Raw genomic sequence first — 229345 nt, forward strand, 5'->3', positions numbered from 1 at the left:
AGTGGCTGCAAGTGGCGATAACGCCAGCCCGGACGATTGGCGATGAAGATGATGCCCCGGGCATCGCTGACCAGCAGGGTGTCGCTGCCCTGGCGCCATTCGCGCTCCAGTTCCGGAAACTCCAGCTTCACTACCATCGCGCCAAGGAACTCGCCGTTGTCGCCGGTCACGGCGCTGGAGAGGAAGTACCCCGGGATGCCGCTGGTCACGCCCACCGCATAAAACCGCCCGGTGCCCTGGGTGCGGGTCTGGATGAAGTAGGGGCGAAAGCCATAGTTGTGCCCGACATAGCTGCTGGGCAGGCGCCAGTTACTGGCCGCGACGGCCAGGCCGCTGTGGTCGAGCAGTTCCAGGGTGGATGACTGGGCGGCGCCATTGATTTGTTCGAGCTTGCGATTCAACGCATCCTGCTGCGCCGCGCTGACCGGTCCCTTGAGGGCCGAGCGCAACTCCGGATCCAGCGCCAGCACGGCGGGCAGGGCGCGGTAGCGTTCGATCAGGGTGTGCAACGAATTGGCGTACAGCGCCAACTGCTGGCTGGCGCGGCTGGCATCTTCCTTCAAGGCCTCGCGTTCGGCGTGGCGCACGGCGAGGGTGGCGGCAACCGCCGCGCCGGCGAGGATCAGCAAGGTGTACAACGACAGGCGCAAGGTACGGGTGGTCGGCAGCATGCTGGCGTAAACCAGTGGAAAGTCGGGCGGGCACGATAGCATGGTGGTTGCTCTGTGGGAGCTGAGCTTGCTCGCGATGACGGTGGGTCATCCAAAGATGATATTGACTGACAGGCCGCTATCGCGAGCAAGCTCGGCTCCCACAGTAGATAGGTGCCGTGCACAAGATTTGTGTCCGATGATAGCCACAGTGGGAGCGAGCCTGCTCGCGATGGCAGTGAGTCATCCAGAGATGATATTGGCTGACAGGCCGCTATCGCGAGCAAGCTCGGCTCCCACAGTAGATGGGTGCCGTGCACAAGATTTTTGTCCGATGATATCCACAGTGGGAGCTGAGCTTGCTCGCGATGACGGTGGGTCATCCAGAGATGATGTTGGCTGACAGGCCGCTATCGCGAGCAAGCTCGGCTCCCACAGTAGATGGGTGCCGTGCACAAGATTTGTGTCCGATGATAGCCACAGTGGGAGCTGAGCTTGCTCGCGATGACGGTGGGTCATCCAAAGATGATATTGACTGACAGGCCGCTATCGCGAGCAAGCTCGGCTCCCACAGTAGATGGGTGCCGTGCACAAGATTTGTGTCCGATGATATCCACAGTGGGAGCTGAGCTTGCTCGCGATGACGGTGGGTCATCCAGAGATGATGTTGGCTGACAGGCCGCTATCGCGAGCAAGCTCGGCTCCCACAGTAGATAGGTGCCGTGCACAAGATTTGTGTCCGATGATATCCACAGTGGGAGCTGAGCTTGCTCGCGATGACGGTGGATCATCCAGAGATGATGTTGGTTGACAGGCCGCTATCGCGAGCAAGCTCGGCTCCCACAGGATTACTACAGGTACCTGTAGTGAGCATCACTGACATGGACACAAAAAAGGCCGGTGGGCTTGTCGCTCACCGGCCTTGTTCATGGTACTGAAGTGTTACTGCACTTCGACCGCCAGGCTGTCGCTGATCTTCTTCTGCCAGATGGCAGGACCGGTGATGTGCACCGACTCGCCTTGGCTATCGACCGCAACGGTCACCGGCATGTCCTTGACCTCGAACTCGTAGATCGCTTCCATGCCCAGTTCGGCGAACGCCAGGACCTTGGATTTGCGGATCGCCTGGGCCACCAGGTAAGCGGCGCCGCCGACGGCCATCAGGTAGACGGCCTTGTTGTCCTTGATCGCTTCGATAGCGGTCGGGCCGCGCTCGGATTTGCCGATCATGCCCAACAAGCCTGTCTGCTCGAGGATCTGGCGGGTGAACTTGTCCATCCGCGTGGCGGTGGTCGGGCCGGCTGGGCCGACGACTTCATCGCCTACCGGGTCGACCGGGCCGACGTAATAGATGAAGCGGCCCTTGAGGTCCACCGGCAAGGTTTCACCCTTGTTCAGCATCTCGACCATGCGCTTGTGCGCCGCGTCGCGGCCGGTGAGCATCTTGCCGTTGAGCAGCACGGTTTCGCCCGGCTTCCAGCTTTGCACGTCTTCTGGCGTCAGGGTGTCGAGGTTGACGCGACGGGCCGACGGGCCGGCTTCCCAGACGATTTCCGGGTAGGCGTCCAACGGTGGCGCTTCCAGCGACGCCGGGCCCGTGCCGTCGAGCACGAAGTGGGCGTGACGGGTGGCGGCGCAGTTGGGGATCATGCACACCGGCAGGGAGGCGGCGTGGGTCGGGTAGTCCATGATCTTCACGTCGAGCACGGTGGTCAGGCCACCCAGGCCTTGGGCGCCGATGCCCAGTTGGTTGACCTTCTCGAACAGCTCCAGGCGCATCTCTTCGATACGGTTCTGCGGGCCGCGGGCCTTGAGCTCGTGGATGTCGATGGATTCCATCAAGACTTCCTTGGCCATGACCGCGGCTTTCTCGGCGGTGCCACCGATGCCGATGCCGAGCATGCCCGGTGGGCACCAGCCGGCGCCCATGGTCGGAACGGTTTTCAGCACCCAGTCGACGATGGAGTCGGACGGGTTGAGCATGGCCATCTTCGACTTGTTCTCGGAGCCGCCGCCCTTGGCCGCCACGTCCACTCCCACGGTGTTGCCCGGGACGATGGAGTAGTGGATGACCGCCGGGGTGTTGTCCTTGGTGTTTTTACGCGCGCCGGCCGGGTCGGCCAGGATGGAAGCGCGCAGGACGTTTTCCGGCAGGTTGTAGGCGCGACGCACACCCTCGTTGATCATGTCGTCCAGGCTCATGGTCGCGCCATCCCAACGTACGTCCATGCCCACGCGCACGAACACGGTCACGATGCCGGTGTCCTGGCAGATCGGCCGATGGCCGGTGGCGCACATGCGCGAGTTGATCAGGATCTGCGCCATGGAGTCACGGGCCGCCGGCGATTCTTCGCGCAGGTAGGCCTCATGCATCGCCTGGATGAAATCCACGGGGTGGTAGTAGGAAATGAACTGCAGGGCGTCGGCAACGCTCTGTATCAGGTCATCTTGCTTGATCACGGTCATGAGTCGCGCTCCTCTCTAAAGACGGGAACATTCAATAAGGTACCGGCCGCTTGGGTGCATCGGTCGACGGACGGCACCTCTATAAGGCACGCCGGGCATGCTGGCGCGACGCTAAAAAGGCGCGGCAGTATATCGCGCCTGGCTGGAAAGGATCAGCTTTTGTATTTGGCGGGCGCAAAGCGTGTGGGAGCAAAGCTTGCTCGCGATGCAGGCGCCTCGGTTCCCCAAGGACCGCGTCAGCTTTATCGCGGGCAAGCCTTGCTCCCACAGGATCTCCTACAAACTCTCTCCATGTCCGGGCCGTAAACAATGCGTCAATTGGGCCATTGCTTTGACGCCATTTTTCTGCTCCAGAATTGAATGGTCATTTGCCCTACACGCCACTAAAGTGGCGTCTGGCCTGTAGCGTAGGACGCCTCCTGTCAGTTTCCTTTCCCATGGTGAGTCAACGATTGACCCATAACGCCATTCAACGTCTTTTGCTGAAACGCTTCGCTTTGGCGGCCGCGACGTACGCGCTGGCACTGGTTTTGTTGTGGCTGGCATTTTTCAGTGGGCATTACTTGGACTCGTTGCGCGGTGTCATCATTGGCAGCGTGTTGGTCGTGCTGTGCCAGGCCGGGCTGTTCGCGCTGTTTATCACCGACCGCAACCTGCGCTTCGCCGACCCCAGCCTCACCGAAGTGCAGGTGTTGATCGGCCTGGGCTGGCAGACCTGGATGATGGCGCACCTGGACCAAGCCCGGGGCGTGTTCCTGGTGTTCTATGTGCTGATCCTGCTGTTCGGGCTGTTCCACCTGTCGCGCCGGGCCTTTGTGCGTTGCGCGTCGCTGGTGTTCATCAGCTTCACCGCGATTACCCTTTGGGACGGTTACTTCTTCAGGCTTCCCGATCCCACCCTGGCCGGGTTGCAGGTGGCCGTGCTGTTTCTCGTGCTGGTGTGGCTGGTGTTTTACGCCCGCTACGTCCAGACCTCACGCCAGCGCATGCGCCAGCGGCGGTTTGCCTTGCAGGCGCACCAGGACACCTTGCGCGGGATGATGCGCCAGCTCGAAGACCTGGTGGCCACCGATGAACTGACCGGGCTGTTCAATCGCCGGCACTTCCTGCGCCTGGCCTCCCGCGAACTCAACACCCTCAGGCCTGGCGTCGCCCATGGCCTGGCCCTGATCGACCTCGACCATTTCAAGCGCATCAACGACCTGCATGGCCATGCCGCGGGCGACCAGGTGCTGCAGGCGTTTGCCGCGGTCGCCACGGCGTGCCTGCGCGAGGGCGATGTACTGGCCCGTTACGGCGGCGAGGAATTCGTCATGCTGCTGCCCGCTTGCGACCCCCATCGCCTGACGGCCTGTTGCGAGCGGCTGCGGCTGGCGTTCACCGAAGTCGAGCTGATCGGCCTGCAGGTCGGCGCCCTCAGCCTCTCGGCGGGCATGACCATGCTGGAAATGGGCGATGACCTGGACAACGCGTTGCAGCGTGCCGACCAGGCCCTGTACCGTGCCAAGCGAGACGGCCGCAATCGTTGCGCCGCCGCCTGGGAGAACGTCGATGCCTGAACTGACAGTCGCCGGCCGGCAATGGACGGTGGCGGCAGGCAGTAACCTGCTGGACGCCTTGAACGGCGCTGGCGTGGCGGTGCCCTACAGTTGCCGCGCCGGGAGCTGCCACGCCTGCCTGGTGCAGTGTGTGGGCGGCGATGTGCGCGACAGCCGCCCCGACGCCTTGAGCCCGACGCAGCGCGACCAGGGTTGGCGGCTGGCCTGCCAATGCCAGGTGGTCGAGGATGTGCGGATCCACACCTTCGACCCGCAACGCGACGGCCAGGCGGCCCAGGTGATGGCGGTGGATTGGCTGGGCGGCGAGGTGCTGCGTCTGCGCGTCACCCCCGAGCGGCCGCTGCGGTATCGGGCCGGGCAGCATCTGGTGCTGTGGACCGGCGAGGTGGCCCGGCCGTATTCCCTGGCGAGCCTGCCCGAAGAAGACCGCTTCCTGGAGTTCCACCTCGATTGTCGCGAGCCCGGCCTGTTCATCGACGCGGCCCGGCAGATGAAGGCCGGCGACCCGATCCGCCTGGGCGAACTGCGTGGCGGCGCCTTGCACTATGACCCCGACTGGCACGCCAGACCCCTGTGGCTGCTTGCCGCCGGCACGGGGTTGGCACCGTTGTTCGGCCTCCTGCGCGAAGCCTTGCGCCAGCATCACCAAGGCGCGATTCGCCTTATTCACGTGGCCCATGATACGGCCGGGCATTATCTGGCCAAACCCCTGGCGGCGCTGGCGGCCAAGCATGAAAACCTCTCGGTGGAGCTGCTGACCGCGGCCGAGGCGCCGTCCGCCTTGGCGCAACTGCGGCTTGTTTCCCGGCAAACCCAGGCCTTACTCTGCGGCCATCCCGACCGGGTCGAGGCCTTTGCCAAGCGTTTGTACCTGGCTGGCTTGCCGCGCAATCAACTGCTGGCCGACGTCTTCCTGCCCCGTGGTTGAGCGCTGATTTCCAGACGCGAGACCGATCATGACCGAAACCCTGTTGCTCGACCGTCAACGCGGCCTGCTGACCGTGCGCTTGAACCGCCCGGACAAGAAAAATGCCCTGACCCGGGCCATGTACGGTCAATTGGCCCAAGCCCTGGCGATGGCGGACAACGACCCGCAGATTCGCGCGGTGCTGCTCAGCGGTTCCAGCGACTGCTTCACCGCCGGCAACGACATCGTCGACTTCCTCGAACAGCCACCGAACGACCTCGACAACCCGGTATTCCAGTTCATGCTCAGCCTGCTCGATTGCCGCAAACCGGTGATCGCCGCCGTGGCCGGACCGGCGGTGGGCATCGGCACCACATTGCTGCTGCATTGCGACCTGGTCTACGTCAGCCGAGACGCGCGGCTGCGCATGCCGTTCGTCAACTTGGGGCTGTGCCCGGAATTCGGTTCCAGCCTGATCCTGCCGCGGCTGCTGGGCCAGGCCAGGGCTGCGCAATTGTTGCTGTTGGGTGAGGGCTTCAGTGGCGAACAAGCGGTTGCGTGGGGCATTGCCACCGAGGCGCTGGACAGCGGTGAAGCGGCATTGGCCAAGGCGCGGGAGGTGGCGCTGCGTTTCGAATCGCTGCCGCCTGACGCGGTGCGCATCAGCAAGCAACTGATGAGGGCGCCAGACCGGGAACTGTTGCGCAAGGTGATTGAAGAAGAGGGCAAGTTGTTCACCCAACGCTTGCGCTCGCCGGAAGCGGTGGCGGCGTTGTCGGGGTTTATCAACAGGCATTGAATTCTGGAGCGCCTGGGCTGGCCCCATCGCGAGCAAGCTCGCTCCCACAGGGGGGCATGAACACCTGTGGGAGCGAGCTTGCTCGCGATGGCGGCAGACCAGCCAGCACAGGCTTCAAGGCAAAAACCAAAAAGCCCCGTCATTCACATGGCGGGGCTTTTGTTTTTCAGCGCTCGGTCACTCAGACCATCGGGTCGCCAACATGCAGGATTTTCATCCCGTTGGTGCCGCCGATGGTGTGGTAGCTGTCGCCCTTGGTCAGGATGACCCAGTCACCGGTCTGCACGACGCCGCGCTTGACCAGTTCATCCACCGCCGCCTGGCTGACTTCGCCCGGTTGCAGGGCGGCCGGGTCGAACGGCACGGTGTAGACGCCACGGAACATGGCGGCGCGGGCCTGGGTTTCGCGGTGCGGGGAGAACGCGTAGATCGGCACCGAGGAGCGGATGCGCGACATGATCAGCGGCGTGTAGCCACTTTCGGTCAGGGCGATGATCGCCTTCACGCCCGGGAAGTGGTTGGCGGTGTACATCGTCGCCAGGGCGATGCTTTCGTCGCAGCGCTCGAAGGTCTTGCCGATGCGATGGCTGGAGGTCTTGCTGGTCGGGTGCTTTTCAGCGCCGATGCAAATACGCGCCATGGCTTGCACTGCTTCGAGCGGGTAGAGGCCGGCGGCGCTTTCGGCCGAGAGCATCACGGCGTCGGTGTAGTCGAGCACGGCGTTGGCTACGTCGGACACTTCGGCGCGGGTCGGCATCGGGTTCTGGATCATCGACTCCATCATCTGGGTCGCGACGATCACGGCCTTGTTGTGGCGGCGTGCGTGCAGAATGATTTTCTTCTGGATGCCCACCAGCTCGGCGTCGCCGATTTCCACACCCAGGTCACCACGGGCCACCATCACGGCGTCGGACGCCTTGATCAGGCCATCGAGGGTTTCGTCGTCGGCCACGGCTTCGGCGCGTTCGATCTTGGCCACCAGCCAGGCAGTACCGCCGGCTTCGTCGCGCAGTTGACGGGCGTATTCCATATCGGCGGCGTCACGGGGGAAGGACACGGCGAGGTAGTCGACTTCCATTTCCGCGGCCAGCTTGATGTCGGCCTTGTCTTTTTCGGTCAGGGCCGGGGCCGTCAGGCCACCGCCGCGACGGTTGATGCCTTTGTGGTCCGACAGCGGGCCGCCGATGGTCACGATGCAGTTCAGTTCGGTGGCGGTGGCGGTTTCGACGCGCATCACCACACGGCCGTCGTCGAGCAGCAGCTCGTCGCCCACGCCGCAATCCTTGACCAGGTCCGGATAGTCGATGCCGACCACTTGCTGGTTGCCTTCGGTCAGCGGATGGCTGGTGGAGAAGGTGAATTTGTCACCGATCTTCAGCTCGATGCGCTTGTTGGCGAATTTGGCAATGCGGATTTTCGGGCCTTGCAGGTCACCCAGCAGGGCGACGAAGCGGCCGTGCTTGGCGGCGAGGTCGCGCACCAGCTTGGCACGCGCCTTGTGTTCTTCGGGGGTGCCGTGGGAGAAATTCAGGCGGGCAACGTCCAGGCCAGCCAGAATCAGCTGTTCGAGAACTTCCGGCGAATTACTGGCCGGGCCAAGGGTAGCGACGATTTTGGTGCGACGGACGGACATGCAAGACTCCTCAAGTTCAAGCGCCAGCGAAGGCTACTATGCTCTTTGGGTGTAGTCATTGTTCATATGCACTACTTTTTCGTTTGTTTTTCGAAATGAACATTCTTGAAAATTTTCACACCTTGGATGAACTGCGGTGGAATGACCTGTGGGAGCACAGCTTGCTCGCGATGGCGATCTCGAGTACGCCATCGCGGGCAAGCCTTGCTCCCACAGGCCTTCATTCCCATCCTATAGCTCATCATTCTTCTTGCCAGAGGGACAGCGTCCGGTTCATTTTCAGGCTGAAGATTTTCCCTGCCAGGTCGATACAGAGCTCAAGACAGGAGAACCTCCCATGCGATTCGTGCTTTTTGTTGCCCTGGCCCTGAGCGTCACGGGCTGCACCCGTTGGTCGATGAACCACCACATGAACCTGGCCTACAAGGCCTATGACCGTGGCAATTGCGAGCAGGTCATGCTCGAGTTGTCCCAGGTCGACCGCGCCAGCCGTGCCCGCCGCTACATGCAGCCGGAAGTCTCGATGCTGCGCGGCCAGTGCCTGGAACGGCAGAAGCTGTTTGTCGATGCGGCACAAACGTACCAGTTCATCATCACCCAATACCCTAACAGCGAATACGCGTTCCGCGCCCGCGCCCGGCTCGAAACGCTACAGAGCCTGGGCCACTACCCGACCCGCAGTGCCTCGGCCATCCGTCCAGCTTCTTGACACTCCCTCCCGTGGCCAGGCGCAATCCTGGCCACCCTCCCTCTGCCCGCCGTGTTTATGAAAATTAATACATGGGGCTGGTTGTCACCCCACCTTGGGCTATATTTGTACAAGTCGTAGTTAGAGCTAAATCTCCACTTTTAGAAGCACCTGAGACCGGCAGAAGTAGGCTCAAGGCGGTTGATAGCGTCTGGCACCGGGATTGGGGAGAGCGGGCTCGCTTGGGTTCGTTCCGAAGTGATTGGTAGGCCCGGTGTGTGGCCGCTAAGAAAGCGATACAAGACATGTACAAGGAACGCCGAATCGAACGGCATCAGTTGCCGTATTTCCTCAAAGTGTTTAACGGTATCAACGACAGGCCTATCGGTTTTTTGGGCAATGTTTCTGAAAATGGGCTGATGCTGATCAGCCAGCTTCCGCTGATGATCGGTGCGGAATTTGACCTGCACCTGAAAATCCCCGCTGATGAAGGGCCACAGCAAAACATCAAGTTGAAAGCCAGGTGCCTGTGGTGCCAGGAAGACGTGACGCCGATGCATTTCGACGCCGGCTTCAGCCTGACGTGGGCGCCGCCGGAGTACGGGCAACTGATCAATGCGTTGCGGCAATATTTCAGTTTCTATCCGTTGCCGGAATCGGCTTGAGCATTACGGGCTACCGACTTTGTGGGAGCGAGCTTGCTCGCGAGGGCGGCGGTACATTCAACATGGCTGCAAGCTGATCCACCGCTATCGCGAGCAAGCTCGCTCCCACAGGGCTGTCATCTATCCTGTTTCTTGCAGGTCATTCGGCCTTCAGCGCTGAACCTTCGCTTCGTTATCCAGCATCCGCTCCAGCAACAACACCCCCATCTCGCCCATCTGGTGAATCGCCAGGGCCAGGTTGCGCGGGGCGCCTTCCAGGTCTTCGGATAAATCCAGGATCAGCGTGCTCACCGAGCAGAAGGTTTCGTAGGTGTGGGCGAGCATGCCTTCGGGGTCGGCGTCGGGGGCGACGATGAAGTAGTCCAGGTGTTTGGCAGTTTTCTGGTCGGGCTGGTCGTTGTTGGGCTTTAGGTAGTAGTCCAGGGCTCTTTGAGCGGCTTCGTCGAGCTTTTCGGGATCGAGGGTTTCGTGGGGGGGCTGCGAGCCGGTATGGGGTGGATTGGGGGTTGGCTTGATCATATTCACTTCTCTTTGGTGGTGCTGCCATCCGGCTCGCGACTAAACGAGGGGTGGCGGCTGGACGCAGGTTAGTCGACCGGTGAGAAGTGAAACCGGCGCGCCCGAGGGCGCCCTGCGCACAGCCACCATCAAGTGCGGGGATAGGGAGCCCGACTGGATGACGCCTTGTGCACATCACTTCATCGCCGGGCGACTAAACCCGATCGCTGGATATCAGCGACGCGAATCAAGTTACGGGGCAAGGCCAAGGTGCACAAGCCGGCGGATTCTGGCGGATCTGTAGTCCGTTGCGCAAGGCGCTGTAGTCAGCTGGAGCTTCGCTGGCTCGCTGTAGGACCTAGGCGGTCCCGGCCTTTTTCCAGGCCAGGTATTGGGTTACCAGGTCCGCCCCCAACTCACTGGGGCGCGAATCCAGGGTGGGCACACCATGGGCGGCCAACTGTTTATGCAGCTCGGCCCGGGCGTTCAAATAATCCACCGTCCCGCAATAAGCCAAGGCTTCAGGCAGGCTTTGCACCGGCGCCTGGCGCAAGCGGTCGAGGGCCTCTTCCCGCAGGCTGGCCACCAGCACCCGATGCTGTTGCCCCAGCCGTTTCACCGCGGCGAGCAGTTGCGCATCGTCTTCATCCCGCAGGTTGGTCACCAGCACCACCAGGGCCCGGCGTTTTTGCCGGGCCAACAGTTCGGTGACGGCGGCCTGGTAGTCGGCGGGGCGTTGGCTGCTGTCGAGGTCGTACACGGTGTTGAGCAACACGTTGAGCTGGCCGGTGCCTTTGACCGGGGCCAGGTAGCGGCTTTGTTCGCTGGCGAACGTGCTCAGGCCCACGGCATCGCCCTGGCGCAGGGCGGTGTAGCTGAGCAGCAGGCACGCATTGAGAGCGTGGTCGAAGTGCGCCAGCTCGCCGTCCTGGCTGCGCATGCGCCGGCCGCAGTCGAGCATGAAGATGATCTGCTGGTCGCGCTCGTCTTCGTATTCCCGGGCAATCGGTGTGCGGTGGCGGGCGGTGGCTTTCCAGTCGATCTGGCGCAGGCTGTCGCCCTCGCGAAATTCCCGCAGTTGATGGAATTCCTGCCCCTGGCCACGGCGTTGACGCTGGCGGATGCCGAGTTGGCTGAGCCAATTGTCCACCGCCAGCAGTTGACCGTCGTAGAGCCTGGCGAAGTCCGGGTAGACACGGGTGTGGTCGACGGCCTCCAGCAGGCGTTTGTCGGTCCACAGGCCCAGCGGGCTTGGCAGGTTGGTTTCGCACTGGACGAAGGTGAAGTGACCGCGTTTGAGCGGACGCAGGCGGTAGCCGACCTGGCTGCGCTGGCCGGGTTGAAGTTCGACGGACAGGGGCAGGTTTTCGAAGTCCAGGCCGTCGGGGACATGATCGAAAAGCTGCACGTGCAGTGGTTGGACAAAGTCATGGCTGATGTCCAACCGCACGTCACCCCAGCGACCCAGGGCCAGGCTCCCGGGCATTTGCCGTTGCAGCCGGGGCGAGGGCAGGCGCCGGACGCGCACCGCGTCGAACAGTGCAAGGGCCAGCACGGCCAGCAGCAAACCCCAGTTGATCGACAGCAGCGTTGCTGGCACCGTCACGCCGAGTGCCCGCAGCGCGCCCAGCACAATGCCGAGGGCCAGCAGCACCGCGAGCCAGATCAAGAGCAGGCGCGAGGGTTTCATCGACACATGCCCTTTGGGAGAAATGCAAAGCGAGCTTTTGTGGCGATGGGATTTATGTGGGAGCAAAGCTTGCTCGCGAAACAGGCGCCTCGATTTCTGCGAGGTCGCGTCGCCTCCATCGCGGGCAAGCCTTGCTCCCACATAAATCCCCTCGCCACAATGAGTCTCTCCATCACGAAATGCGCATTCACAACCGCGGCGCCGGCACTTGATCGAGCAGTTGCCCCAGCACCTGGTCTACCGACAGCCCTTCGATGTCCAGTTCCGGCGCCAGCCGTACCCGATGGCGCAGTACGGCCAGGGCGCAGCCCTTGATGTCGTCCGGCACCACGAACTCGCCGCCGCGCAACAACGCCCGGGCCCGGGCGCAACGGACCAGCGCAATTGAAGCACGGGGCCCGGCGCCGAGGGTCAAGCCCGGCCAACTGCGGGTGGTGCGGGCCAGGCGCACGGCGTAGTCGAGCACCTGGTCGTCCATCGGCAGGTCGCTGGCGATGCGTTGCAACGCTTGCACGTCCTTGGCTTGCAGCACCATGCGCAGCGGTTGCACGTCGAGCATGTCGGCACGGGTCGAGCGGCTGACCTGGCGCACCATGTCCAGCTCCTGGTCGGCGTCCGGGTAGTCCATGCGCACCTTGAGCATGAAGCGGTCGAGCTCGGCTTCCGGCAGCGGGTAGGTGCCTTCCTGTTCGATGGGGTTCTGGGTGGCCAGCACCATGAACGGCTGGCTGATGGGCAGGGCGCGGCCTTCAAGTGTGACCTGGCGTTCCTGCATGGCTTCGAGCAGCGCGGCCTGGGTCTTGGCCGGTGCGCGGTTGATCTCGTCGGCCAGCAACAGGTTGGTGAACACCGGGCCCTTGCGCAGCTTGAACTGCTCGGTCTGCAAGTCGTACACAGCGTGCCCGGTGACGTCGCTGGGCATCAGGTCGGGGGTGAACTGGATGCGCGCGAACTCGCCGTTGAAACAGCGAGCCAAGGCGCGCACCAGCAACGTCTTGCCCAGCCCGGGAACGCCTTCGAGCAGCACGTGGCCGCCGGCGATCAGTGCCGTGAGCACATCGTCGATCACGCTGGCCTGGCCGACCACCGCCTTGCGCAGCTCGGTGCGGATCGCCTGGGCCAACTGACTGGCGCGCTGGCGCTGTTGGGCGGCGTGGGCCTGGCCGTCGGTAGGTTCGTTCTGTTCAGTCATAAGGCATTCCTGAGGGTTTGCAAATGGGCGACCTGGCGGCAGAACTCTGCGCTGGACATACGCTGTTTCGGTCGTGGGCTCAAGGCCTGGCTGATGGCCCGCGTGGGTTGCCGGGTCAGGCGGGCGAGTACTTGCCATTGTTCGGCGACGGCCAGTTGTTCGAAGCCTGGGTGAAGATGGCGGGCCCGGCGCAGCACGTCTTGTTGCAAGGCGTGCAACAGGTGCTGCTGGCCGTTGTGGCGCAGGTGGAAACCGGCGCTGGCCTGTACGTGTTCTTCCAGTTGGCGCCGGGCCTGGGAGGCCGGTGGTTGCAGCGGGCCGTGGCGCACCGCCGAACGCCAGAACCACAGGGCAACCAAGGCCAGCAGTGCCACCAGCGCCTGGGGGAAATAGCGCAGCAACAGGGTCAGCAAGGTGTCGTGGTCGGTGTTGAACAGCAGGGTGACGTCCGTGTCGGCGCTCAAATACCAGAGCAGCCAGGCGTTGTCGTACTGGTCGATGGCGTCGTTCTTCCACAGCTCGGCGTCGGTGATCACGGTGATCGAGCCGAGGCCGAGGTTCAATTGCATCATGTGGGTCGACAACGCGCTGTTGGCCCAGGCCTGGGCCAGGTTGTGCGGGTCTTCGAGGTGGAAGTCGGTGTCGAAACCGGCATACGCTGGCGCTTCTTCGTCTTCCAGGTAGAGCTTGGTCAGTTCCGGGTAACGGTCCTTGATCAGTTCGGGCGCGGGCTCCTTGAGGTCTTCGCTCAGCAGTTGGCGCAGGCGCACGCGGTCGAGCAGCAGGTCGCCGCTGCTGCCGGTGCTCTTGTCCCACAAGGCTTCGGCCACAAAAACCAGGCGTCCGCCGGCCCGGGTCCAGTTCATCAACTGTTCGACTTCCCGTGGCGTCATGTGGGTGCGCTCGCCCAGCAACAGCAGGCTGTGCTGGCGTGGCTCCAGGGTGGGCAGCACCTCCAGGCTGTTGGCGTGCTCGACGTTGATCCCCCGCTGGCGCAGGAACAGTTCGGCGGCCAGGTAAGGGTTGGCCTGTACTTCTGGAGAGGGGCCGTGCTCGACGACCTCTTCATAGGGCACGGCCTGGGTGTAGAGATAAAAACCGAATGCGCACACCACGGCGGCCAGTACGGCGCCGATCAGCCACCCCGCGTGCCGGCTCATCGAGACGCTCCCGGCCCGAACAACCCGCGCCAGCCGTCACACAGTTCCTGTTGCAGGTGGAGCGGCGGCGGGCGATGCCCATAGGCAATGTTTTGCCAATGCAGGGTCAGGCTTTTGCTGAAGCCCAGCAGGTTGTCCTGCTCAAGCTGTTCGACGCGTTGCAGCACCTGGCCTTCGGTGTCGGACGGTTTCAAGGGGATCTTGAAATCATGGTGCAATCGGCTGAGCAGTGCCCGGTACAGCAGGCCCAAGGCTTCACGGGGTTGCGTGGCCCACAGCTGTTCGACGCTGGCGGCGACGTCGGTCGGCAGGCTTTCTTCACGAATATCCAGGCCGAACATGTGTGCCGGTGCCGCTCGTTCCACGGGCAGGCGTTGCGTCGGTCGCCGATTGACCAGGGCTTTGAGGCGTTCCCGGTAGTGCCAGGCCAGCCAGACGATCGCACCCACCAGGCAGGCCCAGAGCGCGACCTGGATCAGCGCGGCGGCGATGTCGAAGCGTTGGCCGCCGAGCCATTTGAACAGGGCCTTGAGCCAGCTCGGTTTGGCCTCGGTCTCGTCGCTGGGTTCGGCGGTTTCTTCGCCGAAACGATAACGGGTGACGGTCTGCGGGTTCTTGAACGGCGGGGCGTCGAGGATCGCCTTGATGCCGTCCCGGGAGGCTTCGCTGGTGAGGGGCTGGTTGAGCAGGCGCGGGCTGTCGGGGGCGTTGGGCTCCTCGTCGGCCCACACCGGGGGCGCCAGCGGCAGCATCACCAGGGCCAGCAGCAACAATGCCGGGGCCACGCCGGTCAGGCGCTGGCGCAGGCGCCGGAACACCAGTTCGATGTCCCACGCTTCGAGGATCGTGCGCCGATTCAGGTAGAGGCTGAAGCCGCAGGCGACGTACACCGGCTCCCACAAGATCAGCAGCAGCGGGTAGAGGAAGTTGACCAGGTGTTCGAACCACAACCAGTTTTGATCGGCCGCTGACACCAGCGTCTCCCAGTCCCATTGCAGTTCGACTTGTTGCGGCACGAACAGATAGAACAGGGCCATCAGGCCGAACCACAGGGCGGTTTCCAGGTGCATGCCGATGATGGTCAACCATTGCGCCGCGCCGCGGTTGCGTTGCAGCAATACCCGTATGCGTTGCTCCCGCGCCCCACCGGCGAGCCCTTCGAGTTGCACCACCGGCAGCAGGAAGCTGCGGCTCAGGCTCAGTCGGCGCCAGGTCAGGCTGGCCAGCAACTGGGGCTTGAGCAGCGCCGGCCATTGGCGCAAGGCCTGTCGCAAGGTGGGGGTCTCGCCAAACAGCGCCTTGGACAGGATGTACAGCGGCAGACGGTCGAAGGCCGGTTTCAACCACCAGAACAGCATCACCACCAGGGACGGTGAGTCCCACAGCAGCAGGGTCAGCAACAGGTACACCGGCAGTGTGATGATCGCCCAACTGGTCATCAGCAAGCGTCGATGCTGCTGGCTCATCAACACGCCAAGGTCCATGGCTTCCCAGGTGGTGCGTGGGCGGATGACGACGGTGGCATCACTCAGGCGCATGGCGGGCCCGTCCGGCAAGCGACAGATAGCTGATGACCAACAGCCACAACAAGGCGCCCACGGTGTATTTGGTGGCGGGCGTTACCGCGCTGGAAGACCAGTAGGCCTCGATGAACGCGGCGATGAGCAGGAACAGCATCACGCCGCCGATCATCAGCACGCTTTTACCCGCCGCGAGCCGCAAGGCCTCGCCACGGGTCAGGCGTCCCGGGGCGATCAACGCCCAGCCCAGTTGCAGGCCCGCGGCTCCGGCCAGGGCGATGGCGGTGAGTTCGAAAGCGCCGTGGCCGATCACGAACGACCAGAACGTTGTGCCCGAGCCGATCTGCGTCAGGTGCCCGGCCACCGCGCCAATGGTCAGGCCATTGAAAAACAGGAAGAACGCGCTCCCCAGCCCAAACATCAAGCCACTGGCGAACGTCTGAAAGGCAATGCCGATGTTGTGCATGATGTAGTAACCGAACATGACCCAGTCTTCGCTGGCGGCCCGTTCGACCGAGCGCCCCAGGTGCCCGGAGGCCGGGTCATACATGCTGCGGATCTGGCTGATTTCGTCGGCGCCCAGCACGCTGTAGACCAGTTCCGGGAACAGATAGACCAGTAGCCCGATGCCGACCAGACTGCCCAGGAACATCAGGCTGGCGGCCAGCACGAAGCGCCATTGCTCACGCACCAGTCGAGGGAAACCGACCAGGATAAAGGCCGAAAGGCTGGCCGATGGTCGGCTGCGATCCCGGTAGAGTTGCTGGTGACCGCGCAGCGCCAGTTGTTGCAGGGTGTCGACCAGCAAGCTGCTGTAGCCCCGAGCCTGGGCCAATGCCAGGTGATGGCAAAGCCGGCGGTAGGCGGCAGGGAAGTCACCGCTCTGGGGCACGTTGCGGCTGCGCTCCAATTGATCGAGTTGCTGGGCCAGTTGCTCCCATTCTCCTTGGTGGCGGCTTTCGAACAGGCTTTGCTTCATGTCGGCCCCAGCAGGCCGCGGGCGATGCCATTGAGTTCGGCGGTGGCGTTCGGCACCTGGACGTTCAGTGGCGTGGCCAGGATCGCGGCCAGTTCGTTGACCCGCGCCTGGGACAGTTCTGCCTGGCGTTCAGCGAAGCCCAGCACGGCGCGTTGCTCATGCAGGTTCAGGGTGAAAGGCGTGCGTATCGGCGGGGCCATGGGCAATGCGGGGCGTTTGACCGGTTGTTCGCGATACACCACCAGCGTACCGGCCGCGAGATCGCCCAGGCGCTTGAACGCCGGATGCTGCAGGCAGCAGATGGCCCCGAAGGTGTAGCCGAAGGGCAGCATGTCGACGAAACGCAGCAGGTTACGGATCAACGACGCCGACCAGCCGATGGGCCGGCCATCGTCCTGCACCACGCGCAGCCCCATGATCTGCTTGCCGGGAGAGCGCCCCTGGTTGAGTACCTCGAACAGCACCATGTACCACCAACTGACGACAAACAGCAGGATGGACCCCAGGCCGAGCCCCAGCTCGCCGAAAAACGCCAGGACCAGGAAAAAAACACCCAGGACCAAGCCGCGTATGCCCAAGTCGATGGCGAAGGCGATTGCACGGGGCATCAGCCCCGCCGGGCGCAGTGGCAGGTCGATGCCCTCCGGCGTTTCCACCTGGTAACGCGTGTCCAGGGGCGCGGGCAGCGTCGCGTTCCTTTGCAGTGCTGGTGTCTCGAGCATGGGCAACCTGAGTGGTGGGGCCGGTTCGAAGGGTCTATGGGCTGCGATGCTAGCAGCCTTTGTGTAGGCAAACGATATGGCCGTGCAGGTCATTTGATGGATCAGCCATGTTCATGGATTTGTGTGCTCACCCAAATCCCTGTGGGAGCCGAGCTTGCTCGCGATTGCGGTGGGTCTGGTTGCATCGATGTTGAACGTGCCGCCGTCATCGCGAGCAAGCTCGGCTCCCACATAAGGTCTGTGGTGTACATGGATTTTGTGAAGAAATTCAAAAGTTACACCACCGCTGGCCCAGGGCGGGTTCGAGCGCCTAGACTTCGCCAGTCTTCAGTTCAGGAACAGCCCGTGACTTCCATCTTCTGGTACGACTACGAAACCACCGGCATCAACCCGCGTTGCGACCGGCCCTTGCAGGTGGCGGGTATCCGTACCGATTTCGAGCTCAATGAAATCGACGAACCGGTGAATCTGTATTGCCAGCCCAGCGATGACATCCTGCCGCATCCGGCGGCCTGTGCGATTACCGGCATCACCCCGACATGCCTGGCCGAGAAAGGCTTGAGCGAAGCCGATTTCATGACCCGTGTCCACGGGCACTTGGCCGCGCCCGGTACCTGTGGCGCCGGCTACAACACCCTGCGTTTCGACGATGAAATGACCCGCTACAGCCTCTATCGGAATTTCTTCGACCCGTACGCGCGGGAATGGCAGGGCGGCAACAGTCGCTGGGACTTGATCGACCTGGTGCGCGCGGCCTATGCGCTGCGCCCGCAAGGCATTGTCTGGCCGCAGGAGGACGGTCGCGTCAGCCTCAAGCTCGAACGCCTGACCGCCGCCAATGGCATCGATCATGGCCAGGCCCACGATGCGTTGTCGGATGTGCGCGCGACCATCGCCCTGGCCCGCCTGGTCCGTCAGCAGCAGCCGCGGCTCTACGACTGGCTGTTCCAGTTGCGCAGCAAGCAGAAGGTGATGGACCAGATCCGCCTGCTGCAGCCGATGGTGCATATTTCCGGTCGCTTCTCGGTGGCGCGCAACTACATCGGCGTGGTATTGCCGTTGGCCTGGCACCCGAAAAACCGCAACGCCCTGATTGTCTGCGACCTGCACCTGGACCCCCAGGGCCTGTTGGACCATGACGCCGAAACCCTACGCCAGCGTTTGTATACCCGCCGTGAAGAACTGCTCGAAGGTGAGTTGCCGGTGCCGCTCAAGCTTATCCATATCAACAAATGCCCGGTGGTCGCGCCGTTGTCGGTGCTGCGCGTCGAGGACCAGCAGCGGCTGGAACTGGACATGGAGGGCTACCAACAGCGCGCATTGCGGCTAACTGACGCACAGAAAGTTTGGCAGGATAAACTTCAGGCTATTTATGGCCGCGAGGATTTCACCGCCAGCGAGGATCCCGAGCAACAGTTATACGCGGGCTTCTTGGGTGATCGCGATCGGCGTTTATGTGAACAAGTGCGTATGGCGGACCCGGCGCAATTGGCGCAAGCGCAATGGCCTTTCGATGATGAGCGTCTGCCGGAACTATTGTTCCGATATCGTGCACGCAACTTTCCAGACACCTTGAATCCCGAAGAGCAGGGGCGCTGGAGAATTTTCTGTCAACAACGTCTGTCCGCCCCGGAATGGGGAGCACCTAATACCTTGCAAAGTTTTGACGAGGCGATGGGAGAGTGGCTGGCCCTGTCTACGCCGATGCAGCGAGAAGTACTCGTGGAGTGGCAGGGCTACAGCCAGCAATTGCGCAAACGTTTAAGCCTTGAATCGCAATGAAATGAAAAGATAACAGGCATAAAAAACGCCAGTAAGCACTGGCGTTTTTTTGTTCGCAAAGAAGCTTGCGCCGCGGTGAGGCTTAGCCCAGCAGGGTTGCCCAGCCTTCTACCACGTCACCGCCCCACTTGGCTTTCCACTCTTTCAGAGTCTTGTGGTTGCCACCTTTGGTTTCGATGACTTCGCCGTTGTGCGGGTTCTTGTATTGCTTAACTTTGCGAGCGCGCTTGGTGCCGGTAGTTTTCACGGCGCCACGTGGCGCTTTGCTCGACTTGGCTTCTGGATCCAGCAGGGCAATGATGTCGCGCAGCGACTTGGAGTACTCGCCCATCAGCGTGCGCAGTTTGCCTTCGAATTCAAGCTCGGTTTGCAGTTTGTCGTCTTGCGACAGGTTTTTCAGGCGAGCTTGCAGTTCTTTGATGGCTTCTTCTGTGGCGCGGTATTCATTGATCAAGGACATGTGGACTACCTTATGTAGGACGCGGGTGACAAGGAGACAGTGCGGCAATAGTAATCAGACAGTTTCATCAAGTAAACATTTAACCGGTGTTTTATTTAATTAATTAGTGCTGCGCCACAAAAATGCCTGTTGCAGTTAAATACCGCGACAGTGTCTTCACATCTGTTCACATATAATCTGCCTTCCCGGGCCTCGCCGGCCATGGCTTGGGGCTGCCGGCCAGGATGCGGCGTGTCATCGATACTGCAGTTTTGCCGCGCAATGGCTAGAATGGCCGCCTTTGCGAAGTTCTGGAGTTCCCCTAATGCGCACTTTTCGTCTGGTGATTGCTTGCCCGGACCGCGTCGGCATCGTTGCTAAAGTCAGTAACTTTCTGGCGTCCCATAACGGCTGGATCACCGAAGCGAGCCATCACTCGGACAATCAAAGCGGTTGGTTTTTCATGCGTCACGAGATTCGTGCCGACTCTCTGCCCTTCGGCATTGAAGCCTTTCGTGAAGCGTTCGCCCCCATTGCCGAAGAGTTCTCGATGGACTGGCGTATCACCGACACCGCGCAGAAAAAACGCGTGGTGCTGATGGCAAGCCGCGAGTCTCATTGCCTGGCTGACCTGCTGCACCGCTGGCACAGCGATGAACTCGATTGCGACATCGCCTGTGTGATTTCCAACCATGATGACTTGCGCAGCATGGTGGAATGGCACGGCATCCCGTACTACCACGTGCCGGTCGACCCGCAGGACAAGCATCCGGCGTTCGCCGAGGTCTCGCGACTGGTCAAGCAGCACGACGCCGAGGTGGTGGTATTGGCCCGCTACATGCAGATCCTGCCGCCGGCCTTGTGCAGCGAGTACGCCCACAAGGTCATCAACATCCACCACAGTTTCCTGCCGTCGTTCGTCGGGGCCAAGCCGTACCACCAGGCGTCGATGCGCGGTGTGAAGTTGATTGGCGCCACCTGTCACTACGTGACCGAAGAGCTGGATGCCGGCCCGATCATCGAGCAGGACGTGGTGCGCGTCAGCCACAGCGACAGCATCGAAGACATGGTGCGTTTCGGCCGTGACGTAGAGAAGATGGTATTGGCCCGGGGCCTGCGTTATCACCTGGAAGACCGGGTGCTGGTGCACGGCAACAAGACCGTGGTCTTCTGACTGGGTTTTGGGCGCTTGTAGGAGCTGCCGAAGGCTGCGATCCTTTGATTTTTCTCTTTCGCTTGAGACTCAAGCGGTAGGGGAAAGATCGCAGCCTCGCTTCGCTCGTCAGCTCCTACAGGCGCAGCCGAGCGGGAGCAATCTCTGGCCACAATGATTCGGGCAACCTTCTTACGAGAGCACGCGCCATGACCGATCCATTGGACAAAGCCACCTCCAAGGCGCCAGCCACCCTGGGCGAGGGCTGCCTCAGCCGCTATGACCCCGACGCGTTGAGCCCGGAGGATGGCACCGAGTTTCCCGATGCCGCGCAATTGTGGGAGCAATTGCATCCCCAGGACGCGCCCGAACAGACGCCGTGACCGGTCAGGCTTGCCTGAGCCTGATCAGCTTCTTGATCAACGGCCGCCCGACCATCAGGAAGAACACCGGCCCACCGGCCACCAGGTAAAAGTAATAGGTCACCGCCCGCCAGATCAGGATCGCCGCCGCTGCGGTGGACTTGCCCACCATGGGGGCCAACAGCGCCGCCGAAGTCAGCTCGGCCGCTCCGGCACCGCCCGGCAGCAGGCTGAACTGCCCCGCGCTCAAGGACAGCATCTGGATCAGGAAACTCCAGGCCCATTGCAGGTCCGCACCCAGCCCCTTCAATGCCAGGTACAACACGCTGTAGCGCAGCGCCCAATGCAGGCAGGTCAGGCCGAAGACCTGGAACAGTGTCTGTCGTGGCAATTTCAAGGTGTCGGTGAAGGCCGCGAGGAAGTTCAGGATCTTGCGGCCCCAGCGTCGGCGGGTGGCGGTCTTTACCCGCAAGTGCCGCAGCATACGAGCGCCCAGCAGAATCAGCCGGCGGTGATAACGGGCCACCAGCACGCAGCCGAACAGCCCGCCAAACAATGAAATCGCGCTCAACGCCAGCATCCCTTCCAGGCGCTGGCTGAGGTTCTGGAACAGCGCGTAGAACAGAATGCCCACCAAGGCGCAGAGGAAGAACAGCAAGTCGCTCAGTTGATCCATGGCGAACACCGCGCTGCCATGGGCCGGGCGTACACCGTTGCGCGCCAGCAGGGCCATCAGCGTCAGCGGGCCGCCACTGCCTCCGGGCGTCGCGCACATGGCGAACTCGGTGGACATCACCACGCCCATGCTTTTCCACCCGCCGATGCGCCCACGGTATTCACCCAGCAGCAGGCGCAGGCGCACGGAATTCAAGCCCCAGCACAGCACGATCATGCCGAGCATGGTCAGCAGCAGGGACAGGGGAAAGCGCTGCACCCGCGACCACATTTCCCCGCCGCCGACCAGCAGCGGCACCAACAGCGCCGTGAGCAGGGCGGCGCCCAGCCAGATCAGCCGTTTCATGCGGCGCTGCGGGCCCGCAGCCCCTGGGTTGCCAGCCAGCCGACCTTGGTCATCGGCACGCGACCGTCGTTGAGCAGGCGTTCGAGGGTGCGCAGCCAATAGTCCCGGGAAAACCCGTGGCGCATGTCCACCGGGTGCAGGCCCAGGCGAATCACCGGGGCCTGGCGCCAGCGCTGTTCACGCTGGTCGCTGATGACCTTCGACAGGCCACGGCGCCAGGCACTGCGGGCACTCCAGACCAGGCCCGGCGCATCGATGACGCTGAAGTCGGGCAGGCGATAGAGGTGTTGGGTGTCACTGGTGTAGCTCAGCGGTAACTGGCGCAAGGCCTGGCGCGTGCCTTCGCTCATCAGCCAGGCCGGGGCGACGAAACCTTCCAGCGGCCAATGGTAGCGCTCAAAGGTGTCGATCCCGGCGCGCAGGCGGGCGAGGGCGGCGGCTTCGGACAGGTTGTAGAACTCTCCCTCATGGGTATAGACCCGGCGCATGAACCACTCCTTGGGGTGGCGGGCGACAGGGCCGTCGTCGCAATGGTAGTAGCCATGCAGCACCAGCTCGTCGCCGCGCTCGACCCGGCGGTCGAGCAGGCGGCGAAAGTCGGGGTGAGCCTCCAAAGCATTGGTACGGTGAAAGTCCGGCACCACCAGCCAGGTCATCGGCACTTGGCCGAGGGCATCCACGGCTTCGACGAAGGGCTGGTAGTCAGGCCAGGTTTGCGGTGCCACGTCGTGCAACACCAAGAGCACGCTGGGCGAAGAGCTCATCGACACGGTCCTCGCCTCAACCATTGGCCAGCAACGGCATTTGTTCGCCGAGCACGGCGTAGTAGTGCCCCAGCAAGCTGTTGACCACGGTGTCCCAGGCGTAATGACGCTCCACATGCCGGCGCGCCATCAGGCCACGGCGTTGGCAGCCTTCGCTGAACAGTTGCCGCACGGCATTGGCCATGGCCTGCGGATTGTTGGGCGTGCACAGCAGGCCGCAGTCCTCGTGGACGATTTCGGTGAAAGCCCCGGCCGCCACCGCCACCACGGGAATACCGCTGGCCATGGCTTCGAGGATCACCAGGCCGAAGGTCTCCTGGTCGCCGGCGTGCACCAGGGCATCGGCGCTGGCCATGAGCCGGGCGACTTGCGGCGCCGGGCAGAATTCGTCGACCACCGTGACGTTGTCCGGCACCACGGCGGGCATCGATGAGCCCACCAACAGCAGGTGATAGCGCTCGCCCAGGCGTTTCATGCACTTGAGCAGCACCGGCAGGTTTTTTTCCTTGGAGCCGCGACCGGCGAAAATCAGCAGGCGCGTGTCTTCGGCGATACCCAGCTCGGCCCGCAGTCCCGGGTCGCGGGCGGCGGGGGTGAAGGTTTGCAGGTCAACGCCCAAGGGTTGTACATAGACGTTCTTGACCCCCAGCCCGGTCAGCTTGTCGGCCATGACCTGGCTCGGAGCGAGGACCCGGTCGAAATTGCCGTACAACTTGCTGACATAGGCTTCGATATTGGGGGTGAACCAGTTGCCCATGCGGTTGCTCACCAACAGCGGCAGGTCGGAGTGATAGAAACCGATGACGGGCACGTCGAGCTGACGGCGGGCATCCAATGCGGCCCAGGCGGTGAGGTACGGATCGCCGACCTCGATCAGATCCGGTTGCAGATCGCGCAGGACATTGCGCCAGGGCGCCAGGCGAAGGGGGAAGCGATAGCCCTTGCCGAACGGCAGTGCAGGGGCTGGCACCTTGTAGATTCCGTCGTGCTCGCTCAAATGCGCGCCGGGGATCAACAGGCTGTGGCGAATACCGGGCCGATCGCCCAGGCGCCGGTGCTTGGCATCCAGATAAGTGCGCACGCCTCCGCTGGCGGGGGCGTAGAACATGGTTATGTCCGCTATATGCACGATGAACGTCCCTCCGGTCTGTGTTCTCCTGTGTTGACCTTTATGAAGAATAGATGTTCGGTTGGGGTTGTGGGGCGGGTGCGCTGCCAGTGGAGTATTGCGGGGTTTGACAGGGCCTCATCGCGAGCAAGCTCGCTCCCACAGAGATTTGGGGCGGGGCACAGATCCCATGTGGGAGCGAGCTTGCTCGCGATAGGGCCTGCCCAGGTTCGCAGCTATTATTCCTGCTGCCAGGGCCTCAATGCGCCAGGCATGCTTTTATATAAGCGTGCAAAATGGCGTCATATCGCAAACACACGGGTGACCACATGCCTGACTCATCGCAACTCGTTATCGGTGCCGACCTCAGCGGCCAGCCCATCGCCCAGGCCATGCGCCTGGCGAATCGTCATGGCCTGGTGGCGGGTGCCACCGGGACCGGCAAGACCGTCACCTTGCAGCGCCTGGCCGAAATGTTCAGCGATGCCGGCGTGGCGGTGTTCGCGGCGGATATCAAGGGTGACCTGTGCGGCCTGGGTGCTGCCGGCAACCCCCAGGGCAAGATCGCCGAGCGCATCGCCGGCATGCCCTGGCTCAACCACAAGCCCCAGGCTTATCCGGTGACCTTGTGGGATATCCACGGCCAGTCCGGGCATCCACTGCGCACCACCCTGAGTGAAATGGGCCCGTTGTTGATCGGCAGCCTGCTGGAACTCACGGACAGCCAGCAGTCGGCGCTCTACGCCGCGTTCAAGGTGGCCGACCGTGAAGGCCTGTTGCTGCTGGACCTCAAGGACCTGAAGGCGCTGCTCAATCATCTCAAGGACAACCCCGAGCTGCTGGGGGACGACGCGGCGCTGATGACCACCGGCTCCAGTCAGGCGCTGCTGCGGCGCCTGTCCACTTTGGAACAGCAGGGCGCGGACGCGTTGTTCGGCGAGCCGGCGTTGCAGCTCGAAGACATCCTGCAACCGGCCAGTGATGGCCGTGGCCGCATCCACTTGCTCGACGCCAGTCGCCTGGTCCACGAAGCGCCGAAGGTCTACGCGACGTTCCTGCTGTGGCTGCTGGCCGAGCTGTTCGAACAGTTGCCCGAGCGCGGCGATGCGGACAAGCCGCTGCTGGCGCTGTTCTTCGATGAGGCGCACTTGCTCTTTGCCGGTACGCCCAAGGCTTTGCAGGAGCGCCTGGAGCAAGTGGTGCGGCTGATCCGTTCCAAGGGCGTGGGGGTGTATTTCGTGACCCAGTCGCCGGGTGACTTGCCGGACGATGTGCTCGCTCAGTTAGGGTTGCGTATCCAGCACGGCTTGCGGGCCTTCACGGCCAAGGAACAGAAATCCCTGCGGGCGGTGGCCGACGGTTTCCGGCCCAACCCGCAGTTCGATGCCCTGGCGGTGCTGACCGAGCTGGGCATCGGTGAAGCCCTGGTGGGCACCTTGCAGGAAAAAGGCACGCCGGAAATGGTCCAGCGCGTGCTGGTGGCGCCCCCGCAATCGCGCATCGGGCCGCTGAGCGAGGCCGAGCGCGCCGGGTTGATCGCCAGTTCGTCGCTGCAAGGGCGCTACGACAAGCCCATTGATCGCGAATCGGCCTACGAAGTGCTGATGGGACGCAAGGGGCTGGAGCCTCAGGCCGAAGCGGTGCCGGGCAAGTCCGCGGACGAAGAACCCAGCTTCACCGAAAAGGCCGGCGAGTTCCTCGGCACGGCAGCCGGCCAGGCGCTCAAATCGGCGATGCGCCAGGCGGCCAATCAACTGGGCCGGCAACTGGTGCGCGGGTTGATGGGGTCGTTGCTGGGGGGTAGCAAGCGGCGCCGGTAGTCGGGACCGAGTTGCCCTCTTCGCGAGCAAGCTCGCTCCCACAAGGATTGGTGTCGTACACGAAATAGGTGGCCGCTGCAGATCCACTGTGGGAGCGAGCTTGCTCGCGATTGCTATCTAGCCGGCGCCGAAAATCTCAATCCTTGGGCCGCGCATGTGCCGCCAATCGCTCCAGCGCCGCCCGCAGGTTGGGATCGGTGATGCCGTCGGCGGTGGCCTGGATGGTTGCTGCGGCGTCGGTGGACAGATCCAGCGTATGGCCCTTGGCGCCGACCTGGACGGTGGGTGGCTGCACTTTGAACAGGATCCGCGTCAGGTTGGCGAATTCTTCGAACGCCTGGAGTTGGCGCAGCAGGCGTTTTTGCTGGTAGCGCAGGCGCGTGGCCCAGTGGCCGTCGGTGACGATCAACAGCAGGCTGCCTTCGCGCCAGGACGCCACGTGGCAATGCTCGCGCGCGGCCGGTTGCAACTGGCTGTCCAGCAGGCGCTGCAAGTGGCCCAGGCGTTTGGCGTGGCCGAAGATGGCTTTCAGCGGCTTGGCTTCGCGCAGCAGAACGGCGGGCGCCTTGGCTGGAAGAGGGCGGAAGGCCATGAATGAATACCGCAAGTGACAGAGGCGCCATGGTAGCAGAAAGCGCCGGACGCGCCTCGACCCTCTCGCCCAGCGGCTTTTGGCCACACAATCAGTGAGTAACTTCTGCGCTTTGTGGGTTGAAGTTCGCGCAAAAGCCCTTATTTTAGGGTGGCCCCGTCACAGCGCTGTGCCAGCATCGTGGAATAACGCCACTTTCCTCTCCATCGTTTCCGGGTAGAATGCTCGTTCGCATGCGGCCATGAGGGCTGCACGGGCGACTCATGGGGCCGCCCTCCATCCCTTTAGTGTGGAAGATCCTGCCGATATGTTTGCGCCTTTGTTAAAGAAACTTTTTGGAAGCAAGAACGAGCGTGAAGTCAAGCGCATGCTCAAGACGGTACAGACTGTCAATGCCTTCGAAGAGCAAATGGTGGCCCTTTCGGACGATCAGTTACGCGCCAAGACTGCCGAATTCAAGGACCGCATCGCCAAGGGGGAAACCCTTGACCAGCTCCTGCCCGAAGCCTTTGCGGTCGCCCGTGAAGCCGGCAAGCGGATCATGGGCATGCGCCACTTCGACGTTCAGTTGATCGGCGGCATGACCTTGCACGAAGGCAAGATCGCCGAAATGCGTACCGGTGAGGGCAAGACCCTCGTGGCGACCCTGGGCGTGTACCTCAACGCACTGTCCGGCAAGGGCGTGCACGTGGTGACGGTCAACGACTACCTGGCCCGCCGCGACGCCAACTGGATGCGCCCGCTCTACGAATTCCTCGGCCTGACCGTCGGCGTCGTCACGCCGTTCCAGCTGCCGGAAGAGAAGCGCGCCGCCTATGCCGCCGACATCACCTACGGCACCAACAACGAATTCGGGTTCGACTACCTGCGCGACAACATGGCGTTCAGCATGGAAGAAAAATTCCAGCGTGAACTCAACTTTGCCGTGATCGACGAAGTCGACTCCATCCTCATCGACGAAGCCCGTACCCCGCTGATCATTTCCGGTCAGGCCGAGGACAGCTCCAAGCTGTACATCGAGATCAACAAGCTGATCCCGCAGCTCAAGCTGCACGTCGAGGAAGTCGAAGGCGAAGTGACCCAGCCCGGGCACTACACCATCGACGAGAAGACCCGCCAGGTCGAGCTCAACGAAGCCGGTCACCAGTTCATCGAGGAAATGCTCACCCGCGTCGGCTTGCTGGCCGAAGGCGAGAGCCTCTACTCGGCCCATAACCTGGGCCTGCTGACCCACGTCTATGCCGGCCTGCGTGCCCACAAGCTGTTCCATCGCAACGTCGAGTACATCGTCCAGGATGGCCAGGTCGTGCTGGTGGACGAACACACCGGCCGTACCATGCCGGGTCGTCGCCTGTCCGAAGGCCTGCACCAGGCCATCGAAGCCAAGGAAGGCCTGAACATCCAGGCCGAGAGCCAGACCCTGGCCTCGACCACCTTCCAGAACTACTTCCGCCTGTACAACAAGCTGTCCGGCATGACCGGTACCGCCGACACCGAGGCGTTCGAATTCCACCAGATCTACGGCCTGCAAGTGGTGGTGATCCCGCCGAACAAACCGCTGGCCCGCAAGGACTACAACGACCTGGTGTTCCTGACCGCCGAAGAGAAGTACGCGGCGATCATCAACGACATCAAGGAAGGCATGGCCCAGGGCCGTCCGATCCTGGTCGGTACCGCCACCATCGAGACCTCCGAGCACATGTCCGCCTTGCTCAACAAGGAAGGCATCGAGCACAAGGTCCTCAACGCCAAGTTCCACGAGAAGGAAGCCGAGATCATCGCCCAGGCCGGTCGCCCGGGTGCGCTGACCATCGCCACCAACATGGCCGGTCGTGGTACCGACATCCTGCTGGGCGGCAACTGGGAAGTGGAAGTCGCCAGCCTGGAGGGCCCGACCCCCGAGCAGATCGCGCAGATCAAGGCCGACTGGCAGAAGCGTCACCAGCAGGTGCTCGAGTCCGGCGGTTTGCAGGTGATCGCTTCCGAACGTCACGAATCCCGTCGTATCGACAACCAGTTGCGTGGCCGTGCCGGTCGCCAGGGCGACGCCGGCTCCAGCCGTTTCTACCTGTCCCTGGAAGACAGCCTGATGCGTATCTTCGCCTCTGACCGGGTGAAGAACTTCATGAAGGCCCTGGGCATGCAGCCCGGCGAGGCGATCGAGCACCGCATGGTGACCAACGCCATCGAGAAGGCCCAGCGCAAGGTCGAAGGCCGCAACTTCGATATCCGCAAGCAATTGCTCGAGTTCGACGACGTCAACAACGAACAGCGTAAAGTGATCTATCACATGCGTAACAGTTTGTTGGCCGCCGACAACATTGGCGAAACCATCGCCGATTTCCGCCAGGATGTGCTCAACGCCACTGTCAGCGCCCACATCCCGCCGCAGTCGCTGCCGGAACAGTGGGACGTCGCCGGCCTGGAAGCCGCCTTGCAGAGCGATTTCGGCGTGGCATTGCCGATCCAGCAATGGCTCGACGAAGACGATCACCTGTACGAAGAAACCCTGCGCGAAAAACTGCTGGCCGAACTGATCGCTGCCTACAACGAGAAGGAAGACCAGGCGGGCGCCGAGGCACTGCGCTCCTTCGAGAAGCAGATTGTGCTGCGGGTACTGGACGATCTGTGGAAAGACCACCTGTCGACCATGGATCACCTGCGCCACGGTATCCATTTGCGTGGTTACGCCCAGAAGAACCCGAAGCAGGAGTACAAGCGCGAGTCCTACACGCTGTTCTCCGAGCTGCTCGATTCGATCAAGCGCGACTCGATCCGTGTGTTGTCCCATGTACAGGTTCGCCGCGAAGACCCAGCCGAGGAAGAAGCCCGCCTGCGTCAGGAGGCCGAAGCCCTGGCTGCGCGCATGCAGTTCGAACACGCCGAAGCCCCTGGCCTGGAAGTGGTCGCCGAAGAGGGCGTCGATGTGGATGTCGCCCTGGCGACCGCACCGGTGCGCAACGAGCAGAAGCTGGGCCGCAACGAACTGTGCTATTGCGGTTCGGGCAAGAAATACAAGCATTGCCACGGGCAGATCCAATAAACCCGTCTCAACGCTGAACCACCCGCGCCGCGACCGGATGCTATCCGTCGCGGCGTTTTGCCATTTTGATTCGCCATCCCAATGAGGATGGCGTCGATATACATCTGAATTAGGAGCGCATTCATGGCTGTTGGTCTTGGTCCGTTGCCCACGTTGCACCCGGTTGCCGGTTTTGAACTCGGTATTGCCTCGGCGGGCATCAAGCGCCCCGGGCGCAAGGACGTCGTGGTCATGCGTTGCGCCGAAGGTTCGACGGTGGCGGGTGTGTTCACCCTCAACGCCTTTTGCGCCGCGCCGGTCATCCTGGCCAAGCAACGCGTGCAGGGGCCGGTGCGTTACCTGTTGACCAACACCGGTAATGCCAACGCCGGCACCGGCGCGCCAGGCCTGGCCGCCGCCGAGCGCACCTGCGCCAAGCTGGCGGAATTGACCGGTGTCGACGCCAGCCAGGTGCTGCCGTATTCCACCGGCGTGATCGGCGAACCGCTGCCGGTCGAGAAGATCGAAGGCGCACTGCAAGCCGCCCTCGACGACCTGTCGGAAAACAACTGGGCCGCCGCCGCCACCGGCATCATGACCACCGACACCCTGCCCAAGGGCGCGAGCCGCCAGTTCGAGCATGACGGCGTGACCATCACCGTCACCGGCATCAGCAAAGGCGCTGGCATGATCCGGCCGAACATGGCGACCATGCTCGGCTACATCGCCACCGACGCCAAGGTCTCGCGCCAGGTGCTGCAAGACCTGATGCTCGACGGGGCCAACAAGTCGTTCAACCGCATCACCATCGACGGCGACACCTCCACCAACGACTGCTGCATGCTGATCGCCACCGGCCAGGCCAACCTGCCGCAGATCACCGAGGCCAGCGGCCCGCTGTTCGAGGCCCTGAAGCAGGCCGTGTTCGACGTGTGCATGGAAGTGGCCCAGGCCATCGTCCGGGACGGCGAAGGCGCGACCAAGTTCGTGACTGTGCAGGTCAATGGCGGGGGCAATCACCAGGAGTGCCTGGATGTGGGCTATACCGTGGCTCACTCGCCGCTGATCAAGACTGCACTGTTCGCCTCCGACCCGAACTGGGGTCGCATCCTCGCCGCCGTGGGCCGGGCCGGCGTGCCTGAGCTGGACGTGAGCAAGATCGACGTGTTCCTCGGCGAAGTCTGCATCGCCAGCCAAGGCGCTCGTGCTGCCACTTACACTGAAGCCCAGGGCGCGGCGGTGATGCAGCAGGAAGAAATCACCATCCGTATCGAGTTGGGACGGGGTGACTGCAGCGAAACCATCTGGACCACCGACCTGTCCCACGAGTACGTCAAGATCAACGCTGAGTACCGGACTTAACCGGTTCGGGACCGAGTTGCTGCCATCGCGAGCAAGCTCGCTCCCACAGGGATTTGCGGGCAATACCCTGTGGGAGCGAGCTTGCTCGCGATGGCGCCAGTACAGCCCCTACAAAATCACAAGAAAGGAATCCAGACATGAGCCTGCACCTGATCATTGGCGACCAACGCATTTCTTCCTGGTCCCTGCGCGGCGCGCTCGCCCTGGCGCTGACCGGCGCGAAGTACACCGAAGAGCTGGTCAGGCTCGACCAGCCCGACACCCGCGAAAAGCTGCTCAAGTATTCGGCCACGGCCAAGGTCCCGTTGCTCAAGACCGAATTCGGCGTGATCGCTGATTCCCTGGCGATTGCCGAGTACCTGGCCGAACAGTTCCCGCAGGCCGGTCTCTGGCCCAAGGATGTGGCCGCCCGGGCCCAGGCACGCTCGGCCTGTGCGCAAATGCACAGCGGGTTTTTCGCCATCCGCAGCCACATGCCGTTCGACCTGCTGCGCGATGCACCGCTGTCGCCCATGCCGGCCGATGTCCAAGTGGAAATCGAGCGGATGCTGGCGCTGTGGGCCGAATGCCGTGCCGCGGCGACCGAGGCCGGTCCCTACCTGTTTGGCCGCGTCAGCCTGGCCGACGCGTTTTTTGCCCCTGTTGCCGTGCGCTTGCGCACTTATCAGGTGAAACTGTCCGAGGTCGATGAGGCCTACGTCGAAACCCTATATCAATGGCCAGCGTTCAAGGCGTGGCAACAGGCTGGCCTGGAGGACACTGCGCGGTGAAACGAGTCCATGTGGCGGCAGCGGTCATCCGCGATGCCGCCGGCAAAATCCTGATCGCCCGACGGGCTGACACCCAGCACCAGGGTGGCCTGTGGGAGTTTCCTGGCGGCAAGGTCGAGGCCGGCGAATCCGTCGAAACCGCCCTGGCCCGTGAACTTCACGAAGAGCTGGGCATTGTCGTCGACGCCGCCCGGCCGTTGATCAAGGTGCGTCACGATTACCCAGACAAGCAGGTGTTGCTGGATGTCTGGGAAGTCTCGGCGTTCACCGGCGAGCCCCATGGCGCCGAAGGGCAGCCGTTGGCCTGGGTGACGGCCCGCGACCTGACGAACCATGAGTTCCCGGCGGCCAATCAGCCCATCGTCGCGGCGGCCCGTTTGCCGGGTGAATACCTGATCACCCCGGAAGGCCTTGAGACGCCGGCCTTGCTGCGCGGCATGCAGAAGGCGATTGCCGGCGGGATCAAGTTGGTCCAGCTACGCGCGCCCAACGGCTACGATCCGCAATACCGCGACCTGGCGGTGGATGCGGCGGGGTTGTGTGCCGGCAAGGCCCAACTGATGCTCAAGGGGCCGTTCGAGTGGCTGGGGGATTTTCCTTCCGCTGGCTGGCACATTACCGCCGCGCAACTGCGCAAGCATGCCGCGGCCGGTCGACCGTTCGGCAAGGACCGCTGGCTGGCGGCTTCCTGCCATAACGCCGAGGAGCTGTCCCTGGCACAGCGAATGGACGTGGACTTCGTCACGCTTTCGCCGGTGCAGCCGACCCAGACCCATCCCGATGCACAGCCGTTGGGTTGGGCAGAGGCGGCGCGGTTGATCGATGGCTTCGACCGGCCGGTCTATCTGTTGGGCGGGGTCGGGCCTGGCGAGCGGCAAAAAGCCTGGGAAGCTGGGGCCCAGGGTGTGGCGGGGATTCGAGCGTTTTGGCCTGAGGCATGATTCTGTGGTGTGGCTGCTGATGCCATCGCGAGCAAGCTCGCTCCCACAGGGATTCTGTGAGCGCCGAAGATCCCGTGTGGGAGCGAGCTTGCTCGCGATGGCGGCCTCAAGAACGATTCAGCCCCCAGGCTTGGCCGCCGCTTCCCAAAGCACCTCCGCCACTCCTTGCCGCCGGGCAATGACCCGCGCCGCCACGAACAACAGATCCGACAACCGATTGATGTAGGCCAACCCCGGCCCCGCCAGCGGCTCCACCGCGTTCAATTGCTGGCAACGCCGCTCGGCGCTGCGGGCCAGGCTGCGACAGACGTGGGCCTGGGCGATCAGCGTCGAGCCACCGGGCAGGATGAAGTTTTCCAGTGGCCCCAATTCCTCGTTCCACACATCGATCGCCGCTTCCAGCCGCTCGATTTCCGCCACGTTCAAGGCTTGGTAAGCCGGCATCGCCAGCTCACCGCCCAGGTCGAACAATCGATGCTGACAAGGCCCCAGCACTTCGCTGATTTCCTTCAGCGCCGGGTACCGGGCCGTTTCGGCGGCGAGCCCGGCCAGCAACAAGCCCAACTGACTGTTCAGCGTGTCCACTTCGCCGATGGCCTCGACCCGTGGATGGTCCTTTGCCACGCGGCGACCATCGCCCAACCCGGTTTCACCTTTGTCGCCGGTGCGGGTGTAAATCTTCGACAAGCGGAAACCCATGCTCAACGCTCCAGTGGTTTGTTTTCCTGCGCCACCATCGAGGGGCCCGTCAGGGGCAGGCGCAAGGTGAAGCAGGTGCCTTGGCCTGGCGCCGACTGCACTTCCATCTGGCCCTTGTGGTTGTTGGTGATGATGAAATACGAGACCGACAGCCCAAGGCCTGTGCCCTGGCCGATCTCCTTGGTGGTGAAGAAGGGTTCGAAGGTGCGCTTGCGCACGTTCTCGCTCATGCCGATGCCATTGTCCTCGACCTGGATTTCCGCCCACGGCGGATTCAACCGCGTACGCAGGATAATGCGCCCGGGTTCGCTGTCGTCCTGGCGTTGGTGGATCGCCTGGGCGGCGTTTTTCAGCAGGTTGAGCAGCACCTGTTCCAGTTCGTTGGCCGTGCCGGGCACCGGGCCCAGGTTCGGGTCGAACTGACGGATGATCGCCTGGCCCTTGAAGTCGAAGCCGATCGCCAGGTCGAAGTCATTACCGGCGATTTCCACCGCCTGGTCGATCAGCGCCGGCAGGTCGCAGGGCGCCATCTGCCGCGTGCTGCGTCGGCTGAAGCTGAGCATGTGGGTGACGATTTTCGCCGCCCGGGCGCCGGCCTGCTGGATGCCGTCGAGCAATTGTGGGATTTCCCGGCCCTGGAGGTAACGATTGACCTCCTGCAACTCGATACCCAATTGTTCGGCCTGTTCAAGGTTCTTGGGCAGTTCCGGTGACAGGCGACGGCGGATGTTCTGCACGTTGTGCAGGATCGCCCCAAGCGGGTTGTTGATCTCATGGGCCATGCCCGCCGCGAGGCCGCCGACCGAGAGCATTTTTTCCGATTGCACCATCATTTCCTCCAGCGACAGGCGCTGGGTGATGTCGTCGATGCGGATCACCACGCCTCGCCCGGCGCCGCCCATCAGCGGATAGAACGTCAGGGCGTAATGCCGGGCCTCGTCGTCCTTGGTCCAGGTGACGCGTTCGATCTTGGCCACCGTATGTTGCTCGACGGTCTGCTTGAGCTGGGGCAGGTACGGCTTGAGCGGTTCGAAGGCGAGGAAGATCGGTTGGTTCAGGGCCTCGTCCAGTCGTGTGCCGGAGAGGGCGCTGGCTTCCTGGTTCCATTGGGTGACGTAGAGTTGCTCGTCGAGGGCGATCAGGGCCGACGGCATGGAGTCGATGATGCTGTTGAGGTAATTCTGGAAGCCCGTGAGTTTTTTCTCGATCTTGCTGCGCACCTGGACTTCCAGCTCCAACTTGCGATTGGTATGCCGGGTCTCTTCCGCCAGGCCCTGGGCCTGGTCGTAGGCGGCCTGGGAGTCGTCCCGCGCGCGCTTGAGTTGCTGCTCCCGGGCTTCGATTCGCGAGAGCATGGTATTGAATGCCTCGGCCAGGCTGCCGATCTCATCGTGGTTGCCCCGTGCGGCGCGCAGGGCATAGTTCTCCTCCCGGGTGACCTGGCGCGACAGTTCTTCGAGTTGATGAATTGGCTGGGTGATCAGGCGTTTGATCTGTTGGGCAATGATCAGCCACAGCAACACGCTGAAAATCAGGATGCCGAGGCTGGCGGTCAGGGTGCCGGTATAGAACGCAGTCGGCAATTCGCTGCTGGCCACCAGCAATAGATGGCCAGGCGTCGTGCCGGGGCGGGGCAGGGTAATGACCTGGTTGCTGCGGAACTCGCCCGCTTGCCAGGCTTGTATGTTGCGGAAATGGTCCGGTAGCTTGAGCTTTTCGCCCTGTTGCAGCTGTGCCAGACGATCGCCCTGGCCGTCGTACAACGCCGCCGCCCGCAGCGGTGCGTAGCTGTTGAGCTCGTCGAGCAGGCGCTGGGCACTTTGTGGCGATTGCAGGGCGTCAGAGATCAGGCTCGGGTTGGCGATCAGTCGGCCAATGGTCTGCAGGGCCTGGGGCGCCATGCTTTCCTGGGAGATGTAGTAGGCGGCGCTGATAAAGGTCAGGTTGGCCACCAGCAGGACAGTGGTCAACAACACCAGCAGGGCGGCCAGCAGTTTCTGGCCGACCGGGAGGTTTTCAAGGCGCTGGCGCAATGGCATCAGACTCGTCGCTAAGAAGGAACACGAGGGCCAGCGTAGCCGCTGCTCAGTCGCTGGGCAATCCGAGGTTGTCCAAGTGGGCAATCAGTCGCTGGCGCAGTTGTTCCAGGTGCGGCACGGTCAACTCATGGCGCTGGGCAACCTTGCAGGCGTAACCGAGCAAATAGCTGATTTCGGTACGACGCCGATTGGCCACATCCTGGTACATCGAGGAGTAATTGGCGGCCGTGGCCTGGATCACCCGTTCGACCTCCGGCTGCAAATCCTCGGCCGCCGCGGGCTGGCCGCACCGTTCGAGCAGATCCGTGAGCTCCGCGCACAGGGTCGCCACTTCGCAGTGGTGTTCCAGCAGGCCGCCGTTCTTGCAGTGATGCAGCACGGTCAGTGGATTGATTGCACAGTTGAGTGCCAGCTTGCGCCAGAGGCGGGTGAGGATGTCGGCGCTCCATTCGTGGGGGATGCCGGCGGCGGCCAGGTCGTCCAACCAGAACGGCGCCACCGGGTGGGCCGGGTCGCCCAACCAGGTGTAGCCGTGGCCGGCGAACACGACGCGCCAGTCACCGTCGCGGAACGCGCCTTCGGTGCTGGAGGCGCTGATGCAACGAGCCTGGGGCACACAATTGGCCACTGCGTCCTGGCTGCCGAGGCCGTTCTGCAACAGGATCAGTTCCGATTCGGCGCCCAGGCGATGGGCCACCGACGTCACCGCCGCTTCCGCGTCGTAGGCCTTGCAAGCCAGCAGCAGGCGCCTGATCGGCTCCGGGCTGTCCGCCGTTTCGCCCGGCACCGGGTAGCACTGCGCCTGGCCTTGTTCCACCAGCGTCAGGCCTGCGGCGCCGCGGTAGGCTTGCAGGCGCGCTTCGTTGCGCAGCACCAGCCGCACCGGCAACCCGGCCCGGGCCAGGCGCGTGGCCCACAACGTGCCGAGACTGCCGGCCCCGAGGACATGCCAGGTGGTCGACATCAGTTTTTTACTCGGATTGGCGCAGGCATCTGAGGGCTCGCAGTGTCGGCAGGAAAAGAGCCGTTATAATGAGCCCGATTTTAACCACAAGCCAAGCGCGCGCCGTTGATACTGGCGCGCCTTTTTATTTGGAGAACACTACATGCCGTCATTCGACGTGGTATCCGAACTGGACAAACACGAAGTCACCAACGCGGTTGAAAACGCCGTCAAGGAACTCGACCGTCGTTATGACCTCAAGGGCAAGGGCAGTTTCGAGTTCAAGGAAAAAGACCTGACCGTGAACCTGACCGCCGAGGCCGAGTTCCAGCTCGAGGCGATGATCGAGATCCTCAAGCTGGCACTGGTCAAGCGCAAGATCGATGTGCAGTGCCTCGAGGTCAAGGACGCCTATGCCTCGGGCAAGCTGATGAAGCAGGAGGCCGTGCTCAAGGAAGGCATCGACAAGGAGCTGGCGAAGAAGATCGTCGCTCATATCAAGGACGCCAAGCTCAAGGTGCAAGCCGCCATCCAGGGCGAGCAGGTGCGGGTCACCGGCAAGAAACGTGACGACTTGCAGGAAGCCATTGCGGCCTTGCGCGGCAAAGAATTCGGCATGCCCCTGCAATTCAATAACTTCCGCGACTGATACTTCAGTTGTATTAAGACCCTGTGGCGAGGGAGCTTGCTCCCGCTTGGGTGCGAAGCGCCCACCTAATAAGGGGCTGCTACGCAGCCAGCGGGAGCAAGCTCCCTCGCCACAATGCCGCGAGCAACAGGAATAAGGAGAGAGAGATGGACTTGAATGCTGAAGTGGACAACCTGGTCAAGGCTTCCCAGACCTGGATCCCCATGATCATGGAGTACGGCAGCCGCGTGCTGCTGGCGGTTATCACCCTGGCCATCGGCTGGTGGTTGATCAACAAAGTGACGCAGAAACTGGGTGCGCTGCTGGCCCTGCGTAACGCCGACCTGGCGCTGCAAGGGTTCATCAGTACCCTGGCCAACATCATTCTGAAGATATTGTTGATCGTCAGCGTCGCTTCGATGATCGGCGTGGAAACCACTTCGTTCGTCGCCGCCATTGGTGCCGCCGGCCTGGCGATTGGCCTGGCCCTGCAAGGCAGCCTGGCGAACTTCGCCGGTGGCGTGTTGATCCTGCTGTTCCGCCCGTTCCGCATCGGTGACTGGATCGAAGCCCAAGGTGTGGCCGGTACGGTCGATAGCATCCAGATCTTCCACACCGTGTTGCGCACCGGTGACAACAAGACCGTCATCGTGCCCAACGGCAATCTCTCCAACGGCATCATCACCAACACCAACCGCCAGCCGACCCGCAAGGTCGTGTTTGATGTCGGCGTGGATTACCAGGCGGACCTGCAAAAGGCCCGGGAAGTGTTGCTGGAGCTGGCTAAGGATGAGCGTGTGCTGGCGGATCCGGCACCTGAAGCGGTGATTTCCACCTTGGGCGACAGTTCCATCACGGTGTCGCTGCGTATCTGGGTGAAGACCGCGGATTATTGGAGCGTGATGTTCATGCTCAATGAACAAGCGCGGGATCGCTTGAAGGACGCGGGCATTGATATTCCGTTTCCACAACGCGTGATTCGGGTCGTTCAGGAATCGACCTCGGCGTAATACTCGATCGATTGTTGTCTGACCTTCAAGTCAGGCCTTGCGTAAAAAGTTGATCCAATAAAAAAGGCCCATCCGAAGATGGGCCTTTTTTTGATTACCGCAAACAGACTTTCGGCAATTACAGAACCGAAATCGGGTAGTCGACGATCAGGCGGAACTCTTTGACGTCGCCTTCACCTTCGTCAGCGTTAGCGTAGTGCCAAGCTTGACGAACACGGAAGGAAAGATCTTTTGCCGGGCCAGACTGAACAACGTACTTGGCTTCGAAGTTGGTTTCGTTGTGCTTGCCATCTTCACCGTACAGGCCAGCGTAAGGGCTGCCAGCAGGCGTGTTGGTGCCGTCGATGTCCCAACCTTTAACGTAACGAGTCATGAAGCTCAGACCAGGAACGCCGTACTCAGCCATCTTGATGTCGTAACGGATCTGGGCAGATTTCTCGTTAGGAGCGTTGAAGTCGGAGTACTGGATGGAGTTGGCGAGGAAGATCGAGTCGCCGCCACGGTTGTTCGTGCCCACACCAATGTAGTCGAACGGTGTGTCGCCGTTGATTTTCTGGAAGGCAACGGTGACGGTGTGCGCTTTCAGGAACGAGAAAGCAGCTGCCAGGGAGAACGCGGTGTTGCTGATGTCGCCGGCCTTGGAGCTGCCGGTGTCGGTGGTGCGGTAGATGTTACCGTCCAGGTTCAGCGACTGATCGCCACCCATTGGGATGGTGTAGTTCAGGTTACCGTAGTACTGGTTCCAGATGTCTTCCAACTGGGCGCCGTATACCGATGCGCTCAGGTTGTCGCTGAACGAGTATTTGCCGCCAGCGTAGTCGATGGTGTTGGCTTCTACGCCAGCGTAGGTTGCAAACAGGCCGCCGTTACGGGCGTTGCGGTCCTGGCTGGTCGCCGAGTAGAAGTGACCGGCTTCGAGGTCGAGGTCTTTGACTTCGCTGCTCTGCAGTTGGAAACCGCTGGCAGTTTGAGGCAGGACGCGGGAACCACCTACAGCGAACACTGGAGCAGTGCTTGGCTGTTGGTCGCCGATTTTCAGCTCGGTCTTGGAGACGCGGAACTTGATGGCTGCGCCGGCTTTACCTTGGCTGTCGTTGACGTCGCCATCGGCATCGCGGCTCATGTTGCCGGTGCCGCCAGTGCCATCGCCGCCGTCCAGTTTGACCGCCAGGTAACCGAATGCATCGATACCGACGCCTACGGTGCCTTGGGTGTAACCGGAGTTGAAGTTACCCCAGATACCCTGGGTCCAGTCTTTCTGGTCGGTAGCGCCGTCTTTGCGGTCACGGTTGAAGTAGTAGTTGCGCAGCAGCAGTTTGGCGCTGGCATCTTCAACAAAGCCTTTGGCTTCAGCTTGGTCACTTACAAAAGGTGCGGCCGAGGCCATTTGAGTACTGGCTGCTGCAGCAACGGCCAGTGCGATCATGCTCCACTTCATCACGCGCATCGTGATTTGCTCCTTTGGTTTTAAGAGTACTGCCGTCCCACCTGTTTTATTATCTGGGCGGCTCTTTCTTTATTGTGTCGGCGCAAACTTATATCACGCCGACATTCTTTGGCGATACTTGCCCATTCAACCTTTCAGCTTCTTTACGACCATGTCGCCAATGGCTCGATCCATGTCGCATTTCAGCTGTTCCGACGCAACCGTATTCACAACTTTAATGTTGTTTTTTCTTTCCGGCATCGGTGTAAAGAGTCCGTCATTACCGCGCTTGAAGCTCCTGTGGGCAGCCTTGCCACTTTAAATTTGTATGTCGGCAGGGTCCCGCTTCCGGCGAGCCCTTTGGACAGTGCGAGTATGAATGCAACAAGCATGCTCAAACTCGAATTTCGTTTACATTTTTTTCACATTTCATCGGTTGACGCGGTGAAACCTCATGAAACCGGGCTCCAAAGGCCTTGTTTTAAATAGGGTTGACTCGTGTGGGCTCCCGTGTTTGGCGTCGATGAATTCGGCGAGACAACCAAAAACGTTACCGGTTCACCCTGCCCAGTGAGTAAATCACGGATGCTTTGTGCACTGAGCGTAGACGCACTGTGCTGTTTTGGTGCAAAAAATTTTCAGGTTGTACGAAAATCTTACAGCGTCGAGGCTTTGCCTGGGCCCTGGCACGGATCTCTCGGGACTGTGCCGTGCCGCTGCGCTGTGTTGGTGCGTCCGCTTGCACGGGTTGCTGCTCCGGCGTTGAAAAAAATTCGAAGGCGCGGACATCGGGACGGTACGCAGTGATCGATCCGGCGTTCGCGGGTATGCTGCGCATCTGTGCCCGATGCAGGCCCGCGGGTCGCTGAGCCGGGCAGAATCGATAACGAGGAGTACGCGCGGTGTTTGCCTTAGATCCACGACTGCAACAAGACACATTGCCCATTGGCGATTTCCCGTTGTGCCGTTTGCTCTTGTCCAACGACGCCAATTACCCGTGGTTCATCCTCGTGCCGCGGCGAGAAAATATCAGTGAATTGTTTCAGTTGGATGACATCGATCAATTACAGCTGTGGAAAGAAACCACGGCGCTGGCCGAAACCCTCAAGGATTCGTTCGATGCCGACAAGATGAACGTTGCAACCTTAGGTAACGTCGTCAGTCAATTGCACATGCATGTCATCGTGCGCAAGCGTGATGATGCCGCCTGGCCTGCGCCGGTCTGGGGCAAACACCCGGCCCAGCCTTATAATGCAGGGCAGGTCGCGGCCATTCGCGAACGGTTGCGAGTGGCCCTGGCCGATGATTTCAAGTTTCTGGAGGGCTGAACCATGAACCTTGAAGAACGCGTAACCGATCTGGAAAGCCGCCTGGCGTTTCAGGATGACACCATCCAGGCATTGAATGATGTGCTGGTGGCGCAGCAGCGGGTTGTCGAGCGTCTGCAGCTGCAGATGGCGGCGTTGCTCAAGCGCCAGGAAGAAATGGCGGGTCAATTCGAATCGTTCGAAGAAGAGGCGCCGCCCCCTCACTACTGATACGGCCCGATTGCCGTTTGACGGGCAATAAAAAACCGCGAGCAGCCAGGCTGCATCGCGGTTTTTTTACGCTTGGATCAGCGGCGCGGCAGCGCAGCGATCACGTCTTCGGCCTGCAGGCCCTTGTCGCGATTCATCACGGAGAACTCCACGCGCTGGCCTTCTACCAGGACGCGATGGCCTTCGCCACGAATGGCCCGGAAATGCACGAAAATGTCATCGCCGGAGTCGCGGGAAATGAAGCCGAACCCTTTGGACGTGTTGAACCACTTCACCGTGCCGGTATCGCGGTTGGACATGTCGTAGTTCTGCGCCGCGGCGGCCGGCGACGACTTCTTGTAGAAGCTGACGGCCAGGTGCAGTGCCACGGCGAGCAGTGCCGCGCCCAGGCTGAACAGAATGGCCGGTTGACCGCCGATTTCCGGCATGGGTGCCAGCAGGGCCAGGGTTTGCAGGGCAACGGCCAATACCAGCAGGGCGCTGACAAGGTTTTGCAGTTGGTGACGTGGACCTTTGTTCCAGTAAGGGATGACGGGGGCAAGGGTCAGGTTGAGCAGGCCGAAAAAGGCCAGGTACAGTGCATCGGGGTGTTGCAGGTAAGGTGTGGCTTCGGAACCCAGGCTAGGGATGAAGGACAGCAGCAGGGCAGCTGCGCCCATTAGCAAGTGGACGATTTTCAACATTTTGATTGGCTCACGGTTAAGACAGATCACAAGGAAGAGCGGGTCGGGCACGGTTCGCTTCGAAACAATGAGAGGCGTTGGACACGTATCCGAATCAGCCTATGCGCTACGCCCGGGAAAATTAAGCGTAGCGACACACTGCCTATTTAACAGCAAAGCTCGGGCCTTCTCAAACCCGTTACGGGCGTGCACCGCGCTGTTCGTCGGCCAGAAAAGCCCCGTGACTGCTTGAATGCGCCAGGCAAGCGGCGTTGAATTTCCCAGGTGTCGGAACCGTCGGCTGCCTTGGCTTGTCGGTTCTGCAGGGCTGGCAATCTGTCGCAGGCCGTAGGCGGCCAGAACCACTAGAGTGGTTAGGGCCGTTGTCGAATTCATCACCTTAAGGAGATCAACCCCCATGGCAATTGATATCGGTATCAGTGAAGAAGATCGCAAGTCCATCGTCGACGGGCTTTCGCGCCTGCTGTCGGATACCTATGTGCTGTATCTCAAGACCCACAATTTCCACTGGAACGTCACAGGGCCGATGTTTCGGACCCTGCACCTGATGTTCGAGGAGCAATACAACGAGCTGGCCCTGGCGGTGGACCTGATTGCCGAGCGAATCCGCGCCCTTGGCTTCCCGGCCCCGGGTGCCTACTCGGTGTATGCACGCCTGTCCTCTATTAAGGAAGAGGAAGGCGTGCCGGCTGCCGAAGACATGATCCGGCAACTGGTCGAGGGCCAGGAAGCGGTGACGCGTACGGCCCGTGGCATCTTTCCTTTATTGGACAAGGTCAGCGACGAGCCCACGGCCGACCTGCTGACCCAGCGCATGCAGGTTCACGAAAAGACCGCGTGGATGTTGCGGGCGCTGTTGGAAAACTAATAGGGCTCGCGTTGTATCGTGGCGCGGGAGCAAGCTCCCTCGCCACAAGGGCGATATCGCCTGCACGCTGGGTGTAGGACGGCGTAATTCGTCGCCGGCCTGCTGTTGGCTTGTCCTACGTCCATGGTCATAAAGTCGTCTGGAACTGGCGATGCCGTTGAGCTTCCATAGAGCCACAGATGGGTTGTTCCAACCCAGAGGCTCGTATGGCAAAGGAGTGTCAACGGTATGATTCAAGGAAAAGAACCCGGGGAAGGGCGACTGGGGCGTTTTCAGCCCATCAGCGTCGACCCGTTCATCCGGGGGTTCGATATGCAACTGGCCCGGCCCTTGGCCCGATCCATTCGCCTGAACGGGTTCGCCACCTGTCTGCGGTTGGAGCAGGTCTATTGGGATATCCTCGGTGACATGGCCGAGCTCAACCGCTGCTCCATCAGCACGTTGCTGTCCCATGTGGACAGGGAAGTGCACCTGCGCCATGGCGGAGTGCGCAATTTCAGCGGGCTGGTGCGCGTGGTCTGCGTGGTGCACAGTTTGAAGGACACCGGGATGGATCATGGTGCGGCGTAGGCGCTGCCGAAGGCTGGGATCTTTTGCTCTTGCGCTTTAGACTCAAGTGTCTGGGGCAAGATCGCAGCCTCGTTGCACTCGTCAGCTCCTACGTAGCTCCTGCACGGCATCTACTCGGCGATGACTGTGCGGTCTTACGGCTGCACAGGCCGCATTTAATGGATATAATCCCGCTCTTTGCCGCAAAGCCCCGCCTTTGCGCGTGTAACCTGATCGCCGAGACAACCCCATGCCGATGTACGACTATCAATGTGCTTCCTGTGGTCATCAGATGGAAGCCATTCAAAAGATCAGCGCGGCACCGCTGGTCGACTGCCCTGCCTGCCAGGCGCCGGAACTGAAAAAGATGCTCTCCATGCCTGGTTTCCGCCTTGGCGGCACGGGCTGGTATGAAACCGACTTCAAGACCGGCGCCAAGAAGAACCTGGCCGGTGGCGACAAAGCTGATTGAGTTGAATACGCGCGAGTTCTTGCACGGGCAGGGCCTCCAACCGAATGTCGAATTACGAGAAGTGAAACCACTACCATGATGCGCAGCCATTATTGCGGCCAACTGAACGAAAGCCTGGAAGGTCAGGAAGTTACTCTTTGCGGATGGGTCCATCGTCGCCGTGACCATGGCGGGGTGATTTTCCTCGATATCCGTGATCGTGAAGGCCTGGCCCAGGTGGTGTTCGATCCGGACCGCGCTGAAACCTTCGCCACCGCCGACCGCGTGCGCAGCGAATACGTCGTCAAGATCACCGGCAAGGTGCGCCTGCGCCCGGCCGGCGCCGGCAACGCCAACATGGCGTCGGGCATGATCGAAGTGCTGGGCTACGAGCTGGAAGTGCTCAACGAGTCGGAAACCCCGCCGTTCCCACTCAACGAATACTCCGACGTGGGCGAGGAAACACGCCTGCGCTACCGCTTCATCGACCTGCGTCGCCCGGAAATGGCCGAGAAGCTGCGCCTGCGTTCGCGCATGACCACCAGCATCCGTCGTTACCTGGACGAAAACGGCTTCCTCGACGTCGAGACGCCGATCCTGACCCGCGCCACGCCGGAAGGCGCCCGCGACTACCTGGTGCCGAGCCGTACCCACCCCGGCAGCTTCTTCGCCCTGCCGCAGTCGCCACAGCTGTTCAAGCAACTGCTGATGGTGGCCGGGTTCGATCGCTACTACCAGATCGCCAAGTGCTTCCGCGACGAAGACCTGCGTGCCGACCGTCAGCCTGAGTTCACTCAGATCGACATCGAGACCAGCTTCCTCGACGAAAAAGACATCATGGGCCTGACCGAAGGCATGATCCGCAACCTGTTCAAGGAAGTGTTGGGTCTGGAATTCGGCGAGTTCCCGCACATGACCTTCGAAGAGGCCATGCGCCGCTACGGTTCCGACAAGCCGGACCTGCGTAACCCGCTGGAACTGGTGGACGTGGCCGATCAGCTCAAGGACGTCGAGTTCAAGGTGTTCAGCGGCCCGGCCAACGACCCGAAATGCCGTATCGCGGCCCTGCGTGTTCCAGGCGGCGCCAGCATGCCGCGCAAGCAGATCGACGATTACACCAAGTTCGTCGGTATCTACGGTGCCAAGGGCCTGGCGTACATCAAGGTCAACGAGCGCGCCGCCGGTGTCGATGGCCTGCAATCGCCCATCGTGAAAAACATTCCGGAAGCCAACCTCAATGTGATCCTCGATCGCGTGGGTGCGGTTGACGGCGACATCGTGTTCTTCGGCGCCGACAAGGCCAAGATCGTCAGCGAAGCCCTGGGCGCGCTGCGCATCAAGCTGGGCCACGACCTGAATCTGCTGACTTGCGAGTGGGCACCGATGTGGGTCGTTGACTTCCCGATGTTCGAAGAAAACGACGACGGCAGCTTCTCCGCGCTGCACCACCCGTTCACCGCGCCGAAGTGCTCGCCGCAAGAGCTGGAGGCCAACCCGGCCACCGCTCTGTCGCGCGCCTACGACATGGTCCTGAACGGTACCGAGCTGGGTGGCGGTTCGATCCGTATCCATCGCAAGGAAATGCAACAGGCGGTGTTCCGCCTGCTGGGCATCAACGAAGCCGAGCAGGAAGAGAAGTTCGGCTTCCTGCTGGACGCGCTGAAGTACGGTGCACCGCCCCATGGTGGCCTGGCCTTCGGCCTGGACCGCCTGGTGATGCTGATGACCGGCGCCCAGTCGATCCGTGAAGTGATCGCGTTCCCGAAAACCCAGAGCGCGGCCGATGTCATGACCCAGGCCCCGGGCGTGGTGGACGCCAAGGCGTTGCGCGAGTTGCACATCCGTCTGCGTGAACAGCCAAAGGCTGAGTAAGGCTGGCACCTGAGAGGGCGCATCTTCGGATGCGCCTTTTCATTGGGGTCGATATTTCTGATTGCCGGCCACTGCCCACGCGCAGGGCGGGCAATGTTCCAAAGAGAAACGGAGCGAGTTATGGCAGGTCATTCCAAGTGGGCGAACATCAAGCACCGCAAAGAACGTCAGGATGCCAAGAGAGGCAAGATCTTCACCAAGTGGATCCGTGAGCTGACGGTCGCGGCCCGCCAGGGTGGCGGCGATCCGGGTTCCAACCCGCGTCTGCGCCTGGCCCTGGACAAGGCCTTGGGTGCCAACATGAGCCGCGACATCATCGACCGGGCCATCGCCCGTGGCGCGGGTGCGACCGAGGCTGACAACGTCGAAGAACTGACCTACGAAGGGTATGGCCCGGGCGGCGTGGCGGTGATGGTCGAATGCATGACCGACAACCGCAACCGTACCGCTGCCGCCGTGCGTCACGCGTTCAGCAAATGCGGTGGCAACCTGGGCACCGACGGCTCGGTGGCCTATCTGTTCGAGCGCAAGGGGCAAATCAGCTTCGCCCCGGGCCTCGATGAAGATGCCCTGACGGAAGCGGCCCTGGAGGCCGACGCCGATGACGTGGTCAGCCATGAAGACGGCTCGTTCGACGTGTTCACGTCGTTCGCCAGCTTCTATGCCGTGCGCAATGCCCTGGAGGCGGCCGGTTTCAAGGCCGCCGACGCGGAAATCGTCATGCAGCCGACTACCAGTGCCGAACTGGACCTGGAAGGTGCCGAGAAGGTGCTCAAGCTGATCGACATGCTGGAAGACCTGGATGACGTGCAGAACGTTTATTCCAACGCCGATATTCCGGAGTCGGTGGCTGAACAGCTGGGCTGATGGCTTCCATTTAACTGCACGAATGCCAATGTGGGAGCGAGCTTGCTCGCGATAGCGATACTTCAGTCAACACTGTGCTTGCTGACCCGACGCCATCGCAAGCAAGCTCGCTCCCACAGGTCTGGTCAAATCCTCTTCAAACCGCAGGCGCTATGACTTTAATCCTTGGTATCGACCCAGGTTCGCGCATCACCGGCTACGGTGTGGTTCGTGATACCGGGCGCGGCTGCGTGTACGTCGCCTCTGGTTGCATCCGCACCGGTGCGGGTGAGCTGCATGAGCGCTTGCAGATCGTTTATCGCGGTGTGCGCGAAGTCATCCAGACCTACGGCCCGGTGACCATGGGCATCGAACGGGTCTTCATGGCGCGCAACGCCGATTCGGCCCTGAAGCTGGGGCAGGCCCGGGGTGCGGCCATCGTGGCTGGCGCCGAGGAAAACCTGGAGATCGCCGAGTACACCGCGACCCAGGTCAAGCAGGCGGTCGTCGGCACGGGGGCGGCGAACAAGGAGCAGGTGCAAATGATGGTGATGCACCTGTTGAAGTTGGTCAGCAAGCCGCAAATCGACGCCTCCGACGCCCTGGCCATCGCCATTTGCCATGCCCATACCCGTTCCAGTCTGCTGCCTCATGGCCTGGGGACTGCACGCAGTCGTGGCGGGCGCCTGCGTCTCTGATAGCATCAGCGCAATCTTCGTGAGCCCGAGCATCTTGCGCCTGTGTCGTCGGCCTTCCTGCCCGGGCTGTTACTCGCCAGCCTGCGGGTTGGCCAACACCCAAGGATCTGAAACGTGATTGGACGCTTGCGCGGCACCCTGGCTGAAAAACAGCCGCCGCACCTGATTCTGGATGTAAATGGCCTGGGTTATGAGCTGGAAGTGCCCATGACCACGCTGTATCGCTTGCCGTCGGTCGGCGAGCCGCTGACCCTGCACACCCATTTGGTCGTGCGCGAGGATGCGCAGTTACTCTATGGTTTCGTCGGCAAGCGCGAGCGGGATTTCTTCCGCGAGTTGATTCGTCTTAATGGCGTCGGCCCGAAACTGGCCCTGGCCTTGATGTCGAGCCTGGAAGTCGACGAACTGGTGCGCTGCGTGCAGTCCCAGGACACCTCGGCGCTGACCAAGGTGCCGGGGGTGGGCAAGAAAACCGCCGAGCGCCTGTTGGTCGAACTCAAGGACCGCTTCAAGGCCTGGGAGGCGGTGCCGGCGATGTTCGCCTTGGTGCCGAACCAGCCGGACGCGCCGGTGCCGGCGGTCAGCGCCGAAAACGATGCGGTCACCGCGTTGATCTCCCTGGGCTACAAGCCGCAGGAGGCCAGCAAGGCGATTTCCGCCATCAAGGAAAAAGGCCTGAGCACCGAAGACATGATTCGCCGTGCCCTGAAGGGAATGATTTAAGTGATTGAAGCTGACCGTCTGATCGCCGCCACGGGCGCCCCCCGTGACCGCGAGGAAATCCAGGACCGCGCGATTCGTCCTGTCAGCCTGGCCGACTACATCGGCCAACCGACCGTGCGCGAGCAGATGGAGCTGTTCATCCAGGCGGCCCGTGGGCGCAGCGAGTCGCTGGACCACACCTTGATCTTCGGCCCGCCGGGCCTGGGCAAGACCACCCTGGCCAACATCATTGCCCAGGAAATGGGGGTCTCGATCAAGAGCACGTCGGGGCCGGTGCTTGAACGGCCGGGCGACCTGGCGGCGTTGCTGACCAACCTTGAGCCCCATGACGTACTCTTTATCGACGAAATCCATCGGTTGTCGCCGATCGTCGAGGAAGTGCTATACCCGGCCATGGAAGATTTCCAGCTCGACATCATGATTGGCGAAGGGCCGGCGGCGCGCTCCATCAAGCTGGACCTGCCGCCCTTCACCCTGGTGGGTGCCACCACTCGTGCCGGCATGCTGACCAACCCGCTGCGGGACCGTTTCGGTATCGTCCAGCGCCTGGAGTTCTACAACAACGCCGACCTGGCGACGATTGTCAGCCGCTCGGCGGGCATCCTCGGGTTGCCACTGGACCCGGACGGTGCTTATGAGATCGCCCGGCGTGCCCGGGGGACGCCGCGGATCGCCAACCGCTTGCTGCGCCGGGTCCGGGATTTTGCCGAAGTCCGGGCCAAGGGCCACATCACCAAGCCGATTGCCGACCTGGCGCTGAACCTGCTGGACATCGACGAGCGTGGTTTCGACCACCAGGACCGGCGCCTGCTGCTGACCATGATCGAGAAGTTCGACGGTGGCCCGGTGGGCGTGGACAGCCTGGCGGCGGCCATCAGCGAAGAGCGTCACACCATTGAAGATGTGCTGGAACCGTACCTGATCCAACAGGGCTACATCATGCGCACGCCTCGTGGGCGTGTGGTGACCCGCCATGCTTATCTGCACTTTGGCTTAAACATCCCGACACGAATGGGCGAGATGCCGGTGGTAGACGAATTCCTCGATGCCGTGGACGATTGAACGAGCTCTGTACGCCGACTTTTTTCCGGTTCGTGCTGTCCCAGACGAAGCCCGGAGCGTCAATGCGTTCGAGAATGAAAAAACAGTTGCCTGGCCGATTGGCAACCTGAGGAGTAAGCACTAGAGTATGCGCGCGCAAAACGGGCTGGAGTCGTTCGCACATCGCTGTCGCGTTTATTACGAGGACACCGATGCCGGCGGCATCGTCTACTACGTCAATTACCTCAAGTTTATGGAACGGGCTCGAACCGAACGGCTGCGGGAACTGGGTTTTGCCCAATCCGCGCTGGCAGGGGAGGACCTGTTATTCGTCGTGCATTCCAGCGAAGCGCGTTACCACGCGCCGGCGCGACTGGACGACGAACTGGTGGTAAGTGCCGATGTCATCGAATTGAACCGTGTCAGCCTGCGCTTCAAGCAGCAGGTCAGGCGGGCTACGGATAACGTGCTGCTCTGCGAAGGGCAGTTTTTGGTGGCCTGTGTGCGCACCCATAGTTTGAAACCCCGGGCCATTCCCGAAGCTCTACGTGCGGCCTTTGCCGGCGTGAGCGGCGCGGGTACACACTCAGAGCAGGAGATAAAGCGTGGAAGCTAACGTCGTCGACCATTCCTCCATGTGGAGCTTGGTCAGCAATGCCAGCGTCGTGGTGCAACTGGTAATGCTGACCCTGGTAGCCGCATCGGTGACCTCATGGATCATGATCTTTCAGCGCAGCAACATGCTGCGTGCCGGTCGTCGCGCCCTGGAGAGCTTCGAAGAGCGCTTCTGGTCCGGCATCGACCTGTCCAAGCTCTATCGCCAGGCCGGCAGCAACCCGGACCCGGACTCGGGCGTCGAGCAAATCTTCCGTGCCGGCTTCAAGGAGTTCTCTCGCCTGCGCCAGCAGCCGGGCGTCGACCCTGAGGCGGTGATGGAAGGTGTGGCCCGTGCCATGCGCGTCGCCATTTCCCGCGAGGAAGAAAAGCTCGAACAGGGCCTGTCGTTCCTGGCCACCGTTGGTTCGGTCAGCCCGTATATCGGTCTGTTCGGTACCGTGTGGGGGATCATGAACTCCTTCCGTGGCCTGGCTTCCGCGCAGCAAGCGACCCTCGCCACTGTGGCCCCGGGCATCGCCGAGGCACTGATCGCCACCGCCATCGGTCTGTTCGCGGCCATTCCGGCCGTTATCGCCTACAACCGCTTCGCTGCCCGCAGCGAGATGCTGACTGGCCGTTACTACACCTTCGCCGATGAATTCCAGGCGATCCTGCACCGTAAAGTGCACACCAGCGAAGAATAAGCAGGTATTTCCCAATGGCTTTAATCGCTCGAGCCCGAAAAAAGCGCAAGCCGGTCGCCGAGATGAACGTGGTGCCCTACATCGACGTGATGTTGGTGCTGCTGGTCATCTTCATGGTGACCGCGCCCATGCTCAATCAGGGCGTGAAGGTCGATCTGCCCAAGGTTTCCAGCGAAGCCTTGCCGCAGGACAACAACACCCAGGTACTGACCATTTCGATCAAGGCTGACAAGACCTACTACTGGAACCTTGGCAGTGAAGTGGACACCGAGAAGCAGCAGGACCGGGCCATGACCTTGCCGCAGATGACCGATGCGGTGACCAAGATCATCAATGCCGGCAACAGTAACGGCAAGCGCACCCAGGTCTTCATTCGTGGCGACAAGACTGTCGACTACGGTGCCGTGATGGGCGCCATGGGCGGCCTGCAGAAAGCCGGGGTCGGTAATGTTGGCTTGATCACCGAGGCCCCCTGATGCAGCAACAGCGAGAGCCGTCCGCCTCGGAAAGCTACTTCTGGCCCAGTGTCCTGGCCATCGGCCTGCATGTGCTGGTGTTCGGCATGCTGTTCGTCAGTTTTGCCATGACCCCGGAGTTGCCACCGGCCAAGCCGATCGTTCAGGCGACCCTTTACCAGCTTAAATCGAAAAGTCCGGCAACCACCCAGACCAATCAGAAGATTGCGGGTGAGGCGAAGAAAACCGCCGCGCGCCAGACTGAAGTCGAGCAGTTGGAACAGAAGAAGGTCGAGCAGGAAGCGATAAAGGCTGCGGAACAAAAGAAAGAGGACGCGGCTCAAAAGGCCGAGGAAGCCAAGAAGGCCGATGAGGCGAAGAAAGCGGACGAGGCGAAAAAGGCTGACGAGGCCAAGAAAGCCGACGAAGCGAAGAAAACCGCCGAGGCCAAAAAGGCAGAAGAGAAACAATTGGCTGATATAGCCAAGAAGAAAGCCGAAGAAGAAGCCAAGAAAGCCGCTGAAGAAGAGGCCAAGAAAGCGGCCGCTGAAGAAGCGAAGAAAAAGATCGTCGAGGACGCCAAGAAAAAAGCGGCCGAAGACGCCAAGAAAAAAGCTGAAGCTGACGAGGCGAAAAAGAAAGTCGCCGAGGACGCGAAGAAGAAAGCCGCTGCCGACGCCGCCAAGAAAAAGGCCCAGGATGCAGCGCGTAAATCCGCTGAGGACAAAAAGGCCCAGGCGCTGGCTGAGTTGCTTTCGGATAAGCCGGAGCGTGCGGCGACCAAGTCGGATGAGATTGGCGACGAAGTGGCAGGTGATTTCGATGACCTGATCAGGCTACGTGTTTCGGAAGGTTGGAATCTTCCGCCTTCGGCGCGCAAAGGCATGAAAGTAGAGCTTCGGATCAATATGTTGCCGGACGGTACCGTAACGGGTGCCTCGGTCACAAAGTCCAGTGGCGATGCTGCTTTTGACGCTTCGGCGGTAGCGGCCGTGAAAAATATTGGGCGATTGACGGAGATGCAGGGCTTGAGCCCTAGTGACTTTGCTCCTTATCGTTCATTCAAGATGACATTCAATCCTGAGGATTTAGGCTTGTGAGAAACCTTCTTCGATCAATGCTGGTCGTTATCTGCTGCCTGGCAGGGATAGCGGTAGCAGAGGAAAAGAACATCCTGATCAGCAGCGGCACCGATCGGGCCACCCCGATCGCCGTCGTACCGTTCGGCTGGCAGGGCGGTAACGTCCTGCCGGACGACATGGCGGAAATCATCGGCAACGACCTGCGCAACTCGGGTTACTACGCGCCGATTCCGAAGCAGAACATGATCAGCCTGCCAACCCAGGCCAGCGAGGTCATCTACCGTGACTGGAAGGCCCTGGGTGCCCAGTACATCATGGTCGGCAGCATCGTTCCGGCCGGCGGTCGCCTGCAGGTGCAGTACGCCCTGTTCAACGTCGCCACCGAGCAGCAAGTGCTGACCGGCAGCGTGTCGGGCAGTGTCGATCAACTGCGCGACATGTCGCACTACATCGCCGACCAGTCGTTCGAGAAACTCACCGGCATCAAGGGCGCGTTCTCCACTCGCATGCTCTACGTGACGGCCGAGCGTTTCTCCGAGAACAACACCCGCTACACCCTGCAGCGTTCCGACTATGACGGCGCGCGTGCGGTGACCTTGCTGCAATCGCGCGAGCCGATCCTGTCGCCGCGCTTCGCCCCCGATGGCAAGCGCATCGCCTATGTCTCGTTCGAGCAGAAGCGTCCGCGTATTTTCGTGCAGCACATCGACACCGGCCGTCGTGAGCAGATCACTAACTTCGAAGGCCTGAACGGCGCACCAGCCTGGTCGCCGGACGGTTCGCGCCTGGCGTTCGTGCTGTCCAAGGACGGTAACCCGGACATCTATGTGATGAACCTGGCTTCGCGCTCGATCTCCCGTGTCACCAACGGCCCGGGCATCAACACCGAACCGTTCTGGGGCAAGGATGGCTCGACCATCTACTTCACCTCCGACCGTGGCGGCAAGCCTCAGATCTACAAGACCAGCGCCGGTGGCGGTGGTGCCGAGCGCGTGACTTTCGTCGGTAACTACAATGCCAACCCTAAACTGTCGGCGGACGAAAAGACCCTGGTGATGATCCATCGCCAGGACGGTTTCACCAATTTCAAGGTGGCGGCCCAGGATTTGCAGCGCGGAAGTGTAAAAATCCTCACTGATAGCACTCTGGACGAGTCACCTACTGTTGCGCCCAACGGCACCATGGTAATCTACGCCACCCGCCAGCAGGGCCGGGGAGTCTTGATGCTCGTGTCCATTAATGGACGCGTGAGGCTCCCGCTTCCTACCGCTCAAGGCGAAGTCAGAGAACCGTCCTGGTCCCCTTACCTGAACTGACGCGGCGCAATACGTTTTACTTAACACACTGGGGTTCATTAGGAGTTTCACGATGGAAATGCTGAAGTTTGGTAAATTTGCTGCGCTGGCTCTGGCCATGGCTGTAGCTGTAGGTTGCTCGTCCAAAGGCGGCGACAATGCCGGTGAAGGCGCTGTTGATCCAAACGCTGGTTACGGCGCTAACACTGGTGCCGTTGACGGCTCCCTGAGCGAAGAAGCTGCTCTGCGCGCAATCACCACCTTCTACTTCGAATACGACAGCTCGGACCTGAAGCCAGAAGCCATGCGCGCTCTGGACGTTCACGCCAAAGACCTGAAGTCGAACGGCGCTCGCGTTGTTCTGGAAGGCAACACCGACGAACGTGGTACTCGTGAGTACAACATGGCACTGGGCGAGCGTCGTGCGAAAGCCGTTCAGCGCTACCTGGTACTGCAAGGTGTTTCCCCAGCTCAGCTGGAACTGGTTTCCTACGGCGAAGAGCGTCCAGTTGCCACCGGCAACGACGAGCAGTCCTGGGCTCAAAACCGTCGCGTCGAACTGCGTAAGTAATTCGTCATGCGAACGTGCCGTCGTGCTGTAACTGTTCTGGCTCTCAGCCTCGCGCCGCTTGCGGCGTGGGCTGCGGTTCCTGTGGTCGATAACGATGCCGGCTATAACAATAGCGGGAGCAGCTATCCGCCTGCAGGTTACGGTACGAACGGCGCCTATGCCGGGGGAGGGGTTTCGGCCCCTGTCTCGGCACAGGGCCAGCTGTTCAACCAACTGCAGCAAATGCAGGATCAGATCTCGCGCCAACAGGGTGTGATCGAAGAACTGCAAAATGATATTTCGCGCATGAAGCAGGAAAGCCTGGAGCGATACCAGGATCTTGATCGGCGCATAGGATCCGGCGTTGCACCTGCCGCGACTCCTGAGAATTCTCCAGCCGGTGGCGACTTGAACGCCCCCGGTGCAGCCGCAGGCGCGGGGGCAGCTGCCCCAGCAGCACCTGCCGCCGGTGGCGAGCCGGCTGATCCGGCGAAGGAAAAGCTCTATTACGATGCTGCCTTCGACCTGATCAAGGCCAAGGATTTCGACAAGGCCAGCCAGGCCTTTGCCGCTTTCCTGCGCAAATACCCAAACAGCCAGTACGCGGGCAATGCCCAATACTGGCTGGGCGAAGTGAACCTGGCCAAGGGCGACCTGCAAGGTGCCGGCCAGGCGTTCGCCAAGGTTTCGCAACTGTATCCCAAGCACGCCAAGGTGCCGGATTCGCTGTACAAGTTGGCTGACGTGGAGCGCCGTCTCGGTCACGCCGACAAGGTGAAAGGTATTCTGCAGCAGGTGGTGGCCCAATATCCGGGTACATCCGCGGCTCAGTTGGCCCAGCGTGATCTACAACGCATGTAAGCCGGTTTGACCTGTTTTGAAGAAACCCGCGCCTGTCGCGGGTTTTTTCGTTAGAATTCACGCCCTTTTTATGAAACACGCTTTTTGGGATCTGCGCGTTGGCGGGGTTCCTTGAAGTGCCTGACGGAGGCGGACAGCCTGTTTAGCTGTTACGCCCGTGGCGACTATGCAAGACACATTGAGAATCACCGAAGTTTTTTACTCGTTGCAGGGTGAAACGCGAACGGCTGGGCTGCCCACGGTATTCGTGCGCCTCACCGGTTGTCCGTTGCGTTGCCAATACTGTGACAGCGCCTACGCCTTCAGTGGCGGCACCCTGCGAACCCTCGACGATATCCTGGAGCAAGTGGCCAGTTATCGTCCGCGTTATGTCTGTGTCACGGGCGGCGAGCCCTTGGCGCAACCCAACGCCATCCCCTTGCTCAAGCAGTTGTGTGATGCCGGTTACGAGGTTTCGCTGGAAACCAGCGGCGCCCTGGATATCTCGGCCGTCGACCCGCGCGTCAGCCGCGTCGTGGACCTGAAAACCCCAGGCTCCAAGGAAGCGCACCGCAACCGCTATGAGAATATCGAACTGCTGACGCCCAACGATCAGGTCAAGTTCGTGATCTGTTCGCGGGAGGATTACGACTGGGCCGTGTCCAAGTTGATCCAGTACGGGCTCGACCAGCGGGCCGGCGAAGTGTTGTTGTCGCCGAGTCATCACGATTTGAGCGCGCGGGATCTGGCGGATTGGGTGGTGGCGGATAACTTGCCGGTGCGCCTGCAACTGCAGCTGCATAAATATCTTTGGAACGACGAGCCGGGGCGCTGAGATGACTGAACATTCGAACATGGCTGAAAAACGTGCGGTCATCCTGTTGTCCGGAGGCCTGGATTCGGCCACGGTCGTGGCCATGGCCTGTGCCGAAGGCTACCGCTGCTACACCATGAGTTTCGACTATGGCCAGCGCCACCGCGCTGAGTTGCACGCCGCGCAACGGGTTGCCCGGGACTTGGGCGTGGTGGAACACAAAGTGATCGGCCTGAACCTCAACGGCATCGGTGGCTCGGCCCTGACCGACAGTTCCATCGACGTGCCCGAGGCGCCTGGCGAGGGCATTCCGGTGACCTATGTGCCTGCGCGTAATACGGTGTTCCTGTCCCTGGCGTTGGGGTGGGCTGAAGTGCTGGGCGCCCGTGACATTTTCATTGGCGTCAATGCCGTGGATTATTCTGGCTACCCGGATTGCCGTCCGGAGTTCGTCGAAGCGTTCGAGCGCATGGCCAACCTGGCGACCAAGGCCGGCGTGGAAGGGCAGGGTTTCCGCATCCAGGCGCCGTTGCAGAATCTCAGCAAGGCCGACATCGTCAAGGCGGGCGTGAAGCTTGGTGTGGACTACGGGCTCACCGTTTCCTGCTATCAGGCCGATGATCAGGGCCGCGCTTGCGGCAAATGCGACAGCTGCCGCCTGCGTGCAGAAGGCTTCAGTGCGGCGGGTGTGAGCGATCCAACCCGTTATTTTTGATTTATTTCAAATTAAGTGTTGAATAGTCCTTAGAAATCAGTATTATACGCGCCACCACACAGCGGGTCGTTAGCTCAGTTGGTAGAGCAGTTGGCTTTTAACCAATTGGTCGTAGGTTCGAATCCCACACGACCCACCATTTTTAGCTGTTTTAAAAGTCTGGAAGGCCCACGAAAGTGCGGATTTCCGGATTTTTTTTGCCTGATGAAAAGTCAGAACCTGAACCGCTCGACGACTCGAGCGGTTCTCGGCGGATTTAAAGCAGGCCGTCCTCGGCACAAACCTTGATGATCTGTTCGCGAAACCAGCTGTTGGCGCTGTCCTGGCTCGGTTTTTCGCTCCACATCATGTCCAGCGTGAAGTTCGGTAGACCTGCCGGTGGGCGACGATGGCTGAACGTGTTCTCGTCGCAGGTCAGCGCTTGAATGCGTCGAGGCAGGGTCAGGATGAAGTCGGTGCCGGCGATCATGTTCAATGCCGCTACGTAGCTGTTGGCTCGAGCGACAATTTGGCGGTTATAGCCTTGCCGGGCGAGCCATCCATCGATCATGTTGGTGTCGGATGTCCAAGGTGTCGGAAAAACGTGCTGGCAGGCGACGAACGTTTCCAGGTTGAACGCCTCTTCCGACAATGTGAAGTTCTTATCGACCACGCAAACCAGTTCATCTTCCAGTAATACTTGCGAGCGCAGTCCCTTGACGCCGCGATGGAAGTTCGGGCCGAAACAAATAACCAGATCGAAGCGACCCTCCATCAACTCATCGGCCGGAATATCCCTGTGAAACTTGGTGATATTAATGATGACCGGGAATCGGCTGCCAATAAAGCGCTTGACCAGTTTGGGCAGGATAAGGAGTTCAAAGTATTCCGGTGCACAGACATTGAAGGTTATCTCTTTCTGGGTCGGATCGAATGCCGGAATACCAGAGTGGCATGTGTTTATTATCTTGAGGATACTAAGTATGTGAGGGTACATGGCTGTGGCTTTGCTTGTCGGCAACATGCCACTACGGGTATTAACAAAAAGTTCATCTTCGAAGCTCGTGCGCAGCTTCTTCAGGCAATAGCTTACGGTTGACTGGCTGACACACAGGGCTTCGGACACCTCGGTGACGCTGCTCTGCTCGTACACCGCGACAAACACCATCAAGTCCTGCATATCCAGCTTTCTAAGCATATTACTATTGAGCATAAGATCCTTCTTTCGCGCATTCCGTTGGCTAGCATCCCCGGTTTTTATGACAGGGACGTTTATTTATATATTAGCGGAAGCATTTTATTTTTTAAATGGCCTGTAGGAAATTTCCCCAATATGCTCGCCTCGCTTTTTGTAGAAATCCTGTACATGGACGGAGGAGGACGATATGCAAATACGTGTCGCAGAAACTAAGACACCGTTATGGGTGCAAGCCACAGAAGTTGTAAGGGATAAATTTCGAAGTTCTTATTCAGCCTCGGTTGAACCGAATCCGCAGTACTTTGCGGTTACTCAGGATCCGGCGGATCGTATTCTTGCCTGCGCCGGTATTACTTTTGCCGATCACCGCATACTGTTTTCCGAGCAATACCTGACGCAACCCATCGACGAGATTTTGTCCCAGCGTTTCGAGAAAACCATCGAGCGCTCGAACATTGTCGAAATCGGCAACCTGGTCTCCCATCACCTGACGGCCGGAATGATCCTGGTCAATATGATTCCGTTGTTGGCCTGGTGCATGGGCGGGCATTACCTGTTGTGCACCGTGACACCTCGCGTACGGCAAATGATGGAAAGTTGCCAGATCGATTTCGAGCCCCTGCTGACCGCAGACCCAACGCGCCTGGCCGACGACGGCGGCAAGAATTGGGGAAGCTATTACGCCAAGTTGCCCGTCACCGGTTTCATCCGGGTCGACCCGCAACGTTCACGTTTCGCCGCCATGACGCTCAATACCTCATTCACTCAATTGCCCGGCGACGTCATGGCGAGGGCGCAGCCATGAGCGGCGGGTTTATCACTCAGCTACAACGGGCGTTGCAAGACAATCGCCAGGCCGTCTGTGCGGTGGACTGGTTGGATTCAGGCGCGGAGTCGGTGACGCTGACCTACGGCGAACTGGAGCACCGGGCCCTTAACCTGGCAGCCGAACTGCAGCGACGCTTCCCTGAGCCGGCCTATGGCGATCGTGTGGTGTTAGGGATCGCGACGCGCAACAGCAGCGACTGGCTGGTCGCCGACCTGGCCTGTCTGTTCGCCGGGATCACCGCGTTGCCGCTGCCGCTGGCGTTCAGCCAATCCCAGGCCGAACACTTGGCATCACGTTGCGATGGATTTCTGGTGGATGCGGCAGGGCAGCGAACGCTGGCGCAGCGCTGGAAGCTGAATTTTGCCGACAGTCGCTTGCGCCGCCTCAACGAGCCGGTGATCGAACAGCCTTTGCTGCGGATGCCGGACGGCGAGGGTGACTGGATCTGCAAGATCATTCACACCTCGGGCACCACCAGTCGGCCAAAGGGTGTGCGCCTGAGCAGCCAGGCAGTCGGCACGGTGCTCGCCTCGCTGCGCCAGAGCATGCCGGTCGGTGCTCATCGCCGTTACCTGTCGCTGGTGCCCCTGAGTCTGCTGCTTGAGCAAGTCACCGCCGCATACCTGCCACTGCTGGCGGGCGGCACCGTGCATTTCCTGCCGGCGGACGAACCGTTGCTCGGCGAGCCAGGGGCATCGGCCCAGCGCCTGGTCGACTGGATCCTGCGAGTCCAGCCAACGGCCCTGACGGTGCCGCCGGTCATGATCAATCGTTTCCTGGAGCAAGTGAACGAAGGGGGCGAGCAGGGCGAGCGGCTGGCGCGTTACCTGCAATCGGGCGCCCATATCACCTGCGGCGGCGCGGCGGTGAGTATCGATGCCCTGCGTGGCTTGGCTGCGCAAGGCATCGAGGTATATCAGGGCTACGGGCTTTCGGAGAACGCGTCGGTGGTCAGTGTGAACACCTTCGAACAGCAACGTCTTGGCAGCGTTGGCAAGCCGTTACCCCATGTCCAGGTGCGCATCGGCGCCGACCAGACCATCGAGGTCAAGAGCAGCTCGCTGTTCAGTGGTTACTCAGGCACGGACCCGAGTGCCTGTTCCATGTCGGACGATGGCTGGATGGACACCGGTGACCTGGGCGCGCTGGATGCCGATGGCTACCTCTATGTGCACGGGCGCAAGAAGAACGTGATCTGCCTGCCCAATGGCCGCAACGTCAGCCCCGAGCAGGTTGAGCTGGAGTATCGCAAATACCCCGGCGTGAGCGACGCAGCGGTGTTTTTCGATGAGCAGCACGGTCTGGTGGCGTTGCTGTGCGTCGAGTCGACACCGGCGCGCGATGAACTGCTCGCCTGGTCGGCGGGGCGCTTTTCCGACATCGAGCGCCCGAACCGGCTCTGGTTGTTGACCCAGGACGACCCGTTGCTCGAGCAACTCTACACCGTTACGGGGCGGCCGAAACGCGCCGATATCGCCAGTGTTTTTTCCACTCTGCAAAGGAATGCATCCAATGAGCACACCTGCCTTTCACTTTGAGAACCCGGACGTCTCCATCGTTGAGTCGCGCCACTTCGCCAGCCTGGGCAAGGCTGAGTTGTATGAGCTGCTGGGGCATTACGGCGTCGTACTGTTTCGCAACTGTATTCACAACGCCGAGGATTTCAGTGCCTACGTGAAGCAAAACAGTTCGCGGTTGAGCCTGGACCCAGCCCGGGTCATGGTCGGCGGCGCGGCGCAATTGGTGGACGCCGGGCGCCAGGCGGTTGGCCTGCACTGCGAAAATGGCAACTCACCGTTCTGGCCGGACATGACCTGGTTCTATTGCCAGGAAGCACCGCGCAAGGGTTCACAAACCACCCTGTGTGACGGCGAACGGGTGCTGGAGAAACTGTCCCCAGGCTGCCGCACGTTCTTTGAAGAAAATCCGATTCGCTACAGCCGCACCGTGGCGGGGGAGAAATGGCGCCGGCTGGTCTGTCATTACTCGCCAACGTTGTCGGATCCGGCAGCCGTCGTGATCGAGGATCTGTTGCAGATCATCGGCGATGACCCGCAAACCCTGATTTCCTTCAACCCGGCCGATGACTCGATCCATTACGCCTTCAGCACGTCGGCGATCCTGACGTCCCCCTTCAGCCAGCGTCCGGCCTTTGCCAACAGCATTCTGGGGCCTTCCTTCAATTACGAGGCGCCGGTCATCGACACGGTGGCCGGGCAGCCGATCCCTGCCGGGTTCCTGGCTGAAATCGCTGAGGTTTCCGCCCAATACACCTACCCGGTTGGCTGGCGTGACCACGACATGGTGATGATCGATAACCGTCGGGTCATGCACGGTCGGGAAACCATCGTCGACGAGCGTCGGCGCATTTTCAACGCCTTGAGCTATCGCTGAGAGTATTCATGAAAAACAACAAACAGATTATCGGCGGGCAGTACGAGACCTATCTCGACGGCGAGGGTCGGCAGATCATTGACCTGACCGGCGGATTTGGCTTCCAGGTGCCGCCCGTGATCGAGGCGGTCACTCGCCAGGCAGAGATCATGGGCCTGTCCAATCGGGTGCTGATGTCCGAACCGCTGATTGCCTTGTGCCGACGCCTGGCCGAGCTGCTGCCCGCCCCGCTGGCCAGCTCTTATGTGTGCAGCTCCGGCGACGAAGCGTTCGAGGGCGCCTTGAAGTTGTGCAAAGGGCTCAAGCCCAAGGGCAACACCATCGTGTTCATCCAGGGCGGCGACTACGGTTCGCTGACTTACGGACGCTGCCTCAATGCCGCGCAAGGTGACCTGGGTGTCCAGGCGTTCCTTGGGTTCAAGCGGGTGGCGATCCGTCACTTGGCTGACCTGGACACGGTGGACTGGAATGATTGCTTCGCGGTGTGCCACAGCAATACCCGCACGGATGCAAACGGCCGGTTGCAGTTGCTCGATGCCGATTTGATCGAGCAATTGCATGCTCGCGCGGCAAAAGCGTCGGCACCGGTCATCGCGGTCGATACCCACAGTTGCCTTGGCAGCCTGGGTTCGTTGTTCGGCTTCCAGCGTTATCGTCCGATTCCGGACATCGTTGTACTCGGCGGGCCCCTGGGCGGCAGTGCAATTCCCATCGGCACCTATACCTGCAGCGAACACATGGCCTGGCAGGTCTATGGGCGCAGCAGCCCGGCCAAACACGGCAGCACCACTGCCGGTAATCCCATGGCCTGTGTGGCAGCCCTGGCCGCGCTGGATTACGTGCAAGCCAACGACTCGCCCCGGCACTGTCAGGAAAACGGCCAGTACCTGGCACAAGCCCTGGCGTCATTGGGGGCTGTGGCCGTCGGTGCCTGGGTCAGCTTGCCGCTGGCCGACGACCTGCAACCGTCCGTGTTGTGCGAGGCGCTTTACCAGCAGGGGGTCTATGTCAGTACGCCCCGTGGCCGCGAAGTGATTTTGCGCTGCCCGATCACTGCACGCCCCGAGCAGATCCAACGTGCCGCACTCATCATCAAGGAGACGTTAAGCCATGTCCTTACTCAGGCCGCATGAACAATTGCTGGACGATTGCCAGCGCCACTGGAGTGCGTCGGCGGCCAAGCTGTATCGCCTTGGCAAGACCACTGTCGAACAGCAGACCGATGGCATCCACGTCACCGACCACACCGGCAAGCGCTTCATCGACTGCGCGTGCAGCTACGGGGTGTTTATCGTCGGGCATCGCAACCCGATGGTGCGTGAGCGGGTGCAGGCGCAATTGAATCAACTGGCCTGGGTGCCGGAAGGCCGGCGCCATCCGCTGCAGGACACCTTGTCCGAGCGACTGTGCCAGTTGGTGCCGGGGGAGTGGGGCGACGTGCAATTCATGGTCTCGGGGGCCGAGGCCGTCGAGCAGAGCCTGCGCTATGTGCTGCGGATCCAGCCCCAGCGACGTGGCATCGTGGTGATGAGCGGCTCCTACCATGGCAAGACCCTGGCGGCGATGAGCATCCTGGGCCAGCAGCAGAACCATGGCAGCTATGGTATCGATCCTCCCGACGTGACCTGTGTGCCCTACGGTGATTTCGCCGCGTTGCAGAAGGCGGTGGGCGAAGGCGTGTGTGCGGTGTACGTCGAGCCGATTCTGGGCGGGGCTCATTTGCAGGTGCCGCCGGTGGGCTACATGGCCAACATCCGGGCCCTGTGCGACGCCACCGGCACCCTGTTGGTGGCCGATGAAATCCAGACCGGTTTCGGTCGCTGCGGCAAATGGTTCGCCGTGCAATACGATGACGTGGTGCCCGACATCATGATCCTCTCCAAGGGCTTGACCGGCGGCTACACCTCGTTTGCCTGTGCCATGTACAGCCAGCGCCTGGCCACCCAGTACCCCCTCAGTGATATCGAGCCGGATACGCGCACCAACGGCGGGCATCCGGTCGCATGCGCGTCGGCGCTCGCGGCCATCGATTACATCGAACAAAACAACCTGGTGGAGCTGTCCCGGGTCAACGGCGGCGTGTTGCGCCACGGCCTGCAGCGGTTGGCCCTGCGTTATCCGCACATTGTCGAAGACGTGCCGGGCGTCGGCTTGATGACAGGGCTGCGCCTGCGTGGCTCGGTCTATGAAGCCTTGATGAGCATGGAGCTGGGCAAGCGTGGCGTGCATGCCGGGCATTCGATGAATGAGAAGGCCGAACGCCCGGTGCTGCGCTTCTATCCGCCGTTGAATATCGAACCCGAAGCGTTGCGGCATGTGCTGGCGATGATCGAAGAGGCCCTGGAGGCCATCGACCACCGTCCGGCCCTGGCGGTGAAGGCGTTTTCCCTGGTGGTGCGCAATATGTATCAGTTGCCCAACAAGTGGTTGCGCAGCAAGGAGGCGTCGTGAGTATGTTCAACCCCGACACGCTGACTTTGCGGGAAATGGCCGGCCTGCTGCGCCGGGGCGTGCTGACCAGCGTGACGTTGCTGGAGTTTTACCTGCAACGCATCGCCGAGCGTAACCGGCAGATCAATGCATTGATCCAACTGGCGCCGGTCGAGGAACTGCGGCGCCAGGCCCGTGAGGCGGACGAGATGGCGCGTATCGGCCAGATCAGCGGTCCGCTGCATGGCATTCCCATCACGGTCAAAGACGTCCTCCATGTTCGCGGATTCAAGATGTCCCGCGGCGTGGGGGAGCTGATGGGGGATGTCAGCCAGGAGGACGCGACGGCTGTCGCCCGACTTCGGCAGGCCGGCGCGATCATTCTGGGCATCAGCAATGTGCCGGAACTGTGCATGGCCTTCGAGACCGAGAACCTGATCTACGGGCGCACCCTGAACCCCCACGATCTGCTTCGCTCGGCGGGCGGCAGCAGTGGCGGTGAAGCGGCCGCCATCGCCGCCGGGTGTTCACCCGCGGGGCTGGCGTCCGATGCCTGCGGCAGTGTGCGGATCCCGGCGCACTTCAATGGCATCTGCGGCCTGAAACTGACCCAGGGACGGGTGCCGTTGACCGGCCAGTTTCCCAATGACCGTTCCGGGCTGTTTCACCTGACCTCGGCCTTTGGCGTGATGGGGCGCTATGTCGATGACCTGGCGCTGCTCGGTCCGCTGATCAGCGGTGCCGACGGCCATGATCCAGACACCGTCGATGTGCCGTTCGCCGCCAGCGAGCCCCTGGCCGACCTGCGTATCGCGCTGTTCTCGGCGTCGAGCCGAACCCCCGTCAGCGCGGCGGTGAGCCAGGTGTTGCAGCAGGTCGAACGGTGCTTGAGCCCCGTGGTGGCGCAGGTGAGCGAGGTCGCGCCGCCGATGCTCGACGAAGCCTGCGATGTCCTGTGGCGGGTGTTCATCACGGGCGCCGACGCCGGACGCGGCTGGCGGCGTTTGTTCGAGTCCATGAACAAGCGCAGCTTTACCCCGGCGATCGCTCAGTTGCTGGACATGAGCGAGGCCGTGGAATTGAGCGTGGATGAAGTCAAGCGCGACTGGATCATGATCGATACCTTCCGCTATCAGTTGGCGAAGTTCTTCAAGCAGCACGATCTGTTCATCTGTCCGGTCTTCCCGGATGTCGCGTTCCGCCATGGGGCGTCCCTGGAGGACCGCGATCAGTATGCCTTCGTGTTCCCGTTCAGTCTCAGCGGCTCACCCGCGGTGGTGATCCGCGCCGGCGTCGACCCGTCCACCGGGATGCCCATCGGCATTCAGATTGTCGGGCCTCACTGGCAAGAGGAACGGTTGTTGGCGGTGGCCGCTTTCCTTGAACGGGAACTGGAGCGCTGGAGCCCGGTTTCGCCTCGTCCGGTATCGACGTACTGAGGAGGCTCAAGCCGTAACGGTTCTGGCGTTACGGCTGCTGACCACCAGTGCCAGCATGCCGCCTCCCACCAGCGCAGCGCCGATGATCTCGATCATCATCGGTTGCTGCCTGAGCCAGAACCAATTCAGCAGGGTGACGAACAGGGTGTTGAGGTAAACGTAGGAAATCACCGTGGAGGGCGAGATCACCCCGATTGCCCTGTGCAGCAGCCAGAACGTGGCGAGGGTGCCGAACAAGGCCAGGTACACCAGCCAACCGATATCCAGCGTCGACAACTGCAGGCCGCTGCGCCACCCGCCACTGATCAGGCAGAACACCAGCAGGAACAGCGAACCGAACAGCATGTTCCAGAACGTCATCGCCACCGGATCGCGGCCCTGCAACGCTGTTGCCTTGAAGCGTTGGCTCAGCGGCGAATACAACGCCATCGCCAGGCAACCGGCACCGAACACCAGCACCGGATAGAGCGCCGGCATTTGCCCCGGGGCCGAGCCCTTGAGCGTCAGCAACACGGCGCCGACTGCCGCCACCAACATGGGCAGCAGACGGGTCTTGAGGCTGGGACTGGGCAGCAGGAATACCTCGAAAAACAAGGTCATCAAGGGCACCAGCGTGTACAGCGTCGCGGTGTTGACCGCCGAGGTGTAGCGCAGCGCTTCGAACAACGAACCAAAGTAAGTCGCCAACAGCAGGCCGAGCACGGCGTGGGCCAGCAGGCCCCTGATGGAAATGGGCGAGGTGTTTTTCAGGAGCAGCAGCGGCAGGAACATCAGTGCGGAAAACAGCAGCCGCAGGCCCGTGAGCAGGATCGGGTCGATCGTCTGGCTGACCTGGGCCGCGGCAAAGAACGACGAGGCGATCAGCATTGCCCAGATGAGCATGCCCCAGTGAGCGGCGGCAAAACCGACGTTTTTCATCAAGGTCTTATTCCTGTGTTGCGGATCGGAACGTCATGATGGACAAAACGGTCTGCCGTCATGGGTGAACTGTCAAAACCGGGGCTGCATCGAATGCAGCCCCGGGCGCGAGCGGCCGGTCTTCGTCGACTAGCTGATATGCCGCGCGTATTGCTTGGGATTGAAGCGCAGGACCATCAGGAGCATCAATGCCATGACGGCGGTGAGCGACCACCAGGCCCATTCGAAGCTGCCCAACTGATCGCGGATCATCCCGGCAATCAATGGCGAGAGCCCGGCGATCAGGTAGCCGATGCCTTGCACGAACGCGGTCAGGCCACCGGCCCGTCGCGGGTTGTCCAAGTGGTCGAGGGACACGATCAAGCTCATCGGGAACAGGCCGCCGATGCCCAGGCCCAGCAGGCAAGGCCACAACAGGCTGAAGCGTTCCGGGCTGAGGATCAGGCCGCAGAAGCCGCCCATGATCAGGACCAGTAACACGGCGAGGACCACGCGTTTATCCTGGCTGCGGTTGGCAATCGCCGGGGTAACGAGGCCGGACAGCACTTCCATGGCCGTGAGGAACCCCAGCAGCAGGCCCGCGTGTTGTTCACTCCAACCCTTTTCCACGTAGTACGGGGCCAGCCAGGCCAGTACACAGGTGTAGGAGGCGGTGCCCAGGCCGAAGAAAATCGCCAGCAACCAAGCCCGGGAATTGCTGAAGAATGACTCTTGCTGCCGGACAGGGGCTTCGGGCAACGGGGTCACGGCTGAGCGCTGGGCGTACCAGCAACCCAGGGCGACCAACGCCAACAGCGCCCAGATCGCCAGGCCGATGCGCCAGCTGCCGGTCTGCGCCAGGACAAACGGCGAAAACGACGCGGCAAGCGCCGCGCCGCCCATGATCGACGTGACATACAGGCCCATGAACAGCGAGACGTTGTCGGCGTAGCGCGACTTGATCAGCGCTGGCATCACCGCCTGGATCAGCGCGATGCCGAGTCCGGCCAGCACCGCGCTGATGATCAGCTCGGCGGCGCTGTCCAGGTACAAGCGCGATGCGGTGGCGATACCGATGATCAGCAGCGACAGGACAATGGTGCGGTGCTCACCGATGCGCAGGGCGATGCGCATGCCCAGGAACATCGCCAGGCCCATGGCCATGACCGGCAACATGGTCAGCAGCGAGGCCGTGCTGAAGCTCAGGGGGACCTCGCCGCGAATGGCTGACAGCAACGGCCCGACCGCGGCCATCGAGGGCCGCAGGTTCAGCGCCACCAACACGATGCTGACCATCAGCCAGACGGCGTGGGTGCTTGATGTTCGAACGTTTTCCATAACAGAGCCTTGGTTAACAAAGCGTCATTTAGGCTGGGGTGGCCTGTTATGGGCAAACTGAAAACTGGCGGGAGGTATTGAAAAATTAAATGCGGCGCGCAATCAGTCAAGATCCAGGGCTTTCGTGGCGAGGGAGCTTGCTCCCGCTGGGTTGCGCAGCAGCCCCCTGGTTTTGCCTGACACACCGCAAGGGGCCGCTATGCGCCCCAGCGGGAACAAGCTCCCTCGCCACACTGTAGTTCACAGCCTCTTATTCCATCCCCGGGCTCAACGTCCCCAGCCAGGCCACCAACCCCAGGATGACCACCGCTACGGCGAACTCCAGGACCATGCTGCGCCGCAGGGCCTTCACCGCAACCCCGTGCTCGCCGCTCTGGCGGGCTTGTTCCAGCAGCGGGCTCAGGTGAAAACGGTTCAACGCGGCGAACACCAGCATGCCCGCGAACAAGATGAGTTTGAGCGTCAGCAACTGACCGTAGGTGCTGTCGAGTAGCTCTGTGACACTCGGGCCGACGATGAACAGGTAATTGACCACCCCTGTCACGCTGATGACCACCACGATCACCGCCCCGGCGGTTTCGAACCCGGTCAATGTCCGGGCCAGCACCGCCAACCCAGGTTCGGCCTGGCGAAGCAGCAGGGCAAACGCGGCCAAGGCACCGACCCAGCCACCTGCCGCCCACAGGTGCAGGAAGTCGGTGATGAAGTGCCAGTTGCGACGGCTGCCTTCGTCCATGGCGCCGTGACCTGCCCAAGCCAGTGTCGCCAGCGCTACGGCCCCGGCCAGTGTGACCAGGCCGAGGCTGGCGCTCGGCCAACGGTGATTGAGCGTCACGGCGAAACCGGCCAGCAGCAGCGCCGCCATGCGCACCGTCCAACTCAAGCCGACATCGGTTTGCACGACCATCATTTCAATGTGGGGCCACAGTTCGGCCCACGCCGAAACACCGCTCATGGCCCAGGCCATGCACGCCATGGCCGCCAGGGAGAGCAAGCCCCCCAGCACCGCCGTGGTCAGCAGCAGCGGCGCGAAAGGCAACTGCACCCCCGAGATCCGCTCCTGGCCTCGCAGGCTATAAAGGCCAAACGCAGCCAGGCCAAACAGCAACATCAGATCCAGGTACAAGGCCAAACGCAGCGCGATGTTGATCGAGTCGCTCATCAACTCACTTCACCTTGAACGTGACATTGCCGGTGATCGGGTGAGTGTCGGACGACACTGCGCGCCACTGGACTTGGTAAGTGCCGGTGGCAAGCGGGGCATTCGGCGTGATGACCATGGTTTTCGGATCATCGCTGCCGGACACCTTGGCCGGCATGGGCATCGGCGAATGCGCCGCCATGCCCGGCATCGCGGTCATCATCAGCTTGGCGCCGGAAAACTGAGTCATCAGGTTTTCGGAAAAGTGCAGCTCGATCTTCGCCGGCGCCGCCCCTTCGGTGCCTTCGGCCGGGGAGGAGGACAGCAGTTTCGGATGGGCCTGGGCCAGGCCACTGAGCAACAGGCCGGCGGACAAGGCGACGGCATTTTTGATGAATGACATGCAAGGACTCCTAGCTCGATTTTTAGTTTTAGTGAAACAGGTCAGAACCACAGGCGCAGGCCCAGCACCAGGCGCGCTTCGCTGCGGTCTTCGCCTTCTTCCCGGACGTAGTCGGCGGTGTTGCCGTAGACCCGATTCCAGGTGACGCCAATGTAGGGCGCGAATTCGCGGCGTATTTCATAGCGCAGCCGCAGACCGAGCTCGGTATCCGACAGCCCCGAGCCGACGCCACGGGCGGGATCGTTCTTGCCATAGAAGTTGGCTTCGGCGGTGGGCTGCAGGATCAGGCGGTTGGTCAGCAAGATGTCATAGTCGCCCTCCAGGCGCGCCGCGCTCTGGCCACCTTCGCCGATGAACGCGGTGGCCTCGGCTTCGAAGTTGTAGAGCGCCATGCCTTGCACGCCGAAGGCGGCCCAGGTTTGCGGATCGCCTGGCTTGAAGTCCTGGCGCACGCCGGCCACCAGGTCCCACCAGGGGCTGACGGCGTGGCCCCACAGGGCCTGCAATTCGGCTTCTTCGGTCTTGCCGTTGAGGCGTTCACCTTCGGAGCGCAGCCACAAACGGTCGATGTCGCCGCCGATCCAGCCCGATGCATCCCAGCTCAGGGCGCTGCCGTCATCGGCGTCCTGCCATTCCAGTTGGTCGATGAAGAAAAACGAATGGATGGCGCTGTCATGCACCGCGTGCCCGCCATGATCTTCGTAGACAGCGGCGCGGTCGGCGGCGGTCAGTGCCGGGATCGGTGTGCGGCTGCTGGTCGGCGCCGATTGCATGGGTTCCATGCCCTGCATTGAGTCCATGCCTTGCATCTGGCTGTGGTCCATTCCCGGCATCTGGCTGTGATCCATGCCGGGCATGTCGTTGCTGGCCGCCCAGGTCGAGGTGGTGGCGCCGAGGGCCAGGCTGGCAATGAGTGCCGTGGAGTATTGAAAAACAGTGGTCATGGTCGGCTCCTCATTCCTGCACCCGAACTTCACGGAACATGCCCATCTCCATGTGAAACAGCAGATGGCAGTGATACGCCCAGCGCCCGAGGGCATCGGCGGTGACCCGGTAGCTGCGCCTGGCACCCGGTGGCACGTCGATGGTGTGCTTGCGGACCATGAATTGGTTGTTCTCATCCTCCAGGTCGCTCCACATGCCGTGCAGGTGGATGGGGTGGGTCATCATGGTGTCGTTGATCAGCACGATGCGCAGTCGCTCGCCGTACTTGAGCAGCAGCGGCGCGGCGTCGGCGAACTTCACGCCGTTGAACGACCAGACGAATTTCTCCATGTGCCCGGTCAGGTGCAGCTCGATCGTGCGGCCCGGCTCGCGGCCGTCGGGGTCGGGAAAGGTGCTGCGCAGGTCGGAGTAGGTCAGCACTTTGCGGCCGTTGTCGCGCAGCCCCATGCCCGGGTCATCGAGCTTGGGCTTGACGCTCATGGCCTGCATGTCCACCAGGGGATTGTCTTTCTCGGTGTCGGGGTGCGCGAGCATGCTGTCCATGCCCTGCATGGCACCGTGATCCATGCCGGCCATGTCGCCCATGCCCTGCATCTGGCTGTGATCCATGCCTTGCATCGAGTTGTCGTCCATTCCCGCCATGCCCTGCATCGAGCCGTGGTCCATGCCGCTCATTTGCCCCATGCCGCCGTGGTCCATGCCACCCATGCCCATGTCGTCCATGGTCACCAGGGGCCGAGGGTCCAGGGGCGGTACCGGTGCCGACAATCCGGCCCTGGTCGCGAGGGTGCCGCGGGCATACCCGGTGCGGTCCATGGACTGGGCGAACAGGGTGTAGGCCTCTTGGGTCGGTTCGACGATGACGTCATAGGTTTCGGCCACGGCGATCCGGAACTCATCGACGCTCACCGGTTTGACGTATTGGCCGTCGGACGCCACCACTGTCATCTTCAAGCCGGGAATGCGCACGTCGAAATAGCTCATGGACGAGCCGTTGATAAAGCGCAGGCGAAGGCGCTCGCCAGGCTTGAACAGGCCGGTCCAGTTCATGTCCGGCGCCTGGCCGTTCATGAGGTAGGTGTAGGTGGCGCCACTGACGTCGGCCAGGTCTGTGGGGTTCATCTTCATCTCGGCCCACATCTTGCGGTCGGCCACGGTGCTGGCCCAGCCGTTCTTGCCCACGTCGCCGATGAAGTCGCCGACGGTGCGTTTGTTGTAGTTGTAGTAGTCCGATTGTTTCTTGAGCTTGCGCAGGATGTTGGCGGGGTCTTCATCGGTCCAGTCGGTGAGCATCACCACATAGTCCCGTTCGTACTGGAAGGGCTCGGGCTCCCTGGCGTCAATCACCAGCGGGCCATAGACCCCGGACTGTTCCTGGAAACCGGAGTGGCTGTGGTACCAGTAGGTGCCGTTCTGCCGGACCTTGAATTGATACACGTACAGGCCGCCGGGCTCGATGCCTTTGAAACTCAACCCCGGAACGCCGTCCATGTTGGCCGGCAGCAGGATGCCGTGCCAGTGGATGGAGGTGGTGTCCTGCAGGCGATTGCGCACCCGCAGGGTCACGGTGTCGCCTTCACGCCAGCGCAGCAGCGGGCCGGGGATGCCGCCGTTGATGGTCTGGGCGGTGCGGGGGTTGCCGGTGAAATTGACCGGGCTTTCGCCGATGAACAGGTCGAACTCGGTGCCGCTCAGCACGTTGGGCTGGCCCGGGCCGGTGACTGCCCAGACAGGCGCTCGCCACAAGCCCAGGCCGCCGAGGATGCCGCCGGCAGCCAGGCCCTTTACGAAGGTTCGTCGGGAAGTTTTTGTTTGCATGCGATGAGAGTCCGTCAGTCGATTCGCTGCGTGCATGGGAAGTGGTCTCCCTGTGCAGGTTTGAGCGAAAGATGACACAGGCGGACGAGGCGAGTGATTACATTTCAGTCAGCTTGGCGGGCCGCGAAGTCGCCTGGCGGGGCACAGGTCAGAATGATCTTTTGCATCGGCGGGATATTCTGTAGCCTTGCCGGCTTCACGCTGTCCCGTGCCTGATTGATACCCACTTTCCCGGCGGTACCCGAGTGGTCCGGAGCCGGGTGTATACTCGACTTTCGCGCTAAACGCGCTTGCAGGTCTTGCGAACATGACGCAAATTTCCGAACGCCTTCTGGTCCAGGCCCACCTCGACGCCAAGCAGCCCAAGCCGCTGACCGCCGAGCAAGAAGCCTGGTACCGCGCCGCCATCGCCGCCGAGCTCAAGGCTCAGGACGCGGTACTGGTCGCGCACTTCTACTGTGACCCGATCATCCAGGCCCTGGCCGAAGAGACCGGTGGTTGCGTGTCCGACTCCTTGGAAATGGCCCGCTTCGGCAATGCCCACCCGGCCAAGACCGTGGTGGTGGCCGGGGTCAAGTTCATGGGCGAGACGGCCAAGATTCTCAACCCCGAGAAACGCGTGCTGATGCCCACCCTGGAGGCCACCTGCTCCCTGGACCTGGGCTGCCCGGTGGACGAGTTCTCGGCGTTCTGCGACCAGCATCCGGAGCGCACCGTGGTGGTTTATGCCAACACCTCGGCGGCGGTCAAGGCCCGGGCCGACTGGGTGGTGACGTCCAGTTGCGCACTGGAAATCGTCGAGAGCCTGATGGACAACGGCGAGACGATCATCTGGGGGCCGGACAAGCACCTGGGCACTTACATCCAGCGCAAGACCGGCGCCGACATGCTGCTCTGGGACGGTGCCTGCATCGTCCACGAAGAGTTCAAGTCCAAGCAGTTGGAGGACATGAAGGCGCTGTACCCGGACGCTGCGATCCTGGTGCACCCGGAGTCGCCGACGTCGGTGATCGAGCTGGCGGACGCCGTGGGCTCCACCAGCCAGTTGATCGCCGCGGCCCAGACCCTGCCGAACAAGACGCTGATCGTCGCCACCGACCGGGGCATTTTCTACAAGATGCAGCAGCTGTGCCCGGACAAGGTCTTCATCGAAGCCCCTACCGCCGGTAACGGCGCGGCGTGCCGCAGTTGCGCACACTGCCCATGGATGGCCATGAACACCCTGGAGCGCACGCTCAAGAGCTTGCAGGAAGGTGCCAACGAGATCTTCGTCGACCCGGCGCTGATCCCCCAGGCGATTCGCCCGCTCAAGCGCATGCTGGACTTCACCCAGGCGGCGCGGATGAAGCTGGCGGGGAATGCCTGATCGTTGGGAGGCTGATGGTCTTTGAGCGTTAGGGGCTTGAGGCCTTAAAGCTTTTTGTGGCGAGGGAGCTTGCTCCCGCGGGACTGCGGTGTAGGAGCTGTCGAGTGCAACGAGGCTGCGATCTTGTCCCAGACACTTGAGTCTCAAGCGAAAGATCAAAAGATCGCAGCCTTCGGCAGCTCCTACACCAGCCGAGCGGGAGCAAGCTCCCTCGCCACAAGGCTGTCTTGCAGTCGGGAATTACTTGGTCTTCTTGGGAATCCGCACCAGCTGCGTTTCCGAGTAGATGTCATGCCAGCTGCGTTGGCGCTTGTCGAACAGCGCCCAGATAAAGCCCAAGCCCACCAGCAGCAGTGACGCAATCGACACCACGAATCGCAACAGCGCCTGCCACAGGCTGATGGCCGTGCCATCGGCGTTCTGTACGCGGATGCACCACACCTGCATGCCCAGGGTCTGGCCGTTGTGGGTCCAGAACTTGGCGAAGAAGCCGAACAGCACGAACAGCAGCACGGTGGACAGCAGCGGGTCGCCGTCCAGCGCACCGGCTTCGGTCAGGGCGCGCATTTTTTCTTCGCCGATGATCGCCATCTGGATCATTTTGTAGGCACCGCTGGTGACGATCAGCAGCGCTGTGCACAGCAAAAAGTCATAAAACATCGCCGCCAGGCGACGGCCCAGGCCGGCGGGGGGAAAGTCGCCCTGGGGCGTGAGCAGGTGTTTCGGCATGACGGCCTCGGCTGAAAAAAGAAGCCATTTTACGGATTTACGCCCATAAAAAAGCCCCTGATATCAATCAGGGGCTTTTTAGTGTGCGAAAGCCTCAGGCTTCGGCCTGAACCTCGTCAGCCTGCATGCCTTTCTGGCCTTGCACGGCAACGAAAGTCACTTTCTGGCCTTCTTTCAGGCTCTTGAAGCCGTTGCCCTGGATGGCGCGGAAATGCACGAACAGGTCCGGACCGCTTTCAGGCGTGATAAAACCAAAACCTTTTTCGTCGTTGAACCACTTGACGGTACCGCTCTGACGTTGAGACATTTTCTTATTTCCTTTGACGCTAAAATTGATGACAGCCTCTTTCACATGAAAGAGTACTGGGCTGGGTTGCAGGAAAGTAAGAGACGTCGAACGGGATGTAGCGAACTTCATAAGCTACTGCCCAGGTCACGATTCCAAGCGACCCATGCAAACACAGTGACCAAACTCTACGCCAACTTCGAATAAAAAAACAACCCCCTCGGAAGGCCCCGTATTTGCTCAGCTTGCCCGCATTTACGCCGCTTGCGGAACAGGGCTTATTCGATAGGCTAGTTCAATTGTTTACGATCGTTATAAGGTCGATTGAATGTCTAAAGATATGCACCTTTTTATGGCGGTTGCGTGACACATTAGTGCACGTATAACGCAACCGCGTTACTTATAGAAACAACCAATCAGCCGCGGTAGTAGCGCTGTGGAACGAATGGCATTTTGCTTACAAGCAAAGGCACCCTTTTCCCACGCACGATGGCCCAGACCGGCGTATCCAGTGCCACATAGGCGCTGTCCAGGTAACCCATCGCCAACGGCGCGCCCAAGGTCGGGCCGAAACCGCCGCTGCACACAGAACCGATGATCTCGCCGGCTTCGTTGACGATCTCCGCGCCTTCACGCACGGGTGTGCGTTCCTGGGGCAGCAGGCCGACGCGTTTGCGCTTCACGCCGCCCTGTTGTTGGGCGAACACGCTCTCAGCGCCGGGGAAACCACCGGCGCGGGCGCCATCGGCACGCCGCACTTTGGAAATGGCCCACAGCAGGCTGGCTTCGATCGGCGTCGTCTCGGTGTTCATGTCGTGGCCATACAGGCACAGGCCGGCTTCCAGGCGCAGGGAGTCACGGGCACCGAGGCCGATGGCCGCGACTTCCGGCTCGGCCAGCAAGGCGCGGGCGAGTTTTTCCGCGTCGGCGGCGGGTACGGAAATTTCGAAACCGTCTTCACCGGTGTAGCCCGAACGGCTGACAAAGCAATCCACGCCCAACAGCGTGACGCGCTGGAACTGCATGAAGGTCATCTTCGCCACGTCCGGCGCCAGGCGGGCGAGCACGGTGACGGCGGCCGGGCCTTGCAGGGCGAGCAGGGCACGGGCCTCGAACAGCGGCTCGACATTGCATTGATCGCCAATGTGCGCACGCAGGTGGGCCAGGTCCTGATCCTTGCAGGCGGCGTTGACCACCAGGAACAGTTCGTCATTGCCCAGGTTGGCGACCATCAGGTCGTCAAGGATGCCGCCGTTGTCGTTGGTGAACATGGCGTAGCGCTGCATGCCCACCGGCAGGTCGGTGATGTCCACTGGTACCAGGGTTTCCAGGGCCTTGGCGGCGCCTGCGCCGCTCAGGCGGATCTGGCCCATGTGGGACACGTCGAACAGCCCGGCCTGATCGCGGGTGTGCTGGTGTTCCTTCATCACGCCCAGTGGGTACTGCACCGGCATGTCGTAGCCGGCGAACGGCACCATGCGGGCGCCGAGTTCGAGGTGCAGGGCGTGCAACGGGGTTTTCAACAGTTGTTCGGTGGACATATCAGCTCCTGGAAAATGAGAGTGGCGCGCGTCAGCATTCGATGATGTTGACCGCCAGACCGCCGCGGGCGGTCTCCTTGTATTTGCTTTTCATGTCGGCGCCGGTCTGGCGCATGGTGCGGATGACTTTGTCGAGGGAGACAAAGTGATGTCCATCGCCGCGCATGGCCATGCGCACCGCGTTGATGGCTTTCACCGAGCCCATGGCGTTGCGTTCGATGCACGGCACCTGCACCAGCCCGCCGATCGGATCGCAGGTCAGGCCGAGGTTGTGTTCCATGCCGATCTCGGCGGCGTTTTCCACTTGCTGCACGGTGCCGCCGAGCACTTCGCACAAGGCCCCGGCAGCCATGGAACAGGCCACGCCGACTTCACCCTGGCAACCGACTTCGGCGCCGGAGATGGAGGCGTTTTCCTTGTACAGGATGCCGATGGCGGCGGCGGTCAGCAGGAACCGCACCACGCCATCCTCGCTGGCCCCGGGGATGAAGCGCATGTAGTAATGCAGCACGGCCGGGACGATGCCCGCCGCCCCGTTGGTCGGGGCGGTGACGACGCGACCGCCGTAGGCGTTTTCTTCGTTGACGGCCAAGGCATACAGGTTGACCCAATCGAGCACCGACAGCGGGTCGCGCAGTGCGGCTTCGGGGTTCTTGCACAACTGGCGATGCAACGCAGCGGCCCGGCGCTTGACCTTCAGCCCGCCCGGCAGAATCCCTTCGTTGCGACAGCCGGCCGCCACGCAATCCTGCATCACCTGCCAGATCTTCAGCAGGCCGGCGCGGGTCTCGGCTTCGGGGCGCCAGGCGCTTTCGTTGGTCAGCATCACCTGGCTGATGGACAGGCCATAGGTGGTGCAATGGCCCAGCAGGTCCTTGGCGCTCTTGAACGGGAAGGTCAGGGGCGTGGCGTCTTCGACGATGCGGTCGGCGCCAGCGGCGTCTTCATCCACGACAAAGCCGCCACCGACCGAGTAGTACTCGCGGCTGCGCACTTGCAGCCCGGCGGCATCGAAGGCGCGGAAGATCATGCCGTTGGGGTGAAAGGCCAGCGGCTTGCGGATCATCGCCAAGTGCAGTTTTTCGTTGAATTCGATGGCGTGTTCGCCGAGCAGGTTCAGGCGACCGTTGCTGCGGATCTCCTGGAGCCGGGCGTTCACCGTTTCGGTGTCCACGGTGTCGGGATGCTCGCCCTCCAGGCCCAGCAGCACGGCCTTGTCACTGCCATGGCCCTTGCCGGTGGCACCGAGCGAGCCGTAGAGCTCGACCTTGACGCTGGTAATGCTTTCAAGCAGATCGTCACGGCGCAGCCCCTCGGCGAAACGGGCAGCGGCACGCATCGGGCCGACGGTATGGGAGCTGGAAGGACCGATACCGATCTTGAACAGGTCGAACACGCTTAACGACATGGTGTTTCTCCGGTTTCTTTTTATGAGGATCGACGGTTATGAAATGGGGCACAGGCTCCTTTGTGGGAGCGAGCTTGCTCGCGATAGCGGAGTGTCAGTCAACATTTCTGTCAGCTGTCACACCGCTATCGCGAGCAAGCTCGCTCCCACAGGGAGATGTGGTTTCCTTGAGAAGGTGACCTTCCACAAGGTTCGCGGTGTTGTTGAGAGGTGGCGAGCAAGCCCGCCCCTCCATAGGTCAAGCGTAGCTTTCGATCGACGGGCAGGCGCAGACCAGGTTGCGGTCGCCGAACACGTTGTCGACCCGGCCCACCGGCGGCCAGTACTTGCCATCGATCAACGACGCCACCGGGTACACCGCCTGTTCGCGGCTGTAGGGGTGAGTCCACTCGCCGACGAGCTCCGCCGCGGTGTGGGGGGCGTTCTTCAGTGGGTTGTCGTCTTTGTCCAGGCTGCCGTTTTCCACCGCGCGGATTTCTTCGCGGATGCAGATCATGGCGTCGCAGAAACGGTCCAGTTCTTCCTTGGATTCGCTTTCGGTCGGTTCGATCATCAACGTGCCGGCTACCGGGAACGACATGGTCGGCGCGTGGAAACCGAAGTCGATCAGGCGCTTGGCCACGTCATCGACACTGATGCCACTGCTGTCCTTGAGCGGACGCAAATCGAGAATGCACTCGTGGGCCACCAGGCCGTTGCTGCCGGAGTAGAGCACTGGGTAGTGTTCTTCCAGGCGACGGGCGATGTAGTTGGCGTTGAGGATCGCCAGTTGCGACGCGCGCTTGAGGCCCGCACCGCCCATCATGCGGATGTACATCCAAGTGATCGGCAGGATGCTCGCGCTGCCGAACGGCGCCGCGCACACTGCGCCTTCCTTGCGCGCCATGTTGGCGTGGCCCGGCAGGAACGGTGCCAGGTGCGACTTGACGCCAATCGGACCGACGCCCGGGCCGCCACCGCCGTGAGGAATGCAGAAGGTCTTGTGCAGGTTCAGGTGCGACACGTCGCCGCCGAACTTGCCCGGGGCGCAGAGGCCGACCATGGCGTTCATGTTGGCGCCGTCGATGTACACCTGGCCGCCATTGTCATGAATGATGCCGCAGATTTCGCGGATGCCTTCTTCGAATACGCCGTGGGTGGACGGGTAGGTGATCATCAGCGCGGCGAGGTGTTCGCGGTGCTCGATGGCCTTGGCCCGCAGGTCTTCGATGTCGACGTTGCCACGGGCATCGCAGGCGGTCACGACCACGCGCATGCCGGCCATGTTGGCGGTGGCCGGGTTGGTGCCGTGGGCCGAGGACGGGATCAGGCAGATGTCGCGACGGTCTTCGCCACGGCTCTGGTGATAGGCGCGGATCGCCAGCAGGCCGGCGTATTCGCCCTGGGAACCGGCGTTGGGTTGCAGCGATACCGCGTCATAGCCGGTGGCGGCGCAGAGCATGGCTTCCAACTCGTCGGTCAGTTGCTGGTAGCCAGCGCTTTGCTCGGCCGGGGCGAACGGGTGCAGGGCGCCGAACTCGGCCCAGGTCACCGGGATCATTTCGCTGGCGGCGTTGAGTTTCATGGTGCAGGAGCCCAGCGGGATCATGGTGCGATCCAGGGCCAGGTCCTTGTCGGCGAGCTTGCGCAGGTAGCGCATCAGCTCGGTTTCGGAGTGGTAGCGGTTGAACACCGGGTGGCTGAGGATCGCCGATTGGCGCACCAGCTCGGCCGGGATGCGGCTTTGCACGGTGGCGGCCAGTGCCGCGAAGTCCGGCAGTGCCTTGCCGTCGGCCAACAGGTTCCACAGCGCTTCGACGTCAGCTTGGCTGGTGGTCTCGTCCAGGGACAGGCCCAGGCGTTCCGTGTCCACCACACGCAGGTTGATGCGTTGGGCGCGGGCCTTGTCGTGCAGGGCGGCGGTTTGCGCGCCGGTGCGCAGGGTCAGGGTGTCGAAGAAGCTCTCTTGCTCGACGCTCAGGCCCAGCGCGCCCAGGCCCTTGGCGAGGATCGCGGTCAGGTGATGGATGCGATTGGCAATTTGCACCAGGCCCTTGGGGCCGTGGTACACGGCGTACATGCTGGCGATGTTGGCCAGCAGCACCTGGGCGGTGCAGATGTTGCTCGTGGCTTTCTCGCGGCGGATGTGTTGCTCGCGGGTCTGCATCGCCAGGCGCAGGGCCGGCTTGCCGAAACGGTCCACGGAAACACCGACCAGGCGGCCGGGCATGTCGCGCTTGAACGCGTCCTTGGTGGAGAAGTACGCCGCGTGTGGGCCGCCGAAGCCCAGCGGCACGCCGAAGCGCTGGGCACTGCCGATGGCCACGTCGGCACCGAATTCACCCGGCGGGGTCAGCAAGGTCAGGGCCAACAGGTCTGCGGCAACGGCCACCAGGGCGTTGGCGGCGTGGAAGCGTTCGGTCAGTTCGCGGTAGTCGAACAGGTCGCCGTTGCTGGCCGGGTATTGCAGCAGCGCGCCGAAGAAGCCGCTGACGTCGCTCAGTTCGCGCTCATCGCCCACCACTACGTCGATGCCCAGGGGCTCGGCACGGGTGCGCAGCACGTCGAGGGTTTGCGGGTGGCTGTGCACGGAGGCGAAGAAGGCGTTGCTGCCCTTGTTCTTGCTCAGGCGCTTGCAGAAGGTCATGGCTTCGGCGGCGGCGGTGGCTTCGTCGAGCAACGAGGCGTTAGCGATCGGCAGGCCGGTGAGGTCGCTGATCAGGGTCTGGAAGTTCAACAGCGCTTCGAGACGGCCCTGGGAGATTTCAGGCTGATACGGGGTGTAGGCGGTGTACCAGGCCGGGTTTTCCAGCAGGTTGCGCAGGATCGGTGCCGGCGTGTGGCAGTTGTAGTAGCCCTGGCCGATGTAGGTCTTGAACAGTTGGTTCTTGCTGGCGATGGCCTTGATCGAGGCCAGTGCGTCGGCTTCGCTCTGGCCGTCGCCCATGTCCAGCACGCTGGTGCCCTTGATGCTTTCCGGGATGACGCTGGCGCTCAACGCTTCCAGGGAGTCGTAACCCAGGCGCTCGAGCATGGCTTGCTCGTCGCTGGAACGCGGGCCGATGTGGCGGGCGATGAATTCGTTGGCGGTGCCGAGATTAACGGTCATGGTGCGCTCCTCAGGCTTCGGCGTTGGCTTTGATCAGGCGATCGTAGGCGTCTTGATCCAACAGCTTAGCCACTGCGTCGGCGTCGGTCGGTTTAAAGCGGAAGAACCAGCCTTCGCCCAGCGGATCTTCGTTGACCAGTTCCGGGCTGGCGTCGAGCTTGTCGTTCACTTCGAGCACTTCACCGTCCAGGGGCATGTACACACCGCTGGCAGCCTTGACCGACTCCACGGTAGAGGCCTCGGCGCCTTTGTCATAGGCCTGCAATTCAGGCAGTTGCACAAAAACCACGTCGCCCAATGCGTTCTGCGCGAAAGCGGTAATGCCTACGGTGACGCTGCCGTCGGCTTCGGTGCGCAGCCATTCGTGATCTTCAGTGAAACGCAACTCGCTCATGGAAACTCCTGGGGCCAGATTCGTCTGGTGGACGCGAAGAAAGGCGCGGGGCTTGGCCCGGCCGAATGGTTATATCCATAGCAAGAATGCGGCCAATGTTATTAATGTCTTATGTATCAATGGTTTGAATGGTTTCATCAAGTCTTGGATTGACTTGGCTGTAGCGAAATCGCTACAGCTGGACGCCTGGAAAAAATCGTTGTGGGATCAAAGCCTTGCACGGTGCAGGTTAGCGCAAAGTGTAGCGATATCGTTCCACTGTAGCGCTTTCAGTACAGGTGGAGGTCGTTTTTGGCTTCGATTCTGAAGGCACGCCGGCCCATGGAAAACCCAAAAAGTCAGATGGGTGTCCACCTTTTTGGGGTCAGTCACCTTGTGGGAGCGAGCTTGCTCGCGATAGCGGTGGTTCAGTTTGCATTGAGGTGACAGGCAGTCCCCATCGCGAGCAAGCTCGCTCCCACAGGGGCCTACGGCTTCCCGGAAATTCCGTACTTGCGCAACCGATGGGCAATCGCGGTATGGGAGGTTTGCAGGCGGCTGGCCAACTGGCGGGTGGAGGGGTAGTTGGCGTAGAGGCTTTCGAGCAGGTGCTTCTCGAAGGTTTCCACGGCCTGTTCCAGGCTTTCGACTTCCACATCGCCCTGGCGCGCCACGGAGGTGCCGGCGATGTCCAGGTCGCCGATGTCCACCAGGCTGCTTTCGCAGATGGCGGCGGCGCGGAAGATCACGTTCTGCAATTGCCGCACGTTGCCCGGCCAGCGGTTGCCCAGCAGCGCCGGATACGTACCGGGAGCCAGGCGGCAGACCGGGCGCTGGATCTGCGCGCAGGCCTGCTGCATGAAGTAGCGCGCCAGCAGCAGGATGTCCTGGCCGCGTTCACGCAGCGGCGGGACTTCGACGTTGAGCACGTTCAGGCGATAGAACAGGTCCTCGCGGAACGAGCCTTCGCTGACCATTTTCTCCAGGTTGCGGTGGGTGGCGCTGAGGATCCGCACGTTGACCTTGACTTCCCGGTCGCCGCCCACTCGGCGGAAGCTGCCATCGTTCAAGAAACGAAGGAGCTTGGCTTGCAGGTACGGCGACATCTCGCCGATTTCATCGAGGAATACCGTGCCCTGGTTCGCCAACTCCATCAGCCCTGGCTTGCCGCCCCGTTGCGCCCCGGTGAAGGCGCCGGGGGCGTAGCCGAACAGCTCGCTTTCCGCCAGGTTCTCCGGCAGCGCGGCGCAGTTCAGGGCCAGGAACGGCGCGCTGTGACGGGCGCTGATGGCGTGACAGGCCCGGGCCACCAGTTCCTTGCCGGTGCCGGTTTCGCCCTGGATCAGCAGCGGTGCATCCAGGGCCGCGACGCGCTGGGCCCGGGCCTTGAGGGTGCGGATCGCCGGGGATTCGCCCAGCAGCGCGTCGAAACCTTCGGCGTGGTCATGGTGCAGGGCTGACAGACGCTCGCCGATGCGATTGGGCTGATAGAGCGTCAGCAGCGCGCCGGCGTCGGTGATGGGCGTGGCGTCCAGCAGCAAGGTCTGGCCATTGAGGGTGACCTCCCGCAAGGGCAGGCGGAAACCATTTTCCAGCAGGGCGCCGAGCAATGCCTCGTCACTGAACAGCTCGGCCACGCTTTCCCCGGCCGGTTCACGACCATACAGGGCGATCAGCGCCGGGTTGGCCAGCAACACCTTGCCGACGCTGTCCAAGGCCAGCACGGGGTCGGTCATGGCGGCGAGCAAGGCATCGAGCTGCAAGTGCCGACGCTGGCCCGGCAAGATGTCCACCACGGTGACCGCTTGCACGCCGCGCACGCTGAACAGCGCCTCGCGCAGCTCGTCGAGCACTTGTGGGCTGAGGGTCGGGGCATCGATGTAGACGTTGGGCGGCACCATCTCCACCGCATCCAGGTTGAGATTGCGCCCACCGAGCAAGGCCAGGACTTCCTGGGTGATGCCGACGCGGTCGATGAAACTGACGTGGATACGCATGGGGCGGTTTTGGGTTCTGGGATGCGGAGGGTGGCCAGTATGCCTTGGGGCGGGCTGTTGGTGAAATCCTGGGACGGTACTTGAGAAAACTACCTTGGCCCTTGTGGGAGCGAGCTTGCTCGCGATAGCGGAATGTCAGTCAACCTCTCTGCTGGCTGTCACACCGCTATCGCGAGCAAGCTCGCTCCCACAGGTGGACAGTGGTGAGGCGAAAATTTCTACAACCCCACATCCCATTCCGGCGTCTCGGGAAACTTCAGCACCAGAAAATCCAGCAGGCTGCGCAGCGCCGAGGGCATGTGCTTGCGTGAGGCGTACACCGCGTACATGTTCATCCGGCGCGGTTCGGCATGGGGCAGCAGGCGGATCAGTTCGCCGTTCTTGAGGTGGGCGCCGGCCTGGTAGCTGGGTAGCATCGCCACGCCTGCGCCGGCTATCGTGGCTTGAAGCAATGTGCTGGCTTCGTTGGCGCTGATGTTGCCTTGCACCGGCACCGAGACCTGCTCGCCGTCCTGCTCGAAATGCCACAGGCTCTTGCCGACGTAGGAGTGGGTCAGGCAGTTGTGCCGGCTCAGGTCTTCCACGCGCAGCGGTGTCGAATGCTCACGCAGATACCGCGGCGAGGCGCAGATCACCGAACGGCAGACCGTCAGGCGGCGGGCGATCAGGTTCGGGTCCAGGTCGTTGCTCATACGGATCGCCAGGTCGATGCGCTCGTCCACCAGGTTCACGGTGCGGTCGAGCATCTGCAGGTCGATGCTCACCCCTGGATAGTGCTTGACGTAGTCGGCCATGGCGCTCGCCAGTTGGGCCTGGCCGAACGAAGTGCTGGCGCTGATGCGCAACATGCCCCGTGGCGCGTCGTCCGGGGTGCCGACGGCGGCTTGCATGTCGCCGGACAGCTCCAGCATCTGCCGACAGCGCGGCAGGATCTCGGAGCCTGCGGCCGTCAGGCTCAGCTTGCGGGTGGTGCGGTGCATCAACCGGGCGCCGACCCAGTCTTCCAGCTCCGCCAAGTAGCGCGATACCACCGGCCGCGACAGGTCCAGGTGCTCAGCCGTTGCCGACTGACTGCCCAGGTCGACCACCGTGACAAACACCCGCATTGCTTGTAGACGATCCATGATTTGCCCGATTTCAGAAACAAACTATGTTCCAGCATCGCATTTTTTGTAACGAGTCAGGTAACTAAGCTCAGTCTCATTCCCCTGACGGGTTTTTGGACAACGGAGCACACATGACCGGCTTTATCCCACTCAAGCGCCTGCTACTGGCAACTGTCGCCCTGGTTTTCACTGCCCAGACCTGGGCCGCCGACTTGACGCTCGACGTCTACAACCCTGGCGCGGCGGCGGTTTTTCCGGTGACTTCGGTGTTGGTCAGCGGTGAAAAAGAGGCGATTCTGGTGGATGCCCAGTTCGGCAAATCCCAGGCCGCCCAGGTGGTGGAAAAAATCCGCGCCAGTGGCAAGCGATTGACCACGATCTACATCAGCCATGGCGATCCAGACTACTATTTTGGTCTGGAGACCCTCACCGCCGCGTTCCCTGAGGCCAAGGTGCTGGCGTCGGCGCCGACCGTCGAACACATCAAGCACACCATGGACGGCAAACTGAAATACTGGGGGCCGATCCTGAAGACCGATGCGCCGGCCAAAGCCATCGTGCCCCAGGTGCTCAAGGGCGACAGCCTGACCCTGGAAGGCCAGCGCTTGCAGGTCGTCGGCCTCGATGGTCCGCAGCCGGACCGCAGTTTCGTGTGGATTCCATCGATCAAGGCCGTGGTTGGCGGTGTCGTGGTGGCCGAGAACATTCATGTATGGATGGCCGATACCCAGACGCCGCAGTCTCACAAGGATTGGCTGGCGACGCTGGAGACTGTCGAAAAGCTGCAACCGAGCACGGTGATTCCGGGTCACTACCTGGGTGACAGCGCCCGTTCCCTGGCCCCGGTGCGCTTCACCGCCGATTACATCAAGGCTTTCGACGAAGAAACCGCCAAGGCCAAGGATTCCGCCGCGCTGATCCGTGCCATGAAACTACGCTATCCGGACCTGGGTGAAGACAGCTCCCTGGAGCTCAGTGCCAAGGTGGCGAAGGGCGAGATGAAGTGGTGAATGACTGATTGTGTGGCGGGGTGCTTGTTATCAATGGCTTTTGGCTGAGGTGCTTTTGTGGCGAGGGAGCTTGCTCCCGCTCGGCTGCGAAGCAGTCGCAAAACGATCCACGGGGTCTGCCCGACGTAGGGTATCCACCGGTTTGGGGTCGCTACGCGACCCAGCGGGAGCAAGCTCCCTCGCCACATATGCCACGACGATGTACCGCGTCAACCGCTTTAAATGGCATTTATGTGTAATCACTGGAGAACACCATGAGCAAGATCGCAATCATCGGCGCCACCGGGCGTGCGGGTAGCCAACTGTTGGAAGAGGCCCTGCGCCGTGGTCACAGCGTGACGGCCATTGCCCGTAACACCGCGAAAATCGGCGAAAGGGCCGGGGTGGTCAGCAAGCAGTTGGACGTATTGGACAGCGAGGCGCTGATCGCCGCCATCGACGGGCATGACGTGGTGATCAGTGCCGCGCACTTTGCCAGCGTGCCGGCCGACAAGCTCATCGCACCGGTGAAAGCCGCCGGGGTCAAGCGCTTGCTGGTGGTCGGCGGGGCCGGTTCGTTGCTGCTGCCGGATAACAGCCGGGTGATCGACAGCGATGGCTTCCCGGAGGAATACCTGGCCGAAGCCAGCGCCGGTGCATTGTTCCTGGATGTGCTGCGCAAGGAGCAGGACCTGGACTGGACCTTTCTCTCGCCTTCGGCGGAGTTCGTCGAAACCGAGCGCACGGGCCAGTTCCGTGTCGGCAAGGATCACCTGCTGTTCGACGCCGACGGGCGTAGCTGGATCAGCTTTGCCGACTACGCCATTGCGCTGATCGATGAAGTGGAAACGCCGCAGTTTTCGCGGACGCGGTTTACCGTCGGTTATTGAGCCGTAGGTTTTTGTAGGATCAGCCGTGAACCCGCACCCAAACGGTGACCAGCACCGTCGCTGCCATCAGCCAGGCGACGGCTGCCACGGCCAATGAGGCTTCGAGGCGCAGGCGGTCGACCATGACGTACAGCGTTGCGAGATAGACGAAGTATGGAATGATCGACCACATGCCAAACACGATGGTGGTCTTCAGATCGTCCACCGAGCGGCCTTTGCCGACGATGTAGTGGGCAATCAGGGCGAAGGTGGGGAACAGCGGCACCAGCCCGGCGATGTAGTAATTCCTGGTCTTGGCCAGCATCGCCAGGATAACCACCACGGCCGCACCCAGCGCCGCCTTGAAAATCAGGTCCACACGTTCACCCTTCGGTTAATGGCTCAGGCCATATTTTTTGACTTTGTCGAACAGCGTGGTCTTGGCCATGCCCAGCTCCTGACTGGCCTGGGTCAGGTTGCCCCCGCTGCGTTGCAGGGCGTCCACCAGCAGGTTGCGCTCGAAGGCTTCCACCGCTTCGGCGAAGGCCAGGCCCTGGCTGCCGCCACTGGCACCGGAGCGCTTGAACGCCGGCAGGCCGAGGGCGTAGCGCTCGGCGACGTTGCGCAGTTCGCGCACGTTGCCCGGCCAGTCGTGGCTCATCAGGTTCGACAGGGTCTGGTTGTCCAGCTCCGGCACCGTGCGGTCGAAACGCAGGGACGACTGCTGAAGAAAATGCTCGAACAATTGCAGGATGTCTTCGCGCCGCTCGCGCAGTGGCGGCAGTTCCAGGGTCACCACGTTGAGGCGGTAATACAGGTCGCTGCGGAATTGCCCGGACCGGCCCATTTCGTCCAGGTCGGACTTGGTGGCGGCGATCACCCGGCAATCCACCGCCACGCTCTGGTTCGAGCCCAGGCGTTCTAGGGTGCGTTCCTGCAACACGCGCAACAACTTGATCTGCAAGGGCAGGGGCATGCTTTCCACTTCATCGAGAAACAGCGTGCCGCCATCGGCGTGCTCGATCTTGCCGATCCGGCGTTTGCCGGCCCCGGTGAAGGCGTTGGCCTCGTGGCCGAAAATCTCGCTTTCGAACAGGTTCTCCGGCAGGCCGCCGCAGTTCAGTGCGACGAACTGCTTGTCGTGGCGCCGGCTGAAATCATGCAGGCAGCGGGCGACCAGTTCCTTGCCGGTGCCGGTTTCGCCTTCGATCAGGACGTTGGCCGAGGTGTCGGCGACGTTGGCGATCAGCGCGCGCAGATGCTGCATGGCCGGCGAGCGGCCAATGATCCGGCCTTCCAGGGAGTCGCGTTCGGCCAGTTGCCGACGCAGCGATGACACTTCCCGGGCCAGGCTGCGCTGTTCCAGGGCGCGACGGGCGACGTCCACCAGGCGCTCAGGGGAGAAGGGTTTCTCCATGAAGTCATAGGCGCCTTTTTGCATGGCACCGACGGCCATGGAAATGTCGCCGTGGCCGGTGATCAGCACCACCGGCAGGCTGCGGTCCCGTGCCTTGAGACGAGTCAGCAGTTCCAGGCCGTCGATGCCCGGCAGCCGAATGTCGCTGATGACGATGCCGGCAAAGTTATCGTCGACTCGCTCCAGGGCCTCTTCGGCGCTGCCCACGCCGATGCAGGGAATGTCCTCCAGGCTCAGGGCCTGCTGGCAGCCCAGCAGGACGTGGGGGTCGTCTTCGACGATCAGTACGCTCAGGTCGTGGTTCATAGCGGCTCGGCAGGTGAAAGGCTGACCAACGGTAGATTGAGGACAAACGTAGTGCCACGCTCAAGCGGGTACTCGACGCCCAGGTGCCCGCCCGCGGCGGCGGCCAGGCTCGCCGAGAGCGTCAGGCCCAGGCCCAGGCCTTGTTCGCCAGGTTTGGTGGTGAAGAACGGTTCGAACAAATGCTTGCGGGCTTCAGGATCGATGCCGTGACCATTGTCCCGCACCCGAAGGCGATATTTGCCATCGGCGGCCTGGCCGTCGAGCCACAGTTTCGGCTCCGGTTGCGTTTGCATGGCGTCTAGGGCGTTGCCGATCAGGTTCACGAGGATCTGTTCGAGGCGGGTCTGGTCGATTTGCAATTGGACGTCATCGAAACCGCTGTGGATCTGGATGTCCAGGTTTTCCAGGCGCCCGCCCAGCAATTGCAATGCGGCCTCGACGGCCTTGCCCAGGCTCGCCCGGCCCTGGTCGTCGCCGCGCCGGGCGAAGGCGCGTAGGCTGGCGGTGATCCGACCCATGCGGTCGATCAATTCGTTGATGGTCTTGAGGTTGGTGCTGGCGATGTCCAGCTGGCCGCGCTCCAGGAAGCGCACGGTATTGCCGGACAAGGTGCGCAGCGCCGCCAGCGGCTGGTTGAGCTCATGGGCGATGCTGGTGGACATCTGGCCGATGGCCGCCAGTTTACCGGCCTGGACCAGTTCGTCCTGGGCCCGGCGCAAGGTCTCTTCGGCCTGGCGCCGCTCGCGGATCTGGCCCTTGAGTCGTTCGTTGCTGGCGCGCAGGTCGGTGGTGCGTTCGGTAATCCGACGCTCGAGCTGGTTGTTGGCTTCCTGCAAGGCTTCCCGGGCCGCAAGGCGGGTGGCGATGACCTTGCGTCGTTCGTTCCAGGCGATCAGCAGGAACGCCACCAGGGCGAAGGCCACGGCCACCAGGATGCCTTGGTTGATCGCCTGGCGACGCAGGTCTTCAAGGGGCGTGAGCAAGGTGAAATTCCACGGGGTATCGCTCAAGGGCCGGGTCTGCGACAAATAGCTGATGGCGCGCTCGTCGGACACCAGTTCGGTGTTGGCCGGGAAGGTCAGCTTCTCCATGCCTTCGGCCAGGCGTTCCCGGGCCAGGGGCACCAGTTCATTGAGCGGGAACCAATAATATTGCAGGCTGCGGGCCAGGCGTTCCTTGGTCTCGTCGCTCAGGGGGCGCACCGACTTGAGCCGTCGCGCCGGGTCGCTGGACAGGATGATGATGCCGTTTTCATCACTGACGAACGCCTCCAGCCGCGCTCGCTGCCAGCGCTCTTCCATGGCTTCGAGGCGCACCTTGACCACGGCCACGCCAATGATCTTGCCCTGTTGCTCCAGGCCATGGGCCAGGTAGTAACCGGGTTCGCCATTGGTGCTGCCGATGCCGTAGAACCGTCCCGGCTGGCCGCGTACGGCGTTCTGGAAATAGGCGCGGAAGGACAGGTCTTCGCCCAGGTAACTGTCGACATCGCGCCAGTTGCTGGTGGCCATCACCCGACCGGTGGTGTCCATCACGTAGATGGCCCGGCTGCGGCTACGGCGGTTCAGGCCTTCGAGGTATTCGTTGACGGTCTTGCGATGCTCGGGCGTGGGGTCGTCGAGCAGTTGCGAGACACTCGATTCAAGCTCCAGCAGGCTGGGCAGGTAGGTGTACTTGCTGATCTCGCTCTCGACCGCACGGGCGTGCAGCTCCAACTGACGCTCGCCATTCTCGGCGAGGCCACGTACGCCATAGTGCTCGCTGATCCAGAAGCCGAGGTAACCCAGGCCGATCATCAGCGCAATGACCAGCGGCGGCAGGAACAGATGGCGGATCAGGCGGGGTTTCACGGCGAGTGATGGCGGCGCGGCGCGATAAAGGGTGGGGTCGCATTTCATCACAGAAGCCTTGGGTCAACCACAACACAAATCTACAAGCCAACTCCGATCCCTTGTGGGAGCGAGCTTGCTCGCGAAAACGGTGTGTCAGCCACATTGATGTTGAATGTGCTGCCCTATTCGCGAGCAAGCTCGCTCCCACAGTGGGGAGCGGTGTTTTAGTGCTGCAGGATTTTCTCAAGGAAATGCTGCGCGCGTTCGGAGCGGGCACTGATGTCGCCGAAGAACTCTTCTTTCTTGCAGTCCTCGATGATCTGGCCCTGGTCCATGAAGATCACCCGGTTCGCCACTTTGCGGGCGAAGCCCATTTCGTGGGTCACGCACATCATGGTCATGCCTTCGTGGGCCAGTTGCACCATCACGTCGAGCACTTCGTTGACCATTTCCGGGTCAAGGGCCGAGGTCGGTTCGTCGAACAGCATCACCACCGGGTCCATCGCCAGGGCACGGGCGATCGCCACGCGTTGCTGCTGGCCGCCGGAGAGCTGGCCCGGGTGCTTGTGGGCGTGGGCCGAGAGACCGACCCGCTCAAGCAGTTGCAGGCCTTTCTTGGTGGCTTCTTCCTTGCTGCGGCCCAGCACCTTGATCTGCGCGATGGTCAGGTTTTCGGTGATGGTCAGGTGCGGGAACAGCTCGAAATGCTGGAACACCATGCCCACGCGCGAACGCAGTTTCGGCAGATTGGTCTTCGGGTCGGCGATGGAGGTGCCATCGACCACGATGTCGCCTTTCTGGAACGGCTCCAGGGCGTTCACGCATTTGATCAGCGTGGATTTGCCCGAACCCGATGGCCCGCACACCACCACAACTTCACCCTTGCTGACCTCGGTGCTGCAATTGGTCAGTACCTGGAAGTCCCCATACCACTTGTTGATGTTCTTGATAGAGATCATACGGCGAACCTTTTTTGCAGACGCTTGACCAGCAGCGAGGCGGCAAAGCTGATTGTGAAGTACACGAGACCTGCGATGATCAGGAACTCATTGGAGCGGCCGATGATGTCGCCATTGGCCCGCGAAGCATTGAGGAAGTCCACCAGGCCGACCGTGTAGACCAGCGAGGTGTCCTGAAACAGGATGATGCTCTGTTGCAGCAGCAGCGGGGTCATCTTGCGAAACGCCTGGGGCAGGATGATCAGGCGCATGGTCTGGCCATAGTTCATGCCCAGCGCCTGTGCCGCGCCCATCTGGCCCTTGGGGATCGACTGCACGCCGGCCCGCACGATTTCACAGAAGTACGCGGCTTCGAACATCATGAATGCCACGACGCAGGAGCCGAACGCACCGATCGGCGTGTCTTCGCCGGTGATCCAGCGCAGCACGAACGGCACCGCCAGGTAGAACCAGGTGATGACCAGCAGCAGCGGAATCGAGCGGAAATAGTTGACGTAGGCGCCGGCGATGTTGGAGATCAGCTTGTTATGGGACAGGCGCATCAGCGCCAGGATCGTCCCCAGGATGATCCCGCCGACCACACCCATGGCCATCAGCTTGAGGGTCATGACCATGCCGTTCCACAAGCCGGGAATGGCCGGTATGACGCCAGTGAAATCGAATTCCATCATTTACCCCCCACGGAGATCAGGCCGGGCACCGCGACTTTCTTCTCGACCATGCGCATGAGCAGCATCAGGCTCATGTTCAGGGTGAAGTAGATCAGCGTCGCCAGGGTGAAGGCTTCGAACAGGTTGGCGGAGAACTCGGCGGTCTGCTTGGTCTGTGCGAGCAGCTCCATCAGCCCGATCAGCGAGGCCACGGAGGAGTTCTTGAAGACGTTGAGGAATTCCGAGGTAAGCGGCGGAATGATGATCCGATAGGCCTGGGGCAGCAGCACGTTCCAGTAGATCTGCGGCAGCTTGAAACCCATGGCTCGGGCGGCGGATTCCTGGCCGCGCGGCAGCGCCTGGATACCGGTGCGCACTTGTTCGCAGACCCGGGCGGCGGTGAACAGGCCCAGGCACACGACGACGCTCAGGTAGGCCGAGGTGGTCGGGTTCAGGTCCTGCTTGTACCACTCCTGCATATCGGCGGGCAGCAGGTCCGGCACCAGGAAGTACCAGATGAACAGCTGAACCAGCAGCGGCACATTACGGAAGAGTTCCACGTAGCAGGTGGCGATCCCCGACACCAGCCGGTTCGGCACGGTGCGCATCACGCCGAGCACCGAGCCCAGCAGCAGGGCGATGATCCAGGCCACGACGGCGATGGCGATGGTCCAGCCCAGGCCGGCCAGGTACCAGTCGAGATAAATCTCGCTGCCCACGCCGGTGGACTTGAAGAACACGCCCCAGTCCCAGTTGTAATTCATTAGGGTCTCCCCTCAGATCGTTCGAGATACAAATGCCCGCCTGGGGAAGCTCCGTTCCCGCCCGGCTTGGAGGCCAGGCACACGCGATCGGCTCGACAGCCACCGGTTCGAGTGTTTTCCAAATTTGCCAGCAGGGAGTGACCATCCCCTGAAAGGGCCGGGCCCCTTCAGGAGATAAGGTTAGTCAGAAATCAGGATTTCTTGTCGTCAGCCGCTTTATCGGTTGGCTTGGCGATCAATGCCTTGAGTTCGTCGCTCATCGGGAAGTTCAGGTTCAGGCCTTTTGGCGGGATAGGTTGCATGAACCATTTTTCGTAGATCTTGTTGATCTCGCCCGAAGCGTAGGTGGCCTTGATGGCGTCATCCACAGCCTTTTTGAACGGCTCGTCGCCCTTGCGCATCATGCAGCCGTAGATTTCGTAGGACTGCGGTGTACCGGTCACGGCCCAGTCGTCGGCTTTCTTGGCCTTGGCGGCTTCGCCGGCCAGCAGGGCATCGTCCATCATGAAAGCAACGGCACGGCCGCCTTCGAGCATCTGGAAGGACTCGCCATGGTCCTTGGCGGAGATGACGTTCATGCCCATTTGCTTGTCGGCGTTCATGGACTTGAGGAGGCGCTCGGACGTGGTGCCGGCGGTGGTCACGACGTTCTTGCCCTTGAGGTCGTCGAAATCCTTGTACTTGGAGTCTTTCTTGGTCAGCAGCCGAGTGCCGATCTCGAAGATGCCAACGGAGAAGTCAACCTGCTGCTGACGCTCGACGTTGTTGGTGGTGGAGCCGCATTCCAGGTCCACGGTGCCGTTCTGCACCAGCGGGATACGGGTTTGCGAGGTGACCAGGTTGTACTTGACCTGCAGGTTGGGCAGGTCCAGGTCTTTCTTGATCGCTTCGACGACTTTCAGCTGGATGTCGTGGGAGTAGCCGACCGGCTTGCCGGAAGCGTCCGCGATGTAGGAGAACGGAATGGAAGCGTCGCGATGCCCAAGCGTAATGACGCCGGACTCTTTGATCTTTTTCAGTGTGCCGGTCAGTTCGGCTGCGAAAACCGGAGTGCTGATCAGAGCGGCAGCAATGGCTGCGCCCAGGAGATGGGGAACGATACGCATCGATGTTTCCTCGACATTGTTTTTTTTATTTCGGCCGGTTCGTCGGCCCTGAGTACTTCGAGATACCTGGCAGCTCCTGATGTGTTGGCGTACAGGCATTCGTCTCCAGAAGTGTAGAGCATGACTCGTGCCAGACCAGGGTTGTCTATTTAAATTGTTGTTTTGTAAGGTAATTAATGTTTTGTTTCAGGTTTTTTGCGGGTTGTTTTATCCGGTTAGCCGAACTGACCAGTGGGTCGTGTTCGGAAAACCGAATGGCTTGGGCCTGCCCCCGATTCATTGTGGGAGCGAGCTTGCTCGCGATAGCGGTGTGTCAGTCCCATAGACGTTGAGTGTGCTGGCCTCATCGCGAGCAAGCTCGCTCCCACAGGGGGCAGCGGTGGACGCCAGATAGCAAAAAGCCCCTGAATCGCTGGATTCAGGGGCTTTGGGTGTTGCGGGGTATCGGTCAGGCCGCTTCGATCTTGCGACGGTTGTGCTCGACCTTATCCAGGTACTGCTGCAGCTTCTCCTGCTCGGCCGGGGTGGTGAACAAGCCCAGCTTGCTGCGGCGCCACAGGATGTCCTGGGCGTCGATGGCCCACTCGTCGCTGCACAGGTAATCGACTTCGCGGGTGTAGAGGCCGGCGCCGAGGTGTTCGCCCAGGTCGCCCAGGTCATGCACGCCTTCGAGCATGCGCCAGGTACGGCTGCCATAAGTGGTGGCCCAGCGGCGGGCGATGTCGGTCGGCAGCCAGTCGAACTTGTCCCGCAACGCCGAGCACAGCGCTTGCGGGGTGGTCATGTTTTCGCCGCCGGGGAGGGCCTCTACGGCGGTCCAGCTTCCGCGCATCTGCGTGAAGTAGGGCGCCAGTTGCGCCATGGCCGATTCGGCCAATTTGCGATAAGTGGTCAGCTTGCCGCCGAACACCGACAGCAAGGGGGCTTCTTCGCCGCCACCGGAAAGCGCCAGGGTGTAGTCCCGGGTGACGGCCGACGGGTTGTCGGACTCGTCGTTGCACAGCGGACGTACGCCGGAATAGCTGTGCAGGATATCGTCGCGGCTGATCTGCTTCTTGAAGTGGGCGTTGACCACCTTCAGCAGGTAATCGGTTTCGCCTTCGGTGATCGCTACCTTGGCCGGGTCACCGGTGTATTCCCGATCAGTTGTGCCGATCAAGGTGAACTGGTTCAGATACGGAATAGTGAACACGATGCGTTGGTCTTCATTCTGAAGAATGTGCGCATGCTCGCCTTCGTAGAGTTTCGGCACGATCAGGTGGCTGCCCTGGATCAGGCGGATACCGTAGGGCGACTCCATCTTCAGATCGTCGCGAATGAACTTGGCAACCCAAGGACCGGCGGCGTTCACCAGCGCCTTGGCGCGGATCGAAAACAGGCTGCCGTCGGCACGTTCCAGGTGCAAGTGCCACAGGCCTTTGCTGCGGCGGGCGTTCACACAGCGGGTGCGGGTGTGGACATGTGCGCCTTTTTCCCGGGCGGCCATGGCGTTGAGCACCACCAGTCGCGCATCGTCGACCCAGCAGTCGGAATATTCGAAACCTTTGGTGATTTCGCTTTTCAATGCGCTGTCGCCACCGAATTTCAGGCTTTTGGAGCCTGCGAGCTGTTCACGTTTGCCCAGATGATCGTAGAGGAACAGGCCTGCGCGAATCATCCAGGCCGGACGCAGGTGCGGGCGGTGGGGCAGCACGAAGCGCATTTGCTTGACGATATGCGGGGCCTTGGTCAGCAGCACTTCGCGTTCGGCCAGCGCTTCGCGCACCAGGCGGAACTCGTAATGTTCGAGGTAGCGCAGGCCACCGTGGATCAGCTTGCTGCTGGCCGACGAGGTATGGCTGGCCAGGTCGTCCTTTTCACAAAGGAACACCGAAAGACCGCGACCGGCAGCGTCCGCGGCAATCCCCACGCCATTGATACCGCCGCCAATGACGGCGACGTCATAGATCTCGGCGAGAGGGGGCGTAGGCAAGGTAGAAGTGGGCATCGGCTGGCCTCGGGTTCTTTTCGTAATATTTGAATTCGAACATAAATGTTCATTTGCGAAAATACTAGCCCATAAAGACGGCAACAGCCAGCCGTCTTTGATTGAAAATACTGATCAAAGGAAAGTGAAAGGAAAATTTTCGAAGAAATTAGGGAGTGGGGGCAGGCTTGGGGAAATGGCACCGGCGACACGGATAGCGCATCGCCGGGGCTTGCTTGGTATCAACTGCGGCTGACTTGCAGGACGGCGGAAAGCGAATGTATGAGAACGTTTTCATCATTACCCGTGTAGTAGGTAATGCGTACTTCTCCGCCATCCTCGGTCAGGTCCAGGATAGGGCGAACAATGACTACAGAGAGATCAGGGCCTACCCCAAAGCGCTCCATATAGATCACTCTGCCGTCGCGTCCATAGCTTGTCCATCGAGCGTCAATAACCACAAGTCGGGGGAAAAGAACAGTGAGCCCGGGGGCGGCGATCTGGTCCGGGTCCAGCAGGCCATCAGCTGCCGCGGGCACAGTAGGAGGTGGGTTCGACGGGGTTGATGCCCAGGAGACTACAAAATACAGTCCGGTAATCGCCGACTCCTTCTTCGTACCACCGGAAGCCGGAAAAACCTCGTAGCTGACCTGAGGGCGCGCTATATCACCTCCCGCAGGCGTGCCTGGGTCCGCCAATAGAACGCTCTTGGGCACAATGAAATCCAGAAAGCGCTCCGTGTCTCTTACGGATAACTTCGTGTAGTAACTGCTCGCTTCATGACTGCCTCGCCATAACAGCTGGACCGTGTCGTTTTTTGCCATTTCCGGATACACCGCCACGCGGACCACAACCCCTGAGTCGGGAACCGCGGGCAAATCCAGTACCCCTGACTCTGGAGGGACGTCCATGACCATCGGACGATCAAGAAGATGGATGCCGGGAAGATAACGCAGGCTTTTTATCGGATCGTTCATAGTAGTAGCTCCACACACTCAAGTTATGGCAGCTACTACGTGCCGTGGTCATTTGGTTAACGCCCGCTCGGCTGGTACGGAGCGGATCCCCAAACGAACGCAGGAATGAGAGGGCACAAACCCAATGTCAGGGTCTGTCAGCAAATCTGGTATTCGACAGCTTGGCTACTTTCAAACTAGCAGAATTTTCAAGCCCGTAACGCTGGAGGGATAGATGGCAGTCAGACCACCTCCAGCCGAATCTTGTGCTGGCTCAACAACTGCGCCAGGGCCGGCACCGGTTGCTGGTCGGTCACCAGGCAATCGATCAGGCTGATGGGGCCCAGGCGGACCATGGCATTGCGTCCGAACTTGCTGGAGTCCGCCGCCAACAGCACTTGCCGGGCGTTGGCGATGATGGCTTGGGAAACCCGCACTTCCTGGTAGTCGAAGTCCAACAGGCTGCCGTCTTCATCGATCCCGCTGATGCCCACCAGGGCGAAGTCGACCTTGAACTGGTTGATGAAGTCGACGCTGGCCTGGCCCACCACGCCGCCGTCACGTCGTACGTTGCCACCGGCGATCAGGACTTCGAAGTCGTCCTTGGCGCTGAGGATCGAAGCCACGTGCAGGTTGTTGGTGATGACCTTCAGGTGGTTGTGATTGAGCAGGGCCCGGGCGATGGATTCGGTGGTGGTGCCGATGTTGATGAACAGCGAGGCGTGATCGGGGATCTGGGCGGCGATGGCTTCGGCGATGCGTTGTTTTTCGTCGCGCATCTGGTCGGCGCGCATGGCGTAGGCGGTGTTTTCCACGCTTGAGTCGTAGGCGGCGCCGCCGTGGTAGCGGCGCAGCAGGTTCACTTCCGCCAGTTGGTTGATGTCGCGGCGGATGGTTTGCGGAGTGACAACGAATAACTGCGCCATTTCCTCGATGCTGACATAGCCGCGTTCGCGGACCAGTTCGAGGATTTGCTGCTGGCGGGGAGGCAGATTCATGGGGCTTCCTTTGGGCTGCCATACAAAATTTGCCCATGATGCCGCAGGAATCCGATCCCGACCAGTTTCAGAACCTTATCAGGCTTTATTCAGCGTCTTCATGGGGCTCCCAATCGCGGGTGCGGCTGACCGCTTTCTGCCAGCCGGCATAGAGTTTTTCTTTCGCCGGCTCGTCCAGTTGCGGTTCGAATTCGCGCTCGATCACCGCTTTGCCGCGCAGTTCTTCCAGGCTGCCCCAGAAGCCGCACGCCAGGCCGGCCAGGTACGCCGCACCCAGGGCTGTGGTTTCACGCATTTTCGGCCGCTCGACCTGGGTGCCGAGGATGTCGGCCTGGAACTGCATCAGGAAGTTGTTCGCCACCGCGCCGCCGTCGACGCGCAGGGCCCTGAGGCGTTCACCCGAGTCCTGTTGCATGGCGTCGAGCACGTCGCGGGTCTGGTAGGCAATCGACTCCAGTGCTGCGCGAATGATGTGATCGACCCGTACGCCGCGGGTCAGGCCAAACAGTGCGCCACGGGCATAGGGGTCCCAGTACGGCGCGCCCAGGCCGGTGAAGGCGGGCACCAGGTACACGCCGTTGCTGTCCTTGACCTTGTTGGCAAAGTATTCGGTATCCAGGGCGTCGTTGATGATCTTCAGTTCATCGCGCAGCCACTGGACGGTGGAGCCGCCGTTGAATACAGCGCCTTCCAGGGCGTAGGCCACTTCGCCACGGGGGCCGCAGGCGATGGTGGTGAGCATGCCGTGATTGGATTTCACGGCCTTTTTCCCGGTGTTCATCAGCAGGAAGCAACCGGTGCCGTAGGTGTTTTTCGCCTGGCCCGGCTCCACGCACATCTGGCCGAACAGGGCGGCCTGCTGGTCGCCGGCGATGCCGCCGATGGCGATACCGCTTTTGGTGCGGCCATAGATTTCCGAGGACGACTTCACTTCGGGGAGCATTTCCCGGGGGATGTCGAGGATCTCGAGCATCTTCGCGTCCCATTCCAGCGAGTGAATGTTGAAGAGCAGGGTGCGCGAGGCGTTGGTGTAGTCGGTGACGTGGACCTTGCCACCGGTGAATTTCCAGATCAGCCAGCTATCGACCGTGCCGAACAGCAGCTCACCGTTGCGCGCACGTTCGCGGCTGCCTTCGACGTTGTCCAGGATCCACTTGAGCTTGGTGCCGGAGAAGTACGGGTCGGTGACCAGGCCGGTGGTCTGGCTGATGTATTGCTCGTGGCCGTCGCGCTTGAGCTGTTGGCAGATCTCGGTACTGCGGCGGCACTGCCAGACGATGGCGTTGTAGATCGGGCGGCCGGTGGTCTTGTCCCAGACCACGGTGGTTTCCCGCTGGTTGGTGATGCCGATGGCAGCCACCTGGTCATGGTGCAGGCCGGCCTGGGCCAGGGCTTCGACCATGACCGCACTCTGGGTGGCGAAGATTTCCATCGGGTCGTGTTCGACCCAGCCGGCCTGCGGGTAGTGCTGGGCGAATTCGCGTTGGGCGGTGCAGACCACATTGGCATCACGGTCGAAGATGATCGCGCGCGAGCTGGTCGTACCCTGGTCGAGGGCAATGATGTAGTTCTTGTTCTGGATATCGGTCATGTCGATTGCCTCGGGTCTTTCATAAAGGGAGACGTAAAAAGAAGCCACGGCGCAGGCTTCGAATGGCAGGGCCTGCGCCGACTGTTTCAGGATGTTCTGGGCTTGCCGTCAATGGCCGGTTCTGCATCCTTTGTAGCTGTTACAGCGCTGGGCAGGTGACGGGCAATCAACCCGCGATAGGCCGCAGCACCGAGGCACGCACCCACGATCGGTGCAAAAATCGGAACCAGGAAGTACGGGATGTCGCGTCCACCCGTGAGGGAAATTTCACCCCAGCCTGCGAAGAAAGTCATCAGTTTAGGACCGAAGTCCCGCGCCGGGTTCATCGCAAAGCCTGTCAGCGGTCCCATGGAGCTGCCGATCACGGCAATCAGCAGGCCGATCAGCAAGGGCGCCAGTGGGCCACGGGGCAAGCCGTTGTTGTCATCGGTCAAGGACATGATCACCCCCATCAGGATGGCGGTGATGATCGCTTCCACGAGGAAGGCTTGGCCAGTGGAGAGTGCCGCGTGCGGGTAGGTGGAGAACACCGAAGCCAGTTCGAGGCTCATTTCGGTGCCGCGAACCATGTGCCGGGACTGTTCGAAATCGAAGAATAGATTGCTGTACAGCGTGTAGACCAGAAGGGCGCCGCAGAAAGCACCGGTCACTTGGGACGCTATATAGAAAGGCAGCTTGCGCTTTTCGAAGTCGGTGAACATGCACAGGGCGATGCTGACGGCGGGGTTGAGGTGGGCGCCGGAAATGCCTGCGCTCAGATAGATCGCCATGCTGACGCCGACGCCCCAGATGAGGCTGATTTCCCACAAGCCGAAGCTCGCACCCGCGACCTTGAGCGCTGCGACGCAGCCGGTGCCGAAAAAAATCAGCAGGCCAGTTCCCAGGAATTCCGCCAGGCATTGGCTGGACAGGGACGGCTGTTGTAAAGCAGTTGTCATTCAAACCTCGGTTTTTTGTTGTTTTGCAGCGCGTTCGGTACAGCACGATTGCGCGATTTCCACCGAGGCAGGATCCCCATCCTGGACTCGGGTTGCTGCTTGAGACATGTAATGTGGCTTTCAGTTTCGAAAAAATATAGACAAGAAACGCTGGTGTCAAAGGTCGAAAGTGAACCACTGGTCACATTTCAACTATTCGCGCTGTGAATGACTCTCCCCTTGGCGATGCGTCACCGATACAGGCAGCGCAGCCGCAAAGCCTTTTCGCAGACGATGGCTTAGAATCCGCTCACTCTTTTTTGATTTCCTTATCAGGAGCAGTCATGACACCCGCGTTGGATCTGCTTAAGAAAGTACGCGCCGAACATCGCATCCACAGTTATGAACACGATCCCAAGGCAGCGTCCTATGGCTTGGAGGCGGCGGAAAAGCTCGGGCTGGATCCGGCGCAGGTGTTCAAGACGTTGTTGGCGGCCAGCGAAAAAGGTGAGCTGTTGGTGGCGGTAGTGCCCGTGGCCGGGAGCCTGGATTTGAAAGGCCTGGCCCACGCCGCCGGCGTGAAGAAGGTCGAGATGGCCGACCCGGCCGCCGCGCAGCGTTCGACCGGTTATTTGCTCGGCGGTATCAGCCCGCTGGGGCAGAAGAAGCGTTTGCGCACGTTTATCGACAATTCCGCACAGCCACTCGCCAGCATGTTCGTCAGTGCGGGGCGGCGTGGGTTGGAAGTCGAGTTGGCGCCTTCGGTATTGAAGGAGCACACCGGGGCGGTGTTTGCTGATATCGGGCGAGCTTGATAGAGCAGGGTGGCCGCTGCGCGCAGCCTGTAGGGTGAAAATTCTGCTGATCTGTCACTGGATAAGCCGTGCCGCTACACCCCATGCTGGCGCATCAGAAAAATAAGGAGAAGTGCCATGCAGCTTGCGTTTCATCAGGTCGATGCGTTCAGTGACCGGCCGTTCGGCGGTAACCCGGCGATGGTCTATCGGCTCGACGGCTGGCTTGCCGACGACCTGATGCAGAAGATCGCCGCCGAGCATAACCTGGCTGAAACCGCGTTCCTGGTGCGTGAAGGTCAGCATTGGCATATCCGCTGGTTCACCCCCACCACCGAAGTCCCGCTGTGTGGCCACGCTACGTTGGCCAGTGCTTATGTGCTGTTCGAGGTCTATCACGAAACCGTCGAGCGCCTGGATTTCATCTGCCGGTCCGGTTCGTTGAGCGTGACGCGCGAGGGTGATCGGCTGTGGTTGGATTTTCCGGCCGTCGTGCCTGCCGAGTTGGGCGTGTCCCTGGCCGTGCAGAGTGCCTTGGGCGTCGAGGCGGTGGATGTGCTGAGTTCCAACGAGTTGTTCGTGGTGCTGGAGTCGGAGCAAGCGGTGCTCGATTGCAAGCCGGACATGGTGGCCCTGGCAAAACTGCCCTGGCCCGGCGCTATCGTCACCGCGCCGGGGAGCAAGCATGATTTTGTCTCGCGCTATTTTGCCCCGGCGATCGGCATCAACGAAGACCCGGTGACCGGCTCGACCCATTGCAGCCTGATTCCCTATTGGTCCAAGCGTCTGGGCAAGCACGGACTGACGGCTTATCAGTGTTCGGCCAGGGGCGGGGCATTGTTTTGCCGGTTGGAGGGGGAGCGGGTGAAGATCGGCGGGAGTGCGACGTTGGTGGCCAGTGGGACGTTGATGCTGCACTCAAACCAATGACATCAAATGTGGGAGCGAGCTTGCTCGCGATAGCGGTGGTTCCGCCTGCATCGATGCTGAATGTGTCCGCTCCCACAATGATTAGCTGGCCGCGCTGTAGCGTCGCACACCGCTGTCCACCGGTGGGATATGTGCCGCGGTGCTGCCTGAGGCCTGGAACAGCACCAGGTGTTCAGCCGCCACGCGGATGCCGACGGCTGCTCCGACCTGATGGTCGGCATGGCTGGGGAAGATCGATTCCAGTTGCGCACCTGTGGGTAATTGCAGGCGATACAAGGTTGAAGCACCCAGGAAGGTCTTGCCAACGATTCTGGCAGTAAGCGGGCTGTCTGGGGCGTAGACGATATCGTCTGGCCGCAGCAGCACGTCCACCGCGCCGCCGATGGGCCAGGTGTAGGCCCGGTTGCCGCGCAGCAGGCCCAGCTCGGTCTGTACCGATTCCGGGCTGTCGAGCTGGCCGCGAATGAAGTAGCCCTGGCCAACGAAACTGGCGACGAATGGCGTCAGTGGTTCGTGATACAGGTTGTAGGGCGTATCCCACTGTTCCAGGCGGCCTTCCCTGAATACGCCGACATGGTCACTCACGGCGAAGGCTTCTTCCTGGTCGTGGGTGACCAGGATCGCGCTGGTGCCGCGGGCCTTGAGAATGTCCCGCACTTCATGGCTGAGCTTGCGGCGCAGCTCGCCATCGAGGTTGGAGAACGGTTCATCGAGCAACAGCAGCTGCGGTTCCGGCGCCAGCGCACGGGCCAGGGCCACGCGCTGCTGTTGTCCGCCGGACAGTTCATGGGGAAAACGGCTGCCCAGGTGTTTCAGGTTGACCAGTTCCAGCAATTCTTCGACGACGCGGTCCTTGTTCGGATGCTTGCGAATGCCAAAGGCAATGTTCTGGGCGACGCTCAGGTGGGGGAACAGGGCGTAGTCCTGGAACACCATGCCGATGCGGCGTTTTTCCGGGGCGAGGGTGAAGCCGGCGCGGGAGATGGTTTCCCCGGCCAACTGGATTTCACCCTCGTGCACCGGTTCGAACCCGGCAATGGCACGTAAGGTCGTGGTCTTGCCGCACCCGGACGAACCGAGCAGGCAACCGATATCACCGGCATTGAGGTGCAGGTTGAGGTTCCGCACGACCCGCTGGTCCTGATAACCGCAGGCCAGGTTGTGCAAGTTCAGCAGCAGGGCGTGGCTCATGCGTGGTGATACGCCGGCTCGACCAGGAACTCGAGCAAGGCCTTTTGCGCATGCAGGCGATTCTCGGCCTGGTCCCAGGCTACCGAACGCGGGTCATCCAGCAGGTCCATGCTGATCTCCTCGCCACGGTGGGCCGGCAGGCAGTGCATGAACAACACGTCGGCATCCGCCAGGTCGAGCAGGGCCCGGTTGACCTGCAGTGGCGCGAACAACTCCAGGCGCCTGGCGGTTTCTTCTTCCTGGCCCATGGAGGTCCAGACGTCGGTGCTCACCAGGTGCGCACCGGCCACGGCCAGTTTCGGGTCACGGACGATGGACACCCGGTCCCCGGCCTTGGCCAGCAACTCGGCATTGGGGTCAAAACCTTCGGGGCAGGCGACGCGCAGTTGGAAGTCGAATTGCATCGCCGCTTCTATATAGCTGTTGCACATGTTGTTGCCATCGCCGATCCAGGCCACGGTCTTGCCCTGGATCGAGCCACGGTGCTCGAGGAAGGTCTGCATGTCGGCCAGCAACTGGCAGGGGTGCAGGTCGTCGGACAGGCCGTTGATCACTGGTACGCGGGAATGGGCCGCGAACTCGGTCAGGGTGCTGTGGGCAAAGGTACGGATCATCACCGCGTCCAGCATGCTCGACATGACGATGGCGCAATCGCCGATGGGTTCGCCACGGCCCAGTTGGGTGTCGCGGGGCGACAGGAAAATCGCCTGGCCGCCCAGTTGGATCATGCCGGCTTCGAAAGAGATGCGGGTGCGGGTCGATGACTTCTCGAAGATCATCCCCAGCACGCGGTTTTTCAAGGGCTCGAACAGTACGCCGCGATTACGCAGGTCCTTGAGCTCCACGCCTCGACGGATCACGCCGAGCAACTCATCGGGCGTGAAATCCATCAGGGAGAGAAAGTGCCTTGCGCTCATGATTGACTACCTTTTTGTAACTGACCGCAGATGCTCAAAGCCTTGTTTAATGAAAAAACGGGCGAGACCTGCGGCAAAAGCCGCACGGGGCGACGAAAATAGGGGAAGGCGCGATATTGACATTAAATGTCGCGTCTTACCAATAGGGCTACGGTTTTTGGGGATTTCAGCGAAGCCATCACGCGAATGCGATGACGTATTTGAGGCCGGTTTCCTGACTGCAGCGGCCCATTTGTACACTGGCGCTGCTCGGCTTGGCAATCAAGCGCGGCCGGGCGCGCCATGGATGGTGGCGGTTTATGCCGTGTCCTTCGACTCTTGCGCCTGCCTGCTGGTGGTTGTGAAACATTTCCTAATGCAAAGGCCTGGGTTATAAATGAGCCTCAGCGGCACAGGAGCCCGAAATGGATTCGAAAGAGCGACAATTGATGGAATTGCTGGGGCTGACCGCACGCTCGCTGACCCACCTGACGGCATCGGTGACGTCCATGTCATTCGAATTGCTGCGCAGCGATGATGAAGTGACCAAGGCCGCCGGCCGCCGGATGATCGATCGCATGGCCACGATCAGCAGCGGCCTCGACGAGCATTGGCGATTGATTGGCGAACTGACCGGTGTGCCCATCGCCCAGGAGGAAGTGGAAACCGTCGAGGAAATCCAACTCCTGGCACCGCCCCCCGAGGGCCCTTGATGGCACTTCATCGGCGGGCCTGATGCCCGGCAATTCACAGGACGAACGTCGCTGGCGCTGCCGGGAAGCACGGGCCATAGTTTTGTTCCCGCGGCCGAAAGTGCCCGCCACGAATAAAACAGAGACTGGCCATGACCAAGACTCTCCACCACCGTGCGTGCCATCTGTGTGAAGCCATCTGCGGCTTGACCCTCGAAACCACCGAAACCGACGGCCAGGGCCTGGCCATCACCTCGATCAAGGGCGATGCGCTGGACACCTTCAGTCGCGGTCACATCTGCCCCAAGGCAGTGGCCCTGCAGGATATCCAGAACGATCCGGACCGCCTGCGCCAACCCATGCAGCGCATCGGCAACGAATGGCACCCCATCGCCTGGGACGATGCTTTCGCGTTGGTGGCCGCGCGCCTGGCGGATATCCAGGCACGCCACGGCCAGAACGCGGTGGCGGTCTACCAGGGCAACCCCAGCGTGCATAACTATGGGCTGATGACCCATAGCAACTACTTCCTGGGCCTGTTGAAGACTCGCAGCCGTTTCTCGGCAACCTCGGTGGACCAACTGCCCCATCACCTGACCAGCCACCTGATGTACGGCCACGGCTTGCTACTGCCGATTCCGGACATCGATCACACCGACTTCATGCTGATCCTGGGCGGCAACCCATTGGCCTCCAACGGCAGCATCATGACCGTGCCGGACGTGGAGAAGCGCCTCAAGGCGATCCAGGCCCGTGGCGGCAAAGTGGTGGTGGTCGATCCGCGCCGCAGCGAAACGGCGGCCATTGCCGACCAGCATGTCTTCGTGCGTCCCGGGGGCGATGCCGCGCTGCTGTTTGGCTTGCTCAATACTCTATTCAGCGAGGGCCTGACCCGTGACAGCCACCTGCCGGTGGACGGTCTGGACGAGGTGCGCGCGGCCGTTGCTGCTTTCACGGCTGAAGCGATGAGCCCGCTCTGTGCGGTGCCAGCAGCGCAGATCCGGCAATTGGCCCGGGACTTCGCCGCGGCCCCTTCAGCGGTGTGCTACGGGCGGATGGGGGTGTCGACCCAGGCGTTCGGTACGCTGTGCCACTGGCTGATCCAGGTGATCAACCTGGTGACCGGCAATCTGGATCGGGTGGGCGGTGCGCTGTGTACCGAGCCGGCGGTGGACCTGGTGGCGACCACTTCGGGCGGGCATTTCAATCGTTGGCAGAGCCGGGTCTCCGGGCGTCCCGAGTACGCAGGGGAGCTGCCGGTGTCGGCCCTGGCCGAGGAGATGCTGACCGAGGGCGAAGGCCAGATTCGGGCGCTGGTCACCGTGGCCGGCAACCCGGTGCTGTCTACACCCAACGGGCGGCAGTTGGAGCAGGCCCTGGATGGGCTGGAGTTCATGGTCAGTGTCGATCTGTACATCAACGAAACCACCCGTTACGCCGACCTGATCCTGCCCTCGACCTCGGCCCTGGAAAACGATCATTACGACACCACCTTCAACCTGTTCGCGGTGCGCAACGTGACCCGCTTCAACCGGGCGATCCTGCCCAAGCCCGAGGGGGCGCTGCACGACTGGGAGATCTTTGTCGGCCTGGCCAAGGCCTTCGCTGCCCACACCGGCAAAGAGCTCAAGCCGACCATGCCGCCGGCGCAGATGATCGATCTTGGCCTGCGCAGCGGAGCGTATGGCGATGCCTCGCCGCACAAACTGTCTCTGGCGACCTTGTTCGACCATCCCCATGGCATCGACCTCGGCGCACTCAAGCCCAACCTGGCCCCACGCTTGAAAACCGAAAACCAACGGGTGCAGGCCGCGCCGGCGGTGATTCTCGCCGACCTTGCGCGCTTTGCCGCGTTGCAGGCGCCTGAACCGGATGAGTTGCTGATGATTGGCCGCCGTCATGTGCGCAGCAACAACTCCTGGATGCATAACTTCCATCGACTGGTGAAGGGCAAGCCGCGTCATCAATTGCTGATGCACCCGGATGACCTCGCCTCCCGCGGCCTTGCCGACGGGCAGCGCGTGACGGTCAGCTCGCGGGTGGGGGTCATCGAAGTCGAGGTACTGGGCAGCCTGGACATGATGAAAGGCGTGGTCAGCCTGCCCCACGGCTGGGGCCATGCCCGGCCGGGCGTGCAGATGACCATTGCCAGTGGGCAGCCGGGATCCAGCGCCAATGACCTGACCGATGATTGCCAGCTCGATGAGTTGTCCGGCAACGCGGCGCTCAACGGTGTACCGGTGAAGGTGGCGGCTGCGTAAAATTGTCTCTGAGCAGCACGTTCTGCTTTCCGTTACAATGCGCCACCGTGTCGACAACTGACGTCGCAAAGTTTAAGCCGAGGTGCTCCGTGGATATCATCGAAACGATTAAAGACCAGATTGCCAACAACACCATCCTGCTTTACATGAAAGGCTCGCCGAACGCGCCACAGTGCGGTTTCTCGGCCAAGGCTGCTCAGGCTGTGATGGCGTGTGGCGAGAAGTTTGCCTACGTGGACATCCTGCAAAACCCGGAAATCCGCGCCAACCTGCCCAAGTACGCCAACTGGCCAACCTTCCCGCAATTGTGGGTGGGCGGTGAGCTGGTCGGTGGTAGCGACATCATGACCGAGATGGCCGCCGACGGTTCTTTGCAGGCCACGATCAAGGCAGCGGTAGAAAAAGCGTCCGCGAACAAGACCGAAGCCTGATCCATGGAAGCCTGTTCACCACGCCGGTTGTGGTGAACGGGAAACCTTGTGGGAGCGAGCTTGCTCGCGATAGCGGTGTGTCAGTCAGCATTTTTATATCTGATCCACCGCCATCGCGAGCAAGCTCGCTCCCACAGTGGTTTTGAGTAGGGCCTGGGAGATCCAGGCAATAAAAAGCCCCGCCTCTCGAAAGAGGGCGGGGCTTTTTAGTGGCTGTCTGCCGGGGAAGGTTACTCTTCGCCCATCTGCGATTGCAGGTAGTTCTCCAGACCGACTTTGTCGATCAGGCCCAGTTGGGTTTCCAGCCAGTCGATGTGCTCTTCCTCGGATTCGAGGATGTCTTCCAGCAGTTCACGGCTACCGAAGTCGCCAACGCTTTCGCAATGGGCGATGGCGGCCTTCAGGTCGGCGTGGCCGGTGCGCTCGATGCGCAGGTCGCACTCGAGCATTTCCCGGGTGTGTTCGCCGATGTGCAGCTTGCCCAGGTCCTGGACGTTCGGCAGGCCTTCGAGGAACAGGATGCGCTTGATCAGCTTGTCCGCGTGCTTCATCTCGTCGATGGACTCGTGGTACTCGTGCTTGCCCAGCTTGTTCAGGCCCCAATCCTCGTACATGCGCGCATGCAGGAAGTATTGGTTGATCGCGACCAGCTCATTGGCAAGGATCTTGTTGAGATGCTGGATGACTGTAATGTCGCCTTTCATGATGAGGCCTGCCCTGTAATAGCTGTGTATAGGGCAGAGTTTGAGCCGCGTATTTATCAGTGTCAAACCTAAGTTATTGAATAATAAATGAAAATTAATCGGAATAAGAATGTTTGTGTTCCGCGTCTGGACGCTAAGCATTTGATTTACAGGCATAAAAAAACCGGACATCGAGTCCGGTTCCTTGAAAAGCTGTCTTTACGCGGCAGTAAATTCTACCGGGTAGGGGATCGAGGCCTGTGCCGTTTGCACCTTGGCGAGGGTTTCACGCACCACTTCCTTGGCGAGGCAGGCACATTTGCCGCATTGGCTGGCTACGCCGGTGGCCTGGCGGACTTCGCGATAGCTGCAGCAACCTTCATAGATCGCTTCGCGGATTTGTCCGTCGGTGACGCCAGTGCAGAGGCATACATACATAAGTGAGAACCGTCGCTGGTTGTGACTCAATTGAGACGGATCTTAATGTTAACGAGAATGATTGTCAAAGTGGTTTCTCAAGGTCTTGCGCCAAAGCGATGCCAGGCTGACGAACGGTTTTTTCCTTGGGCAACGAAGGCGGCACGCAGCGGGGCGGCGATTTTTCGATACCACCGAAAAACCGTTGAAGACAGTCCAAATGCGCGGTGTATGATGGTCGGCCCTTGCAAGCGGGTTCGTGTCACAGGGCTGTCGCCTGAGGGTGGCAGGCTGGCCCGGACTTTGTTTTCACGCTAATTACATCAGGAGATATCCAATGAGCGTACTCGTAGGCAAACAAGCCCCTGACTTCACCGTGCCAGCCGTGCTTGGCAACGGCGAAATCGTCGACAGCTTCACCCTGTCCTCGGCCATCAAAGGCAAATACGGCCTGGTGTTCTTCTATCCGCTGGACTTCACCTTCGTCTGCCCATCCGAGCTGATCGCACTGGATCACCGCATGGACGACTTCAAGGCCCGTAACGTTGAAGTGGTCGCTGTTTCGATCGACTCGCACTTCACTCACAACGCCTGGCGCAACACCCCGATCAACAATGGCGGTATCGGTCAGGTGAAATACACCATGGCTGCCGACATGAAGCACGAAATCGCCAAGGCCTACGACGTTGAGTCCGAAGGCGGCGTGGCCTTCCGTGGTGCCTTCCTGATCGACGACAAGGGCGTTGTCCGTTCGCAGATCATCAACGACCTGCCGCTGGGCCGTAACATGGAAGAGTTGATCCGTCTGGTCGACGCGCTGCAATTCCACGAAGAGCACGGCGAAGTCTGCCCGGCCAACTGGAAAAAAGGCGACAAGGGCATGACCGCATCGCCTGAAGGCGTTGCCGCTTACCTGGGCGAGCACAGCGACAAGCTGTAAGCGCCTCCAGGCATAAAAAAACCGGCCTCGATGGGCCGGTTTTTTTATGGGTGTTCCAAAGCAGAACACAGTCCTGTGGCGAGGGGATTTATCTGTGGGAGCAAGGCTTGCCCGCGATGGCAGCGATGCGGTCTTCCAAAAACCGAGGCGCCTGTGTCGCGAGCAAGCTTTGCTCCCACAGAGTGGCGCTGCTCTTTAGTCGTCGAAATCCTGCCAGCCGCCCATCTCTTTCCACCGGTTGACGATGCCGCAGAACAGCTCGGCGGTCTTCTCGGTGTCGTAGCGGGCCGAGTGCGCCTCACGGCCATCGAAATCGATGTCGGCTGCCTGGCACGCCTTGGCCAGGACGGTCTGGCCATACGCCAGGCCAGCCAGGGTCGCGGTGTCGAAGCTGGAGAACGGGTGGAACGGGTTGCGCTTCATGTCCAGGCGCGCGACGGCGGCGTTGAGAAAGCCCAGGTCGAAGCTGCTGTTGTGGCCGACCAGGATCGCGCGCTTGCAACCGTTGGCCTTGAGCGCCTTGCGCACACCACGGAAGATGTCGGTCAGGGCCGTTTCTTCGCTGACCGCCATGCGCAACGGGTGATCGAGCTTGATCCCGGTGAACTCCAAAGCCGCCGCTTCGACGTTGGCGCCCTCGAACGGTTCGACACGGAAGAAATAGGTGTGGTCAGGGAACACAAAGCCTTTTTCGTCCATGCCGATGGTGGTCGCGGCGATTTCCAGCAAGGCGTCGGTGGCGGAATTGAAACCACCGGTTTCTACATCGACGACGACCGGCAGATAACCACGGAACCGCGCGGCCATGGGGTGACGGGCGCCGCCCGAACCACCGTTGCCGTCCAGTTCGTCGTCGAAATGATCTTCACTCACGCGTTTTCCTCCAGCAGGCGCCAGCGCAGTTTTTCACCGGCGCGCAGCGGGATGACAGTCTGCTCGCCGAAGGGCAGGCTGACAGGGGCGGTCCATTCGTCACGGACCAGGGTAATACGGTCGGTGTTCACCGGCAGGCCATAGAAGCGCGGGCCATGCAGGCTGGCGAAGCCTTCGAGTTTTTCCAGCGCATTGCGCTGTTCGAACGCCTCGGCGTACATCTCGATGGCGGCATAGGCGGTGTAGCAACCGGCGCAACCGCAGGCTGCTTCCTTGGCGTGACGGGCGTGGGGCGCCGAGTCGGTGCCGAGGAAAAACTTGGCGCTGCCGCTGGTAGCGGCGTCCAGCAAGGCTTCCTGGTGGGTATTGCGCTTGAGGATCGGCAGGCAATAGAAGTGCGGCCGGATCCCGCCCACCAGCATGTGGTTGCGGTTGTACAGCAGGTGGTGGGCGGTAATGGTCGCGCCGACGTTGGCCGGGGCCTCGTTGACGAACTGCACGGCATCGCCGGTGGTGATGTGTTCGAACACTACCTTGAGGGTCGGGAAACGCTCCACGACGCGGCGCATGTGTTCGTCGATGAAGATTTTCTCGCGGTCGAACACATCGACGTCGCCCCGGGTAACCTCACCATGGATCAACAACGGCATGCCGACTTCGGCCATGGCCTCCAGCGCCGGGAAGATCTTGTCGATGCTGGTGACACCGGAATCGGAGTTGGTCGTCGCGCCGGCGGGATACAGCTTGGCGGCATGGACAAAACCGCTGGCCTTGGCGTCGCGAATCTCTTCGGGCTGGGTGCGGTCGGTGAGGTAAAGCACCATCAGCGGTTCGAAGCGGCTGCCAGCCGGGCGCGCGGCGAGGATACGCTGGCGATAGCCATCGGCCTCGGCGGCGTCGCGCACGGGCGGAACCAGGTTAGGCATGATGATTGCGCGCCCGAAGGTGCGCGCGACATCGGCGACGGTATGGGTCAACACAGCACCATCGCGAAGATGAATATGCCAGTCGTCGGGACGCAGCAGGGTCAGGCGGTCGGACATTGGGGGGCTTCCAGGCGGGTCAAACTCTGGGGAATGCTACCGGAAAAGACCGATTCAGGCACCCGCTATCAAGTTCTGCCACAACTTACCGATAGCTCCTACAGGTGTGCCACGAATCCGTGCAGTGCCCCGGACAGGCGTCATGCCCTCAAGCATGCGTCGATCTTTGTATAAAAGTCAGTGGAGCCTCCCGTGCGCCAGCGTTATCTAGCCTTGCTCAGTGTGTTTGCCAGCCTTCCCGCCATGGCGCTCACTTTCCAGACCCGTCTGGAGAGCATTGAGTGGACGGTCGAAGGCGACAAGTTCGAGTGCCGGCTGAGCCAGCCGATCACCGATTTCGGCACTGGCGAGTTCGTGCGCCGGGCGGGCGAACAGGCCACGTTCCGCCTCAAGAGCTATAACCCGATGCTGGGCGGCGGTTCGGCCACCTTGCTGGCAGCCGCCGCACCGTGGCAACCGGGGCGCGGCGATATCAACCTCGGTTCGGTCAGGATCGGCAGTGGCGACGTGCTGTTCAACAGCTCCCAGGTCCAGGCCGGCCGCTTGATCAGTGGGCTGATGGAAGGTCGCAGCCCCGTCGTGCGCCGCAACACCGAGGACGGGCGGGTTTCGGAAGTGCGCTTGCTGCCGGTGCGGTTCAACAAGGCCTTCAATGACTACCAGGGCTGCGTGGCGAAACTGTTGCCGAAGAATTTCGAGCAGGTGAAACAGACCCAGATCGGCTTCCCCGGCGAAGAAGTCGAACTCGATGCCCATGCCAAGGCTCAGTTGCAGGTGATGCTCGACTTCATCAAGGCCGATCCGAGCGTCAATCATGTCGAGCTTGACGGTCACTCCGACAACAGCGGCAATCGCCTGACCAACCGCGAGCTGTCGCGCCGCCGGGCCCTGGCGGTCCAGGATTTCTTCAAGGCCAATGGTTTCCAGGAGTCGCAGATTACCCTGCGCTTCCACGGCGAGCGTTATCCCCTGGTGCCCAACACCAACGCCGCCAACCGGGCGAAGAACCGTCGGGTGGTCGTGCGCCTCGAGCGCGTGGCGGCTAGCGAAGCACCGGCACCCCAGCCTCCCGCCGCGCTGCCTGCACCTGCTGCGCCTCCTGCCAAAGCGCCGGCGCCAACCGCTGCGCCCACCGCTGCACCGGCCAAGACACCGGCACCCACGCCCGTCGGGGCGACCGCGCGGACCTCCTGATTCGATTTTGACCGTCGCGCGTTCGACATAATCTGTCGCTTCGTCGTCATAAGCTGTCGCGCCCCTGTAAATTATCCGCGCTGGACGTTAGACTTCACGGCTTTCCGTAGAACCCGTGGAGTGATGGCATGGCGGACGTAAACAAGGTCGTTCTGGCGTATTCCGGCGGCCTGGACACTTCGGTGATCCTCAAGTGGCTGCAGGACACTTATAACTGCGAAGTGGTGACCTTCACCGCTGACCTGGGGCAGGGCGAGGAAGTCGAGCCTGCACGCGCCAAGGCCCAGGCCATGGGCGTCAAAGAGATCTACATCGATGACCTGCGCGAAGAGTTCGTCCGCGACTTCGTGTTCCCGATGTTCCGCGCCAACACCGTTTACGAAGGCGAGTACCTGCTGGGTACGTCCATCGCCCGTCCGTTGATTGCCAAGCGCCTGATCGAAATCGCCAACGAAACCGGCGCCGATGCCATTTCCCACGGCGCTACCGGCAAAGGCAACGACCAGGTGCGTTTCGAGCTGGGCGCCTATGCCCTCAAGCCGGGCGTGAAAGTCATCGCCCCGTGGCGTGAATGGGACTTGCTGTCCCGTGAAAAACTGATGGACTACGCCGAGAAGCACGCGATTCCAATCGAGCGTCACGGCAAGAAGAAATCCCCGTACTCGATGGACGCCAACCTGCTGCACATCTCCTATGAAGGCGGCGTGCTGGAAGACACCTGGACCGAGCACGAAGAAGACATGTGGCGCTGGACCGTCTCCCCGGAGAAGGCCCCGGATACTCCGCAATACCTGGAGCTGACCTATCGCAATGGCGATATCGTCGCCCTGGACGGCGTGGAAATGAGCCCGGCCACCGTGCTGGCGACCCTGAACCGCATCGGCGGCGAACACGGCATCGGTCGTCTGGACATCGTCGAGAACCGCTATGTCGGCATGAAGTCCCGCGGCTGCTACGAAACCCCGGGCGGCACCATCATGCTGCGCGCTCACCGGGCGATCGAATCGATCACCCTGGACCGCGAAGTGGCTCACCTCAAGGACGAGCTGATGCCCAAGTACGCCAGCCTGATCTACACCGGCTACTGGTGGAGCCCTGAGCGTCTGATGCTGCAGCAGATGATCGACGCCTCCCAGGCTCATGTGAATGGCGTGGTACGCCTGAAGCTGTACAAGGGCAACGTGATCGTCACCGGGCGTAAGTCCGACGAGTCGCTGTTCGACGCCAACATCGCGACCTTCGAAGAAGACGGCGGTGCCTACAACCAGGCCGACGCGGCCGGCTTCATCAAGCTCAACGCCCTGCGCATGCGCATCGCGGCGAACAAGGGTCGCAAGCTGTTCTGAGCCTGGCGATATAAAAAACGGCCTGCCTTGAGCAGGCCGTTTTTTTTGCCCTCTGTTTTGCATGGGCAGCCTATTGTCTGCAGCACTGTCTCCTGATGGCTCATCCATCCTGCCCGTGGGTTGCAAGGTCTGCGTGGTGGTAAATGACGTACACGACGATGCCGGCGTGCTTCAAATGCTCAGGTCGGCAAGTTTCGCTCAGGCGGCGGGATTGGCGGCATAGGATGCAAAAGGTGTCCGGCGGTTCATACCTGGGGCGATGAAGACCTATCAGTCGCCGCCGTTGGTCCTTGCCCGCCCGACGTAGCATTCGTTTGCGCCGACAGGTCGCGTCATCCATGGTCTTTATGAAGTGTTTGCTCTTGCGGAAATCCGAAGGTGAATACAAGGAACGATAATTGAAGTTGAGGGTGATGAAAAAAAGCAGCAATAAATAAAAGGGAAAGCTGATCAGGAACCAGAGGTAATACTCACGGTCCTGGTCATCCAGAAAAGGCAGGGAAATAGCCGCGGACGTTTCGGATAAAGTTGCGAATATGGCGATAAGGGTCATGGGGTTGGTGATGGTCTTCAAAGGTTTGTTCATGGTTAATGCTCATGGAATATTCATGCTCGTGAGTGGTTTGGAAAAAATAATATCGGTGGCTAATAAGGTGTCGCTAAAACAATCAGGACTGTCGATGTTTTATATCGGGTGCCTGAACGTCTCTTATATAGGAATTTCCGCTGCTGAAGTGAGGGGTGCCAGTTTTAACAGTAAATAATTCAGTTACTCTTTATGAGTAAAGTGCTTTCCAATGACCGGCCCGCAAGCAGGTAGGGCGGCGAAAGAGCGCATTATTCATAGGGGTAACGGATGCTCAAGGGCGCTCGGTCCTTCTCTGTAAAAAATTGAGGACACATTTTTCCCGGCGGGATTTGTAGGAGTTTTCTGTATAGCTTGTAGGATCTGTCTCTCGGTGCGAGCGGTCAGGGGGGGGCGGCATGCCAAGGTAGAAATGACTAGGCTATTGTGCGTGCTCTAAAAATTCGAACAGCGAAGTTGGATTTGCCCATGAATAAAGTGCTGATCGTGGATGATCATCCCGTCATTCGTCTTGCTGTACGTTTGCTGATGGAGCGTCATGGTTATGAGGTCGTTGCCGAAACCGACAACGGCGTCGATGCGTTACAACTTGCTCGTGAACTTATGCCCGATATCGTCATTCTCGATATCGGTATTCCGAAACTGGACGGGTTGGAGGTCATTGCCCGTTTGACGGCCATACCTTCGTCAATGAAGGTATTGGTACTGACTTCCCAGGCGCCTGGGCATTTTTCAATGCGTTGCATGCAGACCGGGGCGGCCGGGTATGTCTGCAAGCAACAGGACCTTACTGAATTATTAAGTGCAATCAAGGCAGTACTGTCCGGCTACAGTTACTTTCCCAACCAGGCATTGCATACGGTGCGCTCGAGCCTGGGTAATGCCAGTGAGTCCGATATGGTCGATCGGTTGTCGGGGCGGGAGATGATGGTCTTGCAGCAACTGGCGCGCGGCAAGACCAACAAGGAAATCGCCGATGGAATGTTCTTGAGCAACAAGACCGTCAGTACTTACAAGACTCGTCTGTTATTGAAGCTCAATGCCCGTTCGCTGGTCGACCTGATCGAACTGGCGCAGCGCAATGGGTTGGTGTGAGGCTGCTGTCACGCGTACTCAGTAAAAAGCCTCCATCAGGGAGGCTTTTACGTGTCAGAGGTCAAAGTCGTAATCGGCCAGTTGCTTCTGTAAACGACGTTCTTCCAGCAGGTTATCGATGGTGCGGCGCTTGCTCAGGTTGGTTTTCGCTACTTCCGGCACGACCGCAGGTTCACCGTCGTCGGCCTCAGCGGCGATGAATTCGTCTTCTACATCCAGTTGTTCTTTGCCAGCACTCATGGGTTCGACTCCAGGCTAAGACTGCCATTGGCGCTCCTTATATCGATAAACCACGGGCGGGTAAAAAAGATTTTTTCAATCGATAGATCGATAAAAGCAATAGCGCCTCAATCGTCCGAGGTCTTGTGCTTGTATTCGCATAAATCTTCGATTCGGCAGCTGCCGCAGCGGGGCTTGCGCGCCAGGCAGACGTAGCGTCCATGGAGGATGAGCCAGTGATGGGAGTCCAGCAGGTATTCCTTGGGGACAAACTTCATCAGCTTCTTCTCCACCTCCACCACGTTTTTGCCGGGGGCCAGCCCGGTACGGTTGCTGACGCGGAAAATGTGGGTGTCGACCGCCATGGTCAACTGCCGGAAAGCGGTATTGAGCACGACGTTGGCGGTTTTGCGGCCGACGCCTGGAAGGGCTTCCAGCGCTTCACGGGTCTGCGGGATTTCACTGCCGTGGCGTTCGATCAGCAGGCGGCAGGTTTCGATCACGTTTTTGGCCTTGCTGTTGAACAGGCCGATGGTCTTGATGTACTCGGACAACCCTTCGACGCCCAGGGCGTAGATCGCCTCCGGGGTGTTGGCGACCGGGAACAATTTAGCCGTGGCCTTGTTGACGCCGACGTCGGTGGACTGGGCCGACAGGATGACCGCGATCAGCAATTCGAACGGCGAGGAATAGGCCAGTTCGGTTTTCGGTTCCGGGTTGTCCTCGTGAAAGCGACGGAATATTTCCAGGCGTTTTGCGGCGTTCATGGGCGCGGCGTTTCCTCGGTGGTTGAAGGGGGTTTGGCTGCCGTCCAGGCCTGTCGGGCCGCCAGTAGCAGGCCGAGCAGAATGAACCCGCCCGGGGCGAGCAAGGCCAGGGGGAGGCCGCTGCCGATCAGCTCACGCAGGGTGCCCAGGCTGACCATCAAGAGACCGAACACCCCAGCCAGCCTGAGGCGTCCAGGCAAGCGAGACTCAACGAAGAAACCCGCATGCTCCAGCGCCACGCAGCTCAAGGCGATCCAGCCCAGGTAAAGGCCCAGCGGTCGATACAGTTCCAATGCCCAGGCCTGGACGACAAAACCTATGCAGGTGGTCAGGGTAGCGGCCAGCACGATGGCGGCGAGCAGTTGTTGCGCGGTTGTCAGGCGTTGTCGGACACACCCCATCGCCAAGCCCTGGCAGAAGAACATCAAGGCCCAGGCCAGCCATAGCACCAGTGCGGCCATCAGCGAATCGCTGGCGCCCACCAGTGGGACGAGCAGCAGGCCGTGTGTCAGGCCCCATGGCTTATTCATTGGCAGGCACTCCCAACTGAGCCTTGTGCTCGTCGAAGTAACGCAACGCGTCGTGAACCGCTTGGAGCACCGCCCGGGATGTCACCGTTGCGCCGGCCAGTTGATCGAACTGTCCCTGGTCCTTCTTCAGGGCCCAGCCGCTGTCGTCAGGCGCCTGGCGTGATTTGCCGATGAAGATCTGCATCCAGGTGTTCGGCCAGCCGGCAATCGCCGCGCCCAACCCGGGTGTTTCGGCTTGGCGCAGCGTCTTGACGCCCAGCAGCCGGCCCTGTGGATCGATGGCGACCAGCAATTCGATGCTGCCTTCATAGCCCGGCGCCTGGCTACGCAGCAACACGGCGCTGGGCTGGCCATTGCGGGTCGCCAGATAACCGCCCAGCAGCGTGCTATGGGCCAAGGTCACCGAGGCGGTGAAAACGGGGTGCGCCAATGGTTGATTGTCGTAGAGGCCGGTGGGTAGCACCTCAAGCAAGGTCCTGTTCGCCAGCGCTTGCCGCTGGTTCTCGATGCGCCCAGCGGTGCCGAGGTGTGTGAGGTAAGTGGCACTGCTACCGAGGCCGATCAAGAGGATCAGGATTGCCACGCCGCCGGGATTCTTCATGTCAGTGGCCGCCGTTGTCGCGCCTCGGCAAACCGATCCAGTGCCGGCACGCCGAGGTTCATCAGCAACACCGCGAACGCCACGCCATCCGGGTAGCCGCCCCAGGTGCGGATCAGGTAGACCAGCAGCCCCATGCCCGCGCCAAACAGCAGGCGGGCGAGAGGGGCCTTGGCGCCCGAGACCGGTTCGGTCGCGATAAAAAACGCGCCGAGCATGGTTGCGCCGCTGAACAGATGAAACAGCGGGGAACCATGGGAGTCGGACCCCGACCCGTTCCAGCACAGCAGGCTGACGATAAACAGGCTCCCCAGCAGGCCCACTGGCGCATGCCAGCTGAACACCCGTTGCTGCAACAGAAATAGACCGCCCGCCAGGAAGGCCAGATTGACCCATTCGGCACCGCGGCCACCGAAACGCCCGAACGCCGGATCGTTGGCGAACAGTTCATCGATGGTCAGGCTCGTGTTGGTCCGCAGGCTGTCCAGCGCGGTGGCCCCGGCCCAGGCGTCGGGCGTCGGATGAGTGCCGAACACCTGTTGCAAGCCTTCAAGCAGGCCCAAACCGTGGGGCGCGGGACTCATATGGGCGGGAAACGCCACCAGGACCAGGGCATACCCGAGCATCGCTGGGTTGAACGGGTTGCTACCGACGCCGCCCCACAGGTGCTTGCCGAACAGCAAGGCGCAGGCGGCCGCGGTGACGGTCAGCCACCAGGGGCAATACGCCGGCAAGGCCAGGGCCAACAGCGTGGCACTGACCAGCGCGCTGCCATCGTTCAGTTCGGGTTTGAGCGGCCGGCGGCGCAAACGCAGCACCAACGCTTCGACCGCCAGCGCGGTGAGGCCGGACAACAGCAGGTTGAGCGCCACGCCCCAGCCCTGGAACCACAGCAACGCCAGCACACCGGGCAGTGTCGCCAGCAACACCCGTGTCATCGCTGGCCGCAACCGCTCGTCCACGGGCTCAGGAAGCTGCATGGACGTCCACCTGGCGTTCGGCATCCTTCACCGCTTGCTCCAACACCTGCAGTTGTTCATCCGATGCCGCTGCCGTACGGGCTTTGCTGAGTTCGGCGCGGCGCATCGCCAGTTGGATCTTGGCCCGCTTCAGTTCGGCGCTTTGTGCCGGAGCCGGGGCTGGCGTGATCGCGGGTGCGGCGTTTTCCAGTTGGCTCAGGGCCTGCTCGGCCGCTTCGAACTGGCGTTGCAGCAGGATCAGTTGCGACTGCTGCTCGAAGGTTGGCGGATGGCCGAACGCTTTCAAGGATTTGTTCAACTGCGCCCGGCTCATGGCCAGGTCAACCTTGGCTTTTTTCAAGGCGGCATCGGCGGTGGCGGCTTTTTGCGCGCGCACGCGTTCCAGTGCGGCTTGTACGGGATCGAGCGGTTGCTGCTGTTCCTTGGCCTGTGCCGCGCGCTGGGTACGGGCCAAGCGCTCCGCCTGGCGCTGTTCTTCTTCGCGGTGCAGGCGCGCATTGCGTTGTTCGAAGCGGCGCCGGGCGTGGTTGCGCTTGGCCGTTCGCGCCTGTTGCTCGGCGGCGCTGAAGGCCAGGCCGCCGACAATCGGCAACACGCTTGCCGTTGGCAGGGGCCGCATTTCGATGCAGTCGACCGGGCAGGGCGCCACGCACAGGTCGCAGCCGGTGCATTCGTCGATGAGGACGGTGTGCATCAGCTTGGCCGCGCCGACAATCGCGTCCACCGGACAGGCCTGGATGCACTTGGTGCAGCCGATGCATTCGGCTTCGCGGATAAAGGCGATTTGCGCCGGAGCCACGCCGCGGCTGGCATCCAGTTCCAGCACCGGTATTTTCATCAGCTCGGCCAGGGCCGCGATGGTTTCGCGCCCGCCGGGCGGGCATTTGTTGATCGGCTCGCCCTGGGCGATGCCTTCGGCGTAGGGCTTGCACCCGGGGTGGCCGCACTTGCCGCATTGGGTCTGCGGCAACAGCGCGTCGATACGTTGAATCAGGCTCATGTTTTGACCAGCCCGCGCAATCCGAGAAAGGCCACCGCCATCAGTCCGGCGCTGATCAACTGAATCGGCAGGCCCCGAAAGGGCAAGGGAATAGCGTGATTGAAGGTGCGCTGGCGCAGATCGTCGAACAGGCCCAGCACCAGCCAGAAGCCCAGCCCGGCACCCAGGCTCAAGGCGACGGCGTGGCCCAGGCCCCGGTCATCCTGGCTGTTGAGCAGCGTGACGCCCAGGATGCCGGCATTGCCGAGCAGCAGCGGCCATAACCCTTCGAATGACCATGATGGCAGCCAGCGCGTCAGCAGGCGCAGCAAGGGCCCGATCAGCAGCACGCTCAAGGACAGCCAGACCAACAGGCGCAGGAATGTCAGATTGGTTGGCACGAGCACCCCATGATCGACCAGATAACCCAGGGTGCCGACGATCAGCATCAGGCACGCCGTTGCCAGGCCCAGCGCGTGCACCTGCCTTCTGCCGTTGGCCGCCAGCAGCGGATCGACGCCCAGCGGCCAATGCAACACCAGGTTGTTGATCAGGGCAGCGCTGAACAGCGTGAGGACGATTTCGGTCATGGGCGTGTGGGCGACAAAAGGGCCTGTTACAAGATTAGGCATTATCCGGCACGCCGGGAGCGCGGGCCAGATATGAAAATCCCACAGCCACCTGCAAGGCGACTGTGGGATCGGTGCAGCGCGCGGTCGTGTTACTTGATCCGCTGGCCCGGCTTGGCGCCGCTGTCAGGGCTCAACAGGTAGATTTCCTCGCCACCGGGGCCTGCCGCCATCACCATGCCTTCGGAGATGCCGAAGCGCATTTTGCGCGGCTTGAGGTTGGCGATCATCATCGTCAACCGACCTTCGAGCTTGGCGGGGTCCGGGTAGGCACTCTTGATGCCGGAGAACACGTTGCGTTGCTCATCGCCGATGTCCAGGGTCAGGCGCAGCAGCTTGTCGGCCCCTTCGACGGCCTCGGCCTTGAGGATCAGCGCCACGCGCAGGTCAACGGCGGCGAAAGCGTCGAAGTCGATTTCCGGCGACAACGGATCCTTGGTCAACTCACCGTTGCCGGTCGGGCCGCCGGTGTCGGTCTGGCTGGCGGCCAGGTCTTCCTTGGAGGCGTCGATCATGGCTTGGACCTTGGTGGCATCGATACGGGTCATCAACGGCTTGAATGCGTTCAGTTGATGGTTGCTCAGCAGTGTCTGGTGGTCGTTCCAGGTCAGCGGCGCGACGTTCAGGAACGCTTCGGCATCAGCGGCCAGCAACGGCAGCACCGGCTTGAGGAAGATCACCAACTGGCGGAACAGGTTGATGCCCAAGGCGCAGATGGCCTGGACTTCGTCCTGCTTGCCTTCCTGCTTGGCCAGCGACCACGGGGCCTTGTCGGCGATCCAGGCATTGGCGCGGTCGGCCAGGGCCATGATTTCGCGCATGGCGCGGGCAAAGTCGCGGCTCTCGTAGGCGTCGGCGATGCTGGGTGCCGCCGCCAGGAAAGCGTCGGTCAGTTCCGGCGCGGCGTTACCGGCGACCAGGACCCCGGCGTTGCCCTTGTGGATGAACCCGGCGCAACGGCTGGCAATGTTGACGACCTTGCCCACCAGGTCGGAGTTGACCTTCTGCACGAAGTCTTCGAGGTTCAGGTCGAGGTCGTCGACGCCGCGGCCGAGCTTGGCCGCGTAGTAGTAGCGCAGGTATTCCGGCGACAGGTGGTCCAGGTAGGTCCGGGCCTTGATGAAGGTGCCGCGGGACTTGGACATCTTCTGGCCATTGACGGTCAGGTAGCCGTGGACGTTGATGCCGGTCGGCTTGCGGAAACCGGCGCCTTCGAGCATGGCGGGCCAGAACAGCGCGTGGAAGTTGACGATGTCCTTGCCGATGAAGTGATACACCTCGGCTGTGGAGTCCTTGCCCCAGAACGCGTCGAAGTCCAGCTCAGGCGTGCGGTCGCAAAGGTTCTTGAAGCTCGCCATGTAGCCGATGGGCGCATCCAGCCACACGTAGAAATACTTGCCGGGCTCGCCGGGGATTTCGAAGCCGAAGTACGGCGCATCGCGGGAGATGTCCCACTCTTGCAGGCCGGAGTCGAGCCATTCGGCGAGCTTGTTGGCCACCGCGTCGTGCAACGTGCCGCTGCGGGTCCAGGTTTGCAGCATCTCCTGGAAATCCGGCAGCTTGAAGAAAAAGTGCTGGGAGTCCCTGAGCACCGGGGTGGCGCCGGAAATCGCCGATTTCGGGTCTTTCAGGTCGGTCGGTGCGTAGGTGGCGCCGCATTTTTCGCAGTTGTCGCCGTACTGGTCTTCGGTGCCGCATTTCGGGCAGGTGCCCTTGATGAAGCGGTCGGCCAGGAACATGTTCTTTTCCGGGTCGAAATACTGGGTGACCGAACGGGTGGCGATGTGCCCGGCGTCACGCAGCTTCAGGTAGATCTGGCTCGACAGCTCACGGTTTTCTTCGGCGTGAGTGGAGTGGAAGTTGTCGAAGTCCACCAGGAACTCGGCAAAGTCGGCGCTGTGTTCGGCCTGGACGTTGGCGATCAGTTGTTCCGGGGTGATGCCTTCCTTTTCCGCGCGCAGCATGATGGCCGAACCGTGGGCGTCGTCGGCGCAGACATAGATGCACTGGTTGCCGCGATGTTTCTGGAAGCGCGTCCACATATCGGTCTGGATGTATTCCAGCATATGGCCGAGGTGAATCGAACCATTGGCATAGGGCAGGGCGCTGGTGACGAGAATCTTGCGTGGCTCGGACATGGGGCTCGGCTACTTGATGAAACGGAGGTCGGCCACTATAAAGCGCTGGCGGCTTTTTTTCACCCTGTGAGCCTGTTTCCGGATGCTGGCGGGACTTCTGTGGCGAGGGAGCTTGCTCCCGCTGGGGGGCGAAGCCGCCCGCAACCGCTCAACCCGACCTCTCATGGCCTCATTGCGACTGCTGCTCAGTCGAGCGGGAGCAAGCTCCCTCGCCACACAAGCAGGCTCGGCGTAGGATAGCGGCCTGTTTTTCAAGTCTTGCTATCGGAGTTGCCCATGAGCGCCGTCAACCGCGCAGCGGTGGAAACCGTCCTTCGCCAGTACACCGACCCCTACCTGAACCAGGACCCGGTCAGCGCCGGATGCGTGCGCGCCATCGACATCCAGGGTGATCGCGTCAGCGTCCAGCTGGAAATCGGCTACGCCGCCGACCTGTTCAAGAGCGGCTGGGCGCAGATGCTGCAAATGGCGATCGAAGGCCTCGACGGCGTGACAGCCGCGACAGTCCAGGTCACCAGCGTGATCGCTGCGCATAAGGCCCAGGCGCAGGTACCGGGGCTGGCCAATGTCAAGAACGTGATCGCCGTGGCCTCCGGCAAGGGCGGCGTGGGCAAGTCCACCACCGCCGCCAACCTGGCCCTGGCCCTGGCACGTGAAGGGGCGAAGGTCGGGATTCTCGACGCGGACATCTACGGTCCGAGCCAGGGCATCATGTTCGGGATCGCCGAGGGCACCCGGCCCCAGATCAAGGACCAGAAGTGGTTCGTGCCGCTGCAATCCCATGGGGTGGAGGTCATGTCCATGGCCTTCCTGACCGACGACAACACGCCGATGGTCTGGCGCGGACCGATGGTTTCCGGGGCCTTGCTGCAACTGGTCACGCAAACCGCGTGGGGCGACCTGGATTACCTGGTGATCGACATGCCGCCGGGCACCGGCGATATCCAGCTGACCCTGGCGCAGAAAGTCCCGGTGGCCGGTGCGGTGATCGTCACCACCCCCCAGGACCTTGCCCTGCTGGACGCGCGCAAGGGCGTGGAGATGTTCCGCAAGGTGAACATCCCTGTGCTGGGCGTGGTAGAGAACATGGCCGTGCACATCTGCTCCAATTGCGGACATGCCGAGCATCTGTTCGGCGAAGGTGGCGGGGAAAAGCTGGCGACCCAATACGGCGTCGAATTGCTGGCTTCGCTGCCGCTGTCGATGGTGATCCGCGAACAGGCCGACGGCGGCAAACCGACGGTCATCGCCGAACCGGACAGCCAGATCGCCATGGTCTATCAGGAACTGGCCCGCCACGTGGGCGCGCGGATCGTGTTGCAGGAGGCTGCTTCACCGGCGATGCCGAACATCACCGTCAGCGACGATTGATCGACTGAACTGCAATCTTATGTGGGAGCAAGCCTGTGGGAGCACAGCTTGCTCGCGATGACGGCGTCACCTACAACACATCTGTTGGCCTTAGAATCGCTATCGCGAGCAAGCTGTGCTCCCACAGGCCCGCTCCCACATTTCATTTGGTTTGCGGTGACCTTAGATCCGCAACCCGCCATCCATCTCCAAGATCCGACCGGTGTAGTAGTCATTCTCGAAGATATACGCCGCCGAATGGGCGATCTCCTCGGGCTTGCCCATGCGCTTGAGCGGAATCCCCGAGGTCATTTTCTCCAGGGCTTCGGGTTTCATGCCCAGGGTCATCTCGGTTTCGATGAAGCCCGGTGCGATGCCGGCGACACGGATGCCGTAGCGCGCCAGTTCCTTCGCCCAGGTCACGGTGGCGGCGGCCACACCGGCCTTGGCGGCCGAATAGTTGGTCTGGCCGACATTGCCGGCGCGGGAAATCGACGAGATATTGATGATGGCGCCGCTGTTCTTCAACTCGACCATTTTCGCCGCCACTTCACGGGTGCACAGGAACACGCCGGTGAGGTTGACGTCGATCACGGCCTGCCACTGGGCCAGGCTCATCTTGGTCATTTCGCCGTCCTTGACCTTGAGCAGCAGGCCATCGCGCAGGATCCCGGCGTTGTTGATCAGGCCGTGGATCGCGCCGAAGTCCTCGGCCACCCGGGCAACCATGTCGATCACCTGATCTTCATTGGCGACATTGCACAGGTAGGCGCGCGCCTCGACGCCCTTGGCTGCGCAGGCGGCCACCGCCTGGTCGAGTTTTTCCTGGTTGAGGTCCACCAGCGCCAGCTTTGCGCCTTTGCCGGCGAAATACTCGGCCATGGAGCGGCCCAGGCCCTGGCAACCGCCGGTGATAATGATTACTTTGTCAGTGAGTTGCATTCTCATGTTCCAGATGGCGCCGCGGTGGAGGGGGAGGGGGACCTGTTGGGAGGTTTCTCGAATTTGTGACGGTGCAGCCCGACTGCACACGCGAACTGTCCCCTAGGTTTATCGGAACATTACTCCAGTCGCCCGACCGTTTTCTAGACGGATTTCATAAGAGGAGTCATAAATTGAGCGTTGAAGCTGCCAGACATGCCCGGGAACTGCTGCTCAAGGAATACCGTGGAATGCTCTCCACTCATTCCAAATCCATGCCCGGCTTTCCGTTCGGCTCCGTCGTCCCGTATTGCCTGGACGCACAAGGCTGGCCGCTGATCCTGATCAGCCGCATTGCCCAGCACACTCACAATCTGCAAAAAGACCCCAAGTGTTCGATGCTGGTGGGCGAGCGCGGTGCCGAGGATGTGCAGGCGGTGGGGCGCCTGACCTATCTGGCCGAAGCCCGGAAGCTCGAAGACAGCGCCGCCATCGAAGCGGCCGCCGAGCGTTATTACCGCTATTTCCCTGACTCGCAGAACTACCACAAGGCCCATGATTTCGATTTCTGGGTGCTCGAGCCGGTGCGCCATCGCTACATCGGCGGCTTTGGCGCCATTCACTGGATCGACCGACTTACCCTGGCCAACCCCTTCGCCGGCAAAGCCGAAGCCAGCATGATCGAGCACATGAACGGCGATCACGCCAAAGCCATCGCCCATTACGTGGAGCTGGCCGGCCTGCCGAAAAGCGAGCCGGCGCAACTGGTGGGCATCGACAGCGAGGGCATGCACCTGCGCATAGGCCAGGGCCTGCACTGGCTGGCGTTTGCGGCACCTTGCAACACGCCGACACAAGTGCGCGAAGCCTTGGTTTACTTGGCTCACGCCGAGCAATGGCCAAAAAATGCCGAGGCCGACGCTTGAATTCACGAAAGGGCGACGTCATTTAAGGTTTCATAGCAAGGCATTCTTGCGTTGAGGAACCATTTGATGCGCCCTTTTTTGTTGCTCTTTCTGCTGTTTCCGGTGTTGGAGCTGTTCGTATTCGTCAAGGTCAGCGGTGCGATCGGGTTTTTCCCGGCGCTGTTGCTGGTCATTCTCGGCTCGATGCTCGGCGTGTTCGTGCTGCGCATCGCCGGCCTCGCCACGGCATTGCGTGCCCGGGAAAGCCTGAACCGTGGCGAGCTGCCTGCCCAGACCATGCTCGAAGGCCTGATGCTGGCATTGGGTGGCGGCCTGTTGATCCTGCCAGGCTTTATCAGCGACGTGCTGGGCCTGGTCATGCTGTTGCCGTTCACCCGTCGGTTGCTGGCCAATAAAATGCGCCAGCGCGCCGAAGAGCAGGCGATGCGCCAGCGGGCTTTCGCCGATGACCTGCAGCCCCGTGGCGGGCCGGCTCCGCGAGAACCCCTGGGCCGTGAGCCCAACGTGATCGAGGGCGAATTCGAACATCGCGACCCCAAGTAAAAAACCGCGACACGGCACCTTCGGGTGCCGTGTTCGTTTTCGGCTCCGAGAAGTAAAAAATTTCATGCCGTGCCCTTGTAATCGCCTTGTGCGCCCTTATGTATGGGTCACCGCAAGGTTTCCGGTGGCAACACTGGACAGACTTCCGCGGTTCGCTTGACGAACCGCACCCGGCACAGCCGGATTCGTTAAACCCGCCGGGACTACACCGGCCGATGAAAACCACAATTAGGAGAGATCGACAATGAAGCTTCGTCCTCTGCATGACCGCGTCGTCGTCCGTCGCAGCGAAGAAGAAAAGAAAACCGCTGGCGGTATCGTCCTGCCAGGTTCGGCTGCTGAAAAGCCAAACCAGGGTGAAGTCCTCGCTGTAGGCCCAGGCAAGGCCCTGGAAAACGGTGAAGTACGTGCGCTGTCCGTGAAAGTGGGTGACAAGGTTGTGTTCGGCCCTTACTCCGGTAGCAACACTGTGAAAGTTGATGGCGAAGACCTGCTGGTTATCGGCGAGAGCGAAATTCTCGCTGTTGTCGAAGGCTGATTTCCCGCTCATTTTCCCGCGACTACAAAGTATTTAAGGAATATCGATCATGGCTGCTAAAGAAGTTAAATTCGGCGATTCCGCCCGCAAGAAAATGCTCGCCGGTGTCAACGTCCTGGCTGACGCAGTAAAAGCGACCCTGGGCCCGAAAGGCCGTAACGTGATCATCGAGAAGAGCTTCGGCGCTCCGACCATCACCAAGGACGGCGTTTCCGTAGCCAAGGAAATCGAGCTGAAAGATCGCTTCGAAAACATGGGCGCGCAGCTGGTCAAAGACGTTGCCTCCCGTGCCAACGATGACGCCGGTGACGGCACCACCACCGCGACCGTACTGGCTCAGTCGATCGTCAACGAAGGCCTGAAAGCCGTCGCTGCCGGCATGAACCCGATGGACCTCAAGCGCGGCATCGACAAGGCGACCATCGCCATTGTCAAAGAGCTCAAAGCCCTGTCCAAGCCATGCGCTGACACCAAGGCGATCGCTCAGGTCGGCACCATCTCCGCCAACTCCGACAACTCCATCGGCGACATCATTGCCGAAGCCATGGAAAAAGTCGGTAAAGAAGGCGTGATCACCGTCGAAGAAGGCTCGGGCCTGGAAAACGAACTGTCGGTTGTTGAAGGTATGCAGTTCGACCGTGGCTACCTGTCCCCGTACTTCGTCAACAAGCCGGACACCATGACCGCCGAGCTCGACGGCCCGCTGATCCTGCTGGTGGACAAGAAGATCTCCAACATCCGCGAAATGCTGCCCGTGCTGGAAGCCGTTGCCAAAGCCGGCCGCCCACTGCTGATCGTGGCTGAAGACGTTGAAGGCGAAGCCCTGGCGACTCTGGTTGTGAACAACATGCGTGGCATCGTTAAAGTCGCAGCCGTCAAGGCTCCAGGCTTCGGCGACCGTCGCAAGGCCATGCTGCAGGACATCGCCGTACTGACCGGCGGTACCGTTATCTCCGAAGAGATCGGCCTGAGCCTGGAAAGCACCACCCTGGAGCACCTGGGTAACGCCAAGCGCGTGATCCTGTCCAAGGAAAACACCACCGTGATCGACGGTGCCGGCGTCGAGGCTGACATCCAGGCTCGCGTGACCCAGATCCGCGCACAAGTGGCCGAGACTTCGTCCGACTACGACCGTGAAAAACTGCAAGAGCGCCTGGCCAAGCTGTCCGGCGGCGTTGCAGTGATCAAGGTCGGTGCAGGTTCCGAAGTTGAAATGAAAGAGAAGAAAGCCCGCGTTGAAGACGCCCTGCACGCTACCCGCGCAGCCGTCGAAGAAGGCGTGGTACCTGGCGGTGGCGTGGCACTGGTTCGTGCCCTGCAAGCCATCAGCGAACTCAAAGGCGACAACGATGACCAGAACGTGGGCATCCAGTTGCTGCGTCGCGCTGTAGAAGCACCGCTGCGCCAGATCGTTGCCAACTCCGGCGACGAGCCAAGCGTTGTGGTCGACAAGGTCAAGCAGGGTTCGGGTAACTACGGTTACAACGCTGCTACTGGCGAATACGGCGACATGATCGAAATGGGGATCCTGGACCCGGCCAAAGTGACTCGTTCGGCTCTGCAAGCGGCTTCGTCGATTGCCAGCCTGATGATCACCACCGAGGCGATGATCGCTGAAATCAAGGAAGACGCTCCAGCTGGTGGCGGCATGCCAGACATGGGCGGCATGGGTGGCATGGGCGGCATGATGTAAGCCAGCCTTACCCCTGTAGCGAAAAACCCCGCCTGCGAAAGCAAGCGGGGTTTTTTATTGCCTTGTATTCATGAACGACGCCAATCCCCCTGTGGGAGCGAGCTTGCTCGCGATAGCAGTGTGTCAGTTCATATATCCGGCACTGACCCACCGTTATCGCGAGCAAGCTCGCTCCCACATTGGGATGCGGTTCAGTTCAGGCATTGGCGGGACTGGTGACAGCGACACGCTCGGCCGTGGCGGCTGGTCGGTACAGGATGTAGTAGTAACACCCCAGGCAAATCAGCCAACAGAACACCGCCGTCCACACGTTATGGGAAAAGAAGTGCGCCCCTTGCATCATCCGCCCCAGGGAAAACACCGTGCCCAACGTGAAGGCGAGTACCAAGGCCCGGCGGGCCAGGCGCGGACGGCGGTCGCGCAGGACGAAGAACAGCGCAAACAATGTGAACCCGGTGGCGGCGTGACCGCCGGGCCAGCATCGACCGGGTTTGTCTGTGGCCGGGCGTGGGCTGAGCAGCTCACTGTAGGTTTCCTGGCCGCCGAATTCCTTCAGGCTCCAGGGGCATTGCACAGCCGTCACCGCTTTAATCGGTGTGACGAAGGACGTCGCCAGCGCCAGGGACAGCACCAGGCAACCCAGTTCCCGTTTGAACGGTTTGAGCCGGGCGATGAAAAACGTACCGATGAACCCGAGGATCGCCAGCACGGAGAACGCGATCACCACCTCCTTGGCTCGATCGTGCAGGATGTCCTCCAGAAAAAAACTGTGGCGACCGATAAAGCCACCCGCCATCGGGTCGTAAAACAGCTTGGCCACGTCCATGTCCAGGGTGGTCAGTTCCAGCAGCACCAGAATGGCTGCCACAACGGCAGGCAGGCCCAAGGCAATCCGGAAATTCAGCGGCCTGGAAGCGGGGCGGAGGGTGGTGGAGACCATGGCAATACCTTTGATGGGAGTTTTCGTAAGCAGCGCGTTGCGCAGTCTGGTCTGCGCTGCGTTGGGGCGGTGTGAATGCTGGGTGAAAAACTCGTCAATGACCGCGCAGTCCTGTTCCTGGGCGCACTTGACCTTTGTGGGCGCGAGCTTGCTCGCGAAAGCGTCGCTACATTCAACATGGATGGCGGCTGATCCAGCGCATTCGCGAGCAAGCTCGCTCCCACAGGGGACCCGCGCCGCTACGGCGGATACAACCCTAGCCGTGAGCCACGCTTGGCCGTAAGCTGCGCGGGCCAAGCCAGCCGTTAACTGTGTACGCAGAGGTGCCCATGCGAATTCTATTGGTCGAAGACAACCGCGACATCCTGGCCAACCTGGCCGATTACCTGGGGCTCAAGGGCTACACCGTCGATTGTGCCCAGGACGGTTTGTCGGGGTTGCACCTGGCGGCGACCGAACACTACGACCTGATCGTGCTCGATATCATGCTGCCAGGCATCGACGGCTACACCTTGTGCAAGCGCCTGCGCGAAGACGCCCGGCGCGATACGCCGGTGATCATGCTCACCGCCCGGGATCAGTTGGACGATCGTTTGCAGGGCTTCAAGTCCGGTGCCGATGACTACCTGATCAAACCGTTCGCCTTGTCGGAACTGGCGGCGCGGATCGAAGCCGTCATGCGTCGAGCCCAGGGCGGTGGCCGGCGGGCCTTGCAGGTCGGCGACCTGAGCTACGACCTCGATACCCTCGAAGTGACGCGCGAAGGCAAGCTGCTCAAGCTCAACCCCGTCGGCCTGAAGCTGTTGGCGGTGCTGATGCAGAAAAGTCCCCATGTGCTGCGCCGCGAAATCCTCGAGGAAGCGTTGTGGGGCGACGATTGCCCGGACAGCGACAGCTTGCGCAGCCATGTCCATCAACTGCGCCAGGTAATCGACAAACCGTTCGACAAGCCGTTATTGCACACCGTGCACGGCGTCGGCTATCGCCTGGCCGAGGGCCGCGATGGAGTTTAAGCAAAGTCTTGCCCAACGGATCATCATCGCGTTTGCGCTGATGAGCGCATTGGTGGCCGGCGCGTTCGCCATGGGCATCGTGGCGACGGTCCATCTGGTGGAAGAGAAACTGATTTCCGCCGGGCTTGGCGGTGATTTGCAACGCCTGCTGTTGATGGACAGCGTTTCGGACTGGAACCATCGGCCGGAACCCGACCAGTTGTTTTATTTCAGCGGCGGCCCGGGGGACTTCGAGTTGCCCAAGGATCTGCGCCATCTGGAGCGCGGTTTCCACGAGGTGTTTCGCGAGCAGTTGTCCTATCACGCCATGGTCGAGATCGTTGACGGTCGGCACTACGTGTTGCTGCAAGACCAGAGCGACTTCGAAGAGCGCGAACGGGTGCTGTTCGCCGTGGTGCTGGTGGGTTTCGTGCTCAGCCTGGCGCTGGCGGTATTTCTGGGCTGGGTCCTGGCACGCCGGGTGATGGCGCCCGTGGTCCGCCTGGCCCGGCAAGTGCGTCATCGCGATCAGCTCCTGGGGCTCGCGCCGCCGCTGGCCCCGGACTATGCCGCCGATGAGGTGGGAGAACTGGCGGTGGCGTTCGACGCCACACTGGGGCGTTTGCGCCAGGCCTTGACCCGCGAGCGGTTGTTTACCAGCGACGTGAGCCACGAGTTGCGCACACCGTTGATGGTCCTGGCGACCTCTTGTGAGTTGCTGTTGGAAAACCCGGCGCTGGACCCGCGCGGTCGTACCCAGGTCGAGCGCATCAATCGGGCCAGTGAAGAGATGCGCGAGTTGGTGCAGACCTTCCTGATGCTCGCCAGGGCCGAGCGTGAAGACAACGGCATGTCGCCTCGGCTGACCCTGGGGCAGGTGGCCGAGAACCTCCTTGGCGTATGGCGTGCACCCATCGAATCCAAAGGCCTGACGCTGATCTTCGAACCAGGGCAAACCGTCGACACCTTGTATAACGCCACGTTCCTGACGGCCGTGATGGGCAATCTGTTGCGTAATGCCCTGCACTACACCGACCAGGGATTCATCCGCCTTTCGCTGACCACCACCGGATTCGTGGTCGAGGACAGCGGCGTGGGGATTCCTGAGGAGAAGCGCGAAGCGATGTTCGAGCCGTTCGTGCGCGGTAACGAAAAACGCGGCGAGGGCTTGGGGTTGGGCTTGTCCCTGGTGCAGCGCATTTGCGAAAACCAGGGCTGGACAGTCAGCCTCAGTACGATGGAGCCCAATGGTTGCCATTTCGAAGTGGAATTGAATCCAAAGGGCTAAACCTCTATGTCGAAAAGTCTTGTAAACATTGGAGCGTTTACCTGACTTTATTTTCACAAAGGCATGACATTCCGATTCATAAGGTGGGCTGATCAGTCATCGAGGCCCACCTAATGTCCAAACCCATCAAGCTGGAATTTTCTGAAAAATACGACGAGCAGCACGCCAGGGAATATTTTCATAAGCATCGCCGTGGCTTGAGTCGCCGTCTTTCCAACCAGCGAGACCAACAACTGGCCCGGCGTGCATTGGCCCTCGTCGGAGACCCCGGCCTGGTCCTGGACCTGCCCTGCGGTGCCGGGCGCTTCTGGTCTTTGTTGGCCGAAAAACCGAACCGAGTCATCATCGGCGCGGACAATTCCGAGGCCATGCTCAGTACTGCATTGGAGGCTCAACCGACCGATGTGGTGAAACGGGTACGGCCCTTGCACACTTCTGCGTTCGACATCGCCTTGCCTGATAACGCCGTCGACAGTATTTTTTGTATGCGTTTGTTGCATCACATCGGTGAACCCGCGCATCGACTGGCGATTCTGAAGGAATTCGAGCGTGTCAGCCGTGACAGCGTGATCGTTTCATTGTGGGTCGATGGCAATTTCAAGGCCTGGAAACGCAAGCGTCTGGAGCGCACCCGTGGGCAGAAAGACTACCAGAATCGATTTGTGTTACCGACAGATACAGTAGAGGAAGAGTTTCGACAGGCTGGGTTTCGCATTCAGGAACGGCTGGATTTCCTACCGCTCTATGCCATGTGGCGAGTTTATGTATTACGCAAGAGGTAAGAGCATGGTTGTGCAGGCAGTAGAGACAACTGGCATTTCCCGCAACAGCTTCGAACATTTTTGGAACCAGCAAGGTGAGTGGGTGGAAGAACCCAACGTGCGACGTGGCGGTGAAAGCGGCGTGCAGCGGATCAACAGCAACGACGGCGAGCTGTTGTATGCCAAGCGTCAAACGGGGCACATTTATCGCAGTTGGTTGCATCCGCTCGGTCGACCGACCGTGCTGCGTGAGCAAGACGCGTTGCTGGCGTTGACCCAGTTGGATGTCCGCGTGCCCGAGCTGATCTTTTGTGGTGCCCAGCGTGACCCCGTCCACAAGTGGCGTGCGCTGTTAGTGACCCATGCGCTGGAAGGCTTCGAGGAGATCGAGCATTGGTATGCCGGCGGCGGACGTGAGCGCCATGGCGAAGCGGTGCATGATCAAATCCTCCAGGCCCTGGCTGAGAACCTGGCCCGCATGCACAAGGGCCGTTGGCAGCATGGCTGCCTCTACATCAAGCATGTTTTTGTGCGGGTGACAGGAGAGGGCGAAGCGGCCAAGGCCGAAGTGGCCCTGCTGGATCTGGAGAAATGTCGCCAGCGTCTGACTGCCCGGCGTGCGGCCTCCCATGACCTGAAGCAACTGCGGCGCCATTCGTCGTTCAGCGATGTCGATTGGAAAAAACTCGTCTACTTTTATGAGACGGCGTTTGGCAGCGCTATCAAAGGTTTATAGCCATGAAACTAGAAATTGCTAGAGGTTTGTTTTTAGTCGGAGCCCTGGCAGTTGCGTCAATGGCGGTGGCTGTATGGGAACAGCCACGCTCGCAGATCCTCAGTGCCTCCAGTGAGGGGGCGCATTGTCCCCTGCCGCGTGTGGCAAAGGCGAGCGAAGCGATCCGACCGGACGATGATCTGCTGCTGTTCATGTTCAGCCTGTCCCAAGGGATGAGGCCTCAGAGTTGAACATCACGAAGCCAAAAAGGCCTCGCCTGTGCGAGGCCTTTTTTTTCCTGCCGCAATCTCCAGTCGAGCACTAGAACCTGTGGCGAGGGAGCTTGCTCCCGCTGGACCGCGAAGCGGTCCCAATTCATTGCTCAGGTAGCCTTGGCGCATTGACGACGGCTTCGCAGCCGAGCGGGAGCAAGCTCCCTCGCCACAAAAACCATCCGGTTCCCTTCTGGCCGTCTTCAGGGTTTATCGGGTTTGGCCAGCAGTGTGTAGACGCAGGGCAGCACAAACAGGGTGAACAAGGTGCCAATCGACATGCCCGTGGCGATCACCGTGCCGATGTCGAAGCGGCTCACTGCCCCGGCGCCTGTGGCGAAGATGAGCGGCACCATGCCGAACACCATCGCCGCGGTGGTCATCAGCACCGGTCGCAGACGAATCGACGCGGCTTGTTCCACGGCTTCGCGCGGCGACAGGTTCTGTTCCCTGCGCAACTGGTTGGCGAACTCGACAATCAGGATCCCGTGCTTGCTGATCAGGCCGATCAGCGTCACCAGGCCCACCTGGGTATAGATGTTCATGCTCGACCAGCCGAGGAACAGCGGAATCAGGGCACCGCAAATGGACAACGGCACGGTCACCAGGATCACCAGCGGATCCCGGAAGCTTTCGAACTGCGCGGCCAGCACCAGGAAGATAATCGCCAGGGCCAGGGCAAAGGTCACCCATAACGCGCTGCCCTCCTGTACGAATTGGCGTGAAGCCCCGGCGTAATCGAAGGCGAACCCCACCGGCGCTTCCTCCCGGGCGATCTGGCGGACGGTCTCGATGGCCTCGCCCATGCTCACGATGGGGAAGCCTGAAATCGTCACCGCATTGAGCTGCTGGAACTGGTTCAGTTGTCGCGGCCGCGCCCGGTCGCTGACCTTGATCAGGGTCGATAGCGGTAGCGATTCACCCTTGGCATTTTTCACGTAGTAATTGTTCAGCCAGTCCGGGTTGTCCCGGAACGGCCGTTCGACCTGGGCGATGACCTTGTAGCTGCGGCCTTCGAGGGTGAAGCGATTGATCTCCGATTCCCCCAGCAGCGTCGCCAGGGTACCGCCCAGGTCCTGCATGGAAACGCCCATCTGGGCGGCCTTGGCGCGATCGATATCCACCACGACTTCTGGCTTGTCGAACGCAAGGTCGATGTCCATGAAGGCGAATTTGCCGGATTCCAATGCACGCTTTTTGACCCGGTCGGCAACCTCCAGCAGCGTTGCGTAGTCCTTCGGGGAGTTGATGACGAACGCGAACGGCAAGCCTTCGCCGGTGCCCGGCAGCGAGGGCAGGTTGAAGCCGAAGATCTGCAAGCCTGGCACGCTTTCCAGCTTGGCCTGGACCTCGGGCAGGATTTCCATCTGGGTGCGGTCGCGTTCGTTCCAGGGTTTGAGCAGGAAGCCGCCGATGCCCGACTGCACGCCGTTGTAGCCATTGATCTGGAAGGAGGAGTAGTACTCCGGGAACTCCTTGAAAATGGTAATGAAGTGATCGGTATAGGTGTTCAGGTAGTCGAGGTTGGTGGGCTGCGGGGCGTTGGCCATCATGAAGATGATGCCCTGGTCCTCGTCGGGGGCCAGTTCGGACTTGCTGAACATGACCAGCACCGGGATCAGCAGCAGCACGATCACCGCGAACACCAGCACCACCGGCCGGGTGTTGAGCGTGCCATGGAGCATGCGCTGGTAACGGCTCTTCAAGCGTTCGAAGAGCGTGTCCAGCCGATGGGCCAGCCCCGAGGGGTTCTCATCGTGGCGCAGGAGCAGGGCGCACATCATGGGCGACAGGGTCAGGGCGACGATTCCGGAGATCACCACCGCGCCGGCCAGGGTCAAGGCGAACTCCTTGAACAAGGCGCCCGTCAGGCCCTCGAGCAGGCCGATCGGTGCATACACCGCCGCCAGGGTGATGGTCATCGAGACCACCGGCATGGCGATTTCCCGGGCACCTTCTATCGCGGCGTCGAACGGGGTCTTGCCTTCCTCGATGTGTCGGTGAATGTTCTCCACCACCACGATGGCGTCGTCCACCACCAGGCCGATGGCGAGTACCATGGCCAGCAGCGTCAGCAGGTTCATGGAGTAGCCCATCAACTGCATGAAGAACATCACGCCGATCATCGACAGCGGGATGGTCACTACCGGGATGATCACCGAACGCAGGGCACCGAGGAACAGGAACACCACGACGATGACGATCAGCACCGCCTCGAACAGGGTTTTCACCACCTCGTCGAGGGAAGCCTGGATAAACAGGGTAGCGTCGTAGGCGATCTCGGCCTTGAGGTTGGTCGGCAGTTGCGCCTCCATCTCCGGCATGATCTTGCGCACTTCCTTGATCACATCCAGCGGGTTCGCGCCCGGCGTGGCCTTGATCCCGATGTACACCGAAGGCGTGCCACCAAAGGAGCTGATGGTGTCGTAGTTCTCGGCGCCCATTTCCACGCGGGCCACGTCCCGCAGCAACACGCGGCTGTCGCCGTCGGTCTTGAGCGGGATCGCGGCGAAGGCCTCGGCGGACTTGAGTTCGGTGTTGGCGTTGATGCTGGTGACGACGTATTCGCCTTTCACTTCACCGGCGGCGGAGAGGAAGTTGTGCTGGCGCACGGCATTGGTCACGTCGGCGGCGGTCAGGCCGAAGCCGGCGAGCTTGACCGGGTCCAGCCACAGGCGCATGGCGAACACCTGGTTGCCGAGGATCTCCGCCTCGGCCATGCCGGGCAGTGTCGCCAGCTTGGGCTGGATCACCCGTGACAGGTAGTCGGTGATCTGCGGGTTGTTCAGTTCCTTGCTGAAGAAGCTGATGTACATCAGTGCCGAGGCATCGGCGGCCTCGCGGCTGAGGACCGGGTCCTCGGCATCCTGGGGCAACTGGTTCTTGACTTCGTTGGCCTTGGCCAGCAGTTCGGTAAATAGCCGGTCGCTGTTGGAGCCGATGCGGGCATAGACCGAAATCACCGAGAAGTTCTGGCGACTGACCGAGGTCATGTAGTCGATGCCCTCGGCACTGGCCAGGCTCTGCTGCATCGGTTGGGTGATGTAGCCCTGGATGGTCTCGGCGTTGGCCCCGGGGTAGGCGGTGGTCACCGTGATCAGGGCGTTTTCCATTTGTGGATACTGGCGCAGTGGCAGCTTGCTCCAGGCCTGGAAGCCCAGCAGTACGATCAACAGGCTGACCACGGTGGCGAGCACCGGACGACGGATGAACGGATCGGTAAAAGCCATGGGGGTTCCTTGATCAGTCCGCGCGCGGCGTGCTGTTCTGTTCGGTCAGGGTCTTGTCGTCGCTGATGGCGATCGGCGTACCGTTATCGAGCTTGATCTGGCCGGCGATCACGACTTGTTCGCCGCTCTGCACGCCCTTGGAAACCAGCACCTGGCCGTCGCGTCGCTCGCCGGTTTCAACGAAACGCCGTTCGGCGATCAGGATCGGCTGGCCCTTGTCGTCTTTCTCGACGGTGCCGTCGGCGGCTTTCTTTTGCGTCACCACGTACATGGAGTTGCCGTAGAGGGTGTAGGTCACGGCGCTTTCCGGCACGACGATGCCGGCGGCCACGTCCGGCAGGATCACCTGCAGGTTGGCGAACATGCCGGGCAGCAGCTTGCCGTCGGGGTTGGCCAGGGTGGCGCGCACCAGGACGTTGCGGGTGCTGTCCTCGACCTTGGGGTTGATCGCGCTGATGGTGCCGACGAAGGTCTGCCCGGGATAGGCCGAGACGCTGACGTTGACCGATTGGGCAACAGCGAGCCGGGGCACGCTTTGCTCAGGCACGTAGAAGTCCACGTACAGGCTGCTGAGGTCTTGTAGGGTGGCGATCACCGTGCCACTGGCCAGGTAGTCGCCGACATCCACCTGGCGAATGCCGATGGTGCCGCTGAACGGCGCCAGGATGTGTTTCTTGGCCAGCGACGCCTTGAGTTGGTTGACCGTGGCCTGGTTCTTCTTCAGTTGCGCCGAGAGCCGGTCGAATTCGCCCTTGGAGATCGCCTGGCTGCCCACCAGCTGTCGGCCGCGACCGAAATCCACTTGCGACAGACCCAGGTCGGCCTCGGCGGTTTCCAGCAGGGCGCTTTCGACTTCGCTGTCCAGTTGCAGGAGCGGCTGACCGATCTTGACCTTTTGCCCCGACTGGAACTGCACCTTCTGCACGGTCCCGGCGATTTCCAGGCTCAGGTCCACCCCTTGCAGCGCCTTCAGACTGCCCACGGTGGGCAGGCGAGCCTGCCAGGGTTGCTGGGCGGCCGTGGCCACGGCGACGCTGATCGGAGGTTTTGGCTCGGAGAACGACTGGATCTCTTGGTAAACGGAGAAGGCCTTGTAGCCGGCGAGCAGCAGCACTACCAGCAGGACAACACCCAACATGATCAGCATGCGGCGTCGCAGCATGTTCCACTTCCTTGGAAAAAAATTGAGAGAAAATACAGATAGGCGGGCACATTACTCTGAGTGTGCGGGCTATTCCAGATGCTGACGGGCCTGTGGTGCGTGGGACTTTTCCGAAAAACAGGGAGCTTGGCGCCGATGGCGCTTCGCTCCCTTGTTCAGGCCAGATGTAAATGGTTGTCCCAGAGCCCTGCCGGTAGATCCAGGGGTTTTGCAACCAGTTGTGTCTGACGGCAATCGTAATAGCGGCAACGTCCCTGGCCCGACGTCACGACAAAACCGTCGGCTACCGCGCCCACGCCGGCACAGTCCGGCAAGGGTGCATCCAGGCGGACTTCGCCACTGTCCAGATCCCAGATGAAGAAGCGGTTGCCGCGCGGGGCGGTCAGGGCCACCAGGCGCAGGTCGCTGTGCACAGCGACGCTGGCGGTGTAGTGCCCCATGGCCTGCAATTGTTCTTCGGGCACCGGGAATGCCTGGAACGGCTGCCCTGGCCGCTTGATCGCCACCAGTTCCGACGATTCGTGGGCAGCGCCCATGAACTGCTGGCCAGAGACGATGGTGCCGTCACTGGCGATGCCGAGGTGGCGCACGCTGTTCATCGATTGGGCGAGGGTTTCCTGGCTCAGCAGGGTGCCATCGCGTTGCATCAGCACCAGGCTCGGCTCCATGGCGTCGAGGTTCATTTCGACCCGGCTTTCGGCCTCGGTGCGAATGCCGCCGTTGGCCACCACCAGCGTCTCGCCATCGGGCATCCAGGACACCTGGTGAGGACCGATGCCATGGGTGGATATCTCGCCGCTGTGCACCAGCCGCTCGCCTTCGAAACGGTAAATGCCCAACAGGCCGCGTCCCGGGTCGGTGGTGTCGTTCTCGGTGGCGTACAGCCATTCGCCGCTGTTATGGATGACTGCGTGGCCGTAGAAGTGCCGGTTCGGCAGCGAGGCGATGGTTTGCAGCAGCGCCCCGTCGCGCAGGTCGATCAGGTAGCTTTCGGTGCCTGGACGACGGGCGACGAACAGCGCAATCGGCTGCGTCGGGTGACTGATGATGTCATGGCAGCGTTGGCCGACCTGAGTGGCGAACACGCGTGTGCCGTCCAGTCGATAGCCGACGGCGTAGTGCTTGCCGTCGCCATCGTCCCGTGCCGAAAGCAAGAGTGGGTGCTTGTCCTTTTGCTTGAACAGCGTCCAGCCGCCCAGGGTGACGGCGCCGAGCAGCAAGCTGCCCAGTGCCAGGACCTGACGTCGAAACATGATCAGTCACCGTCGTTGGCATTGAAGCCCAGTTGAATGCCCAGCGCCTTGGCCAGTTCGCCTTCGTGCAGGCGATGGACGACGTTGAGGCTGTCGTACAAATCGTTGAGTTGCTGGCGCCCGGCATCGTCGTTGAGCATTTCGGTCAACGAGCGCTGGCTGCTGGCGAACAGTTTCAAGGAGGCATCGTAGGCGGCGTCGATCTTGTCCGCCAACGGTTTCTGGTCGCTTGGCAGCAGACCGCGCAGGCCCTTGTTGTCCACCCCGGCCCAGACGGTCCTGGCCGCGCTCAGGCTGGCTTCCAGCCCTTGCAACGACGACTGGCTGCGCCAGGCATCGGCCTGGAATGGCTGAGGTACGCCCTTGCTCTGGCGGCCCATCGGCGTGCCGAGTTTTTTCTTCAGCGTGTCCAGGGCCGTGACCTGCACGCGCAGCAGATCGGCGATGGCCTCGTGGGAGTCGGCATAGCGCTGGTTGGGGAACTTGCTCATCTGGGCGAGCATGCCGTCGTTGGCGTTCCAGCCCGACAGGATCTCTTCGGCCAGTTGTTTCTGGCGTTCGCCGATGGCGGTGAGCAGCGGGCAGTACTTGGCTTTCTGGGCGCTGTCGGCCATGTCGATTTTCGCGTCGAACAGCAGGTATTCGTAGGCCGAGAGCCCTTGTACGACCACGCTGGACTTGGCCAGGCCGGCGGCGTCGATCTGTGGCTGGCTGTTGACCAGTTGCTCGACCTGACGACCCACCAGGTTTTTCTTGTCCGGCCAGAACTGCACCTGCCAGGCGCGATTGCCCTCGGCCAGCGGGCCGATCAACAGGGGTTGCAACTCGGCCCAGGCTTTTTGCGCCTTGAGGAAGTCGGCGCGGGCGGTGTCCAGGTTTTCCTTGCCTTGGCAGAACGCCAGGGCGCTGGTTGCCAGTTGCCGGTCGGCGTCGACCCAGCGGCTGTAGGTCGGCAGGATCACCTGCTTGGCGATGGCGGCCGAGGTGACCGCTTGCGGGTCCTGGGGCGAGCAGGCACCGAGGGCGATGGCGGCGAGGCTGGTGAACAACAGCTTGGGACGGAACATGTCAGGCTCCCATTTCTGGAAAAGGCATTTAAAGGGAATTCAGAAAGGCCAGCAACGCAGCGCGTTGCTCGGCATTGAACGCTAAAACCTGGCGTTGCGCCGCTTGTGCTTCGCCGCCATGCCACAGCACGGCTTCGAGCAGATTGCGGGCACGACCGTCATGCAGGAACTGGGTGTGGCCGTTAACGGTTTCGGTCAGGCCGATGCCCCACAGCGGCGGGGTTCGCCAATCACGGCCGCTGGCCTTGAATTCGCTTCGGTTATCGGCCAGGCCTTCGCCCATGTCGTGCAGCAGCAGGTCGGTGTAGGGGCGGATGACCTGGTTGGCAAGCTCCGGTTCAGCGGCGTTGGCGGCGGTGGTGTATTTGGGGGTGTGGCAAGACTGGCAACCGGCCTGGAAAAACAGATTCTTGCCCGCCAATACCTGGGGAGAATTCACCTCGCGACGGGCCGGCACGGCGAGGTTGCGGCTGTAGAACAGCACCAGTCGCAGGATGTTGTCGCTGACTTCCGGCTCGCCGTCCGGGCCGTTGCCGCTGGGGGCGCGCTTGCAATCGACCTGGGCTTCGGTGCAATCGTCGAAGGGCCGCAGGCTCGTCGTCAGGCCCATGTCACCGGAGAACGCATGGACGTTCTGTTGGTTGAGGTTGGGTTGGCCGGCCTTCCAGCCAAACCGTCCAAGTACGGTTTTCTGTTGGGCATCGTCCCAGACCTGGTTGGGACGACCGGCAATGCCGTTGTTTTCCCGCGCCTGGGCTTTGGCGTTCGCCAGGAGCGCCTCGTCGGGGATGGCCTCCAGCAGACCCAGGCCGATCATTGGCGGAGCGACACGGGCGGAAAAGCGCGTGTCGGGGTGCATCGGGCCATACCCCAACTGGGTGATCTGCAGGTTCGGCTTGCGCAGTTCGACGACGGTGCCGTCCTTGAAACGCACCGGGACCGGCGTGTAATCGACCCGCACTTTGCCTTCGGGCACGACGCCGGGCACCGACATGTCCTGCAATTGCCCACCGTAAACCGGCTCCGGCACCACTCCCAGTTGTTCGATGACCTTGGCGTAGGCCGGCGCATCGGGAATCGACAGGCGCACCAGCATCGACACCGCGCTGCTCGCGTCTGGCGCCGGCGGATGGCCGCGACCGTCCTTGATGTGGCAGTTCTGGCAGGCGTTGGTGTTGAACAACGGGCCGAGGCCGTCCCGGGCGGTGGTGGTCGAAGGGGCGATCACCCAGGGGCTGCGGAAGAAACTGTTACCGACGCTGAAATCCACGCGCCGCGAAGGCGGCAGGTTAGCCGAGGGCAGGGAAAAGGCGTTCTGATCGCTCTTGCGAACCGTCGCGGCGCCACCAGAGCGGGCTTCACCCGGTTCGGCCTGGGTAAAACGCGGAGCGTCATCGCAGGCACTCAGGCCCAGGGCCATGAACAGTGCACATAAACGAAGAGGCAACGACGGCATCGGGCGACCTGGGAGAGAGGTGAAAATAGGGCGCAAAGTCTAACAGGGCCGGGGAGTTTGAATAAGAGGAATTATCGTTTGGTTCATGAGATCGCGCTTGATTCACCGTGGCGAGGGAGCTTGCTCCCGCTCGGTTGCGCAGCGACCGCAAAATCCAGGGGCCGCTTCGCAGCCCAGCGGGAGCAAGCTCCCTCGCCACAGGGGCCAGCATTGCCTTGGAATCAACAGATTCACTGTTCATTTGCAGGTTATGGCTGGACAACAGCCCCCGGCACCAACGGCAGTTCCAGGGTCGCGACGAACCCACCGTCAGGATGGTTGCCCAACACCAGCGCACCGCCATGGCGCTCGGCGGCACGACGCGCAATCGCCAGGCCCAGGCCATGGCCGGCGGCAGTCTGGCCAGGGGCGCGGTAGAACGGTTCGCCCAATTGACCCAGGTGTTCGGCCTCCACGCCAGGCCCGTGGTCGCGCACGCTGATCAGGATCCGTTCGCCCTGGCGTGCCGCGCGCATCTCGATGGGTTGCCCGGTCGGATTGAAGCGCTGGGCGTTACGCAGCAGGTTGTCCACCGCTCGCTCGATCATGGTCGGCCAGCCCTTGAGGGTCAGGTCTGCCTCGGTTTCAAACTGCACGGTTTGCTCCGGTGACGCCAGTTGTGCATCTTTTTGCAGGGTGAACAGCAAACCGTTGAGGTCCACCTCTTCGGCGCTGGCGTTGTCGGCATCGACCCGGGCCAGGACCAGGATTTCGCTGATCAACGCTTCCAGGCGATCGCACTCGCGGGTCAGGCGTGGCCAGAGTTTTTCACGTTCCTCGGGGCTGGCCCGTTCAGCCAATGCCAAGGCAATGCGCAGCCGGGCCAGGGGCGAGCGCAGTTCGTGGGACACGTCCCGCAATAGCTGCCGTTGGCTCCCGATCAAGCTTTGCAGGCGCGCGCCCATGCGGTTGAAGTCGGTGGCCAGCACGCCGAACTCGTCTCGCCGGTTGGCCAGCTTGGCGAGGCTGTTCTGCTGGTAGGCGGCCTGGCCCAGGTCATGCACCGCGCCGCGCAGTCGATTCAGCGGACGGGTGATGGAAAGCGTCACCAACAGGCTGAACAAGGTCAGCACCACCAGTGCGATGCCCAGTGCACTGAGGGGCCAGAGCAGGCTGCCGCGGTGCCAGGCATCCAGTTCGGGATGGGGAATGCGGTAGATGAACAGGTACGTGTCGCCACTTTTGGCGCTGGTGAACTCGTCGGTCAGCCGCCGCCAGGGCAGGCGTCGGTCGTCGTTGTTCTGCCGGGCCTCGAAGGCCGCGGCACGATGGGGGAAGGTGCCGCGTACCACCGGGTCGCCGCTTTCGTTGAACACCTGGACGTCGATGTGATACTGGCGCTTGCGCTGTTGCAGGATGTCCTGGGCGGCATCCTCGCCCTGGCTTTCGTAGGTTTGCGTCCATTCTTCGGGCAGGGTATTGAGGCCCGGGTGACGGCTGAGGATCCAGGCGTCCTGGTTCAGCATGTGGCCCATCAGGATCGAAAGCCCTGCAACCAGGGCGATGGCCAGCCAGAAACTGGCCAGGATGCGCCAGAACAATGAACGCACGATAAATCCTCGAAAACAAAGAAAGCCCAACGGCGATTGGCCGTTGGGCTGGGCAAGCGTCAGTGCATTATTGCGCTTTTTGCGGTTGTTGCGCTTTCCAGGCTTTGAACTCAGCCCACTCGGCGCGACGTTCGGCCTGTTTCTTCTGGATCGCGTCGAATTCCTTTTGCTGCTCAGGCTTCAACAAACCACGGATCTGGGCATCGACTTTCTCATGCCGGGCCTGCATTTCGTCCTGCATGGCTTTCTGGTCGGCTGGCGACAGCTTGGCCAGGTACTTCTCCACCAGTTCGCGGCGCTCGTGGCGCTGTTCGCCCATGATCCGGCGAATCTGCTGGCGTTGTTCGTGGCTCAGGTCCAGTTGGCTGTAGGGGCCTTTGTCGTGCATCTGGCCGCCGTGACGCGGGCCGTCCATCGGACCCATCGGGCCGGGGCCTTCGGGCATGGCCATGGCGACGGTCGGCAGGGCGGCAGCGAACATCAGAGCGATAAGGGTCTTGCGCATGGTGTGTCTCCTTGTCTCATTCCCGGTCAGTTCCGGATGTGTGCAGATTACGGAGATCAAGGTCAACGGCGGTCAGGGGGGCGTAAAGCTTGGGTAAAGACGGTTTGGTTCGATGCTGACAAACAGCCTGCACAAAACCCCGTGGGGCATGCAATGGGAAGGAGACCCTCGCCACAAAAGCCTCCAGGGGCTGTAGCAGCACTCACAGTCTCTAGAGCCGTAACCTCTAGAGGCTGTAGTAATAACCCCGGCTACGCAGCGCCACGATGCGCGGGCGACCGTCGGGGTGGGGGCCGATTTTCTTGCGCAGGTTGCTTACGTGCATATCGAGGCTGCGGTCGTACAGGGTCAGCTTGCGGCCCAGGGCGATCTGCGCCAGTTCCTGCTTGTCCAGCGGCTCGCCCGGTTGCTTGAGCAGCGCTTCGAGCAGGCGGCTTTCGGAAACGGTGAGGGTCTGTTCCTGTTCGTCGATGCTGACGACGCCACGCACCGGACTGAAGGTCAGGTCACCCAGTTCGATCTGGCTGGACACGGCCGCCGGATGGCTGCGACGCAGCACGGCGCGCAAGCGGGCGGTCAGTTCCCGTGGGTCGCAGGGCTTGGCCAGGTAGTCATCGGCGCCCAGTTCCAGGCCGAGGATACGGTCCAGCGGCTCACCCCGGGCCGACAGCATCAGCACCGGCAGTTCCGGGTGATCGTTGCGCAATTGCTTGAGCAGTTCCAGGCCACTGCCGTCGGGCAGCATCACGTCCAGGACCACGGCAGCCGGGGCGGTTTCGGCCAAGGCCTTGCGGGCACTCTGGCCATCGTGACAGGCGCGGATCTGAAACCCTTCCTGGCTCAGCCAACTCACGAGGAGCTCACACAGCTCCTGGTCATCATCTATCAGTAACAGCTCGCTCATGACTCACTCAATTTAGCCATTGCCGACGTTGTCTACGTCCACCGCTGGCAAAGATACCGCAGAGCAAGGCCAATAGCGCTACCCCGGCACCAATGACGAACCATTGCTGTTGATCGGTCAACAGCCGTGGCAGCGGGCTGGCCTGGGCTTCCTTGAGTTGCAGCTTCAGGCGCTGGTTTTCCTGGCGCAGCCGGGCCAGCACAGCGCTTTCGCGCTCGCTGTCGGCATTTTGCAGTTGTTTGCTCAGCTCTTCACGCTGGCGTTCGCTGTCTTTCAAGCGTTGCTGCAGTTCGGCGATCTGGCCGCCGGCGCTCAGGGACAAGGGCGCCGAATGACTGCCCTCAGTGCTTTCCTCGCCATGGGCGGGCGCTCCGATCGCCAACGAGACCAACAACAGGCACAACGGACCTTTGCGCATTGCAACTCCTGAATTCCAATCGAGATTAGACAGGTTGTCGGCCGGCGAGCGATAAAGATGAGCAACGGCGGCAATGAGCCGTGAAGGCCCATCGCGCCAGGGGGGATTTACGGCAGGACTTGCTTGAACGGCTTGACCACGACATTGGCGTAGACGCCGGCCGCCACGAACGGATCGGCCTCGGCCCAGGCCTGGGCGGCGACCAGGGAGTCGAACTCGGCCACGATCAGGCTGCCGCTGAAGCCGGCGGCACCCGGGTCATTGCTGTCCACCGCCGGGTGCGGGCCGGCCAGCACGATACGACCTTCGGACTTGAGCTGTTGCAGGCGCTCCAGGTGTGCCGGGCGCACGGCCAGGCGTTTTTCCAGGGAGTCGGCGACGTCGGTGGCAATGATTGCGTAGAGCATGTCAGTCCTCGGTTTTAGGCGTGGTGGGGTCGGCATCGTGCAGGTGACGGGACAGGTAGATGCCCTGGCCAATCAGGAACAGCAGCGTCATGCCCAGGCTGCCGAAGACCTTGAAGTCGACCCAGTACTCCTGGAACGTGAACGCAACGAACAGGTTGGCGGCGCCGCAGAACAGGAAAAACGCGATCCAGGCGATGTTCAACCGGGTCCAGATCAGTTCTGGCAGGTTGATGGCATGGCCCATGATGCGCTTGATCAGCAGTCGGTCGCCGATGAAGTGGCTACCGATGAAAGCGAGGGCAAACAGCCAGTTGACCACCGGGGCCTTCCATTTGAGGAAGGTTTCGCTGTGGAACGCCAGGGTCAGGCTGCCGAATACAAGGCAGGCGATCAGGGTCAGCCACTGGCTCTTCTCCAGCTTGCGCTGGGACACGAACAGCGCGCCGTAGACCACCAGGGAGCTGATGATCAGCACTGCGGTGGCGCTGTAAATACCGCCTACAGTCAAGGAGTGGCCGGCGAAATCGACGGTCCGGGGATCAAGTTTGTAGACGATGAAAAACAGCAGGAGCGGGATGAAGTCGATGAATTGTTTCACAGTGGCAGCCAGAAGCAGGATGTGGCGGCATAATAACAAACATCCTTGGCCGCGATAGGGCCAGCTGATTTGAGGTAACAAACTCTCGTGAATGTTGATTTGCACTGCCATAGCACGGCCTCCGATGGCGCCCTGGCGCCTGCGGTTCTGGTGGCGCGGGCGTTCGAGCACGGCGTGCGAGTCCTGGCCCTGACCGATCACGACACCCTCGAAGGCCTCGACGAGGCCCGCAGCGCCGCCACGGCGCTGGGCATGCAGCTGGTCAACGGGGTCGAGTTGTCGTGTACCTGGGGCGGGGCGACCATCCATGTGCTGGGCTATGGTTTCGATGTGAATGCGCCGGCGCTGGTCCAGGCCATCGCACAACTGCGCGACGGGCGCTGGCTGCGGTCCGAAGAGATCAGCCGCAAGCTGGCCCTCAAGGGCATGCCCGGTGCGCTGGACGGCGCCCGGCAGATCCAGCAGGAACTGGGCGACAGCGGCAACGCACCGGCCCGGCCACACTTTGCCGACTGGATGGTGCGCGAAGGGTTCGTCAAGGATCGCGCCGAAGCGTTCCGCAAATGGTTGGGGGCCGGCAAGCTGGGGGACGTCAAGCAGCACTGGCCGACCCTGGAAGAAACCGTCCAGACCCTGCGGGCCGCTGGCGCCTGGGTCAGCCTGGCTCATCCATGGCACTATGATTTCACCCGCAGCAAGCGCCGCCGCCTGGTCGCCGACTATATTCAAGCGGGGGGCCATGCCATTGAGGTGGTCAACGGCCATCAGCCTGCCGAGCAAGTGGGCAGCTTGGCGATCCTGGCCCGTGAGTTCGGCCTGCTGGTCACCGCCGGCAGTGATTTCCATGGCCCTGGGGGCTGGTCCGAGATCGGCGAATACCGCCCGTTGCCGGAAGATCTGCCACCACTCTGGTGTAGATTCAAACATGATCCCGTTACCGCCGCCGTCTGAACAGGTAGAACACGTGAGTCAATTTTTCCAGATTCATCCGGAAAACCCGCAAGCGCGCCTGATCAAACAGGCCGTGGAAATCATTCGTGGTGGTGGCGTGGTGGTCTATCCCACCGACTCGTCCTACGCCATCGGTTGCCAGATCGGCGACAAGAATGCCGTGGAGCGCGTCAGACGCCTGCGTCAACTGGACGACAAGCACAATTTCGCGCTCATCTGCAGCGACCTGTCGCAGTTGGGCCTGTTCGCCAAGATCGACACCGGCACCTTCCGCTTGCTCAAGGCGCATTTGCCGGGGCCGTACACGTTCATTCTCAATGCCACCCGGGAAGTCCCGCGGCTGTTGCTGCACCCGAAAAAGCGCACCATCGGCCTGCGGGTGCCGAGCCATCCCATCGCCCTGGCGCTGCTGGCGGAACTGGGTGAGCCGCTGATGAGCGTGACGCTGATCATGCCCGGCGAGACCGAGCCGTTGACCGATCCCTATGAGATGCGCCAGATACTCGAGCATCAGGTGGACCTGATCATCGATGGCGGTTTCGGCGGCATGTCGGCGTCCACGGTGATCAACCTGGCCGATGGCGAGCCCCAGGTGGTGCGCGTCGGGTGCGGCGATCCGACACCGTTCATGGTCGAGGCCTGAATGTCCGCCGTGGAAACCGCCGTGGACAATGCCGACAGCCAGGCCGGCGCGCAGCAGGAGTTGCCGTTCGCCATGGTCTATGGCCAGGCGGTCATGGAAATGCCCCTGGACCTGTACATTCCGCCGGATGCGCTGGAAGTGTTCCTCGAAGCCTTCGAGGGCCCGCTTGACCTGCTGCTATACCTGATCCGTAAACAGAACATCAATATCCTCGACATCCCCGTGGCGGAAATCACCCGCCAGTACATGGGCTACGTCGAGCTGATGCAGTCGGTACGCCTGGAACTGGCGGCCGAGTACCTGGTGATGGCGGCCATGCTGGCCGAGATCAAGTCGCGGATGTTGCTGCCGCGCTCGGCGGAGGTCGAAGCGGAAGAGGACGACCCGCGGGCGGAGTTGATCCGGCGCTTGCAGGAGTACGAACGCTTCAAGGTCGCCGCTGAAGGCCTCGATGGCTTGAACCGGGTGGGGCGCGACGTGGTGGTGCCCAAGCTCGATGCGCCCGAAGCGCGGGCGCGCAAGTTGCTGCCGGATGTGAGTTTGGAAGAGCTGCTGATGTCCATGGCCGAGGTCCTGCGCCGAGGCGATATGTTTGAAAGTCACCAGGTCAGCCGCGAAGCGCTGTCCACCCGCGAGCGCATGAGCGATGTGCTGGAGCGGCTCAAGGGCGGTGGCTTCGTGCCATTCGTCGAGCTGTTCACCGCCGAGGAAGGGCGGTTGGGGGTGGTGGTGACGTTTATGGCGGTCCTGGAATTGGTCAAGGAATCCTTGGTCGAGCTGGTGCAGAATGAGCCGTTCGCAGCGATCCACGTGCGGGCACGAGCCGAATAACGAGCAAATCAATGAATCTGACTGAACCCCGCGAGCTGGCCCCCTTGCTTGAAGCTTTCCTGTTGGCCTCGGGAAAGCCGCAATCGATGGAGCGCCTGTTCGAACTCTTCGAAGAAGGCGAGCGACCCGAGCCGGCCGTGTTCAAGAAAGCCCTGACGCTGTTGGGCAAGTCCTGCGAAGGACGGGCTTTCGAACTCAAGGAAGTGGCGTCCGGTTATCGTCTGCAGATCCGTGAGAAGTTCGCGCCCTGGGTCGGACGCCTGTGGGAAGAGCGGCCGCAGCGTTACTCCCGCGCCATGCTCGAGACCATGGCGTTGATCGCCTATCGCCAACCGATCACCCGGGGCGAGATCGAGGATGTACGGGGCGTGGCGGTCAACAGCCATATCGTCAAGACGTTGCTGGAGCGCGAGTGGATCCGCGTCGTCGGCTATCGCGATGTGCCGGGCAAACCCGCGATGTTCGCCACCACCAAGGCCTTTCTCGATCACTTCAACCTGAAGAACCTGGATGACCTGCCGCCCCTGGCCGAACTGCGGGAGCTGGAACCCGAACCGATGCTGGAGTTCGACGACGCCCCGGTACCCCAAGGCCTGCAGGAACTGGCGGATGCCAGCGCCGAGCCTGAGGAGCCGAAGGAAGAGACCAGTTTCCATTCGTTGTTGCTGGAGCTGGACACCATGGAGGAGGGCTTGAAGACTGATTTCGACGACCTGCTGCGTGAGGGGCCTGGTCCTGGAGATGAGTCGGATGAGCCACCCGAGGCCGACCACGAAGTTGAACGTCAGGCCGAGCCTGAACCCGAAGAAGACATCCTCGGCGTTGCCGAAGCCCGGGAAAAACTGCTGGCCGCTGTCGCCGCCCTCGAACCGCGCGAGCCCGAGCCTGAATTGAGCGACGAAGAAGCCGAAGCCCGTGCCCTGGCTGAAGCGATCGAGAACGAACGGCGCCAGTTCGACGATTGATCCAACTTGTGCGCAGACCTGTGTGACACACCACCGTCCCCTGTGGGAGCGGGCTTGCCCGCGAAGGCGGTGGGTCAATAACATTGATTGGCCTGACACTCCCTCTTCGAGTTCAAGCCCGCTCCCACAGGAGGGTAATGCGGTGCATCATGAACTCCACCAGGAGCCTGCATTGCGCCACCGGTCGGCGGAAAAAGCGCTGAGCCTGGGTTGATCAGCTAGTCTCAGATGCGCAATCGCCTCAACAGGCGTATGATTCGCGACCCTTTGGCGATCCCTTCGTCCAAGACCCGTTTTCAAAGCGTCAGGCCAAGCCTGACCCGACCACACCGGGAGGTGCCCAGAATGAAAGACCAAGACCAGAACGACAGCCAGGAAATCGGCCCAGCAGGCGAGAAGCTGCAAAAAGTCCTCGCCCGTATCGGCGTCGGTTCGCGCCGTGACGTGGAAGCCTGGATCACCCAGGGCCGGATCAAGGTCAATGGCAAAGATGCCACCTTGGGCCTGCGTGTCGACATGCACGACGCCATTACCATCGATGGCAAAGTCATCAAGCGCGAAGAGGCCGCCGAAACGGTGCGCCGCGTGATCATGTACAACAAACCCGACGGCGAGATCTGCACCCGTGACGACCCGGAAGGCCGTCCGACCGTGTTCGACAAGATGCCGCGTCCGAAAGAAGGCCGCTGGATCAACATCGGTCGCCTGGACATCAACACCACCGGTTTGCTGATGTTCACCACCGACGGTGAGCTGGCCAACCGTTTGATGCACCCGTCCTACGAGATGGACCGCGAATACGCCGTGCGTGTGCGTGGCGAAGTCGACGATGAGATGATCGAGCGCCTCAAGGCCGGCGTGGTGCTGGAAGACGGCCCGGCGCGTTTCACCGACATCAAGCAGGCGCCCGGCGGTGAAGGCTTCAACCACTGGTATCACTGCGTGGTGATGGAAGGCCGTAACCGTGAAGTACGGCGTTTGTGGGAATCCCAGGGGCTGGTGGTCAGCCGCCTCAAGCGCGTGCGTTTCGGCCCGGTGTTCCTCAACTCCGACCTGCCGATGGGCCGCTGGCGCGAAATGAGCCAGTACGAAGTCGACATCCTGGCCGCCGAAGTGGGTCTCAAGCCGGTGGCGATGCCGCAGATGACCGCCAAGAGCAAGGACAAGCTGGAGCGGATGCAGCGTAAATCCTCGCGCCCGATGGGCAAGACCGAGCGCGTGCGTACGCTGCGTCCGGCTGCTGAAGGGGTGGCGACCGGTCCGCGTCCTTCCCGCGAGCCGCAGATCGAAGGTGAACGCCCGGCCCGCAAGCCTGCGCCTCGTCAGGACGGTGAGCGTGGCCCACGGGCGCCGCGTCCGGCCAATGGTCGGACCGAGCGCGGTGAAGGTCGCGGTGCTCCGGCGGGTCGCGGTACGCCCGTCGCCGATCGCCCGGCCGACACCAAGCGTCCGGCCAAGCCGGCGCCGAAAAAACGCCCGGGTATCGTCCTGGCCGACCGCGACGCGCCATCGGGCAAGCGCCGTGGTGCACCGGCGGGTTCGGGACAGCGTCCGGGGTTTGGGCGTCGTAAGCCGGAGTGATCGGCAGCCGCACATGAAAAACGCCAACTTTCGAGTTGGCTTTTTTTTGCCTGGCTTTCATTGATGCGGTGCCGGTGAGTCGCTATCGCGAGCAAGGGGCTTCAGCGAATGGAAGATTTACATTCAACGTCGTCCCACTGTGGGAGCGAGCTTGCTCGCGATGGCGGCATCAGCCTTGTAGAAATCCCGACCTAAAGCACAAACCGTCCATCAAACATCGGCTCGTTATCCAGCGCCAATACGCCGCTCTCGAAAATCAGATCCAGGTGATGGCTGCCCTTGGCCCCACCGCCGAGCCCCAGGTGCAAGCCGCAGTGGCGCTCCTCGAAACCGGCATTGCGGGCGTATAGGCTCTTGACCCCTTCGTTGGTGCCGATCCCCAATTCCTCGATGCGGCGATTGGAGGGGTTGGCGTCCAGGTATTTGTTGAAGTCGTGCTCCAGGCCAGGTACATCGGTGGCGATTTTCTGGATGGTGGAGTCTTCGATCCACAGCTCCAGCGGCGATTGCAACACGCCGTATTTACGTGCGAACGGGATGGTGCTCAGGAATGTGCCGACGAAATTCACCCGGCCATTGATGGTGTCGCTGTGGGTGGCGATTTCGCCGGGGGCCAGGTCGTAGTTGCCGACCCCGTTGATGTCGGTCCATTTCTTCACGCCGCCCAGGGCGGTGTCGAAATATGAACCGTGGTCATCCTGAAAACTCAGGGTCGTCGCCTGGGACATGCGCCGGATCAGGTGACTGTTGAGCCCGGCAATGCGCTGGGGAATCACGCTGAAGGTGTCGTAGAAATAATTGCCATAGTCCTTGAACAGCAGCGATTTCCTCCAGTTGTCGGCCATCACGCCTTGCAGCGCACGGACAAAGTCCGGGCCGTCGGGACGTGGGTTGGGCAGGGTGGAAGAGTCGTAGAAGAAAATATACAGATCGCTGTCGGCAATGGCCTTGGACAGACGCTCCGTGGGCTCGAGGTCCAGGCGCATGGCGCTGAACCGGAAGGGCGAGCCGCTGCCCGCCTGTTCGGCAATGGCGCCGGTCAGCGCTTCGTAGTCAGCGGTATGACCGAGCAACACCTTGGCGGGCTGAATGCCAGCCAGGGCGGGATGGTGTTCGAGATAGTAAAGGAAATGTGAGATGGCTCGTTGTGTGTCCATGCTTATTCTTCCCTGACAAGTTCATTTAACTTCCCTGACAACCGGCAAAAAGTGGCGGAGTCGACCGGCCGGATCGCCTCCGCCGGGCGGTGCCTACAGAGGCCACATCGCCGTGCCGAACGGAACCACGGCGTCGGCTTGCATCATTTCTACGGCGGCTTCATGGGTCGGGGCTTCAAACCATTCGTCCAGTTGCAGTTCGGTTTCCAAGTCTTTGTCCAGTGCTTGCATAGTGAATCTCCTAGATGACTTTTACGGAAATCAGCGGACCGATTCGGCGAGTGGAAACAGGCCGGCGACGGTACCGCAGAACTTGTCGGCACGATGCCTTGGCAAGTCGCTGAAAACCTAGTCGAGGGTTTTTTGGATTGCAAAAAAATAATTTTATTTTTTTCGTTTGAACTTTTTGTTCCATTTTCAACGACAACATTACTCATTCAAAAACAGCCGCCTGGGTGTTTTTTTAAATAGGTAGCTACCTACCGTCAATTTGCAGTCAGCCTACGGAATTTTCCTACTTGGAAAGTTTGCGTGACGGGTTGTAAAGAAATACTGACGAAAAAGGCCCGCCGAGAGGGGCCGAAACGTCGTTTCCCCGAAGCGTAAGAAAAAACTTCCGTAAGCCCCGCCCTGCAGGGTTTTCCAAGGCTCTGGCTCGCTTGTTTCGAATCGATGGGCAGGGTGAGATGCGCCCCATGCCTGTCGTGCAGGTGAATAACAAGAAGGAGGCGCAATGAACGCCGCAGCTCCAGTGCATTTCTCCCGTCGTGGCGTTTTTAGCGCTACACCCTTCAGGGGCTCGCAAGGGCCTGGACACTTTTTTGCAGCCGCCCGGCACGTTCGAGGTGGACCCATGCAATCCCGGCAAACGACACGCTGATCCGGTGGTGTCTGGCAGCAGGGGGTCAGCGGTGTACAATGCGCCGCGTTTTACTGTGACCCTTCGCGTACCCACGCACTTTCAAGGTTATCCACCTTGTTCACTCCGCCACGCCACAAGCGTGTCGGGTTCGATTTCGTCACAGATAAAAACAAACAGGTGACGCATGACCGTTGTAAAAACGCTGAATTCCTGGTGCCTGCGCTGGGGTTTGATCGGCGCTGCTTGAGATCCGATTCGAGCGGCAACGTCTAACGAACATCATCAAACCTTGCGTGAGACCCTTTTCATGAGTGGACAAAACTCGCATTCGGGCGAGCTGAAACGCGGCCTGAAAAATCGACACATTCAACTGATCGCCCTCGGTGGCGCGATCGGCACCGGCCTGTTCCTCGGCTCTGCGGGGGTGCTGAAATCAGCCGGCCCGTCGATGATCCTCGGCTACGCCATCTGCGGTTTCATCGCCTTCATGATCATGCGCCAGTTGGGCGAAATGATCGTCGAAGAGCCCGTCGCCGGGTCCTTCAGCCACTTTGCCCACAAGTACTGGGGCGGTTTCGCCGGGTTCCTGTCGGGTTGGAACTGCTGGATTCTCTACATCCTGGTGGGCATGTCCGAGCTGACCGCGGTCGGCAAGTACATCCATTACTGGGCCCCGGACATTCCGACCTGGGTGTCGGCGGCGGCGTTTTTCATCCTGATCAATGCGATCAACCTGGCCAATGTCAAAGTCTTCGGCGAGGCCGAGTTCTGGTTCGCGATCATCAAGGTCGTGGCGATTGTCGGCATGATTGCCTTGGGCAGCTATTTGCTGGTCAGCGGTCATGGTGGCCCGCAGGCGTCGGTGACCAACCTGTGGTCCCATGGTGGGTTCTTCCCCAACGGCGTGAGCGGCCTGGTGATGGCCATGGCGATCATCATGTTCTCCTTCGGTGGCCTGGAAATGCTCGGTTTCACCGCCGCTGAGGCCGACAAACCGAAAACAGTGATCCCCAAGGCCATCAACCAGGTGATCTACCGGATTCTGATTTTCTACATCGGCGCGCTCGTGGTGCTGTTGTCCCTGACGCCTTGGGACAGCCTGCTGGCCACCCTTAACGCTTCCGGCGATGCCTACAGCGGCAGCCCGTTCGTGCAGGTGTTCTCGATGCTGGGTAGCAACACCGCTGCGCATATCCTCAATTTCGTGGTGCTGACCGCCGCGTTGTCGGTGTACAACAGCGGCACCTACTGCAACAGCCGCATGTTGCTGGGCATGGCCGAGCAGGGCGATGCGCCCAAGGCCTTGTCCAAGATCGACAAGCGCGGCGTGCCGGTACGTTCGATCCTCGCGTCGGCGGCGGTCACGCTGGTGGCGGTGCTGTTGAATTACCTGGTCCCGCAGCATGCGTTGGAGTTGTTGATGTCGCTGGTGGTCGCGACCCTGGTGATCAACTGGGCGATGATCAGCTACTCGCACTTCAAGTTCCGCCAGCATATGAACCAGACCCACCAGACGCCACTGTTCAAGGCGCTGTGGTATCCGTACGGCAACTACATCTGCCTGGCGTTCGTGGTGTTCATCCTGGGCGTGATGTTGCTGATTCCCGGCATCCAGATCTCGGTCTACGCGATTCCGGTGTGGGTGGTGTTTATGTGGGTGTGCTACGTGATCAAGAACAAGCGCAGTGCCCGCCAGGAATTGGCTGTGGCGGCTGCCAAGTAAACACGAAGCCCTGTGGGAGCGAGCTTGCTCGCGATGGCGGTGGGTCAGCAATATCAAGGGTGACTGACACACTGCAATCGCGAGCAAGCTCGCTCCCACAGGAGTTAGGCGTCGCCCTGGGGTATTCTGTGGGTCCTGATAGCGGACCCTTTTCCCATGCTGGCGATTTCCAACACTGTGCATATCCCGGACGCCGAGATCGAGCTGACGGCCATCCGCGCCCAGGGGGCCGGGGGGCAGAACGTCAACAAGGTCTCCAGCGCCGTGCATTTGCGCTTCGACATTCCGGCCTCGTCGCTACCCGAGTTCTACAAGGAGCGGTTGCTGGCCCTGCGCGACAGTCGCATTACCAGCGACGGTGTGCTGATCATCAAGGCCCAGCAATACCGCACGCAGGAACAGAACCGGGCCGACGCGCTGGAGCGCTTGTCCGAACTGATCCTCAGCGCCACCAAGGTCGAAAAGAAGCGCCGCCCGACCAAGCCGACCCTGGGTTCGAAAAAGCGTCGCCTGGAATCCAAGACCAAGCGCGGCTCGATCAAGGCCGGGCGCGGCAAGGTGGATTTCTAGTCCTTCTCCCGCGCTTCACGGTAGCGGGGCGCCTGCCGGTACAGGTAGACGCTCAGTGCCAACCCACCCAGGGCTGCCAGGGCGGCGAACAGAAAGATCGAAGCAAAGCCGAAGCCCGCGGCAATCGCACCGGCCAGTGGCCCGGTGATCCCCAACGACAAATCAATGAACAGCGAATAGGCGCCCACCGCCGCCCCACGACTGGAGGCCGGCACCAAGTTGACCGCTTCCACGCCCAGCGCAGGAAACACCAGGGAAAAGCCGAAACCGCTCAACGCCGCGCCCGCCAGGGCCCAGTGGGCATCCGGTGCGAGCCACAACAGCAACAGGCCGAGGGTCTCCACCGACAGGCAGGCAATCGCTACGCGAAAGCCGCCCAGACGGTTGATCAGGTTGCCGAACAACAGGCGCGCGCCGATGAAGCTGGCGCCGAACAGGCTCAGGCACAGCACGGCGTTGTCCCAGTGCTGCGTGGCGTAGTACAGGGTGATGAAGGTCGCGATCGTGCCAAACCCGATGGAGCCCAGGGCCAGGCCGCAGCCGTGTGGCAGCACACGTCCCAACACATGCATGAACGGCAGGCGTTCGCCAGCGACGATGGGCGCTGCGGTTTTGCGCCAGGCCAATGCCAGCCCCAGCAAACCCAGCAAGATGATGCTGACGCCCATGCTCCACAGCCCCAACGCATTGACCAGCCATACCCCCAGCGGCGCACCGATCGCCAGCGCGCCGTAACTGGCGATGCCGTTCCAGGAAATCACCTTGGCGGTATTCGCTGCACCGACCCGGCCAATGCCCCAGCCAATCGAACCCGAACCCACCAGGCTTTCGGCACTGCCCAGCACCAGGCGACCGATCAACAGGCTGATCAGGCTGAGTGTCGGCAGGTGGGGCGTCCAGGCCGACACGAGCATGAACACACCGCTCAGCCCGCAGCCGGCGAGGCCGAACATCACCGCGCGCTTGCTTCCCAGGTTGTCGATGATTCGCCCTGCATAAGGGCGACTGAGCAGGGTGGCCAGGTACTGCACGCTGATCACCAGCCCGGCGATCACCGCGCCGAAACCCAGTTCGCCATGGACGAAACCGGGCAGCACGGCCAGGGGAATGCCGATATTCAGGTAGCCGATGAAGGTGAACAGGACAATGGAAACGACTTGCAGCGTGACCGCCAGGGGGCGCTGGGAATCTGACATGGGAAAGAGGTCCACGGAGCAGCAGGATAGATAGGCTGCTTATGATAACGGTGAGCGCGGCGTCCGGGCGTGGAAAAGTAAAACTATTTGCCCAATGGTGGTTCAGGTGTCGTGCTGTCCGCTGACCAGGCGCGTGGTGACCAGCGCGGCGATGGCGTTTTCTTCGCTGCCGAAACGGGCCAGCAGGGCCGCTTGTTTCTCGGCGGGGAGGCGGGTCCAGATCTCGACCATTTTCTCGGCGGTACCGATCAGGACGCTGGCCTGGCTTTCGCTGAAGGGAGGGGTGTCATCGGTCATGGGGGCACTCGGGTTCAGGCAGTGTGGAAAGCGCATCTTAGCGCTTTCCACACGGTCTGGTGGTGCGGGTCAATCAGTCTTCGCTGTCGGCCTGGCGGCGTTCAGTGGCTTCCTTGGGCTCGGGTTGCTGGGCATCAGGTTGCCCCCCGGCTTGTAGCGTGGTCGTCTGCTCAGTGTCGTGCAGGCTTGGGAAGGGGAGATTAGGGATCTCGTGCATATCGCGCTCCTCGCAAAGTCTGTGGATAGATCTGGTAGATCCGCGCTTTTACAAAGCGTGGGCAGGATACCCCAGGAGAAATGACAAAAAGACTTTTAAATCCAGGCGTGCCGACAAAAGGAGTTGTCTGGACAGGTCATGCTCAATAGTCGCGTCGCTTGCGAAACGCCCATCGGCCTGCAATCACGGTAAAGGTTGCCACCAGCGCCACCAGGATCCAGAAGCCCTCGGGATCACCGGCCAGCGGTACGCCGCCGACGTTCATGCCAAAGAAACCGGCAATGATGTTGATGGGCAGCGCCAGGACCGTGACCACTGTCAGGGTGAACAGCGTACGGTTGCTTTGTTCGTTGAGGTTGGCAGCGATCTCTTCCTGCAGCAGCTTGATCCGCTCGCCCAGGGCGGTGAGGTCGTTGATGATCAGGGCAAACTCCTCGGTGGACTTGCGCAGTTCCTTGACGTCTTCCTTCTGCAACCATTGCGGTGGGCGGTTGAGCAAGCGCAGCAACGAGCCTGGCTCCAAGGCCAGCAAGCGTTGCAGACGCACCAGCACGCGACGTTGGGCGCCCAACTCGGAGCGGTTGGTGGACAGTCGCGAAGAGAGCAATTGGTCTTCGATCTGGTCGACGCTGAGACTGGTCTTGCGCACGATCTGAGTCAGCACTTCGCCTTGGTCGCGTAGTAGATGCACGAGCAGTTCCAGCGGTGAGCGAAAGCACTCGCCGGCCTTGACCGATGAGCGCAGCTTGTCGACCGAATGCAAAGGTTGCAGGCGCGCGCTGATGATCAACCGACTGTGCACGCAAACCCACAACGTGGAGACATCCGAGGACACCAGGTTGCTGAGGTTGAACACCACGTCGTTGACCACGGCCAGCAATGCCGAGTCCACATGTTCGATCCGGGTCGAGCGTGAACCTTCGTGCAAGGCTTCGAAAAACTCCTCGGGCAGGGCCAGGTGGCTTTTCATCCAGCGTTCGCAAGCTGCGTGAGCCAGGTTCAGGTGCAGCCAGAGAAACTCATCCGGGTCTTGCGGTTGTTGCAGGCTTCGCAGGGCCTGGGCCGAATCGATCTCCCTGCCACGCTCGCCGGGGCGGAAACGAAAGCCGTAGAGCAGGCCGAACAGGTCAGGATCGCGATGGCTTTGGTCGATGCTGTGGTTCATGAGGGCTCGCTGGCGGGGAGTGCCTGTCGCGGCGACAACAGGTTCACTTGAACGGCATCATTGCAAGCTTTCTTGAAGGTTTTGTGACAGGTATGTAGCGGTGCTGGACCTGTGGAGTTGGTAGCGAATTTTCACATACGCCAAACAAAAAGCCGCGCAACTCGAAAGTTGCGCGGCTCTTTTTTGCCGATGGATCAAGTGTCTTGCTTGTTGCTCAGGACTTTGCCGGTTGTAGCGTCGAAGTCAACGTCAAACTCTTTGCCATCGGCGGTTTTCAGTTCCACTTCATACTCATAACCGTTGAAGTGGTTATCCAAGTCGGTGTCGGTGATGGTGGCACCTGGGTGCAACTTCAGGGCTTCTTCGTTCATCGATTCCAGGGATTTGATCTTGCCTTCCTTGACCAGTTGCGGAACCTGGTCGATTCGAACGTCAGCCTGGGCCAGGCCAGCGGTGAGGGTCAGGGCGGCAGCGGTGAACAGGGCAGTCAACGTTTTCATAAGTTCTTTCCTTGGTGTCATTAAGGGGTGAGTCGTTTAAGTGGGTTCAGATTATCTCTGGCAACTTAATTCACCCTTAATTCGGAAAAATTTGTAAAAACAGGATAAAGCCCATGGGACTAACGCCGCTGATCCATGGGCGTGTTCGGATCAGTAACCGTTCTTCTCCAGCAACTGCGCCACGCTGCCCGGATCGGGACGCTTGAAGTATTTGAGCAGTTCACTGGCCCGGTTGGTGAAGATGCCATCGACGCCGGCGTCCATCACTTTCTTGAAGTCCACCGGCTCATCCACGGTGTAGACATGCACCAGCAAACCCTGGGCATGGGTGTACTGGTTCATCCACGGCTGCACCAGATCCGAGTAACTCTGGCTGCCGCCATGGGTCAAGGCCGCGGACGGACCGGTGCCCACTGCGCCCTGGGCCTTGGCGTACTGGACCCATTTCTCGAATTCCGCCCTGTCCTTGGGTTCCTGCTTGGCATAGTAGACCGCCTTGTCCGTTTCACCGGATTCGGCAAACGGCACCTTGGACTTGGGTTCGATGTTGCCCTCGCCGACCCACAGCAAGAGGATCTTCGGCACCTTCGGCATCTCTTTGTGCAACAGTTCCAGGCTGCTCTTCTCGAAGGTCTGCAAGACGACCTTGCCCTTGCCTTGACCGACCCCGGTGGCGCTTTTTGCGAGCTTGGAGCCGGAGGGGCTCAACCAGCCACGGTCCTGCAATTTGTCCTTGAGGTCACGTTCGATGCCGGGAAACAGCTTCGGCTCCTTGGTTTCGATATACAGCCCCGGTTTGTGCTGTGGGTTGCCTTCGGCAATGTCGATCACTTCATCGAGGGTAAGGATTTTCAGGCCGGCGAACGAAGGACGGGCGCGGTCCGGATAGGCGGTGTTGAACCAGGTGCCGGCATCGAGGGTTTTGAGTTCCGCCATGGTGAACTCGTTGGCGGTGCTGTCCTTGCGTTCGGGAAACTTGGTGGCGACATCCGTGGTGCGCAGCAGGCTGTCGTCATGCAGGACGAACAACACTCCGTCCTTGCTGCGTTGCAGGTCCAGTTCCAGATAGTCGGCACCCAGGTCGCGAGCCAGCTTGTAGGCGGCGGCGGTGGATTCCGGCGCGTCGAACGAGGCACCGCGGTGGGCGATGACCGCCGGATGCGGAATGCCTTGAAGGGTTGCCAGGGCCTTGGGGCTCGGAGCTTCGGAGGCTTGTGTCTGGCCAAAGCCGAGCAACAGGCTCAGCACCAAGGCGCTGCGGGTGAAGGTGACAGGCATGCTCGAGATCCTTTCGTGATTTTCAAAGGCTTCTCTTTTAACAATTGAACGCGTTCGGCGCTATCGCCAAACCGACCTAAACCTGCGCAATGCAATTTTTCCCTCGCCTGAGGCTGCTATGCAGACCGCTTGGCTCAGCGATTTTCGTGTATTAAAAGGGGAGGAGTCCGGCGTCGATCATTCTGAATATTTACAAGAAAATTCTTGTCTCCTCATCGATTCGCTCGCTGAAACAGCGTGTACAGCGTAGTTCCCTGGTTTGTCTGACCTGGCTAAAAAATCGAGCAATATCGCCTAACGGTTCTGGCAGTGCTTCTGTTTTTTTCGACTCTTACTATGCGCGGCAGAGCGAAACAGTTCGCTTGTATTCTCCATGCCAAAGGATCGACATGAGTAATAAAAGAACGTTGTGGATAGCTAAGCTCGGATTTTTATCCTGCATTGCAATCACTGTCCAAGCCCAGGCAAAAACAACTGAAGAGGCCACGCAGGCCTACGAGTATTTGAGTGTCACGGAACTCAATCAGAGATTGACTGCCAACCAGCTGACTTCGGTGGAGCTGGTGAACTATTTGAATAACCGGATCCAGACGCTGGATAAGGAAGGTCCTCACCTCAAGGCTGTTCTCGAACTGAATCCTCAGGCCCTGGCAGATGCAGCGTTACGCGACAGTGAGCGCGCAAGCGGTAACGTTCGAGGTCCGCTGCACGGTATACCGGTATTGATCAAGGACAATATCGACACTGCGGACCAGATGCAGACGTCTGCCGGATCACTGGCGATGGTGGGGATGCCGGCCGCGCAAGACGCCTTCGTCATCCAGCGGCTACGCGACGCTGGCGCCATTATCCTGGGCAAAGCCAACATGAGCGAATGGGCTGGAATGAGGGACCTGAGAGTGCCACAAGGGTGGAGCGGTCGAGGTGGACAAGGGCTCAACCCTCATGTTTTAAGCGCAGGTACCTGTGGCTCCAGCTCTGGCTCGGCGGCTAGTGTGGCTGCGGGTTTTGCGCCCATTTCGGTGGGCACCGAGACCAATGGCTCGATCATCTGCCCATCCGCCGTCAATGGGGTCGTAGGCTTCAAACCCAGCCTTGGATTGCTGAGTCGCTCGGGTGTCGTTCCAATCACCCGGCGGCAGGACACCCCCGGGCCAATAGCACGCAACGTCTATGATGCCGCTTTGCTGCTGTACCAGTTGGCAGGCTCCGATCCAGCTGACCCACTGACCGGCAATGCACCGCAAGGCACCGATTACACCAGCGCTTTATCCACCGAGGCGTTGCAAGGCAAACGCGTCGGGGTGATCCTGGATGAAGGCGAGAAACATCTCGGTGCTTTTCCGCTGTTTCCCGTCGTGAAGAGCGTGAAGCGGTCGCAATGTGATTTGGGTAACGGGATGGTGCACGACCTCAGCCCTCAATATTGCGCGGCGGTAAAAACCCTCAGGGATAATGGCGCTACCCTCGTTCCGGTGACGCTGAGCCTTCCAGACATGAGCAACTACGTTCAAGTATTGGCAGCGGCGATGAAGCTCGAACTGCAGACTTACTTGAGTACTCGTAGTGGGTTGCCAATTACGTCTATTGAAACGTTGATAGATTTCAACGAGCAAAATCCGGTGGAAGGGAACCATGGCCAGGGGATGCTTGAGCAAATCAACGCGCAAACGTTAAGTGAAGAACAAGTAGATGCTCTATGGTTGCCGATACGGGCAAGTTTCAAAAGCCTAATCGACACTCAGTTCCAGAATCACACGCTGGATGTCATGGTGGCCGATTATGACTATGTCTCCCAGCCGAGCGCTGCCATCGCAGGCTACCCGATCATCACCGTACCGTCTGGTGTAGAGCCGGAGGGTGAGCCAACTTCCATATCGTTTATCGGGTCCATGTGGCAAGACGCCGGGGTATTGGGATTTGCCTATGCCTATGAGCAAGCTTCCTTGAAACTGGTCCATCCAACATTCAGACCGTGACGAGGTACTGATCCGATGAGCCGGGAACTGCCCGGCTCATCGAGCTGATTTAATCCAGGTCGAGACGAATACCTCTGTTGCGGTGCTTTTTCAGGCCGGTCTACGGTAATCTTGGCGGCACAGTTTCCCCGCAGAGGGAAACCTTAATTCCAGCATCCGCTTGCCCTGCGTGTAAACCATCGATCAGACGTCCCGAGGGACGCATCCATGAGGTTTACCATGCGTACCACTTCGACATTCATCTGTCAGGCCGCCGACCAGCTCAAGGGTTTTGTCGGCCTGAACCGCAAGACCGGCCAGTACATCGTACGGTTCAGCGAAGACGCCTTCGGCATGGACGTGGCCGACGACGGCATCATTCCCACCAGCGAATTTGTCTGGGCCCCCGCAGCAGACGGCGCCATGGCCCTCAAGCGCGAGCGGATCCAGCTGTTGCTGGACCAGAACATCGACGACCGCATCAACCTCACCGAACCTTTGCGGGTGTACATGGCCCGCAGCGATCTGCCGGAAATCGTGGCGGTGCGGCAGTTGGTGGAAGGCTGAGGCCAGGATCTAGAAACACTGTGGGAGCTCAGCTCCCACAGGGGATTTGTGGTGAAGGCAGATCTGTGAACACCCGAGATTCAGTGTGGGAGCGGGCTTGCTCGCGAAGATGTCGGCACATTCAACATCGCTGCAAGCTGACCCGCCGCTTTCGCGAGCAAGCCCGCTCCCACAGGTTTGTATCCTGGCATCAGGTTTGGCGTTGGAAGGCATAGTCCCGTTCGATCTTGCACACCCTCGTATGGCAATGGGTGTACCAGGTTGAGCGACCGCGCTCACGGATCGCGCGGTGTTCGGGATGCTGCTTCCAGGCCAGGATCGCGGCTTCATTGCTCCAATACGACACAGTAATCCCCAGGCCATCGTCGCCACGGGCCGATTCGACACCTAAAAATCCGCGCTGCTCCCGAGCCAGGGCCAGCATGCGCTCGGCGGCTTCGGCGTAGCCTTGGTCCCCCTCGGTACGCTGGGAGGTGAAAATCACGGCGTAACAGTGGGCGCTCATGGCATTTTCCTTGCGCAGGCTTCGACAAACACGCGGACCAGCGGCGGCACCCGGCCTTCCAGCGCAGCTCGTTCAGGCTGGAACAGCGTGGCGACAAAGAACGGATGGTCCTGCAGCTCCACCGCTCGCAGGTCGCCGGCCGAATCCCGGGCGACGGCGTGCAGGCGCTGGCTCAGCAAGTCTTTTTCAAACTCCGGATTGACCCCGAAGCGGCAATGGTAGCCCTCGAACGCTGTCTGTCGGCCATAGGCCTTGGCGATCAACGAACCCGCCTCGAGTTGAAGGCTGTCGATGGTTTCCACCAGGGCGCAGCTCAGCGGCGTCAACAGCGCCCGTTCAGCCTCGGGAGAAGTTTCACCATGGACGGCGTCGACCCAGCCCATCACGTGACGGGCATATTCCAGCACGGCATGCTGAAAACCACCGCAGGTGCCCAGGAAAGGGCGATGTTGTTCGCGGGCAAAACGAATGGCTTGCAAGGCGCCGGCTTCGTTTTGGTAGGGGCTGCCGGGCACACACCAGACACCGTCGAAACCCTCCAGCACAGCGTTGTCGGTAATGAGCGGCGTTGCCAGCCATTGCAAGTGAAGGGCATGGCCGGTTTGTGCGCCTGCCAGCTCAAGTGCGAGGGGGATCGCCCGGTGAGCGGTGATGTGTGGGTCGTGGTCGCCGACCAGGGCGATGTTTAACGGATGCTGTTTTTCCATGGGAGGCTCGCCGCTTGTTGATTCCTGGTGGCCACTATAGATTGGCGTTCACGCAATCAATATTGGCGTTTACCCAAATGATCAATGCAGCAGCGCACTATCGTCTGGACTATTCCGATCTGTCCCTGATCCTGGCGCTGGTCCGAGGTGGCTCGCTGGCCCGGGCCGCTCGGCTGCTGCAGGTGGACGTGTCCACGGTGTTTCGTTCGGTACGTCGGCTGGAGGCAGCCCTGGGCCAGCCTTTGTTCGAGAAAAGCCGTTCCGGGTACTTGCCCACGAGCCTGGCCCAGGCATTGGCTGGACAAGCCGAGCGCGCCGAGCAGGCCTTGGAGGCGGCACGGGTGGGGGTGGAGCAGGGCGGTGAGGTCATCAGCGGGACGGTGCGCCTGACGTGCAGTGATTCGGTCCTGCAAGCGTTGTTGCTGCCGGCGCTGGCGCGTTTCATGCCTGCTTATCCGGCGTTGAGCCTCGAGTTGAGCACCTCGAATGACTTCGCCAACCTCAGCCGTCGGGATGCCGACATCGCGTTGCGACTGACCCGTACGCCGCCGGAGCATTTGGTTGGTCGCAACCTCGGCAATGTGACGTTCCGGGTATGTGCCGGTGCCACGTACCTGCGCCCGGCGAATGTGGATGACCTGGCCGCCATGACCTGGATCGCGCCGGACGATTTTCTCCCCGATCACCCCACCGTGGCCTGGCGTCGTCAGCATTTACCCGGCGTAGTGCCTGCCTATCGCTGCAACAGCATGCTATCGGTCACCGAACTGGTGCGGGCTGGTTTGGGGGTGGCGGCGTTGCCGGACTTTCTGATCGACGAAAACCAGGGCCTGATGCCAATCGGTGAGCCGTTGCTGGGATATGACACGGCTCTGTGGCTCCTGACCCGCCCGGATTGCCGGGCCTTGCGTTCGGTGGTGACTTTGTTCGATGAGTTGGGGCGCAATCTGCGGTGGCGCTGACTTTTAACGCGCAGGCTGTGCATGACTCAATGGATGACAATCCCCCAACGGTTATAGTGCCTTGAGCACCAGGCCCTGGCAGAGAACATCACGATGACGAAGTCTTCCCAAACCACTCCCTCCGCACCCGTTGACCACTTGCGTTTTCATCGCCCTCACGCCCATCTGGCGCCGACTTTTGGCAATGACCGTTTTGCGCTGAGGGCGGAGGCGTTCGCGCGTTTTTTCGGGACGCCGATGTTCCTCGGTGCGCAGACTTTGATCGTGCTGCTATGGGTCAGCCTGAACCTGACGGGGGTCTTTCACTTCGATGCTTACCCGTTCATCTTGCTGAACCTGGCCTTCAGCCTGCAGTCGGCCTATGCCGCCCCGCTGATTTTGCTGGCGCAAACCCGGCAGGCCGCTCGGGACAAGGCCCTGGCGGAAGCCGATGCGCAACATCGCGAAGCCTTGGCCGTCGCCAACAGCGAGCGCCAGGCTCAGGCCGCGCAGAACACGGCGCAGTTGCTTCAATTGTTGGAGCAGAACACCCGCCTGACGGAAATGACCAAGGCGTTGACCGAGCGTATCGACAGCTTGACCACCGAAATGCACCAGAAGGTTGTGCACAACCCATCGATGCAGTAGCCCTCATCCAGCGGGATGTGCCAGCCAATCAAGCCTGGTAACGACTCAGGAACATGTCGAGGGCCGATTCGATCACCCGGGCCTGCTCCTCCTGGGTCAGGCTCGGTTGTCCCATCGAAACCTGCGGCCAGAAGGCGAACGTCTTGAGTAGCCCATGCATTTGCTGGGCGGCAAATGCCGGCTCCACGGGCTTCAACCGACCATCGGCCTGGGCCTGGCGAATCCAGGCCGTCAGGCCTTCTTCACGCTGGCCCATGCGCGACACCATGTTCTGGGCCCGCTCCGGGGAATGAATCGTTGCGGCGATGGCGATGCGCGCCAGGTCGAGGAAATTCTCGTCCGCCAGCAGGTGCAGTTTGGCTTGCAGCAATGTTTGAAGCTGCTCCCCCAGCGGCGTTTGCGAGCTGTAGGGCATGTCCTGTTCTGCGGTAATGCTGTTCCATAACCGATTCAGAATTTCGGCAAACAGTTCTTCCTTGCTGGGGAAATGGTTATACACCGTGCGCTTCGATACGCCGGCAGTCGCCGCGATCTTGTCCATGCTGGTGATCTCGAAACCGCTGCTACGGAATTCAGCAATCGCGGCCTGGAGGATGGCTTCGCGTTTTCGCTCGGTAAGGCGCTGCGGTACGGTCATGGGCATTCGTCGGTTGAGAAGAGAGAACTTACACTCGGCAGTTTACTTGCTCCCGGCATTCATGCAATCTAGAAACTACACCGAGTGGTGTAGTTTCTGTGTCAAACGGCTGAGCGTGCATGCAACGGCCATCCAGCGTCCCACAACGGCGAAGCGCAATTGCGACGACGTCCTTGGAGTTATCGCACCATGACCATTCCCTCTTTTTCGACCGATAGCCCGTCTGCCCAACATTTATCCCGGCACGAACAGGGCAAGTATCGCAATCACGCCCTCACTCCGCGGCAAGGGTTCGGCACGACCCTGCGCATCATCTGGAACATGACCTTCCACAAGCCGCGCGCTACCCGGCCGGCGGGCGCCATCGAGGTTCAACCGCTGACGCGCGCCGCGTTGCTGGCCGCGCCGAATCACAGCGTCTTCCGTCTCGGTCACTCCACCGTGTTGCTCAAGCTGCGGGACAAGTTCTGGCTGACCGACCCGGTGTTCTCCGAACGTGCTTCACCCGTGCAATGGGTCGGCCCCAAGCGTTTTCATCAGCCGCCCATCAGCCTGGAAGAGTTGCCGCCGATTGAAGCGGTGATCCTTTCCCACGATCATTACGACCACCTCGATCATCAGGCCATCCTCAAGTTGGCGGCCAAGACTCGCCACTTCCTGGCCCCCCTTGGCGTGGGCGATACCCTGATCAAATGGGGTGTCGATGCCAGCAAGGTGCGTCAACTGGATTGGTGGCAAGGCACCGAGGTGGACGGCATCGAGTTCATCGCCACGCCCTCCCAGCATTTTTCCGGTCGCGGTCTGTTCGACAGCAACAGCACCTTATGGGCCTCGTGGGTGATGATCGACGGTGCCACGCGAATTTTCTTCAGTGGCGACACCGGCTACTTCGAGGGTTTCAAACGCATCGGCGAACAATACGGCCCCTTCGACCTGACGCTGATGGAAACCGGCGCCTATAACGTCGATTGGCCCCATGTGCACATGCAGCCGGAGCAGACCCTGCAGGCTCACATCGACCTGAAGGGCCGCTGGCTGCTGCCGATCCACAACGGGACGTTCGACCTGGCGATGCATGCCTGGTATGAACCCTTCGATCGCATCCTTGCCTTGGCCTGGGAGCGCAACGTGTGCATCACCACTCCGCAAATGGGCGAAGCATTCACCCTGGCGCAGCCGCAACGTGGCCGCGCCTGGTGGCTGGACGTAGAACCTTCGGCGTACCCGGACCGGGCCGGTATCGCCTAGCACCTGCGCAGACGGTGTTATTCGATCATCGCGTAATCGGGCCGCCCCATCGGGTCCGGCGTCGCGCCCTTGATGTTCATGCCGCGCCCCGGTGCGAAGCCGGGGAAGAACACCAGCCCCTCGGCCTCCAGGCGAAACGCCAGGGCCAAGCGGGTTACATCGAGCAGCTCGCCACCGGCCTCGAAGCGGCGGATGGCCTGGACCGAGACGCCGGATTGCCGGGACAGCTCCTCGACACTCCAACCCAGCATGGCTCGGGCCTGCGCACTGTGAGCAGGGGTGAATTGATAGACAGCGATGCGTTCCAGAGTGGTTTTGATTGCGAGAGAGGCCATGGGATGCTCCAAAGCTGTGGGATTCAAAAAAGTACTGTGTTTTTGTACAGTTGTTTTCGGCCCGGATCAATCCCAATTTTTTGATTGATGACCAGCGGTCACACCTTGGATCGGCCGGATACCGGATCGCCAAACCGTTGCTCAGAATGAAGCTTTATCGGCTCACGCTCGATACCTGACTCTCTACCGCCTGATGCGCAGTCGGGACAAGGACTTGGCGATGGAAAGCGACTTGCCTTCGGACGAGATCGAGGCCAGTCAATGGGGCGGGTGGCTCAACAGAATGATCAAGAGCATCAGGGGCCAAAAGGGTTACATCGTGCCGAACGAAGAGATGTTGATGCATTGGCTCAAGCACTATTGCGGTGCCAATGACGCCGATATCGTGGTTGCGCGCGAGCGATACAAGGCCATGGTGCGCGCAGACGCAGATTTTTGAGTCGCGGACGTCGAGCTTTCACTCGGCGGCCAACCCGGGCGCCTCCCGAATAATGAAGTGGTCCAGGTTCTCGATATTGGCACTGAACACCCCGAACGTCTGGTCGGGTTTTTTCTTGCTCGGCACCTGCTTGAACTCCGGTGTCACGCCATAAAAGAAGCAATACAACGACGCGTCACTGTCGATGGCGTGCTTGATTTCTTCCAGGAACGCTTTGCGCTTGCGGTAGTTGTCGATCAGCTTCTTGCTCAGGTAAACATTGACTGAGTAAGGCTTCTTCTTTGTTTCGTCCGGTTGCTTGAACCAGACCTTTGCTTCGAAATCGATGCGAAAACTCAGGGTGTAATCCTTGATCTCCTTGATCTTGCCCCAGTAGATCAAGCCCTTGTTGTCCTGCAAGTAGTCGATCTTCTTGAAGAACGATCCATAGGGCGCCGTGTGCTCGCCAATCTTCAGCGGCATGCGCTTGAGCAGATCCTTGTTATCGAAATTCGAGACGAAACATTCCACCGGGTGGGCGAAGACATGGGTCTTGTCCGGCGCCGAGTCACGGCCCGGGTGCTCGTCATGACTGGCGGCTGAAGGCAGGCGCTCATCGCGCATCACGTCCGCCGCCACCGTCGGGCTGGACGGCTTGCGCACATACTCACGCCGAGTCAGCAACAACTCCGAAGGGAAATGCTCCTCCCGCCCGTCATCCGCTTCCGCCCCATCCGCTTCCAGGCCCGACGCCGGTGCCTTCAGGCTGACATAAGGACAACCCTCGATATGTCGGGTGCTGGGGATGTTCTTGAAGTGCGGCGTGCGCACGTAATTCACATTCTTGGCGTTGAACGTCCCCAACACATTCGCCGCATTAAACGCCATTCGACAGGCATCGTTGGGGCACTGGAACTGTTCTTTCGCGGAATCGAACGCCACCGTCTCGTCGAAATTCAGATCGCGTACGTCATAGATCGACAGCTTGTCGTCGAGGCTGAGGCAGTAGGCGAGGTCGAATTTCATGACGGGCTCGGGTCCTTGAGGGGAGAAGGGTATTAATAGCGGGAGGCGGGGAGGGTTGCACTGACTGTTTTAAGATCAGAGCAAATTTGTAGCAATGCCCCGACTATGGACAGGGTCCGAGACGTTATTGATATTCCTCCAACTTGACGATGACCCTGTGGCGAGGGAGCTTGCTCCCGCTGGGCTGCGCAGCAGCCCCAAATTAATCAGTATCATAATACCGATTATTTGCAGGGTTCTTGATTAAATCAGAATTATATTGCCGGAAATAACGAATTTAGCCAGAATGCCGGCATCATAGTTCCGATTGCAGGACCCTACCATGTCAGGACAGCTGACCATTCAGACGTTCGTTGGAGGCCATTGGTGCGATGCAATGAAGCTTTCCACGTCGAATGTTCAGAACGTGGATGAGTCGCGATGCGCCCTATTCTACGACCAGCACTATCTGGTCGACTTCATCGACAAACTGGATACCCCATTTGAACTCGCCATCAGCGCTAACCTCCCGCTGAGCTGGACGCATATCGATAGCAAAGGGTATCCCCCCTTCATCTACGACATCATACCGGCGGGTGCCGCCCGTAAATCGTTGCAGCGGCGATTCGGTGGAGAAAGGCCAGAAGGCATGGACATGAGTTTTTTCCTTCTGAGCCGCTGCACCCCATCGCCCATAGGTCACTTGCGGATTAAGGAGTCTTTTGAACAAATCGATCAGACTCGCAAGGAGGCGTTTGCCCGCAAAGAGGTTGTAGACAGGACAAGTGACTTTCTCGAGTACGCCTACGAATCCGGCGCTGCTCTAGGTGGCGCCACGGGGGCCCAGGGAGAGGCGCCGAAGCTGATTATGGTCGAAGGAAAGGACGGAGCTCTGTACGCCGACGCCATGCTTCCCGACGAGCTCGCGCGCCGCCATTGGCTGGTGAAGTTTGCTCGCAACCAAGCCTCTGAGCGCGACAAAAACATCCTTCGAACGGAGTACCACTATTACAAAGCGATCTCTCAGCTTGGTTTGAACACGATATCAACCGATAGACTTGTACTCGAGGAAGCCGATAAGCCAAGCCTGTGGATGCCGCGTTTCGATCGGCGGGTCGCTGATGGCGTGGTGGAAAGAATTCCGGTCGAATCGATCTATTCGCTGTGCAAGAACACCGAACCGGGTTCGAGGATGAACCATGAGGATGTGCTTAACCGCCTGATCCAACTGTGGCGCGTGAATGGGCAGCATGGCGAGCTGGAGGAACTGATATTCGAGTACCTGCGTCGCGACCTGCTCAACCGTGTCCTCGGGAACTCCGACAACCATGGGCGCAACATGGCGATCTTCAGGTATCGGAACAGATTCGACCTGGCGCCGATCTACGACCTTGCGCCGATGGTGCTCGACCCGGAAGGCGTTACCCGTGCCACCAAATGGAAGTCCGAGCATATGGGAAATCCAGACTGGAAAGCGATCTGCGGCTACTTCCAGGACGTGGTAGGCGTTGATGTGCTCTTCGAACGTCTGCTCGGAGCTGCCGAAACGTTTCGAGCCTTGCCGGATCTGCTGGTCGATCTACCGGCGGAAGTGAGACGTGCTCAGTCTGTTCCGCTGAACAATCTGGATAAGCGCCTGGCTGAATGGGGGCTTCGATGAAAGAGGACACCCACGAACGGCGCAAGGAAATCATCGAGGACATCGCAATGCAACATGCGATGGGGAACGAAACCCTGGGAACCGCCGTTCGTCGGCTACGGCTCGAGGTGACCGGTTTAGACCAGGACACCTTTGCATTGATGTGCAAGATGTCGACCAAGGCCCTGTACCAGATCGAGAAGGACAAGGGCAATCCAACCCTCAGCACCATTGACTCCATCCTGAGGAAGTTTGGACTGCGCCTCGGGCTGACCATCGCGCCCCAAACTATTTATACGCCGCCGCTTGGGCAGGACAAGGCTGTTTCTAATGCGCCGATTCGTGGGACTAAGCCTCGGCGTAAGTAGGCGGGTTAGCTTGCGTAAAGAGGCCGCTCTGCGAGCCACTGGAAAGGTCAAGGATAGCGACAAGGGCTCAACCGAATGAGTGATGGCCCGTTCCAGATCCAGTAGCCAGATTCACTCGATCTGAGCAGGCGGGATTTCAAGAGGCGCCTCAGCAATACAGGCCTCGTCGAACACCCCCATGGTCGTCTCGTCGATAGCGCCGATCTTCAGCAGCGCTTCAGCCGAGTTGTGAATCGACTCGAAGGCCTCACTTTTGAATTCGTTAGTCATTAGTATCTCCAGTAAAAGTTGGACTCAAGCCTTACCCCATCCCCGTGGCGAGGGAGCTTGCTCCCGCTGGGCTGCGCAGCAGCCCCAATCCCATATCACCAACAAAAACCGCCGTCCAAACACGGACGACGGCATCTCATCACCAGGTCAAAACCCTCGCAAAACCCGCGACGCCTTCCGCCACCAGGATTCATGCTGATTAAACGGATCATCCACCAGCACTGCCGGCATATCCCGCAAGCGAATCCATGGCTCATCCTGCCAGTGCAGCATGCAGAGCGACATCTTCGGCCAATCCAGCACGCTCAACGTAGGACGCTCCACCTTATGTGAGCAGCGCTCATCCCGCAGCGTAGGCACTACCTGATGCGTGATCCACTCACGCAGCAACCGGTACTCGGGACAGTAGTGATAAACCAGCAACGCATAAACGCCCGACTCGCTCAGCATCAGACGTTCCTCGGTCAAACCGTGGACATGCACAAGCATCATCCGGCGCTGGTCAGGATCAAGCTTGCGGGTCATGCGCTCATCGAGGTGCTTGCTCATCAAGCGTCCCAAGTCGGAGGCGCTGAACCAAGCCTGGTTTTCAACCAATAGGGCATGAAGATGGAGGTTGTGACGGGTGAAAACCGCCGGAATGTAAGCATCAGGCATGATGGGTCTCCGAGGTATACGGAGACCAGAGCTGCGTTCTTGTGGGCATAACTACCTCTACGTTCGAAGGTTAGCGGCGCGAGCCCGACGTAGAGGATGTAAGAAAAATCCCAACAAGCTATTTCCTACACAGAATTGCTCATGTTCTTAGACAACATGCGGTTCTATGGTTGGCGATTAGCTACTACGTTGGGCGTTTCTTAGGCACCTGCAACTAAGATAGGTAACGAGGCGATACGGCGTCAATGCGGAAGGATTCTGAGTTTTTCGTAGGGCAGAGGTGGTGTGCCGGTCCTGAAGTTAAACGCGGCTTTGCTTCCGTTGAATACAAAAAACCCCGTTTTCACGGGGTTTTCAGTTACGCGTGCAACACAGGATTCTTCTTTCGAATCAATCCCAGCTCAAAGCCCCACCCGTCTGATACTCAATCACTCGCGTCTCAAAGAAGTTCTTCTCTTTCTTCAAGTCCATGATCTCGCTCATCCAAGGGAACGGGTTAGTCGTCCCTGGATACTCTTCCTTCAGACCAATCTGCGACAGGCGACGGTTAGCGATGAACTTCAGATAGTCTTCCATCATCGCCGCGTTCATGCCCAACACGCCGCGAGGCATGGTGTCGCGGGCGTATTCGATCTCCAGCTGCGTACCCTGCAGGATCATCTGGGTCGCTTCTTCCTTCATTTCGGCATCCCACAGGTGCGGGTTTTCGATTTTGATCTGGTTGATCACGTCGATGCCGAAGTTCAGGTGCATGGATTCGTCGCGCAGGATGTACTGGAACTGCTCGGCGACGCCGGTCATTTTGTTGCGGCGGCCCATGGAGAGGATCTGGGTGAAGCCGCAGTAGAAGAAGATGCCTTCCAGGACGCAGTAGTAGGCGATCAGGTTGCGCAGCAGCTCTTTGTCGGTTTCCGGGGTGCCGGTTTCGAACTTCGGATCGGAGATCGAACGGGTGTATTTCAAGCCCCAGGCGGCTTTTTTCGCGACCGATGGGATCTCGTGGTACATGTTGAAGATCTCGCCTTCATCCATGGCCAGCGATTCGATGCAGTACTGGTAGGCGTGGGTGTGGATCGCCTCTTCGAAGGCCTGGCGCAGGATGTACTGGCGGCACTCCGGGTTGGTGATCAGGCGGTACACGGCCAGGACCAGGTTGTTGGCAACCAGGGAGTCGGCGGTGGAGAAGAAGCCCAGGTTGCGCATCACGATGCGGCGCTCGTCGTCGGTCAGGCCTTCCGGGTTTTTCCAGAGGGCGATGTCGGCGGTCATGTTGACTTCTTGCGGCATCCAGTGGTTTGCGCAGCCGTCCAGGTACTTCTGCCAGGCCCAGTCATATTTGAAAGGTACGAGCTGGTTGAGGTCGGCGCGGCAGTTGATCATGCGCTTTTCATCGACGGCGACACGGGCGGAGGCGCCTTCGAGTTCGGCGAGGCCTTCGGCGACGTCGAGTTTGTCGAGGGCGGCCTTGGCGCGAATGATCGCGGCCGAGTCGCTGGCCGTCACGGCCCGGGCTTCGAGGGCGGCGGCACCGCCGGCGCTGTCGAGGCGGTCCATGTTGGCTTCAGAAGCGTGGCCGGCGTTGGCGCCTTTTACAGCAACTTCGCCGTCTTCTTTGTCGAATTCGTCCCAGCTCAGCATGACGTGTCGTCTCCTGCGTGAGGGCCAGATGCCCGATGAAGGCCTACTGGCCGCGGTGGATCTTGAAAAATCGTTTGTTGCAGCAGCTGACGCAGGCAATAAACAGAAAAATGTACGGGTCATTCCGGAGCTGCGGTGAACGCGAGGAGGCGATTGGCCTCTGCGTAGGCTCCAAGTAAGCGTGATCCCCTGTAAGGGAATATTGCAGGCCCGTTTAAGGCGGCATTATAAGGACTTTTTTGCCTACGTGGTGCGGCGAAATAGCTCACAGAAGGGGTGGCGGGTGACATATCCGCGTGGGAGCGAGGGTTTACAAGGCTTTGGCCGCTTAAGATTTTTTTTGCATGAAGCGGATCGCAGATTTTTTTGATCAAAAAACCAGCGTTTTTTGCGGTTTTGCACTACATGTTGTGTTTGTAGGGCGTTTTTGGTGGCTCCAGACACAACCAGGCCCGAGCGAAATCGGGCCATGGAAATTGCCAGTTGTGATCAGCCGTTGGAGCAGCCGTTACCCATGATGCTGTAGCGCAGGATATGGCGCTGGCCCTTGGAGTCGTCGTATTCCATCTTGGCTGGGACCACTTCGCAGACATTCGGGATGTCGCTCATGGAGATGACCTTGGCGATGTCCAGGTGGGTGGAGTAGGTGTACTCCTCAATGGCCGGTTTTTGCTGTGCAACATCGGTCGGGGCCTCATCCGCCATCGCGGTGGCGCACAGGCTGCCGAGGACCAGAACCCATAAAGCTTTCATCTGATTCACCTTTCTTGAGGTCGAGTGGGGTCACGCAACCTTTTTGGGGTTGCGTGTGGAACGTGTATTGGAAGTTGGATTAACGGCCTTCGTGGGGGCTGTGTTGCGTTAATCGTGTTTGCCGGTTGGCGAGATGAATTTTAGGGAGTGGGGCTGGGCGCAAAAAGCCTTGGTTTTGATAAACACTGTTGGTTGATCTGGTAATAATCGCTGCAGGTGAGGGGATTGTCTGCCGTATCTATGTTGGATGTGCTGCCGCCATCGCGAGCAAGCTCGGCTCCCACAGGCTCGGCTGCTACACAGGGAAAGCCTGGCGGGAGCGGGGTTGCACGTTAGTACCGACATTTTGTAGGGACTTGTTACTACCATCGTCGAATGGTTCTATAGGCCCGCCCCGGGCTACAACGGGACCATACAAAAACAACTATGTCTCCGAGGTAAGAAAGATGAGTGCGGCTTCTCTGTATCCCGTTCGCCCCGAGGTTGCGGCCAGTACGTTGACTGACGAGGCGACCTACAAGGCGATGTATCAGCAGTCGGTCGTCAACCCGGATGGCTTCTGGCGCGAGCAGGCCAAGCGCCTCGACTGGATCAAACCGTTCACCACGGTGAAACAGACCTCCTTCGACGATCACCATGTCGATATCAAGTGGTTCGCCGACGGCACCTTGAACGTGTCCTATAACTGCCTCGACCGTCACCTGGCCGAGCGCGGCGATCAAATTGCGATTATCTGGGAGGGCGATGACCCGTCCGAGAGCCGCAACATCACCTATCGCGAGCTGCACGAAGAAGTCTGCAAGTTCGCCAACGCCCTGCGTGGCCAGGACGTGCATCGCGGCGACGTGGTGACCATCTACATGCCGATGATCCCTGAGGCCGTGGTCGCGATGCTGGCCTGTACCCGGATCGGTGCGATTCACTCGGTGGTGTTCGGCGGCTTCTCGCCGGAAGCACTGGCCGGCCGGATCATCGACTGCAAATCCAAAGTGGTGATCACCGCCGACGAAGGCGTTCGCGCCGGCAAGAAGATCCCGCTCAAGGCCAACGTCGATGACGCGCTGACCAACCCGGAAACCAGCAGCATCCAGAAAGTCATCGTGTGCAAGCGCACGGCTGGCAACATCAAGTGGAACCAGCACCGCGACATCTGGTACGAAGACCTGATGAAGGTGGCCGGCACCGTTTGCGCGCCGAAGGAAATGGGCGCCGAGGAAGCGCTGTTCATTCTCTACACCTCCGGTTCCACCGGCAAGCCCAAGGGCGTGCAGCACACCACGGCCGGCTATTTGCTGTACGCGGCGCTGACCCATGAGCGGGTGTTCGACTACAAGCCGGGCGAGGTCTACTGGTGCACCGCCGACGTGGGCTGGGTCACCGGCCACAGCTATATCGTCTACGGCCCGCTGGCCAATGGCGCGACCACGCTGCTGTTCGAAGGCGTGCCGAACTACCCGGACATCACCCGGGTGGCCAAGGTCATCGACAAGCACAAGGTCAGCATCCTCTACACCGCGCCGACGGCTATCCGCGCGATGATGGCCTCGGGCACCGCCGCTGTCGAAGGCGCCGATGGCAGCAGCCTGCGCCTGTTGGGTTCGGTGGGCGAGCCGATCAACCCGGAAGCCTGGGACTGGTACTACAAGAATGTCGGCAAGGAACGTTGCCCGATCGTCGACACCTGGTGGCAGACCGAGACCGGTGGCGTGCTGATCAGCCCATTGCCAGGCGCCACGGCGTTGAAGCCGGGTTCGGCCACTCGCCCGTTCTTTGGTGTGGTGCCGGCGCTGGTGGACAACCTCGGCAACCTGATCGAAGGCGCGGCCGAAGGCAACCTGGTGATCCTCGATTCGTGGCCAGGCCAGGCGCGTACGCTGTACGGCGATCATGACCGTTTCGTCGACACCTACTTCAAGACCTTCAGCGGCATGTACTTCACCGGTGACGGCGCCCGTCGCGACGAGGACGGCTACTACTGGATCACCGGTCGAGTGGATGACGTGCTCAACGTGTCCGGCCACCGCATGGGCACGGCCGAGATCGAGAGCGCCATGGTCGCCCACCCGAAAGTCGCCGAAGCGGCGGTGGTGGGTGTGCCGCACGACATCAAGGGGCAGGGCATCTATGTCTACGTCACCCTCAATGCCGGCGAAGAAACCAGCGAGGCCCTGCGCCTGGAACTGAAGAACTGGGTGCGCAAGGAGATCGGTCCGATTGCCTCGCCGGATGTGATCCAGTGGGCACCAGGGCTGCCGAAGACCCGTTCCGGCAAGATCATGCGCCGCATCCTGCGCAAGATCGCCACGGCGGAATACGACGGGTTGGGTGATATCTCCACCCTGGCCGACCCGGGTGTGGTGGCGCACTTGATCGAGACGCACAAGACCATGAACGTTGCCTGACGGCGGTTTGTGACCTCAAGAAGCCCCGCCTGGCATTTGCCTGGCGGGGCTTTTTTGTGCGCGTCGCATGGCCTTTGTGGCGAGGGGATTTATCCCCGCTGGGCTGCGAAGCAGCCCCAAGATCCCCGACTCATTCTTCCTGATACACCGAGTTGCCTGGTTTTAGGGCCGCTTCGCAGCCCAACGGGGATAAATCCCCTCGCCACAGGTTGGGGGTTCGAACGACCGCGGTGCCTGGCTTTGGGGCTGCTTCGCAGCCCAGCGGGAGCAAGCTCCCTCGCCACAGGTTCGGCGAATGAATAAATATCGGCGTTTAAAGTAGGAGGTGTCCGAACGTTACCGGTGTTTCGAAATGTGTAACCAAAGGCGCCACAACGGGGCGATGTGAAACGCGAAGCCCCGTTACAGGGCGGCTCCGGGCGTTCCGGAAAATAAGCCGACACGCTGTGCTTGCCGGATTAGAAGGGTTTGCGAATAATGGGCCCGCTATTTGCAGCATAGATCGGTTTCCCTTCTTTTGCTCTTGCATGAATTTGCGGGGCTGTCAATGTGCTCGAACCGCTTTCTCGGTGCTTCTGTAATTTGTTGTCGCATTGAAGAAATATCGGCTTCGGGCCTGTCGTTAGAATGCCGATCACTCGCTCGTCGTGGCTCGCGTTGGATAAACCGTGAGCTTCCCAGGACGCAGCACCCACGTTCGTTCCACCCATTCGCATATTGGGCTGTTGCTCACTCTGCCGTTTTTGCCCTTTACCGATGGAGTCCCAAGATGAAGAAACTTGTGCTGCTTGGCGCCCTGGCACTGTCCGTGCTGTCCCTGCCGACCTTCGCTGATGAGAAACCCCTGAAGATTGGTATCGAAGCGGCTTACCCTCCGTTCGCCTCGAAAGCCCCGGATGGCAGCATCGTCGGCTTCGACTACGACATCGGCAATGCGCTGTGCGAAGAAATGAAGGTCAAGTGCGTATGGGTCGAGCAAGAATTCGACGGTCTGATACCGGCGCTGAAGGTGCGCAAGATCGACGCGATCCTGTCGTCCATGTCCATCACTGAAGATCGCAAGAAGTCCGTTGATTTCACCAACAAGTACTACAACACCCCGGCCCGTCTGGTGATGAAGGCCGGTACCCAGGTCAGCGACAACCTGGCCGAGCTCAAGGGCAAGAACATCGGCGTGCAGCGCGGTTCGATCCACGAGCGTTTCGCCCGTGAAGTCCTGGCCCCGCTGGGTGCCGAGATCAAGCCGTACGGTTCGCAGAACGAAATCTACCTGGACGTCGCCGCCGGCCGCCTCGACGGCACCGTGGCAGACGCTACCCTGTTGGATGACGGCTTCCTCAAGACCGATGCCGGCAAGGGCTTCGCATTCGTAGGTCCAGCCTTCACCGACGAGAAATACTTCGGCGACGGCATCGGTATCGCGGTTCGCAAGGGCGATGCGCTGAAAGACAAGATCAATGGCGCGATCACCGCCATCCGCGAGAACGGCAAGTACAAGCAAATCCAGGACAAATACTTCGCTTTCGATATCTACGGCAAGTAACGACGTCCCGCCACTCGTGCGAAATGGCGCAAGCAACAGGATCTCTGCGGTTTGCGCCATTTTTTCATCCCACTTTCGAGGACCTGAATCATGTTGAAAGGCTACGGGGCTGTCATCCTCGATGGCGCATGGTTGACGCTTGAGCTCGCCTTGTCGTCCATGGCCCTGGCCATCGTCCTGGGTTTGATCGGCGTTGCGTTGCGCCTTTCTCCGGTGCGCTGGCTGGCGTGGCTGGGCGACCTGTATTCCACGGTCATTCGCGGCATTCCCGACCTGGTGCTGATCCTGCTGATTTTCTACGGCGGCCAGGACTTGCTCAATCGCGTGGCACCGATGCTCGGCTATGACGACTACATCGACCTGAATCCGTTGGCGGCCGGTATCGGCACCCTGGGCTTCATCTTCGGTGCGTACCTGTCGGAGACCTTTCGCGGTGCATTCATGGCGATTCCCAAGGGCCAGGCCGAGGCGGGCATGGCGTACGGCATGAGTGGCTTCCAGGTGTTCTTCCGGGTGCTGGTGCCGCAGATGATTCGCCTGGCGATTCCGGGCTTCACCAACAACTGGCTGGTATTGACCAAGGCTACCGCGCTGATTTCCGTGGTGGGCCTGCAAGACATGATGTTCAAGGCCAAGCAGGCGGCGGATGCCACTCGCGAGCCTTTCACCTTCTTCCTCGCAGTGGCGGCGATGTACCTGGTGATCACCAGTGTCTCGTTGCTGGCGTTGCGTCACCTTGAGAAGCGCTACTCGGTAGGCGTAAGGGCGGCTGATCTATGATCTTCGACTACAACGTCATCTATGAAGCCTTGCCGCTGTATTTCAGTGGCTTGCTGACCACCCTCAAATTGTTGGCCCTGTCGCTGTTCTTCGGCCTGCTGGCGGCGTTGCCCCTGGGGCTGATGCGGGTGTCCAAGCAGCCGCTCGTCAACATGACGGCCTGGCTCTACACCTACGTGATCCGCGGCACGCCGATGCTGGTGCAGCTGTTCCTGATCTACTACGGGCTGGCGCAGTTCGCGATCGTGCGCGAAAGCTTCCTCTGGCCGTGGCTGTCCAGCGCGACGTTCTGTGCGTGCCTGGCGTTCGCCATCAACACCAGCGCCTACACCGCCGAAATCATCGCCGGCAGCCTGCGGGCCACGCCCAATGGTGAGATCGAAGCGGCCAAGGCCATGGGCATGTCGCGCTACAAGCTGTATCGCCGGATCCTGCTGCCGTCGGCCTTGCGTCGGGCGCTGCCGCAATACAGCAACGAAGTGATCATGATGTTGCAGACCACCAGCCTGGCATCCATCGTGACCCTGATCGACATCACCGGCGCGGCGCGCACGGTGAATGCGCAGTATTACTTGCCGTTCGAGGCCTACATCACGGCCGGCGCTTTCTACCTGTGCCTGACCTTCATTCTGGTGCGCCTGTTCAAACTGGCCGAGCGCCGCTGGCTGGGTTACCTGGCCCCGCGCAAGCACTGATAACGCATCGATCCGATCGACTGCTCAACGACTGACGTTTTGTGAGAACCGACCGCATGTACAAGCTTGAAGTCCAAGACCTGCATAAACGCTATGGCAGTCACGAAGTGCTCAAGGGCGTGTCCCTGAAGGCCGCCGCTGGCGATGTGATCAGCATCATCGGCTCCAGTGGCTCCGGCAAGAGTACCTTCCTGCGTTGCATCAACCTGCTCGAGCAACCCCATGCCGGCAAGATTCTGCTCAACAACGAAGAGCTGAAACTGGTCGCCGGCAAGGATGGCGCCATGAAGGCCGCGGACCCCAAGCAACTGCAGCGCATGCGTTCGCGGCTGTCGATGGTGTTCCAGCATTTCAACCTGTGGTCCCACATGACCGCGCTGGAAAACATCATGGAGGCGCCCGTGCATGTGCTGGGCGTGGCCAAGGCTGAAGCGCGGGAGAAGGCCGAGCACTACCTGAACAAGGTCGGCGTGGCCCATCGCAAGGATGCCTACCCGGGCCATATGTCCGGCGGCGAGCAGCAGCGCGTGGCGATTGCCCGTGCGCTGGCGATGGAGCCTGAGGTGATGCTGTTCGACGAGCCGACCTCGGCGCTGGACCCGGAGCTGGTGGGCGACGTGCTCAAGGTGATGCAGGCCCTGGCCGTGGAAGGTCGGACCATGGTGGTGGTGACTCACGAAATGGGCTTTGCCCGCGAGGTCTCGAACCAACTGGTGTTCCTGCACAAAGGCATCGTCGAAGAAAGCGGCAACCCACGTGAAGTGCTGGTCAATCCGCAATCGGAGCGCCTGCAACAATTTCTTTCGGGCAGCCTCAAGTAATCGCTCCCGTTACGCACCTGATTTGGGTCATGCTGCGCACCGCGCGCCAGATGGTCTAATTTGGTTGCAGCCGCTTTTGGCTTTAACACTGTTTTCGCTTCGGATCGCCCGCCATGACTGCCCATCGAATAGGTTTCCTGATTTGGCCCAGCACTAAAGCCTTGACGCTGGCGCTGGCCGAGGAGGCCTTGCGTGTCGCTCAGCGGGTGCATCCGGATGTGGTCTACGAGCTGTCGTTCCTGCAGGCCGAGCCACCGGCCGCCGGCGCCTGGCAATTGCCGGGCGAACCTTGGGCCGGCAAGCTCGAGGGGTTCCAGAAGCTGTTCCTGCTGGCCGATGAGCCGCCGACCGCACTGGCCTCGCCCCTGAGCAGCGCCCTCAAGCAACTGGTGCGTGCCGGTTGCGTGATCGGTGGTTTGTCGGCGGGTGTCTATCCCTTGGCCCAGCTGGGTTTGCTCGACGGTTACCGTGCCGCTGTGCATTGGCGTTGGCAGGACGACTTCTCCGAACGTTTCCCCAAGGTCATCGCCACCAGTCATCTGTTTGACTGGGATCGCGATCGCCTGAGCGCTTGCGGCGGCATGTCGGTGCTGGACCTGTTGCTGGCGGTCCTGGCCCGGGATCACGGTGCGGAGCTGGCCGGCGCGGTGTCGGAAGAGTTGGTGGTCGAGCGCATTCGTGAAGGCGGCGAGCGCCAGCGCATCCCGTTGCAGAACCGCCTCGGTTCCAGCCATCCAAAGCTCACCCAGGCGGTGCTGCTGATGGAAGCCAATATCGAAGAGCCGCTGACCACCGACGAAATCGCCCAGCATGTGTGTGTATCCCGCCGGCAACTGGAGCGGATCTTCAAGCAATACCTCAATCGCGTGCCCAGCCAGTATTACCTGGAGTTGCGCCTGAACAAGGCCCGGCAGATGTTGATGCAGACCAGCAAATCCATCATCCAGATCGGCCTGTCCTGCGGTTTCTCCTCGGGGCCACACTTCTCCAGCGCCTACCGCAACTTCTTCGGCGCCACGCCGCGGGAAGACCGCAACCAGCGACGCAGCAGCAGCCCGTTCGAATTGTCCTCGGTGCCGTCCGAGCGGGGCTAGGCTGGCACAACTTCCCGGCAGCAAGGGAATCTGTGGGAGCAAGGCTTGCCCGCGATGCAGGCGCCACATTTGTGCAGGCTAACCGAGTCATCGTTCATCGCGAGCAAGCTTTGCTCCCACAGGTAAGTCCCTTTGCCGCAAGTGCCTGGCAAGGGAAAGCTTCTGAATCAAATCTCGAGGCAGGCGCCTCAAATCCCTTGGCAACGTTTAAACTGCGCCTTTGCGACGCTATTTGTCGCATTGCCGTAAACCCGCGCAAAACGTGGGTTGGCGCTATAAGAAGTTGTCGCTTGGCGGCAAGGCCGGGCTGAAAACTGTCCTTACAATCCTTACCAAGCCCGCCAGTTCCAGGCGGGTGTTCCTCATCAGGAGACTCCGATGTCCGTTGAGCAAGCCGCGGTACAACGCGCCGATTTCGACCAGGTTATGGTTCCCAACTATGCACCTGCTGCCTTCATACCTGTGCGTGGTGCCGGTTCCCGCGTATGGGACCAATCCGGTCGTGAGTTGATCGACTTTGCTGGCGGCATTGCAGTCAACGTACTGGGCCACGCCCACCCGGCGCTGGTCGGCGCACTGACCGAACAGGCCAACAAGCTGTGGCACGTCTCCAACGTCTTTACCAATGAGCCGGCCCTGCGCCTGGCCCACAAGCTGGTCAACGCGACGTTCGCCGAGCGCGCGTTTTTCTGCAACTCCGGCGCCGAAGCCAACGAGGCCGCCTTCAAGCTGGCCCGTCGCGTTGCGTTCGATCGTTTCGGCAGCGAAAAATACGAAATCATCGCCGCGCTCAATAGCTTCCACGGTCGCACCCTGTTCACCGTCAACGTCGGCGGGCAGTCGAAGTACTCCGATGGTTTCGGACCTAAAATTACTGGCATCACCCACGTTCCTTATAACGACCTGGCCGCGTTGAAAGCCGCTGTCTCGGACAAGACCTGCGCCGTGGTGCTGGAGCCGATCCAGGGCGAGGGCGGCGTGCTGCCGGCCGAGCAGGCCTACCTGCAAGGCGCCCGTGACTTGTGCGATGCCCACGACGCGCTGCTGGTGTTCGATGAGGTGCAGACCGGCATGGGCCGCAGCGGTCATCTGTTCGCCTACATGCATTACGGCGTGGTCCCGGACATCCTCACCAGCGCCAAGAGCCTGGGCGGTGGTTTCCCGATTGCGGCGATGCTCACCACCGAAGCCCTGGCCAAGCACCTGGTGGTCGGCACCCACGGCACCACCTATGGCGGCAACCCGCTGGCCTGCGCAGTGGCCGAAGCGGTGATCGATGTGGTCAATACGCCTGAGGTGCTCGGTGGTGTCAAAACCAAGCACGCCAAGTTCAAGGCGCGCCTGGAACAGATCGGCGAGAAGTACGGCCTGTTCACCCAAGTGCGTGGCCTGGGCCTGCTGATCGGCTGCGTGCTGAACGATGCCTGGAAAGGCAAGGCCAAGGACATCTTCAACGCCGCCGAACAGGAAGGCCTGATGATCCTGCAAGCCGGCCCGGACGTGATTCGCTTCGCCCCGAGCCTGGTGGTGGAAGACGCCGACATCGACGCCGGCCTGGACCGCTTCGAGCGGGCTGCGGCGAAGCTGACCCAGTCCTGATCCCGAAAAGCTGAACCGGCTCCATGGGGAGCCAGGTTCTTGTGGGAGCTGAGCTTGCTCGCGATGGGATCGCCTCGGTTTGACAGGTAGAGCTCATTGCCTGCATCGCGAGCAAGCTTTGCTCCCACAGGGAGTCAGTATTTTTTTCTGTGTATCGACCCAATGGTCGAACCCTTTATTTCAAGTTAAGGAGTGACACCATGCTGGTGATGCGCCCCGCGCAAATGGCGGATCTGGGCGAGGTACAGCGTCTGGCTGCGGACAGTCCGATCGGTGTCACTTCCTTGCCGGATGACGTGGAACGCCTGAGCGACAAGATCGCCGCAAGCGAAGCCTCGTTTGCCGCTGAAGTCAGCTTCAACGGCGAAGAAAGCTATTTCTTCGTCCTCGAAGACACCGCGACCGGCAAGCTGGCGGGCTGTTCGGCCATCGTCGCGTCGGCCGGTTATTCCGAACCGTTCTACAGCTTTCGCAACGAGACCTTCGTTCACGCCTCCCGTGAGCTGAAGATCCACAACAAGATCCACGTGCTCTCCCAATGCCACGACCTGACCGGCAACAGCCTGCTGACCAGTTTCTACGTGGTTCCGGAACTGGTGGGTTCGCCATGGTCGGAACTCAATTCACGGGGGCGGCTGTTGTTCGTCGCCAGCCATCCGGAGCGGTTCGCCGATTCGGTGGTGACCGAGATCGTCGGCTACAGCGATGAGAATGGCGATTCGCCGTTCTGGGACGCCATCGGTCGCAACTTCTTCGACCTCAACTACGCCGCCGCCGAGCGCCTGTGCGGGCTGAAGAGCCGTACCTTCCTCGCCGAGCTGATGCCCCATTACCCGATCTACGTGCCGCTGTTGCCGGATGCCGCCCAAGAAGCCATGGGCCAGGTGCATCCGCGGGCGCAGATCACCTTCGACATCCTGATGCGCGAGGGTTTCGAGACCGATCACTACATCGACATCTTCGACGGTGGCCCGACCCTGCATGCCCGCGTCTCGGGCATCCGCTCGATCGCCCAGAGCCGCGTGGTGCCGGTGAAGATCGGCGAACCGGTCAAGGGCGCCGGCCGCCAATACCTGGTGGCCAATGCCCAGTTGCAGGATTACCGCGCCGTGCTGCTCGAACTCGACTACGCGCCGGGCAAACCGGTGACCCTGGATATGGAAGCGGCCGAAGCCTTGGGCGTTGGCGAAGGCGCCAGCGTGCGCCTGGTGGCGGTTTAATGAGTTTCGCGGGTGGCGCAAGCGGCCCGTTTGAGGAGATAGCATGATCGTTCGTCCCGTACGCAGCAGCGATTTACCCGCTCTGATCGCCCTGGCCCGCAGCACGGGCACCGGCCTGACCACCTTGCCGGCCAATGAAGAGCGCCTGGCCCATCGGGTCGGTTGGGCCGAGAAGACCTTTCGCGGCGAAGCCGGGCGCGGTGATGCGGACTACCTGTTCGTGCTCGAAGACGATGACGGTCGCGTGGTGGGCATTTCCGCCATCGCCGGTGCCGTGGGGCTGCGTGAGCCCTGGTACAACTTTCGGGTCGGCCTGACGGTCAGCGCTTCCCAGGAATTGAACATCTATCGGGAAATCCCGACCCTGTTCCTGGCCAACGACCTGACCGGCAATTCCGAGCTGTGCTCGCTGTTCCTCCACGCCGACTACCGCAGTGGCCTCAATGGCCGGATGCTGGCCAAGGCGCGGCTGTTGTTCATCGCCGAGTTCCCGCAGTTGTTCGGCAACAAGATCATTGCCGAGATGCGCGGCATGTCCGACGACAACGGACGTTCGCCGTTCTGGGAAAGCCTGGGCCGGCACTTCTTCAAAATGGAGTTCAGCCAGGCCGATTACCTCACCGGCGTGGGCAACAAGGCATTCATCGCTGAACTGATGCCCAAATTCCCGCTGTACACCTGTTTCCTGTCCGAAGGTGCCCGGGCCGTGATTGGCCAGGTTCATCCGGACACTGAACCGGCCTTGTCGATGCTCAAGAGCGAAGGTTTCAGCTATCAGGGTTACGTCGATATCTTCGACGCCGGCCCGGCGGTGGAGTGCGAGACCGGCAAGATCCGCGCGATTCGCGACAGCCAGGCGCTGGTGCTGGCCATCGGCACGCCGGGCGATGACGCCACGCCGTTCCTCATTCATAACCGCAAGCGCGAAGACTGCCGCATCACCGCTGCACCGGCGCGCTTCGCCGCAGGCACTCTGGTGGTCGATCCGCTGACCGCCAAGCGTCTTCAACTCAATGCCGGCGACCAGGTGCGTGCCGTTGCGTTGTCCGCTGCCCGGGAGTCGAAATGATGAATTCGTTGTACATCGCAGGTAGCTGGCTGGAAGGCCAGGGCGACCTCTTTGAGTCGTTGAACCCCGTGACCCAGCAGGTGTTGTGGTCGGGCAACGGCGCCACGGCGGCGCAAGTGGAGTCGGCGGTGCAGGCCGCGCGCCAGGCGTTCCCGGACTGGGCACGGCGCTCGCTGGATGAACGCATCCAGGTGCTGGAAGCTTTTGCCGCGGCCCTGAAAAGCCACGCTGACGAACTGGCCCAGTGCATCGGTGAAGAAACCGGCAAGCCGTTGTGGGAAGCGGCGACCGAAGTGACCAGCATGGTCAACAAAGTCGCCATTTCGGTGCAGAGCTACCGCGAGCGGACCGGCGAGAAGAGCGGCCCCCTGGGTGACGCCACCGCCGTGCTGCGCCACAAACCCCACGGCGTGGTGGCCGTCTTCGGCCCCTACAATTTCCCTGGTCACTTGCCCAATGGCCACATCGTGCCAGCGCTGCTGGCCGGCAACAGCGTGTTGTTCAAGCCGAGCGAGCTGACGCCGAAAGTCGCCGAGCTGACGGTCAAGTGCTGGGTCGAGGCCGGTCTGCCGGCGGGTGTGCTGAACCTGCTGCAAGGCGCGCGGGAAACCGGTATCGCCCTGGCGGCGAACCCGGGCATCGACGGGCTGTTCTTCACCGGCTCCAGCCGCACCGGCAATCTGTTGCATCAACAGTTCTCTGGCCGCCCGGACAAGATCCTGGCGCTGGAAATGGGCGGTAATAACCCGCTGGTGGTGGATGAGGTGGCGGACGTCGACGCGGCGGTCTACACCATCATCCAGTCTGCGTTCATTTCTGCTGGCCAACGCTGCACCTGTGCGCGTCGCCTGTTGGTGCCGCAAGGCCCGTGGGGCGATGCCTTGCTGGCGCGCCTGGTGGCGGTCAGCTCGACCCTTGAAGTCGGTGCCTTCGACCAGCAACCGGCACCGTTCATGGGTTCGGTGATTTCCCTGGGCGCGGCGAAGGCGCTGATGGATGCGCAAAACCATTTGCTCGGCAAAGGCGCCGTGCCGCTGTTGGCCATGACCCAGCCGCAGCCCCAGGCGGCATTGCTGACGCCGGGTATCCTGGATGTGACGGCGGTGGCCGAGCGTCCTGATGAAGAGCTGTTCGGGCCGTTGCTGCAAGTGATCCGCTACACGGACTTCGCCGCCGCCATCACCGAGGCCAACAATACGCAATACGGCCTGGCCGCCGGGTTGCTGTCCGATTCCCAGGCGCGTTACCAGCAATTCTGGCTGCAGAGCCGCGCCGGTATCGTCAACTGGAACAAACAGCTGACCGGCGCCGCCAGCAGCGCCCCGTTCGGCGGTGTCGGTGCCTCGGGCAACCATCGCGCCAGTGCTTATTACGCGGCCGATTATTGCGCGTACCCGGTGGCGTCCCTGGAGACCCCGAGCCTTGTCATGCCGGCTGCCCTGACCCCCGGTGTGCGCATGTCTTGAGACCGCCATCGCGGGCAAGCCTTGCTCCCACAGGCGTTATGCAAAACCTGTGAGAGCAAGCCTTGTCCCACAGGGCCTATGCAAAACCTGTGGGAGCAAGGCTTGCCCGCGATAGCCGCGACGCAGTAATTGATGCCTATAAAAAACAGATTCTCGTGGAGCCTCGCTGATGAAATCCTATGAAGTCAACTTTGACGGTCTAGTGGGGCCGACCCATAACTACGGCGGGCTCTCGTACGGCAACGTCGCGTCCCAGAGCAACAGCCAGCAGTCCTCCAACCCCAAGGAAGCGGCGTTGCAGGGCCTGGCGAAAATGAAAGCGCTGATGGACATGGGGTTCCAGCAAGGCGTGCTGGCGCCACAGGAGCGCCCGGACGTGGCGGCCCTGCGCCGGTTGGGCTTTGCCGGCAGCGATGCCCAGGTCATCCAGCAGGCCGCGAAAGAAGCGATGCCGCTGTTGGTCGCCAGTTGCTCGGCCTCCAGCATGTGGGTGGCCAACGCCGCCACGGTCAGCCCGAGCGCCGACACGGCCGACGGTCGCGTGCATTTCACCGCCGCCAACCTGAACTGCAAATACCACCGCAGCATCGAACACCCGACCACCAGTCGCGTGTTGGGGGCGATGTTTGCCGACCAGCAGCACTTCGCCCACCACGCCGCGTTGCCGGCGGTGGCGCAGTTCGGCGATGAAGGCGCGGCCAACCACACCCGTTTCTGCCGTGCCTACGGCGAGGCCGGCGTCGAATTCTTCGTCTTCGGTCGCAGCGCCTTCGACACCCGTTATCCCGCACCGCAGAAATACCCGGCGCGCCAGACCCTGGAAGCCTCCCAGGCCGTTGCCCGCCTGCATGGGCTGCGGGAGGAGGGCGTGGTGTACGCCCAACAGAATCCGTCGGTGATCGACCAGGGTGTGTTCCACAACGACGTGATCGCGGTGGGCAATGGCGAAGTGCTGTTCTATCACGAGGACGCGTTTCTCGAGACCGACAGGATGCTGGCCGAACTGAGCGGCAAACTCGCCAAGGTCGGTGGGAAATTTCAGTCGGTGTGCGTACCGCGTTCGGCGGTTACTGTCGATGACGCGGTACGTTCCTACCTGTTCAACAGCCAGTTGCTGTCGCGTCCCGACGGCTCCATGCTCTTGATCGTGCCGGAAGAATGCCGCGGCAACGAACGCGTCTGGCAATACCTGCAAGGCCTGACGGGCGCTGGCGGGGTCATTCGCGAAGTGAAGGTCTTCGACCTCAAGCAAAGCATGCAGAACGGTGGCGGCCCGGCTTGCCTGAGGTTGCGCGTGGCCCTCAATGAAACCGAGCTGGCGGCCGTCAACCCAGGGGTTATCATGACCGCGCCGCTGTACGATTCGCTGACCCAATGGGTCGAGCGGCACTACCGCGACCGCATGACCGAAAATGACCTGGCAGACCCGCAGTTGCTGCTCGAATGCCGTGCGGCACTGGATGAACTGACACAAATCCTTAAACTTGGCGCGGTTTATCCTTTCCAGATCAATTGAAAGCGCACGCGACCTGACTACAGTCAAAGCAGGGCGCGTTGCCTTATCCCCAGACGAGAACCTAAAGACATGAGCGATACCCTGCAGCTGATCCTTGAAGACACCGACGGCACCCAACTGGAAACCTCCTGCACCCGTGTCGCGGTGATGTGGCAAGGCAAGGAGTTGTGGATCCAGCAGGATGGCCGCGGTCAACTGCTGATCGGCGTCGATGTCGAGGAAGGGGACGAGGAATACGCCAACCTGTTGTTGCGTCCATTGGCGACCAACCTGGTCAGCCTGCAACTGGAAATGGAACCGGCGGACGTCGGCGACGATGACCATGTCCATGGCCCGGATTGCGGCCACGACCACTAAGGAAACCGCGCTATGCTCGCCCTCGGCAAACTGCTTGAACTGACCCTCGCCGGCCGTGAACCGGCGGAGAAGACTCAACTGACTGTCGAAGGCGTACGGATGCGCTGGTTGAGCGAGGGCGCGCTGGAGGTCAAGCCGCCCGAAGCCCGGGATAACGGCCTGGACCTGCTGCTGTCGGCCGGTATCCACGGCAATGAAACCGCGCCGATCGAATTGCTCGACCGCCTGCTGCACGACATTGCCCGTGGCGACCTGAAGCCGCGGGCACGCATTCTGTTCCTGTTCGGCAACCCCGAGGCCATCCGGCGCGGTGAGCGTTTCGTCGAACAGGACGTCAACCGGCTGTTCAATGGTCGCCATGAGCTCAGTGGCGGTCCTGAAGCGCTGCGGGCCTGCGAGCTGGAGCGGCTGGCCGCCAGTTTCTTCAGTCGGCCGGAACGCAGCCGCTTGCATTACGACCTGCACACCGCTATCCGCGGCTCGAAGATTGAGCAGTTTGCCCTATACCCATGGAAGGAAGGCCGCGCGCACTCACGCCATGAGCTGGCACGCTTGCGTGCCGCGGGCATGGAGGCGGTGTTGCTGCAGAACAAGCCGTCCATCGTCTTCAGTGCCTACACCTACGACCAGCTCGGCGCCGAGTCCTTCACCCTGGAGCTGGGCAAGGCCCGGCCATTCGGGCAGAACGACGGCGTCAACGTCAGCCTGCTGGAAAACCGCCTGCAACAGATCATCGAAGGTAACGAGCCGGCGCTGGATGAAGGGCTCGACGGCCTCCAGCTGTTCAGCGTGGCGCGGGAAATCATCAAGCACAGCGACAGCTTCCGCCTGAACCTGCCGGCGGACATCGAGAACTTCTCCGAGCTTGAAAAAGGTTATGTGCTGGCCGAGGACATCGCCCAGACCCGCTGGGTGATCGAAGAGGAGGGCGCCCGGATCATTTTCCCGAACCCCAAGGTCAAGAATGGCTTGCGGGCCGGGATCCTGATCGTGCCTGCTACGGACGAAAACCTGATCTAAAACCCACGCCGAACCATTGTGGGAGCGAGCTTGCTCGCGATAGCGGTGTTCCAGTCAAATGTTGAAGGTGACTGACACTCCGTCATCGCGAGCAAGCTCGCTCCCACAGGTTTTTTAGTGGCTTTTAGCTCGCTACCGCCCGCTGCTCACTGCGACGCAACGCCCGGGTCTTGTGCAAGGTATCGGCACAGGTCTTCGCCGCTTCCTGGCCCTTGTGCACGAAATGCTCGAAGAAAAACTTCTGATGCTCTTCCCCTGCATGGAAATGATGCGGCGTGAGCACCACCGAGAACACCGGCACTTCGGTTTCCAACTGCACCTGCATCAGGCCGCTGATGACCGATTGGGCGACGAACTCGTGACGGTAGATGCCCCCGTCCACCACCAGGCCGGCGGCGACGATGCCGGCGTAACGGCCTGACTTGGCCAGCAGCTTGGCGTGCAGCGGAATCTCGAATGCGCCGCCGACTTCGAAGAAGTCGATGTCGCTTTCCTGGTAACCCTGGGTGATCATTTCGGCGACGAAGCCTTTACGGCTCTGGTCGACGATTTCCTTGTGCCAGCAGGCCTGGATGAACGCGACGCGCTCGCCCGGATGACTTTTGCTTTTGCTGTCGATTGCAGTGGGTTGCATGTTCTGGTTCCTGTTTGTGTGAAAAACAGGGCGTCATGAATCGAAGGGGATTCGAGGGTACGCCGCGTACAAGACAGTCGCAGTCGGCCCTTGGGTACCAATCCCGTTCTCTCTTCATCCGGACTATGACCGTCGGCCCCGGGATCACACCGGGTCTGCTGACCTTGCCGCTACACCCCAAAAAGCGGTGTACCACCAAGCGCTCGCGGGCTATGCACGTTGCGTGCAATTACCGCCGGTGGGGAATTACACCCCGCCCTGAGAACGTTTTTGCCGCCATGGTTTTTGGCAGCGGAGGATTTTTAACACATAACCTACTGTGGGAGCGAGCCGTGGGAGCAAAGCTTGCTCGCGATAGCGGTGAGCCAGTCAACATCAATACAGCTGACCCGACGCTATCGCGAGCAAGCTTTGCTCCCACAAGGAAGGGGTTTGTTGCCCTTTCCGTCGACCAGGCTTGATTATTCCTGCCCATGCCCGCAGTAATTGCCCTTCGAAAGGGAATTCCCCCACCAGAGCCCGAGGCCAGATTCATGAGTGTTATCGATCTTCGCAGCGACACGGTCACCCAACCTACCGCCGGCATGCTGGATGCCATGGCCAGCGCGCCAACCGGCGATGATGTGTATGGCGAGGACCCGACTGTCAATCGCCTCGAAGCCGAACTGGCTGGGCGCCTGGGCTTCGCTGCGGCAATGTTCGTGCCCTCGGGCACGATGAGCAACCTGTTGGGGTTGATGGCCCACTGCGAGCGCGGCGATGAGTACATCGTCGGTCAGCAGGCCCACACCTACAAATACGAGGGCGGCGGTGCGGCGGTGCTCGGTTCGATCCAGCCCCAGCCTCTGGAGGTGCAGGCGGACGGTTCCCTGGACCTGGCGCACGTCGCCGCGGCGATCAAGCCCGATGACTTTCACTTTGCCCGCACCCGCCTATTGGCCCTGGAAAACACCATGCAGGGCAAGGTGCTGCCCCTGGAATACCTGGCCCGGGCCCGGCGTTTCACCCAGGAGCATGGCCTGGCCCTGCACCTGGACGGGGCGCGGTTGTACAACGCCGCGGTCAAGCTGAATGTCGATGCCCGGCAAATCACGCAACATTTCGATTCGGTGTCGGTGTGCCTGTCCAAGGGCCTTGGCGCTCCGGTGGGCTCGGTCCTGTGCGGCAGCGTCGAACTGATCGGCAAGGCCCGCCGGCTGCGCAAGATGGTCGGTGGCGGCATGCGCCAGGCCGGGATCCTCGCGGCGGCAGGGCTGTATGCGCTGGAACATCAGGTCCAGCGCCTGGCCGATGACCACGCCAATGCCCAGCGGCTTGCCGAGGGCTTGCGTGGGGCGGGTTACGAGGTCGAGCCGGTGCAAACCAACATGGTCTACGTAGAAGTGGGCGAGCGGGCCGAGGCGATCAAGGCGTTTGCCGATGAACGGGGCGTCAAGCTCAGCGCGGCGCCACGCCTGCGAATGGTGACGCACATGGACGTGAGCGCGGCGCAAATCGACCAGGTGGTCGCCACTTTCGTCGAATTTTCTCGCCAATGACCCGCTAACCGGGGCAATTGACAGTTTCTATCGTATAAACACGCTGTACCCCACGCGCAGGGCCGATATAATGCGGCCCTTTGCCGTTGCTTCGTCTGTTGACGTTTTGCACAGGCCTTTGGCCGCAGCCTCCGTGGAAGAACCTAATGAAAAGCGCAGAAATCCGTGAAGCCTTCCTTCGCTTCTTCGAAGAGCAAGGCCACACCCGAGTAGCCTCCAGCTCTTTGATTCCGGGCAACGACCCGACCCTGCTGTTCACCAACGCGGGGATGAACCAGTTCAAGGACTGCTTCCTGGGCCAGGAAAAACGTGCCTACACCCGTGCGGTAAGCAGCCAGAAGTGCGTGCGTGCCGGCGGCAAGCACAACGACCTGGAAAACGTCGGCTATACCGCACGTCACCACACGTTCTTCGAAATGCTGGGTAACTTCAGCTTCGGTGACTATTTCAAGCGTGACGCCATCACCTTCGCCTGGACCTTCCTGACGTCCGACAAGTGGTTGAACCTGCCCAAGGAAAAGCTTTGGGTAACGGTCTACGCCACCGACGACGAAGCCTACGACATCTGGACCAAAGAGGTCGGTGTCCCGGCAGAGCGCATGGTGCGCATTGGCGACAACAAAGGCGCGCCTTACGCCTCCGATAACTTCTGGACCATGGGCGACACCGGCCCATGCGGCCCTTGCACCGAGATCTTCTACGATCACGGCGCCGACATCTGGGGCGGCCCACCCGGCTCGCCGGAAGAAGACGGCGACCGCTACATCGAGATCTGGAACAACGTATTCATGCAGTTCAACCGCACCGCCGATGGCGTGTTGCATCCGCTGCCAGCGCCGTCGGTGGACACCGGCATGGGCCTGGAGCGGATCAGTGCGGTGCTGCAGCACGTTCATTCCAACTACGAAATCGACCTGTTCCAGAGCCTGCTGAGCGCGTCGGCCAAGGCCATCGGTTGCACCAACGACAACCAGGCCTCGCTGAAAGTGGTCGCCGACCACATCCGTTCCTGCGGCTTCCTGATTGCCGACGGCGTGCTGCCTTCCAACGAAGGTCGTGGCTATGTGCTGCGCCGAATCATCCGTCGCGCCTGCCGCCACGGTAACAAGCTGGGCGCCAAGGGCAGCTTCTTCTATCAGATCGTCGCGGCATTGGCGGCCGAGATGGGCGACGCCTTCCCGGAACTCAAGTCCCAGCAGGCGCATATCGAACGCGTACTCAAGGCTGAAGAAGAGCAATTCGCCAAGACCCTGGAGCAAGGCTTGAAGATCCTCGAGCAAGACCTGGCCGAACTCAAGGGCAACGTGGTCCCGGGCGACGTGGTGTTCAAGCTGTACGACACCTATGGCTTCCCGATGGACCTGACCGGCGACATTGCCCGCGAACGCAACCTGACCCTCGACGAGGAAGGGTTCGAGCGCGAGATGGAAGCCCAGCGGGTGCGTGCGCGTTCCGCCAGCTCCTTTGGCATGGACTACAACAGCCTGGTCAAAGTAGACGTGGCCACCGAGTTCACCGGTTATGCCGGCACCACCGGCTCGGCCAAGATCGTTGCCATCTATAAGGACGGGCAATCGGTCGACATCCTGAGCGAAGGCCAGGAAGGCGTGATCGTGCTGGACAAGACCCCGTTCTACGCCGAATCCGGCGGCCAGATCGGCGACAGCGGTTACCTGCAGGCGGGCAGCTCGCGTTTCGACGTGCGTGACACCACCAAGACCGGCGGCGCGTTCCTGCACCACGGCGTGCTGGCGTCGGGCAGCCTGATGATCGCCGCCCCGGTGGCCGCCCATGTCGACGCAGAGGTGCGCCATGCGACGTCGCTGAACCACTCCGCCACGCACTTGCTGCACGCGGCGTTGCGCCAGGTGCTGGGCGAGCATGTCCAGCAGAAGGGCTCGTTGGTGGACAGTCAGCGCCTGCGCTTTGACTTCAGCCATTTCGAAGCCATCAAGCCTGAGCAACTCAAGGCGCTGGAAGAGATCGTCAACGCCGAGATTCGCAAGAACTCCCCGGTGGAAACCGAAGAGACCGACATCGAGACCGCCAAGCGCAAGGGTGCGATGGCGTTGTTCGGCGAGAAGTACGGCGACAGCGTGCGCGTGCTGAGCATGGGCGACTTCTCCGTTGAACTGTGCGGTGGTATCCACGCCAACCGGACCGGCGACATCGGCCTGATGAAAATCATCAGCGAAGGTGGCGTGGCATCCGGTGTGCGCCGGATCGAAGCGGTCACCGGCGCCGCGGCCCTGGCGTACCTCAACGCGGCCGAAGAACAACTCAAGGAAGCGGCTACCCTGATCAAGGGCAGTCGCGACAACCTGATCGACAAGCTGTCGGCTGTGCTGGAGCGCAACCGCCTGCTGGAAAAGCAACTCGAGCAGTTGCAGGCCAAGGCCGCCAGCGCCGCGGGCGACGATCTGTCGGCCCAGGCGGTGGACGTCAAGGGCGTGAAGGTGCTGGCCGTGCGTCTGGACGGCCAGGATGGCAAGGCGCTGCTGGCGCTGGTCGATCAACTGAAAAACAAACTCGGCCGCGCAGTGATCCTGCTCGGCAGTGTCCATGAGGAAAAGGTCGTTCTCGTCGCAGGCGTGACCAAAGACCTGACTGGCCAACTCAAGGCCGGTGATTTGATGAAGCAGGCCGCTGCGGCAGTGGGCGGCAAGGGCGGTGGTCGTCCGGACATGGCGCAAGGCGGTGGTACCGACGTCGGCGCCCTGGACGCGGCACTGGCCCAGACCGTTGCATTCGTAGAGCAGGGTATTTAAGGCAGCGTCGCCGGGCTCGTGGTCTAGTGACGAGCCTGGCCGCTGTTTGAGTGATTTATTGGGCGCCCTTCATGGGCAGAGGCGGCTTTGAAATGGCTTTGATCGTACAGAAATTTGGAGGCACCTCGGTCGGCACTGTCGAGAGAATCGAACAAGTCGCCGACAAGGTTAAGAAATTCCGTGAAGCGGGCGATGACCTGGTGGTTGTGCTGTCGGCAATGAGCGGCGAGACCAACCGTCTGATCGATCTGGCCAAGCAAATCAGCGGCGACCAGCAACCGGTTCCCCGTGAGCTGGACGTGATCGTTTCCACTGGCGAGCAGGTGACCATCGCCTTGCTGGCCATGGCGCTGATCAAGCGTGGCGTGCCGGCGGTGTCCTACACCGGCAACCAGGTGCGTATCCTGACGGACAGCGCGCACAACAAAGCACGTATCCTGCAGATCGACGACCAGAAGATTCGCGGCGACCTGAAGGCTGGCCGTGTCGTGGTTGTCGCCGGTTTCCAGGGCGTGGACGAGCAGGGCAATATCACCACCCTCGGCCGTGGCGGTTCCGACACCACGGGCGTAGCACTGGCGGCGGCTCTCAAGGCTGACGAATGCCAGATCTACACCGATGTGGACGGTGTCTACACCACCGACCCACGGGTGGTGCCTGTGGCCCAGCGCCTGGACAAGATCACGTTCGAAGAAATGCTGGAAATGGCCAGTCTCGGCTCGAAGGTGTTGCAGATCCGGGCGGTCGAATTCGCCGGCAAGTACAACGTTCCGCTGCGCGTCCTGCACAGCTTCAAAGAGGGTCCGGGCACCCTCATTACTATTGATGAAGAGGAATCCATGGAACAGCCGATCATTTCCGGCATCGCTTTCAACCGCGATGAGGCCAAGCTGACCATCCGTGGCGTGCCAGACACCCCCGGCGTGGCGTTCAAGATTCTCGGCCCGATCAGTGCCGCGAACATCGAAGTCGACATGATCGTGCAGAACGTCTCGCACGATAACACCACTGACTTCACCTTCACCGTGCACCGCAACGACTACCAGTCTGCCGAAGCGATCCTGAAAAAGACCGCTGGCGAGATCGGTGCCCGGGAAGTGGTGGGCGATACCAAGATCGCCAAGGTCTCGATCGTCGGTGTCGGCATGCGTTCCCACGCAGGCGTGGCCAGCCGCATGTTCGAATCCCTGGCCAAGGAAAGCATCAACATCCAGATGATCTCTACTTCGGAAATCAAGGTTTCCGTGGTGATCGAAGAGAAATACCTGGAACTGGCCGTGCGCGCCCTGCACACGGCTTTCGAGCTCGACGCTGCTGCCCAACCGGGCGAGTAAAGCGTTATCCAGAGGGCGCGGCTGGACCGCGCCCTTTGTTTTTCTGAATGGCGCGTCCCAAAACTGTTCTTTTGCCCGCGCTGGTCAATACTAGGCCTGTAGGCTTCGACCGTTTCGGTTGTAGGTCCAATGCCTTTTTTTTGCAGACTGTTGTCCCTTAAGTGAATTGCGTGAGGAGAAAGGTATGCTGATTCTGACTCGTCGGTGTGCAGAAAGCCTGATTATTGGCGATGGCGAAATCACCGTGACCGTGCTCGGCGTCAAAGGAAACCAAGTGCGTATTGGCGTCAACGCCCCGAAAGAGGTTGCTGTACACCGGGAGGAAATCTACCTGCGTATCAAGAAAGAGAAGGACGACGAACCAAGCCATTAATTTTTATCGATTTTTATGTTTGCAAACGGGGATGAAGGTGGTTAATATACGCCCCGTGTTGCGGAGAGCTGGCCGAGTGGCCGAAGGCGCTCCCCTGCTAAGGGAGTACACCTCAAAAGGGTGTCGGGGGTTCGAATCCCCCGTTCTCCGCCATTATTCGTTTAGTGCGTCAGAACCTGGCTTGATCAGTAAGTGATTGAAATTACTGAAAAAAGCGCTTTACAAAAGGATTTGACGACCTATAATGCGCGGCAACAAATGCACTCGTAGCTCAGCTGGATAGAGTACTCGGCTACGAACCGAGCGGTCACAGGTTCGAATCCTGTCGAGTGCACCATTTAAGAGTTGTTTGCAGCAATGCAAATAACTTGGCTTCAACCAGTTGTGATCTGGTATAAAACCACAACTTGCACTCGTAGCTCAGCTGGATAGAGTACTCGGCTACGAACCGAGCGGTCACAGGTTCGAATCCTGTCGAGTGCACCAAACACCAAAAAGCCCGCGTTTAACGCGGGCTTTTTGCTGTCTACGATTTGCCTTTCACGCACCCCCTTTCATCGAACACGACCTCTGCGCTGCGACCTTTCTTCGCCTTGTAGGTATACCGTGTGCTCGAATTTCGAATCTTGATTGAGTCTGGCTTGCCCAGGGCGCTCTCGACGTCCTGTTGGCTCATGCCGACGACGATTCGTCGTTCCAGGATGGCGTCACGGCGTTGCCTGGCATCGATGAGGTTCCCGCAGCGGTCCTGGAACTGGCCAACGACGGTCGGCTCCTTGCGTGTGGTTGTGTTGCCGGATGTTTGCCGATGCTCCGCTTCGGGCAGCATCGCCTCGGTCGTCGGCTCGATCGAACCTGGGCTGTAGGGATGGATCTGCTGGAGTGACAGGGCTTCACCCGGGCCACAACTCAAGGTGGTGAATGTCACGTGCCCCGCGCTGCTTTCGCAGCGATGCACGGTTTGCCCGGCGGCCCACAAAGGCAGGCAGGGCAGGCTGGCGAGCAGGATCAGGTAGTGGTTGATGGGCATCCGGTCGTCCTCCTTGACGGTGCAGGAGAACAGGGTAGTCGCCGCATTCCTGTCGAGGCGTGTGTTTTCTTTTCCGGATAAGTCGTCGTAGAGGGGAAGGTTCAGCTTGCGTTCAGGTTTGTCTCGCAAGCGCTTGTTCTTGCCATGATTTTTTAGCGTTTTAAAGCGTCAAGCGGTGTATGATTGCGCCCGTCAGCCCCGCCGGGGCTTTGGAATATCTCCATGGACTTACCCAGTAGTTACTCAATATTTAGTTTTGCCAATCATGAATTAACTGATTGATCCTTCCGGCGTGCTCCACTGCTGGGAGTGGAGTTCGCCTATGACCCAAGTAGAAGTAAAAAAAACGCAGGAAAGCCTTCAGGATCGTCTCGCTCAAGTCGTTGAGCTGCTGCAGCGCCAGCGGGTCGTCGAAGACCTGACGCATCGCCAGGAAGGCCCGAATCATGACCGGGTCGAGAACCTGGTCCACCGGCAGAATCTCGTCGAACTGCAACGCAAGCTCGATGACCTGCACTCCGCCGACGTCGCCTACATTCTTGAAGCCTTGCCCCTGGAAGAGCGTCTGACGGTCTGGCAGTTGGTCAAGGCTGATCGAGACGGTGACATCCTGCTCGAAGTGTCGGATTCGGTTCGCGAAACCCTGATCGCCGACATGGATGATCATGAGTTGCTGGCGGCGGCCAAGGAAATGGACGCCGACGAACTCGCCGACCTTGCGCCCGAACTGCCACGGGACGTTGTCCATGAACTGATGGAAGCCCTCGACGGCCAGCAACGTGAGCGTGTGCGCTCGGCGTTGTCCTATGACGAGGAGCAGGTCGGTGCGTTGATGGACTTCGAGATGGTGACGATCCGCGAGGATGTCAGCCTTGAAGTGGTCTTGCGCTACCTGCGTCGTCTCAAGGAGCTGCCCGGCCATACCGACAAGCTTTTCGTGGTCGACTACGACGGCGTGCTCAAGGGCGTGCTGCCCATCAAGCGTTTGCTCGTCAACGATCCGGAAAAGCAGGTGGCCGAGGTCATGGCCAGCGATCCGGTGAGCTTCCACCCGGACGAAGACGCCTACGATGCGGCCCAGGCATTCGAACGTTATGACTTGATTTCCGCGCCGGTGGTCGACAAGAACGGCAAGTTGATCGGCCGTCTGACCATCGATGAAATGGTCGACTTGATTCGTGAGGAAAGCGAAAGCGAAGTCCTCAACATGGCCGGTCTGCGCGAAGAAGAAGATATCTTCGCCTCGGTCTGGAAGTCCCTGCGTAACCGCTGGGCCTGGCTGGCGATCAACCTGATCACGGCGTTTGTCGCTTCCCGGGTCATCGGCCTGTTCGAAGGCTCCATCGAGAAGCTGGTGGCGCTCGCGGCGCTGATGCCCATCGTCGCCGGTATCGGTGGCAACTCCGGTAACCAGACCATCACCATGATCGTCCGTGCCATGGCGCTGGACCAGGTCAGCACCGGCAATACATCGCGATTGATGCGCAAGGAACTGGCGGTCTCCTTGATCAACGGCGTGATTTGGGGTGGGGTGATTGGTGTGGTGGCTTATCTGCTTTATGGCAGTTGGTCGCTGGGAGTGGTCATGACGGCCGCAATGACGCTCAACCTGCTGCTGGCGGCATTGATGGGGGTCTTGATCCCCATGACCCTGGCCCGCATGGGGCGCGATCCTGCCATGGGTGCCAGTGTCATGATTACCGCTGTGACCGACAGCGGCGGGTTCTTCATTTTCCTGGGGTTGGCGACGATTTTCCTGCTCTGAGTCGCTCATCAAGAAACCCGCCTGTTTGGCGTGAAACTGTTCACTTGGAAAAAACGGCGCTTCTTTCAGAAATGGGAAGCGCCGTTTTTTTGAGTTTCTTTCGATTGATGGGGCGCCGGGATCAAGCGTCCAAAGCAAGAGCAGCTGGCAGGTCCAGCCGCTATGCAATGGCACTACCGCTATCACGAGCAAGCTCGCTCCCACATGGGGTTGCGGGTGATTGACCGATATGAGGTCACCAGCAATTGCTTCTATCGGGCCAGGGCAAACGCCAGGCAAAAAAAAGCCAGCACGAGGCTGGCTTGAGTGTTTTGGCTGTGATCAGGTCGCTTCTGCGGCCATCTCTACGTCATGGGCAATCAGCGAAACGAGCGCGTTCTGCTGACGGTGGGAGAGTTGTCGGAAGCGTTGAAGCAACTCGCGTTCATGCAAAGACAGCTCTGGGCTGTCCAGGCGCATGCTCAACTCTTCACCCAAGGCGCCTTCCTGAATCAGGCTTTGCTCCAGGCGCGCAATGATTTCGGAGTTCATGCTGCGATGATGATTACGAGCCACCTCGGCAATGCGTTCCCGCATTCCGTCTGGCAGACGCACGACGAACTTGTCAGCCGTACGGCTGGAATAAATTGCCTTTGTCATTGGGCGCATATTTATTTAACCGGTTAGTTCAGGGGAGCGGTTCTCGGGATTGGCCGCAGGATGTCGATAGGACAAGCTCCACTGCCAAATGTTCAACCTGAATTGTTAAGAGGCCCGCATCATGCCTCAAAATTGCCAGATCATTGGCGCCAATTCTGTGACAAATTCTGATCCGGGTAAAGGCGTTATGCCAGCACCTTTCATCAAAAAATGCGGACTGGTTGGAAAAAAACAACAGGTTCGCATTTTGTGACCGTCGAATTGTGTCGTTGTGCCATACCGTCTGGCGGATAACGGAAATGGACCAAAACGCGTGTCGTCCCTGTCTTGTATAGGATAGTGGCAAATGGCCGATTTACTAGGATAAACACGCCAGGGGCAGATGAATGGCGGCCTGGGCCAGCCGCTTGGCCTTGTCAGCCTTCCGAGCAGTACCATTTGCCTACACTTAAAAAACAGCGACGACATGACAAACGCAGGGCAGGTCGTTACCATGCACGCCGTCCCGCGCACCGCGTTTCTTGTGGTCGACTCGTGTCTCAGTAGCTCAATTGGATAGAGCATCCCCCTCCTAAGGGGAAGGTTGGCAGTTCGAACCTGCCCTGGGACACCATTATAAACAGTGGGTTAGCGCACATGCCGCTGACTTTTCCTGGTTGCATTGCCCCTCTCCAGATGAACGACCCCGGCTTGAGCGCGTCGTTCCTGCCTCGCACAGCTCCTCAATTCTCCCAAGCTGTGACCAACTGCCCATTTTTACCCATTTGTATCGAGCATATTTCGATACCGCGAAACTTTCTCCCCACTCTGCTATCAGACCGTTTCGGTACGTTGTAGGACTTTTCCTTCGTTTCCGATGGATTACGTACCTTGTTATTTATCTGCGTCAGTGCCAATGCCGCTTCCGGCGAGCCTGACTTACCGTGTCTTCGATTCAGGCCACAAGGATGTGACATGCAGCCAGCCGCACCCTGCCGAACGCGTAAACCGAGTAGCCCTCGCCGTTGTGCTGGCGGAACCCGTTCATCCGCACAGAACGCCAAGCGTCTCGCCCTGCTGCTGATGGCGGCCTGGATGACGGGCGCGTGGAGCGCTGCGCAGGCGGCCGGACCTGAAGAAGAACTGCTGCGCCAGCAAGAGCGCGAACGGGTTTTGCGCGATCAGTTGGAGTCCCGGCCCGACGTGCGCCTGCAGGCAGCACCCGTGGGTGAAGGTGCCGAGCGCTTGCCCGCCAAGGAAAGTCCCTGCTTTGCCATCAATGACGTCCGCCTGATCGGCGAGGCGTCGGAAAAATTCCAGTGGGCGTTGCGCGCCGCCAATCCCAAGGATGATCCCGCCATCGGTCGTTGCCTCGGCGGCGGCGGGATCAACCTGACGATGAAACGCATGCAGAATGCGATCATCGAGGCCGGCTACGTCACCACTCGCGTACTTGCCGAAGCCCAGGACTTGAACAGTGGGGTGCTGGTGTTGACCCTGGTGCCAGGGCGCATTCGCGAGATTCGTTTCGAGGAGGGTACCAGCGCCCGCGCCAATGCCTGGAACGCGATGCCGGCCAATCCTGGCGATCTGCTCAACTTGCGCGACATCGAGCAGGCGCTGGAGAACTTCAAGCGCGTGCCGACCGCTGAGGCCGACATCAAGATCGCGCCAGCCCGTGCCGTCGACGCCAGGCCCGGTGAGAGCGACGTGGTGATCGCCTGGAGCCAGCGGTTCCCCGCCCGGGTGAGCCTGTCGGTGGACAATTCCGGCAGCAAGAGCACGGGCAAATACCAGGGCAACGTATCGCTGTCCTTGGACAACCTGCTGTCACTCAACGATTTGTTCTACGCCAGCGTCAACCATGACTTGGGCGGCGGCGAGTCCGGGCACCGCGGTTCCGATGGCAGCACGCTGCATTATTCGCTGCCGTTCGGTTACTGGCAGTTGGGGTTCACCAGCAGTGAATACAACTACGAACAGTCCGTTGCCGGCGCTAACCAGTCCTATCAGTACCGAGGCGAGAGTCGTAACAACGAGGTGCGCCTGTCGCGCCTGCTGTACCGCGACGCCGTTCGCAAGACCACCGCCTGGGGCAGCCTGTGGACGCGCTCGTCGGAGAACTTCATCGACGACACCGAGGTCGGCAACCAGAAGCGCCGCATGGCTGGCTGGCAGTTGGGGTTGGACCATCGGGAGTTCATTGGTGCTTCGATTCTTGACCTGGGCGTCGCCTATCGTCGCGGCACCGGTGCCCACGACGCGCTCAGGGCACCTGAGGAAGATTTCGACGCCGGTACGTCGCGCTCGCAGATCATCACCGCCGATGCCCAATTGCAGGTGCCGTTCCAGGTCGGCGATCAGCGCCTGCGCTACATCGGTGGCTGGCGCGCGCAATGGAACCGTACGCCGTTGGTGCCCCAGGATCGCTTCTCCATCGGCGGGCGCTACAGCGTGCGCGGCTTCGATGGTGAAAACATTCTTTCCGCCGACCGTGGCTGGACCCTGCGCAACGAAATAGGCCTGTCCCTGGGGCAGACCGGCCAGGAGCTCTACACCGGCATCGACTATGGCGAAGTCAGCGGCCAATCCAGTGAGTTCCTGATCGGCCAGCGCCTGGCGGGGGCCGTGGTGGGTATACGCGGCGGTTACAAGGGCCTGTCCTATGACTGGTCGGTAGGTACGCCGTTGAAGAAACCCGATGGTTTCGAGACGGCCAACGTGACCAGCGCGTTCACCGTCATCTGGTCATTCTGAGGTGATCCCATGCAGTTCGAGACGCTAGACATTATCGCTCCTGGCCTGATCGACGAACCCTGGAGCGAAGCCGCGGTGTTCGGCTCCGCCACCTGGTTGTGGATGCATTCCAAGGCCCATCGCGATGCGCCGTTGCACACCTTGCCGACATTGCTGTTGCCGGCGCTCAAGCATCGCCAGTTCGTGCTCGGCTCCGAACACGGCAAGCCGGTGTTCTACCTGTCCTGGCTCAACCTCGACGAGGCGGCAGAGCAACGTTACCTGCGCCAGTCGCCGCTGGCGCTGAGCCAAGAGGACTGGAACAGCGGCGAACGTCTCTGGCTCAACGACTGGGTCGCCCCCTTTGGCCACACGGCGGTATTGAGCCGCCTGTTGCAACGTCACCTTTTCATCGATCGCTGCGCCCGAGCCCTCTATCACCGAGGCGACGAGCGTGGCCTGCGGGTCAAGACATTCCAAGGGATCGGGGTCATCCCCGAACAGGCCCAGGCCTGGTTTGCCGCTCACCCGCTGGCAGTCGAAGCGTAACTCCAACCACTGGTCGTGCGGGCAGGCTCCGCAAATGGAATTGCTATGAACAAGCATCTGTACCGAATCGTTTTCAACAAGGCCCGCGGGCTGTTGATGGTCGTGGCCGAGAACGTCACCAGCCAGGTCAAGGCGCCGGGGACCCGCTCCGGGCCGACGACGGGCGCAGCGGCCTGCACGGCGACACTGGGGGCGTTGCGCTTTGCCGTGATGACAGCGATTGGCCTGGTGTCCTTGAGCGTGGCACCGACCTGGGCCGGCACCATCGTCGCCGACCCAGGCGCTCCGGCGGGCCAACGACCGACGGTGATACAAAGCGCCAACGGCACGCCGCAGGTGAATATCCGCGCGCCCAGCGCCGGCGGTGTCTCGCGCAACACCTACAACCAGTTCGACGTCGATAGCCGGGGGGTGATCCTCAACAACGGCACGGGCAACAGCCAGACGAAACTGGGCGGTTGGATCGAAGGCAACCCGATGTTGGGCAATGGCAGCGCGCGGGTCATCCTCAACGAAGTCAACTCCAGCAACCCCAGCCAATTGCGCGGTTACGTCGAAGTCGCCGGCCAGCGTGCCGAAGTGGTCATCGCCAACCCATCCGGTATCACTTGCAACGGTTGCGGCTTCATCAACGCCGACCGGGCCACCCTCAGCACCGGCCGGGCGCAGTTGGAGAACGGGCGCATCACGGGCTACACCGTGCAGGGCGGCGCGATCAACATCGAAGGCAAAGGCCTGGATGCCCGCGAGGCCGATTACACGGACCTGATTGCCCGCTCGGTGCAGGTCAACGCCGGGGTATGGGCCAACGACTTGAAGGTCACTGCCGGACGTAATCAGGTCAATGCCGACAACACCCAGGCCACGCCGCTGTCAGGCGCCGAGGGAGAAAAACCCACTGTTGCCATCGACGTTGCCAAGCTCGGCGGCATGTATGCCGGGAAGATCATGCTGGTGGGCACGGAGTCCGGCGTGGGTGTGCGCAACGCCGGGCAGATCGGCGCCATGGCTGGCGAGGTGGTGATCAGCGCCGACGGCAAATTGCAAAACCAGGGCGCGATCAGCAGCGCAACGGCAACGCAAATCACTGCCGCCAGCGTTGAAAACAGCGGCACGCTCTACGCCAAGGGCGACCTGAGGCTCGACAGCGTCGGTGATATCGACAACAGCGGCACCGTTGCCAGCCAGAACCACACCACACTCACCGCCAAGACCATTCGCAGCACCACGGCCTCGAGCCTGGCGGCGGGCGTTGGTGCGGACGGCAAGCTGGGCAAAAGTGGCAACCTCGCGCTACGGGCCACCACGATCAAGGCGCAGGGCCAGAACCTTGCCGGCGGCGATCTCGGCGTCGGGGCCGCTGACCTGGACCTGAGCGACAGCCAGACCCTGGGCCGCAACGTCACTCTGACGGCCAGTTCCGGCGATGCCAACCTCAGTGCTAGCCAAGTCGATGCGACCCAGGTGCTGACCGCCAAGGCGGCCAAGACCCTGCGTACCGATGGGGCCAAAGTCAGCGCTGGCAACCTGCAATTGAGCGCGCGGGATGTGTCCAATGCCGGCGGTGAACTGGTGCAGATGGGGACCGCCGACACGTCGATCAGCGCCGCCGTCACGCTCGACAACAGCAATGGGCGGATTGCTTCCAACGCCAGCAACCTGAAGCTTGGCGCCAATCGCCTCGACAACAGCAAAGGCAAGGTCGAGCACGCTGGCAAAGGTACCCTGGACATCCAGGCCAACCAGTTGGCCGGCAGCAAAGGTACCCTGGCGAGCAATGGCAAGTTGAGCGTCAAGGCCAGTGAGGTGGTGGTCGATGACGGCCTGACCCAAGGCCAACAGATCACGCTCGACACCACGACCCTGTCCAACCAGCGTGGACGCATTCTCCAGACCGGCGCGCAACCGTTGCAGGTCACTGCCCGTGAACGCTTCGACAACCAGGCCGGGCAAGTCAGCGCTCCGGCAGCGGTGGTCTTGAAGGTCGGCACGTTGAACAACCAGGGCGGCAAAGTCCTCGCCACCGATAACGGTGCGTTGACCGTCACGGCCGACAAAGAGATCAATAACGGCGGCGGGACACTGGCCGCCAGCGGTACGACTAAGGTCAGCGGCGAGGCGCTGGATAATACCCAAGGCACGGTGAGTGCCGGCGGTGAGCTGGACGCAACCTTCGATCGCTTGAACAACATCGGTGGCACGCTGGCCGCGACCCAGCGCATGCAGATCATCGCCGGGCAGTTGAATAACACCAACGGCGTGCTGGGCTCGGTGAAGTCCGGGTTGCTGGTCAGTGTCTCGGCAGATGCGCTGAACAACAGCGGCGGGCGCCTTGAAGCACTGGGCGATATCACGCTGTCGGCCCAAGGTTTGAATAACCAGGGCGGGGTGATCAGTGGCCAGGCCTTGGACCTGAACAGCCACGGCCTGCTGATGGACAACAGCCAGGGCACGTTGAATGCCGGCGCGACCCTCGACCTGCGCAGCGGTGAGTTGCGCAACGCAGCGGGCCTGATCCAGGCCAAGGGCAAGCTGTTCATCGACACCGGCAGCCAGGCGCTGAACAACCTTCAGTCCGGCACCACCCAAGGCATCAGCGGCCAGGACGCGGTGGAAATCCACAGCGCCCATTTCAACAACAGCGCCGGTTTCCTCGGTGCCAAGGGCGCGCTGGTGCTCAAGGCCACCGATCTTACCAACGGCAGTGGCGGCCAGATCATTGGCCAGAAGAGCGTTCAGATCGAAGGCGCCCGGGTGGATAACCGCGGCGGTCAGTTGCAGGGCCTCGGCGATGTCCAGTTGGTGCTGGGTGAGACGCTCAACAACCAGGGCGGACTGGTGCGCAGCGCGGGCACCCTGGGCGTGACTGCCGACGTGCTCGACAACAGCGCCACCCAAGGTGCTAATCAGGGGCTCGAAGGCCGCGCCATGAGCTTGGCGCTCAACACCTTCGGCAACCAGGCCGGTGCCGTGCGCGCCGACCAAGGGTTGTCCATCGGCGTCAGCCAAGCGTTGGATAACCAGGGCGGCCTGATTTCCTCGGGGGCCGGCCTGACCATCACCGACCGCGATCCGGCGCAACGTCGCCAGTCGGTGCACAACCTCGACGGAACCTTGCTCGCCGGCAGCCTGTTGTCCCTCAACGCCGCCTATTACGCGGGCACCGGTCGGGCCCTGAGCCTGGGCGACCTGACGTTCAGCCTGCAAAGTGGCCTGGACCTGAGTGGACAGATCCAGGCCAATAACAAGGTTGACCTGAGCACCGATGGGGCTTTCAACAACAGCGGAAAACTGCTGGCGGGCAATCTCCTGCTGGTGCACTCGCAGACGCTGGACAACGCCGCCAACGGCGAGATCAGCGCCGGTCAGGTTCGCCTGAACATCAACGACAGCCTGACCAACCGTGGCCTGATCGACGGCCAGCAAGTGCGTGTGCAAGCGCTGTCGCTGAATAACCTGGGCACCGGGCGCCTGTACGGTGATCGATTGGCGATCGCCACCTCGGCACTGAGCAACCGCGATGAAAACGGTGTCGCCGCGACCATCGCCGCCCGCGAGTCGCTGGACATTGGCACCGGCACCCTGGACAACCGTGAACAGGCGCTGATCTTCAGTGCCGGAGACCTCGCCATCGGCGGAGCGCTGAGCGCCACTGACAAGGCCCAGGACCGGGCCCAACTGTTGACTAACGCCAGTGCGACCATCGAGGCCCTCGGCAACCTGTCGCTCGATGTGCAAAGCGTGCGCAACACCAATGAACACTTCAGCACCCAACAGGTGGAAGTCAGCCGCACGGCCTTGCAGGAGTTCCAGCTCAGCGGTTCGCCGAACCGCTACCAGGGCGACCAGATTGCCCTGAGTCACGATGAGGTCTATTACCTCAACACGCCTGAGGGCCGCAAAGACAACTGGAACCGCTACGACTACACCCGCGTGGTCCAGGAAACTCAGATCGCCACCTCGGCGCCGGCGCAGATCCTCTCTGGCGGGACGATGCAGATCAACGCAGGCGATGTGCTCAACGACAAGAGCCGCATCATTGCCGGTGGGTTGTTGCAGGCCAACATTGCCAGCCTGACCAACACCGAATTGACCGGCCAGCGCACCACCACTGACAGTGGCACCGCTACGAATTTCTATCGTATCCAGCGCAAGGGCCGGGACCGCCAAGGAACAGCCGTCACGGCCTACACGCCTGCCCCCTTGATCCAGGACATCACCCTGCAACCGACCGTGTTCGCCCAGAACGCCGCTGGCAATGGTACCGGCACCCAGATCAGTGCCCGCGCCGCACAGGGCGTCAGCGAGCAGATAGCCGCCACAGGCACGGTCAGCGCCCCGGTCGACAGGACCTATCAAGTGGCGCCCATCGTTCAGGTCGCGGCCCAGACCACCCTGAACAGCAAGGGCGTCGCCGAGCAGATCCGCAGCGGCGGGCCATCCCTGGCATTGCCGAACAACAGCCTGTTCAGCACCAACCCCCAGAGCACCAGCAGCTACCTGATCGAAACCGACCCGCGTTTTGCCAGCTATCGCACCTGGCTGTCGTCGGACTACATGCTGCAGCGCCTGCAAGTCGACCCGGCACTGACGCAACAACGTCTGGGCGACGGTTTCTATGAGCAGAAGCTGATTCGCGAGCAAGTGGCGCAACTCACCGGCCGGCGTTTCCTCGACGGCTACGCCAATGACGAAGCGCAATACCGTGCCCTGATCGACAACGCCGTGACCGTCGCCAGCCAATGGCAACTGGTGCCCGGCGTGGCCCTGACCTCCGCGCAGATGGCCCAGTTGACCAGCGACATTGTCTGGCTGGTGCAGAAGCAGGTGACCCTGGCCAACGGCGACACCCGCAACGTGCTGGTGCCGCAAGTGTACGTACGGGTCCAGGAGGGCGACCTCAACGGTTCCGGCGCCCTGATTGCCGGGCAGCAGTTGAACCTGAACATCGCCGGCGACCTGGTCAACAGTGGCAGCCTCGCCGGGCGCAGCGTCATGGCGATCACCGCGCAGAACATCGAGAACCTCGGTGGGCGTATCCAGGCCGACAAGGCATCGCTCACCGCGCGGGAAAACCTCAACAACCTCGGCGGCCTGATCGGTGCCGTGGACAGCCTGTCGGTCAAGGCCGGGCAGGACATCAATGTCATTTCCAGCAGCCGGGACAGCAGCAGTGCCCAAGGCACCCGGACCAACCTGTCGCGGGTCGCCGGGCTGTTCGTCAGCGGCGACCAGGGCACGATGGGGGTGAGCGCCGGCAACGACCTCAACCTCACCGGGGCCCAGGTGGTCAATGCCGGCAAGGGCGGCAGCACGTTGCTGGAGGCGGGCAAGAACATCAACCTGGCCACCGTCGGCGAAGCGCACGAGCAAGGGCTGACCTGGAACAGCAGCAACTGGCGCAAGGACGCCAGCCGGACCGAAGTCGGCTCCCTGGTCCAAGGGCAGGGCGACGTGCGCTTGAGCGCGGGCCAGGACCTCAACGCCCGCGCCGCCCGTGTCACCAGCGAGCAAGGCGCAGTGTTTGCCGACGCCAAGCGCGACGTCAACCTGACCGCCGGCCAGAACTACCAGTTCGCCGATGAAGCGCACAAGGTCAAAGGCAGCAACGGGATGTTCTCCAGCAAGACCACCACCACCCGTGACACGATCAGCCAGACCTCGGTCGAAGGCTCCACCCTGAGTGGCGAGCAGACCTATGTGCAGGCCGGTCGCGACATCAACCTCAAGGGCAGTAACGTGGTGTCCACGACCCAGACGGTTCTGGTGGCGGACAACAACGTCAACATCGAAGCCGACACTGCCAGCAGCAGCGAGCGCCACGACAAGTCCGTGAAGAAAAGCGGCCTGTTCAGCGGCGGTGGCATCGCCGTCACCCTGGGGACCCAGCAACAGAGCGTCAAGGACCTCACCACCGAACACACGGCTGCGGCCAGCACCGTCGGCTCGACCGCCGGCGATGTGTTGATCGAAGCGGGCAAGGGCTATCGCCAGGTGGGCAGCCAGGTGTCGGCGCCACAAGGCAACATCGACGTCACGGCGCAGACCATCGACGTCGTCGAGGCGCGCAACACCCGCGAACGCGAGCGTGAAACCCTGTTCAAGCAGACCGGGTTCACCCTCACCGTGACCAACCCGGTGATCAGCGCGATCCAGACGTCCCAGCAAATGAAACAGGCCTCGGAGAAAACCGACGACGGGCGCATGAAGGCCCTGGCCGCCGCCACCGCCGTGCTGGCCGCCAACAACGCGGCGACTGCCGTGGCGATGGACCCGGGTTCGGCGGGTGGGATCAACATCAGCCTGTCGCTGGGCACCAAGAAGAACGAAAGTACGACCACCTACACCAGCGACAGCGCGGCCGGCTCGACCATGACCGCCGGCAATGACATCCGCCTGCGTGCCACGGGCGCCGGGGCCGCCAGCAACATCACCGTGCAAGGCAGCGAGATCAAGGCCGGACGCAACGCCAGCCTGCTGGCGGACGGTGACATCAACCTGCTCGCCGCGCGCAATACCGACAAGCAGGAAACCGACAGCAAAGGTACCAGCGCGAGCATCGGCATCGGCTTTTCCCTGGGCGGCACCCGCAACGGTTTCACCCTGGACCTGGGGGCATCCGGCAGTCGCGGCCAGGCGGATGGCGATGGACTCACCCACACCAATACCCATGTCCAGGCCGGCAACCAGTTGCTGCTGGCCTCCGGCGGCGACACCAACCTCAAAGGCGCGGTGGCCAGCGGCAAACAGGTCCTGGCCGACATCGGCGGCGACCTGAACATCGAAAGCCTGCAAGACACCAACACCTACGTGGTCGATGAGAAGAGCCTGGGCTTTGGCATCAGCCTGTGCATTCCGCCGTTCTGCTACGGCATGAGTTCGGTCAGCGGTGCCAGTGGCAGCTTCGGTGCCACGGATATCGATTCCAACTACGCCAGCGTGACCGAGCAATCGGGCATCAAGGCCGGGGACGACGGCTTCGACATTCGCGTGGGTGGCAACACCGACCTGGTTGGCGGCATCATCGCCAGCAGCGACAAGGCGGTGCAGGACGGCAAGAACCGCTTGGTCACCGCCAGCCTCACCAGCCGCGATATCAAGAACAAGGCCGAGTACGACGCCAGCACCGTCAGCGTCGGTGGCGGCTATCGCGAAGTCGGCAAGGACCAGCAGGGCAACGCCACCAGCGGCGGCACGCAAACCCCTGGCACCGATTTGCCGAAGAACGATAACGACCTCAGCGCCACCATGCCGATTGCCATCAGTGCCAGCGACGACGCCAGCAGCGTCACCCGCAGCGGCATCAGCGGCGGCACCATCGTCATCAGCAACGATGCCGAGCAACAGAAGCGCACCGGCAAGAATGGCGAGCAAACCGTCGCCAGCCTCAACCGTGATGTCTCCAGCGACCGCGACACCACCAACACGCTCAAGCCGATCTTCGACGAAGACGAAATCCGTGCCGGTTTCGAGATCGTCGGAGCGTTCGCCAACGAGGCCAGCACCTTGCTCGCCAACAAGGCCAAGGAAGTCGACCTCAAGCGTAAACAGGCCGAGGCGGCTCAGGCAGCGGCCCTGGACCCCAACGCCCAACTCACCGACACCGAACGCCTGGCGCTGCTCGGCAACGCTCAGCGCCTCAATGCCGAAGCCAGCGGCATCGCCGACAAGTGGGGCGCGGGCGGTACCTACCGGCAGATCACCACTGCCCTGGTGGGCGCGGCCAGCGGCAATATCAGTGGCGGCAACAGTGCGTTCGTCCAAGGGCTGGTGGTCAATTACGTGCAACAGCAGGGCGCCGGCTACATCGGCGACCTGGTGGCGGACGGCAAGCTCACCGAAGGCTCGCCGCTGCACGCCGCCCTGCACGGCATCGTCGCCTGCGCGGGTGCCGCCGCCAGCAGCCAGAGCTGTGGCAGCGGCGCCGCGGGCGCGGCGGCATCGAGCCTGCTCACCGGCCTGTTCTCCGAAGCCAGCCCCGATGAAAGCGAATCCCAGCGTGAAGCCAAGCGCAACCTGATTGTCAGCATCGTCACTGGGCTGGCGGCCACCAGCTCCTCGCTGGACCCGGCCACCGCCACCAGCGCGGCCGGCGCCGCGGTGGACAACAACTGGCTGGCGACCCAGCAATTGGTCCAGGCCGAGAAGGAATACAGCGAGGCCGATGGGCTGCTGGCGAAGGCGCAAGTGATCGCCAAATGGGGGTACATCAACCAGAAGCAAGACGTACTGACCCGCTTCGGCGTGGGCAAAGGCCTGGTACAAGCGGGCTGGAGCGACGTCGAGGGTCTGGCGCAATTCCTCCTCCATCCGGTTGACGGAATCAACGGCCTCAAAGCCCTGATCAACGACCCCGAGGCCCGCAAGCAGTTCGGCGATGGCGTGGTCAACGAACTCAACGCCAAACTCGACCGCGTGAAAGACGCTCTGGAAAACGGCGGCGACGACCGCGCCGTGCAACTGGGCCAGGATATTGGCGAGCTCGTCTGGCAGGTTGGCAGTATTGCTACGGGCGTAGGTACGGCGGCCAAAGGCGGCGTGGCACTGGCAAAAACCGGAATCAAGGTGGGGGCGGAAGGGCTTGAAAAGATGGCCGATATGGCCAAAATTGCCAAAGCCGAAGTGTCGGCTGGTAAGCCGGTGCAGTGGACCAGCGTGGAGGGGGCGTATAGCGGGAAACTTGAGGGGGGGTATGGCCCTGGCACGACGACCGTTAATGGGAAGGTTGTTGAGAATCCGGGGGAGTATAGTGTTGGGGCAAAAGGGCCTGGAAGTAAGGCCGATGACTTACTGCCAAACCTCAATACCCGGGTACTTACCGAGACTGAGGCAAGAGCCTTGGGGGGTGAAAATAAAGGCCTGATTTATGTTGCTGAAGGGCCGAAAGGAAAACCAGATGCACAGGACTTTCAGGCGGGTACCAATGGTGCGTTTACTGATTTAGCTACCGGTAAAGGAGGGGTGCCAGCTCTGCGCTACACCAACCCTAACGAAAAAGGTGTCAATTTTGTTAAGTTTGACGGAATTGAGAAGGCTGCTGATGGTTCGTCTGTTATGTTAATTGATGCTAAGACAAAATTGGCTATTTGGAGCCCTTCAACACAGAAGTCGGTTATGGATACTTTGCAGCGTGTGAAATCTGCCTTGGATCAGAATCCAGGATATAAAGTTGTATATGAATTTCCGAATCCCAAGGTTGAGGCGCAGGCCAAGGCTTTCATTAGATCCAATGGTTTCGACAAAATTATTAGTACTAGGACAAGAACCCCATGAGTGCAGCAGATATAGAACTATGGATTTATGCGCGTCCTGACGGAGCTCTAACTATAGATCAGCGACATGCTGAGGTCATGGATAGGATGTCTCGGATTGGTGCTCCTTTAGGCTTTGCGGGTCTTGAACTTCCGGCTGCGCCGAGTTGCGGTGATGGTTTGGTTGCTACCTATACAGTTAAACTTCCCATCAGAGGGCTTAGATTTGTGGGGGACTATGCGTATCGTGGTGAGCGATACATATATAAGGATAGGGCCTCCTATGACGAGCATTTGCGTTTTGGGTTTAAGGTGTCAAATAAGGCTATTGATTATGGTCTTGTTGTGAATGAGTATTTGCCAAAAGTGGTTGAGGCATTTAAAGGATATAAGGCTCAAGTATCCTATGATCTTTATGGTCTATATTATCAGGGAGGATTGAATGATGATAACTCGATTTATAATCGGTTGCGTGAAGACGAGGCAGTAGATGTTGATGGGCGCAACAATATTTATACGTTATACCCCGCGCAGTTCTGGGATGCAGCGCTTTGCCAGCGTGCCCTAGGCTATGGCCCCGATGAAGTAATTGCACGATTGCAAGGTAAATGTCTTATGGCCGAACGGCTGATGGATGGGGTCTATTTGGTGCTCAACGATGACCCGAGTATCTCCTATGAAGCCTTTGTAGAAATGAACGAGCGGATCAAGCCGATCTTGGGGCTGGTTTAGGGAAAGGGGACTAGGCACTGTACGAAAAATACTGTCTCAAACACCGCATGGCGCGATCCAGTGAGACCATCGCCGCATAACTTTTCGCGAGCTTGTCGAAGCGCGTGACGATGCGGCGGTTCTCCTTTGAGGGAAAAGGGGACGGATTTATTTGATTGCTCTGTCTGTCCCCTTTCTTTTCAGAACTACTCAAAGGAGCGCCGGCAAGTTGAGGGATGAAGATTTCCAGTATTTCATCAGCGTGATGGGAGAGGCCACATCTCATCGACAGGTGTCTGACTCCCAAATTGCGAAGTACCGTAAAGTGCTGCCTGACGCGCTGCTTGACTATTGGCAGGAGGAGGGTTGGTGTGGATATGCCAATGGCCTTTTCTGGACAGTGAACCCGGATGATTATAAATATCTGCTCGATATGTGGCTCGCGGGTACTGAATTTCCACAAATAGATAATTACCACGTTATTGCAAAAAGCGCGTTTGGGACTCTTTATGCTTGGGGGGAGAAATACAATCAGAAAATTGTAGTTTCATGTCCGACGGGGTCTATCGTCGCGTTGATGAATAAGCTGAAAACGCCTAATAAAGATCCGGATCTCGCCCTTCAGACATTTTTCGCTATGTCTGATAAGGAACGTTATGATCTGGAGGATCATCAAGGTGAGTTTCTATTTGAGCGGGCGCTGGAGAAGTTGGGTGCACTTGGCGAGAGTGAGGTCTATGGCTTTGAGCCTGCATTGTTTTTTGGAGGGACGGCTTCGCTGGATCAGTTGGTTAAGTGCAATTTAGAGGTTCACTTAACGATCCTTCGACAGATGCGGTCCTGAGTGAGCACGGTGAGCGGAAGGACGTCGTACTGGTGTAAAAGGAGTGTATCGAAATGGATGAAATCAACGTCCGGCTTGATCGGCACCGTCGTTGGCTTTCCCAGTCGGTAGGCCTGACGGCTCAAGAGCTTGGCTATATCGATGAGGATCTTGCCAGCGACTCATTAAACGGATTGAACAATGTGGCTGACTCGTTGGGGATTCTGGCGACATATTACGGCATTCGGGGCGAAGTCGCGGTCAGTGATGGAGAGGCTTCTGGTTGGGAAGACGTCTCGCGCTCGATGATGTACCGTTATTGGGCGCTGATGCTCAACGCCAAGACTTTCTCAAAAACGAGTTTTCTTCAAGGCATCAAAACCATCCCCAATTTGACTAACCAATTGAGCATTGCTGGATGCTTGCTGGCCGGATTGATAGTGGCTGATCGTCGAGATCTGGCCGCGTCCGTGGCCGATGTGCTGGCCGGAATGCTGACTATCAATGGCGCCGTGGATTCCAGCTATCTTGAACAGCGTCGATTCGAACCTTTCATGCTCTGGCTTTATTCAGTCTATTCGCAAGGAGAGACGCTTCCAGAGATCAAGTCGATGGATCTGGGGATTTATCAAAACGTGATAGACGAATGGACAGATGAGCAAGGGCTTGCTCATGCACTGCAAGAGCTATGTCAATATCACTTAACCCACGCTGAAGACGCCGGCGGGACCTGGGACCCTGAATTCAAATATGCGCCTTTCGATTTGTTGCCTGTGGAGGTCCACGCGATTTTCCAGGTCCGACAGCAGCTAGGTTTAACTGTTCCGGCGGTGTCGAGCCCTTTATTGTCCGCAGAGACGGCTGCGCTAGAACACCTGGTCATCATTTCTGATCAGCTTGCTGTCCAGGTGGAGACGGCCTACGAGCGTTTCTTCGGGCTTTAGACGCAGGCGCGACCCTTTTTTCAGTTAAGCAACGACACGCGGTGAGCTGAAATGAAGTATTACTTGTTGCGGGAAGATGTGCGGTTTCCTGAACGCTGGTATTTGGGAGATATAAAGCACTGCAACAACTGGCTCTTCATCGACCCCCCTTCTGAGTACATGGAGCCATGTACTTACGCCCTTGAGGTTCGTGAGGAAGGTGTGAGTCTGGATTTTTCCTTGGCTGGCTATGCCTCTGTGCCGGTCTTGAGTGAAAAAGCCAGGGATGCATTGTTGGGCGTTCCCGACGTTGATGAACCGTATATGAATGTCGTGCTCGAGCCTGTGGCGGTTGCAGGCGAGCAAGCTCATGATCGTTACTATGTGATGATTGTCGAGACCCAATTGGATTGCGTAGACGAATCACGCTCCGCTTACAAAAAATATGAGGTCAATGATCCCGTACGACCTGATCGAGCTGGCGAATACAGCGTTTTTCTGAATCTCGTCATTGATCCTGCCAAGGTCCAGGGAAAACATATTTTTCGTATCAAGAAACACTTGGGGGCATTGATCGTTAGCGAGGATGTGAAGCTTCGGCTGGAGCGCGCGGGTCTCAGAGGGATGCTATTGGAGGGGGTGAATGGTGAGGGTGAAGTTATTTGCTGATTGTTTGAGGGATGAAGCCTGACATCATCCTTTGTGGCGAGGGAGCTTGCTCCCGCTCGGTTGCGCAGCAGCCGCCAAAAAACAGGTCCGCTGCGCGGCCCAGCGGGAGCAAGCTCCCTCGCCACGGTCTGATTCTCTGCTCTCGGTTTTCCCCACACCTTCCCTTAACGGAACGCCATCTGCTGCCGATAACCCGATGAGCCCGGTTGTCTCCTGCGTTTTGGCTCGCAATGTGCGTCACGACACAGCCAAACCAAGCGATTGCTGAAATCCCTTGAACGTTGCTGGCTGGTGGCTATCATCTGCGCGCCTCGGGGTTGTGACACGGCGTTTCGTTGTTATGCCATTGGGTTATTTTCTTACTTGCCTGGACATCCTCGATGCTGGCGTACCACCAAAAAAGTTTTCTGATCGTCGATGATTTCTCGGATTTCCGCAGTTCGATCCGGTCCATGCTGCGTGAGCTGGGCGTCAAGGACGTGGACACCGCCGACACCGGTGAAGTGGCGCTGCGCATGTGCTCGCAGAAGCGTTATGACTTCATCTTGCAGGACTATCACCTGGGCGATGGGCGCAAGAATGGCCAGCAGGTGCTGGAAGACCTGATGGTCGAGAAGCTGATCAGCCATGAAAGTGTGTTCCTCATGGTGACCGCCGAGACCAGCCAGGCGATGGTGCTCAGTGCCCTGGAGCATGAGCCGGATGCCTACCTGACCAAGCCGTTCAACCGCTCTGGTCTGGCCCAGCGGCTGGAGCGGCTCGAGCAGCGCAAGACCCTGCTCAAGCCGATCCTGCAAGCCCTCGATCGTGGCAAGCCGATGGAAGTGCTCAATGCCTGCATCGCCTTGTGCAAACAGGACCCGCGCTACGGGCCGTTGTGCCTGCGTTATCGGGCCGATGCGTTGCGCGACCTGAATCAGAACGAGGCCCTGGAGCGGCTGTACAACTCCATCCTGGCGGATCGCCCGTTGCCGTGGGCCTACGCGGGGCTGGGCAAGTTGATGTTCAAGCGCGGCCAGGTGGGGCAGGCCAAGGCCGTTTATGAAAAAGCCCTGAAAGTCTTTCCAATGATGCCGGCGTTGTACGACGGCATGGCCGAAGTGTTGATGGCCGAAGGTGACACCAAGCAGGCGCAGCATGTGCTGGAAGAGGCGGTGCGCCTGTCGCCGCTGGCCGTGCGCCGGCAGTCGTTGTTGGGCAAGTTGGCGATGACCAACGAAGACTATGACACGGCTTCCCGGGCTTATCGCCAGGCGGTCGGGCAGGGCGCGCAGTCGCGCTTCAAGGATCCGGAAAGCAACCTTGGCCTGGCCCACGCGCTGATCAGCAAGGGCAGCGAAAAAGGCCTCGATACCCGCACCCGGCTGGAGATCAACACCACCCTCAGCGCCGTGGCGAAGGAGAACCTCAACGACCCGGGGTTGCAGGTCCGGGCACGGCTGATGAAGGCCACCAGCCTGTTGCTCAACGATGCCGAAACCGCCGAGAAGCTCACCGAACAGGCCTTGCAACGCCTCGATGGCATGGAGCAGTTCATGAGCGCCGAGGCCGCGTTGCTGGTGGCCAAGCAGTTGCAGATGCTTGGCCAGACCAGCGCCGGGGAGTCGATGCTCAAGAACTGCGCGGAAATCTACGGTGATGACCCGGCGGTGATGCAAGGCATTGCCAAGCTCACCGACGACCCGAACATCCTCAATCAGGGCAATGCCGCCGCCGAGTTGAACCGCGAAGGCGTGCGGGTCTACAAGACCGGCGCATTGCCGGAGGCGCGGGAGCTGTTCCGCCGTGCGCTGAAGATGCAACCGAAGAACATCAGTATTGCCCTGAACATGGCGCAATCGCTGCTGCATGGCACCGACACCAGCGTGGAGTCGGAATTGCTGCAGGAGTGCCGCGACTGCCTGAAACTGGTGGGCATGATGCCCGACTCCGATGCGCGTTTTGCGCGTTATCAAAAACTGCGAAGCAAGGCATTTGGCGATGAATGACAGCGAACAGGCCCTCGACTTTTCCACGGTGATCGCGTCGACCGTGCACGACATGAAAAACTCCCTGACCTTGCTCATGCAGGCACATGGGCAATGGCTCGAACGCCTGCCCGAATCCGAGCGACAGACGTCGGAGCAGGGTGTCATCGAGTTCGAGTTCGCCCACCTCAATGGCCTCATGGTGCAGTTGCTGGGGCTGTACAAGCTCGGCGTCAACCAGTTGCCGTTGCACCCGGCCTACCACGAGCTGGACGATTTCATCGAGGCGCAACTGGCCGGCCATCAGGATGTGTTCCGCAGCCGCGGAATCATGGCCACCTACGATGTCGATCCCCTCAGCCCCTTGGGCTTTTTCGACCGCGAGCTGGTGGCCTCGGTGCTCGACAACTGCATCAACAACGCCATTCGCCATGCGCGCCAGGCGCTGCTGATCAGTGTGAGTGACGAAGCCGGGCAACTGGTGCTGACCATCAATGACGACGGCGAAGGTTACCCGCCAGAGATGATCGAGCGTCAGGCCGAGTATGTGCAGGGCATCAACCACAGCAGCGGCAGCACCGGGTTGGGCCTGTACTTCGCCGCACGAATCGCCGGGCTGCACCAGCGCGGCGGCGTGAGCGGGCGGACCGAGATTGCCAATGGCGGTGTGTTGGGCGGCGGGGTGTTCCGGCTTTACTTGCCCTGAACAGGCTCTCCTGAGTATCCCTGGCAACACAAATCCCCTGTGGGAGCGAGCTTGCTCGCGATAGCGGTGTATCAGTCAACTCAATATTGGCTGGGCCGACGCTATCGCGAGCAAGCTCGCTCCCACAGTCGTATTGCATAAGATTTTAATTGCCTCCGGGCGCTTGATATTCCGAACAGCCGGAGCCTATTTTGTACGGGTTGCCGTTCGCGGCTCGCACATAACAAGGATTGCGTCATGACGACCGATGGCCAGCGTTCACTCGCGCAGCGACTGACGGGCATTGATGAGATTGAATGTGTCACGCCGGATTTGAATGGCGTGCCGCGGGGCAAGGTGATGACCGCCGAAGGTTTCCTCGAAGGGCGGCGGTTGCAGTTGGCGCGAGGTGTGCTGCTGCAATGCATCATGGGCGGTTATCCGCCGTCGCGTTTCTATGGCAGCGATGACGGCGACCTGGCGCTGGTGGCCGACCCGAAACAGATCCACCGCCTGCCCTGGAGCCAACAGCCTCGTGCCCTGGCGATCTGCGACGCCGACGAACTGACCGGTGAAAGCTCCCGGCTCTCGACGCGCGGCCAGCTCAAGGCAGTTGTCGCGCGTTATGCCGCCCTTGGCCTGGCGCCGGTGGTGGCGACCGAGCTGGAATTCTTCGTATTCGCCCCCAACCCGGACCCGACCCAGCCGTTCCAGCCGCCGATGGGCCTGGATGGACGTCGCGAAGACGGCCACTCGGCGTTCAGCGTCAGCTCCAACAATGGCCTGCGTCCGTTCTTCAGCGAAGTCTATGCCTGCATGGCGGCGCTGGGATTGCCGCGCGACACCTTCATGCATGAAATGGGCGTGAGCCAGTTCGAGATCAATCTGCTGCACGGCGACCCGCTGCTGCTGGCCGACCAGACTTTCCTGTTCAAGCACCTGCTCAAGGAAGTGGCCCTCAAGCACGGCCTGACCGTGGTCTGCATGGCCAAGCCCCTGGCTCACACGCCGGGCAGTTCGATGCATATCCACCAGAGCGTCGTCGAGGCGGACAGCGGCCGCAACGTCTTCAGCGACGAAGCGGGCGAACCGACGGCCGCGTTCCGGCATTTCATCGGGGGGCAACAGGCTTGCCTGGCGGATTTCACCGCGTTGTTCGCGCCGAACGTGAATTCCTACCAACGCCTGTGCCATCCGTTCGCCTCACCGAACAATGCCTGTTGGTCCCATGACAACCGTTCGGCCGGGCTGCGGATTCCCGCCAGTTCGCCAGTGGCCCGACGGGTCGAGAACCGCTTGCCCGGGGCCGATGCCAACCCCTACCTGGCGATTGCCGCCAGCCTGGCCGCCGGGTTGTACGGGATCGAACATCGCCTGGAGCCGAGCGCGGCGATCCAGGGCGAATTCGAAGTGCCGGATAATCTGTCGCTGCCATGTACCTTGCATGCCGCCCTGGAGCGTCTGAAGCGTAGTCATCTGGCGAAGGAACTGTTCGGCACGGAGTTCATCGAAGGCTACATCGCTTCCAAGACCCTGGAGCTGACCAGCTTCTTCGATGAAATCACGCCCTGGGAGCGACGTGTCCTGGCGGCCCAGGCATAAAGAACCGCTGCATTCGGGCTATCTTCAACGGATAGCCCTTACTCACCTCAAGGAGCCGCTCGGAACGCCGATGCGCCAAATCTGGAAACCTTTTCGAGCGCTTTATTTCGCCTCGCTGATGATGTTGATCGGCTCGGGCCTCTTGAGTACTTACCTGGCCTTGCGCCTGGCCGCCGACCATGTGGACAGCCTCTGGGTCGGTGCGCTGATGGCCGCCAACTACTTCGGCCTGGTGCTGGGCGGCAAGATCGGCCACCGGCTGATCGCCCGCGTCGGGCACATCCGCGCCTATTCGGCCTGCGCCGGGATCGTCGGGGCAGCGGTGCTGGGCCATGGCCTGGTGGACTGGCTGCCTGCGTGGATCGTGCTGCGGATGATTGTTGGCCTGGGCATGATGTGCCAGTACATGGTCATCGAGAGCTGGCTCAATGAGCAGGCCGATGCCAAGCAGCGTGGGGTGGTGTTCAGCGGCTACATGATCGCCTCGTACCTGGGGCTGGTGCTGGGGCAGTTGATCCTGGTCATGCACCCGGCCCTGGGCTTGGAGCTGCTGATGCTGGTGGCGCTGTGCTTCGCCCTGTGCCTGGTGCCGGTAACGCTGACCCGGCGAATTCACCCGGCGGCGCTGCATCCGGCGCCCATGGAGCCGCGTTTCTTCATCAAGCGTGTGCCGCAGTCGTTGAGCACGGTGTTGGGGTCGGGGCTGATCGTCGGCTCGTTCTATGGTTTGGCACCGCTGTACGCGTCCCAGCAGGGCCTGTCGACCGAGCAGGTCGGTTTGTTCATGGGGAGCTGCATCTTTGCCGGATTGTTGGTGCAGTGGCCGCTGGGCTGGCTCTCTGACCGCTACGACCGGGCGCTGCTGATCCGCTGCTTTGCGCTGGTCCTGACGATTTGTGCGCTGCCGTTGGCGATCCTTCCGGCGGTGCCGCTGGAGGTGCTGTTTGTCGCCGGGTTTTTCTGTTCGCTGGTGCAGTTCTGCCTGTATCCGCTGGCGGTGGCGTTTTCCAACGACCACGTCGAAGCGGATCGAAGGGTGTCCCTGACCGCGATGCTATTGGTGACCTATGGCGTTGGCGCCAGTATCGGGCCGCTGGTGGCGGGTGTGCTGATGAAGATGTTCGGTAGCCAGATGCTCTACGGCTTTTTTGCCTTCTTCGCCTTGGTGCTGGTGTGGCGGATCCGGCCGAAAGCGGTGACCAACCTGCATCAGGTCGATGACGCGCCACTGCATCACGTGGCGATGCCGGACAGCATGTCGAGTTCGCCTCTGGTGGCGTGCCTCGATCCACGGGTGGATGAACAAGTGGTGCAGGAGCAGATGCAGGCACCGGCCAGCCCGGAGATGGAGCCCGAGCCCGCCACTGAGAGCGCGGCTGAAGCTGACGCCGAGGCGCCTGAGGCCCCTAGCTTTACCCAGGCCAGGCCTTGAAACGGGCATAAAAAAACGGGCAGTCACCGCAAGGGACTGCCCGTTTTTTCATGACTCGACGATCAGAGGTCGTCTTTATCGAAGCGTCGGGCTTCACGCTGGAGCTGGTAGACGAACCGCTCGACCTGCCGTTGCACCAGGCCGCTGATGTTGTGGAAGCGTACGCCAGCGAAGGTGGTGTTGAATCTTTCTTCGAAATGCAGGTAACGCAGCTCGACCGGGGCGATCATGTTGCCAAACGGCAGGGCCGCGATGAAGCGCTCGTACACCTGGCCCAATTGCAGGCGTTCGGTGATGTCGCCGTCGAAACGCAGCTTGCAACCGGTGGCGGAAATGTCCAGCAGCTTGCCGTCCACGGGGGACTTGAGCTTGTCGCCGCCCAGTTCAACGCTCACCAGTTGGGCCAGTTTCAGGGCGGCGCGGAAGGCGTTGCGACGCTGGTGGTAGACCACTTCGTCGGGCAGGGCGCCGCGATAGCAGCGACCGTCGCTGGATTCATCGATGGTCAGTGGGCCCTTGCCATCCCAGGCGATGCGTACACCGTCATGGAAACCTTCGACGCGAAACGGCTCGCCGGCCAGCAGGAAACGCTCGCCGTCCCGGGGAATCATTTCATCCAGGGCGATGGAGTTGGTCTCGCGATCGACATTGACCAGATAGCTCTGGAAGCGCTGGGTACGTTCATGGAAGGTAATGATCAGCGGGTCATGGCTATCTTGCAGCATCCGCAGGTTGCCAGAAATTTCCAGGGGCGTGGTGAGGACCTTGGGGGGCTGCGGAGCGTCATCCGCGTTTGAGGCATTGAACACGGTGGGTCAATCTCCAGGCAAAATACGACTACGAATGGCCGGCATTTTGCCAGCATGTATCGCGCGTTGATAGAGCGAAGGCATTGTTCGTTTCATGCCTGGCTGAGCGGGCGGTGCTTGACCATTCTGGCCGTCGAACCGCTCGCGTCGTACAGCGTCGGGATCTCGCCACCGTTGAGAATGCGCAACTGGTTGGCGGTGGCGGCTTGCTGCATCAGGATCGACTGGCCGTTGCGGGTGTTGGTCGCCTGGCATTGGGCGAGCAGGTCGTTGAGCACTTTGCTCTGGGCCCGCAGCTGATCGCCGATGGTCGACTGGGCAGCCAACTGCTCAAGGCCGTCATGACTGGCGGGCAGGTTGAGGCTGGCGAGGATCTCGCTGCGCTTGCGGCCATGCTGGTCGAGCAAGATGATCAGTGCCTGTTTCTGCGCCAGGATGGTTTCCAGCAAAGGCATGTCACGACCGTGCAGGGCCACGGATTCGGCCTGCAATAACTCCAGCAATTGTTGCGCTGGAACGAAGTCGTCGATGATCAGTTGCAACAAATGAGTGTCGTGCATGGCTGGCCTTGGGTCTTAGCGTCCAAAAGCCTGGCGCAGGCGGCGGCCTAGCGCTGGGCTTCGAAGTTGAGCAGTTTGCTGGCTACGCGGTTGCTGTCGACTTTGTAGCTGCCATCGGCGATGGCTGCTTTCAACTCGGCCACGCGGGCGTTGTCGACGACAGGTTGATCGCGCAGCTTGTCAGTGAGCTTCTGCAACTGCTGAGCCTCATTGCTGAGGTGTACCGACTCCCCGTTGCTGACCTTTTCGGCTGGCGTGGACACCGGTGCGGATTTGTCGGATTCGACGGTTTCCTTGGCGGCGCTGGTACGCGTAGTGCCTGTCAGCGGTGAAGAGCTGTTTAAACGATTGAAATCGATGACCATGGTAAAAAACCTCTGGGTATTTGGACGCTTGCCATGTTTTCGGCCATCCCCAAAAAAACTTTAGGCTCATTTATTCAATGAACGTGCGCACGTCTGCGCTTGCCTTGGCGTAAGGCACAGTCTAGGGAACACCGGGATCAAGCGCCAGCTTTCTACCTCCTCTATCGGGTCATTACATCGCCACTTCCACTTGGCCTGGAGCCATCACTTGCGCCTTGATGACGCGTTGTGAGTTGAGGTTTTTTACCCGTATCTGTTCACGCATGCCGCCGTTGGACAGGGCCTCGCCGGGCATCCGCACGGCCAGTGAGCCGCTGCGGGCGGTGATGACCACCTGGTCGCCCTTGCGGACCACCTCGGCCTGTTCCAGGTGCACCAGCGTCACGACCTGATCGGCGACCATTGGTCGGACAAGTTTCTGCCCGATGGCCTGATCGACAGAGGTCAGGAAGCCCTGGGTGATCTGGCTGATGTCCCGTTCGCGCAACATCACGTCCTGGGGCTCGACGATGCCGGCCCGCTTGAGTGGACGCGTGGTGGTGACAATTTCCCGGAACAGGCGCACTTGAGCGGGCACGAACACCGTCCAGGGCGCGGCGCTGTCGCAGCGAACCTTCACCGTGACGCGGCCCAGGGGCCGGGCCGGGCTCTCCAGCGAAGCAGTCAATTCCTTGTCACACATGGGCATGCGCAGGCGCGGGTCGAGCTGGTTGACTTCGATTTCGTAACGACCTTCGGTTTGACTGGTTGCCAGGTAGTCTTCTACGGTGAATTCAAGAAAGCCCTGAGTGACGCCGATAAGGAGATCAGGCAAGGTAACCGGAGCCGCCGCAAGGGCAGGACCGCCCGAAGTGCACAGGCAGACAGCCAGCAGTGCACCGAGCCAGTGGCGGCAGTGAGTGGTCAGGCGTCGAGAAAATGTCGTTTGTGCGTTCATGCCGGTTCAATAGCAAGCCCCGTGCCGTTTAGTGATGAATGCGCGTCGGGCACATTAGCGTTAGGTAGGAGTCAGGGCATGGCGGGAGTAATGGATTCGGTGAACCAGCGCACTCAGCTGGTCGGTCAGAATCGCCTGGAGCTGTTGTTGTTCCGTCTCGACGGCCAACAGATGTACGGGATCAACGTATTCAAGGTCCGCGAGGTGCTGCAATGCCCCAAGCTGACCCTGATGCCCAAGTCCAGCCCCGTCGTGTGCGGTGTGGCCAATATCCGGGGTGCGACCATCCCGATTCTCGACCTGGCGATGGCGACCGGTTCCGGTCGGTTGCTGGACCAGAGCAATCCGTTCGTGATCATCACCGAGTACAACACCAAGACCCAGGGGTTCCTGGTGCGTTCGGTGGAGCGCATCGTCAACATGAACTGGGAAGAGATCCATCCGCCGCCCAAGGGCACCGGCCGCGATCACTACCTGACGGCTGTGACCCGGGTCGATAATCAGTTGGTGGAAATCATCGACGTGGAGAAGATCCTCGCCGAAGTGGCGCCCACGCCGGAAGCGATTTCTGCGGGTGTGGTGGACGCCGAGACCCAGCACAAGGCGATTTCGCTGCGGGTGCTGACCGTCGATGATTCGTCGGTGGCGCGTAAGCAGGTGACCCGTTGCCTGCAAACGGTCGGGGTGGAAGTGGTGGCGTTGAACGATGGGCGGCAGGCGCTGGATTATCTGCGTGCGCTGGTCGACGAGGGCAAGAAGCCCGAAGAGGAGTTCCTGATGATGATCTCCGACATCGAGATGCCGGAGATGGACGGGTACACCCTGACCTCGGAAATTCGCAGCGATCCGCGCATGCAAAAACTGCACATCATCTTGCATACTTCGTTGTCCGGGGTTTTCAACCAGGCGATGGTCAAGAAGGTCGGTGCCGACGATTTCCTGGCGAAATTCCGTCCCGATGACCTGGCGTCCCGGGTGGTCGATCGGATCAAGGCAGCAGAATAAAGTAAAGGTCGGGCGCGTTGTGCGCCCGGCAAGTCAACACGATGAAAGAGGCGGTATCTTGTCTACGGGTAATTTGGATTTCGAACAGTTCCGGGTCTTCCTGGAAAAAGCCTGTGGCATCTTGCTTGGTGAAAACAAGCAATACCTGGTGTCGAGCCGTCTCAATAAATTGATGGAGCAACAGGGCCTCAAGTCATTGGGCGAGCTTGTGCAGCGTATCCAGACCCAACCGCGCAGCGGCTTGCGCGAGATGGTGGTGGACGCCATGACCACCAACGAAACCCTGTGGTTTCGGGACACCTATCCGTTCGAGGTGCTGAAGAACAAAGTGCTGCCGGCTGCCATCAAGGCCAGCCCGGGCCAGCGCCTGCGGATCTGGTCGGCGGCCTGTTCGTCGGGGCAGGAACCCTATTCGCTGTCGATGTCCATCGATGAGTTCGAGCGCTCCAACCTGGGCCAGTTGAAAGGCGGCGTGCAGATCGTCGCCACCGACCTGTCCGGGACCATGCTCAATAACTGCAAGACTGGCGAGTACGACAGCCTGGCCATCGGCCGTGGTTTGTCGCCGGACCGCCTGCAACGCTACTTCGACCCGAAAGGGCCGGGCAAGTGGGTGGTCAAGGCACCGATCAAGAGCCGGGTGGAGTTTCGCTCGTTCAACCTGCTGGACAGCTACGCCAGCCTGGGCAAGTTCGACATCGTGTTTTGCCGCAACGTGCTGATCTACTTCTCCGCCGAAGTGAAGAAAGACATCCTGCTGCGTATCCACAGCACCCTCAAGCCGGGCGGCTACCTGTTCCTTGGCGCCTCCGAGGCGTTGAACGGGTTGCCGGATCATTACCAGATGGTCCAGTGCAGCCCGGGGATCATCTACCAGGCGAAGTGATTCGCGGGTGTTGTCAAAAAAACGGGAGCCCTCAGGTCTCCCGTTTTTTTTTATTCCATCCTGCTTCCCCCTCCATTATCCCTGTGGGAGCGGGCTTGCTCGCGAATGCGGTGTGTCAGTCGAAATAAATGTCACTGTCACACCGCATTCGCGAGCAAGCCCGCTCCCACAGTTTGAGTGCCGTTGCCCTTGAGAAGCGGCAGAAAAGCGGCAGGTAAGCGGAAACTCGTTGCCGCTTTTCTGGCATTGCCGCTTTGCCGGTGCCCGCAAAGCCCCGGTTTATGGGCTTTTTGGAAATGGCACGGCGCTTGCTTTAGCCGTCGTACGTACATTCTGGTCACCCAAAGGTTTCCGACATGAGCATCAGCTTCGATAAAGCGCTCGGTATCCACGAACAGGCCCTGAGCTTCCGCGCCCAGCGTGCCGAAGTCCTGGCTAATAACATCGCCAACGCCGACACCCCGAACTACAAGGCGCGGGACCTGGACTTTTCCAAGGTGCTCGCCGAGCAGAACGACAAGGCCAAGAACGGCCACTTCGCCTTGAACATGACCAACAACCGTCATATCGAAGCCGAAGGCCTGGGTAATGGCGACGAGTCGCTGATGTACCGCACGCCGATGCAACCGTCGATCGACCAGAACACCGTGGACGCTCAACTGGAACAGTCCAACTACGCGGAAAACTCCGTGAACTTCCAGGCCAGCTTCACCCTGCTCAACAGTAAGTTCAAAGGGCTGATATCGGCCCTGCGCGGAGAGTAAGCCATGTCGATTGCTAGCGTATTCAACATTGCCGGCAGTGCCATGAGTGCCCAGACCACTCGCCTGAACACCGTCGCCAGTAACATCGCCAACGCCGAGACCGTTTCGTCGAGCATCGACCAGACCTATCGCGCCCGCCACCCGGTATTCGCCACCATGTTCCAGGGCGGCCAGTCCGGTGGCAGCGACTCGCTGTTCCAGGATCAGGAAGCGGCCGGGCAAGGCGTACAGGTGCTTGGCGTGGTCGAGGACCAGAGCAACCTCGAAGCACGTTATGAGCCAAACCATCCGGCCGCGGACGCCAAGGGGTATGTCTACTACCCGAACGTCAACGTCGTCGAAGAAATGGCCGACATGATTTCCGCCAGTCGTTCGTTCCAGACCAACGCCGAAATGATGAACACCGCCAAAGCCATGATGCAGAAGGTCCTGACCCTCGGTCAGTGATAAGGGGCGAGTCACATGAGCGTTACCAACACTACAAGCGGTTTGAGCCTCAACGAGATTCTGGCCAACTCCTCGGTCAAGACCAACAACACCTCCGATACCCTCGGGGCAGTGACAGGTGCGGCGACCGGCAAGAAGGAACTGGGCAAGGATGCGTTCCTGCAACTGCTCGTTACCCAGCTGAAAAACCAGAACCCGCTGGAGCCACAGGACAACGGTGAGTTCGTTGCCCAGTTGGCGCAGTTCAGCAGCCTGGAAGGCATCACCACCCTCAACGAGACGGTGAGCGGCATCGCCGGCAACTACAACTCGTCCCAGGCCCTGCAGGCCTCGTCGCTGGTGGGCCGCTCGGTCATTGCCCCAGGTGACAAGGCTGTGGTCGATACCTCCAAGAGCCTCAACGGTACGGTGGTGGTACCGGCATCGGTTTCCTCCGTCGCCGTCAAGATCGTGGACAAGGACGGCAAGACCGTTCGCACCATCGACCTGGGCAGCCAGAACGCCGGCAACTCGGCCTTCATCTGGGATGGCAAGAACGATGCGGGCACGGTCGTTGAATCGGGCACTTACACCTTCGCCGCTTCGACCACCATCGACGGCAAGGCCACGTCGCTGATCACCAACCTGCCGGCCACGGTCAGCAGCGTGACCATCAGCCAGACGGGCGGCGAGTTGATGCTCAACCTGGCCGGGCTGGGCAGCATTGCCCTGTCCAAAGTACAAACTATTGGTATGTAGAGCCGACTAACCGGCAAAAGGAGTCAACATGTCTTTTAACATCGGCCTTAGCGGTCTCTATGCAGCCAACAAACAGCTGGACGTGACCGGCAACAACATCGCCAACGTGGCGACCACCGGTTTCAAATCGTCTCGCGCGGAATTCGAAGACGTCTACTCGGCCACCAAGCTGGGTTCGGGCAGCAAGACCGTCGGTAACGGCGTGCGCCTGGCCAACGTGTCCCAACAGTTCGGCCAGGGTGACGTGAACAATACCGGCAACGTGCTGGACATGGGCATCCAGGGCCAGGGCTTCTTTGTCTTGAGCAACGACGGCTCCCTGAGCTACACCCGTGCCGGTACGTTCAAGACCGACAAGGAAGGTTTCATCACCAACAGCGATGGTACTGCGCGCCTGCAGGGTTATGGTGTGGACGCCAACGGCAAGATCCAGAACGGTATCCTGACCGACCTGCGCATCGACACCTCGAACCTGCCGCCGAATGCCACCAGCTTGGTTTCGTCGACGATCAACCTGAACTCGACAGCGACGGCGATCACTGCGGCGTTCAATCCGAACGACACCGCTACGTTCACCAAGCAGTTCACCACTCCGGTCTACGACACCCAGGGCAACCAGCATTCCATGGACCAGTACATGGTCAAGACTGCCGGCAACACCTGGAACGTCTATACCTTGATCGATGGTCGTAACCTGAACGGCACCTTGCCGACCACGACCGGTGCGACTGCGCCGATCCCTTCGACCATGAACTTCGATTCGAACGGCAAGTTGACCACGGTCACCACTCCGCCAGCGACGGTCAATAGTGATCTGGTACTGACCGGCTGGGTTCCCGGCACCGTGACCAACGGCGTATGGGCCGCCAACGGCGCCGCGAGTGCGCCAACCATCACGATTTCCATGGGCAATACCACCCAATTCAACGCCGACACCGCCCGCTCGATTCCAGCCCAGAACGGCTACGCCACCGGCCAGATTACCAACCTGACCATCGACGGCAGCGGTGTGTTGCTGGCCAACTTCAGCAACAACCAGACCAAGCCGATCGGCCAGCTCGCGCTCGCCAGCTTCACCAACGAGCAAGGTCTGCAGCCGGTAGGCGGCACCAGCTGGAAAGAAACCTTCGCGTCGGGCATCCCGGGCTACGATGCCCCGGAAACCGGCACCCTGGGTTCGATCGTCTCCAACTCCCTGGAAGAGTCCAACGTCAACCTGACCAACGAACTGGTCGAGCTGATCAAGGCCCAGAGCAACTACCAGGCGAACGCCAAGACTATCTCCACCCAGAGCACCATCATGCAGACCATCATTCAGATGGCCTGATAGCTGGCTGTTGCAAAAAAACCGACGTCTTGGGCGTCGGTTTTTTTATGGGTGAGTTTTGAACGGATGACCGTTTGTCGGGTAGCTGGTGCGGAATTTGCACTTCAGTCCAAATCGCTCAAAGAGCGTCAAGTTTCCATACGACTGTCATCAAGCCTGTATTGACTGACGACAGGGATGTCACGAAGAACCAAGGGACGGATACCAGTTGAAACCTCATAACGCGGTCAGTGCGCCTGTCGTCGCGCCTTCATTGAAATTGCTACTGCGTCGGGGGCTGCTCGGCGCTGCCCTGTTTTCCGGTGTGATCAATATTCTGGCGCTGATCGGCCCGGTGTTCATGTTGGAAGTGTATGACCGGGTGATTCCCAGCCAGAGCGTGCCGACATTGGTGGCGCTGGGCTTGCTGGCGCTGGGGGTCTATGCGCTTTCGGGCCTGCTGGATGTCATTCGTTCCCGGGTCATGGTGCGAATCGCTTCTTCGCTGGATCTGGCGCTGTCCACCAAGGTGTTCAATGTGATTGCCGGTGCGTCGCTGAAAACGCCCATTACTGGCGATGCCCTGAAACCGGCCCAGGAACTGGACCAGATCCGGAACTTCATAGGCGGTCCGGGGCTGGTGGCATTTTTCGATTTGCCCTGGATGCCGGTTTACCTCGCGGTCTGCTTTTACATTCACCCGTTGTTCGGTCTTTTAGCCGCCGGCCTGATGGTCATCCTCATCGCGCTGACCGTGACCACTGACCGGCAAACCCGCAAATTGATGCAGGCGTCAGCCGAGGCGTTGAACAAGCGCAATCATCTGGGCCAGCAAGCCCACCAGAACGCCGAAGCCCTCAAGGCCATGGGCATGTTGGCTGACACGTCGAACATCTGGCAGAAGAATCACAGCACCTTCATCACCCTGCAACGACGCTCGATCGACATCGGCGGCTTTTACGGTGGCATTTCCAAAACCCTGCGCCAGATCGTTCAATCGGCCGCCCTGGCCCTGGGTGCATGGCTGGTGATCAAAGGCGACTTGAGCGGCGGCACGATGATTGCGGCCTCGATTATTGTGGCGCGAACCCTGGCACCGGCGGAGCAGGTCATTGCCACGTGGCGCAGCCTGTTGGGTGCCCAGGTCGCCTGGAAGAAGCTGTTGGAAGTGTTCTCTCTGTTCCCGGATACCCAGAGCAAGACCGAACTGCCCGCTGCCCATCGCCATTTGCAGGTGGAAAGTGTTTTTGCCGCGCCGCCCGGCGCGCAGCGCCTGACTTTGCAAAATATCAACTTCATGGTCGCCGCAGGCACCGCTGTCGGTGTGGTGGGGCCGAGTGCATCGGGCAAGTCGTCATTGGCGCGAGTGTTGGTCAACGCATGGGTGCCGGCGCGGGGGCATGTCCGGCTCGATGGGGCGCCGTTGGACCTGCTGGCTGAGCAGGCTCGAGGCAAGTTGATTGGTTATCTGCCGCAAAGCGTTGGCCTGTTTACCGGAACCGTCGCCCAGAACATCGCCCGGTTGGATCCTTCAGCACAGGACAGTGCGATTGTCAGCGCCGCGCAATTGGCCGGCGTCCATGAGCTGATTCTGCAACTACCCCAGGGTTATGAAACCCAAGTGGGCGAGGGCGGGGTCAACCTTTCGGCGGGGCAACGGCAGCGGGTGGCATTGGCCAGGGCGCTGTTTGGTGATCCGTTCCTGGTGGTGCTGGACGAGCCGAATTCAAACCTCGACGCCGACGGCGAGCAAGCGCTGGCCAAAGCGATCCTGGCGCTCAAGGCTCGCGGCGCAATCGTGGTGGTGATTGCCCATCGCACCAGCATTTTGGCGGTGATCGATCAGGTACTGATTCTCGAGAACGGTGTGCAGGCGGCTTTCGGCCCCAGGGATGTCGTCCTTAAACGACCGCCTGCAGCGGCCCCCCGTCCCTCCAGTAATGTCGTGGAATTGGGAGTATCCAACTGATGCACACCGATCAAGAAGCCAGCCTGACCCATTCCTTGTCCCGTCATTTGCGTTGGGGGAGCCTCTCGTTGGTGGTGCTGCTCGGCGGCAGCCTGACGTGGGCGTTGTGCACCCAACTGTCCGGCGCTGTCGTCGCCACGGGCGTGGTGGCCGTGGAGGGTAGCGTCAAGACCATCCAGCATCCCACTGGCGGCGTGGTAGCCGAGTTGCTGATCAAGGAAGGGCAGAGCGTTGCGGCGGGAGATGTGTTGCTGCGCCTGGACGCAACCTTGCCGGCCGCCAGCCAAGCCATCGTGAGTAAATCCTTGAATCAGGCCTGGGCCCGTCTGGCTCGCCTGGAGGCCGAGCGGGACAACGCCAGCGAAGTCCCGCTGCCCAAAGAGTTGCTGACTCGCATGAATGTGGATGAGGCCAAGGCTGTGATGGCCATCGAGCAGCAATTGTTTTTCGACCGACGCGCCTCCCGAGACGGCCAGAAGAAGCAACTGCGCGAACGCATCCAGCAACTCAATGAAACCATTGCCGGCCACGACATCCAGCAGAAAACCAAGCAAGAAGAAATCGAGCTGATCGACAGCGAATACCAGGCCGTCAAGAAACTGTTCGACAAAGGCATGATGACCCTCGACCGGGTCAATGCCTTGGCCCGGGGGATTGCCCGCTTGCGCGGAGAACGGGGCCAGCTCATGGCATCGATTGCCGAGGCGCGGGGCAAGATCGCCGAAACCGAGTTGCAACGACTCCAGGTTGACCAGACGTTCCGCAGTGAAGTGTCCCAGGAACTGCGGGATCTGCTGGCCCGGCAAGGTGAACTGATCGAGCGGGAAATCACTGCCAGCGACCAGCTTAAACGCATCGACATCACCTCTCCCATCGCCGGTCGTGTGCAGCAATTGGCGGTGCATACCATTGGCGGCGTGATTTCTCCCGCTGAAGGACTGATGCAAATCGTACCGGCCGATGATGAGTTGCTGGTGGAGGCGAAGATCAGTGCCCAGGACATCGACCAACTGACGGTCGGGCAATCGGCGATCTTGCGCTTGAGCGCCTTCAACCGCAGCACCACCCCGGAACTGACCGGCACCGTGGTGCGCCTGTCAGCGGATTTGATTCAGGATGAGCGTACCGGGATTGGGTTTTACCGGGCGGGTATCAGGATTCCTCAGAGCGAGTTGGCAAAACTTCAAGGGCTCGCCCTGGTGCCGGGGATGCCCGTGGAATCGATGATCCAGACCGGCTCCCGG

212 protein-coding genes, 5 tRNA genes, 2 pseudogenes and 1 riboswitch (2 of these 220 only partly in view) are annotated in these 229345 nt (G+C 60.9%); of the genes and pseudogenes, 119 read left to right on the top strand and 100 right to left on the bottom strand.

Translation table 11 applies throughout. From position 1 onward, the window contains the following. Both IB266_RS10230 and IB266_RS10235 read right to left on the bottom strand, forming a co-directional pair. Positions 1-671, bottom strand: the 5' portion of a protein-coding gene (locus IB266_RS10230) for a sensor histidine kinase (protein WP_192261268.1). The gene continues 1096 nt to the left of window position 1, outside the view; 671 of the gene's 1767 nt are visible here — the first part of the coding sequence; the start codon lies at positions 669-671; its stop codon lies beyond the left edge, outside the window. Positions 672-1592: 921 nt separating this feature from the next. Beyond that, on the bottom strand, positions 1593-3116 hold the full coding sequence (locus IB266_RS10235) for a fumarate hydratase (protein WP_192261128.1): 1524 nt from the start codon (positions 3114-3116) through the stop codon (positions 1593-1595). 452 nt (positions 3117-3568) lie between these two features. Here IB266_RS10235 and IB266_RS10240 point away from each other — a divergent pair, with 452 nt between their 5' ends. The 3 genes from IB266_RS10240 to IB266_RS10250 are packed head-to-tail and all read left to right on the top strand — an operon-like array spanning position 3569 to position 6381. Continuing rightward, the gene (locus tag IB266_RS10240) at positions 3569-4675 is read left to right on the top strand and encodes a sensor domain-containing diguanylate cyclase (protein WP_060743142.1); all 1107 of its coding nucleotides are present in this window, start codon (positions 3569-3571) and stop codon (positions 4673-4675) included. Continuing rightward, positions 4668-5603: an iron-sulfur-binding ferredoxin reductase gene (locus tag IB266_RS10245; protein ID WP_192261129.1), complete on the top strand. Its 936-nt coding sequence runs from the start codon at positions 4668-4670 to the stop codon at positions 5601-5603. The genes IB266_RS10240 and IB266_RS10245 overlap by 8 nt, the downstream gene beginning before the upstream one ends. A 28-nt stretch (positions 5604-5631) precedes the next feature. Further along, positions 5632-6381 carry an enoyl-CoA hydratase gene (locus IB266_RS10250; protein WP_192261130.1) on the top strand — a complete coding sequence of 250 codons (750 nt, stop codon included), beginning with the start codon at positions 5632-5634 and terminating at the stop codon, positions 6379-6381. Positions 6382-6562: 181 nt separating this feature from the next. Here IB266_RS10250 and pyk read toward each other — a convergent pair whose 3' ends face one another. Next, the gene (pyk, locus tag IB266_RS10255; RefSeq protein WP_060740869.1) at positions 6563-8014 is read right to left on the bottom strand and encodes a pyruvate kinase; all 1452 of its coding nucleotides are present in this window, start codon (positions 8012-8014) and stop codon (positions 6563-6565) included. A 337-nt stretch (positions 8015-8351) separates the two neighbouring features. Between pyk and IB266_RS10260 the strand changes: the two genes are divergently transcribed. Beyond that, entirely contained in the window at positions 8352-8723 is a 372-nt protein-coding gene (locus IB266_RS10260; protein ID WP_092201417.1) for a tetratricopeptide repeat protein, read from the top strand. 284 nt (positions 8724-9007) lie between these two features. Next, positions 9008-9367: a PilZ domain-containing protein gene (locus tag IB266_RS10265; RefSeq protein WP_192261131.1), complete on the top strand. Its 360-nt coding sequence runs from the start codon at positions 9008-9010 to the stop codon at positions 9365-9367. Between the two features lie 150 nt (positions 9368-9517). On the opposite strand, the gene IB266_RS10270 is transcribed toward IB266_RS10265, so the two are convergent. The 7 genes from IB266_RS10270 to IB266_RS10300 all read right to left on the bottom strand — a co-directional run bounded on the left by IB266_RS10270 (position 9518) and on the right by IB266_RS10300 (position 17128). After that, positions 9518-9886 carry a DUF6124 family protein gene (locus IB266_RS10270; RefSeq protein ID WP_192261132.1) on the bottom strand — a complete coding sequence of 123 codons (369 nt, stop codon included), beginning with the start codon at positions 9884-9886 and terminating at the stop codon, positions 9518-9520. 337 nt (positions 9887-10223) lie between these two features. Beyond that, positions 10224-11555: a DUF58 domain-containing protein gene (locus IB266_RS10275; protein WP_192261133.1), complete on the bottom strand. Its 1332-nt coding sequence runs from the start codon at positions 11553-11555 to the stop codon at positions 10224-10226. A gap of 187 nt (positions 11556-11742) precedes the next feature. Continuing rightward, positions 11743-12747: an AAA family ATPase gene (locus IB266_RS10280; protein WP_092332372.1), complete on the bottom strand. Its 1005-nt coding sequence runs from the start codon at positions 12745-12747 to the stop codon at positions 11743-11745. Further along, positions 12744-13907, bottom strand: coding sequence for a DUF4350 domain-containing protein (locus IB266_RS10285; RefSeq protein WP_192261134.1), 1164 nt, complete (start codon positions 13905-13907; stop codon positions 12744-12746). Before IB266_RS10285 ends, IB266_RS10280 begins: the two co-directional genes overlap by 4 nt. Further along, on the bottom strand, positions 13904-15445 hold the full coding sequence (locus IB266_RS10290) for a DUF4129 domain-containing protein (protein ID WP_192261135.1): 1542 nt from the start codon (positions 15443-15445) through the stop codon (positions 13904-13906). Before IB266_RS10290 ends, IB266_RS10285 begins: the two co-directional genes overlap by 4 nt. Then, positions 15432-16406 carry a stage II sporulation protein M gene (locus IB266_RS10295; protein WP_103311124.1) on the bottom strand — a complete coding sequence of 325 codons (975 nt, stop codon included), beginning with the start codon at positions 16404-16406 and terminating at the stop codon, positions 15432-15434. The genes IB266_RS10290 and IB266_RS10295 overlap by 14 nt, the downstream gene beginning before the upstream one ends. After that, a complete protein-coding gene (locus IB266_RS10300) occupies positions 16403-17128 on the bottom strand; it encodes an RDD family protein (protein ID WP_192261136.1) in 726 nt (241 codons plus the stop codon). The genes IB266_RS10295 and IB266_RS10300 overlap by 4 nt, the downstream gene beginning before the upstream one ends. 345 nt (positions 17129-17473) lie before the next feature. On the opposite strand from IB266_RS10300, the gene sbcB reads away from it, so the two are divergent. Beyond that, positions 17474-18910 (top strand): exodeoxyribonuclease I, encoded by a 1437-nt coding sequence (gene sbcB, locus IB266_RS10305; RefSeq protein WP_192261137.1) that lies wholly within the window; start codon positions 17474-17476, stop codon positions 18908-18910. Positions 18911-18992: 82 nt separating this feature from the next. Here the strand turns inward: sbcB and mvaT are convergent, their stop codons facing one another. Next, positions 18993-19370: a histone-like nucleoid-structuring protein MvaT gene (gene mvaT / locus IB266_RS10310; protein ID WP_003205091.1), complete on the bottom strand. Its 378-nt coding sequence runs from the start codon at positions 19368-19370 to the stop codon at positions 18993-18995. A gap of 304 nt (positions 19371-19674) precedes the next feature. On the opposite strand from mvaT, the gene purU reads away from it, so the two are divergent. After that, positions 19675-20523, top strand: coding sequence for a formyltetrahydrofolate deformylase (gene purU / locus IB266_RS10315; protein ID WP_060740880.1), 849 nt, complete (start codon positions 19675-19677; stop codon positions 20521-20523). Between the two features lie 188 nt (positions 20524-20711). Next, positions 20712-20885, top strand: a complete 174-nt coding sequence (locus IB266_RS10320) for a hypothetical protein (protein WP_175459486.1) — start codon at positions 20712-20714, stop codon at positions 20883-20885. Between the two features lie 4 nt (positions 20886-20889). On the opposite strand, the gene IB266_RS10325 is transcribed toward IB266_RS10320, so the two are convergent. From IB266_RS10325 to IB266_RS10335, 3 genes are read right to left on the bottom strand one after another with little or no spacing between them, the layout of a single operon-like run. Continuing rightward, positions 20890-21885: a lysylphosphatidylglycerol synthase transmembrane domain-containing protein gene (locus IB266_RS10325; protein WP_192261138.1), complete on the bottom strand. Its 996-nt coding sequence runs from the start codon at positions 21883-21885 to the stop codon at positions 20890-20892. Continuing rightward, on the bottom strand, positions 21882-22649 hold the full coding sequence (locus tag IB266_RS10330) for a DUF2334 domain-containing protein (protein ID WP_192261139.1): 768 nt from the start codon (positions 22647-22649) through the stop codon (positions 21882-21884). The genes IB266_RS10325 and IB266_RS10330 overlap by 4 nt, the downstream gene beginning before the upstream one ends. A 16-nt stretch (positions 22650-22665) precedes the next feature. Then, on the bottom strand, positions 22666-23757 hold the full coding sequence (locus IB266_RS10335; RefSeq protein ID WP_192261140.1) for a glycosyltransferase family 4 protein: 1092 nt from the start codon (positions 23755-23757) through the stop codon (positions 22666-22668). Between the two features lie 329 nt (positions 23758-24086). On the opposite strand from IB266_RS10335, the gene IB266_RS10340 reads away from it, so the two are divergent. Next, positions 24087-25577, top strand: coding sequence for a helicase HerA-like domain-containing protein (locus IB266_RS10340; RefSeq protein WP_192261141.1), 1491 nt, complete (start codon positions 24087-24089; stop codon positions 25575-25577). A 136-nt stretch (positions 25578-25713) separates the two neighbouring features. On the opposite strand, the gene IB266_RS10345 is transcribed toward IB266_RS10340, so the two are convergent. Continuing rightward, complete coding sequence (locus IB266_RS10345; protein ID WP_003205074.1) at positions 25714-26169, bottom strand: DUF721 domain-containing protein; 456 nt, start codon at positions 26167-26169, stop codon at positions 25714-25716. 307 nt (positions 26170-26476) lie between these two features. Between IB266_RS10345 and secA the strand changes: the two genes are divergently transcribed. The 4 genes from secA to IB266_RS10365 all read left to right on the top strand — a co-directional run bounded on the left by secA (position 26477) and on the right by IB266_RS10365 (position 32264). Beyond that, positions 26477-29212: a preprotein translocase subunit SecA gene (gene secA, locus IB266_RS10350; protein WP_192261142.1), complete on the top strand. Its 2736-nt coding sequence runs from the start codon at positions 26477-26479 to the stop codon at positions 29210-29212. A gap of 123 nt (positions 29213-29335) precedes the next feature. Next, positions 29336-30553 (top strand): bifunctional glutamate N-acetyltransferase/amino-acid acetyltransferase ArgJ, encoded by a 1218-nt coding sequence (gene argJ / locus IB266_RS10355; protein WP_192261143.1) that lies wholly within the window; start codon positions 29336-29338, stop codon positions 30551-30553. A 137-nt stretch (positions 30554-30690) separates the two neighbouring features. Continuing rightward, positions 30691-31323 (top strand): glutathione S-transferase family protein, encoded by a 633-nt coding sequence (locus IB266_RS10360; protein ID WP_092166394.1) that lies wholly within the window; start codon positions 30691-30693, stop codon positions 31321-31323. After that, the gene (locus IB266_RS10365) at positions 31320-32264 is read left to right on the top strand and encodes a Nudix family hydrolase (protein ID WP_192261144.1); all 945 of its coding nucleotides are present in this window, start codon (positions 31320-31322) and stop codon (positions 32262-32264) included. Before IB266_RS10360 ends, IB266_RS10365 begins: the two co-directional genes overlap by 4 nt. Positions 32265-32381: 117 nt before the next feature. Here the strand turns inward: IB266_RS10365 and IB266_RS10370 are convergent, their stop codons facing one another. The 3 genes from IB266_RS10370 to IB266_RS10380 are packed head-to-tail and all read right to left on the bottom strand — an operon-like array spanning position 32382 to position 35966. Further along, a complete protein-coding gene (locus IB266_RS10370; RefSeq protein WP_192261145.1) occupies positions 32382-32963 on the bottom strand; it encodes a cob(I)yrinic acid a,c-diamide adenosyltransferase in 582 nt (193 codons plus the stop codon). Between the two features lie 2 nt (positions 32964-32965). Next, the gene (locus IB266_RS10375) at positions 32966-35002 is read right to left on the bottom strand and encodes a HAMP domain-containing sensor histidine kinase (protein WP_192261146.1); all 2037 of its coding nucleotides are present in this window, start codon (positions 35000-35002) and stop codon (positions 32966-32968) included. Between the two features lie 46 nt (positions 35003-35048). Further along, on the bottom strand, positions 35049-35966 hold the full coding sequence (locus IB266_RS10380) for a putative 2-dehydropantoate 2-reductase (RefSeq protein WP_192261147.1): 918 nt from the start codon (positions 35964-35966) through the stop codon (positions 35049-35051). A gap of 142 nt (positions 35967-36108) precedes the next feature. On the opposite strand from IB266_RS10380, the gene IB266_RS10385 reads away from it, so the two are divergent. Further along, entirely contained in the window at positions 36109-36594 is a 486-nt protein-coding gene (locus tag IB266_RS10385; protein ID WP_060740892.1) for a YajQ family cyclic di-GMP-binding protein, read from the top strand. Between the two features lie 146 nt (positions 36595-36740). Next, positions 36741-37583 (top strand): mechanosensitive ion channel family protein, encoded by an 843-nt coding sequence (locus tag IB266_RS10390; RefSeq protein ID WP_072348934.1) that lies wholly within the window; start codon positions 36741-36743, stop codon positions 37581-37583. Positions 37584-37701: 118 nt separating this feature from the next. Here the strand turns inward: IB266_RS10390 and IB266_RS10395 are convergent, their stop codons facing one another. After that, positions 37702-39030, bottom strand: a complete 1329-nt coding sequence (locus tag IB266_RS10395) for an OprD family porin (protein ID WP_192261148.1) — start codon at positions 39028-39030, stop codon at positions 37702-37704. 881 nt (positions 39031-39911) lie between these two features. Between IB266_RS10395 and IB266_RS10400 the strand changes: the two genes are divergently transcribed. Beyond that, positions 39912-40337 carry an HIT domain-containing protein gene (locus IB266_RS10400; RefSeq protein ID WP_186706359.1) on the top strand — a complete coding sequence of 142 codons (426 nt, stop codon included), beginning with the start codon at positions 39912-39914 and terminating at the stop codon, positions 40335-40337. A gap of 3 nt (positions 40338-40340) precedes the next feature. Next, positions 40341-40547: a SlyX family protein gene (locus tag IB266_RS10405; RefSeq protein WP_060740896.1), complete on the top strand. Its 207-nt coding sequence runs from the start codon at positions 40341-40343 to the stop codon at positions 40545-40547. A 77-nt stretch (positions 40548-40624) separates the two neighbouring features. Here IB266_RS10405 and IB266_RS30970 read toward each other — a convergent pair whose 3' ends face one another. Further along, on the bottom strand, positions 40625-41230 hold the full coding sequence (locus tag IB266_RS30970) for a cold-shock protein (protein ID WP_003205048.1): 606 nt from the start codon (positions 41228-41230) through the stop codon (positions 40625-40627). Between the two features lie 397 nt (positions 41231-41627). Here IB266_RS30970 and IB266_RS10415 point away from each other — a divergent pair, with 397 nt between their 5' ends. The 18 genes from IB266_RS10415 to IB266_RS10500 all read left to right on the top strand — a co-directional run bounded on the left by IB266_RS10415 (position 41628) and on the right by IB266_RS10500 (position 55469). Beyond that, entirely contained in the window at positions 41628-42098 is a 471-nt protein-coding gene (locus tag IB266_RS10415) for a Dps family protein (RefSeq protein ID WP_060740897.1), read from the top strand. A gap of 228 nt (positions 42099-42326) precedes the next feature. Continuing rightward, the gene (locus IB266_RS10420) at positions 42327-42668 is read left to right on the top strand and encodes a ribbon-helix-helix domain-containing protein (RefSeq protein WP_192261149.1); all 342 of its coding nucleotides are present in this window, start codon (positions 42327-42329) and stop codon (positions 42666-42668) included. 229 nt (positions 42669-42897) lie between these two features. After that, positions 42898-43119 carry an FmdB family zinc ribbon protein gene (locus IB266_RS10425; RefSeq protein ID WP_003178589.1) on the top strand — a complete coding sequence of 74 codons (222 nt, stop codon included), beginning with the start codon at positions 42898-42900 and terminating at the stop codon, positions 43117-43119. Positions 43120-43194: 75 nt separating this feature from the next. After that, positions 43195-44970: an aspartate--tRNA ligase gene (aspS, locus tag IB266_RS10430; RefSeq protein ID WP_060740899.1), complete on the top strand. Its 1776-nt coding sequence runs from the start codon at positions 43195-43197 to the stop codon at positions 44968-44970. Positions 44971-45090: 120 nt separating this feature from the next. Beyond that, a complete protein-coding gene (locus tag IB266_RS10435) occupies positions 45091-45837 on the top strand; it encodes a YebC/PmpR family DNA-binding transcriptional regulator (RefSeq protein WP_192261150.1) in 747 nt (248 codons plus the stop codon). Between the two features lie 152 nt (positions 45838-45989). Next, the gene (ruvC, locus tag IB266_RS10440; protein WP_014339919.1) at positions 45990-46514 is read left to right on the top strand and encodes a crossover junction endodeoxyribonuclease RuvC; all 525 of its coding nucleotides are present in this window, start codon (positions 45990-45992) and stop codon (positions 46512-46514) included. A gap of 114 nt (positions 46515-46628) precedes the next feature. Beyond that, positions 46629-47237 carry a Holliday junction branch migration protein RuvA gene (gene ruvA / locus IB266_RS10445; protein ID WP_053124616.1) on the top strand — a complete coding sequence of 203 codons (609 nt, stop codon included), beginning with the start codon at positions 46629-46631 and terminating at the stop codon, positions 47235-47237. After that, positions 47238-48299: a Holliday junction branch migration DNA helicase RuvB gene (ruvB, locus tag IB266_RS10450; protein WP_003178599.1), complete on the top strand. Its 1062-nt coding sequence runs from the start codon at positions 47238-47240 to the stop codon at positions 48297-48299. Between the two features lie 127 nt (positions 48300-48426). Next, positions 48427-48894, top strand: a complete 468-nt coding sequence (gene ybgC / locus IB266_RS10455) for a tol-pal system-associated acyl-CoA thioesterase (protein WP_003205037.1) — start codon at positions 48427-48429, stop codon at positions 48892-48894. Continuing rightward, positions 48884-49579 (top strand): protein TolQ, encoded by a 696-nt coding sequence (tolQ, locus tag IB266_RS10460; RefSeq protein ID WP_014339916.1) that lies wholly within the window; start codon positions 48884-48886, stop codon positions 49577-49579. Before ybgC ends, tolQ begins: the two co-directional genes overlap by 11 nt. Positions 49580-49602: 23 nt before the next feature. Further along, the gene (tolR, locus tag IB266_RS10465; RefSeq protein WP_162277330.1) at positions 49603-50055 is read left to right on the top strand and encodes a protein TolR; all 453 of its coding nucleotides are present in this window, start codon (positions 49603-49605) and stop codon (positions 50053-50055) included. Beyond that, on the top strand, positions 50055-51134 hold the full coding sequence (gene tolA / locus IB266_RS10470; RefSeq protein ID WP_192261151.1) for a cell envelope integrity protein TolA: 1080 nt from the start codon (positions 50055-50057) through the stop codon (positions 51132-51134). The genes tolR and tolA overlap by 1 nt, the downstream gene beginning before the upstream one ends. 17 nt (positions 51135-51151) lie before the next feature. Then, on the top strand, positions 51152-52432 hold the full coding sequence (gene tolB, locus IB266_RS10475; protein WP_192261269.1) for a Tol-Pal system beta propeller repeat protein TolB: 1281 nt from the start codon (positions 51152-51154) through the stop codon (positions 52430-52432). A 52-nt stretch (positions 52433-52484) separates the two neighbouring features. Next, the gene (pal, locus tag IB266_RS10480; protein WP_003205029.1) at positions 52485-52982 is read left to right on the top strand and encodes a peptidoglycan-associated lipoprotein Pal; all 498 of its coding nucleotides are present in this window, start codon (positions 52485-52487) and stop codon (positions 52980-52982) included. 6 nt (positions 52983-52988) lie between these two features. Further along, positions 52989-53822, top strand: coding sequence for a tol-pal system protein YbgF (ybgF, locus tag IB266_RS10485; protein WP_060740901.1), 834 nt, complete (start codon positions 52989-52991; stop codon positions 53820-53822). Positions 53823-53988: 166 nt separating this feature from the next. Continuing rightward, complete coding sequence (queE, locus tag IB266_RS10490) at positions 53989-54636, top strand: 7-carboxy-7-deazaguanine synthase QueE (protein WP_003205025.1); 648 nt, start codon at positions 53989-53991, stop codon at positions 54634-54636. Positions 54637-54655: 19 nt separating this feature from the next. Continuing rightward, positions 54656-55330 (top strand): 7-cyano-7-deazaguanine synthase QueC, encoded by a 675-nt coding sequence (queC, locus tag IB266_RS10495; RefSeq protein ID WP_192261270.1) that lies wholly within the window; start codon positions 54656-54658, stop codon positions 55328-55330. 63 nt (positions 55331-55393) lie between these two features. After that, positions 55394-55469 (top strand) — tRNA-Lys (locus IB266_RS10500). 117 nt (positions 55470-55586) lie between these two features. Here IB266_RS10500 and IB266_RS10505 read toward each other — a convergent pair. Further along, positions 55587-56522, bottom strand: coding sequence for a LysR family transcriptional regulator (locus IB266_RS10505; protein ID WP_192261152.1), 936 nt, complete (start codon positions 56520-56522; stop codon positions 55587-55589). Between the two features lie 172 nt (positions 56523-56694). On the opposite strand from IB266_RS10505, the gene IB266_RS10510 reads away from it, so the two are divergent. Genes IB266_RS10510 through IB266_RS10535 form a run of 6 tightly spaced genes read left to right on the top strand, consistent with a single transcriptional unit; the run spans position 56695 to position 63599 of the window. Continuing rightward, positions 56695-57312: a thermostable hemolysin gene (locus tag IB266_RS10510; protein ID WP_060740904.1), complete on the top strand. Its 618-nt coding sequence runs from the start codon at positions 56695-56697 to the stop codon at positions 57310-57312. Beyond that, a complete protein-coding gene (locus IB266_RS10515; protein WP_192261153.1) occupies positions 57309-58874 on the top strand; it encodes an AMP-binding protein in 1566 nt (521 codons plus the stop codon). The genes IB266_RS10510 and IB266_RS10515 overlap by 4 nt, the downstream gene beginning before the upstream one ends. Continuing rightward, positions 58849-59730: a TauD/TfdA family dioxygenase gene (locus IB266_RS10520; protein ID WP_192261154.1), complete on the top strand. Its 882-nt coding sequence runs from the start codon at positions 58849-58851 to the stop codon at positions 59728-59730. Before IB266_RS10515 ends, IB266_RS10520 begins: the two co-directional genes overlap by 26 nt. A gap of 8 nt (positions 59731-59738) precedes the next feature. Further along, positions 59739-60863, top strand: a complete 1125-nt coding sequence (locus IB266_RS10525; RefSeq protein WP_192261155.1) for an aminotransferase class III-fold pyridoxal phosphate-dependent enzyme — start codon at positions 59739-59741, stop codon at positions 60861-60863. Beyond that, entirely contained in the window at positions 60841-62181 is a 1341-nt protein-coding gene (locus IB266_RS10530; RefSeq protein ID WP_192261156.1) for an aspartate aminotransferase family protein, read from the top strand. The genes IB266_RS10525 and IB266_RS10530 overlap by 23 nt, the downstream gene beginning before the upstream one ends. A 2-nt stretch (positions 62182-62183) precedes the next feature. Then, positions 62184-63599: an amidase gene (locus tag IB266_RS10535; protein WP_192261271.1), complete on the top strand. Its 1416-nt coding sequence runs from the start codon at positions 62184-62186 to the stop codon at positions 63597-63599. A gap of 6 nt (positions 63600-63605) precedes the next feature. On the opposite strand, the gene IB266_RS10540 is transcribed toward IB266_RS10535, so the two are convergent. The 6 genes from IB266_RS10540 to IB266_RS10565 form a co-directional block, all read right to left on the bottom strand. After that, on the bottom strand, positions 63606-64517 hold the full coding sequence (locus tag IB266_RS10540) for a DMT family transporter (RefSeq protein ID WP_060740910.1): 912 nt from the start codon (positions 64515-64517) through the stop codon (positions 63606-63608). 129 nt (positions 64518-64646) lie between these two features. After that, entirely contained in the window at positions 64647-65834 is a 1188-nt protein-coding gene (locus IB266_RS10545) for a cyanate transporter (RefSeq protein ID WP_103308627.1), read from the bottom strand. A gap of 250 nt (positions 65835-66084) precedes the next feature. Beyond that, complete coding sequence (gene copD / locus IB266_RS10550) at positions 66085-66996, bottom strand: copper homeostasis membrane protein CopD (RefSeq protein WP_192261157.1); 912 nt, start codon at positions 66994-66996, stop codon at positions 66085-66087. Positions 66997-67000: 4 nt separating this feature from the next. Next, positions 67001-67378 (bottom strand): copper homeostasis periplasmic binding protein CopC, encoded by a 378-nt coding sequence (copC, locus tag IB266_RS10555; RefSeq protein WP_192261158.1) that lies wholly within the window; start codon positions 67376-67378, stop codon positions 67001-67003. A gap of 41 nt (positions 67379-67419) precedes the next feature. Further along, positions 67420-68322, bottom strand: a complete 903-nt coding sequence (locus IB266_RS10560) for a copper resistance protein B (RefSeq protein ID WP_192261159.1) — start codon at positions 68320-68322, stop codon at positions 67420-67422. A 10-nt stretch (positions 68323-68332) separates the two neighbouring features. Further along, a complete protein-coding gene (locus IB266_RS10565; protein ID WP_192261160.1) occupies positions 68333-70141 on the bottom strand; it encodes a copper resistance system multicopper oxidase in 1809 nt (602 codons plus the stop codon). A gap of 307 nt (positions 70142-70448) precedes the next feature. Between IB266_RS10565 and nadA the strand changes: the two genes are divergently transcribed. Next, a complete protein-coding gene (nadA, locus tag IB266_RS10570) occupies positions 70449-71507 on the top strand; it encodes a quinolinate synthase NadA (RefSeq protein WP_003205010.1) in 1059 nt (352 codons plus the stop codon). A 240-nt stretch (positions 71508-71747) separates the two neighbouring features. On the opposite strand, the gene IB266_RS10575 is transcribed toward nadA, so the two are convergent. From IB266_RS10575 to IB266_RS10610, 8 genes are all read right to left on the bottom strand, one after another. Continuing rightward, positions 71748-72236, bottom strand: coding sequence for an RDD family protein (locus IB266_RS10575; protein ID WP_060740916.1), 489 nt, complete (start codon positions 72234-72236; stop codon positions 71748-71750). A gap of 94 nt (positions 72237-72330) precedes the next feature. Next, positions 72331-72543 (bottom strand): cold-shock protein, encoded by a 213-nt coding sequence (locus IB266_RS10580; protein ID WP_003175786.1) that lies wholly within the window; start codon positions 72541-72543, stop codon positions 72331-72333. A gap of 395 nt (positions 72544-72938) precedes the next feature. Continuing rightward, positions 72939-74063 (bottom strand): glycine cleavage system aminomethyltransferase GcvT, encoded by a 1125-nt coding sequence (gene gcvT, locus IB266_RS10585; protein ID WP_192261161.1) that lies wholly within the window; start codon positions 74061-74063, stop codon positions 72939-72941. A gap of 31 nt (positions 74064-74094) precedes the next feature. Then, positions 74095-75471, bottom strand: coding sequence for an L-serine ammonia-lyase (locus IB266_RS10590; protein ID WP_092441957.1), 1377 nt, complete (start codon positions 75469-75471; stop codon positions 74095-74097). Positions 75472-75709: 238 nt separating this feature from the next. Beyond that, complete coding sequence (gene gcvP, locus IB266_RS10595) at positions 75710-78559, bottom strand: aminomethyl-transferring glycine dehydrogenase (protein WP_192261162.1); 2850 nt, start codon at positions 78557-78559, stop codon at positions 75710-75712. A gap of 10 nt (positions 78560-78569) precedes the next feature. Further along, complete coding sequence (gene gcvH / locus IB266_RS10600; protein ID WP_060740920.1) at positions 78570-78953, bottom strand: glycine cleavage system protein GcvH; 384 nt, start codon at positions 78951-78953, stop codon at positions 78570-78572. A gap of 467 nt (positions 78954-79420) precedes the next feature. After that, positions 79421-80929 carry a sigma-54-dependent transcriptional regulator gene (locus tag IB266_RS10605; RefSeq protein WP_092332056.1) on the bottom strand — a complete coding sequence of 503 codons (1509 nt, stop codon included), beginning with the start codon at positions 80927-80929 and terminating at the stop codon, positions 79421-79423. A 218-nt stretch (positions 80930-81147) separates the two neighbouring features. After that, positions 81148-82053, bottom strand: a complete 906-nt coding sequence (locus IB266_RS10610; RefSeq protein ID WP_060740922.1) for a LysR family transcriptional regulator — start codon at positions 82051-82053, stop codon at positions 81148-81150. 113 nt (positions 82054-82166) lie between these two features. On the opposite strand from IB266_RS10610, the gene IB266_RS10615 reads away from it, so the two are divergent. Continuing rightward, entirely contained in the window at positions 82167-83045 is an 879-nt protein-coding gene (locus tag IB266_RS10615; protein ID WP_192261163.1) for an MBL fold metallo-hydrolase, read from the top strand. Positions 83046-83299: 254 nt separating this feature from the next. Continuing rightward, positions 83300-83914, top strand: coding sequence for an NAD(P)-dependent oxidoreductase (locus IB266_RS10620; RefSeq protein ID WP_192261164.1), 615 nt, complete (start codon positions 83300-83302; stop codon positions 83912-83914). 19 nt (positions 83915-83933) lie between these two features. On the opposite strand, the gene IB266_RS10625 is transcribed toward IB266_RS10620, so the two are convergent. The 12 genes from IB266_RS10625 to IB266_RS10680 all read right to left on the bottom strand — a co-directional run bounded on the left by IB266_RS10625 (position 83934) and on the right by IB266_RS10680 (position 97376). After that, positions 83934-84263 carry a GlpM family protein gene (locus tag IB266_RS10625; RefSeq protein WP_170842284.1) on the bottom strand — a complete coding sequence of 110 codons (330 nt, stop codon included), beginning with the start codon at positions 84261-84263 and terminating at the stop codon, positions 83934-83936. Positions 84264-84287: 24 nt separating this feature from the next. Next, complete coding sequence (locus IB266_RS10630; RefSeq protein ID WP_058546102.1) at positions 84288-85616, bottom strand: sigma-54-dependent transcriptional regulator; 1329 nt, start codon at positions 85614-85616, stop codon at positions 84288-84290. After that, positions 85613-87514, bottom strand: a complete 1902-nt coding sequence (locus IB266_RS10635; protein WP_060740926.1) for a sensor histidine kinase — start codon at positions 87512-87514, stop codon at positions 85613-85615. The genes IB266_RS10630 and IB266_RS10635 overlap by 4 nt, the downstream gene beginning before the upstream one ends. A 158-nt stretch (positions 87515-87672) precedes the next feature. Next, on the bottom strand, positions 87673-88407 hold the full coding sequence (locus IB266_RS10640) for an amino acid ABC transporter ATP-binding protein (protein WP_003204983.1): 735 nt from the start codon (positions 88405-88407) through the stop codon (positions 87673-87675). Continuing rightward, positions 88404-89075, bottom strand: a complete 672-nt coding sequence (locus IB266_RS10645; RefSeq protein ID WP_192261272.1) for an amino acid ABC transporter permease — start codon at positions 89073-89075, stop codon at positions 88404-88406. Before IB266_RS10645 ends, IB266_RS10640 begins: the two co-directional genes overlap by 4 nt. Continuing rightward, a complete protein-coding gene (locus IB266_RS10650) occupies positions 89075-89821 on the bottom strand; it encodes an amino acid ABC transporter permease (RefSeq protein WP_092201528.1) in 747 nt (248 codons plus the stop codon). The genes IB266_RS10645 and IB266_RS10650 overlap by 1 nt, the downstream gene beginning before the upstream one ends. 191 nt (positions 89822-90012) lie before the next feature. After that, complete coding sequence (locus tag IB266_RS10655; RefSeq protein ID WP_060740928.1) at positions 90013-90927, bottom strand: glutamate/aspartate ABC transporter substrate-binding protein; 915 nt, start codon at positions 90925-90927, stop codon at positions 90013-90015. 448 nt (positions 90928-91375) lie between these two features. Next, positions 91376-92914, bottom strand: a complete 1539-nt coding sequence (gene glpD, locus IB266_RS10660; RefSeq protein WP_192261165.1) for a glycerol-3-phosphate dehydrogenase — start codon at positions 92912-92914, stop codon at positions 91376-91378. A 221-nt stretch (positions 92915-93135) separates the two neighbouring features. Beyond that, positions 93136-93870, bottom strand: coding sequence for a hypothetical protein (locus tag IB266_RS10665; protein ID WP_103308474.1), 735 nt, complete (start codon positions 93868-93870; stop codon positions 93136-93138). A gap of 221 nt (positions 93871-94091) precedes the next feature. Then, a complete protein-coding gene (locus IB266_RS10670) occupies positions 94092-94847 on the bottom strand; it encodes a DeoR/GlpR family transcriptional regulator (protein ID WP_003204973.1) in 756 nt (251 codons plus the stop codon). Positions 94848-94932: 85 nt separating this feature from the next. Beyond that, the gene (glpK, locus tag IB266_RS10675; RefSeq protein ID WP_192261166.1) at positions 94933-96438 is read right to left on the bottom strand and encodes a glycerol kinase GlpK; all 1506 of its coding nucleotides are present in this window, start codon (positions 96436-96438) and stop codon (positions 94933-94935) included. A gap of 86 nt (positions 96439-96524) precedes the next feature. Then, positions 96525-97376 carry an MIP/aquaporin family protein gene (locus tag IB266_RS10680; RefSeq protein ID WP_060740932.1) on the bottom strand — a complete coding sequence of 284 codons (852 nt, stop codon included), beginning with the start codon at positions 97374-97376 and terminating at the stop codon, positions 96525-96527. A 323-nt stretch (positions 97377-97699) separates the two neighbouring features. On the opposite strand from IB266_RS10680, the gene ybaK reads away from it, so the two are divergent. Together ybaK and IB266_RS10690 are read left to right on the top strand one after the other, a co-directional pair. Continuing rightward, the gene (ybaK, locus tag IB266_RS10685; protein ID WP_092201538.1) at positions 97700-98170 is read left to right on the top strand and encodes a Cys-tRNA(Pro) deacylase; all 471 of its coding nucleotides are present in this window, start codon (positions 97700-97702) and stop codon (positions 98168-98170) included. Between the two features lie 117 nt (positions 98171-98287). After that, positions 98288-99079, top strand: a complete 792-nt coding sequence (locus IB266_RS10690) for a PhzF family phenazine biosynthesis protein (RefSeq protein WP_192261167.1) — start codon at positions 98288-98290, stop codon at positions 99077-99079. A gap of 81 nt (positions 99080-99160) precedes the next feature. Here the strand turns inward: IB266_RS10690 and IB266_RS10695 are convergent, their stop codons facing one another. Further along, on the bottom strand, positions 99161-100270 hold the full coding sequence (locus IB266_RS10695) for an ABC transporter ATP-binding protein (RefSeq protein ID WP_192261168.1): 1110 nt from the start codon (positions 100268-100270) through the stop codon (positions 99161-99163). Then, a complete protein-coding gene (argF, locus tag IB266_RS10700) occupies positions 100267-101187 on the bottom strand; it encodes an ornithine carbamoyltransferase (RefSeq protein WP_060740936.1) in 921 nt (306 codons plus the stop codon). Before argF ends, IB266_RS10695 begins: the two co-directional genes overlap by 4 nt. Before the next feature lie 404 nt (positions 101188-101591). Between argF and IB266_RS10705 the strand changes: the two genes are divergently transcribed. The 3 genes from IB266_RS10705 (at position 101592) to grxD (ending at position 104550) form a co-directional block, all read left to right on the top strand. Then, on the top strand, positions 101592-101879 hold the full coding sequence (locus IB266_RS10705; RefSeq protein ID WP_060740937.1) for a hypothetical protein: 288 nt from the start codon (positions 101592-101594) through the stop codon (positions 101877-101879). 131 nt (positions 101880-102010) lie between these two features. After that, positions 102011-104119: a molybdopterin oxidoreductase family protein gene (locus tag IB266_RS10710; RefSeq protein ID WP_192261169.1), complete on the top strand. Its 2109-nt coding sequence runs from the start codon at positions 102011-102013 to the stop codon at positions 104117-104119. Between the two features lie 89 nt (positions 104120-104208). Beyond that, positions 104209-104550, top strand: a complete 342-nt coding sequence (gene grxD, locus IB266_RS10715) for a Grx4 family monothiol glutaredoxin (RefSeq protein ID WP_060740939.1) — start codon at positions 104209-104211, stop codon at positions 104548-104550. A 230-nt stretch (positions 104551-104780) separates the two neighbouring features. Here grxD and bfr read toward each other — a convergent pair whose 3' ends face one another. After that, the gene (gene bfr / locus IB266_RS10720) at positions 104781-105254 is read right to left on the bottom strand and encodes a bacterioferritin (protein ID WP_003178701.1); all 474 of its coding nucleotides are present in this window, start codon (positions 105252-105254) and stop codon (positions 104781-104783) included. Positions 105255-105452: 198 nt separating this feature from the next. Then, complete coding sequence (locus tag IB266_RS10725; RefSeq protein ID WP_003178704.1) at positions 105453-105671, bottom strand: bacterioferritin-associated ferredoxin; 219 nt, start codon at positions 105669-105671, stop codon at positions 105453-105455. A gap of 316 nt (positions 105672-105987) precedes the next feature. Here IB266_RS10725 and IB266_RS10730 point away from each other — a divergent pair, with 316 nt between their 5' ends. Then, positions 105988-106590: a peroxiredoxin gene (locus tag IB266_RS10730; RefSeq protein WP_003204949.1), complete on the top strand. Its 603-nt coding sequence runs from the start codon at positions 105988-105990 to the stop codon at positions 106588-106590. Between the two features lie 195 nt (positions 106591-106785). Here IB266_RS10730 and rnt read toward each other — a convergent pair whose 3' ends face one another. Continuing rightward, the gene (gene rnt, locus IB266_RS10735; RefSeq protein WP_003204947.1) at positions 106786-107463 is read right to left on the bottom strand and encodes a ribonuclease T; all 678 of its coding nucleotides are present in this window, start codon (positions 107461-107463) and stop codon (positions 106786-106788) included. Then, on the bottom strand, positions 107460-108506 hold the full coding sequence (gene pyrC, locus IB266_RS10740; RefSeq protein WP_192261170.1) for a dihydroorotase: 1047 nt from the start codon (positions 108504-108506) through the stop codon (positions 107460-107462). The genes rnt and pyrC overlap by 4 nt, the downstream gene beginning before the upstream one ends. Before the next feature lie 192 nt (positions 108507-108698). Here pyrC and IB266_RS10745 point away from each other — a divergent pair, with 192 nt between their 5' ends. Together IB266_RS10745 and IB266_RS10750 are read left to right on the top strand one after the other, a co-directional pair. Continuing rightward, on the top strand, positions 108699-109700 hold the full coding sequence (locus IB266_RS10745; RefSeq protein ID WP_192261171.1) for a flagellar protein MotY: 1002 nt from the start codon (positions 108699-108701) through the stop codon (positions 109698-109700). Positions 109701-109828: 128 nt separating this feature from the next. After that, positions 109829-111046, top strand: coding sequence for an argininosuccinate synthase (locus tag IB266_RS10750; RefSeq protein ID WP_003204943.1), 1218 nt, complete (start codon positions 109829-109831; stop codon positions 111044-111046). 328 nt (positions 111047-111374) lie between these two features. Here the strand turns inward: IB266_RS10750 and IB266_RS10755 are convergent. Further along, a pseudogene (locus IB266_RS10755) lies at positions 111375-111632 on the bottom strand (hypothetical protein); the annotation flags it as partial. Positions 111633-112100: 468 nt separating this feature from the next. On the opposite strand from IB266_RS10755, the gene IB266_RS10760 reads away from it, so the two are divergent. Then, complete coding sequence (locus IB266_RS10760; protein WP_053124532.1) at positions 112101-112727, top strand: response regulator transcription factor; 627 nt, start codon at positions 112101-112103, stop codon at positions 112725-112727. Positions 112728-112781: 54 nt separating this feature from the next. On the opposite strand, the gene IB266_RS10765 is transcribed toward IB266_RS10760, so the two are convergent. The 8 genes from IB266_RS10765 to metG all read right to left on the bottom strand — a co-directional run bounded on the left by IB266_RS10765 (position 112782) and on the right by metG (position 119567). Beyond that, the gene (locus tag IB266_RS10765; protein ID WP_060740943.1) at positions 112782-112967 is read right to left on the bottom strand and encodes a PA3496 family putative envelope integrity protein; all 186 of its coding nucleotides are present in this window, start codon (positions 112965-112967) and stop codon (positions 112782-112784) included. Positions 112968-113074: 107 nt separating this feature from the next. Continuing rightward, positions 113075-113713: an endonuclease III gene (gene nth / locus IB266_RS10770; protein WP_053124528.1), complete on the bottom strand. Its 639-nt coding sequence runs from the start codon at positions 113711-113713 to the stop codon at positions 113075-113077. Then, entirely contained in the window at positions 113710-114243 is a 534-nt protein-coding gene (locus IB266_RS10775) for an Rnf-Nqr domain containing protein (RefSeq protein ID WP_192261172.1), read from the bottom strand. Before IB266_RS10775 ends, nth begins: the two co-directional genes overlap by 4 nt. Then, positions 114236-114844, bottom strand: coding sequence for an RnfABCDGE type electron transport complex subunit G (locus IB266_RS10780; protein WP_192261173.1), 609 nt, complete (start codon positions 114842-114844; stop codon positions 114236-114238). Before IB266_RS10780 ends, IB266_RS10775 begins: the two co-directional genes overlap by 8 nt. After that, positions 114841-115821, bottom strand: coding sequence for an RnfABCDGE type electron transport complex subunit D (locus tag IB266_RS10785; RefSeq protein WP_192261174.1), 981 nt, complete (start codon positions 115819-115821; stop codon positions 114841-114843). Before IB266_RS10785 ends, IB266_RS10780 begins: the two co-directional genes overlap by 4 nt. After that, positions 115808-116821: an electron transport complex subunit RsxB gene (gene rsxB / locus IB266_RS10790; protein ID WP_192261175.1), complete on the bottom strand. Its 1014-nt coding sequence runs from the start codon at positions 116819-116821 to the stop codon at positions 115808-115810. Before rsxB ends, IB266_RS10785 begins: the two co-directional genes overlap by 14 nt. Next, the gene (locus tag IB266_RS10795; RefSeq protein WP_192261176.1) at positions 116818-117390 is read right to left on the bottom strand and encodes an Rnf-Nqr domain containing protein; all 573 of its coding nucleotides are present in this window, start codon (positions 117388-117390) and stop codon (positions 116818-116820) included. The genes rsxB and IB266_RS10795 overlap by 4 nt, the downstream gene beginning before the upstream one ends. Positions 117391-117521: 131 nt before the next feature. Beyond that, positions 117522-119567 (bottom strand): methionine--tRNA ligase, encoded by a 2046-nt coding sequence (metG, locus tag IB266_RS10800; RefSeq protein WP_192261177.1) that lies wholly within the window; start codon positions 119565-119567, stop codon positions 117522-117524. Positions 119568-119843: 276 nt separating this feature from the next. Between metG and apbC the strand changes: the two genes are divergently transcribed. Further along, positions 119844-120938: an iron-sulfur cluster carrier protein ApbC gene (apbC, locus tag IB266_RS10805; RefSeq protein WP_060740951.1), complete on the top strand. Its 1095-nt coding sequence runs from the start codon at positions 119844-119846 to the stop codon at positions 120936-120938. Positions 120939-121100: 162 nt separating this feature from the next. On the opposite strand, the gene IB266_RS10810 is transcribed toward apbC, so the two are convergent. Next, positions 121101-121859 (bottom strand): SDR family oxidoreductase, encoded by a 759-nt coding sequence (locus IB266_RS10810; protein WP_092201573.1) that lies wholly within the window; start codon positions 121857-121859, stop codon positions 121101-121103. 173 nt (positions 121860-122032) lie between these two features. Here IB266_RS10810 and IB266_RS10815 point away from each other — a divergent pair, with 173 nt between their 5' ends. The 4 genes from IB266_RS10815 to groL all read left to right on the top strand — a co-directional run bounded on the left by IB266_RS10815 (position 122033) and on the right by groL (position 125538). Then, the gene (locus IB266_RS10815) at positions 122033-122764 is read left to right on the top strand and encodes a HugZ family protein (protein ID WP_192261178.1); all 732 of its coding nucleotides are present in this window, start codon (positions 122033-122035) and stop codon (positions 122762-122764) included. Between the two features lie 66 nt (positions 122765-122830). After that, positions 122831-123307 (top strand): FxsA family protein, encoded by a 477-nt coding sequence (locus tag IB266_RS10820; protein WP_060740954.1) that lies wholly within the window; start codon positions 122831-122833, stop codon positions 123305-123307. 244 nt (positions 123308-123551) lie between these two features. After that, positions 123552-123845, top strand: coding sequence for a co-chaperone GroES (locus IB266_RS10825; protein WP_024619193.1), 294 nt, complete (start codon positions 123552-123554; stop codon positions 123843-123845). A gap of 49 nt (positions 123846-123894) precedes the next feature. After that, the gene (gene groL, locus IB266_RS10830; protein WP_053124505.1) at positions 123895-125538 is read left to right on the top strand and encodes a chaperonin GroEL; all 1644 of its coding nucleotides are present in this window, start codon (positions 123895-123897) and stop codon (positions 125536-125538) included. Positions 125539-125734: 196 nt separating this feature from the next. On the opposite strand, the gene IB266_RS10835 is transcribed toward groL, so the two are convergent. Further along, positions 125735-126478 (bottom strand): phosphatase PAP2 family protein, encoded by a 744-nt coding sequence (locus tag IB266_RS10835; RefSeq protein WP_192261179.1) that lies wholly within the window; start codon positions 126476-126478, stop codon positions 125735-125737. A 329-nt stretch (positions 126479-126807) separates the two neighbouring features. Between IB266_RS10835 and colR the strand changes: the two genes are divergently transcribed. The 5 genes from colR to IB266_RS10860 all read left to right on the top strand — a co-directional run bounded on the left by colR (position 126808) and on the right by IB266_RS10860 (position 130485). Beyond that, positions 126808-127491 (top strand): two-component system response regulator ColR, encoded by a 684-nt coding sequence (colR, locus tag IB266_RS10840; protein ID WP_025215158.1) that lies wholly within the window; start codon positions 126808-126810, stop codon positions 127489-127491. Further along, the gene (locus tag IB266_RS10845) at positions 127481-128758 is read left to right on the top strand and encodes a sensor histidine kinase (protein ID WP_103308464.1); all 1278 of its coding nucleotides are present in this window, start codon (positions 127481-127483) and stop codon (positions 128756-128758) included. The genes colR and IB266_RS10845 overlap by 11 nt, the downstream gene beginning before the upstream one ends. A gap of 113 nt (positions 128759-128871) precedes the next feature. Continuing rightward, complete coding sequence (locus IB266_RS10850) at positions 128872-129540, top strand: class I SAM-dependent methyltransferase (RefSeq protein ID WP_060740957.1); 669 nt, start codon at positions 128872-128874, stop codon at positions 129538-129540. A 4-nt stretch (positions 129541-129544) separates the two neighbouring features. Next, positions 129545-130255: a lipopolysaccharide kinase InaA family protein gene (locus IB266_RS10855; RefSeq protein ID WP_192261180.1), complete on the top strand. Its 711-nt coding sequence runs from the start codon at positions 129545-129547 to the stop codon at positions 130253-130255. Between the two features lie 2 nt (positions 130256-130257). Further along, positions 130258-130485, top strand: a complete 228-nt coding sequence (locus IB266_RS10860; RefSeq protein WP_060740959.1) for a hypothetical protein — start codon at positions 130258-130260, stop codon at positions 130483-130485. Between the two features lie 224 nt (positions 130486-130709). On the opposite strand, the gene IB266_RS10865 is transcribed toward IB266_RS10860, so the two are convergent. The 11 genes from IB266_RS10865 to IB266_RS10915 form a co-directional block, all read right to left on the bottom strand. Continuing rightward, positions 130710-133736, bottom strand: coding sequence for a multidrug efflux RND transporter permease subunit (locus IB266_RS10865; RefSeq protein WP_192261181.1), 3027 nt, complete (start codon positions 133734-133736; stop codon positions 130710-130712). 13 nt (positions 133737-133749) lie between these two features. After that, entirely contained in the window at positions 133750-134898 is a 1149-nt protein-coding gene (locus tag IB266_RS10870; protein ID WP_192261182.1) for an efflux RND transporter periplasmic adaptor subunit, read from the bottom strand. A gap of 155 nt (positions 134899-135053) precedes the next feature. After that, positions 135054-136151, bottom strand: a complete 1098-nt coding sequence (locus tag IB266_RS10875; protein ID WP_192261183.1) for a DUF1513 domain-containing protein — start codon at positions 136149-136151, stop codon at positions 135054-135056. A 2-nt stretch (positions 136152-136153) separates the two neighbouring features. Beyond that, a complete protein-coding gene (locus IB266_RS10880; protein ID WP_192261184.1) occupies positions 136154-137218 on the bottom strand; it encodes an imelysin family protein in 1065 nt (354 codons plus the stop codon). A gap of 28 nt (positions 137219-137246) precedes the next feature. Further along, positions 137247-138674, bottom strand: coding sequence for a di-heme oxidoredictase family protein (locus tag IB266_RS10885; RefSeq protein ID WP_192261185.1), 1428 nt, complete (start codon positions 138672-138674; stop codon positions 137247-137249). 248 nt (positions 138675-138922) lie between these two features. Continuing rightward, positions 138923-140263, bottom strand: a complete 1341-nt coding sequence (locus tag IB266_RS10890) for an ATP-binding protein (RefSeq protein WP_192261186.1) — start codon at positions 140261-140263, stop codon at positions 138923-138925. 67 nt (positions 140264-140330) lie between these two features. Beyond that, entirely contained in the window at positions 140331-140768 is a 438-nt protein-coding gene (locus IB266_RS10895) for a Spy/CpxP family protein refolding chaperone (protein WP_192261187.1), read from the bottom strand. Positions 140769-140994: 226 nt separating this feature from the next. Then, positions 140995-141672 (bottom strand): response regulator transcription factor, encoded by a 678-nt coding sequence (locus IB266_RS10900; RefSeq protein ID WP_192261188.1) that lies wholly within the window; start codon positions 141670-141672, stop codon positions 140995-140997. A 7-nt stretch (positions 141673-141679) separates the two neighbouring features. Next, on the bottom strand, positions 141680-142090 hold the full coding sequence (locus IB266_RS10905; protein ID WP_060740967.1) for a hypothetical protein: 411 nt from the start codon (positions 142088-142090) through the stop codon (positions 141680-141682). A gap of 107 nt (positions 142091-142197) precedes the next feature. Then, complete coding sequence (locus IB266_RS10910; RefSeq protein ID WP_060740968.1) at positions 142198-142497, bottom strand: YciI family protein; 300 nt, start codon at positions 142495-142497, stop codon at positions 142198-142200. Position 142498: 1 nt separating this feature from the next. Beyond that, positions 142499-143095: a septation protein A gene (locus IB266_RS10915; RefSeq protein WP_192261189.1), complete on the bottom strand. Its 597-nt coding sequence runs from the start codon at positions 143093-143095 to the stop codon at positions 142499-142501. Between the two features lie 87 nt (positions 143096-143182). Here IB266_RS10915 and IB266_RS10920 point away from each other — a divergent pair, with 87 nt between their 5' ends. From IB266_RS10920 to rluB, 5 genes are all read left to right on the top strand, one after another. Further along, entirely contained in the window at positions 143183-144046 is an 864-nt protein-coding gene (locus IB266_RS10920; protein ID WP_060740970.1) for a PHP domain-containing protein, read from the top strand. A gap of 13 nt (positions 144047-144059) precedes the next feature. Further along, positions 144060-144689 (top strand): L-threonylcarbamoyladenylate synthase, encoded by a 630-nt coding sequence (locus IB266_RS10925; RefSeq protein ID WP_053124883.1) that lies wholly within the window; start codon positions 144060-144062, stop codon positions 144687-144689. A 132-nt stretch (positions 144690-144821) separates the two neighbouring features. Continuing rightward, positions 144822-145520 carry a segregation and condensation protein A gene (locus IB266_RS10930; protein ID WP_165826070.1) on the top strand — a complete coding sequence of 233 codons (699 nt, stop codon included), beginning with the start codon at positions 144822-144824 and terminating at the stop codon, positions 145518-145520. 11 nt (positions 145521-145531) lie between these two features. After that, a complete protein-coding gene (gene scpB / locus IB266_RS10935; RefSeq protein ID WP_192261190.1) occupies positions 145532-146485 on the top strand; it encodes an SMC-Scp complex subunit ScpB in 954 nt (317 codons plus the stop codon). A 345-nt stretch (positions 146486-146830) separates the two neighbouring features. Next, positions 146831-148066 (top strand): 23S rRNA pseudouridine(2605) synthase RluB, encoded by a 1236-nt coding sequence (rluB, locus tag IB266_RS10940; protein ID WP_192261191.1) that lies wholly within the window; start codon positions 146831-146833, stop codon positions 148064-148066. A 191-nt stretch (positions 148067-148257) separates the two neighbouring features. Here rluB and IB266_RS10945 read toward each other — a convergent pair whose 3' ends face one another. Together IB266_RS10945 and IB266_RS10950 are read right to left on the bottom strand one after the other, a co-directional pair. After that, the gene (locus IB266_RS10945) at positions 148258-149223 is read right to left on the bottom strand and encodes a leucyl aminopeptidase (RefSeq protein ID WP_192261192.1); all 966 of its coding nucleotides are present in this window, start codon (positions 149221-149223) and stop codon (positions 148258-148260) included. 93 nt (positions 149224-149316) lie between these two features. After that, the gene (locus IB266_RS10950) at positions 149317-149454 is read right to left on the bottom strand and encodes a hypothetical protein (protein ID WP_003178782.1); all 138 of its coding nucleotides are present in this window, start codon (positions 149452-149454) and stop codon (positions 149317-149319) included. Positions 149455-150392: 938 nt separating this feature from the next. Here IB266_RS10950 and IB266_RS10955 point away from each other — a divergent pair. Both IB266_RS10955 and arfB read left to right on the top strand, forming a co-directional pair. Beyond that, positions 150393-151808, top strand: a complete 1416-nt coding sequence (locus IB266_RS10955; protein ID WP_192261193.1) for an amino acid permease — start codon at positions 150393-150395, stop codon at positions 151806-151808. 156 nt (positions 151809-151964) lie between these two features. Beyond that, complete coding sequence (arfB, locus tag IB266_RS10960) at positions 151965-152378, top strand: alternative ribosome rescue aminoacyl-tRNA hydrolase ArfB (protein WP_060740976.1); 414 nt, start codon at positions 151965-151967, stop codon at positions 152376-152378. Here arfB and IB266_RS10965 read toward each other — a convergent pair. From IB266_RS10965 to IB266_RS10990, 6 genes are all read right to left on the bottom strand, one after another. Further along, a complete protein-coding gene (locus IB266_RS10965) occupies positions 152375-153574 on the bottom strand; it encodes an MFS transporter (RefSeq protein ID WP_060740977.1) in 1200 nt (399 codons plus the stop codon). The two genes, arfB and IB266_RS10965, sit on opposite strands and share 4 nt — an antisense overlap. A gap of 102 nt (positions 153575-153676) precedes the next feature. Further along, positions 153677-153907, bottom strand: a complete 231-nt coding sequence (locus tag IB266_RS10970) for a hypothetical protein (RefSeq protein ID WP_192261194.1) — start codon at positions 153905-153907, stop codon at positions 153677-153679. Between the two features lie 37 nt (positions 153908-153944). Further along, entirely contained in the window at positions 153945-154088 is a 144-nt protein-coding gene (locus IB266_RS10975; RefSeq protein ID WP_162893862.1) for a hypothetical protein, read from the bottom strand. A gap of 142 nt (positions 154089-154230) precedes the next feature. Continuing rightward, on the bottom strand, positions 154231-155253 hold the full coding sequence (locus tag IB266_RS10980) for a transporter (RefSeq protein ID WP_072408633.1): 1023 nt from the start codon (positions 155251-155253) through the stop codon (positions 154231-154233). A gap of 194 nt (positions 155254-155447) precedes the next feature. Then, complete coding sequence (locus IB266_RS10985) at positions 155448-155753, bottom strand: PepSY domain-containing protein (RefSeq protein WP_072408632.1); 306 nt, start codon at positions 155751-155753, stop codon at positions 155448-155450. 150 nt (positions 155754-155903) lie between these two features. Next, on the bottom strand, positions 155904-157031 hold the full coding sequence (locus tag IB266_RS10990) for a glycerophosphodiester phosphodiesterase (RefSeq protein WP_192261195.1): 1128 nt from the start codon (positions 157029-157031) through the stop codon (positions 155904-155906). A 389-nt stretch (positions 157032-157420) separates the two neighbouring features. Here IB266_RS10990 and IB266_RS10995 point away from each other — a divergent pair, with 389 nt between their 5' ends. Next, complete coding sequence (locus tag IB266_RS10995) at positions 157421-159010, top strand: amidase family protein (protein WP_192261196.1); 1590 nt, start codon at positions 157421-157423, stop codon at positions 159008-159010. 219 nt (positions 159011-159229) lie between these two features. Beyond that, a complete protein-coding gene (locus tag IB266_RS11000) occupies positions 159230-159556 on the top strand; it encodes a DUF2025 family protein (RefSeq protein ID WP_060740982.1) in 327 nt (108 codons plus the stop codon). Positions 159557-159746: 190 nt separating this feature from the next. Here the strand turns inward: IB266_RS11000 and IB266_RS11005 are convergent, their stop codons facing one another. After that, the gene (locus tag IB266_RS11005; RefSeq protein WP_192261197.1) at positions 159747-160061 is read right to left on the bottom strand and encodes an antibiotic biosynthesis monooxygenase family protein; all 315 of its coding nucleotides are present in this window, start codon (positions 160059-160061) and stop codon (positions 159747-159749) included. Next, on the bottom strand, positions 160058-160768 hold the full coding sequence (locus IB266_RS11010; protein ID WP_192261198.1) for a CTP synthase: 711 nt from the start codon (positions 160766-160768) through the stop codon (positions 160058-160060). Before IB266_RS11010 ends, IB266_RS11005 begins: the two co-directional genes overlap by 4 nt. A gap of 14 nt (positions 160769-160782) precedes the next feature. On the opposite strand from IB266_RS11010, the gene IB266_RS11015 reads away from it, so the two are divergent. Then, on the top strand, positions 160783-161730 hold the full coding sequence (locus tag IB266_RS11015; RefSeq protein ID WP_192261199.1) for a LysR family transcriptional regulator: 948 nt from the start codon (positions 160783-160785) through the stop codon (positions 161728-161730). Positions 161731-161823: 93 nt separating this feature from the next. Further along, on the top strand, positions 161824-162357 hold the full coding sequence (locus IB266_RS11020; protein ID WP_192261200.1) for a DUF1003 domain-containing protein: 534 nt from the start codon (positions 161824-161826) through the stop codon (positions 162355-162357). Positions 162358-162385: 28 nt separating this feature from the next. Here the strand turns inward: IB266_RS11020 and IB266_RS11025 are convergent, their stop codons facing one another. Continuing rightward, complete coding sequence (locus IB266_RS11025; protein WP_192261201.1) at positions 162386-162994, bottom strand: TetR/AcrR family transcriptional regulator; 609 nt, start codon at positions 162992-162994, stop codon at positions 162386-162388. Positions 162995-163183: 189 nt separating this feature from the next. Between IB266_RS11025 and IB266_RS11030 the strand changes: the two genes are divergently transcribed. Beyond that, positions 163184-164242, top strand: coding sequence for an MBL fold metallo-hydrolase (locus tag IB266_RS11030; RefSeq protein ID WP_192261202.1), 1059 nt, complete (start codon positions 163184-163186; stop codon positions 164240-164242). A 17-nt stretch (positions 164243-164259) separates the two neighbouring features. Here the strand turns inward: IB266_RS11030 and IB266_RS11035 are convergent, their stop codons facing one another. Then, a complete protein-coding gene (locus IB266_RS11035) occupies positions 164260-164577 on the bottom strand; it encodes a helix-turn-helix domain-containing protein (RefSeq protein ID WP_060740988.1) in 318 nt (105 codons plus the stop codon). 220 nt (positions 164578-164797) lie between these two features. Here IB266_RS11035 and IB266_RS11040 point away from each other — a divergent pair, with 220 nt between their 5' ends. Next, positions 164798-165016 (top strand): hypothetical protein, encoded by a 219-nt coding sequence (locus tag IB266_RS11040; RefSeq protein WP_192261203.1) that lies wholly within the window; start codon positions 164798-164800, stop codon positions 165014-165016. Positions 165017-165034: 18 nt separating this feature from the next. On the opposite strand, the gene IB266_RS11045 is transcribed toward IB266_RS11040, so the two are convergent. Next, positions 165035-166021 (bottom strand): hypothetical protein, encoded by a 987-nt coding sequence (locus tag IB266_RS11045; protein ID WP_192261204.1) that lies wholly within the window; start codon positions 166019-166021, stop codon positions 165035-165037. Between the two features lie 322 nt (positions 166022-166343). On the opposite strand from IB266_RS11045, the gene IB266_RS11050 reads away from it, so the two are divergent. After that, entirely contained in the window at positions 166344-167660 is a 1317-nt protein-coding gene (locus IB266_RS11050; RefSeq protein WP_192261205.1) for a type II toxin-antitoxin system HipA family toxin, read from the top strand. After that, positions 167657-168007: a helix-turn-helix domain-containing protein gene (locus IB266_RS11055; protein WP_225613489.1), complete on the top strand. Its 351-nt coding sequence runs from the start codon at positions 167657-167659 to the stop codon at positions 168005-168007. Before IB266_RS11050 ends, IB266_RS11055 begins: the two co-directional genes overlap by 4 nt. Positions 168008-168118: 111 nt before the next feature. On the opposite strand, the gene IB266_RS11060 is transcribed toward IB266_RS11055, so the two are convergent. The 4 genes from IB266_RS11060 to IB266_RS11075 all read right to left on the bottom strand — a co-directional run bounded on the left by IB266_RS11060 (position 168119) and on the right by IB266_RS11075 (position 171325). Next, complete coding sequence (locus tag IB266_RS11060) at positions 168119-168277, bottom strand: DNA-binding protein (protein ID WP_192261207.1); 159 nt, start codon at positions 168275-168277, stop codon at positions 168119-168121. A gap of 147 nt (positions 168278-168424) precedes the next feature. Further along, positions 168425-168934 carry a Bro-N domain-containing protein gene (locus tag IB266_RS11065; RefSeq protein ID WP_192261208.1) on the bottom strand — a complete coding sequence of 170 codons (510 nt, stop codon included), beginning with the start codon at positions 168932-168934 and terminating at the stop codon, positions 168425-168427. Between the two features lie 390 nt (positions 168935-169324). Further along, entirely contained in the window at positions 169325-170572 is a 1248-nt protein-coding gene (locus IB266_RS11070) for a ribonucleotide-diphosphate reductase subunit beta (RefSeq protein ID WP_024776511.1), read from the bottom strand. 489 nt (positions 170573-171061) lie between these two features. Then, the gene (locus IB266_RS11075; RefSeq protein ID WP_192261209.1) at positions 171062-171325 is read right to left on the bottom strand and encodes a DUF2790 domain-containing protein; all 264 of its coding nucleotides are present in this window, start codon (positions 171323-171325) and stop codon (positions 171062-171064) included. A gap of 446 nt (positions 171326-171771) precedes the next feature. Here IB266_RS11075 and acs point away from each other — a divergent pair, with 446 nt between their 5' ends. From acs to astE, 13 genes are all read left to right on the top strand, one after another. After that, entirely contained in the window at positions 171772-173727 is a 1956-nt protein-coding gene (acs, locus tag IB266_RS11080; protein WP_060741002.1) for an acetate--CoA ligase, read from the top strand. 769 nt (positions 173728-174496) lie between these two features. After that, positions 174497-175270: an ABC transporter substrate-binding protein gene (locus IB266_RS11085; protein ID WP_072408612.1), complete on the top strand. Its 774-nt coding sequence runs from the start codon at positions 174497-174499 to the stop codon at positions 175268-175270. A 90-nt stretch (positions 175271-175360) separates the two neighbouring features. Next, positions 175361-176050, top strand: a complete 690-nt coding sequence (locus IB266_RS11090) for an ABC transporter permease (protein ID WP_060741004.1) — start codon at positions 175361-175363, stop codon at positions 176048-176050. Further along, positions 176047-176745: an ABC transporter permease gene (locus tag IB266_RS11095; protein ID WP_192261210.1), complete on the top strand. Its 699-nt coding sequence runs from the start codon at positions 176047-176049 to the stop codon at positions 176743-176745. The genes IB266_RS11090 and IB266_RS11095 overlap by 4 nt, the downstream gene beginning before the upstream one ends. A 56-nt stretch (positions 176746-176801) precedes the next feature. Then, entirely contained in the window at positions 176802-177566 is a 765-nt protein-coding gene (locus IB266_RS11100) for an ABC transporter ATP-binding protein (RefSeq protein WP_060741006.1), read from the top strand. 113 nt (positions 177567-177679) lie between these two features. Continuing rightward, entirely contained in the window at positions 177680-178660 is a 981-nt protein-coding gene (locus IB266_RS11105) for a GlxA family transcriptional regulator (protein ID WP_060741007.1), read from the top strand. A 378-nt stretch (positions 178661-179038) separates the two neighbouring features. After that, positions 179039-180259 carry an aspartate aminotransferase family protein gene (locus IB266_RS11110; RefSeq protein WP_192261211.1) on the top strand — a complete coding sequence of 407 codons (1221 nt, stop codon included), beginning with the start codon at positions 179039-179041 and terminating at the stop codon, positions 180257-180259. A gap of 200 nt (positions 180260-180459) precedes the next feature. Continuing rightward, the gene (gene aruF / locus IB266_RS11115) at positions 180460-181479 is read left to right on the top strand and encodes an arginine/ornithine succinyltransferase subunit alpha (RefSeq protein WP_003178851.1); all 1020 of its coding nucleotides are present in this window, start codon (positions 180460-180462) and stop codon (positions 181477-181479) included. Positions 181480-181522: 43 nt separating this feature from the next. Next, positions 181523-182548 carry an arginine N-succinyltransferase gene (gene astA, locus IB266_RS11120; protein ID WP_060741009.1) on the top strand — a complete coding sequence of 342 codons (1026 nt, stop codon included), beginning with the start codon at positions 181523-181525 and terminating at the stop codon, positions 182546-182548. Then, positions 182545-184014: a succinylglutamate-semialdehyde dehydrogenase gene (gene astD / locus IB266_RS11125; RefSeq protein ID WP_177431697.1), complete on the top strand. Its 1470-nt coding sequence runs from the start codon at positions 182545-182547 to the stop codon at positions 184012-184014. Before astA ends, astD begins: the two co-directional genes overlap by 4 nt. 169 nt (positions 184015-184183) lie before the next feature. After that, a complete protein-coding gene (gene astB, locus IB266_RS11130) occupies positions 184184-185530 on the top strand; it encodes an N-succinylarginine dihydrolase (RefSeq protein ID WP_192261212.1) in 1347 nt (448 codons plus the stop codon). 69 nt (positions 185531-185599) lie between these two features. Then, entirely contained in the window at positions 185600-185887 is a 288-nt protein-coding gene (locus IB266_RS11135) for a hypothetical protein (protein ID WP_003178862.1), read from the top strand. A 12-nt stretch (positions 185888-185899) separates the two neighbouring features. Beyond that, positions 185900-186907 carry a succinylglutamate desuccinylase gene (gene astE, locus IB266_RS11140; protein ID WP_192261213.1) on the top strand — a complete coding sequence of 336 codons (1008 nt, stop codon included), beginning with the start codon at positions 185900-185902 and terminating at the stop codon, positions 186905-186907. Between the two features lie 124 nt (positions 186908-187031). Here the strand turns inward: astE and IB266_RS11145 are convergent, their stop codons facing one another. After that, positions 187032-187541, bottom strand: coding sequence for a 6,7-dimethyl-8-ribityllumazine synthase (locus tag IB266_RS11145; protein ID WP_060741013.1), 510 nt, complete (start codon positions 187539-187541; stop codon positions 187032-187034). A gap of 101 nt (positions 187542-187642) precedes the next feature. Continuing rightward, positions 187643-187811: riboswitch (FMN riboswitch) on the bottom strand. 263 nt (positions 187812-188074) lie between these two features. Between IB266_RS11145 and ltaE the strand changes: the two genes are divergently transcribed. The 7 genes from ltaE (at position 188075) to IB266_RS11180 (ending at position 194040) form a co-directional block, all read left to right on the top strand. After that, on the top strand, positions 188075-189079 hold the full coding sequence (gene ltaE / locus IB266_RS11150; protein WP_192261214.1) for a low-specificity L-threonine aldolase: 1005 nt from the start codon (positions 188075-188077) through the stop codon (positions 189077-189079). 146 nt (positions 189080-189225) lie between these two features. Next, positions 189226-191847, top strand: a complete 2622-nt coding sequence (gene alaS, locus IB266_RS11155) for an alanine--tRNA ligase (protein ID WP_060741015.1) — start codon at positions 189226-189228, stop codon at positions 191845-191847. A gap of 92 nt (positions 191848-191939) precedes the next feature. Further along, entirely contained in the window at positions 191940-193181 is a 1242-nt protein-coding gene (locus IB266_RS11160) for an aspartate kinase (RefSeq protein WP_014339802.1), read from the top strand. Between the two features lie 184 nt (positions 193182-193365). Continuing rightward, positions 193366-193554 carry a carbon storage regulator CsrA gene (gene csrA, locus IB266_RS11165; RefSeq protein ID WP_003178872.1) on the top strand — a complete coding sequence of 63 codons (189 nt, stop codon included), beginning with the start codon at positions 193366-193368 and terminating at the stop codon, positions 193552-193554. Between the two features lie 62 nt (positions 193555-193616). Continuing rightward, positions 193617-193707, top strand: a tRNA-Ser gene (locus IB266_RS11170). A gap of 107 nt (positions 193708-193814) precedes the next feature. Continuing rightward, positions 193815-193891: transfer RNA gene (locus IB266_RS11175), tRNA-Arg, on the top strand. 72 nt (positions 193892-193963) lie between these two features. Next, positions 193964-194040 (top strand) — tRNA-Arg (locus IB266_RS11180). 40 nt (positions 194041-194080) lie between these two features. Here IB266_RS11180 and IB266_RS11185 read toward each other — a convergent pair. Next, positions 194081-194584 (bottom strand): cell envelope protein SmpA, encoded by a 504-nt coding sequence (locus IB266_RS11185; RefSeq protein WP_192261273.1) that lies wholly within the window; start codon positions 194582-194584, stop codon positions 194081-194083. 322 nt (positions 194585-194906) lie between these two features. Here IB266_RS11185 and mgtE point away from each other — a divergent pair, with 322 nt between their 5' ends. Further along, positions 194907-196349, top strand: coding sequence for a magnesium transporter (gene mgtE, locus IB266_RS11190; RefSeq protein WP_060741018.1), 1443 nt, complete (start codon positions 194907-194909; stop codon positions 196347-196349). A 321-nt stretch (positions 196350-196670) separates the two neighbouring features. Here the strand turns inward: mgtE and IB266_RS11195 are convergent, their stop codons facing one another. Beyond that, positions 196671-196997: an Arc family DNA-binding protein gene (locus IB266_RS11195; protein WP_060741019.1), complete on the bottom strand. Its 327-nt coding sequence runs from the start codon at positions 196995-196997 to the stop codon at positions 196671-196673. Between the two features lie 527 nt (positions 196998-197524). Between IB266_RS11195 and IB266_RS11200 the strand changes: the two genes are divergently transcribed. The 5 genes from IB266_RS11200 (at position 197525) to IB266_RS11220 (ending at position 210235) form a co-directional block, all read left to right on the top strand. Continuing rightward, positions 197525-197601, top strand: a tRNA-Arg gene (locus IB266_RS11200). A 461-nt stretch (positions 197602-198062) separates the two neighbouring features. Beyond that, positions 198063-199724 carry a ShlB/FhaC/HecB family hemolysin secretion/activation protein gene (locus IB266_RS11205; RefSeq protein WP_192261215.1) on the top strand — a complete coding sequence of 554 codons (1662 nt, stop codon included), beginning with the start codon at positions 198063-198065 and terminating at the stop codon, positions 199722-199724. Positions 199725-199733: 9 nt separating this feature from the next. After that, a complete protein-coding gene (locus IB266_RS11210) occupies positions 199734-200252 on the top strand; it encodes a toxin-activating lysine-acyltransferase (protein ID WP_060741021.1) in 519 nt (172 codons plus the stop codon). Positions 200253-200297: 45 nt separating this feature from the next. Then, positions 200298-209525: a hemagglutinin repeat-containing protein gene (locus IB266_RS11215; RefSeq protein ID WP_225613490.1), complete on the top strand. Its 9228-nt coding sequence runs from the start codon at positions 200298-200300 to the stop codon at positions 209523-209525. Continuing rightward, complete coding sequence (locus IB266_RS11220; RefSeq protein WP_192261216.1) at positions 209522-210235, top strand: hypothetical protein; 714 nt, start codon at positions 209522-209524, stop codon at positions 210233-210235. The genes IB266_RS11215 and IB266_RS11220 overlap by 4 nt, the downstream gene beginning before the upstream one ends. A gap of 10 nt (positions 210236-210245) precedes the next feature. Here IB266_RS11220 and IB266_RS11225 read toward each other — a convergent pair. After that, positions 210246-210362, bottom strand: a pseudogene (locus IB266_RS11225) (IS5/IS1182 family transposase); the annotation flags it as partial. Positions 210363-210443: 81 nt separating this feature from the next. On the opposite strand from IB266_RS11225, the gene IB266_RS11230 reads away from it, so the two are divergent. The 7 genes from IB266_RS11230 (at position 210444) to IB266_RS11260 (ending at position 218315) form a co-directional block, all read left to right on the top strand. Then, positions 210444-211058, top strand: coding sequence for a GAD-like domain-containing protein (locus IB266_RS11230; protein WP_192261217.1), 615 nt, complete (start codon positions 210444-210446; stop codon positions 211056-211058). Between the two features lie 53 nt (positions 211059-211111). Beyond that, a complete protein-coding gene (locus IB266_RS11235; RefSeq protein ID WP_072412249.1) occupies positions 211112-211981 on the top strand; it encodes a hypothetical protein in 870 nt (289 codons plus the stop codon). A gap of 51 nt (positions 211982-212032) precedes the next feature. Next, positions 212033-212629: an imm11 family protein gene (locus IB266_RS11240; RefSeq protein ID WP_072412247.1), complete on the top strand. Its 597-nt coding sequence runs from the start codon at positions 212033-212035 to the stop codon at positions 212627-212629. A gap of 380 nt (positions 212630-213009) precedes the next feature. Further along, positions 213010-214617 carry a tetratricopeptide repeat-containing response regulator gene (locus IB266_RS11245; RefSeq protein WP_072412240.1) on the top strand — a complete coding sequence of 536 codons (1608 nt, stop codon included), beginning with the start codon at positions 213010-213012 and terminating at the stop codon, positions 214615-214617. Continuing rightward, positions 214610-215302 carry a sensor histidine kinase gene (locus tag IB266_RS11250; RefSeq protein ID WP_060741029.1) on the top strand — a complete coding sequence of 231 codons (693 nt, stop codon included), beginning with the start codon at positions 214610-214612 and terminating at the stop codon, positions 215300-215302. The genes IB266_RS11245 and IB266_RS11250 overlap by 8 nt, the downstream gene beginning before the upstream one ends. 339 nt (positions 215303-215641) lie before the next feature. Next, entirely contained in the window at positions 215642-216883 is a 1242-nt protein-coding gene (locus IB266_RS11255; protein ID WP_192261274.1) for a glutamine synthetase family protein, read from the top strand. 70 nt (positions 216884-216953) lie between these two features. Beyond that, positions 216954-218315, top strand: a complete 1362-nt coding sequence (locus IB266_RS11260) for an MFS transporter (RefSeq protein ID WP_192261218.1) — start codon at positions 216954-216956, stop codon at positions 218313-218315. 62 nt (positions 218316-218377) lie between these two features. Here the strand turns inward: IB266_RS11260 and IB266_RS11265 are convergent, their stop codons facing one another. From IB266_RS11265 to flgA, 4 genes are all read right to left on the bottom strand, one after another. Further along, positions 218378-219124 carry a flagellar brake protein gene (locus IB266_RS11265; RefSeq protein WP_060741032.1) on the bottom strand — a complete coding sequence of 249 codons (747 nt, stop codon included), beginning with the start codon at positions 219122-219124 and terminating at the stop codon, positions 218378-218380. Positions 219125-219216: 92 nt separating this feature from the next. After that, on the bottom strand, positions 219217-219684 hold the full coding sequence (locus IB266_RS11270; protein ID WP_192261219.1) for a flagella synthesis protein FlgN: 468 nt from the start codon (positions 219682-219684) through the stop codon (positions 219217-219219). A 47-nt stretch (positions 219685-219731) separates the two neighbouring features. Beyond that, positions 219732-220049, bottom strand: coding sequence for a flagellar biosynthesis anti-sigma factor FlgM (flgM, locus tag IB266_RS11275; protein ID WP_072412230.1), 318 nt, complete (start codon positions 220047-220049; stop codon positions 219732-219734). A 172-nt stretch (positions 220050-220221) separates the two neighbouring features. Continuing rightward, on the bottom strand, positions 220222-220986 hold the full coding sequence (flgA, locus tag IB266_RS11280) for a flagellar basal body P-ring formation chaperone FlgA (protein ID WP_192261220.1): 765 nt from the start codon (positions 220984-220986) through the stop codon (positions 220222-220224). A 78-nt stretch (positions 220987-221064) separates the two neighbouring features. Between flgA and IB266_RS11285 the strand changes: the two genes are divergently transcribed. From IB266_RS11285 to IB266_RS11320, 8 genes are all read left to right on the top strand, one after another. Continuing rightward, the gene (locus tag IB266_RS11285) at positions 221065-221991 is read left to right on the top strand and encodes a chemotaxis protein CheV (protein WP_060741036.1); all 927 of its coding nucleotides are present in this window, start codon (positions 221065-221067) and stop codon (positions 221989-221991) included. 58 nt (positions 221992-222049) lie between these two features. Then, positions 222050-222877, top strand: coding sequence for a protein-glutamate O-methyltransferase CheR (gene cheR, locus IB266_RS11290; protein ID WP_003204735.1), 828 nt, complete (start codon positions 222050-222052; stop codon positions 222875-222877). Positions 222878-223233: 356 nt separating this feature from the next. Beyond that, the gene (gene flgB, locus IB266_RS11295; RefSeq protein WP_060741037.1) at positions 223234-223641 is read left to right on the top strand and encodes a flagellar basal body rod protein FlgB; all 408 of its coding nucleotides are present in this window, start codon (positions 223234-223236) and stop codon (positions 223639-223641) included. Positions 223642-223644: 3 nt separating this feature from the next. Next, a complete protein-coding gene (flgC, locus tag IB266_RS11300) occupies positions 223645-224088 on the top strand; it encodes a flagellar basal body rod protein FlgC (protein ID WP_060741038.1) in 444 nt (147 codons plus the stop codon). Positions 224089-224103: 15 nt separating this feature from the next. Continuing rightward, the gene (gene flgD, locus IB266_RS11305) at positions 224104-224826 is read left to right on the top strand and encodes a flagellar hook assembly protein FlgD (RefSeq protein WP_192261221.1); all 723 of its coding nucleotides are present in this window, start codon (positions 224104-224106) and stop codon (positions 224824-224826) included. Positions 224827-224854: 28 nt separating this feature from the next. Then, positions 224855-226153 carry a flagellar hook protein FlgE gene (gene flgE / locus IB266_RS11310; protein ID WP_192261222.1) on the top strand — a complete coding sequence of 433 codons (1299 nt, stop codon included), beginning with the start codon at positions 224855-224857 and terminating at the stop codon, positions 226151-226153. Between the two features lie 208 nt (positions 226154-226361). Further along, a complete protein-coding gene (locus IB266_RS11315) occupies positions 226362-228101 on the top strand; it encodes a type I secretion system permease/ATPase (protein ID WP_192261223.1) in 1740 nt (579 codons plus the stop codon). Further along, positions 228101-229345 carry the 5' portion of an HlyD family type I secretion periplasmic adaptor subunit gene (locus tag IB266_RS11320; protein WP_192261224.1) on the top strand. 66 nt of this gene lie beyond the right edge of the window, so the window shows 1245 of its 1311 coding nt (coding positions 1-1245); it begins with the start codon at positions 228101-228103; its stop codon lies off the right edge, out of view. Before IB266_RS11315 ends, IB266_RS11320 begins: the two co-directional genes overlap by 1 nt.

The organism is Pseudomonas sp. Pdm06 (assembly GCF_014851795.1).
GTDB lineage: Bacteria > Pseudomonadota > Gammaproteobacteria > Pseudomonadales > Pseudomonadaceae > Aquipseudomonas > Aquipseudomonas fluorescens_AA.

Coding starts and splice junctions, on each gene's coding strand:
- IB266_RS10235 (WP_192261128.1), bottom strand. CDS start 3,116: ATGACCGTGATCAAGCAAGATGACCTGATACAGAGCGTTGCCGACGCC.
- IB266_RS10245 (WP_192261129.1), top strand. CDS start 4,668: ATGCCTGAACTGACAGTCGCCGGCCGGCAATGGACGGTGGCGGCAGGC.
- IB266_RS10250 (WP_192261130.1), top strand. CDS start 5,632: ATGACCGAAACCCTGTTGCTCGACCGTCAACGCGGCCTGCTGACCGTG.
- pyk (WP_060740869.1), bottom strand. CDS start 8,014: ATGTCCGTCCGTCGCACCAAAATCGTCGCTACCCTTGGCCCGGCCAGT.
- IB266_RS10260 (WP_092201417.1), top strand. CDS start 8,352: ATGCGATTCGTGCTTTTTGTTGCCCTGGCCCTGAGCGTCACGGGCTGC.
- IB266_RS10265 (WP_192261131.1), top strand. CDS start 9,008: ATGTACAAGGAACGCCGAATCGAACGGCATCAGTTGCCGTATTTCCTC.
- IB266_RS10270 (WP_192261132.1), bottom strand. CDS start 9,886: ATGATCAAGCCAACCCCCAATCCACCCCATACCGGCTCGCAGCCCCCC.
- IB266_RS10275 (WP_192261133.1), bottom strand. CDS start 11,555: ATGAAACCCTCGCGCCTGCTCTTGATCTGGCTCGCGGTGCTGCTGGCC.
- IB266_RS10280 (WP_092332372.1), bottom strand. CDS start 12,747: ATGACTGAACAGAACGAACCTACCGACGGCCAGGCCCACGCCGCCCAA.
- IB266_RS10285 (WP_192261134.1), bottom strand. CDS start 13,907: ATGAGCCGGCACGCGGGGTGGCTGATCGGCGCCGTACTGGCCGCCGTG.
- IB266_RS10290 (WP_192261135.1), bottom strand. CDS start 15,445: ATGCGCCTGAGTGATGCCACCGTCGTCATCCGCCCACGCACCACCTGG.
- IB266_RS10295 (WP_103311124.1), bottom strand. CDS start 16,406: ATGAAGCAAAGCCTGTTCGAAAGCCGCCACCAAGGAGAATGGGAGCAA.
- IB266_RS10300 (WP_192261136.1), bottom strand. CDS start 17,128: ATGCTCGAGACACCAGCACTGCAAAGGAACGCGACGCTGCCCGCGCCC.
- mvaT (WP_003205091.1), bottom strand. CDS start 19,370: ATGTCCTTGATCAATGAATACCGCGCCACAGAAGAAGCCATCAAAGAA.
- purU (WP_060740880.1), top strand. CDS start 19,675: ATGCGCACTTTTCGTCTGGTGATTGCTTGCCCGGACCGCGTCGGCATC.
- IB266_RS10320 (WP_175459486.1), top strand. CDS start 20,712: ATGACCGATCCATTGGACAAAGCCACCTCCAAGGCGCCAGCCACCCTG.
- IB266_RS10325 (WP_192261138.1), bottom strand. CDS start 21,885: ATGAAACGGCTGATCTGGCTGGGCGCCGCCCTGCTCACGGCGCTGTTG.
- IB266_RS10330 (WP_192261139.1), bottom strand. CDS start 22,649: ATGAGCTCTTCGCCCAGCGTGCTCTTGGTGTTGCACGACGTGGCACCG.
- IB266_RS10335 (WP_192261140.1), bottom strand. CDS start 23,757: ATGTTCTACGCCCCCGCCAGCGGAGGCGTGCGCACTTATCTGGATGCC.
- IB266_RS10340 (WP_192261141.1), top strand. CDS start 24,087: ATGCCTGACTCATCGCAACTCGTTATCGGTGCCGACCTCAGCGGCCAG.
- IB266_RS10345 (WP_003205074.1), bottom strand. CDS start 26,169: ATGGCCTTCCGCCCTCTTCCAGCCAAGGCGCCCGCCGTTCTGCTGCGC.
- secA (WP_192261142.1), top strand. CDS start 26,477: ATGTTTGCGCCTTTGTTAAAGAAACTTTTTGGAAGCAAGAACGAGCGT.
- argJ (WP_192261143.1), top strand. CDS start 29,336: ATGGCTGTTGGTCTTGGTCCGTTGCCCACGTTGCACCCGGTTGCCGGT.
- IB266_RS10360 (WP_092166394.1), top strand. CDS start 30,691: ATGAGCCTGCACCTGATCATTGGCGACCAACGCATTTCTTCCTGGTCC.
- IB266_RS10370 (WP_192261145.1), bottom strand. CDS start 32,963: ATGGGTTTCCGCTTGTCGAAGATTTACACCCGCACCGGCGACAAAGGT.
- IB266_RS10375 (WP_192261146.1), bottom strand. CDS start 35,002: ATGCCATTGCGCCAGCGCCTTGAAAACCTCCCGGTCGGCCAGAAACTG.
- IB266_RS10380 (WP_192261147.1), bottom strand. CDS start 35,966: ATGTCGACCACCTGGCATGTCCTCGGGGCCGGCAGTCTCGGCACGTTG.
- IB266_RS10385 (WP_060740892.1), top strand. CDS start 36,109: ATGCCGTCATTCGACGTGGTATCCGAACTGGACAAACACGAAGTCACC.
- IB266_RS10390 (WP_072348934.1), top strand. CDS start 36,741: ATGGACTTGAATGCTGAAGTGGACAACCTGGTCAAGGCTTCCCAGACC.
- IB266_RS10395 (WP_192261148.1), bottom strand. CDS start 39,030: ATGCGCGTGATGAAGTGGAGCATGATCGCACTGGCCGTTGCTGCAGCA.
- IB266_RS10405 (WP_060740896.1), top strand. CDS start 40,341: ATGAACCTTGAAGAACGCGTAACCGATCTGGAAAGCCGCCTGGCGTTT.
- IB266_RS30970 (WP_003205048.1), bottom strand. CDS start 41,230: ATGTTGAAAATCGTCCACTTGCTAATGGGCGCAGCTGCCCTGCTGCTG.
- IB266_RS10415 (WP_060740897.1), top strand. CDS start 41,628: ATGGCAATTGATATCGGTATCAGTGAAGAAGATCGCAAGTCCATCGTC.
- IB266_RS10420 (WP_192261149.1), top strand. CDS start 42,327: ATGATTCAAGGAAAAGAACCCGGGGAAGGGCGACTGGGGCGTTTTCAG.
- IB266_RS10425 (WP_003178589.1), top strand. CDS start 42,898: ATGCCGATGTACGACTATCAATGTGCTTCCTGTGGTCATCAGATGGAA.
- aspS (WP_060740899.1), top strand. CDS start 43,195: ATGATGCGCAGCCATTATTGCGGCCAACTGAACGAAAGCCTGGAAGGT.
- IB266_RS10435 (WP_192261150.1), top strand. CDS start 45,091: ATGGCAGGTCATTCCAAGTGGGCGAACATCAAGCACCGCAAAGAACGT.
- ruvC (WP_014339919.1), top strand. CDS start 45,990: ATGACTTTAATCCTTGGTATCGACCCAGGTTCGCGCATCACCGGCTAC.
- ybgC (WP_003205037.1), top strand. CDS start 48,427: ATGCGCGCGCAAAACGGGCTGGAGTCGTTCGCACATCGCTGTCGCGTT.
- tolA (WP_192261151.1), top strand. CDS start 50,055: ATGCAGCAACAGCGAGAGCCGTCCGCCTCGGAAAGCTACTTCTGGCCC.
- tolB (WP_192261269.1), top strand. CDS start 51,152: ATGCTGGTCGTTATCTGCTGCCTGGCAGGGATAGCGGTAGCAGAGGAA.
- pal (WP_003205029.1), top strand. CDS start 52,485: ATGGAAATGCTGAAGTTTGGTAAATTTGCTGCGCTGGCTCTGGCCATG.
- ybgF (WP_060740901.1), top strand. CDS start 52,989: ATGCGAACGTGCCGTCGTGCTGTAACTGTTCTGGCTCTCAGCCTCGCG.
- queE (WP_003205025.1), top strand. CDS start 53,989: ATGCAAGACACATTGAGAATCACCGAAGTTTTTTACTCGTTGCAGGGT.
- queC (WP_192261270.1), top strand. CDS start 54,656: ATGGCTGAAAAACGTGCGGTCATCCTGTTGTCCGGAGGCCTGGATTCG.
- IB266_RS10505 (WP_192261152.1), bottom strand. CDS start 56,522: ATGCTCAATAGTAATATGCTTAGAAAGCTGGATATGCAGGACTTGATG.
- IB266_RS10510 (WP_060740904.1), top strand. CDS start 56,695: ATGCAAATACGTGTCGCAGAAACTAAGACACCGTTATGGGTGCAAGCC.
- IB266_RS10515 (WP_192261153.1), top strand. CDS start 57,309: ATGAGCGGCGGGTTTATCACTCAGCTACAACGGGCGTTGCAAGACAAT.
- IB266_RS10520 (WP_192261154.1), top strand. CDS start 58,849: ATGAGCACACCTGCCTTTCACTTTGAGAACCCGGACGTCTCCATCGTT.
- IB266_RS10525 (WP_192261155.1), top strand. CDS start 59,739: ATGAAAAACAACAAACAGATTATCGGCGGGCAGTACGAGACCTATCTC.
- IB266_RS10530 (WP_192261156.1), top strand. CDS start 60,841: ATGTCCTTACTCAGGCCGCATGAACAATTGCTGGACGATTGCCAGCGC.
- IB266_RS10535 (WP_192261271.1), top strand. CDS start 62,184: ATGTTCAACCCCGACACGCTGACTTTGCGGGAAATGGCCGGCCTGCTG.
- IB266_RS10540 (WP_060740910.1), bottom strand. CDS start 64,517: ATGAAAAACGTCGGTTTTGCCGCCGCTCACTGGGGCATGCTCATCTGG.
- IB266_RS10545 (WP_103308627.1), bottom strand. CDS start 65,834: ATGGAAAACGTTCGAACATCAAGCACCCACGCCGTCTGGCTGATGGTC.
- copD (WP_192261157.1), bottom strand. CDS start 66,996: ATGAGCGACTCGATCAACATCGCGCTGCGTTTGGCCTTGTACCTGGAT.
- copC (WP_192261158.1), bottom strand. CDS start 67,378: ATGTCATTCATCAAAAATGCCGTCGCCTTGTCCGCCGGCCTGTTGCTC.
- IB266_RS10560 (WP_192261159.1), bottom strand. CDS start 68,322: ATGACCACTGTTTTTCAATACTCCACGGCACTCATTGCCAGCCTGGCC.
- IB266_RS10565 (WP_192261160.1), bottom strand. CDS start 70,141: ATGCAAACAAAAACTTCCCGACGAACCTTCGTAAAGGGCCTGGCTGCC.
- nadA (WP_003205010.1), top strand. CDS start 70,449: ATGACGCAAATTTCCGAACGCCTTCTGGTCCAGGCCCACCTCGACGCC.
- IB266_RS10575 (WP_060740916.1), bottom strand. CDS start 72,236: ATGCCGAAACACCTGCTCACGCCCCAGGGCGACTTTCCCCCCGCCGGC.
- IB266_RS10580 (WP_003175786.1), bottom strand. CDS start 72,543: ATGTCTCAACGTCAGAGCGGTACCGTCAAGTGGTTCAACGACGAAAAA.
- gcvT (WP_192261161.1), bottom strand. CDS start 74,063: ATGTCCACCGAACAACTGTTGAAAACCCCGTTGCACGCCCTGCACCTC.
- IB266_RS10590 (WP_092441957.1), bottom strand. CDS start 75,471: ATGTCGTTAAGCGTGTTCGACCTGTTCAAGATCGGTATCGGTCCTTCC.
- gcvP (WP_192261162.1), bottom strand. CDS start 78,559: ATGACCGTTAATCTCGGCACCGCCAACGAATTCATCGCCCGCCACATC.
- gcvH (WP_060740920.1), bottom strand. CDS start 78,953: ATGAGCGAGTTGCGTTTCACTGAAGATCACGAATGGCTGCGCACCGAA.
- IB266_RS10605 (WP_092332056.1), bottom strand. CDS start 80,929: ATGCGTATCCACGTCAGTTTCATCGACCGCGTCGGCATCACCCAGGAA.
- IB266_RS10610 (WP_060740922.1), bottom strand. CDS start 82,053: ATGGATCGTCTACAAGCAATGCGGGTGTTTGTCACGGTGGTCGACCTG.
- IB266_RS10615 (WP_192261163.1), top strand. CDS start 82,167: ATGACCGGCTTTATCCCACTCAAGCGCCTGCTACTGGCAACTGTCGCC.
- IB266_RS10620 (WP_192261164.1), top strand. CDS start 83,300: ATGAGCAAGATCGCAATCATCGGCGCCACCGGGCGTGCGGGTAGCCAA.
- IB266_RS10630 (WP_058546102.1), bottom strand. CDS start 85,616: ATGAACCACGACCTGAGCGTACTGATCGTCGAAGACGACCCCCACGTC.
- IB266_RS10635 (WP_060740926.1), bottom strand. CDS start 87,514: ATGAAATGCGACCCCACCCTTTATCGCGCCGCGCCGCCATCACTCGCC.
- IB266_RS10640 (WP_003204983.1), bottom strand. CDS start 88,407: ATGATCTCTATCAAGAACATCAACAAGTGGTATGGGGACTTCCAGGTA.
- IB266_RS10645 (WP_192261272.1), bottom strand. CDS start 89,075: ATGGAATTCGATTTCACTGGCGTCATACCGGCCATTCCCGGCTTGTGG.
- IB266_RS10650 (WP_092201528.1), bottom strand. CDS start 89,821: ATGAATTACAACTGGGACTGGGGCGTGTTCTTCAAGTCCACCGGCGTG.
- IB266_RS10655 (WP_060740928.1), bottom strand. CDS start 90,927: ATGCGTATCGTTCCCCATCTCCTGGGCGCAGCCATTGCTGCCGCTCTG.
- glpD (WP_192261165.1), bottom strand. CDS start 92,914: ATGCCCACTTCTACCTTGCCTACGCCCCCTCTCGCCGAGATCTATGAC.
- IB266_RS10665 (WP_103308474.1), bottom strand. CDS start 93,870: ATGAACGATCCGATAAAAAGCCTGCGTTATCTTCCCGGCATCCATCTT.
- IB266_RS10670 (WP_003204973.1), bottom strand. CDS start 94,847: ATGAATCTGCCTCCCCGCCAGCAGCAAATCCTCGAACTGGTCCGCGAA.
- glpK (WP_192261166.1), bottom strand. CDS start 96,438: ATGACCGATATCCAGAACAAGAACTACATCATTGCCCTCGACCAGGGT.
- IB266_RS10680 (WP_060740932.1), bottom strand. CDS start 97,376: ATGACAACTGCTTTACAACAGCCGTCCCTGTCCAGCCAATGCCTGGCG.
- ybaK (WP_092201538.1), top strand. CDS start 97,700: ATGACACCCGCGTTGGATCTGCTTAAGAAAGTACGCGCCGAACATCGC.
- IB266_RS10690 (WP_192261167.1), top strand. CDS start 98,288: ATGCAGCTTGCGTTTCATCAGGTCGATGCGTTCAGTGACCGGCCGTTC.
- IB266_RS10695 (WP_192261168.1), bottom strand. CDS start 100,270: ATGAGCCACGCCCTGCTGCTGAACTTGCACAACCTGGCCTGCGGTTAT.
- argF (WP_060740936.1), bottom strand. CDS start 101,187: ATGAGCGCAAGGCACTTTCTCTCCCTGATGGATTTCACGCCCGATGAG.
- IB266_RS10705 (WP_060740937.1), top strand. CDS start 101,592: ATGGATTCGAAAGAGCGACAATTGATGGAATTGCTGGGGCTGACCGCA.
- IB266_RS10710 (WP_192261169.1), top strand. CDS start 102,011: ATGACCAAGACTCTCCACCACCGTGCGTGCCATCTGTGTGAAGCCATC.
- bfr (WP_003178701.1), bottom strand. CDS start 105,254: ATGAAAGGCGACATTACAGTCATCCAGCATCTCAACAAGATCCTTGCC.
- IB266_RS10725 (WP_003178704.1), bottom strand. CDS start 105,671: ATGTATGTATGCCTCTGCACTGGCGTCACCGACGGACAAATCCGCGAA.
- IB266_RS10730 (WP_003204949.1), top strand. CDS start 105,988: ATGAGCGTACTCGTAGGCAAACAAGCCCCTGACTTCACCGTGCCAGCC.
- pyrC (WP_192261170.1), bottom strand. CDS start 108,506: ATGTCCGACCGCCTGACCCTGCTGCGTCCCGACGACTGGCATATTCAT.
- IB266_RS10750 (WP_003204943.1), top strand. CDS start 109,829: ATGGCGGACGTAAACAAGGTCGTTCTGGCGTATTCCGGCGGCCTGGAC.
- IB266_RS10760 (WP_053124532.1), top strand. CDS start 112,101: ATGAATAAAGTGCTGATCGTGGATGATCATCCCGTCATTCGTCTTGCT.
- IB266_RS10765 (WP_060740943.1), bottom strand. CDS start 112,967: ATGAGTGCTGGCAAAGAACAACTGGATGTAGAAGACGAATTCATCGCC.
- nth (WP_053124528.1), bottom strand. CDS start 113,713: ATGAACGCCGCAAAACGCCTGGAAATATTCCGTCGCTTTCACGAGGAC.
- IB266_RS10775 (WP_192261172.1), bottom strand. CDS start 114,243: ATGAATAAGCCATGGGGCCTGACACACGGCCTGCTGCTCGTCCCACTG.
- IB266_RS10780 (WP_192261173.1), bottom strand. CDS start 114,844: ATGAAGAATCCCGGCGGCGTGGCAATCCTGATCCTCTTGATCGGCCTC.
- IB266_RS10785 (WP_192261174.1), bottom strand. CDS start 115,821: ATGCAGCTTCCTGAGCCCGTGGACGAGCGGTTGCGGCCAGCGATGACA.
- rsxB (WP_192261175.1), bottom strand. CDS start 116,821: ATGAGCCTGATTCAACGTATCGACGCGCTGTTGCCGCAGACCCAATGC.
- IB266_RS10795 (WP_192261176.1), bottom strand. CDS start 117,390: ATGACCGAAATCGTCCTCACGCTGTTCAGCGCTGCCCTGATCAACAAC.
- metG (WP_192261177.1), bottom strand. CDS start 119,567: ATGTCCGAGCCACGCAAGATTCTCGTCACCAGCGCCCTGCCCTATGCC.
- apbC (WP_060740951.1), top strand. CDS start 119,844: ATGAGCGCCGTCAACCGCGCAGCGGTGGAAACCGTCCTTCGCCAGTAC.
- IB266_RS10810 (WP_092201573.1), bottom strand. CDS start 121,859: ATGCAACTCACTGACAAAGTAATCATTATCACCGGCGGTTGCCAGGGC.
- IB266_RS10820 (WP_060740954.1), top strand. CDS start 122,831: ATGCGCCCTTTTTTGTTGCTCTTTCTGCTGTTTCCGGTGTTGGAGCTG.
- IB266_RS10825 (WP_024619193.1), top strand. CDS start 123,552: ATGAAGCTTCGTCCTCTGCATGACCGCGTCGTCGTCCGTCGCAGCGAA.
- groL (WP_053124505.1), top strand. CDS start 123,895: ATGGCTGCTAAAGAAGTTAAATTCGGCGATTCCGCCCGCAAGAAAATG.
- IB266_RS10835 (WP_192261179.1), bottom strand. CDS start 126,478: ATGGTCTCCACCACCCTCCGCCCCGCTTCCAGGCCGCTGAATTTCCGG.
- colR (WP_025215158.1), top strand. CDS start 126,808: ATGCGAATTCTATTGGTCGAAGACAACCGCGACATCCTGGCCAACCTG.
- IB266_RS10845 (WP_103308464.1), top strand. CDS start 127,481: ATGGAGTTTAAGCAAAGTCTTGCCCAACGGATCATCATCGCGTTTGCG.
- IB266_RS10850 (WP_060740957.1), top strand. CDS start 128,872: ATGTCCAAACCCATCAAGCTGGAATTTTCTGAAAAATACGACGAGCAG.
- IB266_RS10855 (WP_192261180.1), top strand. CDS start 129,545: ATGGTTGTGCAGGCAGTAGAGACAACTGGCATTTCCCGCAACAGCTTC.
- IB266_RS10860 (WP_060740959.1), top strand. CDS start 130,258: ATGAAACTAGAAATTGCTAGAGGTTTGTTTTTAGTCGGAGCCCTGGCA.
- IB266_RS10865 (WP_192261181.1), bottom strand. CDS start 133,736: ATGGCTTTTACCGATCCGTTCATCCGTCGTCCGGTGCTCGCCACCGTG.
- IB266_RS10870 (WP_192261182.1), bottom strand. CDS start 134,898: ATGCTGCGACGCCGCATGCTGATCATGTTGGGTGTTGTCCTGCTGGTA.
- IB266_RS10875 (WP_192261183.1), bottom strand. CDS start 136,151: ATGTTTCGACGTCAGGTCCTGGCACTGGGCAGCTTGCTGCTCGGCGCC.
- IB266_RS10880 (WP_192261184.1), bottom strand. CDS start 137,218: ATGTTCCGTCCCAAGCTGTTGTTCACCAGCCTCGCCGCCATCGCCCTC.
- IB266_RS10885 (WP_192261185.1), bottom strand. CDS start 138,674: ATGCCGTCGTTGCCTCTTCGTTTATGTGCACTGTTCATGGCCCTGGGC.
- IB266_RS10895 (WP_192261187.1), bottom strand. CDS start 140,768: ATGCGCAAGACCCTTATCGCTCTGATGTTCGCTGCCGCCCTGCCGACC.
- IB266_RS10900 (WP_192261188.1), bottom strand. CDS start 141,672: ATGAGCGAGCTGTTACTGATAGATGATGACCAGGAGCTGTGTGAGCTC.
- IB266_RS10905 (WP_060740967.1), bottom strand. CDS start 142,090: ATGCGCAAAGGTCCGTTGTGCCTGTTGTTGGTCTCGTTGGCGATCGGA.
- IB266_RS10910 (WP_060740968.1), bottom strand. CDS start 142,497: ATGCTCTACGCAATCATTGCCACCGACGTCGCCGACTCCCTGGAAAAA.
- scpB (WP_192261190.1), top strand. CDS start 145,532: ATGAATCTGACTGAACCCCGCGAGCTGGCCCCCTTGCTTGAAGCTTTC.
- rluB (WP_192261191.1), top strand. CDS start 146,831: ATGAAAGACCAAGACCAGAACGACAGCCAGGAAATCGGCCCAGCAGGC.
- IB266_RS10945 (WP_192261192.1), bottom strand. CDS start 149,223: ATGGACACACAACGAGCCATCTCACATTTCCTTTACTATCTCGAACAC.
- IB266_RS10950 (WP_003178782.1), bottom strand. CDS start 149,454: ATGCAAGCACTGGACAAAGACTTGGAAACCGAACTGCAACTGGACGAA.
- IB266_RS10955 (WP_192261193.1), top strand. CDS start 150,393: ATGAGTGGACAAAACTCGCATTCGGGCGAGCTGAAACGCGGCCTGAAA.
- arfB (WP_060740976.1), top strand. CDS start 151,965: ATGCTGGCGATTTCCAACACTGTGCATATCCCGGACGCCGAGATCGAG.
- IB266_RS10965 (WP_060740977.1), bottom strand. CDS start 153,574: ATGTCAGATTCCCAGCGCCCCCTGGCGGTCACGCTGCAAGTCGTTTCC.
- IB266_RS10970 (WP_192261194.1), bottom strand. CDS start 153,907: ATGCGCTTTCCACACTGCCTGAACCCGAGTGCCCCCATGACCGATGAC.
- IB266_RS10975 (WP_162893862.1), bottom strand. CDS start 154,088: ATGCACGAGATCCCTAATCTCCCCTTCCCAAGCCTGCACGACACTGAG.
- IB266_RS10980 (WP_072408633.1), bottom strand. CDS start 155,253: ATGAACCACAGCATCGACCAAAGCCATCGCGATCCTGACCTGTTCGGC.
- IB266_RS10985 (WP_072408632.1), bottom strand. CDS start 155,753: ATGAAAACGTTGACTGCCCTGTTCACCGCTGCCGCCCTGACCCTCACC.
- IB266_RS10990 (WP_192261195.1), bottom strand. CDS start 157,031: ATGCCTGTCACCTTCACCCGCAGCGCCTTGGTGCTGAGCCTGTTGCTC.
- IB266_RS10995 (WP_192261196.1), top strand. CDS start 157,421: ATGAGTAATAAAAGAACGTTGTGGATAGCTAAGCTCGGATTTTTATCC.
- IB266_RS11000 (WP_060740982.1), top strand. CDS start 159,230: ATGCGTACCACTTCGACATTCATCTGTCAGGCCGCCGACCAGCTCAAG.
- IB266_RS11005 (WP_192261197.1), bottom strand. CDS start 160,061: ATGAGCGCCCACTGTTACGCCGTGATTTTCACCTCCCAGCGTACCGAG.
- IB266_RS11010 (WP_192261198.1), bottom strand. CDS start 160,768: ATGGAAAAACAGCATCCGTTAAACATCGCCCTGGTCGGCGACCACGAC.
- IB266_RS11020 (WP_192261200.1), top strand. CDS start 161,824: ATGACGAAGTCTTCCCAAACCACTCCCTCCGCACCCGTTGACCACTTG.
- IB266_RS11025 (WP_192261201.1), bottom strand. CDS start 162,994: ATGACCGTACCGCAGCGCCTTACCGAGCGAAAACGCGAAGCCATCCTC.
- IB266_RS11030 (WP_192261202.1), top strand. CDS start 163,184: ATGACCATTCCCTCTTTTTCGACCGATAGCCCGTCTGCCCAACATTTA.
- IB266_RS11035 (WP_060740988.1), bottom strand. CDS start 164,577: ATGGCCTCTCTCGCAATCAAAACCACTCTGGAACGCATCGCTGTCTAT.
- IB266_RS11040 (WP_192261203.1), top strand. CDS start 164,798: ATGGAAAGCGACTTGCCTTCGGACGAGATCGAGGCCAGTCAATGGGGC.
- IB266_RS11045 (WP_192261204.1), bottom strand. CDS start 166,021: ATGAAATTCGACCTCGCCTACTGCCTCAGCCTCGACGACAAGCTGTCG.
- IB266_RS11050 (WP_192261205.1), top strand. CDS start 166,344: ATGTCAGGACAGCTGACCATTCAGACGTTCGTTGGAGGCCATTGGTGC.
- IB266_RS11055 (WP_225613489.1), top strand. CDS start 167,657: ATGAAAGAGGACACCCACGAACGGCGCAAGGAAATCATCGAGGACATC.
- IB266_RS11060 (WP_192261207.1), bottom strand. CDS start 168,277: ATGACTAACGAATTCAAAAGTGAGGCCTTCGAGTCGATTCACAACTCG.
- IB266_RS11065 (WP_192261208.1), bottom strand. CDS start 168,934: ATGCCTGATGCTTACATTCCGGCGGTTTTCACCCGTCACAACCTCCAT.
- IB266_RS11070 (WP_024776511.1), bottom strand. CDS start 170,572: ATGCTGAGCTGGGACGAATTCGACAAAGAAGACGGCGAAGTTGCTGTA.
- IB266_RS11075 (WP_192261209.1), bottom strand. CDS start 171,325: ATGAAAGCTTTATGGGTTCTGGTCCTCGGCAGCCTGTGCGCCACCGCG.
- acs (WP_060741002.1), top strand. CDS start 171,772: ATGAGTGCGGCTTCTCTGTATCCCGTTCGCCCCGAGGTTGCGGCCAGT.
- IB266_RS11085 (WP_072408612.1), top strand. CDS start 174,497: ATGAAGAAACTTGTGCTGCTTGGCGCCCTGGCACTGTCCGTGCTGTCC.
- IB266_RS11090 (WP_060741004.1), top strand. CDS start 175,361: ATGTTGAAAGGCTACGGGGCTGTCATCCTCGATGGCGCATGGTTGACG.
- IB266_RS11095 (WP_192261210.1), top strand. CDS start 176,047: ATGATCTTCGACTACAACGTCATCTATGAAGCCTTGCCGCTGTATTTC.
- IB266_RS11100 (WP_060741006.1), top strand. CDS start 176,802: ATGTACAAGCTTGAAGTCCAAGACCTGCATAAACGCTATGGCAGTCAC.
- IB266_RS11105 (WP_060741007.1), top strand. CDS start 177,680: ATGACTGCCCATCGAATAGGTTTCCTGATTTGGCCCAGCACTAAAGCC.
- IB266_RS11110 (WP_192261211.1), top strand. CDS start 179,039: ATGTCCGTTGAGCAAGCCGCGGTACAACGCGCCGATTTCGACCAGGTT.
- aruF (WP_003178851.1), top strand. CDS start 180,460: ATGCTGGTGATGCGCCCCGCGCAAATGGCGGATCTGGGCGAGGTACAG.
- astA (WP_060741009.1), top strand. CDS start 181,523: ATGATCGTTCGTCCCGTACGCAGCAGCGATTTACCCGCTCTGATCGCC.
- astD (WP_177431697.1), top strand. CDS start 182,545: ATGATGAATTCGTTGTACATCGCAGGTAGCTGGCTGGAAGGCCAGGGC.
- astB (WP_192261212.1), top strand. CDS start 184,184: ATGAAATCCTATGAAGTCAACTTTGACGGTCTAGTGGGGCCGACCCAT.
- IB266_RS11135 (WP_003178862.1), top strand. CDS start 185,600: ATGAGCGATACCCTGCAGCTGATCCTTGAAGACACCGACGGCACCCAA.
- astE (WP_192261213.1), top strand. CDS start 185,900: ATGCTCGCCCTCGGCAAACTGCTTGAACTGACCCTCGCCGGCCGTGAA.
- IB266_RS11145 (WP_060741013.1), bottom strand. CDS start 187,541: ATGCAACCCACTGCAATCGACAGCAAAAGCAAAAGTCATCCGGGCGAG.
- ltaE (WP_192261214.1), top strand. CDS start 188,075: ATGAGTGTTATCGATCTTCGCAGCGACACGGTCACCCAACCTACCGCC.
- alaS (WP_060741015.1), top strand. CDS start 189,226: ATGAAAAGCGCAGAAATCCGTGAAGCCTTCCTTCGCTTCTTCGAAGAG.
- IB266_RS11160 (WP_014339802.1), top strand. CDS start 191,940: ATGGCTTTGATCGTACAGAAATTTGGAGGCACCTCGGTCGGCACTGTC.
- csrA (WP_003178872.1), top strand. CDS start 193,366: ATGCTGATTCTGACTCGTCGGTGTGCAGAAAGCCTGATTATTGGCGAT.
- IB266_RS11185 (WP_192261273.1), bottom strand. CDS start 194,584: ATGCCCATCAACCACTACCTGATCCTGCTCGCCAGCCTGCCCTGCCTG.
- mgtE (WP_060741018.1), top strand. CDS start 194,907: ATGACCCAAGTAGAAGTAAAAAAAACGCAGGAAAGCCTTCAGGATCGT.
- IB266_RS11195 (WP_060741019.1), bottom strand. CDS start 196,997: ATGCGCCCAATGACAAAGGCAATTTATTCCAGCCGTACGGCTGACAAG.
- IB266_RS11205 (WP_192261215.1), top strand. CDS start 198,063: ATGACGGGCGCGTGGAGCGCTGCGCAGGCGGCCGGACCTGAAGAAGAA.
- IB266_RS11210 (WP_060741021.1), top strand. CDS start 199,734: ATGCAGTTCGAGACGCTAGACATTATCGCTCCTGGCCTGATCGACGAA.
- IB266_RS11215 (WP_225613490.1), top strand. CDS start 200,298: ATGAACAAGCATCTGTACCGAATCGTTTTCAACAAGGCCCGCGGGCTG.
- IB266_RS11220 (WP_192261216.1), top strand. CDS start 209,522: ATGAGTGCAGCAGATATAGAACTATGGATTTATGCGCGTCCTGACGGA.
- IB266_RS11235 (WP_072412249.1), top strand. CDS start 211,112: ATGGATGAAATCAACGTCCGGCTTGATCGGCACCGTCGTTGGCTTTCC.
- IB266_RS11240 (WP_072412247.1), top strand. CDS start 212,033: ATGAAGTATTACTTGTTGCGGGAAGATGTGCGGTTTCCTGAACGCTGG.
- IB266_RS11245 (WP_072412240.1), top strand. CDS start 213,010: ATGCTGGCGTACCACCAAAAAAGTTTTCTGATCGTCGATGATTTCTCG.
- IB266_RS11250 (WP_060741029.1), top strand. CDS start 214,610: ATGAATGACAGCGAACAGGCCCTCGACTTTTCCACGGTGATCGCGTCG.
- IB266_RS11255 (WP_192261274.1), top strand. CDS start 215,642: ATGACCGCCGAAGGTTTCCTCGAAGGGCGGCGGTTGCAGTTGGCGCGA.
- IB266_RS11260 (WP_192261218.1), top strand. CDS start 216,954: ATGCGCCAAATCTGGAAACCTTTTCGAGCGCTTTATTTCGCCTCGCTG.
- IB266_RS11270 (WP_192261219.1), bottom strand. CDS start 219,684: ATGCACGACACTCATTTGTTGCAACTGATCATCGACGACTTCGTTCCA.
- flgM (WP_072412230.1), bottom strand. CDS start 220,049: ATGGTCATCGATTTCAATCGTTTAAACAGCTCTTCACCGCTGACAGGC.
- flgA (WP_192261220.1), bottom strand. CDS start 220,986: ATGAACGCACAAACGACATTTTCTCGACGCCTGACCACTCACTGCCGC.
- IB266_RS11285 (WP_060741036.1), top strand. CDS start 221,065: ATGGCGGGAGTAATGGATTCGGTGAACCAGCGCACTCAGCTGGTCGGT.
- flgB (WP_060741037.1), top strand. CDS start 223,234: ATGAGCATCAGCTTCGATAAAGCGCTCGGTATCCACGAACAGGCCCTG.
- flgC (WP_060741038.1), top strand. CDS start 223,645: ATGTCGATTGCTAGCGTATTCAACATTGCCGGCAGTGCCATGAGTGCC.
- flgD (WP_192261221.1), top strand. CDS start 224,104: ATGAGCGTTACCAACACTACAAGCGGTTTGAGCCTCAACGAGATTCTG.
- flgE (WP_192261222.1), top strand. CDS start 224,855: ATGTCTTTTAACATCGGCCTTAGCGGTCTCTATGCAGCCAACAAACAG.